Consider the following 230,686-nt stretch of genomic DNA (forward strand, 5'->3'; position numbering starts at 1 on the left):
TAGTTTCCTGTATTGACTGTCATTTGGAACCTCTAAACAACCAACGCACCAGTCTTACAAATTACTCCTTGTTTTTCTAATTCTGTATCTTTGTTATTTGCACCATAACCATTTGTAGGGCACTCAATATGAAAGTAAACAATAAGCATCTCATCTTAAGATGCTTAAAATATGGAGTAAATATTAATTTCTTAATAGCACTTATAAGGAGTTAAAACTTAGCGACCGTACCAAGAGTTTATTCTTTTTTACATAGCTAACGGTAAATCTTCTTGTTTAGCTCGTTCAAATGCATCAAAAAATTCTTCTTGTTGTACTTCCCTATTTACCACAGTGCATACTGCTTTATCTTCTGCAGTTTTTTGATCTACCTCTTCTCCCTTTCCACTACGACGGGACTCATATACCGTCCTTTGCCGGAAATAACTAAATGGTTCAGCATTACTCATAAAACCGTACTTAGAGTCATGAATATAGTTTTGATAAAAGCTCATAATTTCTGGTGTTGATTCTTTATGCCAACTCGCGAACTCCCAATCATCTACGTCTAAGAAAAACTCATATGCTTTTGAAACAGGTGACAATATTCTAAAAATATTCATTCCACCAGATTTATTAGGTGCTGTTAGGTTTTGTAATTTTTCTAAGCGGCTGATTTCAGTTGCCATATCTGATGGGCCGATCGGTAATATTTCACGAAATTTATTATCTTTACGTACATTTTGACTGACAGAGGCTGTCTTACTTCTCGCCAATGTACCATACGCACTATAATAAACTTTCATAGCAGCAATAATTTGATCTTGAACTTTTCCTGTAGACGGTATTTGTGCTTTTACCTCATCATATAAACGCTGTGTTTCGTATTGAATTTCAAACTGTTCAGCAAATAACGCGCCATACTTTTCTTTTAATTGGTCATAATCAAACATTCGGACACCTGCACTGACCGCATCTTCCAGCATGTCTTTCAGTGGGATACGGGCAAAGTTGTCATTTACATTTTGACTACCAGGCGTGTAGCCACCTCCGACATCGGAATGCATGCCTGGGTAAACGAGTTCTTTCCAGTTTGAATTGGCAATTTGCCCATTTTCTTTATGAATTAAATCAACAGGGAAGGCAAAGCGCAGCTCATTTCCTGCAACATGATGCACACACATTTTGACGCGCTCATCAATGACCATATCCCGACCTTCAAAAGTTAAATTATTATTTAAGTTGGTCGCTGGTAAGCCAAATGAGGCCACGGTATCAAAAATTCCCATAAATTTAAATTCAATGGGATATTTCCCAGTACCATAGATTAAACCGTTGCAATCAGACTCACATTGCCACATAAATTGATTGGTAAAAGCACGTGCTAAAGCAGCACCACGAGAAAAGCCAAATGTAGAAATATTAATTTTTTTAATGAGACGATGTTGCTTTAAACTTTTATCGACCTCTGCAAAGCTATACACTTTTTTTTCATTTGCATATTTACCTGTGTCTATTTCTGCTTTTTTCGCATTGATGATCATGACTTGCTTTAACGCATCATTCAGTTGGTCTTCGCCATAATCTAGGCGTCGGGTACCACCTGTCCCTACACCAAGGCCAAAACCACTATGGTCTTGCATCATAGCGAGTGCACGTTGAAAAATATTTAGCTCACCATTAAACCGTGTGCCTACACCTGATACATAGATTGCATAATTTGAGCTATCTTTTCCTTCTTTTTTATGTTCATCAAGGAGAGTTCTTGCATTACGCCATAATCGAGCTGGATTAGACCACTTCTTTTTTTCTTCATCAGCATCTTTGTTATTGCCTGTACCGTCAAAAAAAACCGAAATATGGACTACATCGGAACAATCCTGTTTTGCAGTAGGTGGCGTATTTGAAACATCGTTATTAGTTTCTACGGTTCGTTTTATAATCGTTTTCGTAAACATTATATATACTCACTATTTATTATTTTTTAATTGATTGAGCCACTTAATTCCTTTTTCGGTTGGATTTGGCCAATTATTAGATGTCGTAACTTCAACTGTATCATCTGGATAGATATGAGCAGCTAAATATTTCTTACCTTTTAATTGTTCTTTCGTAATAATTACTTGGTTTTTAGCAGAGTGTGGTTTACCTGTTTTTGCATCTTTCCATGTAATGACTTGAGGACCAGTTTTAATTGAGTTCGTTGACATAGCTCCACCGAAGCCTCCTCCAATTTCTTGTCCATTCAGTTTCAGCATATAGTCAGAATAAGTTGGATCATAGTTGAAGGATGTAGTAGCTATATCATATGTTGCATTCGGTCCAATACCAGCACACCCAGCAATGCTGAAAACTAAGCTAATAGGGAGAAGGAGTTTTTTTATGTTCATGATAGTTCCTTGTTTTCTTTAAAATATTTAATCTATGTAAACATATATAATTTATATAGATTAAATAGCTTTAATCGTTTTCATAAACATTATTTAGATCTATTTAGTTAACCTATCGTACCAAGCATTACCTTTTACAGTCGGATTTGGCCAATTATTGGATGTTGTAATTTCAATACTATCATCTGGATATAAGTGTACCGCCAAGTACTTCATTCCTTTAATGTCTTCTTTTGTTAGGCTGACTTCATTTGTAGCATTATGAACTTGCCCTGTTTTTGCATCCCTCCATGTGACAATTTGAGTTCCAACTTTTACAGGAGAAGTATTCATAGATCTCCCATAACCTCCACCTATTTCTGTACCATTTAATTTCACCATACAGCTTGCATACGCTGGATTATAATTAAAGGATACTATTCCCATATAATATGTTGCATTTGGTCCAATACTGGCACATCCAATTAATGCAAAGATAATTACTGGTATTAAAATTCCTTTTTTAGGATGAATCAGTATCATTGCTTAAATCTGTCCATATGCCCAATTTCCGATACAGCCAGATAACGCCACTGGTATAATGATAAGCAAGAAAAATAATACTTTGTAATTCATATTTACTCTCTCTTGAGAATTTATGTTTATTCATTTTAATAAGGTGTATAAAATACTAAAATAATATTATTCAGTTTTAGCCATTACATTATTCATCACTTGATCCATTGTGAACTTTTTATCTTTCAAATGAATCAATTGATACTGTAAATTATCGTCAGACTCAAATTGATCTTTGTAAATCAGCTTTAAACAGATGAAATTTAAAATATCACGTGTACCAGATAGATTGTACGTTCTTGCTTCAGGGATACTCTTAACCACCAACTGATACAATGTATCATCATCAATTTTATCGACTAAAAATGAGTTATTGAGTTTGAGGTAATACATCAAATGATCGGGAAAGGTTGCCTCGACCATCATTTCTTCTTGTTCACTAGAAAAGTGTAGTGGTGTTTCTATGGATGGAAGTAATTCAACACGCTCATTCAAGCCAAATACGCCCTGCAAATTACCTGAACGATCCCAGTACCACCAACTTTGAATCGGTTTAAGCAAGGTTTCAATTTGTTGTGGATTGAATACAGGTCCTTGTACATATAATGTTTTATCGGCTTTGTGGCCAACCAGTGTTGCTAAGATAGCAGGATCCCAAAATGCCAACATCATTTCTAGACCACCATCGAATTCGACATCTAAGAATTGGCGTAAGTGTTTATATAAGTAATCAAATGTCAAGGGTGAAATAATAATCGTCATTTTGGTCGTGCCAGCGATATTTTTTTCTATCCACTCCCATTCGAGTGCAGTAAAGTCTTTTGGTAATTGCAGTAAATGTGGAGAGATTTCTCTAGCTTTTTCACCACCTGCTTCTTTCAATAGGCATTTTTGCCTTAAATGCTCTAAAACTTTTAAGAATGTTTTATCTTGGGCTGCATCGGCTAATGCATAAACGTTTAATCCAACTTGATCAAGCGGATACTTTTCAAATGTTTTAAAGAAAATTTGGAGACTTTGGTTGCCTATCATTTACATTCCATCTCCTTTGTTAATAAAAGCACCACGTTGTGCTGCCCGTCGAGCGAGACATTCCCAACAAATATTGTTAGGGAAAAGAGGAAGTATAGGACTTTCACTCGCACCTGCTGTAAAGAGATGTTGACTAGCTTTGGCAGTAAATTTATTTGGTGTAATGACGGTAACCCCATCACCATTGATTTTTAAGGCACTGTCTTTTGCTTTAAATACAATTTCGGTCGGGCTGTGAATTTCTACTTTGCCTTCAGATGAGGTTATTTTAACGTCTAGTCGTGCTGAAACATCTAATACATTGTCTTGTGATTGCAGATCAAATTTGCCTTTTGCTGCATAAATTTTTAGATCGTCTTCACCTGCAAAAACACTGACTTTTTTCTTGGCATTCAATATGATGTGTTCATCTGTACTAACATTGATCGATTGACCACCACCAACGGTAATACTATCCAAAGCATTCATATGAATGTCTTTCCCTGAAACCAGAGAAATACTTTCTGGTGATGCCAAGAGCATCAGAGCATCTTTCGTTGCTTTTAAGTCAGACCATTGTGATTCAATCGTTTTAATATATTGATCAATATTTTCGAGCATATCTGCAGCTTCAGCTTTTTGCTTAACTGCATATTCAGATAGTGCCTTCATACTTTCCAAACTTTCTGTGAAGTTTTGGACAGCTTCTTTTGTCTCTAAGTGTATATCGGTTGCTTTGTCTTGAACAAACGTTGAGATATAGAGTCCTTTACTTCGAATAGCACCTGCATAATCAGTTCTAAGTTCAAAGCCTTCTCCACGACCATCACTTTCAGCTTTGTCTTTTGGATGACTTAAATTCCCTAAGTTCAGTTGGGTTGCACCGTGACTGCTATGTAATTGGGCACTGATTTGCCCTGTTGTATCATCAAAACGCAGTTGGTTATAGCCTTCACCACCGACTTCTTTTGAACGGATTCCACTGAGTTTTTTGGTATCGGGGAGTTGTCCTTTAATATCAAATTTGGTTGGCGAACGCTGCGCTTCGTGAATTCGGCCAGTAACAAATGGACGATCAATATTGCCATCAAAGAAGTCGATAACAACCATTTCATCCTTACGTGGTAAAAAACGTGCACCATAACCCTCGCCTGCCCAAGGGGTGAGAACATCTACCCATGCCGAATCGGTATCAGTGTCATTTGATCCTGCACCACCATCGTGTGCATGGTCTTCTCTACGTGTGAATAAGAAACGGACCTTGATTCTCCCCCATTCATCAACATGGATTTCTTCACCATCACTCACAACTTTAGCGCGTTGTACATGTGCAGTCGGCCGATGAGTCAATGGATCATATTCAGGAACAACCTCAATCGTACGACGTACAACAGTTAGCTCATTTGCTTGGCGTTCTTGATCACTGTCTTTACTCGTTGCCCAATGACTTAAACTTAACAACTTTTCAACTTGATCTTTGATATCTTTTGGAAGGTTATTTTGATTATAAAAATGCTTCGTTAAGATTAAAAATTCTTTATCCTTTGGGCTATGGTTCTTCTCTAACTCTGGATGATCATTCAACTGAAACCAATAGCCAACTTGAGTATCACGTACACTACTATTTGCTATAAAATATTTTGCCTGCAAAGCCTGATATTGATTCAGCTGTTTATTGAGTTTATCTAATTGGCCATTTCCTGAAGCAGTAGCCTGATCTTCCCCTTTTAGATCCCCAATCCAAGCAGGTGAGATATTCCAAGCTTGCTCCAAAGTTAAACTTTCATTATCTTGCTGGGCACTGTGCTGATGTGAACTGATCACTGAACCACTTGCGTCTTCTTGCCTCAAACGATCAGCTTGCCAACGTTGTACGTGAATGGCTGTCGGTTGCAATTGACGCTGCGCAATAAAACTTGTAATGCTATCTGATTGTTCTGTGGCATCTGAACGATGATAGCGAATGCTTCTTCGCTCAATTGCTTCAAATTGAGCATTATTATCTATTAACTTAAGTATTTGTGGCTCAATACTGTAATCGTTACTTGAAACAAAAAGATGAGACTCACCAACCAACCAATTAATCGACTCTTCGCGTAACAGCCGAGTTAAATAAGCATAATCACTTTCATTCGATTGCATGGAGAAAGGACGTATATCGTAATTCCTGCTTAAACCACTGGTATCTAATCTTAGACTAGCAGCAAACAAAGGACTTTTACTTTGCCATTCTTTGAAAATAATTTCACAAATTTCCACCGCGCTTTTATTCATAAATACACGGCTATTACACCGTTTGCGCAGTAAACTAGTGGCATCCTGCATTGTAAGCCGATAGAGGCTCAAAGCACCATCACTTTGCCCTTGGCTTGCACCTGTAATAATGCCTGTAGTTCTAAATAGTTGGCCTGAATCTGTCACCTGATCGACGGCAACTTGGCATCCAATAAATTGTTTTAATTCAATATATGGATTTGTAGATAAGCAGATTAGTTCTAAGGATAACCCATCATTAATACCATGATAACCTTCGAGGCGTTGCAGCATGATTTGAGAATTAACTGCTGCATTTGAAAATTGAATACTAATTGCTCGTTTTTGCAGTCCAAAACCAAGCTTATCCAAAATACTGGAAATATTATTTATCATTATTATGACCTTAATTTTACAAAAATATGCTAACAAAACAATGTATTGTTCTCAAAACTATTCGGTATATTTTTTGTTATCAGGGATAAATAATTATTTTTCTTATGAAAATATCAGTTTAAATAGCATTCAAATGATTTAAAGGAATACAAATTCACTTAATTAAACTGACTAATGGCTATTTTACTTCGTTAAAAATTTGTTCCTGTTTACTTGTTTAATTAAACATCTACTTTCTTATGAAAAATAAACACTTGAGATCACTTAAAGCATTTTAAATAGTGTATCTGCCATACAATGTCTTTTTGATATTTTTATTTTCCATTGCTCCCTCTATGTTTGATCACCTGCCCAATAGCTGGCTCATCGGTATTGGCTTCGCCCTTTGCCTGATACTGGTATTTACTTTTTATAAAATACAAAATGCTCTCAGCCAATTTCTCCATCCCTTTAAAAAAGGTAAAACCTATTGGTGCCGAATTACGGCTATAAGTGATGGTGATACACTGACATGTTATCGATTTAACTTTCGACGCTCTGAAACCAAATTACGCTTTGCCTATATTGATGCGCCGGAGTCGACTCAAAGCTATGGGCCTGAATCAAAACGCTTAATCAAAAAAATGGTTTATCGGAAAGTGGTTCGTGTTCGCATTACAGACATTGACCGTTATGGTCGCTGTGTAGGTGAAATCTATCGTTTTCAGAGAAGTATGAATGAAGAGATGGTCAAACGTGGTGCAGCATGGGTCTATGAGGACTATATTAAGGATAAAAAGCATTTGAAACATATGAATGCTTTACAAAGTCATGCGAAAAAGCATAAGAAAGGTTTATGGCGCGGCACCCGCCCTATTCGCCTGAGTGACTACCGAAAAATGAAGAAGTAGCCGATCTGTAAAAACTCAGCCAAAAAAAAGCCGCTCCATATAAAGCGGCTTTTTTATTGATTATTTGAAGACTTTAAAGCGTACAGCATCATCCACAAAGCCTTTTTCTTTAGCTTCCCCCTCAACTGAGCCGAATACCAGTTGTGCTCGCAGTTTCCAACTTACAGGCACATCCCACTCAGCATGGACTTCTTCGTCTACAATTGGATTGTAATGCTGTAAAGATGCACCTAAACCTAAGGTATGTAATGCAGTCCAAGTTGCAAACTGCGCTATTGCAGTTGAATGCTCTGCCCATACTGGGAAATTTTCAGCATAAGATGGAAATTGCTCTTGTAAGTCCTGAATTACATCTAAATCTTCAAAAAATAAAACAGTTCCCACACCTGCTGCAAAACTGGTCATTTTTACCGTTGTTTTAGCCGCGCTTTCTTCATCCTTAGCATAAGACTTCAGTTTTTCAGCCACAAAAGTCCAGAACTTTTCATGTTGCGTATTAAACAAAATCACCGCCCGAGATGACTGTGAATTGAACGATGATGGGCTTTGTTTAATGGCAGTTTGAATCAAATCAGTTAAAAATTCAGGGCTGTGCTCGACCTTTTTACCAATGGCATAAATGGTACGACGCTTTGTGATTAAGTCGATGAACTGATTTGACATATTATAAAATCCTTACGGCTATAGTGTGAATGATGACGCAATGTATCAAGCAATATTAATTCCAACATTTGACCAAATAATAAAATTTAGTGCTTTAGATGCAGTTTAAATACTTTCTTGTGCTCGCAAATACATAGTTTTGCTATCGATATAAAAAATCCTCCATTTGGAGGATTTTTTGAATGACTTAAAATTTGGCTTCTAAGACTTGAGTTGGAATTTTATTTTTCCATAAGTCACGAAGAACGGGTAAATAGAACTTTTCACCCAGTTCAACCAATTCTGCATCGATCAATGCATGAATCTCATGCATAAATAAATAATCGAGTTCAACTGTTTTCAACTGCTGCTGTGCTTTTGCAAAGTCTTTGCGCTTTTGTTGTGCACGTTTCACTAGAGCATCGGCAAAATCTTTATCTTTAAACTGTTTGATCGCGTTTAAGCGTAATTCAATCACGCCCCAACCACTCAACAACAGTTTGAAAAGTTCAAAGTCAGCCGTGGTTGATTCCCATGTCATTTCTTCAAGATTTTCATTTTCAGGTAGAACAGGAAGTAATAACTCCATAACACTTGGAAAAATCTTTTTGAAATTTAAAACAAATTTAACAGGATGCTCACCCGGATAATCGTTAAATTGCACGTTTTTCTGAACATCTGTCAAATAAATATAAAGCATGGTAACTCATCAGCAGTTTATCTTTAGTCGACCATTGTACCGACTTCACCCAAAGATAAAAACTGCTGATGTTCATTTGCTCTTTAGTTGAGCATCTGGACCAAGGGCTATTTTACATTTGGGGAAATCATTTGCTCTGGACGTACCACTTCATCAAACTGCTCAGCAGTGACTAAGTTCAACTCTACGGCCACCTGTTTTAACGTTTTCCCTTCTTTATAGGCTGTTTTGGCAACTTTTGCTGCATTTTCATAGCCAATCACTGGATTTAAAGCCGTAACTAACATCAATGAGTCATGTAAGAAGTGGTCAATTTTTTCTCGGTTTGGCTCAATACCCACTGCACAGTGATCATTAAAACTATTACATGCGTCACCCAAAAGCTGAATCGACTGCAACAAATTAAACGCAATCACTGGCATGAATACATTCAGTTCAAAATTACCCGATGCACCCGCAACATTAATCGTGGTGTCATTGCCTAAGACTTGAGCCACTACCATAGTCATCGCTTCACTTTGAGTCGGGTTCACTTTCCCCGGCATAATACTTGAGCCTGGTTCATTTTCAGGAATACGTAACTCGCCAAAACCACAACGTGGACCACTTGACAACCAGCGAATGTCATTGGCAATTTTGTTCAAGCTTACCGCAAGCGTTTTTAATGCGCCTGAGGCAAACACTGCTGCATCACGCCCAGCCAATGCTTCAAATTTATTTGGTGCAGTCACAAAAGGTAGCCCTGTCAACTGTGCCAATTGCTCCGCTGATTTTTCTGCATAATCGGGATGAGCATTCAATCCTGTACCTACAGCTGTTCCACCTAAAGGCAGCTCATACAAGCCTGAAAGTGCTTGTTGTAAACGCTTTAAGCCGTGATCGAGCTGAGAAACATAACCGCTAAATTCTTGGCCTAAGGTTAAGGGTGTCGCATCTTGTAAATGAGTTCGACCAATCTTAACGATGTCAGCAAATGCTTGAGACTTTGCCTCTAAAGTATCTCGCAGCTGTGTCACCGCAGGAATCAATAATTCATTGATCTGAATACTTGCTGCGACATGAATCGCCGTTGGAAACGAGTCATTGGTCGACTGTGCACGATTCACGTGATCGTTCGGGTGGACAGGTTTTTGTGCACCTAAAGGATTGCCAAGTTTCTGATTGGCGATATTCGCAATCACTTCATTACAGTTCATGTTGCTTTGTGTGCCTGAACCAGTTTGCCATACCACCAAAGGAAATTGACTATCCCACTGCCCTGCAATCACTTCATCCGCAGCACCGACGATGTATTGCGCCAATTCTTGTGGAATTTGGTTAAGTTCAGCATTGGTCTGTGCTGCTGCTTTTTTCACTAAGCCCATGGCACGAATCATTGGACGTGGTAGACGTTCACTGCCAATTTTAAAGTTTTGCAAACTACGCTGAGTTTGAGCACCCCAAAGTGCTTCGCTCGGTACTTCAACTTCGCCCATCGTGTCATGTTCAATACGTGTTTGCATTTTAACCTCTTCCTTTTTAAGTGAATTGCAAAATAATTATTTTGCGCTTGTTTTCCTTATCTTAATGATTAAGTAAAAATATGTAAATGATAATTGTTATCATTAAATTAATTAACGGCTATCTAAACTTTGTCGGTAGAAACGCCATCCATCTTCAAGGATTTGTTCTAAACTGCGCTTCGCTTCCCAGTGTAAAACGTTTTTTGCTTTACTACACTCTGCTGCGACCTGATCTAATTCCACGATATGCGAATCCACAACATCGACTGTAGCAATATCACTTTGTGTCACATTTTCAACTTTTTCAACCAACTGCTGTATCGACACACTTTGACCTGCAATATTAAAAGCTTCACAAGCAAACTGTTGAGTACTTAACCATTGTAACGAAGCCGCAATCGCATCACAGGCATCGAGTATATGTAAAAAACTACGCTCTACGGTATGATCTGTAGTTTGTGCACTTTGTCTAAGTTCAATATAATCACGCTGTTTTGCAGCGACTTGCATCAACAGTGGGATAATATTTTTCGGTAAAGGTGGGAACAGTTCTCCGAGCATCGCATTTTCAAATGCACCAGCAACATTGCCCATTCTTAAAATTGCAATTTTCCATTCATTATCCGTTTTTGCTGTATCTCGAATAATTTCTTCGACCATTTGCTGCGACTTGATATACGGGTTTGGATAGCCGAAATTCAGCTCCAAATCTTCTTCTAAATGTAGGCTGGATTCACCATAGACCGCAAGACTGGAGAGATGAACCAAAGTTCGGACACCTGTGCGCTGCATGGCACGCAGTAAACTCATGATACAACTGACATTATCGTTATAGTACTCCAAAGGCTTCAGTACAGATTCTTCAAGTGATTTGAAACTTGCTGCATGCACCACTGCATCGATGGAATACTGCTCAAAAACTTTGTTTAAAGCAGGCGTATTTCGTATATCAATTTTGACAAAAGGCACGTACATGCCACTAATAAATTCCAATCGTTCAAGAGTTTGTAAGTTCGCATTGGATAAATTGTCTACAATAATGACCTCTTGCCCATGTGCCATAAAGCTCAAAGCAATATGAGAGCCTATAAAGCCTAAACCACCAGTCACTAAAATCATTGTATAGATACTCCTTATAATAATCAGCAAGTTGTGATTTATTGGTGTATTTTTGGTGTTACAAATGACTTATCCACAGATATTAAACGCAAAAAACCGACTTAAGAATTCTCTTGAGCCGGTCAATCTGCAAGAGCACTATACCACCATATTATAGGTTCGGAATATTGCATGTGTTACAGTTATACCTATGAACTGTATATTGTTTATGAAAAGAAAAAGCTTATTGAATAAATTGTGAAGTTTGAAATTTAAAGGGGTGTTTAATGGCCTACATCTCCAAAGACGACAAATGGCTTGTCTATCGAGATGCTACTGAAGAAAATGAATATAACGACTTTTCAGACATTCGGCAGGTGTATCAGCCTGAATGGTTTTGGGTTGATGACAAGGCAGATGCCAAAGTATTTCATGCTGAAAGTATTGCGATCTCATTATTTCATCAATCGCTATCATTTGATGACGTTTAAGACCTGAACGGCTGAGGTTTTGATATTTCGCCAGCTCCGAACAACAGAACTGCAAATCTTTTTTCGCTTGTACACGATCTGTCATAAATCCCAACCCTCCGGTATTTCCGGATAGTTCAAATAAGAAAAGAAAACCCCGCCAATAATGCATATTGAGCGGGGTTCTATGTGCCGTAATACGTTCGGCAAAAAGGAAATATAAATTACTCAATAAAAAACCCGCTTACCTCTCCCAAAGTAAGCGGGTTAAATTTGCGCTTTATTACTAATTCTTTAATTCATCTTTATTTTTCACAGAATATAATCCCATTGTTTCACTATGATGAATAAATCACTCAATTTCTTAAATATCACTTAATTTCTTTCGAGCAATCACGACACACCTTGATCTCATCACCATCAATCGTGTGATCTATCTCAATTGCACCATGAAGGCCAAATAAACACATTAACAATCGGAGCATTACTTTTCTCGATGCAAAAAAAAGCCCACCTCAGCAGTAGATTGATGTGGGCTTAAACTAAGGACCTTGGAAGGTCATTCAGAAACTACAGCTGTTTCTAGCAGCAATCATGCATACTTATTCGTGAATTTTTTGTGAAAAATGAATTAAGAATAAATCAATATTTTATGAATTAACTTTAATTGAAATCTGGGTGGCGGCATTAAAATTTAAACCACTACGATTAAAGTTAAGCCGCCATTGGGTGCCTTGATATTGCTTTCACGGAACAATTCTCAAGGCATAAAAAAACCCAATTAAATGATTAGGCTTGGATGCTCGTCTTTCCGAGTTGTCAACTAATCCACATTATCGGCTCGCTGTTCATAATGCTAAGTGAATTACTATAACTTCGCCCACTATAGCAGAAATATGCCATATACCTTGTACAGGGTCAACTTAAAAATCTTACAAAAATCAGAAGGAATTTATGGTGTGTAAAAGATAACATCCACATCTATCTCATTATATTAGCAATACAAAAGAGTTATCTTAATGCAAGCAACAATAACAATAGGCGACAAAACGACCCATGGGGGTATAGTGATTGAGGCAGATAATAACTTCATCGTTCAAGGTAAAGCTGCTCATCTAAATGGAATGAAACATTACTGCCCTAAATGCAACACTATCGTTACAGCTATAGCAAGTAATAGCTTAGTTGTTATTAATGGCAAGGCTATGATCGTAGCAGGAGATAAAACTACCTGCGGTGCCACCTTCATCTCAAGTCAAAATTTAGTCGTCAAAGCATCTGGTAGTGTTTCTGGATTAAATCGCTCAAACTCACTTACACCAACATCTCAAAATTCCAATAATTTAACTAATAGCTTTAGCGCAGAAAAAGAGCAATATATAAATTACTATATTCCTCAAAACTCTACAGATGTATTTATTAGTCATAAAGCCGTTATTCAACCATTTGATGAAGGTGTCCAAGTTCTATCAGGTGCTGTTAGTTATTTATTAAATTACGTTTTAAATGAAAAAAATTTATTTATCAGTGTCTCAATTAATGCTTATCCGCTATCTGAAAGTGGAAAGGTTCTACCTTATGGTCGTGTAAAAATTAGTCGTGAAGGAGAGCTGTTAAGTGTGGCTAAATTGACAATTGGTGAAGGAATTTGGAATACGGATAAAAAGAAAGCACCACTTGGGAGTTGTAACATCACTTTGCCGGAACCAAATTTACAACTTGTTGAGGTTGAATTAACATTGGGTTACACAGTAAAACCGGCAGATAGTGTGGGATATGTAACCCCTATTCCTCCATATAAAAAATATACTTTTAAACTAAATTCAGCAGCTAAGCGTGTAAACTAATGAAACAGATATTATTCCCACTTTTACTCTCGATCCTTCCCCTTACGGCTTGTAGCAGTGCAAGTGAAACAGAAATCCACACACAAAGCTCAACAACTGGAGCTGATGCTGAACTCTCTCTGGACAGTCAAAAAATCATAAATGAATATAATCAGATATTAATTCAATCTCAAAGCGAGCCAGACCCAAAAATTACTAATCAAAAGCTCAAGGAAATTCTTCCTCAGATCTCTCAAATTAATTCAGAGAAAGAACGAAATAATCTTTCACTTAACATCAATATGAGTCTTGGTAATTATGCTGAAGCCTATGCTATTACAAATAAAATCTTGGCAAGAAAAGAAACAACTAATATGAAAAATCTTCAATGTTTACTCATTGAAGTTTTAAACAAACCTAAGAAGGATATTGAAGACTGTTATTTATACAACGCCAATTTATATAAAAATAAATTAGATAATATGCCTAAAGATGCCCCCTATTACGATCAAACAGAATGGGCATACTATGCAAGTTTGCTTCATGCAGGTAAAAAAGACTATAAGTTAAAATTAAAACAACTTGTAGACTCAAAAAAATCGCCAGAAGACAAAGAAATTTATGAGATGCTGTATGAGGTAGAAACTACCCCGGATGGTAGGAAATCAATCTTAGATAATTATAAGCCCCAAATGTAATGCCAAAAAACCAGCCTAGGGCTGGTTTTTGATAGTATCAAAAGAGATAAATCCATAGCACACATGCAATGCCGCCAAGCCACACTTCACATCTATTCTAGCATTTATCTGTGTACGGTCGGTCCTGAGCATCTGGATTGTAGTAAGTGTTAATTAATATCCCAATTGTTTTATGCCCGGTGATCTTTGCTAAAACCTCAACTGGTAATTTCCGTACCTTAACCATTCTTGTGATTGCTTCATGTCGTGAATCATGGAAATTGATGTGAGGTAGATTCGCTCTTTTTTTAGCTCTCACCCACGTTGCACAACATATATCTTTGTCGATTGGTACCAGAACATTGCTATCCAAAGGTAATAATGAAAGCAGGCGCTTTGCTTCTTTCGATAACGGTACGTTTCGAGACTCGCCATTTTTAGTCATTGGCAGATGTACAAAACCATCTCTCAAGTCTGTTCTACGCATTGCCAGTATTTCACCTTGTCGCATTGCAGTTTCAAGCGCAAATAGAAATGCCCATGCTACATAGTGCTTTGACTTCTCAGGTGTAGACACACCATCCCAATCCAGCGCTTTGAGCAATACTCCTTGCTGTTCAGGCATGATTCGCTGATTTCGTGATTTTTCCTTACTTGGCATCGGCACAGTTTGCCAAACATTCGACTCAATTAAAAAAAGCTCTTTCAAGGCATAAGTGAAAACAGCCGAATAGATAGCATGCTCATTTCTTAAAGTTGATACTTTGACTTCTTTTTTCCGTTTATTTCGCCACTCAACAATGTCGCTGGGCTTAAAATCATAGATAGACTTATCGGCAACATTGGGTGCAATGCGATCAAGGTTTTTAATCTTGAGCATAATTGTTCTAGCAGATCGCATATGTCTGCCATGCTCTTGATAGTACTTATCGCATAATTGGCGAAATGGGTATGCTGGCTTTATTCCTTGTTCTAAATCAGCCTTACCAGTTTTAAGCTCCAGCAGTTTGATTGATGCCCAGTGCTCGCACTCTTTTGCTGTATCTCTGGTCACTGAGTATCGCTGCTTGTCAAAAGTAACAGTGATACGCCAAGTTGACCCACGTTGTATTGGTTTCGGAAGCTTCATTTTTCTTGGTGCAGATCGCCTTTTATTCTATCGAGAATGTAGCAAAAGGAAAGAAAATACAGGTAATTTCGTGCAGATAAAAAATGGATTTTTGTTTTTCTTCATTTAAACCAATTTCATAACATATTGTTTTATAAAATTTATTTTTAAAATATTTTTTATATTTGGTGCTAAATTCTTTAGATACCACCTAAAATCATTGTATACTACCTTTTTATTATGAAGTCCGAATGTACCAAGCAAGCTTTGGACATTCCTCTAGTGAAGTTTGATGAGTACTTTATTACTAATTACCTCCGCACCGAGTTCAATTCATGCATGGCATGCTCTAGGTTTAGCACAAGCACTGCATGCGAAAAATGAACCCTTTCGAGTGTTTTTCTACCAAGATGCTGTTCAGGTTGCCAATGCTCTGCAATGGGTACCTGACGACCAACGGAATCTATGTTCTGAGTGGCAAAAACTCGCTATTCGCCTACCCGTTTGTGTAAGTGCAGCCTTGGCTCGAGGAATTACCGATGCCGAAAATGCACAGCGTCATCAGCTAGCACAGCATAATCTTGCTACAGGTTTTGACTTGGTAGGCCTAGGGGAACTGGCCGATGCCGTTCAATCTGCAGAGCGCTTAATTCAATTCTAAGTGCTAAGTTTTCAAGAATTTGTTGCTTTTAAAAGGTATATTGTGTGAAATCTGTACTGGTTATTTTAACCCAAGCCAATTTGAACTCTTTGCAAGTGCATGAAAGCCTGTCTGCAACCATGGTTCTTGCAACTTTTGGCTGTGAAGTCAAAGTCTTATTACAAGATGCTGCACTCAGCTTATTAAACAATGCTCAGTCATTTGAACCCTTAAAACATGCTTTTAAACTGGCTTCAAACATGGTTGATAGCTTTGAGTTTTATGACTTAAGCCCAATTTGGATTGAAACCAAGAATCAAGCTTCTGCTTTTGTTCAACAAACCGAGCAAGAAATAGAATGTGTTGAACTCAATGCCAATTTAATACAGCAGTTTGACCATGTATTGTATTGGTAAGGAAACAATTATGAGCAAAACACTTTATCTCGTGCAGTCTCCATTTTCCGCGACGGAACAAGTGCTGAGTAAATTACAAAACCTCTATCAATCAGGGGATGATGTGGTTTTAATGGGTGATGCAGCCCTGTATATACAACATACTTTTATTCAGCAGCTAGCTTGTGTATTTGTGCTTGAACAGGATGCTGAAAATATTGCTGCTATCCATTCGAGTAACCTAGAAACCATCAGCTATGTTCGGTTTGCTGAGCTATGCTTAAGCCATAATCGTTGTATCAGTTTAAAATAATTTTGAGTGTTTAGATGAATTTAGAATTAGACCAAGATGGTCATTTGGTTGATTACACCATTTGGAATCAAGAGGTTGCAAAAGAGCTAGCAAAATCTTTAGAGCTTGAATTGACTGATTGGCACTTTGAAATCCTCATGGCAGTGCGTCAGTTTTACCAACAGTTTGGACACTCACCTGCAACACGTCCGCTGATTAAGTTTTTAATGAAAACAGTCAGTGCAGACATCAATAATGCCATACTGCAAGAAAAGTTTAATACTGGGCTTGTAGCGCGCCATCTGAGTCGTTTGGCAGGCGTGCCAAAACCTGCAAACTGTTTATAAACTTAAGCTTGTTTAACGTCTGATTGAGCAGCTAAAGCATCGACATAAACCTGTGTCGGTATCGCTTTGATGTCTTTGGCATGTATGGCATCACCACATTCGTTACAAACCAAATGTGGCTGAATGCTATGCCCACAGGTTTTATGGATAAATTGTACGGGACGACCTAAGCCCTCGTCCATCCATTGATCGGCCCATGTTGCCATGGACATCAGCACTGGGTATAAAGCCAAACCTTTTTCAGTCAAACAATATTCAAAGCGCTCTTGACGATCTGTATAGGGTCTTTTCTCCAAAATATCATGTTCAACCAAACGCTTTAAACGCTCAGAAAGCACATGACGAGTGACACCCAAATTTTGTTGAAAACTTTCAAAACGGCGTGCACCCAAGAATGCATTTCGTAAAATCAACATCGTCCACCGATCGCCAATTACCGACAGCGTTCGTGCAATTGAACACGGTTGTTCTCCGATCTCATCCCATTTCATTGTAAAAAACCAAGTCTCTCTTAGGTCTAACGTTAAAAGATTTAAGACCATAAGAAAAGCTCTTTTTATCAAGCCTTTCTTATGGTGTTTTAACATTTAAGACGGCTCAAAGAGATCTGAATATCATGAAGACTTAAGCACAGCTCATTTCAGCCTTTTGAGGTTGGTGAGGGATCATAAAGTCTTCCATTCCCAACTCACCCTTTTGATATTCATTGAGACGTTTTTGAATGACATAATAAAGCGCTTTTTTGTGCGCTTTTGATAGATTCATCTGTTGAAGTTGCTGCTTCAGATGCTCTAACAATACATCCATGGGCTGGTTCTCTTCTTCCATCAAATACAGATAGCCAAAGATCGCACCACTTAATAGCGCTTCAAAAGAAAATCCATGCGAAACATTGTATGCGACCGATGAAAATACACGTTCAAATGCACTCAACTTACGCAGTGGATCACGCCCAACCCGACTACAGGGGTCTTTATAGGCATACTGGCAAGATTGATCAAAACTTCGCGCTAAACGCGTTAAATCATTTTTTCGTTTTGGCAGGTAATGCGTCAGACCCTGTGTTACTTCTGTAAGCAGTTTTTCAACATAATACTGCACTCGCGGATCGCCCATCGCCACACCAATAGTCTGATGCCCGAGTAGGCTGGCATACCACGCAGTCATGGCATGTACGCCATTCCATAAGCGGTTTTTAATGAGCTGAATATCTGAAATTTGATCTACCAAGATCATTTGACGCATTTTACTGAGTAAGGGACTTTTGTTTTCCACATAGATTGGCATATCCATTTCAGCATTGAAAAGGATTAAATCCATATGCTGTAAAATATGACTCGGTTGGAAATTTTGTCTTAAATCTTCTACATATTCACTGGCACGGCGCTCTTGTTCTGCACTGAGTTTACTGACATCTTCAACTTCAATTTGATTACTCTCGTCATCAAGTTGATATTGCTTAAAAATGTTGTATTTAATGCACAATTGACGATATAGATTTTTATCGCTCAGCTTAGACACCATACGGTTGACTACCGTATCGCAGAAATAGTGCTGCTCTAAAATAAAATCAGCAACAGCATGGTCTGTTAATTCCACCAAGGCTTTACGTACCTGCTCTAGAACCAACTGCTTGGCGCCTATTTTATTTAAGATAATTAACAGCGTCAGTGGAGTTTTAACTTGCTCATCTTGTGCCAGATAGCGTGCATAGAGGCCCTGTGCAATGGTCGCTGCTTCACTGACTAAAGCATTTTCAGCTAGACAAATCGCAATTAAACTCGACTCGACATACATGGCATGCATCTGCTGTAAGTCTTCAGCATCGATAATATGCATATTTTCAATACGCTCATCATAAGACACTTGCCCATAGCGAATACAATACGCCCCAAAAGCGTTTACAGCTGAACGGTATAAACTGTTGCGTGTAGACGCATAGATTTTTTTAGGACGCGTATAGCCATCCCAATGCGACAAGATTTGTGCAATATAGCCTCCGCCAATGGCGCCAAATCCATGAACCCCGACGGTCAGTTGATTTAAAGTTTGAGGAAAGCTTTCTTGTAAATTGGGCATTTCCAGATGCGAGCTATAGATATCTAATTCCATTAGATAGTCATACATATTTTCGAAATAATAATTGGCATGTGCCAACATATTTGCATTGGGTTCTTTAATATCTTTGAACAGTACACAGATACCCCCAGCATCATATGCCGAGCGGATACCATTTTCAGAGTCTTCAAACATAAAACACTGCGCAGGTTCAAGGTTTAGTTTTTGCGCTGCACTTAAAAAAATTTCAGGATGTGGTTTTCCCTTTTCAACCTCATCACCACAGACCAAAACATCAAAAAACTTATAAACATTGGCATTGATTAAATACTCTTCAGCAATCGCTCTTCGACTAGAGGTCGCCACAGCCATACGTAATCCTGCTTTACGTAAGCGTTCTAGAACTTGTACCAAACCTTTTTTAATCGGCACACCATATTGGCGCACTGTTTCTAATTCTAATTCGTCTGCACGCTTACGAATCTCAGCATAGGGAACTTCCTGTCCATATTGCTTTTGCGCCAAGGCTTCCGCACTTCGGGCGCTTAAGCCTAAACATGCCATAAGGTAGGCATCTGAAAACTCGACCCCAATTAGCTCTCTGGACGCCTGTTTCAAGGTTTGAAACCGTAAACGCTCGGTATCAAACATTGTTCCATCCATGTCAAAAAGCGCACCGTGCACAATATCATTCTTAAATTTAAACATTTAGCCTCCGTTTTTATGTTTGCACTTAGACTATACAAAAATCGGGCACAGAGACTTTGATCTGATTTTATGAAACATTTTTGTTTAATTATTAATCAATAGATTGTTGTTTAGACATTTTTTTGTAAGCATAAGGTAACACTAGGTAATCAAAACGTAACCAGAGTGATCATTTTTTAATAAAGCGTGTCTCAAGATGAAACTTCTAAAAATGAATTTGATCTTTATATTCATCAATGATCGATAACCATGCACGAGTTGCAGGATTCATCACTACGGTTGAATTCCATGCCATATTTAAGTTCCACCGCAAACTGGGTTGTTCCACTAAACTGACACTGAATTTAGAGCGATCTAACTGCTCACAATAAATTTGCGGCAATAAAGCAATACCGACACCTGACTCGACCATTTTGGCAATAAAGTCCCACTGGCTACTTTTGCATAATACTTTGGGTTCAAAGCCAGCCGCCATTGCAGCATCTAGAATCACATGGTTTAAAGTAAAGGTGTCTGCATACAGTAAAAATGACTCTTCTTTAAGTTCAGCGAATTGCACCACACCGCGCTTTCTCCACTGTGAATCGTAGTTGGAAAGCAAACACAACGGTGAATCGATAATTTGAATGCCTTGAATGCTGGGTTTTAACTCGCCCAATAAAATCCCAACGTCAATTTTTTTGGCCAAAATGGCTTCTTCAATTCCTGTTGCACCGACTTCTAAAAAGTTCAATTCAATGTTGGGATACAATTTGTGAAATTTAACGATTAAGGAACTCAGCAGTACTGAACCTAAAGGTGGTAAACCCAATCTCAGCACACCTTGTTTCAACCCACGAATTTGATCTGCTGCTTCTAAGATCTGTTGCTCCTGGTGCAAAATCTGCACAGCATGTAAATAGACTTGTTCTCCCATATAGGTCAGTTTGACTTCTCGCTTTCGCCCTGCTTCACCTTTATGAAATAGAGGCAGCCCTATCTCGTCTTCTAACTGTTTTAAAGATTTACTAATAGTGGGTTGAGTAACAGATAGTTCCTCCGCAGCAAGACTAAAACTGTGACTTTTCACCAGCTGCACAAATATTTTTAGCGCTTTAAAATCCAAAATTATTCCAATTAAGCATAATTATTATTTTATTATTCATAATTACACGATCAGGTCAAACTTAAAATAACACCAACAACTTATACCCTGTGGTCTTCCAATGCGTCCGTTCAAATTGCCTTATCGTTCTACTCTTCAAGTAGCTTTGCTGATTGGGATTTGGTATCTCGGAACGCTGATACAAGTCGCCCTGTCTTTACCGATATCAGGTGGGGTCGTGGGTCTAACGCTTTTACTTATTTCTCTGTTAGCGGGTGTATTTAAGCTGGACTGGATTAAGTCAGGTTCGGATTTGCTTTTAGCTGAACTGTTGTTGTTTTTTATCCCCTGTATTATTGGCTTAATCAAATATAAACATCTTTTTCTCACCCAAGGTTGGCAACTGGTTTTATCTATTGTCCTTGGGACCATTTGCGTGATGACCTGCACTGCTTACTGTGTTTTCTTGGGCTTTAAGCTTGAGGCCAAGTTTCAAAAAAAGCCGAAGCAATCACATCAGCTGAAAAGTCACATTTAAGGAACGATCATGCATATTCACTTCGTTGCCTTGATCTGTTTTATCGGAACTATATTGGCCTATCTTTGGGGTAAAAAGTTTTATCAGAAACACCCGTATGTATTGCTCTCACCAGCGGTTTTTATTCCCTGTCTGATTATTTTATGTCTGGTGTTTTTCAACATTCAGTATGACAACTATATGTATTACAGCAAATGGTTAGTCTGGATGTTAGGTCCTGCAACGGTCGCATTTGCCATCCCGATCTATGAATATCGCAAAGTCATTCAGCAGCATGCTTTTTCGATTGCTTTAGGGATTATCGTGGGTATGCTGGTTGGCGTAGTCAGCTCTTTTTACTTGGCACGGTTGTTCCATTTCGATGCCGCAACCAGTTATAGTTTGATGAGCCGCTCTATCTCTACCCCTTTTGCCATGGAAGTCACTCAAGCCGTCGGAGGCTCAGTCGAGCTGGTGATTTTATTCACTGTGATTACGGGGATCGTTGGTGGACTCTTGGCCAACACCGTATTACTTGTTCTAAAATTGGATTCTAAATTTGCTCAAGGTGCATCCTTGGGTAGTGCCGCACATGGTTTTGGTACCAGTACTGCGTTCAAACGTCATAAAGAAGAAGGTGTCGCGGCCTGCCTCAGTATGGTTTTGGCCGGTATTTTCATGGTGCTGTTTGGCCCAAGTTTAATTCACGCTGTCGTTTATCTTCTTGGTTAAACATTCTCGATAAAGAATCTCATACCACACTACTGAGATCCTTGTTGGTTTGTATGTGTTTAAAGCTGAAGTACAACATCAGCGCCATCATCAATACCAATAAAAAATAATAGGGTAAATGTTGATTCCACTGATATAAGCCTGTACTTAGTAAAGGTGCAAAAACGAAACTCAGTGCTTGCGTAGCCGTGCATAAACTGGCAATTTTAGTTTGTAGCGTGGTTGGTGCGGTTTGAGCTGCCCCCGTGGTAAAAGCTGGAATTAAACAAGCCACGGCAATACCATAAAAAACATAAGCTGCTTGGAAAGTCCAAATCTGACCAGCACTCAGTGAAAGTAATAAACCTAAAACCATCGTCACAAGACCGACCCAAAGCAATTGTTTAATTGACCATTTAAAACATTTTGAAATCATCAATTGCATCAAAACGAGCGCTATCCCCACAATCAATGAACACTGAGAAAAATACATTGCACTCTGATAGGTATCGAAATGGAATCGATCTTGGATATAAAAACCAGCGGTTAAATTCAGGGTGACAATAGCGACATATAAGCTAAAGCCCAGCAATAACCAAATCCCTAATTTTGACCATTGCAGCTTTTCTGTCGGGTAATCTTGTAATTTAGCTGTGGTATCCTCCCGTTCTTGTGTCTGTGATGCTTGCTTCCCATGAAAGCCTAGTACAATCCAAGCCGCCATAGCTGTTAAAATAGCCACTGCACCCCATAACGGTGTCAACATACTCCATGTCAGCAATAATGTCGTCGCTAAAGGACCTATCACCACGCCTAAACTGTTCAGCGCGCCAAACTTCGCCATATTCTGGCTACGTTCCTGTTCACTGTGAAAAGCCGTCATGACATAACTTTGCAGCGCAATTTGTGGCATCGCCATAAAAAAGCCAGTACTGGCACGGGTCAATATCAGTAAGCTAAACAAAGCAGCAAATGAAATGGCATAACTCAGTCCATAGCTGAGTACCGCCGCAAATAAGCCCCAAGTGATTGCCATACCGATAAAACCGATACTTAACAATTGATAAATGCTGAATTTTTGAGTTTGTTTAGAAATATAAATAGCTGAGATGGCCATCACCAAAGCACCAACCGAAACCAACGCTCCACCTTGCAGTTCCGTCAGCCCCAGTTGCCGAATAAACGGTGCCAGTAAAGGTAAAATCATTGAAAAACAGGCACCATTGGCAAGGCTGCCTGCAATAAAGATTTTGTTATTGCTATTCATTTTATTATTTAAACCATTTCTTAAAGCGAGATTACAAAGCAAAGAGGTAGCTGAAAGCTACCTCTTCTAGTTGTGCAATTAGTATTTTAATGTGTAGCTCAAACCATAGGTTCGACCTTGAGCAGGTAAGCTTGAAATGGCGCCATAGGTTGGTGCGACAGCCTGACTAAATACAGTTTTATAGTCTGCATTCCATACGTTATACACACCAAAACCCACAGTACCAGGACCTGCTTTGGCATTGGCTATAACGTCCATTGTTGCGAAACCTTTGATTTCAGCAGGAAGCGTTGAACCATACTTTACCGCATCTTTTTTGGCTTTATCTGTACCACCGATAGCAAGAGATTGAACGCGCAGGCTCATATCGTTGTTAAACTGCCACTCAGAAAATGCCGTGCCTTTCAGTGGTGCAACACGAATTGCGTCTAGCTCTTGCCACTTTCCTGCGGTATTTTTAAACTGTCCGCGGGTATAAGCCATGGTTCCACCCACTGTCCAATTCGGTTGTAGTCGATAGGATATATTTCCTTCAACCCCATAAACGCGCTCGTCCGTATCAATTACTTCAATGTTGTAGTTTGGAATACCGTTGAACTTAACCACCTTGTCTGAATCATTATAGAAAGCTGTTAGCCCCAAATTCGAACCTGATTCACCTTGCAAACGCCAACCCAACTCATAGTTATTGACTTTAATTGGATCAATAGTTTGACTATTCACAGTAAAACTTGCGGGTACATCACGAAGCATACGTTGAATGTCTGGTAGACTTGAGCCCTGAGAAAAGTTTGCGAAAACTTGTTGAGCATCCGTCAAATGATATACAGCACCAAGATTAAATAATGTTGCATCATGTTTGATCGTACCACCATTTAAAGCAACTGGTGTATATGTTGGAATAGCATCTGCAACCATCGCTTCACTGTAAGGAATCGAGTCCTGAACTTCACTATCAATACGCTCATGACGAATGCCAGCTTGTAGATTTAAGTGATCCGTAACATCGAATTGTGTTTGTAAGAAAAGACCAAATTTCGACGTATCAACATCTGGACCAAAGGCATATTCATTTTGTGGATCGAGTGTCAAACCATTACTCGCCATAAAGGTTCCAAGATTATATTGTTGTGCAGTCTGAGAACCTTGCTCAAAATCATAATCCATACCATAAGTTAGGTTCAGACTACGGCTACCCAGATCAAAGGCTTTTTGTAAAGCAAGTCGAGCGCCCCATACATCAATATCAGTTTCAGATTGCGTTACGATATATGTACCACCACTTGGAATTGCAGAATGTGCTAAATAATTTGCACTTGGATAAAAACGCCCTGTTTCTGAACGATAATAAGCTTCCGCATTTAATATCTGCCCTAACACATCTTGATGCTCATATTGCAGATTAAAGTTCGAACGTTTGGTTCTTGGCTGAGTATCGAGATCTAAACCTTTTACAGCATTTAAAGTCGGCTCCGCACCAAACAGGACGGCTAAGCCTGTACCATAATCAGGACCATACTCACTATCTTGCTCATCATTATAATATTGCGCACCAAAGCTTAGCTTTTGATTGTCAGTAAATTGCCAACTTAGACGACCATTCACATCGACAGTTTCTGTATCTTGACGATCCGTCTGGGCAACCTCAGGTCCAATACGATCACCGTGACTATCTTGAAATTCGCCACGTTTGTTATAACTCGCACCCAAATAACCACTTACATTACCTTGATTAAAGGCAACCGATTGGAATGCTTCATATGCCATAGCATCGCTACGGATATTATCACCCGACGTCACACCGAGTTTAGATTCAAAGCTCAGTGCATCATCACTACCTTTTTTGGTAATGATATTGATAATACCGCCTGTCGCACCTGCACCATAGATACTACTGGCACCTGATACCACTTCGATACGTTCAATCGAATTTGGGCTGATGCTATTCAACTGACGTGAGCTATCACGAGAACCTGTCTGAGGTACTCCGTCAATCATGTATTGCACTGCACGACCACGCATGGTCATCCCATAGTTACTGGTTGTACCTGAACTTGGTGTCAATGAAGGAATTAAAAAGCCAATAATGTCAGCAGTTGAACGACCTGCATTGGCCTGTTTTTCAATTTCAGCTTGATCAATGCTATAAACGGTGCCCGCAATGTCCGCAATACTCTTTGCAGAGCGGGTTGCTGTCACCACAATCGGTGCGAGTTGTGTGGTTTCTTTTTGTTGGGCCTCAACACTGCTCGTTTGGCTCGCTGAATTTGTTACAACGTTATCTTGAGCATATAACTGTGTACATACAGCCAGTGTTAAACAAGTCAACTGCATAGGTAACATAAAACGGTTCATTTCTTTTTCCTTTTATTAAATTTCTCGATTCAACAGTTTTTGTTGAGTTTTTTGATAACGTGCAATGATGTATTGGCTCAGTAGTACACTGACTACAGATGAAACCGCCAACACCACATAAAAATTGCCATAGCCAAGTGCTTTGGCTAAAAAGCCCGATGCGGCTCCCCCGATGAAATAAACCAACAGTTCAAAACACACCAAGATGGTGAAGTCGGTGCCTGCCTGTTCTTTGGAACTGCTTTGCATGAAATAGGCATATAGCGAAGTCATCGCGACATAACGAATCGCAAGCATGACAATGACAAATCCCCCCAAGAGCAAATGCCACTGGTTTAACCAACCCAAAATAATGGCTACACCAATCACCCCATACAATGCTGTTCGACACCACCCCGCCCAAATGAGCAACTGTGTAGCCTGAATTTTTTTCAATAAAAATGCAGCACTCACAGCAGCAAGCAACCCCACACTTGCGCCAATCACAGACATCAACACCCCAATTTGGGCAAGCGTCCATTTTTGGTCAATCAGCATTGGATTGAGCATCGCCATTGCTGGTGCTTCCACCACGCGATAACACAGGATCAGGGCCAAGGCAGATAAAATTTCAGGACGTTTGAAAGCACGGGCTAAGCTTGGCGCTTGTTTGGCAATATTTGTCTGTTCGTTTGTATTTTCTTGAATATAAAAAACAGCAAACATTGTTAAAGCGGTCATGAGCGCTAAACATACCAATGCACTTTCCCAGCCATAGTACTGGTATAGCCACAGTGTCGCTGCGCCCCCCAACATACTCCCCAAAGCCACCCCTATACTCTGAGCCATACTACCTAGGCGGTAGTCAGATGCTGAAAAGGTTTCTACGGTATAACCATCAATGGCAATGTCTTGAGTCGCCGCAAAGCTTGAAATCCACAAGCCAATCACAACAAACACCACCAGCCCATAAGAGAACTGGGTAAATGCCAAGGCCAATACCCCAAGTACTAGGGCTATTTGTGTAAAGAGCAGCCATGTTTTTCGTTTACCTAAATTTTTGATATAGAGTCGGTCAATGAGTGGTGCCCATAAAAACTTAAACGCCCATGGAATATAAAGCAGCGACAGCATTCCAATCCAACGTAAGTCTACCCCCTGATGTCGCAAAATAGCAGGCAATGCCACATTGTAAAAATACAAAGGCAAGGCATGTGCCAGATATAAAACAATGACAACGGCTAAGCTCAAAGCTGAGATTTGGCGTGTTGCTTTTTGTGTATTTAGGTTTTGCATATCCACCTCTGCACTGCCCATTGCAGTGCATCAGAATGATCAAGTGTGACGTAGTAAGGCACCCGCCATGCAGCATGCAGCGAAGGTGTATTCAGTCGTTGTTGGTCGGTTGGGTCTTGTGCAATTCGAACCAGACCCAAGCAGTATTGAAAAAAAAGTTGTTTATACTTTTTGTACCAAACCGCTTGCAGTTGACGGTATTCCTCAGGAAATTCCGTACCGATATCGGTTTGCATGACCAAAACAAAGTGCTGTTTTTTTAAGAAAAAACGTTCGACTTGGCTAAGCCATTGTTCAAATTCGTCGACAGTAACATGCGCTGAAAAGCGCATGTCCATGATTTGTATATGTTCTGAGCTATAGCTCATGTAAGTTCCTCAGTCCTATTGAGTGGGTTATGGTTTTGCATAAATGCATTTGAATCAGTTAAATACCCTCCAAATTTTTCATAGAATTTTTGTTTAAAGCAGTAATACAACATGGCCGTTTTTTCAGGCATCGGGATCAAGCGCTGCGCCTCATAGCACATTTCTTCGACTACTGCGGCATAGGGTTTAACGGTGTGGTCAGGCTCCCCGACAATTTTGTCGGAAGGTGCATTTTCAAAAATATAAAAACCTAATAGCCGCATCACTGGACGCAAGTAGCCTTTACCGAAAGCCGACTTTTCACCAAACAATAAATGCCAACCGAGTTCTAAATCATCACCATCGTAATAACGTCCTAGACGGTCACGCTTGCCTTCATAGATTTCGGTATAGCCCACATCCTGTCCATCCACCCCAACGATCAACAAACGGTGATGGTCATCGGCCAGCATTTTTTCAAAATACACCGCGAGATCAATTTCAGACTTATTCAACTGCCACTGTGGAATAACATGAGGCTCATGCATCCATTTATGTAACAGTGCTAAGTCCTGCGGATACTGTACTTGGCGCAAGTAAAATTGCGTCTCATTCTCATAGTATTCGTAGAAATTGGGAAGTTGCTGTGAAAGTGTTTTCATGTAGAAGCCTGCTAATTTTTGAATGTTTTATGATGCGATACGCTTTGTGGTTGTATCGTCAGTTGATTTAGATACCTGCTCTGACCATCGTTTTAAGGTTTCAGGGCTGACAGGATTGGCAATTGGATCTAAAAATACAGGGACAGGACGTTCTGCTTCATCGTTATAACTGGTGGTAAATAGACGCACTCGGTTTAAACAAATTTTTTCAAATTCGGCTCTAAACATGGCAAATTTTTCAATGCGTTCTGCCAACTCTGGATGCGCCTGATGGAAAGTATCAATGACCAATGAAATGGTTTGCCAAAATTCAACTTCGCTATGCTCAGGGTAGTCTTGTAAAAATACATTACAGATATAACGGTAATGCACCATAAACAGCCCAGTGAAAATAAAATGACTGAGTTCATGCGCAGGATGACGCAGTAAAATTTGCCCTTCGATAGGTAAACTGGCTAATTCTGGGAAGTCTTCATCAACCAAATTGATATCATCAATAAAGTCTTTCAGCACCATTTTCTGCGGTACGCCATTGGCATGAATGAGCATGGTATTTTCCCCATGTGGAGAAAAAGCCAAGCCATATTTGTACAAGCAGATTAAGAGTGGAGTAACAGAGACTTCGGCAAAGCGTTTTAACCACTGTAATGGACTCAAACCCGACGCCTGAATCAACACGGCTAATATCGACTGTCCGTTGATGTCTCGATGTAATAAAGCCGCTTGAGAAAGTGCCTGTTCACCTGTTCCAATCACTGGATCTACACTTTCACGCCACAAACACCCAAACAGTTCTTTAAACTGATACGGCGCACCTTCAATCTGATCAAAACAAGGCTGATGAATGGTCAAAGTTGCCACTTCACCTAAGAATGCAACGCCTGACTGTTTCAAGTCTGAATCTTGAGATTGAATCTGCTTTAACCAAGCTGTGACGGCTGGAGCTGCTAAGTTTCGTTTAGACGGCAACCCACGATACACCGCAGTATTGAAGATACTGACAGGCAATTTGACATAATGACGCTCAGGCTGACTGATATTGCAAAGTGTGCGAATCGACTGCATAGGTACATAGTCATCTTGCCCAACGCCTAGTTCAATAATGCGCTGATCCACGATTTCATTGGCATAAGTTGGCACTAACCATTGATGCCACTGCCATGCATGTACTGGAATAAGGAAATAGTCACGACAAGAGCAGCCTCTTTCATGTAACTGTTGTTCAAAGCTATCTAACTCTTCTGCATCCAACTCATATTGATAAAGAGTCCCCGCTTGCCACTCCTCGGTAGAACGGAACTCTGCCAAATCACGATGCACCGCAAGCCACAGTACTTTGACTGTTGGCGAAAGTTCAGGAGCGGCACTTAAGTAGTCGTCATAACCAAAACCCATACGACCTTTGCTCATAATCAACCACGGATGACCACGGAGCATACCTTCAATTTCATGATGTGATGCCGTCAATGCTGCTGCACTGCTTAAACGACGTTCATCAAATAAATGCGCCTCAGCTAACCATGTATTGTTCATTTCTTTGATGAGATATGCCTTGGTAAAGGGCTTAACTTCGGTTTGATTTGAAAACGCGCGAATAAAAGTATGTAAGTTCCATGCAGGCAGGTCTTCAACCACGCTCAACTCACGTACTGAACCCTCCTCAATCTGCCAATGTCCCAATAAATAGTTTTGTGCTTTAAAAGTATAGGTTTGATCATCCAACGTCAGCTGGTAACGATTGTTCTTTAAATCGGTCACTTGAATAATTTCTTCATATAAAAATTCAGCAATCGCCATTTCAATTAAGCGCTGTCCTGCCAAACGCCACTGTTTCTGATTCACCTGAAGTTGTGCAAAGCTCATATGATTTTCTCGAATGTATAAGGCTGCATAGAGGGATGTGCCCCTGTTTGTATTTTGCGCTGCTCAATATTTTTTGATTTAGGAATCGATGGTGCTAAAGCAGCTGTTCGTGTAATAGATGTGTCATTCTGCACATACATTTCAGGGTTCTGCTCAGCGTTGAAATGCTGAAAGGTCTCTTCATTACTGTCCAGCTCATACAGCTGATAACCCAGTAGTTGATTGGCGATGGTCGCAGCACGAAAAGCGCCTAAACCTAAATCAGGTGTACCTACGCCATGACTGTGCATTTCTTGGTTTTGCACATAAATTTCACCCATTGCTGTATGCTGCAAGCGATAGTCTTGGCTCACTTTCCAACGCCCCGCTTGATCTGTTGTAATCAAGGGCTTTAAGTATTTTAAAAATGAAAACTCAGGGCTGTAATAACCTGTAGACGCCACTACAAAATCAACATCCATATAAAAACGTTGCTTGGTTACGGTATTTTCAAGGCTCAAGCGAATCTGCTGACTTTCCCGTAACTCAGCATCAAGCAACTGAATTTGTGCATGCAAATGTGTTGCTTGTACAGCAGAGGCAATACTACGATGGTAAAGTTTTTGGTAAATCTCACGTATGGTTTTGGCACTAATGCCTTTGTACAGCAAGCCTTGATCTTTCAACTGCGCTGCTTTTTGTGTTTCTGAAAGTCTATAAAAATGTTGGGTATAGTTCGGACTAAAATGTTCCAATCCCAAAGGTGCATATTCCATCGGGAAAAAGCCATTGGAACGCGTCAGCCAATGCAGCTTAAAGTCAGCCGTTGGTACACAGTCATGTTGATACTGCTGATCAAACAAATCTAAAAAGACTTCAGCAGAAGACTGACCTGAGCCTAAGACTACAACATTGCCTTTGAGCTTGCCTTTTTTATGGATTAAGTACTCTGCTGAATGAATACATTTTTCGGGGACTTGTTGTTGTAACTTACGCAGACATTCAGGCAAATAAGGCTGGTTGCCCGAACCAATCACCAAGTTTCGACACAAGTAACGAATAAAACGGCCACCTTGCTCAACCACCACCTCAAAACCTTCGCTTTTGGCATAAATTGCCTTCACCGTCGATTGGTACTGTATATGACCCAGTTGATCCGCCACCCATTGGCAATAATGGTTATATTCACGGCGCGGAATATGAGGCTGCTCAAGGAAGTAGAACTTATATAAGCGCCGCTGTGATTTTAGGTAATTCAAAAAACTTAACGGACTGGTCGGATCCACCATCGACACCAAATCCGCCATGAATGGAACTTGTAAGACCGTATTGGGAAGTTGCATACCTGCATGCCAGTCGAACTGCGCTTTTTTTTCAAAAAACAAATAGTGCAGTTCAGTCTTTTCATGTAACAAACTGGCTAGGCTTAAGTTAAATGGCCCAAGGCCAATCGCAATAAAATCAAGCATAGAGAGCATCCTCTTGTTTGATATAGAGCGGATTGGCTAACTGAATATAGACAGACTGATTTTCAACGGGTGCAATCAATTCATCTAGTTCATGTAAACGGGTCAGTAAGTTACCCTTATAAGGCAGCGTCGGTTGATACAACAGACTTTGAATCAAACTACTCTCTGGATATTGCTTCAACAGGTCAAAGAGGTGTTGCTGTAAAACAGACAGTAAATCTTGCTCACTAACAAAACCTGTTGCACCGATGGCATTGATGATGCCAAACAAGGTATTGCCAAAGAAATAATAACTAAAGCGCTCATCGACAAAAGCCTTTGAACCTACCGCATGGGCTTTATCATTCAGTTCTGGAAATTGTTGTAAAATTTCATCTGCGAGTTCTTCGATATAATAAAAACCTTGATTGTCCCGTAGCCATAGCCACTGTGGCCAGCCATCTTTCAATTCAACCAAGACATTTTGCTGATGTGACTCAAAGGCCATACCATAACGATGGTAGACGTACATGAGTGGGCTCAGACTGATGTTTAAAAAGGTCTTGAACCAATCATGAGCGATTTGTGCTTTATCATTTAACTTTTGTTGAGAAGCAATTTGATCAAATAATGCATTAAAACGATTACGTTCTTCTACGGGATGATCCTGACACAATGAAGCAATACACGTGACTTGCTGTTCGGGAGTAAACGGCTGATCACGTACAATACAAATCGTTTCATCGATGATTTCACCATCTAACTGAATAGCAATCCACGCGGGATCATTCACCGCTTTTAGGCTTGGACATTGTTTTAAAATATCTCGACCCAATTCACTGTGCCAAAGCCGATGGGTCATTTCACCGCGGTGACATTCTTTTGCTAAATTGACGCGAATAGAGTTGGTAATCATCACTGAAAGCGAAGGTTTCAGCATCCACGGCGCATTAAAACTCGCCAAAGTACGTACAGAAGTGGTTGGTGAAAATATCCATGCTTTTTCGCCCAAATCGATGATTTTCAGTTTAGCCTTTAAACTTTTAAACCATGCTTTACTTTGTAAATAGCGGGCTTGCCATGGATGCAGTGGTAGCAATTTGTAATGTGCATATGCAGCTAAGGTTTCAAGTTCCGATTCAGACAAATGCCATTTGATTTCTTGTTTAAGTTGCTCTGAAAAAGCCTGCTCAAGCGCTGTTCCTTCCGCAACATATTCAGATGCCACCAGCCAATAATGCAGTTGGGTCTGCCCACAAGCTTCGGGGGAATATTTTTGCCAGTCTTCATGGACAAAACCTGTTCGGCTTTTCGGTGCAGGATGCATGCTATGACCTAAAATCAAAGCCTGTTCAGACGCTATAAAACCTTGCTCAAGTTGTACGAGCGCATCAAAATTCTCTGCCCGAATATTTAAAAACTGTTGTAATGCATCACGACTTTGAATCCAACGCTCAACCAAGGATGCTGCATCAACATGGCCTTCGGATTGTTGCACTAACTCTTCGAGTAGCAAACTGACCATTGCTGCAGCGCTAAAGTTAAGCTTTTGGCCTTTTTGAAAAATTTGCGGTAAAGCCGCAATACGATGTCGCCCAACACGACTGACATAACTTAACGGAACAAAAAGCTGTGCTTGGATTAAACTAAGCGGCAAAGATAACAGCGTCAAACCTTGGCTAAACGCGAGTTGAGTTGAATTTTGTTGATACTTCTCAAACAGGCTTGCCTTGCCTGTTTCTTGTGAGTATGCATTGACAAGATGCTGCATCGCCAAGCGATTGGCTAGCTCTTTCATCTGACCATTTCCTCTTTTTAAAGCTTATTCCAAGCTCATTTCATGTAATTATGTTTCTTAAAGGTGTTCACGTTGGCCAACGCTGCAAAAGCATGTTAATGGTAATTATTATCATTTATCTTTGCAATTTTGTTTACTTTTGAAAATATACGCACTACACCAACATATATTATTGTTTTTTAATACTTTTAAAAATTTAATCAGTTTTTCTGATAAAGCCTATATAAAATTACACCATAGCTTTAAATGATAGTTTATGAATTTATAATTGATTCGAACTATAAAATTTCCCTATATTTCATAAGGAAAAGCCCATTCAGTCACCTGAATGAGCTTTCATTTGTGCTCAAAAGAACTCAAGACTAAATTAATATAGATAAAGCAGCGAAGACGTCACTACTCTTTATTCATCCAGTACATCAGCAAAAGTGGCTGAAAGTACTTTTGCTAAATCCTGCGGTTTTAAACCGATATCTAAGCCGCGCTTCCCCCCACTGACATATAATTTTTCCAACTGTACTGCGCTTTGGTCAATCACGGTTTTTAACCTTTTTTTCTGCCCGACAGGACTAATCCCACCGACCAAATAACCTGTCAGTCGTTCTGCATCTTTAGGGTCGGACATTTTTAGTTTTTTTGCCCCCACTGCCTGTGCAACTTTTTTCAAATTTAACTGATGATGTACAGGAAGAATCGCAACAAAATAGTTTTTTTCATCGGTCACTAAAAGTGTTTTAAACACCTCTTCGACACGTAGATTTAATTTTTCTGCGGCTTCAAGCCCAAAGCTTTTTGCATTGGCATCATGTTCATATTCATGAATAGAAAAATCGATTTTATTGGCTTTTAAAAGTTTGGTTGCAGGTGTCATTTCTGTTCAATATTTTCACTACATATTCGGCATTATATGCCTATTCAAAAAGAAAGTTTAGCGGTACACCTATCATGATCATCGAACTTACAGGCACTCAACGAATCAATGACTGTAAGTTCGATGTCAACTATGTATGCACCTTGTTATCACTGAAATATCACAGTTTAGTCTGCACTTAATCCAAATTTCTTAAAGATTTGAGCACGGCGCTTTGGCAAAATATTGGCTTTGGTCAAATCACCTTCGTAGTGATCAAACACTCGTTGATCCATCATTTTAAACCACAGCTTTGGAATTAACGCTGGAATTAACATGGTGGCATAACCACTCGGTAGCTCAGGGGCTTCATCAAAATGTCTTAAGGCCTGAAATGGGCGGGTTGGATAGGCATGATGATCTGAATGGCGTTGTAACTGGTATAAGAATAAGTTAGTCACAATGTTGTTATTATTCCAGCTGTGTTCAGGCATGGTTCGCGCATAACTTCCATCTTCTTTTTGGCTACGCTTTAAACCATAGTGTTCAATATAATTAATAATTTCAAACAGACTCACGCCATAAAATGCTTGTGTCACCAGATATGGCGTCACTTTTTTACCAAACAATTTAAACATGGTTGCATGAAAACCAGCACTCATCGCCCATCCATGAAACAGTTCATTTTCTTTAGAGAAGAAAGATAGTCCTTTTCGTTTTAGGCGCTTATGTTCAATTTCAACAGCCGACTTCAGCCCACCGAAAACGGTGCGTGGCCAAAACTCATAAAAAGTCTCCCCCATTTTCGATGAAGCAGGATCTTCTGGCGTTGCAGCACGTTTATGATGCCCATAAGGGTGCTCAATGCGGAAATGGTTGTAGACCAACGGCGCTAAAGTCATGTGTGACCAATAATGATCTGATTTTTTAGGACGGTGACACAGCTCATGTGCTGTATTCACTGCTACTCCATTAATTGCCCCCATGGAAACACCCAATAATATTTGGTCGAGCATCGATACATTTTGGCGAGTCACCACATAACCTGCAAACAAATTGGCTGCCATTTGTAGCGGAATGAACAATTTCACAATACGGTCATAGTACGGGTCATTTACCAAGACCTTAATTTCATCATCCGAAGGATTATTTTCATCTGCACCGACCAGACCATCTACCGCAGGAATAATGACATGCAGTAACAGCGGCCCACCCAAAGCGAAGATTTTCTTAGTGGGTTTCGGACCAAAATGATAGCCCGCTAAAATGCCCATGCCAATCACAGGAAGCCCAGGACTCAATAACCAACCAAAACGCTTTTTATCGATCCCTGCTGCATTTTTGACGACCACGCTAGCATTCGTCATTTTCACTGATGCATTCATTACCATTCTTCCAATTTTCTTGTTATGCCTTTATATTTCTAGAAATGGGACATAAAGAACAGTTGCTAACGTCCAAGAAAACAGCGTAATCGTCCTTGGCCTGAAATGACTTAAATTGACCCTAAATCAAATATTAAGCCTAAGATGTAAAGACTAGAAATCGTAAAGTATGGATGCTTTAAGTAAAATTTTTGAAGATATACACCTCAACCAATCTGAGTACCTCTACCTTAAACCGTATGGTGAGTGGGCTTTTCGCTATACCGAACAATCCACCATGATGGCCTATGCGGTACTTCAAGGACAATTCACCATTTGTTTAGATGCTAAACAAATTATTGTTGCTGAAGTCGGAGACTTGATCTTACTCCCTTCAGGGCCAAGTCATGAGTGTCGATCCTCAACCACCGACCAACTATTGGAAGTATTCGATATTTCTGACTTATTTGCCCAAAACCAACACAAAGAAGTCTCTTTTGGGAGTAATGCGACACAACAAAAAACCGTGATCTTGGCCTTACATGCACATATGGACCCTATTATGGCGCGTCCGTTGGTACAGGCCTTACCCGCGTTTATTCACCTTCAACACAAAGATCTCAGCACGGTTCCTGAATGGTTGCAAATTGGGCTGCAGTTTCTCGCTCTAGAAGTCCAACGCATACGCCCGGGTCGTGACAAAATTTTGGATCATTTGGTGAGTATTTTATTGATTGAATGTGTACGTGATTATATTGATGCGCTGCAAGATTCGAACAATTGGCTGAGTGCTTTATCTCATCCTGAACTCTCCAATGCCCTTACAAAAATTCATGCGGAACCTGCACAGCCTTGGACAGTTGAGTCCCTTGCAGAACAGTGTTGTATGTCACGGTCTAAATTTGCCACATTGTTTAGCCAAATTTTAGGCATCAGCCCTTTGGCTTATTTGCAACAACACCGTCTGCGTTTAGCTGCCCAATACCTGCGTAATGGACAAGGTACTATTCAGCAAATTGCACATCGGGTGGGTTATAACTCTGAAACGGCTTTTAGCCAAAGCTTTAAACGACAGTACCAACTGAGCCCAAGCCAATATAGAAATAATCAAAACCCAACTTAAAATGCTCGTCCGTAATGGTTTAATAGCAATCTTCTCTCAGCTTATGTCTTTGTCCGTCGAGATAAATACCCTGAACTTGCAGACAAAGATTAGCATCTTGTGAAAATCACACTATAATATCCCGCATCCTTGCTAGAGATGGCTTCAAACCACTGCTTGTTTGTTCTTTTTCGCTCTAGCCACACTTTTTTAAGTCCAGTTTTCATCCGTGATTCGGCTTATTTTTCAATATTTTATCTCTTATATGTCCATGCTGACATATAAGAAAATTTAGGTGCCAGCATGGAAATCAAGGTTAATTATCTCGATAATCTTCGCCAAGAAGCGAAGTTCGATGATTTTACAGTCATTGCCGATCAACCGATTCGCTACAAAGGTGATGGCTCTGCACCCGGTCCATTTGACTACTTTTTAGCATCTTCTGCGCTTTGCGCGGCTTACTTTGTCAAAGTGTATTGTTTAGCACGTGACATTCCAACTGACAACATTCGTTTGTCACAAAACAACATTGTTGATCCTGAAAACCGCTATAAACAAATCTTCAAAATTCAAGTTGAGCTCCCAGCGGACATTTCAGAAAAAGATCGCCAAGGTATTTTGCGCTCTATCGACCGTTGTACTGTTAAGAAAGTGATTCAAACAGGTCCTGAGTTTATTATTGAAGAAGTGGAAAGCATTGATGCCGATGCACAAGCCCTGCTTATTCCAAGCCTTGCTTCTGAAACTAGCACAATCATTGCGGGTAAAGACCTGCCTTTAGAAGAAACCATTGCCAATATGTCAGGTATTTTGGCTGGTCTAGGCATGAAAATTGAAATCGCTTCTTGGCGTAATATTGTGCCAAATGTGTGGTCTTTACATATTCGTGATGCTCAATCGCCCATGTGTTTTACCAACGGTAAAGGGTCCAGTAAGGAAAGTGCATTAGCTTCTGCGCTGGGTGAGTTCATTGAACGTCTGAACTGTAACTTCTTCTATAACGACCAGTTCTGGGGTGAAGACATTGCCAATGCCGAGTTTGTGCATTATCCAGATGAAAAATGGTTCATGCCAGGTCCAAATGGTGAAATGCCTGAAGGTGTACTGGATGAGTACACCCTTGAAATTTATGACCCTGAAGAAGAACTGTTAGGTACGCATTTATACGACACCAACTCAGGGAAAACTGAACGCGGTATTTGCGCTTTACCTTTTGTTCGCCAGTCTGATGCTGAAGTGGTTTACTTCCCATCGAACTTAATTGAAAACTTATACCTTAGTAACGGGATGAGTGCAGGAAACACCTTAGCTGAAGCACAAGTACAGTGTTTGTCTGAAATTTTTGAGCGTGCGGTAAAACGTGAAATTTTAGAAGGTGAACTGACCCTACCAGATGTACCGCAAGAGGTTTTAGCGAAATACCCAAGTATTTTAGCGGGCATCCAAGGTTTAGAAGAGCAAGGTTTCCCTGTACTGGTGAAAGATGCTTCTCTAGGCGGTCAATACCCTGTGATGTGTGTGACTTTAATGAACCCTCGTACAGGCGGTGTATTCGCCTCTTTCGGTGCACACCCAAGCTTTGAAGTTGCGCTTGAGCGTAGCTTAACTGAGCTACTGCAAGGTCGTAGCTTTGAAGGTCTGAACGACTTACCTTGCCCAACATTTAGCTCAAATGCGGTCACTGAACCCAATAACTTTGTTGAGCACTTCATTGACTCAAGTGGTGTGGTGTCATGGCGTTTCTTTAGTGCCAAATCAAACTATGACTTTGTCGAGTGGGACTTTACCAATCAAGGCCAAAACTCAAATGCAGATGAGGCTGATGCACTGTTCGGTATTTTGGAAAATATGGGCAAAGAAGTCTATATGGCCATTTACCAACATTTAGGTGCAACGGCGTGCCGTATCTTGGTACCGGGTTACTCAGAAATTTACTTGGTTGAAGACTTGGTTTGGGATAACACCAACAAAGCACTGCTTTACCGTGAAGACATCCTCAACTTACACCGTTTAGACAACGAACAACTCGAAGCGCTGGTTGAACGTTTGGAAGAATGTGAGCTAGATGACTATACTGAAATCAAGACTTTGATCGGAATTGAGTTTGATGACAATACCGAATGGGGTCAATTGACTCTGCTTGAACTTAAACTATTGATCTATCTTGCATTAGAGCAGTTTGAGGAAGCGAAAGACTTGGTTGAAGCATTCTTACAATACAACACCAATACCGTTGAACGTGGTCTGTTCTACCAATGCATGAATGTCGTGCTCGAAGTGATGTTAGATGACGACATGGAACTGGAAGAATATGAAGCAAACTTCCGCCGTATGTTCGGTGATGAACGTATGGATGCGGTAATAGGCACAGTTGAAGGTCGTATTCGTTTCTATGGTTTAACAGAAACCAGTATGAAACTTGAAGGTTTGGACCGTCACTTACGTTTAATCGACAGTTATAAAAAGTTACACGCTGCTCGTGCTAAAGCCGTTGGATTAAAACCTTAAAATAAAAAGAAACAACCCAAATACGTTTGGGTTGTTTCTCACTGCACCTATCACGATGTCTTAAAGAGAATTAATCTAAAATATTTAAAATCGCCTCAACAGGATTTTCACTATTACCTGCAAGTAATTGTTTATGCATGGTAATGTGCTGCATAGCCTGAATCTGTGCTGTTTCTATATTCATTAATTTTTCAATTTCAGCCGCCAATTTCTCAGGTGTTGCATCTTTTTGAATTAATTCTTGTATCACTTTCTTGCCCGCAATAATATTCGGCAATGAATAATATTGAATCTTGATCAAGAATTTCACCACATGATAGGTGAGCCAATTCAACTTATAGAAGGTCACCATTGGTCGGTGTAACAGCATAGCTTCCAAAGTTGCTGTACCTGAAGCCAAAGCTACAATATTAGCGGCGTTCATAACTTGACGCCCAATCTTCGACTCGGTGCCTGAGTTTTCAAGTAAGTCAATTTGATCGACCAGTTCTTTTGGATACTGGGCAAGCAAAGCTTCGATTTGTTGCTTACGTGCATCGTTGATAGCCGGTATCACAAAGCGATAGTTTGGATATTTGGCGTAGAGCAATTTTGCAGCATCTAAAACCAGTGGACCGAGCTTTTCAATTTCACCACGTCGACTTCCCGGCAATAAGGCAATATGCTTTTGGGTCAGATCTAAACCCAGTTCTTCTTTGGCTTGTAAAATTGGGTTTTCCAAAGGCAATTGGCTGGCCAAGGGGTGTCCTACAAACGCAGCAGGAACATTCCATTTTTTATAAAATGCTTTTTCAAACGGAAATAAACACAGTACCAAATCAATAGAAGCTTTGATGCCATGAACCCGTCCCTGACGCCATGCCCAAACGGAAGGACTAACATACTGCACGGTTTTTATTGGCAGTTGTTTTTGTTTTAAACTTTTTGAAAGACGCAGATTAAAGTCTGGTGCATCAATCCCAATAAACACATCGACAGGATGGGCTGTCCACTTCTCTACCAGTCCATCACGTACAGCAAAAAGCTTTTTAATGTCTTTAAGAACCTCAACCAACCCCATAACAGACAAAATATCCATCGGATAAAAGCTCTTGAAACCCTCTGCAATCATTTGCGGGCCACCAATACCCTCAAATTCTGCATCAATTCCTTGCTCACGAAAACTGCGAATAAGTTTAGCACCTAAAGTATCACCCGATACTTCACCCACTACGATTCCAATTTTAAGTTTCCGATTTTGCAAAGCATTATTCCTTATTTTTCAACCCATGCATCATAACATAGCGTCTTTTGGGATGGGTATTGATCGGCTCTTTCTATTTATGCTGCAGATAAAAAATGAATGACTTATTTGATACATCTAAAGAACACGAAAAAAGTCGGGTTAATTTCAATTTTCGATCATTTAAATATTGCATAAGATGCCTATTAGAACATAAAATTATTGAGAATCATTATCGTTAATTCATATATACTCTGTTGCTCAACTTACGCTGCCTAATACCAGTATTTTGGCTACGTCGATTGCTTATACGCACAATAGAGATGATTATGTTTTGCTTAAATATTAAATTTAGGTTCAATGCTTAGTGAGTACAACGTAACGTTAAGCCTCCCTTTATGACTTCATTCATGTGATCTTTATGCCCCTAAGTCAGCTTAAATACCCTATAACCGTTATGTTCCGGTTTTTGATCGCATTTGGCTTAGGCTATATATGTACATTCATGTTATCAGAACTGCTTACACTCAGTTTTTACCCTCAATTAGCTAAAGCAGAATCCATTTATTTGGCGGCTTTTCTATCTCTTATTTTCTTTATCATTTTTGTCATTTTGAGCTTTTGTGTTCAATCCCTGAAAAAGTTAAGCGCTTCAACCATTTCGCTTTCCCTTTGCTTTTTTCTATTGCTGAAGTTCGTAGGTTAAACCATGCAAAAATCTGTTCGCCAATCAATGGCATGGCTACACTCTTGGCTTGGACTAACACTGGGATGGTTATTATTTGCCATTTTTTTAACAGGTGCTGCGACCTATTACCGTCATGAAATAAATTTGTGGATGCAACCTCAATTTGCCACCATGCAGGTCAAACAAGACACTGCGATGAACTCGGCATATCAATATTTACAAAAAAATGCCACAGATGCGCAAAGTTGGTATATCGGCGTAGCTAGTCCGAGTTCACCTGTTAATAAAATCTACTGGCAAAAGGCCGATGGTGGCTACGAAAATAAGACTTTGGATGCGAACACAGGTAAAGAAGTCACCTTATCTGCAACTCAAGGCGGTGAGTTTTTCTATGGCTTTCACTATCAGCTGTATGGTGTGCCCTATTTTATCGGTAGGCTTTTAGTCACTATTGCGGCCTTCTTAATGTTGATCATCCTCATTTCAGGCGTCATCACACACAAAAAGATATTCACCGAATTCTTTATCCTTAGAGCCTTCAAGGGTCAACGCTCGTATCTAGACTTTCACAATGTTACCTCTGTCATTGCTTTACCCTTTTTTCTGACCATTACATTCACTGGTTTAGCCATTTTCTTTTATCTCATTCTTCCCAATGGCATGAAGAAACTTTACCCAGAGCAACCGTTCCAATATTTTGATGAAATTAGAAATATTAGCATCAGCTCTGAGGCTAAACCGACACCTGCTACGATGCGACCAATTGAATACTTCATACAACAATCTGAGCAGCGTTGGGGTAAAACAGAAATTGGCAATATTACGGTCAAACACCCCAATACCAATATCGCTCAAGTGAACTTGGTTGAGTCAACTGACCGAAGCATCACGCGAAACCAAGCCCAACTCAGCTTTAACGGCGAATCTGGTGCCCTGCTCGGAGACACTCGAAATAATAGTGCAATCGCCACGCTCAATAATGGAGTCTATGGTTTACATATGGCACACTTTGCGCAGCCTCTATTACGCTTTACGTTATTTTTCTCAGGGCTTTTAGGCTGTGCCATGATTGCGTCTGGGCTTTTACTCTGGAGCTTAAAACGTCAGCTACAAAATAAGAAACAAAGTTTGCACTTTGGACATTATGTAGTTAACCGCCTAAATACGGCTGCCATCATTGGCTTACCGATTGCTATGCTCAGTTATCTTTGTGCAAACCGTTTACTTCAGTTAGAAGCTGGTCAACGCAACTACGAAATTTACGTATTTTTCGGCACTTGGTTACTCAGTTTAGCCATTGGATTGCTCACTCCACAGCAACACCTTTGGAAAACTCAACTGAAGGCCTTCATTTTACTGGCTGTATCTTTGCCTATTTTCAACCTTTATTATTTAATCAGCCACCAATATGTACATGACTTACATGAATATTGGTTATTTTTGCGAGTTGATCTTATGATCATCATCCTTGCGATATTGGCTTTTTTCTTACATCAAAAAATCCAGCCCATTCAACAAAAAGCAGTACAAAAAATTCAGAAAAAATATGCCAACCCTACAGTTCAGGAGCCCAATTCATGATCTACCTGATTGCAGGACTTCTCATCAGTTTCGCGTGCTATGTGTTATTTCTAGTGAGCGATAAGCAGCGTCCAAAAACTCAAAAGTCACGTTGGGCCAAGTGTGCAGAACATTATCAAATCTGCCGATATCTGGCTTTTGGTGTACTGACCGCGACATTAATTTTATTGACTCAATTCACAGGCCGCGGTGTGGGTAGTGTCAGTTTATTTGTATTTGCAACCCCGATACTTTTTATACTGATTTTAAGCATCAATGACTTAAAACCAAAAAAAAACTAAATCTAAATAATCACTTACACTTCAACTCACATGCCTTTATATTTGGTTCATGAGCCAAATATAAAGGTGTATGTAAATATATGAACCAGAGCCATTACAACAGAATTTTAGAGCCTAATCAAAATCATTTAAGTTGAAGCATCGTGATTTTTTAGTTATAACACGCTCAATAATAAACACTTTTAAACCTCTTTTCACGGGACAAACATTACGTTCAGCTTTAGATTGGTTACAACAAGAAATCATCCCCCCCTTTCAACAGCTCTGCAGTTGGTCGAAGCATCATTTTGGCTGGACACTTTTTATTTCCCTCATTTTCAATTTGCTTGTATTTATTTGTTTCCCGAACAGCTGGATCCGCACTCAGATTCAGAGTAAAACCTTTGATGAATTCACCGTTGAAGTCGGTAAAGGACGAATCAGCGCGTTGAAATTTAAACAACAGCATCATTTATGGATCGCAAACTGCACATTGATGGGAGAACCTGTTCAAACACTATGTGACCAGTCATCACATCGTCACCAATTTACGGCAAAGCAGGTCGAGGTTTACTATTTAGAGCGTATTTTTTGGAATCTAAAAAACACCAAAAAGGAGGTGTTTATTCAACAGATCACATTAGTTGATCCACCTCAGCAGCAATTAGATATGACCTATGGCTCGACCGCAGCGAATTTTGAGCAATGGAAAAAGCATCAGCTAGCCCCTCTTTATGTTCTACGAACACTCATAAGTCTCAATCTATGGTGGTTGCTGACAATTGTAGGCTTAAAAATAAAAGCACGTATACAGCTCAAACAATAACTCCTATATCTCTTTTTAGAATAAGTAAATCAACAATCAAGACAACGACTTATATAAAAACGTCATAAGATATGCACGTTTTTTGATATTTTGGCATATAACAATGTTTGGTCCACTCGAATTTATTCTCGCAGGTGTTTTAGTCGGTTTTTGTGTGGGAATTACTGGTGTAGGTGGTGGTTCATTAATGACGCCGATCCTCATCAGCCTTTTCAGAATTGAACCTCACATTGCCATTGGTACAGACTTGCTCTATGCCGCAATTTCAAAATTTTGTGGTTCATTTGTACATGCCAAAAAACTAAATATTGTGTGGCCGATTGTGCTTTGGCTTGCAATTGGTAGTATTCCTGCTTCCTTTGCAACGCACTGGGTACTCGACAACTATTTGAGCCAGTCTACCCACTACAAAGCCGTGCTCACCATAGTTTTAGGCTTCATGTTGACCATTACAGGTTTATCAATTGTCTTCCGTAATCAAATTGAAAAATTTTTCAACAAATTACGTAAAGATGAACTCCCAGACATGACCGAAGACTTAGAAAAAGTTCAACTTCAAACCAGCAATAAACGTAAGTACATTGTGATGATGGGTGTAATTCTTGGGGTCTTCGTGACACTATCATCAGTCGGTGCTGGTGCTTTTGGAATCATGGCTTTGGTCATTATGTTCCCCAACCTACCAATGATTCGTATTATTGGTTCTGACGTTGTGCATGCGGTACTACTTACTTTCGTTGCAGGTATGGGTCACATGACTTCAGGCAACGTGGACTTCCACCTCCTTATGTGGTTATTGGTCGGTTCAATTCCAGCAATTATTATTGGAACACTGATTAGTTCACGCCTTCCTGAAAAAATCATCCGTAAAGTGTTGGGTATTACTCTGTTTGCGCTGGGTGTCAACTTCATGTTGAATCCGATCAAAGTCAAACCAGTGAAGCCAGCTGAAACCGCTCAAGTCATTCAAATTTCAACAGTTAAGAATGCCTCAGTGTAGGCATTCTGATTTAAAATAAACCTAAGATTCATCACTTTTTTTTCAAAGATTCATTCGACTTTTTTATAACCTTTTATCAGCTAAACCGTGTTATATTCAGCTTATAAAGCAACTTAATACGATCGAACCAGTGACGGCAATGAATACTCTACAGTCAAACTCTATTACCCAAAACGACATCGATGACGTGAATTTACAAAGCATTCATCCGCTAGTTACCCCAGCGGAATTAAAAACTGAATTGCCTCTCACTGAGTCTGCATATCAAACTGTACTTCACGGTCGTGAAACAATTCGCAATATTTTAGATGGTAAAGACAAACGCATTTTTGTGGTGATTGGCCCATGTTCAATTCATGATCCTGTCGCTGCTCACGAATACGCAGACCGTTTAAAAGTTTTAAGCGATAAAATTAAAGACTCAATCTATGTCGTAATGCGTGTTTATTTTGAAAAACCACGTACCACTGTGGGTTGGAAAGGTCTCATTAATGACCCAGACATGAATGACTCATTTAACATTGAAAAAGGGTTACGAATTGGTCGTAAGCTTCTGGTTGAGTTAAATGAAAAAGGTTTACCGTGTGCAACTGAGGCACTTGATCCAAACTCACCACAATACTATCAAGATTTAATCTCTTGGTCAGCGATTGGTGCACGTACCACTGAAAGCCAAACACACCGTGAAATGTCTTCAGGTTTATCTTCACCTGTAGGTTTCAAAAATGGTACAGACGGTGGTTTAACTGTTGCAACGAATGCAATGCAGTCTGTTAAACATGGACACCACTTCTTAGGCCTAAACAACCAAGGACAAGTTTCTGTAATTCGTACTTCAGGTAACCCATACGCACACGTAGTGCTTCGTGGCGGTAACGGCAAGCCAAACTACGACGCAGGTTCTGTAGCAGATGCTGAAGCAGCATTGGCTAAAGCTAAAGTCAGTACGAAAATCATGATTGACACCAGTCATGCAAACTCAAACAAAGACCCATTCCTCCAACCGCTTGTTCTGAAAAATATTACAGAACAAATCCTTGATGGTAATAAGTCTATTATTGGCATTATGGTTGAAAGTCACCTTAAAGGTGGACGTCAAGAAATTCCTGAAAACTTATGCGACCTCGAATATGGTAAGTCTGTAACCGATGGTTGTATTGACTGGGATACCACAGAAAAGGTATTACTAGAGATGCACGAAGCACTTAAAGACGTTTTACCAAACCGATAAGTTTAAAAAACGCCATCTTCGGATGGCGTTTTTCATTCTATGATTAAGAAAAAATTATGAACGCTATTGAAACTCACTTAAGCCAAACCCTGAATTTTCAATTCATCCACGAGCATTTACTGACTTCTGGACAACCAACTGCAGAACAGTTAAAGCAAATTAAAGAGTATGGTGTAAATACTGTGATCAATCTTGCGCTCAGTAATGCCAGTAATCATTTGCCCAGTGAAGATCAAATTTGCTTAGATTTAGGGCTGAACTATATACATGTACCTATTTCGTCGGACATGCCTTCTGATGATCAATGTTTATTGATCTTAGATATGATTGATCATTTAGTTCAAGAACAAACCATTTGGGTACACTGTTCGAAGAACTACAGCGTCAGCAGTTTAATGTATTTATATCGTCAGTATTATATGAATATGGATATGCCGACAGCCCATGAGGCCATGCATCAAATTTGGGAACCCAATGACACATGGACAGGTTTAGCACATGCTGTTGCTTTACAACTTCAAGGCCGTAAAGCAACACAAGAGTTAAAACTTGCGATGATCAACCCTGATCATTTTGCATGAGAAATCAACACTGTTGCAGTAGATAAAATACCTTCTTGACGACCCGTGAAACCGAGTTTCTCTGTGGTCGTTGCTTTGATACTAATCTGCGTAACTTCGACATCAAGAAGGTCTGCAATACTTTGACGCATTGCCAGATTATGCGGCGCTAACTTCGGACGTTCACATGCTACGGTAATATCAGCATTATTTAATTGATAGCCACGGTCTAAAATAAGCTGATAGACATGTTTAAGCAATACACGACTGTCTGCTCCCTTAAAACGAGGGTCTGTATCTGGAAAGTGTTGACCAATATCCCCCAAAGCCAACGCACCCAATAATGCATCTGTTAAAGCATGCAAAACAACATCACCATCTGAATGTGCTTTCAAACCGTGTGTATGTGGAATCTGAATCCCAGCCAACGTGACAAACTCACCCTCTTCAAAAGCATGTACATCCAGCCCCTGTCCAATTCGAATATGTGCAACCATGCTCAGTTTCCTTTAAGAAATAAATGATTGAAATCTTGTATTCACGCTTTCTCTTTCGCTATAGTTACAAGCAGCGCAACATAGTGAAAGTATAAGCGATCATGCTGTTGGAAACCGACATAAAACTTATGAAAAAATTTAGTATTTTAGTGTGTCTAAGTTGTCTTTGTACCAGCTTTAGTTATGCTCAAGTCATTGACTGTGACGCTCCTTCATCGTCTGGTCTTAAAAAGATCTGTGGTGATCAATTCAAAGACATTCGGCACAAATTAGACACGCAATCCATGACTGCTTTTTTAATCAGTGATGCCCCACAGCGTTTATTAGTCGATACCCAACAGCTATGGTTGAACCGTCTACAACAGTGCAAATCCTTAGATTGCTATCAACAGCAGATGGATTTTCGAATTGATGATCTGAATTTCTATACTTCACTTAATCAAAGTTTGACCCAACACTATTTAAAGTTTGAACATGGGACGATTGCTAAGCAACCTGTGCATCTGCAAGTTCATCAACTGTCTAAAGATAAAATTAAGATCGAAGGTATTGCATATCGTAGCCCCAATAACCGCATAGAAACCCAAACCATTTCATTTTTGGCCTACACTACACCAGATCAGAAACAAAACATCACGGACAATGAAAACAACTGCCATTATCAGTTCAACTTTCAAAAAGCCATTCTTTCTGTAAAAAGTGAAAACAAAGCATGTAATCGTTTTGTTGGTGTGTATCGTGTTTATGACTAGGCTACCAAATAGATCAACCTAATGAACATCAGGAGGTTAAAAACGTGCAAATATTAGTACAATGCTGCAACCTCCTAGAACAGAAAAAATTGACCATCGCCTTTATCGAAAGTGCCAGTTCTGGTTATTTGTCCAGCCAGTTTTCGATTTATAAACATAGCGGAGCTGACATTTTACTCGGTGGACTGGTCAGTTACGATCCCAGTATCAAATATGAAATTTTAAAGATTGATCCTGCACTTATTCAACAATTTACAGCGGAGTCGAGTGAAGTCACTGAGGCTATGGCGCTTCAGGGTCATCGACTATTTCGTCATGCCGATATTATTGTCTCGTGTACGGGGCTACTCAAACCTGGTGGAAGTGCGACGCCTGAGAAACCTGAAGGCACCTTTTACATTGCCATTCATTATCAAAACACTTTAAGCACTTACCATTATTTACTACTGGGCAGTGCGCTCGAGCGACTTGATCAACTTACGAAAAACGTAGCTCAAATGGTCATTCAACGTGTTCAAAATACTTAAATCTTTACACTAAATTTGATTTTTCTACATTTAGAGCCTTTAAACTGAACCATAATCAATAAAAATGTGAAGCGCCTCATGATGATGAAAATAATCCCTCCTTTACTTTTCAGCACCTTACTTTTTTCAAGCCACAGTTTTGCAACTGTAGGGGGACCACAAAATATTGAAGTTTTAGGACTCGACCAAGCTGATCAAAAAATATATGTGATGCGACATTACTTAGATGGTCGGGGTCGTTTGCCACAATTGTATTATTATCAACTCAACAGCAAAACCCCCTCCAAACTGATTGAAGTGAAATCTTTATATATCAATCCAAAAACTCAAAAAATTGACTATGATCAAGACAGTCAGAAGTTTGACCGTGACATTGCAAAAATAAAAAAACGACTCAAAGCTTTAACGCCGATTCCGCCAAAGCAGGTTAAAATTCAAGTCATCAGTAAAAAGGCTTCAAAAGAACCTTCTTGGTATGATCCTAAACTCTCCATCCTGAAATTTAGCTATCAATATCAAGTGAAATACAGCAATTTGAAAAGTCCCGTACACAAGGCAGTGGACTATAAAAATGGGCTGCGCATTTCACAAACTTATAAAGTTCCTCATCAACAAAAAGCACTGGTGACAGTTCAATATCTCGGGATTCCTTTTGAAACAGGTTATAACATTGAAGACCCTGTACTTCTCACCCGATAAAAAATAAGGTCTAAAATTATGAAAGTAGAGCCTTTTGTCTGAGGGCATTAGATTTTGGCCAAAGCCCCCTATATCCTTTCTATTGCTAGTTATTGCGGGTCAGAGCCTATATAATCTGCATTTGCACAGAATTAGGAATGTCTATACTTAGTTCCACTTGATGTATTGACCGAAACAATTTAGTAGCACCACTTGCTAGATGCATAAATTAATTCAACAACATTGAAAACTCATCATTTTCTAAATTACTTACGTATTAATATTCAAATCTTCTAATTGTTGGGATACTGTACAACCAAGTATGAAAAAGCTTGTTTTTTTAAAAAATCTTCGCTAGTATTCATTTCGCTTGAACTTGTTGATATATAACAAATTCAAGATATTAGGGCCTATAGCTCAGTTGGTTAGAGCAGCGGACTCATAATCCGTTGGTCCACAGTTCAAGTCTGTGTGGGCCCACCATATAAAACAACCACTTAGGTGCATTAATCCTAGGTGGTTTTTTATTGGCTATTTTTATATAAACATTTTGAATTCAAGTATTAGTCGTTTCTGCTTATTTAAAAAAAGATTCGAAATTTTCATTTAAGCAATCCTTTCTAATCTTCATCATTCTCAGAATCACGACCTAATTTATCTTTGCTTTAGATTTTCCTGTCAAATCTTATTTTCAGGCATTTTCTATGATAACTGTAACAAATTCTTTGCCTAAACTTGCAGCTATAGATTCAAATGATATGAGTCAAGCCATCATGACTGATCGTGCCCCATTGTTTCTATACCCTCCTACAGAAACCTATACTGTAATCACTTAGCCTCACTACTCACAAAAATATGGCTAAGTTAAGCATTGAATAACTGTGAACATAACATCCAACACGCTATATATGACTAGTAAGTATAAATTTTAAGCATCCAAACATGATGCTCTAACAAAGTATCTCATTTAGAATAAGAGCTATTAACGATTATAGATGATTGAAAATTAAATTTTTAAGTCAATCAAGCTATTTATAGCTAGCATCAAAAATCAGTGCATTTATACATTATTACGGCTTTGTTGCATAAATATGTAAGCATCTGATTTAAATAAATTTAATTTTGGATCAAAAAATAATCAAAACTTTTAAAATCATATAGTTATGAAATCTTTGTGCAACAAAGCCCATTATTACCACTAAATACTGATTTCCTTTTTCTTACGAAACTCAATGAAAAATTCAACAACCGACCACAGAACAACCAAACCGAAAAGGACAAATGCCCATAAAAAAGTCGAAAGATAAGCCATTTTAACAATCCTGAGCTTTGTTAAACCAAAGTTAAAGTGTGAAAATGCACACTTTAATCTTAGACCAAAGTCTAATCTGTCATTTAGATTATGAATAGTGGTATTTTCATTTTCAGCATATTTATTTTCTATTTGATTAGATTTAAAACATCTTAGTATTCAATTCTTGCCCTCTCCTTGTTCAACTGATGAGGATTCAAAACGATTCATAAAAGTAGCAAGTGCAATCAAGTAGGACTTGACTCAAAGCGTAAACAAGCAGACATTACCCTCTTTAAAAAACACTTGTATTTTTATGCTCATGTTAAAAAAATTCATTGGTGAGTCTGTGTTTAAACTCGCAGGCTGGAAATATCATGTACAACCAAACGTTTTGGAAGATAAGCAAGTCATTATTGGTTTTGAACATACTTCTATGTTGGATGCTGTCTTGTCACTGGCGATTTTTCAAATCTACGATATGAAAATCCATACTCTGATTAAAAAAGAATTATTTAAAGGGCCAATGAAGCCCATACTCGAAGCCATTGGTGGCATCGCGGTCGATCGTAAGTCAAATAAAGACATTGTGTCTCAAATGGTTGAGCACTTTACCCAAAATAAAAAATTCAATTTAGTCATTGCGCCTGAAGCGACACGTGCCAAAACAGGTGAAGTACGTAAACCTATTCGTACTGGGTTTTGGCACATTGCTAAAGCAGCAAATGTCCCTATTGTACTGATGTACGCGAACTCAAAAACTAAGCAAGGCGGTATTTTTGGAAAAATCTACCCAACAGATCTAGATCATGACTTAGCACTTATTAAAGCACTTTATAAAGAGCATGTTGGTTTAGATATTGAGATTCCAGAACCTAAAACTGCTGCACAATAAGGTCGTTTAATTAGCCTAAAAGAATGTGAAGACACTATTCTTTTAGGCCTCTGTGAGTGTTTCCCAACAGTTAATTTTTAAAGTGAACTTCCTTTACAAGGTAAATTTGAAATAACTGGCTTTATTTCAAACAATTTTAATTCTTTTTTGTTTGTTCAGGCAGATTTCAGAAAAACACCTACTTTCGCATAAAAAAGTGCTTATGGTAGAATTTGCACAATTTGATAGGCACAAAGCCAATCTACAAGGAGCATATTTCTCATGGCGGGTCATTCCAAGTGGGCCAATATTAAGCATCGTAAAGCAAAACAAGATGCTAGCCGTGGTAAACTTTTTACCAAATTTATTCGTGAATTAACAACTGCTGCAAAGCTTGGCGGTGGTGATGCTGCAAGCAACCCACGTCTTCGTGCGGTTGTAGAAAAAGCACTTTCTGTAAATATGACACGTGACGTCATCAACCGTGCAATCCAACGTGGTGCTGGTGGTGAGGATAACGATGATTTAAAAGAAATTACCTACGAAGGTTATGGTGTTGGTGGAGTTGCAGTTATTGTAGAAACTATGACTGACAACTTAAACCGTACTGTACCAGATGTCCGTCACTGTTTCTCAAAAACAGATGGTAACTTAGGCACAAACGGTTCAGTTGCTTTCTTGTTCACAAAACGTGGCGAGATCACTTTTGAAGATGTGTCTTTAGAAGATAAAATCATGGACGTGGCACTTGAAGCAGGTGCTGAAGATATCGAAGTCGATGAAGATGAAATCTTAGTCATTACTACACCTGAATCTTTTGGTGATGTACAAGATGCTTTAACTGCTGCAGGTTTAAAATCGGACAATGCTGAAGTGGTCATGAGCCCTTCAACAAAAGCTGAAATTTCTGATATCGACCAAGCGAAAAAGATTATGAAAATGATTGATATGCTTGAAGATTTAGATGATGTACAAAACGTATATACCAACGTTGAATTCTCTGATGCGGTGTTGGCAGAATTAGACGCCTAATCTACTGCTTTATAAAAATGCGTTCTCAAACATAACTTTGAGAGCGCATTTTTTATGGCTGATTGAATACACTTTCAATAAATTTTGCTTTTTTAGATCGATATTCATCCATCGTTAAGTATTGGCTGTCTTGTTTTAATTGGTTATACGCCGTCACTAATTTTTGATTTTCCAACAAACGATCACGAAATATCAGAAAACTTTGCCACCGAGCGTTTTTCACGACCAATTGAATAGTAACATCATCCTGCTGTAGCACCTCTAACATACACAGCTGATGTACTCTTATTGTCGCTGATAATATGCAAACTTTTGAAAGTAGGAAGCCTAATACTCATTAGACTCATACAAGTTTAGCGTGACTTAGACTTTGCTCAACAAACCACTACAGTTAAAAACGTTATATTCTTTAATCACAAAGCTTGAGTGCAGTGCCACCACATGTTCGATTTTACCAATGCGTTTGAGTAAAATATCACTATAGTTTTCCATATCTCTTGCCACAACTTCAACGATAAAGTCTGCCGACTGCCCTGTCACTAAAAAGGCATTGGTCACTTCAGGAATATTTTCTAGCTCTTCTAAAAACTTGGAAAAAGTGTCGGTATCGTGCTTGCTCAAAGATACTTGGAGTAAAACATGTAGACTAAAACCGAGCTTTTGATAGTTAATATCACGCTTAACTTTGGTCATAATGTCGTTATCAATGAGGTGCTTAATACGACGATGTACTGAACTGACCGATAGATTAATACGCTCTGATAATTCGTTTAGATTGATATCTTCATTACTTAAAATTTCTAAAATTTGCTTATCAAAACGATCTAATTCCATTATTTAACTCTCATGACAACTTATGTTTATAGGTGTTTATTTTATATTAAGCATTTCAAATGAAAGATAAAGCTTATTTGCATTTTTTCTCATATATTTTGAGATTGATAAAAAGATATCAGCTTTTTCAAACAAAGAGTGCCATGATCTTTTACAAAGTTGCAAATCAACTGAGAAAATTTCTATTTAGCTTATATAAATCATGATATTGAAAATACAAGAAAGGCAAAGGCTGTCTGTGTCACACATCACCTTTGCCTTGTTTGGCTTAAGCTTATTTTAAACGCCGCGCCAGTCGACTCGAGCATTGCGCTCGGTTTGATAGACTCTTAAAACATACTGCCCCAAGGGTAAATTGGTTAAATAGGTTTTATAAGTACTAAATTCTTCAGATAGACTTTCCTCATGGTCTTTTTCCCAAGGTGTCCCTTTAATTTCCAGCACAGGCGCCAACATCGAACACACAGCAATATCGGCCAAACCTAAACGATCCCCGACAAAGTAACGTCCATGATTAGCAATTAACTTCTCATTCAATACTTCAATTAAACGCTGCATTTCAGCTTTGGAATGCTCTATTTTCTCTGCATTCAACTCATAGCCTTTCGACATCAATGTTTTCATTAAAGGTTTGGTGTATTTTTCAAATTTACGTAAATACCCCTTTTCGCCCAACATAATCTGTAACGATTGATCGTTATCGGACAATGCATGTGCCAATCCCCAACGACGCACATGCAATCCCAAGTCATTGGCTAACGCATTAACATCTAAAGCCTCTTTACGAAGCTGTGCTTCATTACGTAACAGTCGATGTTCTGGATAACGCTCATCCAGATATAACGCAATCTCGGTGGTATCTGCGACCCATTTGTCTTGATCACGTAAAATAGGCAATTTATTCTGCCCTGTCTTTAACTGCGCAAACGCCCGATGAACCCCAGGCACTACATTTTGCGCGACAAAATCTAGCTCTTTATGATCGAGCAACCAGCGAGCTTTCTCACAAAAATGAGATAAAGGAAACTGGTATAAAGTTCTCATAAATGCTCCACACTTATTTTTCTATTTTGGCTTTTTAGCAAAGCCATCTATTTCAGTTGGATACTTTAGTCACTGTATTTAAGATTTACAATGTACTTTTTACCCAAAACTGCCCAGAAAATGTTCAACAGCCTTTATCAAATTTATACGTATTTTTCTCTACAATATCTCAAATCTGAATAAGTAAAAATTTAACGACCTTGCTTAGACTGTAACTAAAATACATATTTTATATTTTTCAAATATTTAGAATATTCATCAAATGATTAAACTTAGCACATTTTATTTTTAACTTTTTAGCTGCTAAGCAATTCAAAATCCTTCATTTAATCATTCAAACAATCCCAAGTAGCGTATAGAGATTAAGTAAAGGTGCTTTTATGTCTCATACTCTCTCTAAAAATATTCACGTGATACAAAATGATCAGGATGCGATTAATGCAGCCTATCATGTCGCTGACTTTGCCTTAGAAGGTCGAGATCAACGTGATCAGAACCGTCAGCTTCCATTTGCTGAAATCGAATTATTCAGCAAAAAAGGCTTAGGCGGTATTCGTATTCCTCAAGCTTTTGGAGGCGCATTTGTTTCCAATAAAACTTTAGCTCAGGTTTTTCGCATTATTAATAAAGCCGACTCAAGTGTCGGTCAAATTCCACAAAACCAAATTGCGCTACTCAACATGATTGATATTTTAGGTAGCGAACAACAAAAACAGTTTATTTTTAATGAAATATTAAACGGCAAACGCCTTGCCAATGGTGGCCCCGAACGAAATACCAAAGACACTAAAACATTAAATACGACATTAAGCATTGAAAATGGTCGTTACTATGTCGATGGTGAAAAGTTCTATTCTACAGGCAGTAGCTTTGCCCATTGGTTAGCCATTAAAGCCATTCACCCTGAAGGTTATGTGGTACTGACGCTTATTGATGTCACAGCACAAGGTGTCGAAGTCATTGATAACTGGAACGGTTTTGGTCAGCGTACAACCTCAAGTGGCACAGTAAAATTACAACGGGTTGAAGTCGATCCACTCCTTATCTTTGATGAGCGGAAACTAGCTGAGGACGTTACTTATCGCGGTGCCTTCTCTCAGCTAATGCAAGTCGCGATTGATGTGGGTATTGCAGAAGCTGCGTTTGAAGACACATTGTCAGCGGTTAAAAAAGCCCGACCGATTGTCGATGCGCAGGTTGAGAAAGCCAGTTTTGAACATTACACCTTACAAGAAGTCGGCAAATCTGCAGTGCTGCTGGATGCCGCTATCCTACTGCTCGACGAAGCAGCCGAATATTTAGATGAACTTGACCAACTGAGCGTTGTCAGTGCGGAACAAGCAGCTCAAGCCTCCATTTTAGTCGCCGAAGCCAAGGTCTATGCCAATGATGCTGCACTACAAATTTCTGAAAAACTCCTAGAGCTTGGTGGGAGTCGTTCGAGCCTAAGCCAACATAACTTAGATCAACATTGGCGCAATGCACGCGTACATACCTTACACGACCCGATCCGCTGGAAGCTGCATGCACTGGGTAACTACTATTTAAATAATACTTTCCCTGCCCGCCACGCTTGGATTTAAGGAGAGCATCATGACTTCATTTCAACCCATTCTTCCTCTTCAATCCCAAGACACGGCGTATGCACATATTATTCAAAGTGATGCTGAAGCCTTAGAAATTGCCAAAAATTTGGCTGAGGAGTTTAAACAGCAGGCTATCCAACGCGATGCTGAACGAATTTTGCCTTTTGAGGAAATTGAAGCCTATAGCCAATCTGGGCTCTGGGCGATTACTGTACCGAAGGAATTCGGAGGTGCAGATGTTTCAAGCTATACGGTCGCGCAAATTATCGCACTAATGAGTGGCGTAGATGGTTCGATTGGACAAATTCCCCAGAACCATTTCTATGCCTTAGAGGTTTTACGTAACAACGGCACTGAACAACAAAAGCGTAAACTCTATGCAGAAGTGCTAAAAGGTGCACGTTTTGGTAATGCCTTGGCAGAGTTTAAAACTAAAAACGCAACACAAAAACAAACTGCACTCAGCCAAACTGAACAAGGCTATGTGGTCAATGGTGAAAAGTTTTATTGCACAGGCAGTCTGTTTGCAGACCGCATCCCCACTTTAGTCAAAGATGCCGATGACAAAGAGTTTCTTGTCTTTATCCCACGGAGTAGCCAAGGACTCGAACTGATAGATGATTGGTCTGGTTTTGGTCAACGCACCACAGGCAGCGGTACAGTCAAATTCAATCATGTTGCTGTAGATGCAGAAGATATTGTTCTTTTCGATACCGCTTTTTCTAGACCGACTCTGGTTGGGCCTTTTGCGCAAATTATGCATGCTGCAATTGAAACGGGTATCGCGCGTGCTGCTTTTGAGGAAACACTGGTTCGTGTGCGTCAGGCTCGGCCATGGATTGACTCTGCTGTTGAACAGGCAACTGATGACCCTTTAACACAGTTTGAACTAGGACGCGTGGTTGCCGATGTGCGTGCCAGTGAAGTCCTACTCAAACAAGCGGCTCGTTCAATCGATGCAGCACGTCCCCAACCAACCATAGAGAACATTGCAAAAGCTTCTCTCGATGTAGCGAAAGTTCGTGCACATAGCACAGAAACCGCATTAAAAGCCGCTTCGAAATTGATTGAACTGGCAGGCAGTCGTGGTAGTCAGCGTGAAGATGGCCTAGACCGTTTTTGGCGTAATGCCCGTGTTCACACGCTACATGATGCGTCACGTTGGAAATATTACTTCATTGCCAATTATCTTCTTAACGGTGTACTTCCGCCACGCAGAGGGACATTGTAATGACACTATCATCTCAAAATAAAAACACGAAACAAATCATCCTGAATGCCTTTGATATGAATAGCGTAGGTCATATCAATCATGGTTTGTGGACACACCCACGCGATGAGTCGCATCGTTTTAATGAGCTCAGCTATTGGACCGATTTGGCGCAAACTTTAGAGCAAGGTTTATTTGATGGTTTGTTTATCGCCGACATTACGGGTGTCTACGATGTTTATCAAAATGGTCTGGATTTAACCCTAAAAGAGTCAATTCAACTTCCAAGCCATGACCCAAGTACACTCGTTTCTGCAATGGCTGCCGTTACACAGCACTTAGGGTTTGGCGTCACTGTGAACTTGAGCTATGAGTCGCCTTATCAGTTTGCACGGCGCTTTGCAAGCCTTGACCATTTAACCCACGGTCGTATTGGTTGGAACATTGTCACGGGTTACTTAGACAGCGCAGAACGATTAATTGGTCAAAAAGGTTTAAAAGATCACGACTTACGTTATGAGCAAGCTGAAGAGTTTCTCGAACTTTGCTATAAATTTTGGGAAGGTTCTTGGGAAGACGATGCCGTCCAAAAAGATAAGTTAAACCGTGTCTTTACCGACCCTTCAAAAGTTCACGCCATACAGCATCAAGGCAAATTTTTCCAAAGCCAGGGCGTTTTTCAAGTTTCTCCATCTATTCAGCGGACGCCTGTACTTTATCAAGCGGGCGCTTCAAGTAAAGGCTTAGCTTTCGCAACTCAGCATGCTGAAGCCATGTTTATTGGTGCTGACACGCCTGAAAAACTGAAACAGCAAGTCGATAAGATTCGTGCGCTTGCATTAAGCCATGGTCGTGATGAGCAAGCCATTAAACTCTTTGTCGGCATTAGTGTAGTGACTGCAGAAACGGATGAACTCGCACAAGAAAAACTGGCCGAATATATTCGCTATGCCAGTCCAGAAGCTGGTTTGGCGCATTTTTCAAGTTCAGTCGGAATTGACTTGGCACAGTTCACAGATGATGAAGCGATTCCTTACAAACAAACCAATAGCATTGCCTCGGTCAATCACAAATTTAAAGAGCAAAAAGTTACGCGAGCTGATTTGAAAGCCCAGCATGTACTCGGTGGACGCTATCCACTGATCGTCGGGAGTGGAAAAACTGTAGCAGAAAAACTCATTCAGCTCTTAGATGAAACTGGCGTAGATGGCTTTAATCTCACACGAACAGTCGCCCTAGAGTCACATCAAGACTTTATTCGTTGGGTCATCCCAGAATTACAAGAGCGTGGCCGTTATAAAACCGCCTATGAAACAGGTAGTTTACGCCACAAATTATTCGCTCAAGGTGACCGACTAGCCGCAGACCACCCAGTACAGCAGTATCGATGTCAAAGCTCGAGCCTTCATCCTAAAACACAGCAAAAACAAACCGCATAAATTTTAAAATACGAGAAATATCATGGCTCAAACTGCAAAAACAAAATTTACCGTTATTGGGGTAATTGTCGCCGCTATCGTCATTGCACTAGTGGCTTGGTCTTATCATAAAAAATCGAGCAACACTGAACTGGTGATTGGTATCAGCCCACCCTTTGCCAATCCCTTAAAGGTGGCTGTGGAAGAAGCAAAACAGCAAGGCATCAACGTCAAACTGGTCGAGTTTTCGGATTGGAATACCCCCAATATCACGCTCAACCATGGTGATATTGATGCCAACTATTTTCAGCATCAGCCCTTCTTAGATAACGCTATCAAAGAAACTCAATTTAAACTGAAAGCACTGGATAAAGGCGTCACCACACACGTCGGTTTATATTCAAAAAAATATGACTCGATTGATGCGATTCCTGAAAATGCACGTACAGTTATTCCAAATGATCCAGTGAATCAAGGTCGTGCGCTTTTACTGTTACAACAGGCTAAATTGATTAGCTTAAAAGACCCAAACAATCATCTATCGAACCTGCAAGATATTGTCAGCAATCCTAAAAAGCTGCAGTTTATTGAAGTTGAAGGTCCACAAACTGCGCGTGCCGTTGATGATGCTGACTTGGTCTTTAGCTATCCACATTATTTACGTCTTGCAAAAACCATCGACCCAAATGATGCGCTGATCTTAGATGACAACACCAATACCCTGTATTCGATTTTATTTGTGGTGCGTGACGACTACCAACAGAAACATCCAGAGAAAGCCGCGCAACTTGAAAAGTTCATCAAGATTTATCAAACATCAGACAAAGTTAAACAGACTTTGAATAGTGAAATTGGTGAAAAACTTTGGTTCCCTGGTTGGAAGTGAGTATAAGCCATGACGCAATCTTTCACTCAAAATCGAAAAAAATGGCTGATTGGCTTAAGCGTCATCGTGGCAATTTTTGCTCTAGCGGGTTACCGCTATAGCAAAAGCTATTCACAAGATGATGTCTTAACGATTGGTATTAGCCCACCTTATGCCGAACTGCTGCAAAGCGTGGCAGATGAGGTAAAGAAACAAGGCATTCAGGTCAAACTGGTTGAATTCTCGGACTGGCATGCACCGAATGTTGCTGTGCAAAATGGTGACATTGATGCCAACTTTTTTCAGCAAAGTGTCTTTCTACGCAATGCAATACGCGAAACAAATTATGATCTGCATGCATTCGCCACAGGAACAGGAAGTCATGTCGGACTGTATTCAAAAAAATATAAGTCCTTAGATGCACTACCAGCTCAAGCACGTGTGGTCATCCCCAATGATCCAGTGAATTCGGCACGCGCCCTAATTTTACTGCATCGTGCAGGTTTGATTCAGCTCAAAGACATTAACAATGAACTGTCTACTGTAAAAGATATTGTGAGCAATCCTAAACAGCTTCAGTTTATTGAAGTCGAAGGCCCACAAACTGCTCATGCGTTTAATGATGCTGATTTAATTTTTGGCTTCCCACATTATTTAAAAATGGCCAAAGTCACAGATCCGCATCATGCCCTTTTTCTTGATCCGATAGACAAGAAATACGCCATCTTATTTGTGACACGCAAAGACTACCCAGACCAAAACCAAAAACTTGCGACCTTTGTTCAAGCATTCCAAAACTCAAAACACGTTCCAGAAATTTTAGACCGTGATTTTGGCCAAGGTCTGTGGTTTGAAGGCTGGAAATAAGGAGAAAAAGAATGGTCAGCTTTGGTTCTCATGTGGATTTTTCAATTCCACATATCAAAATTCGTAACTTAAACAAGCACTATGCGGTACAAGGGCATACTGTACATGCACTCAAAAATATTGACCTCGACATCCCGACAGGAAAAGTGTTTGGCATTATTGGCAAAAGTGGTGCAGGTAAATCCTCCCTGATCCGCACCTTAAATGGTTTAGAACGTATCAGTGAAGGTCATATTCATATCCATCAGCAAGACTTGGCCGCATTGAACCACGCTGAGCTGATTCAGCTCCGCCAACACATTGGCATGATTTTCCAGCATTTTAATCTAATGTCTGCCAAAACAGTCTATGAAAATGTCGCACTGCCCCTCAAAGTGGCCAATTATCCCAAACAAGACATCGAACAACGTGTCAACGAGGTTTTACAGTTGGTCGGGCTGAGTGATAAGGCACAGCATTACCCATCACAACTGTCTGGCGGTCAAAAGCAGCGTGTCGGCATTGCCCGTGCATTGGTTCACCATCCTGAAATTTTGCTCTGTGATGAAGCGACATCTGCTCTCGATCCAGAAAGTACCTCTGTAGTGTTGTCCCTACTCAAAGAGATTAATCAAAAGCTGGGTATCACCATTGTATTGATTACCCATGAAATGCAAGTGATTCGGGAAATCTGCGATCAGGTCGTGGTCATCGATGCTGGTGAAATTGTGGAATCAGGCGAAGTTTGGTCGGTGTTCTCACAACCCCAGCAAGACATTACCCAAGAACTACTGAATCTAGAACAACTCGATTTGCCTTTTCGCTTAAATGCTGAACCTACGCAGCTCGATACACACGCCATTTTCAAAATTCGCTCGACGTCAGATGCGCATCATCCACCTGACTTAAAAAAGATTTTGGAGCACTTTCCACAAACTGTGCATTTATATCAAAGTCAGGTCGACACCATCCAAAACCATTTAATTGGAACATTGGTTATTGCTGTTCGTACACAGGACTTAGAAATTCAATCGCTACTACAAAAACTAAAAGCGCATGTGACACATGTAGAGGTACTGGGCTATGCACGACCAACTCATTGATTTATTACTGACAGGCACCATCGACACCTTAATCATGGTCGGTGCATCCGCATTTTTTGCCTTACTCATTGGTCTGCCAATGGCAGTAGTTCTAGTCAGCACCTCTGAGCATGGCATTTATCCTTCCAAAAGTATTAACCATAGCTTAGGCTGGTTGGTAAATATCACTCGTTCCGTTCCCTTCCTGATTTTGATGGTGGCCCTGATTCCACTCACACGTTGGATTGTAGGCACCAGTTATGGTGTTTGGGCAGCAGTTGTCCCTTTAACCTTAGCAGCAACACCCTTTTTTGCACGAATTGCAGAAGTCAGTTTACGCGAAGTGGATCAAGGGTTGATTGAGGCTGCGCAAGCCATAGGCTGTAACCGTACTCAAATCATTTGGCATGTATTGTTACCTGAAGCTCTTCCTGGAATTGTCGCAGGTTTTACCGTAACCATTGTGACCATGATTAACTCCTCTGCCATTGCAGGCGCAATTGGTGCTGGAGGTTTAGGTGATATCGCCTATCGTTATGGTTATCAGCGTTTTGATATGCAGATCATGTTGGCCGTGATTGTCGTGCTCGTGATTTTGGTGATGTGTGTGCAAGCGATTGGAGACAATCTGGCAACTCAACTCGATAAGAGGAAAGTTTAATCCCATCTCCACATAAAGTAGAGCACTATACTGTCCACTTAAGTTTTTTAGCCCCTCCTTTTTCTAAGGAGGGTGTTTCAGTATGAAATTCACTACCCAGTTATAATCACCTTTGCTTTATGACAGCAATCTAATCAACTGAATCAACATTGTTTTTCTTTCAAATTCACATAGAAAATATAGCTCTCAATATACAGATAGAAATGAATAAGCTATAACGTATACTCAAGCCTAAATAAGAATAACCATCTCAATATGCATCATTCCTCCTAAAATTAAAGTACTCGCTTTCGACATCTTTGGAACTGTCGTGGACTGGCATTATTCAATCGTTCAAGAAGTGGAACATCTAGCCTTGAACATCGATGCCAACCAATTTGCATTAGACTGGCGAGCAGGCTATCGACCTGCAATGGATCAGGTTTTGTCAGGTCAGCAGCCGTGGACCTCCATTGATGATATTCACCGTCTCATTTTGGATGAGCTTTTAGCGAAATATCAAATCTCCACACTGACCGAAGCTCAAAAAATGGATTTAAACTTTATTTGGCATCGTCTCAACCCTTGGCCAGATACAGTCGCAGCACTCAATCAATTAAAACAAGATTATATTATTTGCACCCTTTCAAATGGCAACATTCACTTATTGATCGATCTCGCAAAGTACGCAAAATTGCCTTGGGACACTATTTTCTCTGCTGAAAATTTCAAAGCCTACAAACCTTCTCCCCAAACCTATTTAGGTGTCGCAGACTTACTCAATGTTGTACCGAGTCAAGTGATGATGGTTGCCACTCATCAAGATGACCTTGCCGCAGCGCGTAGCTGTGGACTTCTGACAGCTTATATTGAACGCCCCTTTGAGTATGGTGCAGCTCAATTGAAAGACTCTAGTCCTTGCATAGACAATGATCTACATGCAACTGACCTCTTAAATCTGGTTTCTTTATTAAAAGAAAAGGCTTAAAAGGCTCGTACATAGGGCTTAAATGAGGAAGTTCTGCTCACAACATGATTTACAAATTTGATTCTTCTCCCCTGACACCTGACTTTGTCATGGCTTTCATGTAAAATCACTGGCAATTTTTATATAACACGTTGTGAGTTATTTCATGGGTTTTAATTGCGGTATTGTCGGCTTGCCGAACGTTGGTAAATCTACACTTTTCAATGCATTGACTAAAGCTGCTATTGCTGCTGAAAACTTCCCATTCTGTACCATTGAACCAAACACAGGCATCGTTCCTGTGCCAGATCCACGTTTAGACAAATTAACAGCGATTGTAAAACCTCAACGTGTGATTCCAACGACGATGGAATTTGTAGACATCGCAGGTTTAGTTGCTGGTGCATCTAAAGGTGAAGGCTTGGGGAACCAATTCCTTGCAAACATCCGTGAAACGGATGCGATTGCTCACGTTGTACGCTGTTTTGAAGATGAAAACGTCATTCACGTTAACGGTAAAATTGACCCGCTTGATGACATCGCAACCATCAATACGGAACTTGCACTTGCTGACTTAGAAACTGTGACAAAAGCAGTGACTCGTTTAGCAAAATCTGCAAAAGGTGGCGACAAAGAAGCGCTCGCAACCAAAGCGGTTTTAGACAAAATTTTACCTTTACTTGATGAAGGCAAACCTGCTCGCGCAGCTGACCTAGACGACGACGAACGTAAACTAGTTCGTGGTTTTGGTTTAATGACTTTAAAACCAACCATGTATATTGCGAACGTTGCTGAAGATGGTTTTGAAAACAACCCGCATTTAGATGCTGTGAAAAAACTTGCAGCTGAAGAAAATGCAATCGTCGTTCCGCTTTGCAACCAAATCGAAGCTGAAATTTCACTGCTTGAAGATGAAGACCGGGCTGAGTTCCTTGAAGCTTTAGGCATGGAAGAACCAGGTCTAAACGTGGTAATTCGCGCGGGCTATGGTCTTTTAGGTTTACAGACTTACTTCACGGCGGGTGTACAAGAAGTTCGTGCTTGGACCGTTAAAGTGGGTGCAACTGCACCACAAGCGGCGGGTGTGATCCACACTGACTTCGAAAAAGGCTTTATCCGTGCTGAATGTGTTGCTTATAACGATTTCGTTCAATACAACGGTGAAGCAGGTGCGAAAGAAGCAGGTAAATGGCGTTTAGAAGGTAAAACCTACATCGTTCAAGACGGTGATGTTTTACACTTCCGCTTCAACGTATAAGTCGTTCCGAATATAAAAAAACCCGATACCCATCGGGTTTTTTTATAAGCTTAAACCAAGCTTAAAAACAGCATTAAATAACATATGAACACCTGATCCGTTTGGATCTCACACAATATTATAACTTCTATTCTTTCGTATTATCGCTAATTTAATCACAGGCACTAATGCCTTCATTGAACAAACGAAAATGAAAAAGATCAGCACATTTATTGCAGCAGGTTTATTCACAACGCTTAGCGCTACAGCATTTGCATGCCCACAAGGAACAACACTGTCGGGTGGTACAGGTGCAAATCATAAAGGTGGTAAGTGCGTCGCAACCATGAACGTGACGAAACATGATCAGGCAATGAAACAAGACAAAACATCCAAACACGATCAAGCCATGAAGCAAGATAAAATGGTGAAACATGATTCAATGAAAGCCAATGATATGACCCATAAATCCCATAAAGATGCTCATGCTCCAAACCCGAATACACCCAAAGCTCAACCAGATATACATAAAGTCGCGAAGACATCTTAAAACAGCATAAAAAAGCCAGTGAAATTCACTGGCTTTTTTATCGATAAAACAATTCAGTTAATGTGATGTCACAGAGACATGTTTATTATCCATTGCAGCACGCTGTTTGCGCGCTTCATCTAACATGCGTTGTTCGATGTCTTTTCTAAAACCAAGCATAAACACCATTTCCGCCAAAACAAATAATGGACCGATGGCTAGGCCAATCACATCATCCATAAAGGCCGGTTTTTTCTTCTCATAGAAATGCCCGACAAACTGGAACGCCCAGCCAACGACAAAAATACCAATACTGAGACCTAACCAAAGTCCCAAATCAAACTGTGCAATTTTATAAGCCAATGGATAAGCCATGGCATAGATCACTAACATGATCACACCAAAAATTCGATCTAGGCTTAAGTAGTAAACAATACTCGCTAATATCAAAACCATCGCCAAGGTAATTTCAAAACTGCCCACAGCCATGCCAGCTCTCGCGGTTAAGCACATAATTGAAAACACAATCAACGGAATACCCACAAAGTGGGTCACGATATTTTTATGATCAAGATGATAAGCTGCATACTGACTTAATAATTTTTCTAATTTACTCATACTGTATTTCCTTATTGCATGATATTGATCACGATATAGAATAACTTTAAAGGAAAACAGCTCATCAAGTTGTCGTCGACCTGACAAGTTGCTCGATCAATCACGAAAGGACGCGGAATGCTGGAAGTTCAACATCAACAACAATTACTCAATAACAATTGGTTCGCCAAACTACCACAAGCCTATCAACAGTATATTGTGCAACATGCCAAATATATTGAGGTTGCAAAAGACCAAGCTGTTTTTCACTCTGGAGATTTATTTGATGGCATCTATGCAGTCTTGAACGGCGCAATTCGCTTAGGTCATGTCGACATTGAAGGTAAAGAAGCAGTTGCAGCAATCGCAGAACCGATTATGTGGTTTGGAGAAATTTCATTAATAGATCAGCAACCGCGTTCGCACGATGCGATTGCTATTCAAAAAAGCACCCTGCTCCATCTGCCTAAACGCGATGTTGAGGCGTTTATCCAAGCTACCCCAGAATTTTGGTTTCATATTGCACAGCTTGCTTCACAGAAGTTACGCCTCGCTTTTTTAGAACTAATCGCAATCCAAAGTCAAAATATCAGCCAACGACTGGCTCAACGCTTACTGTTTATTTTAAGCGGTTATGGCAACCATCTATCGATTACCAATGATGAAATCCATTTATCACAGGAGCAACTAGCTCAAATGCTGATGTGTTCACGCCAAACGATTAACCAAGAACTTCAAAACTTAGAAAAACAAGGAATACTGGCAATTGCTTTTAAAAAGATTAAGATTTTAGATCCTGCAATGCTGCATAAAATGGCACATAGCTCAGAATAGACAATCAAGTGTGCGCCTTAAGAGCGCAATTCATATAAAAAAGATGTATAAAAATATTGCTACGCGGCGTAACGTCTTGACTATTTTTCTCAACGACTTTGGACTGCTGTCACCGTGTTTGACAGGCAGCTAATGCAAACATTGCAACAGCTAAATTTTTTAGATTAACTCTCAAAATTCGACTCAATTCTTATATTTTATTGTATAGGGATATTTTTATTATGTCATTCATTAAAGCTCTAACCATAAAAAAGCGAGTTTTTAAAACTCGCTTTTGGTCATACTATATCGGTCTTAGACACCCACTTTTTTAGGGTCTGTATTGCCTAAACTTGGGTTATCAATTGCGCCCCGACATTGTGCTTTATCACGTTCATAATCGCTCTGTTTCTGTGCAACACTTGACGAACCGTCTAAGGTCTCACGAGCCCATACTTCTAAACTGGTCAAGGCTTTACGGCACAGTGCGTATTTCCCTTCGGTCACTGAGTCTGTCATTTTGACATTGATACGCCAGTCCGTACTGAGTTTACGTGCAGGATGACGGACTTTGGCTTCAATCTGATCCAGTTGCTTATTATAGACCAAGCCATCGACTTCATTGATAAACACCCAAGCACGCTGGGCATATTCCGTAGCGTCATTGGTAATTTTTGGCGCAGCCTTAATTTCTACTTTTTGTTCAGGAGCTTGCTCTGACTGCCCACAAGCTTGCAAAAGTAAACTGCTTACAATTATAGCAGCCAGCCCTAAAGTACGTAATTCGAGCTTCAACATGGTTAAACGCCTCAACAAACAATTGGGCACTATGCTAGTGAATTCAGTTACAATACACAATCAATTTTGACCTATTGATAAAGTCTTCTTCAAGGTGTGTTGTGTCCGAACTTAATCCCACTCCTGCACAAGCTGCTGGCTTTTGGCAAGGGGCTAAGGATAGCCAAGCGATTATCTTTACCTATCTGCCTGTTTCTTTTGCCTTTGGTGTATCTGCAACCCAGTTTGGCTTTAGTGCATGGGAAGCTTTATTTTTATCCTGCTCAATGTATGCAGGGGCCAGTCAGTTTTTAGTGGTTGCACTATTGGGTAGTGGCACGTCTATTTGGATGACTGCCCTCACTGTGATTGCCCTAGATATTCGTCACTTACTCTATGGCCCTGCGCTACAAAACTTAATTCAAGATAAACTGAACTTAAAAAAAACCGCTATTTGGTCATGGGGGCTAACCGACGAAGTCTTTGCCTCAGGTATGATTAAACTGTCACAACGCCGTCAAGAGTGGTCTGAGTCTTGGATGCTGGGCTTAAGCCTGTTTAGTTGGCTCGCATGGGCTATAGGTTCTTTTCTAGGTGGAATGTTTGCAGACCAAGTCAGTCATTTACCCCAGTTTTTACAAGCCGCTCTAGACTTTTTATTACCTGCACTGTTCTTAAGTTTCTTATTGGCAGCATTTGAAAAGAAACACACTTTTGTGGTGGCTGTGACCATTCTTGTATCTGCCATTGCCTGCTATTTTATTGACTTATCTGCTGCAATTTTTATTGGTATCAGTTCAGGTATATTTGCAGGTTTGTTTAAGCACTATGTACTGAAAAAACCAGACCCTGAACATATGGGAGATCAAGCATGAATATCGAAATTATTTTGGTCGGCATTGTAGTGGGTATTGCAAATTTTGCTTCACGCTTTGGCCCATTCTTCGTCATTCAAAAGTTCCAGCAAGGTTCACAAAAGCGCGGTGCTCTATGGTTAAAAATTGCATTGGGTTCGATTGGTATTGCGGCGATTAGTTCAATGCTTGTGGTTGCCACCTTGCCACCACTGTTAGATACACCCAATAAAAGTTTTGCCATGTTGGTCGGCTTCATCGTATTAGCTGGACTTTATTTCAAGTTTAAGCAAATTGTCCCCGCTACACTCACCGCAGCACTGAGCTATGGTTTGGTTTATACCTATATTCCTATGCCTTTTTAACCCATATCTTGCATCCATCAAAACCTAATTTACTATTTGAAGCGCTCAGCTGTGCAAGTCATTTCCAGCTTGATTGGAAAAGTTTATTTAGCATCCTTTTGCATGAAAATTTTGACTTTGGAATGCGCAGCTTTATAAAAAAAATTGTTGGACAATATCATTAATTTATGTGAATGAACCCTGAACACTTTTAAGAGTTCTGCTATGCTAAAAGCCCATAAAATCAAGCATGGATGATTTACATGAGCGTTACTATTGGTACTCCACTTCAGCCTTCAGCATTTAAAGTCCTGCTATTGGGTTCTGGAGAGCTTGGGAAAGAAGTTGTGATTTCTTTACAACGTTTGGGTGTAGAAGTTCATGCTGCTGACCGTTACGATCATGCTCCTGCAATGCAAGTGGCACACTATGCCTATACCTTAAATATGGCAGATGCGACAGCGCTTAAACAACTCATTCAGGACGTTAAGCCGAATTTAATTGTCCCTGAAATTGAAGCCATTGCGACACAAGTATTGGTTGAAATCGAACAAGAAAATATTGCCACAGTCATCCCCTCTGCAAAAGCGGTTAATTTAACCATGAACCGTGAAGGCATCCGTCGTTTAGCTGCGGAAGAACTGGGCTTACCGACATCGGCTTACCGTTTTGCAGATACTTTAGAATCTTTCCGTGCTGCATGTGATGACATTGGTTATCCAAACTTTGTTAAACCAGTCATGTCCTCTTCTGGTAAAGGCCAATCCCGCGTAAAAGAATTTTCAGAAGTAGATGCTGCGTGGAAATATGCACAAACAGGTGGTCGTGTAAATCAAGGAACAGTAATTGTAGAATCACAAATTGATTTTGATTTTGAAATTACGCTATTAACAGTACGTTCAAAAAACCCAGAAACGGGTGAAATTGAAACTTCGTACTGCGACCCAATTGGTCACCGCCAAGACGCGGGCGACTATGTTGAAAGCTGGCAGCCTCAAGCTATGTCACCAGTGGCCCTCGACGAAGCAAAACGTATTGCCAATAAAGTCACCATCGCATTGGGTGGCTGTGGTATTTTCGGTGTAGAACTCTTTGTCAAAGGCGATAAAGTGTGGTTTAGTGAAGTATCACCACGCCCACATGACACAGGTCTTGTGACGCTTGCCTCTCAGTTCCAAAGTGAATTTGAATTACATGCACGTGCGATTTTGGGATTACCTGTCAATACAGCACGCCACAGCATTGCAGCGAGTGCCGTCATCTATGCAGGCGTAGATGATAATAACTTATCTTTTTCTGGCTTAAATCTTGCTTTGGCAAACCCAAATACTGATTTACGCATTTTTGGAAAACCAGAAGGCTTTACACGTCGCCGTATGGGCGTTGCGACAGCACGTGCTGAAACAACCGACCAAGCGCGTGAACTGGCGGCCGAAGCTGCTGGACTAGTGAGCGTTCATCAAAATTAAGCGTTGTTAAAATATACGGATACGGTTCATGATCAATACTTCTCCACTGCTTAACTATGTCAGCAGCAATCACGACATCAAAGCGATTAATCAATGGCGTAGTGATGTCGAAAATCAATTACAAGAAAGTTTTGATCATGGCCAATCCATCCGCGATATCATTTTAACGCGTTCAAATATGACCGATGAAGCACTTATTTTCCTATGGAAATATGCAAAACTCGATCAGACAGACCTAAGTTTATTTGCTGTCGGTGGTTACGGTCGCCGAGAGATGCTGCCTTACTCTGATGTAGACATCATGATCTTGTCTGAGGATGAGTTTAGCGAAGAACAAGAGAAAATCATTTCAGTCTTTATTTCCTCACTTTGGGATGTCGGCAATTTCAAGCCCGGCATTAGTGTACGTACCATTGCCAACTGTGTTGAACAAGCAACCTCCGACTTAACTGTTGCTACTGCCCTCATTGAGTCCCGTTTAATTACAGGCAATGAACACTTAGCCAAATGGCCACGACGCATTGTTTCACAAACATGGACAGACAAGACCTTCTATGATGCAAAAATGGAAGAACAGGCCAAACGCTATGCACAGCATAACTTTACGGAAAGTAATCTAGAGCCTGATATTAAAAACGCGCCGGGTGGCATTCGGGACATTAACCAAATTGGTTGGATTGCTAAGCGGCATTTCCGCGTCAACCGTATTTATGACTTGGTGCACTTAGGCTTTATTTCAGAGTTTGAGTTAGGGGTATTAGAAGAAGCCGAAAGCTTCCTCTGGGAAATTCGTCATCACCTACACCGCCTCACTAAACGTGATGAAAACCGTTTACTGTTCGACTATCAACGTGACATTGCCGCAAAGTTTGGCTATGTGCGTGAAGAAGGCAAATCACCGAATTATCCAATTGAACAATTCATGAAGCGTTATTATCGAAGCGCTCAACAAGTCACCACGCTGAATGAAATGCTGTTGGCTTATTTCAATGAATCTGTGATTACCCCACGCCTACCGAACTATGAGCGTAACATTGAGGAAATCAATGAAAATTTTAAACTGGTCGACGGCAAACTAGCCGTTCAACACCATAAAATTTTCTCTGAAATTCCAAGTGCTATTTTAGAAATTTTCTATATATTGGCCAATCGACCTGAAATTACAGGCATTCGCGCGCGTACGCTACGTTTGTTAATTTTGGCAGCTAAACGTATTGACCAAAAATATAGAGATAATCCAGCGCATCAAGCCCTGTTTATGGCCATCATTCGCTCACCCCATCGTTTATATGAAACCATGGTGGCAATGAAACGTTATGGCGTTTTAGGTAACTATATTCCTGCATTTGGGCAGATTATGGGGTTGATGCAATATGACTTGTTCCATATCTATACGGTCGATGCACACACCTTATTGTTACTGCGGAACTTAAACCGTTTCAAAGAACCTGAGTTTGCCAAGGACTTCCCTGTCGTGAGTTCCGTGTTCCAACGTCTGGCACGTCGTGACATTGTCTATTTGGCTGCCATTTTCCATGATATCGCGAAAGGCCGTGGCGGAGACCATAGTGAGCTAGGTGCAAGCGATGCGATTGAATTCTGTCGTAGTCATGGTTTTACCGAACGTGAATGCAACCTTGTCGCATGGCTCATCCAAAACCATTTACTCATGTCTGTTACCTCTCAAAAGAAAGATATTTCTGACCCCGATGTGGTTAAAGCTTTTGCTGAGAAAATGGGCGACATGGAACATCTCGATTATCTATATACGTTGACAGTTTCGGATATCAATGCAACCAATCCTTCACTTTGGAATACGTGGCGCGCATCTCTCATGCGTCAGCTCTATACCCATGCACGTGACGTGATTCGCTCAGGTTTAGGCCGTCCTGTGGACTATCAAATGCTCATCGAGGACACTAAGTTTTCTGCCAGCGAACAACTGGTCGAAGAGTTTGCACTAGATGATGTCGAAAAAGTCTGGCAAGAACTGGGGGATGAATATTTCCTCAAAGAGTCTGCCGATGAAATTGCTTGGCACACACGTGCTATTTTACAACACGGTGATAACCCTGAACCGCTGGTTTTGATGCGCGCACAGCGTAAATTTGCTCAAGATGCGGTACAAATCTTTATTTATACCCAAGATCAGCCCAATCTGTTTGCAACAACGGTTGCTATTCTCGATCGTATGAACTTGGACGTACAAGATGCGCGTATTATTACCGCGACCAAAGCATTTAGCTTAGACACTTATGTCGTTCTTGACCGTTTTGGTACGCTGCTAACCGACCCTGAACGTGAAGCAAAAGTGCTATCAGCATTAAAAGATGCCTTAGCCAATTCAGATAAATACCCTGGGCTCATGCAACGTCGCATCCCTCGTCAGCTACGCCATTTCGACATTGAAAACACCGTTGATATTACGCTGAATGAAGCACTGCAACAAAACATGGTTGAAATTGCAACACTTGACCATCCCGGCTTACTTGCCAAAGTAGGCGGGTTGTTTATGATGCAAGGTCTAGATATTCACTCTGCTAAAATTGCCACCCTAGGTGAGCGTGCCGAAGATATTTTCTTTGTCACCAAAAAAGATGGGCAACCCATGACCGAAACTGAAGCTGAAACTTTTGCTGCACAACTAAAATCAGCCTTAGATGAAGCCTCTAGTCAGGTCTGTGGTCAACATTAACAATACACACTGGTATTTTGTTTCATGAACTCGAGTTTATCCCTTTTACACCCTTATCCTTTTGAAAAGTTGAATAAACTATTTCAGGATATTACTCCCGCAGACTTACCCCTCATTCCATTATCGATTGGTGAGCCTAAGCATCCTGCACCCGAGTTTGTGAAACAAGCCATTATCGAGAATTTTCAGCATTTATCGACCTACCCAAACAGTAAAGGTATACCCGAATTACGCACCAGTATTGCAAACTGGCTAACCCGTCGTTTTCAACTCAATCAGATTAGTGCAGAAAACAATATATTGCCTGTTTCGGGCACACGTGAAGCAATTTTCTCTTTTGTGCAGGCATTGGTAAATCGTGAAGATGCGCCTTATGTGGTTATGCCTAACCCGTTCTACCAAATTTATGAAGGTGCCGCTTTACTTGCTGGAGCAAAACCGTACTTTGTAAATTGCACCGAAGAAAATGGTTATCTCGGTGACTTTGATGCTGTGCCTGCTGAAGTCTGGGAGAAAACAGCCTTGTTATTTGTCTGTACACCGGGAAACCCAACTGGTGCGGTGTTATCAAAAGAACAATTCAAAAAATTAATCGCACTGTCAGACCAATATGGTTTTGTCATTGCATCGGATGAATGCTATTCAGAGCTTTGGTTTGATACTGCACCTGTGGGCCTACTCGAAGTTTGTGCTGAAATAGGCCGAGATGACTACAAAAACTGTGTCGTATTCCACTCACTGTCTAAGCGCTCAAACTTACCGGGTATGCGCTCTGGCTTTGTCTCGGGTGATGCAGCATTGCTCAAACCTTATTTACAATACCGTACGTATCATGGTGCGGCGATGCCTGTACAGCACCAATTGGCTTCGATTGCAGCATGGGATGACGAAGCGCATGTTGAAGAAAACCGTGTGCAATATCGTGCAAAATTTGATTTATTTCAAAAGGAATTAGGCCATATACTGCCCCTACAAAAACCAGATGCAGGCTTTTACTACTGGTTAAAAGTAGATAATGACGAAACTTTTGCAAAAATGCTCATGGAAAAAGCACATGTCAAAGTACTTCCTGGACGTTATTTGTCACGCGATACTGAGCAAGGTAACCCAGGCGAAAACCATGTGCGTCTTGCGCTAGTTGCAGATCTTGCACAGTGTGAACAAGTCATTGCTCGCCTTAAAGCAATTTTATAAATAAGCTCATCTAAATAAGAAAACCTCCTATAATGGAGGTTTTCTTTTTTCATTCGATTAAAAATCAAATGATGCACTTAAAGTAAATGTACGAGGTTGTGCCAGTGTTAAGTAAGTATAATCATTGGTACTTGCTGAAGCCCAATACTCTTTATCAAATAAGTTGGTAATACCAAAATTAATCACTGTTGGAACTTGATTGATCTGGGTTTTATAATTCGCCCCCACATCTACACGCGTCCAATCGTTTAATTTTAATGTATTCGCATTATTTGCGTACTGACTACCTGTATAAACGACACGACCATTAATTGAAACATCTTGTGGTACAGGTAATTTCCAATCTGCTTCAACATTCGCCTGAAACTCCGGCACACCAACCACTTGGTTGCCATCAAACAAACCTTGATGCGTCTCTTTTTGCTCAGTATCAATCCATGTTGCACCACCTAAGATGCGAACTGCATCGGTTAATTGACCATAGGCATTAAATTCAATACCCTGATGAATATTTTTTGCATCAGTGGGTTGGGCTGAACCTGCCATATTTACAGCAGCTTTACGACGCTCAGTGTTGAAGTAATTTAAACCACCACCAATTACACCATTTTCATATTTCAAGCCAATTTCTTTTTGTTTTGACACAAAAGGATCAGCCACATAATAGTTACCAGTACTATCTAAAATGCCATCACCTTGAACCAAAGCTTCGACATAGTTGGTATAGACTGCTAGTTCAGGTGTAATTTTATAACTTACACCTAAAGCAGGTGTAACTTTATCTTTATTAATGTTGTGCTTGTAGACCCCATATGAATAAACATCTTGATCTATTTCTTGATAACGTGCCCCAAGCATTACCGTTAATCGATCATCTAGAGCGGAAATATTGTCACCTAAAGCCACACTTCTTAAAGTCGCCACATTCGCTTTCGGATAAGTTCCTTTAGAACCTAGCCATTTATCAATATTAAACTCATTACTATAAATAGGGTTATAGAAGTTATCAGCCACTCCTGTAGCATAACCATAACTATAGCGCTTATCTGCTTGGTACATCGAACCAGACAAAACAACATTATGGCTTAATGTACCAGTATTAAATTTGGTTTTAACACCCACTTCACCCGTATGGTTTTTATCTTTTCGTAAAATTGTTGAGGCAAATAAAGAGGCAGCGCCCGTTTCAGTATTGCTGAGTTGCTGACTAGAATATACGCCCGCTTCTTCACTCACACGGAAACCATAAGCAGCATATGCAGTCACTGCATCATTAAAGTCATATTCTGCACGATAACTACCAAAGACATCTTCCTCATTAGAATATGTCCATGATTGTCCATGATAATCCGCATATTGTGATGCACTTGGAACCGAAGTTACCGCATTGGTCAAACGCAAACTTGGACGGTTTTCTTTAAGACGGTTGTTGTTGTACCCTAAATCGCCTGATAAGCGCAGTTGATCACCACGATAATCAAGCGCAATCGAAGCCAACCCAAGCGAATTATCTTCTTTTTCAACTTCTGTACCACCGCCATGGTATGCCGTATTTACACGTACACCATATTCATCATTTTCATCATTTTCATCATTTTCACCAAAACGTTCGGATACATCACTCGATAAGTAACCACCATTAAAATCTGTACCTGCTGTTACACGTTTAAGCGGTTCATTGGCTGCGCGTTTAGGCACCAAGTTAACAGAACCACCAATGCCAGAACCTCCCGGCATTGCACCATTTAAAAATGCTGAAGCACCTTTGAAAACTTCAACTCGCTCAAATAATTCTGTAGGAATGTATTGACGCGGCAAAATCCCATACAAGCCATTATAACTTGTATCATCAGAGGCCAAAACGAAACCACGAATAAAGTAAGTTTCCTGAAAGTTACCAAAACCTTTCGCTAAACGAACGGATGGATCAACTTGTAAAACATCCCCAACACTCTTTGCTTGACGTTCTTGAATGTATTGGTTGGTATAGCTGGTTAAGCTAAATGGGTTATCTAAATTTTTCTGGTTACCAAAGACACCTACTCGCCCGCCAGTCGCGACCTGTCCACCAGCGAAAGCCTCCATTAAACCATTTGCAGAAGCATCGGCACTTGCAACTATACGGATTGTTTCCAAAGCTGTAACATTACTCGCCTGAGATGATGAGTCAGATTCAACGACAACTGGAGCTTCGGCAGAATGTGAAATACTGTACCCAGATACACATACCATCATTAACACCAATGGTTTCAGCTTAACCATTTCCTACCTTTTTCATCAATCTAAAATTCGAGCCTGATAGTAAATGAGAATTAATTATTCCATTGTTATAACTTATGATGTCAGACAACTGATTGACTTTTACTTTAAGATTCTCATATTACTAGTCCATCTAATAACAAAACGATTGCAAAAGAGGCAAAGCAGCACCCTGACATCTTATAAAGCCAGTTGAGTCGCTGAGTTAAAAAATGATTCCAGCACTTCCAACTCAATAACTTAAGCAACAACAGATTCCACATCAGAACCACAGCCACCATCCAGAGACTCATTAAGAGCAAGGTACAAACATCAGATTTTGAATAAACCAGCAATATCAAACTACTATAGAACATCATATTTTTAGGGTTCAGCAAACTTGACTGTAAACCTTGAGTAAAACATAGAATTTTAGTTTGATGAGGTATGGAATCATGTGCTTGAACATCAACATTTTCATGATGCTTATAGCGAAAACACTGTATAGACAAATACAACAAATACGCAACACCTAATCCGCGTAGCAACATCAGAACAAAAGCATGAATATGCCCAAGCCACCCCAGTAAAGTAAAAATCAGCGCTAGAATAAAAGCATTCCCAGCTACAATACCGAAAACTGTATATCGTGCTCTTCTTTGACCACTGTTTAATGCCGTCATCAGAATCAGGAAAAAATCAGGGCCAGGAGAAAGCAAAGCCACAAAATGCGTCACAGCAATAACAATAAAAAGCTCCATCACTAATCTCTCTTTAAAAGTGAGACAAGCCTAACGATGGATGAAGATCAACTCTTGGATAAAATTGCGCGATGTTGCTTTTGATAGAGCTTAGGCGTAGTGCCCGTTAAATTTTTAAAAACACGATGAAAATGACTTTGGTCACTAAAGCCCAACGTATAACTCAGTTGCGCAATATCCATACCTTGTTTTAAAAAGATGCGTGCATCATTAATTTTATGATTCAATTGATAAGCGTGCGGCGTCATGCCTAAAAATGATTTAAATAGCCGAATAATGGCATACCGACTCAACTGGACTTCTTGCGACATTTGCTCTAATGATAAAAACGCGTCAGTATCCTGAATCATCGATAAAAGCTGCTTAAACTCTTGCTGTGCATAGTGTTGAGGAGCAAGCAGTTCTAGCTGAATATATGGAAATAAAAGCTCAGTAAGTGTTGTGATTAAGCTTTGTTCTTTTTCCCAATAAGACAGTGCAGTATCAAATAATTGACTGTTGAGACAACTAAAGTCTTGATACATCTTAGGCTGTTTATACAACACAGGTTTGAACTGCGGTATGTCTTGATAAGCATCTTTATGTGCAGTTTCTTGTAATAACTGGTTCAACCAACGTGCATCTAAATGCATCATTTGGTAGCTCCAAGCTTGATCTGGAACAGGATTACACTCATGTTCTACATGTGCAGGAACCAATACCAAGGTACCCACGTCTATTTGTTGCGTTCCACCGAAGTGGCTAGTGAAAATGCTGTTACCTTGATCCACCGTTCCAATTGAAAATGTCGGATGACTATGGGCTTTATAACAAGCAAGACTTGCACATGCCCGACGTGTTTCCACATAGGACATGCGCGGATCACTCCAAAATTCAACTGAAGTACCTTGCTCTTTCACCACTGACGACACATCAACAGATTATTGTTGTAATGCTTTTTCAATATCTGCCTGAATCGCTTCAGGCTTGGTGGTTGGCGCATAACGATTAATTACTTTGCCATCTTTACCAATCAAGAATTTTGTAAAATTCCACTTAATGCCGCTGCCGAGAATCCCTTTGCTGTTATTGGTTAAATAACGGAATATGGCGTGGGCTTCTGGGCCTTTAACATCGACTTTGGAAAACATGGGAAAAGTCACCCCATAGTTTTTCTGACAATACGTTCCTATTTGCTCATTGCTACCCGGATCTTGCCCCCCAAACTGATTACAAGGGAAGCCTAATACCTCAAACCCTTGTGCATGATATTGCTCATAAATTTTTTCTAATCCCGCAAATTGTGGTGTAAAACCACATTTACTGGCCGTATTGACGATGAGCAGCACTTCGCCCTCATAGTCAGCAAAGGATTTATTTTTTCCATCTAACAATTCCGCTTCAAACTGATAAATGTTGGTCATGGATAAGTATCCTCATCACTTTTTTCTTGTGTTTCTAGTTCTAATGAAGCCGAGTTTACACAGTAACGTAAACCTGTAGGCTCAGGTCCATCTGTAAAAACATGGCCTAAATGAGCATCACAGTGATGACATACAATTTCGGTACGCACCATGCCATGTGTTGTATCTTGATGCTCTTCTATCACAGTCGTATTGAGTGGCTTATAAAAACTTGGCCAGCCGCAACCACTGTCATATTTGTTTTCAGAATTAAATAATGGCGTACCACAACAACGGCATACATAAGTGCCGGCTTGTTTAGTATTCCAATATTTCCCCGTAAAAGCTGGCTCCGTCCCCTTTTGTCGCGTAATGCGAAATTCGTCAGGTGATAACTCTCTTTGCCATTCTCGGTCTGTTTTATTGAGTTTTCCCATGATTACGTCCCTTTCCATCTTGCTATTTAAAATAGGATAATCCTATATTTACGTGATTCATCTTAAAATTTCTAGTGTTTAGTTCACAATTTACAAAAGACCTATAATTCCAATAAAAGCAAAAAGAAAGCATTTTACAAAAGAGGTAAGCAATTTATTTTCTTTAATGCTTTTTTGTGAGCAAATTTAATGTTAGTCTTATTGACATTCTTGCTCAGGATTAAAAAAATGTCGCAAAAAAAGAGCGTTATTTTTAAACATCTACTGCCTGTGATTAAACAATATCAACAGGTGGGATTTACGCATGAAAAAATTGTTGCTTTACTTAGAGATGAACATGATCTCGATCTGGTGACAACTGAAACATTTAAAAGCTATTTATACCGTTATGCAAAAGTGACCTCCACTCTTTCCGAGAACATCAAAATGCCGAACACTCTCCACACCCCACGCGAAATAAAAAAATCGTCTAAGCTCGAGCATGTTTGCTACGACATCCGTGGACCAGTGTTGCGAGCGGCCAATGAAATGGAAGAAGCCGGTCATAAGATTATCAAACTCAATATTGGTAACCCTGCACCTTTTGGTTTTGAAGCTCCTCAAGAGATTATTAATGATGTAGCTTTAAACCTGCCAAATGCAGTGGGCTATACCGACTCAAAAGGGATTTTCCCTGCGCGTAAAGCCATCTGTCAGTACTACCAACAAAAAGGCATTTTAGATATGCACGTTAATGACGTGTATATCGGAAATGGTGTCTCTGAATTGATCGTGATGGCCATGCAAGGCTTGTTAGATGATGGTGACGAGATGCTCGTGCCAATGCCTGACTATCCCCTTTGGACGGCTGCGGTAAATCTTTCAGGCGGTACAGCTATTCATTATAAATGTGATGAAGAAAACTTTTGGTATCCCGATATTGCGGATATGGAGAGTAAAATCACACCACGTACCCGCGGTATCGTGATTATTAATCCAAACAACCCAACAGGTGCAGTTTATCCACGCCATGTACTTGAGCAAATCGTCGCATTGGCTAAAAAGCACGATTTGATTTTGTTTGCAGATGAAATTTACGACAAAATTGTTTATGACGGTATTGAACATGTTTCTGTAGCAGCATTAGCGGGTGACCAACTCTGTATCTCTTTCAATGGCTTATCTAAAGCATACCGTATTGCGGGTTACCGTTCAGGCTGGATGGCCATCACAGGCGATAAGTCACGTGCAGTCGACTATATTGAAGGTTTAGATATGCTCGCTTCTATGCGTTTGTGTGCCAACCACCAAGCACAGTATGCCATTCAAACTGCTTTAGGCGGCTACCAGTCAATCAATGATTTAATTCGTCCGGGTGGTCGTTTATACGAGCAGCGTAATATTGCTTGGCAAATGTTGAATGACATTCCAGGTGTATCATGTGTTAAGCCTGAAGGTGCAATGTATTGCTTCCCGAAATTGGACCCAGAAATCTATCCAGTTCAGGATGATGAAAAACTGATGCTTGATCTACTTCGTGCTGAAAAAGTACTTCTGGTTCAAGGCACAGGCTTTAACTGGCCAACACCAGATCACTTCCGTGTGGTGTTCTTACCTGCTGAAAATGAACTACGTGAAGCCATTACCCGAGTAGGCCGTTTCCTTGCGAAAATGCGTTAATTGATCACTTAAAAAACCGTACTTTATGTACGGTTTTTTTATTTACAAAACTGTAATACATCACTTTTCAAGTTTGGCATAAGTTTAAAAGAAGCAGCCATTTTGCTGTGATTCCATTGAGATGATGGGGAGTCGCTTATGGGGACAATTGCGGTAACATCCTGGAAATACAATGCTTCTTCACGCTATTTAAAAATTTTCTATGCCGATGGTTCAGGCGAGTTGTATCATCCCGTGCCTGAATTTGTTTATAACAATTTAGTTCGATGTAATAATAAAACAGCCTTTGTTCATAAATATTTAGAATATGATTTGCACTTTACACGCTTAAGTATTCATTAATTTTTCAAGCACAAACAATCAGGATTTATCCTGATTGTTTTCCATGATCCCACGTCACCACCAACAAGCCGGCACCAATCGCTAATGTAGACAGGTTAAACTGCTCGTCCTGCTGAATAAGCGCGATGAAGTCCGTGACTTGATCTGCATGCGATAGAACATTATCAGCCACCAAAACTCCGCGTGAAACACACATTAGTCGTTTCAAATCTGGCCAATAGTCGACATAAGCATCACGTTCAGCATCTAGCAATATAAAATCAAAGATGGCTTGCGACTGCTTCAAATATTCAGCTGCGTCACCCACCCAAAACTCAACGCCATTGGATAAATTGAAATCCGCAAGATGACTCGCGGCTTGTTGACTTCTCTCAGCATCAATTTCCAAAGTGGTTAATCGAGCATTCACTTGTTGCGCTGCATAAGCCAACCATAAGGTTGAGTAGCCCGTTGATGTTCCTATTTCTAATATCTGCTGAGGCTGTTGAATATGCACCAGTTGCGCCAAAAACTGTGCAGACTCAGGCTCAATATTGCGAAAGCGCGCAATACGATCTGCTTGCGTACTGTCATGTTCTTGAAAGCGTTGATATAAGGCCGATACTTTATTCAAAAATTCTGCATGCATGATCAAATCCCCCTCTACTTTACTTAGCGTTGTTTATACTTCTTGAATCAGTTTAAAGCGCTCAACTTCACGATCATCTTCTAGCATTACCGTTTCAGTAAACATGGCAAGTGGACGTACCCAAATCGAGTAATCCCCATATAAACACTGATAAACCACCAGTTTTTCTTCGGTTTCACTATGCGTCGCTACATGTAAAACTTGATACAGTTGCCCTTTATAATGCTGATAAATACCGCGCTGTAATTGCATCACTTGCTTCCCTATTTTTTAATTGTCTCGATCATACCTAATTTATACGGCTGAAACTGCAAATCACTTGAAAAATCATTTAATTCCCCCATATAGCTTTATGAAATGATTGAAGAAAATACTTTTAAATCTATAAAACCGATTATTAAAATAAAAACAAACTGTTTTATCTATTTTTAGATTTACTCTATGATTCTTCTATCAAATAAATTTATAGACTGCTTTGGAGAGCTTAACAATGTTAGATCAAAATACTTCAGCTCAATTAAAAACACTTCTTGAACGCCTAGAAGGTCCGATTGAATTGGTTGCGACTTTGAACGGTACTGAGAAATCAGACAAAATCAAAGAATTGGTTGAAGAAGTTGCAGCACTGTCTCCACTGGTGACTGCACGTTTTGATGGTCAAAACTCACGTGTACCCAGCTTTGGTGTAGCAAAAGCCGGTGAAGAACCGCGTGTTTTCTTTGCGGGTTTGCCGATGGGGCATGAGTTTACCTCTTTGATTTTGGCATTGTTACAAACCTCAGGTTACGCACCCAAAGTATCGGATGAAGTTTTGGCTTCAATCAAAGCTTTGGGCATCCAGTCTAACTTTGATGTATTTGTCTCTTTAAGCTGTCATAACTGTCCAGACGTGGTGCAAGCCTTGAACCTGATTGCCATTTACAATCCAGGCACGACAGCAACTATGATTGATGGTGCATTCTTCCAAGATGAAGTTGAAGAACGCAAAATCATGGCTGTACCGATGGTGTTCCAAGACAACACCCATATCGGTCAAGGCCGTATGACCTTGGAAGAAATTATTGCCAAACTGGATACCAATTCAGCAGTCAAAGAAGCTGAAAAACTCAATGCCAAAGATGCTTTTGATGTTCTCGTGATTGGTGGTGGCCCTGCGGGAAATACCTCTGCCATTTACGCAGCACGTAAAGGCATTAAAACAGGGATCGTGGCTGAACGTATGGGTGGTCAAGTCATGGATACCATGGACATTGAAAACTATACCTCGATTCAAAAGACCCAAGGGCCGAAGTTTGCTGCTGAAATGGAAGCACATGTACGTGAGTACGGTGTGGACATCATGAACTTACAACGTGTTTCTAACATCAAAGGTGCAGATGAGACCGCGAATGGCTTGGTTGAAGTCACTTTAGAAAATGGTGCGAAGCTTGAATCTAAAACTGTGATTCTTTCAACAGGTGCACGTTGGAGAGAAATGAATGTGCCGGGCGAAGCAGAATACCGTACTCGTGGTGTTGCTTACTGCCCACACTGTGATGGTCCACTGTTTAAAGGCAAACGTGTAGCAGTAATTGGCGGAGGTAACTCAGGTGTCGAAGCTGCGATTGATCTTGCTGGGATTGTTGAACATGTAACTTTGGTTGAGTTTGATACCAAACTACGTGCCGACCAAGTGTTGCAAGACAAATTGCATAGTTTGCCTAACACTACGGTGATCCTGAATGCACTCTCGACCGAAGTTGTGGGTGATGGTTCACAAGTGACGGCATTGAAATATAAAGACCGTGCAACGGATGTAGAACATACGGTTGAGCTTGCAGGAATCTTTGTGCAAATTGGTTTATTACCAAACACTGATTTCTTAAAAGAGACTGCTGTTGAGCTTTCAAACCGTAATGAGATTATGATTAACGATCGCAACGAAACCAATGTCAAAGGTATATTTGCCGCAGGTGACTGTACGACTGTGCCATACAAGCAAATCATCATTGCCACAGGTGAAGGCGCGAAAGCAGCTCTGTCTGCTTTTGATTATATTATTCGTTCTGGCGTGTAATCCTCTCAAATGCTTCCCTGCTAAAGGCTTATAGGCAACTCAGCTTATAAGCCTTTTTATCACGCTGTTTTTTATAAAAAATTACATTTTTTTAACAATAATGCAGTCTGCTTTACATTCAAAGTAGATTATATTTTGCCCAACCCCTACTTTTGGGTATAAAACGAAAAGGATATGAAAATGAATAAATTACTTATTGCTTTAGGTCTTGCTGCTGCTGTTGTTTTAGTGGGTTGTTCAAAAGAAAAAGCACCTGAAACAGGTGCAACGACAGGTGAACACCTTGAAAATGCTGCTGAACAAGCAGGTCATGACATTAACAAAGCTGCAAGTGAAGCCGTATCTGACACTCAGAAAGCGGCAGATGAAGCATCTGCAAAAATTGGTGCTGCCGCTGACGAAGCTGCTGCGAAAACTGAAGCTGCTGCTGAAGATGTTAAAAATGCCTCTAAAGAAGCAACAGCTCATGTTGCTGGTGCAGTAGAACAAGGCGCTGCTGATGTGAAAGAAAAAGCGCAATAATATTTCTAAACTCAAAAAAGCCTCCCACTCGGAGGCTTTTTTATGGGCTGTGCTATAGTAGATGAAACGTGCATTATTAAATAAATCATAACTTTAAATTTTGAGGATGATCTATCGTCATGTCCTATTCTCACCATGTTGAACCTCATTTAATTCATCGTACTGGTTGGCTACGTGCAGCGGTTTTGGGTGCCAATGACGGCATCATTTCAGTGACCAGTTTGATTATGGGGATGGCAGCCAGTGGCGCAACAAGCCATACCTTACTCATCACGTGTATTGCAGGGCTCATTTCAGGTGCAAGCTCTATGGCTGCGGGTGAGTATATTTCGGTGAAGTCTCAATCAGATATTGAAGAAGCCGACTTAAAACATGAAGCTAGGGAGTTAGATAAAAACCCGCACTTAGAACTTAAAGAACTGACTCAAATTTATATACAACGTGGACTAGAACCCGAACTGGCACATGAAGTCGCAGTACAACTCAGCGCACATGATGCACTGTCTGCACATGCTCGTGATGAAATAGGCATCCATGAAAATACCAGTGCAAAGCCACTTGAAGCCGCGGGTTCTTCTGCCCTCGCCTTTTCACTAGGTGCTCTGTTTCCTATGCTGGCCATTCTATTAAGCCCTCAAGGTTATCTGACTCAGTCAGTTGCCCTAACAGGGGTACTATCATTGTTCGGTTTAGGGGCTTTATCGAGCTACTTTTCTGGGACTTCTATGTGGACAGGTGCATTTCGTGTGACACTATGGGGAATTTTTGCGATGCTATTTTCTAGTTGGATTGGCTCCCTATTTAATGTGCATGTTTAACGTCAACAACACGAAAAGCGATAGCAGACTACCTATTTAAAATGTAAAAAGTCCATGGATTGAATGGGCTTTTTACTATTTACAGCATCATTTACCATCAACTTTAAGCTTGCACATTTTTCTCTGAGCCACTACTCAGATGCACTATTACTGATGATTGAAGTTCAATTCTACAGGTGCAACAGCTTATTTTTTAATTAGCATGAATTGCTTAACGTCTATTCCCCTTCCCATAACAGCCCAAAACATCATAGAAAATGATGAGTCAACGCCTTACTTACATCTCGCTAGATTGTTTTTTCATTCATATAACGCCAGTAGCGTTTAGGAACATATTGCACATGTAGTTTGATATTTGCTCTTGCCTCGATGTTGATACTTTTAAAATAATCTTTCCATAACTGGTCATACAGCAGCTCATCATCATCTAATTCAACACTAAAGGACTGACTGTGTCCGACTTTGTGTGCATGATCAATTTGATCCACATCCATCTTCACCTGATGCACAGCTGTCAAATCATAATAAATTCCAAAATTTCTTCTTTCATCATAAATCAACCATCTTTGATCTTGATATCGGTTTCTAAAATGTGGTTCTATCAGCGGTAAAACATTAAAATCTGGCTGTACCAAACTTAAAAACAATCCATCCTGACATTTTTTAAAGCGGACAAAAGCTTCCATACGGTGCTTTTCTCTGCCCACTTGCTTGGCCCACTGCGAAACAGCCAATATATCCGCATGCGCATAGTTACGATCTACAGAATGTGTATTTTTAAACACATAGATACAGAAATTAAAAAGATGTTGATGTGCCTGTTCCTGCTCAGACAGAAAGCAATAATAAAAAGATCGCAGACTCTCAGCTGTGATTTTTTGTTTTAATCCCCGCCAAACTCGCTCTGCGTGTTCGTCATTTGAAGCAACCTCAATACACTCATCAAACAAGCTGGCTTGTGAATTGTTAGATGCAAGCTTGACGTCAAAATCTTTAAACTGAAAGCTTCTATATACACAACTCAGTAGTCCAGTCATGCTTTGATCAAAGTGATATGTCGACATACTAAAAACCAAAGCCTAGTTGAGGCGAAAACTGTTTTTGATATTTGGATTGCCCCGATTGCAAAATGTGCTGCCGAATCTGGTTCGCTTGTTGTTCTTTTTTAAACTTTGGCGTATCTGCACAGCGAATAAAATGCTGTGCCCGATTGTAAGCAATTCCCATACGCTTTAGTTGATCGATATGAATCTGCCCAAAACGACGAGCTTGCACAATTTTTTTAGCCGATTGCACCCCTATCCCCGGAACACGTAAAATCATACGATAGTCTGCATGTTGAATATCAACAGGGAAATGCTCAGGGTTACGTAGTGCCCAACTTAGCTTCGGGTCGATGTCCAAATCTAAATTCGGATGCTGATCATTCACAATTTCCTGCGCATCAAAACCATAGAAACGCATGAGCCAATCCGATTGGTACAGCCGATTTTCTCTTAATAATGGCGGTGCAGAACCCACAACAGGAAGCATTTTTTCCTGTTCATTGATTGGGATATAACCTGAAAAATACACCCGTTTGAGCTGATACACTTTGTAATGGTGATCCGCCATTAAAATAATATCTTTGTCTGTTTCTTGATGTGCGCCCACCACCATCTGAGTGGTTTGTCCCGCGGGTACAAACTTCGGCACATGCCGAATTACACGCCGTTCATCCGTCAACTGAATTAAGCGGTCGCGGACAATGCCCAAGTCCTTTTGTACTTCTGCATGTGATTTCTCAGGTGCAAACTGTTTTAAACCAACTTCCGTTGGCATTTCCAAGTTAATACTCATGCGGTCTACATATAAGCCCGCCTCGGTAATAATCTCTTGGGAAGCACCAGGTATCGTTTTTAGATGAATATAACCATTAAAGTTTTCTTCAAGGCGTAATTTTTTCACCACTTGTAGCATTCGCTCCATAGTGAAATCAGCTGATTTAAAAATACCTGAACTGAGAAATAACCCTTCAATATAATTGCGGCGGTAAAAGTTGATGGTTAAATCCACCACTTCTTGTACAGTAAAAGCGGCTCGTTTGACATCATTAGAGCGTCTAGAAACACAGTACGAACAATCAAAAATACAGACATTTGAAAATAGAATTTTAAGCAATGAAACACAGCGACCATCTTCTGTATAACTATGACAGATACCGTTTCCTGTATTCCCCAAACCTTTGCCTTTGTTTTTACGATTGCTACCACTGGACGAACAGGACACGTCATATTTAGCTGCATCAGCTAAAATCTGTAGCTTTTCACGGATACGATCGGTCATGACGGTCCTCAGTAAAATCTAAAAATAAAAGTATAAAAAATTTCAGACTAAAAGCATTACCAATACACATACCCAACGACATGGATTGTCGCTAAAAACCGAAAAATAAACGTGATTGCTTTTAGATATTTTTCGAGAAAATACTGAATATTATTTGCCAATTTTGCAGTGCTTGGGCAAAGTGTCTATATGTAAAAGGAGCAAGTACATGTCTTTATTATTAGAACGCCTTGAAATTAAACATCCTATCTTCCTTGCACCGATGGCTGGTGTTTCCACACCAGAGCTTGCGGCGGAGGTTTCAAATCAAGGCGGGCTAGGCTCACTTGGATTAGGTGCAAACACCGCAGAAACCGCACGTAGCCAAATTTTAAAAACCCAAGCACTGACCGAACAACCTTTTCAAGTTAATTTTTTCTGTCATCAAAGTGTCGAACTTGATCCAGCTATCGCACAAACATGGATTGATTTTGTAAGACCTCATTTTGAACAATACGATGCAGCCCCCCCCACGCAACTGCACTGTATTTATCCTAGCTTTTTGGACAATGATGACTTTTTAAATGTTGTACTTGAAACTCGCCCTAAAGCCGTCAGTTTTCACTTCGGTATTCCCCATCCGCACCAAATACAGGCGCTAAAAGACGCTGGCATTTTAACCATGGTTTCTGCAACCAACTTAGCGGAAGCACGGGCCATTGAAGCAGCAGGAATTGATTTTATTATTGCTCAAGGCATAGAAGCAGGTGGACACCGCGGGATTTTTAATGAACATTTTGATAGTGCAATACGTACGGTCGACCTCGTACAATTACTGACGCAGCACTGTCGGTGCCCGATTATTGCTGCGGGTGGCATTATGAATGGTACACAGGCTCAGCAGATGTTAAGCCTCGGCGCGAGTGCGGTACAGTTGGGGACAGCTTTCGTACAATGCAAAACGTCGAATGCCAATGATGCCTACCGTCATGCACTTTTCCATGAGCACATCACACAAATAAGTGCCAGTATTTCAGGTCGCCCAGCTCGCGGCTTACTGGGTCACTGGCATACCCAGATTGATCTACCGAACCGCCCTGCTGTTGCTGCATATCCCTACTGTTATGATCTTGGAAAACAATTACATGCCGCAGCAAGTAAACAAGGCGATCAAGGCTTTGGTGCATTTTGGGCAGGTACGAATGTTTCGCAAATTCGTGCCATGGAAGCACCTGACTTAATTAACCAATTGTTGGTTGAAATGCAACAAGTCAGTTATTAAGGGCTTTGTTGCACAAAGATTTCATAACTATATGATTTTAAAAGTTTTGATTATTTTTTGATCCAAAATTAAATCTATTTAAATCAGATGCTTACATATTTATGCAACAAAGCCGTTATTAAGTCTCATTATTCACTCAAAGCTCCCTACGTGGAGCTTTGTTTATTTGGTTTCTAACAAATTGACCTGTTCAACCTGTACGTCATTCATGGTTTCACCATGTATGAGTAATTGGTCAAAGTAGTCAGCGACCACTTTAAATTGTTCAGTTGTACTTTCCACTTTGTACATGTTCTGGCGAAATTCATTACTTGAACGTAAACCTTTGGTGTACCAAGCAATATGTTTACGTGCAATTCGGCAGCCAGAGTATTCCCCGTAAAATGTGTACAGTTCAGCAAGATGTCCAAGTAGAACTTCTTTTACTTCTTGAATGCTTGGTGCTGCCAAATGTTCACCTGTCTCCAAATAATGTGCGATTTCACGAAAAATCCATGGACGCCCTTGCGCAGCGCGACCAATCATAATTGCATCTGCACCAGTATAATCGAGTACATATTTGGCTTTTTCTGGACTATCAATATCCCCATTGGCAACCACTGGTATACGAATGAGCTGTTTAGCCTCTTTAATTAAATCATAACGAGCCGTGTTCAAATACATGTCTTCACGGGTGCGCCCATGCAACGCCAACGCGGCAATACCCGCCTCTTCAGCACGTTTCGCTACACGTAAGATATTTTCATGACCATTCAAAAAACCCAAACGAGTTTTAAGTGTGACAGGTACATCAACTGCAGCCACAACTTCATCCAAAATTCGAGCCACCAAGTCTTCATCTTTTAAAAGTGCAGAACCCGCCAGCTTATTACAGACTTTCTTGGCAGGACACCCCATATTAATGTCCACAATTTGAGCACCATTTGAGACCTGATATCGTGCAGCTTCCGCTAACTCTTTGGGATCTGATCCTGCAATTTGTGCTGAAATAGGCGCCAATTCACCATCAAAATTAGCACGATATAAGCTTTTTTTACTCATCCGTAACGTTTGGTCTGATGTCATCATTTCACTGACAGCATGCCCTGCACCAAAGTATTTGCACAGAGACCTAAATGGACGGTCAGTTACGCCTGCCATCGGAGCGACCCAAAGTTTCTTACCTATTGGTTTATCAAACAATTCTTTAATTACATTGTTTTGACTCAATTTCTTTAACCTCGTTTAACTTCTTTGAATCGCTTTTTATTGACTTCTAGCAGCTTCCTATTTGCACCGCTTAAAAGTTATGGTGCAAATCACATGGGTACGGTTACTAAACGTCAATAAAAGATGGAACTATACGTTATCGTGCTCAAGTACGTGTGCAACGAGAAAGCTACCCTATTTATAAAGTCTCAAAAACTTTTAGCAAAAAATCATTAGCAGACGAATGGATTAAACGTACTGAAGCTGAAATAGAGCTGAATCCAAAAAAGATGCTCAATCCTCAAGAGAAGTTAAAGCATGCAACTTTGGCTGACTTTATTAAGAGATACCTTGAAGAGGCAGATAATTTTGCTCGAACAAAAACATGGTCACTAAATAACATCGCTAGTTTAGAGATTTCAGAGAAAAATATCTATTCATTAACTCGCCAAGATTTTGCTGATTTTGCAATTACTCGACGTAAAGGTGATCCTTTAAAAGGTACTGAAGGGGTTGCTCCTTCCACAGCATTAAAAGATTTAGGCCATATTAAGGCAGTGTTGATCCATGTTGAACATGTTTGGGGTGAGCCTTTAGAAGAAGTCGTTGTTGAATATGACAAAGCGCTAACAGGTTTACGAAAATCAAGAATCGTCACTAAGTCTAAGACTCGTGACCGATTACCAACCTTTGAAGAGCTTCAGGCATTAACAACGCATTTTTACAAAAACTGGAAGCATAAACTAAATCTGTACCTATGCATCTGATCATTTGGTTTGCAATCTACTCAGGACGTCAGGAAGATGAAATTTGTTCTTTGCGATTAGCTGATTACGATCGTCACAATACACAATGGTTGGTTCGAGATGCTAAATACCCCGAAGGGTCTGAGGGTAACCATAAGTACGCGCACCTTGAAACGGCTTTGTTGCATAAATATGTAAGCATCTGATTTAAATAAATTTAATTTTGGATCAAAAAATAATCAAAACTTTTAAAATCATATAGTTATGAAATCTTTGTGCAACAAAGCCGTTTCAACCAAACTTCGCCGATGATAGCCTGACCATTTTTTCCATAGTGTCCTGCCTAAACGTTTAATTGTTCTAAGTAATTCATTTCGCTCTAGCGAGCTACTCTTTGTATCTTTCCATGGTTTCGCATTTTTTCTAGGTGGAATCACCGCATGCCCTTGCCGATCTGCAATGACCTGACGGCATTGCTTGGTGTCATAAGCTCCATCGGTATAAACAGAGTCAATCCGCTCATCTTGTGGAATCTGATTAAGTAAATCACCAAGCACCTGTGAATCACTGACATTATTGGTTGTAAGCTGAACTGCTCGTATTTGCAGGGTTTTAGCATCTATACCAATATGAAGTTTACGCCATTGGCGACGATATTCAGATCCATGTTTCTTGCGTTTCCATTCGCCCTCACCTAGAAACTTCATGCCTGTAGAGTCCATGAGTAGATGCAGCCCATCGCTACTTTTTTGGTAGCTGATTACAATATCAATATGCTTTTGTCTTCTACAAAGCGTGGTGTAATCTGGAGCTATCCAATTTAATCCGCAAAGTTTAATCAGACTTTGCACAAAGCCAGTGACCATACGTAAAGACAGACGGAATAAGGATTTAATCATTAAGCAGCATTGGATGGCTGCGTCGGAGTAGGTTTGATTTCGCCCTTGTTTGCCTTTTGATGGCGCATATCATTGCGTAGCAGGATCAAACCAAATGGCAATATTTCCGCGACTCATGAGTGCTCGGTTATATGCGGGCCAATTGGTTGTGCGGTAGATTTTGTGTGTAGGCTTCTTCATTTGAAAATTATATCGCTGAAAAAGCCTTTACAGATAGGTTTGTGCAACAAAGCCCTTTATTGTACAAAGTTATCCTTCAAAATTTATTTGGCAAGACCAGATTCATTGGCCTTTCGATCATCTATTTAACATAATTGAGCTTATACGAAAGCCCTCACCTAAAGGCTTTCTCAATTCACACACCTCATACAAACCGTGACATTCAACCTTGGTTTAAGTAATGCCCAACGTAAAGCTTCACGCATTTCGTATGAGGTGTATTATATTAATTTTAGGAATTCTTAACTTAATTATTTCACATACTGCCAAACATCAGGATCAATATAGTTCTCATTGATATGATAGCCCTGTGCCATGGCTTCTTTTTCATCAATTTCTCTTGATTTTTTATTTCTTATCAACTCATTTTTAAATGCTTGCTCTAACTCTTTTGATGTCATTTTATAAGTATCAATATTATTCTCTGAATCATCCATTGAATTTCTTTCATCATAGCGAATTGTATTTAAAGCATAACGAACTATATATTGCTCTTTACCGTCTTCAGTTTTTAGGGTTTGTTTTATGCTTAGATCCAAAAGGATACCATTGGCATATAACCGATAGCCGATCGAGTTTCCACCAGTTGTACTAATTATTTTTCGCCATTCGTCATAAGTGAAGATGTAACTTGGGTCAATTACATCATGTCCTTCCATTAAATATCGAATATTGTCTTCTTTTGCTATTCGTGCAGAAAAACGATAAAAATAATTTTTCCACCCTGCCTGATTTATTCGTTTCATTAGATCAACATAGGCTTGGTAGGCTTGTTCTGGATTAACAAATTCCTCTTTATTTAATCCTGCATTAATATCAAGGCCTTGAATGCCATCTTCTTTATGAAAAGACGTACCTAAAACCGAGAAAACATGCTCTATGACTAAAATATTTTCACCATTTTCAACTTTAATCTTACCTAAGTTGGGTGGTGTAAAATCTAATTCTCGAAAACCAGCACCAGAAGGATGTTGATCAACCTGTCCTTCATTATATTGAGCAAAATCTTTAAAACCTTGTTGACCAAAGTGTAAAATATAAGGCTGTTGATTCATGGCTTTTTTCTCTGTATTTTTTGTGTTTGGTTGGCATCCTAAAAGTAGCCATCCGAAAGTTAAGGCGAGGACAAAATTGAAATAGTTAAATTTTTCCATCATTACTATCCTTGCCAACAGTAAAATCTGCCTTACTCTTGCCCCATTCTGCAATAACCCCCAACTCTTTTTCCAAGAATTGACGTCCTTTGTCACTAAGCATCAAACGATGGTATTTTTCTGCTGCTTTCTGAATCCACTCCATACGGCTATCATAATTTTCGACTTTAGTGTTTGCTAGGCTTTGTTGCACAAAGATTTCATAACTATATGATTTTAAAAGTTTTGATTATTTTTTGATCCAAAATTAAATTTATTTAAATCAGATGCTTACATATTTATGCAACAAAGCCAACCTTGATTAAAAAATGCGACTTCATACATTTTAAAATTTATAATTTAACGCAACTACAGCAGACCTGCCGTCTCCCATATAGCCAGTTTTGTAGTTTGCAATGATGCGGGTGTAGTACTGCTCATCAAATAAATTATTAATATTTAGCGACACGCGGGTTTTCTCATTAAGATCATAAGCACCATACAAGCTTGCTACAACATAATCTTTTTGTTCCGCTTTTATTAGGTTAGGCTGAGCTCGTGTTCCCATATTGATATAATCATAGCTTGAACCATACCAGTTTAGACTCCCACCAACTCTCAATCCAGAAAGATCACCACTAAACTGGTAGTTTGTATTGAATTTAGCTGTCTGCTTTGGATTTGCGATATTAATTTTTTTGCCTTTCGCATCCTCTGTGTCATTGTATGCATATCCAAATGTAAGCGTCCATGCATCCGTAAGTTGACCTAATGCTTCAACTTCAAAGCCTTTCGTTTTAGCACCTTTCACAGCTCTATAACGCGCTTCAATGCCATTTAATCCAGTACCAGCAATTTGTTCAGCGACATTGTCTTTTTGAGCATAGAAAACTGCCGCATTGACGTCTAGATGATCATCAAAGAAGCTATTTTTTAAACCTAGCTCTGTATTACTGCCAGTAACAGGATCCAAGAAATTATCATTAGCATCTAAACTCGACTGTGGTTTAAAGATTTCGGTATAACTTGCATAAATAGTGCTAGTTGGAAAAATGTTATACGTAGCAGCCACATAAGGCACAAAAATACTAGATTGCTTTTGCTTTGAAGTCGTACTGATGAGTTGGCCTTGATTGAAGTTACGGGTTTTAGTCTCCCAGTCAGACATACGTCCACCGGTGAAAATCTTGAACTTGTCTGCGATGTTCCATCGTGTATTAATAAAAGTTCCAAACATTTTGGTGTCTGTTGTTTTGTCTACACCCGTTCTTTCTGGTTTGAAATCAGGAGATGCATTTCCGTAGAAATGTTCAATATCATTAATTGTATTTCCTGCTGAGTAAATAGGGTAAGTGAGTCCATATTCATTAGCTTCTCTATCCCAACCATTAAAACCAAAGACCACTTGATGTTCTCGGTTAAATAAGTCGAATAGTCCATTAACTGTTAAATCATATGTATTTTGATTCAAATCCCCTTCAGATGTCCAATGTGAATAACTTAAACCCGTGCCATCTTTGTTTAAATTTCCATTGTATGCATATGATGTTTTAGCAAATGCATCCAGATCCTGTCGACTGAATGAAAGTTTAGCCTTCCATCTGTCATTAAAATTATGGTCTAAATACACATAACTATTTTGTAATTCACGTTGCCATCTCACCCAGTTCATCGAACCAAAGTTATCTTCTGATGAAAAGCTAGTTTGACTCCCATCGCTATAGAAAATTGGTACACCTCCACCAAGACCGTGAGGGTCATCATCTTGGTAATCAATACCCAAAGTAAGTTGAGTTTGATCAGTGAGTTTAGACGTTAATGATCCTGAAATCGTTGTTGTAATCTTTTCATAATAATTTTTCCCTGTTCCACCGTCTGATGTCGCAACAATTAAACGTGCGTTAAGTTTATCATCAGCTAACAGCCCGCCACTAATATCTCCAGTAAATCTTCGCCCATCGAAAGTATCGTAACTTGCTCCAAGCTGTGCATTAAGCTCTTGTATTGGTTTTTTATGGACCATATTAATTGATGCAGAAGGCTCACCTAACCCAGTGTTTAGGCCGTTTACCCCCTTTAAAACTTCAATGTGATCATAAATTGCCGTATCAAACACAGGCATAGCAATTACGGAACCACTAACACCTGAATAAGATGATGCAATACCATCGATTTGAATATTATCGACCGCAAACCCACGAATGTTGTAATTTGGGCGTTCGCTATCGTTATATCCAATACTTACTCCGGGTACTTGTTGCATCACGTCTGCAACAGTCGCTAAGCCTTGATCCTGCATTGTTTGCTGTGTAACAACAGTCACTGTCTGAGGTGTTTCCTTCAATGCAATATTCATTTTGGTTGCTTGAGAAGACTTACTCTTTTTATATTTTTTACTGTTTTCCGTAGCATCCTCCCCGTCTTCAGCCTGCACCACTATAGGAGCTAAACTTGCTACTGGCTCAGATGCTGCTGCATAAAGATATGAACTAAATAAAGGAGTTGAAAGAACGATAAGCCAAATTTTATTAGGTGGGAAATACTGCATACCACAAGTTACCATTTGCAAATGAGAATCATTATATACTAATTATCATTTACATATTCTGCACAAATAGAATATTTACACAAAATAATTGAGTGTTTATGCGCATGTTCTACATTTATAGGTTATGAGGACAGATCATGCGTATTCTCTCAAGTCCCCTAAAAATTTGTAGATTCGAAGTTTACAATCAGGTCTTGTAAGTTGCCTTCTCGTCGCGTGTAATTCGACGAGAAGTTAGTTTGAGGTATTAATCATACAAATAATTCAGATGAGTAAAATTACATGAAGGCCATTCTAGTTCCATGAGCTCTAGAATGGCCTTGCATAAAATGTTGATGCTATATGTTAAATCTTAGGAATTTAACTAAAAATGTTATCCCGATTCTTTTAGATAGAATTAAAAAGTTCTACATAACATGCTTCAGGCACCATTAGTAATTAATGGTATAACTTAGTGCAAAAGTACGACCTTCCGCTGGGATCGCTAACAATGAGTTAGCATTGGTCACTGCTGCTTGTTTTGGGCGAATACAGTTTTATATTGATTACCCCATAGATTATAAACACCAAAGTCCATACGGCCTTTCGCTACTGGAAAATGTGCTAATACATCCATAGTCGTATAACCTTTAATCTCTGCTGCACTGTTACTATCACTCAATCCAGCTGCTTTTAACTCTAGGTCATCTTTATAGGCTTTGTCAGTTCCTTTGATTGCAAGCATTTGAGCACGTACACCATAGCCATCTTCATTATTCCATTCTGCAAACAATGTGCCTTTCATTGGTGAAACTGCAAAAGCATTTAACTCATGCCAGTTATTGGCCACATCCTGATACTGGCCTCTTGTATAACCCAAAGTTCCACCCACCTTATAATTTTCCATAAATGGGTAACTTACTGTTGCCTCCGCACCATAAACTCGCTGATCTGTGTCGACAACATTTACAGAACGATTCGAGTTAAATTGAACGACTTTATCAGAGTTATTATAGAAACCTGTTAAGCCCAAATTTAAGCCTGTGTCTTGATTTAAGCGCCAGCCTAGTTCATAGCTATTCACAGTGATTGGAGCGATACCAGACGTGGTTAAAGTATATGCTGCGACATCACGTAATACACGTTGTACATCAGGATAACTATAGCCTTGAGAGAAGTTAGCATAAATTTGTTGTACATCATTTAGCTTATAAACAGCGCCTAGATTAAACAGGAATTTGTCTGAATCTGTAGAGTCTGCCGCCATTAATGTATATGGCTTACGTGCAGTTAAATAGCTGTCAGTGTCTGCCTGAACATATTGGTAACGTACCCCGGCTTGAATATTAAGCTGATCAGTTATGGCATAGTCCCCTTGTATAAAGGTACCAATATTCTGAATTTCAGTATCTGGTCCTGAGCCTTGTTTTTCTCCAGTTGGGGTATAAACTAGGCCATTATTGCTTGGCATGTAGTAGTCTGCCCACTGATGGTCTTTTTCCCAATCATAGTCTAAGCCATAAGTTAGTTTTAAATCACGGTCAGCAACTACAAGATCAGACTGTAAAGTTGAACGAATACCTGCGTAATCCACATTGGATTGACTTTGCTTTACACTAACACCGTCAGCTGAATAACCATAAGGTACGAAGCATGACTTCTCATTTCGATAGTATGCCTCAACATTCAGAACTTGACCTAAAAAATCCTGATTTTGGTACTGCGTATTAAAAGCATAACGTTCAGTAAAAGGCTGATTATCTAAGCTCCAACCTTTGACCGCTTTGTAAGATGGATCTGTTTTGGTGAGTAAATAAGAATAATCAGGCCCATATTCTGTATCTTGTTCATCTTTATAGTACTGAGCACCAAAACTTAAACTTTGGTTGTCAGTTAAATTAAAGTTTAAACGACCATTCATATCAATAGTATCGGTATCCATGGTGCTGCCCTGCCAAGGACTTAATGAAATACGATCCCCATTACCATCAAATTGGGAGCCTCGATTGGTATAGTCTAAGCCAAGAAAACCGTCGACTTTGTCATTTGCAAATGAAGCTGTTTGTCCCACTTGATAAGCTAGGCTGTCACCGCGGAAATTATCGGCAGATGTCACACCCAATTTGGTTTGAAAACTGACTGGTTCTGATTTATCGGCACGTTTGGTAATAATATTAATAATCCCGCCTGTCGCACCTGAACCATAAATACTGGTCGCACCAGAAACCACTTCAATGTGATCAATCATATTTGGGCTAATACTATTTAACTGACGTGACACATCACGTGAACCCGTTTGTGATACACCATCAATCATTACAAGTACATTACGTCCACGCATAGTTTGACCATAATTACTACTCGTTCCACTGCTTGGCGCTAAAGATGGAACCAGTTGCGCCAAAACATCTGCAACTTTACGACCTGGGCCAGCCTGTTGCGCAATTTCATCAGCAGAAATGGTTTGGACAGTTCCTGCAATTTCGGAAATGCTTTTCGGTGTACGTGTTGCTGTCATCACGATAGTTGGAAGTTTAGCTTCAGTATTTTGTGTTGTAGAGTCATTTGTTGCTGTGTCTTCAGCATACAGTTGGGTACAAATAGCTGCCGTAAGTAGACAAAGACTAAAGTGTGACAAGCGCATTTTTATTTCTCTTCTGTAAAATATTTTCAAGAATGAAAATTATTATCATCTTTATTGTAAAACTTTTTATTATATTTTTAATGCAGTAAATTCTATCTTGAATACGAAAAAGCAGCCTTCATTTCAAACAGGTGTTGATCGTCATACGCTAGCATTTCTATACTTACTTTCAATGAGTTCCAATACGACATAGGTCATATTGTCATGCAGCAGACACCTATTATGAATTTGATTCTTAAAAACTCATTTGCGGAAAACTTTCTGTGAACTCATTTAGGAGCGAATTGAGCTAGAAATATAACGAATAATAGGCAAAGGGCTGCTTCGAAAAACAATTATTGGAAGAAATTTAGAGATTAAGAATTCCTCGTGAACAAGCTAACAATCCATAAATCAATAGCATTCATATAGCAAAAGTACCTAAATCCATATATTTACAAAATATTCTTTGCTAAGAATACATTTTAGCTATGTCATTAAACTACTTATTAACAAAAGTATTCTGCCTGACATAGCCCTCTTCAAATTATCTAAAATAACTGTTCTATAATTCAAATAGATTTGAGGAGGAGTAATTGGGGGTGATTAAGATAATGTAATATTAGTCATCACGACCAACTTAAAAATAATAACATTCAGATCAACTTGAAAATTTTACCGCTATTGAGACTTTGGAAGAACATTTCAAAACCAGGACGAATATCTTCGCCATCAATAGTTATATATCTTAAATTTGAATGCAACATTGTGCTGCAAGAGTTTTTATCTACAGTTGCCTGAATAGAGTATTCAGTACCGAATTGATCTTTGACAGTAACGTTTTTCTTTAACATTTTTTCTATACCTATAATATTAATTCATTTAAAAACAATATAATCAAATATTTAGTTAGGCAACTTTATAGTTAAATTTAAATAATTGATTTAAAGCGGTATAAAATGTTCTACCATCTAAATTTAAGTCCACTTCGATTCCAGACTGAAGCAACACACGCTTACCCACTTCAATAGATTTGAATCCATCACGGGTATTTTGCATTTTATTTAGAGGAATTAACGAGACTATAATTTCAGTACCATTTGAAGATTTAGCAATTAAGGTATTAGGTTTTTTCAATTTCCACCAGTTTTTTTCATATATTCCAACAAGGAATAAATATTTAATTAATAATTTTTGGTCATTAAAAAAGCACTATTCAGTGCTTTTTTATATTTAATGCTTCTTATAAAGCAACAATATTTACAGCATTTGGGCCTTTTTGACCTTGCTCTATGCTGAATGACACTTGTTGCCCTTCATGCAATGTTTTGAAGCCTGAACTAGCGATTTCGCGAAAGTGAGCAAAAACATCTGGACCAGATTCTTGTTGAATGAAACCAAAGCCTTTAGTTTCATTAAACCATTTAACTGTACCGGTAACTGTAGTAGACATAATATATCCTGCTGAATTTTAATAATTTTAGTCAAAAATAAATGACTAGATGTAACTTTGAAAATAATAAAAGTGGAGCTTAAGATCTGAAACAACGGAGGATTATGACTAAAACTGCGATACTTAAAGAAGATTTACTAAACATTACTTTTTTCTAGTTAGGCCAAGTATACATGAAAAAAGTAAATATTCAAGTTATTTATAGCTGTCATAAATTTTAATTATATTAAGTGTTCCCTGCAATGAATTGAATCGTCCTTAAAAATAGAAGTCGTAGCATCTAAAAAAGCCCTACCTAGTCGTGTGCTGAGCCTTAGAATAGCTTGAACCAAAACATTGAGGCTAGAGATGAAATTTCAAACGTTTCGCATAAGGTGTAGTATGGGTTCATTCTGGATAAATAAAATAGCCTTTAAAGGCTTTGTTGCACAAAGATTTCATAACTATATGATTTTAAAAGTTTTGATTATTTTTTGATCCAAAATTAAATTTATTTAAATCAGATGCTTACATATTTATGCAACAAAGCCCACCTAAAGTAGAATATCGATTATCTACACTCGACACTTCTTTAGCACCTATTTTGGTTGCATTAAAACAATGGGGGGATAAGAATATTGGTTTATTTGGGAAACCCATTATGCCTTTAGAATCAGAATAAAATTTAAACCTGTTTTACTTCACTTACAGTCCAGTGTTTTCTATAAATACTGTAGTTTCATCGCTTACACGCCATTACAGTGACTTGTATAAAAATTACGTTCTTAGAAACAGCTATGTATAAAATTAACTAGCCATAAAAAAAGCCTAATCTGTGAAGACTAGGCTATAAACTTTGAATCTTTTTTCGTTGGTAGCGGGAGCTGGATTTGAACCAACGACCTTCGGGTTATGAGCCCGACGAGCTACCAGACTGCTCCATCCCGCATCAACGAGTTAGCTTTATACGCCTTAAGCACCCACAAAGCAAACTTTATTTGCAATATAAACAGTTATTACATAAGCAGCATACAAAATACTAGTGCTTAGCCAATGCTTGCTTCAGTGATAAAAGCGGGATGTGAGGCTCTATAGACGCTTAATCTTGTTTTTTCACTGTCTAAAAATGACTTAGGCTCTTCAGACCATATTGATTTTCTTGAATCAAGACCCGAATGACTTAAAGCCCAATCTGAAACTGTACTATAAACAAAAGTATTATCAGCGAAAACTAATTTTGTCTTCCTTCCCATACTACTTATAAGAACTTTATGTGTAGGTAATGATCCAAATGTACTAATTTGGGTGTAAATGTATTTATAGGTTTCAGACATAGAAAAAAGTACTTAAAGGACAGCACTACTATACCATTTTAACTCTTAAAAAAGCCCACCATTTGGCGAGCTTTTTCTTACTGATCTTTATCCATGGAATGTGGCGTTGTAGTTTTATCCTGCTCTTTCGTATCTGTATCTCGTTTTTGGCATGCCGTTAATCCCAGCATTAAAACTAAACTTACTATTGCAAATATTTTCATCATTTTTGCCTAGCACGATTTAAAAATATAACTTATCAAAATCTAAAGATTTCAATGTTTAATTTATGAAACAACCCCATTCTCTTTCTTTACAGATGAGACGCTTGGCGATTTAGAGCTTTATGTGCCCAATGAATGAATTTGTCCTTTTCATGGAAATGTGGAATATTTAATAAATGAATATGAGTAACCTCACCGAAATTACCTGAAATTTTATTCGGTGCCAAAATAACAAAATCTCTCTTATCCCCTACATGTAACTCCCTAAAAAATTCCATAACCTTAAAATGAAGATTCAGAGCAGTGAATCCTTCTCTTTCAATTATAAAGTCATAGATTTGGCTGAGTACATGTAATTCAAATTTTTTATTCATGGTCTATTCTTCTCATATTTATTTTAACAATTGGTATAATTTAACCTAATTTTTTTCTTTGTTAAAGTAGATAAAAAACCCAGCCTCTGGAGAATCAATAGAGCTGGGTTAATGAAACATCATTGTTAAATTTTATTTTATTCTTGAAATTGATTCTAACGCACAAACTCAATAAATGCAAATAATTCTCAATTACAATTATCATAATTTCAAATATGCCTATCTAAAGATACATACAATTATCTACATCACCTATCAAACAGTGGGCTTACGATATAGATTAAGCAAAGAGAGTACGGGTATTGGGAGGTAGTTACCATTCACAGATACCTCTCCCCCATCTTTTCTGTGCTGTTCCCAGTATTCAATTAATAGTAAAGCAGCTTGTTTAATGGCAGATGGATATTCCGATCCAAAATTATCTGTAATATAATTTTTAATTATAGCGTCAGCAGCAACAATAAAGCTTTTTAATGAAACATCATTGCTATCATCGGCATAGTGTAAGTGGCGCTTCACTTCATGTAATTCAACAATACTCATAGATCACTCCATTTTTCCGAGTCAGCTTTTACACTTTCATCACTAAACTCGTTCCTAGAGTCTTTTACGGTGTCATAGCAAATATCACAATTTCACCTCATTCCTATTCTCATATTGATTACTTGGCATTGAAATCCCTTTATCTAGGGATTTTTCTACTATTCTTAATAAGTCCTTCAAAAGATTTCTTATAGATCAATTAATATTTGTTCATATATTTTTTAAATAAGCCATTCACCGCCTAAAGATAGTGAGCGTACGACGCCTTAACAACTGAGTAGTAAATAAGCTGCCATTAAAAAACCCGCTAACTGAAGCGGGTTTTTTAATTCACAATATTCTTAGATTACTGTGATACAGCTTGCTTGAGGGCCTTTCTTGCCAGCTACAATCGTAAACTGAACACGTTGACCTTCATTCAACACTTTGAAACCGTTTGATTGGATTTCGCTAAAGTGTGCAAAAACGTCTTCTCCAGTATCGCTAGAAATAAAACCAAAGCCTTTAGTTTCATTAAACCACTTAACGGTACCAGTTGTAATGTTTGACATAAATATTCTCTTAAATTTTGAAAAATATAAGAATTAATCTTTTAAATCATATACATCGGATAAACCGCAGAGTTGAATCAATTGCGAAATAACTTTAGTAAATACAATAAAATAAATAATTCTAATACACTATCACTATAAGCTTTTTAGCGTGCAATAGATAGACCTTAACATATTATTTTATTGCTACCCCCCAACCCCACATGAAATGCTTTTTCATCCATATTGATAAGAAAATCTTCACTAAAAGCGAATAAAGCTTATTTGCCCGCTTCTAGCTAATTTTTCTTTCATAAAATCAACTCAACTTGATGAGTAACATCCCATATTTTCATTTCTGCATGTCGCCAAAAATTAAAGACTTGATCGCCCTTAACGTACTTTTGCTTGATATAGCTCGATGATTTATTTTGATCTATCTCTTTTGCATTAAATCGCATCTTATTTAAAATCACTACTTGACCATCCAAGTCACCACCAATACAGATATTCATATTGTTCTGCCTGCTAAGTAACAATTAAACTATAGCACAAATAGAAAAGCCTACTCTTTGATAAGCTTTTGAGGCTTATTGCCAAGCCTTTGGCTGTACTCCATAACTCTTATTCATAGTTCATCGAAAATTAGAAACAACATTTTGATATCTTTGCACGACGGTCACGTCCAAGGATGACTTGTAATGACAAAATAAGATCTATCCTAACTCTCAAGTATGAAGTTTTACTGTGCTATGAAAAAGCCACTTATAAAGTGGCTTTTTCTATTAGGAATTAGATATTCTTTTAAAGTTGTCATCATTACTACAGTAATCCAAGCAATCTTTTAAAATGCCTACGGCTCTATATATGTGTTCAGGTTTATCTAAAAAAACTTGACCGTTATTTTGCACTTCCAATCCTGCCCGCTCTAACTCTTTTTTTCGATAGTCATCAATTGCTACTGCAAACTGAATGGTTGGTCTCTTACGATTTACATCATATCTAAATAACCAGCGATTATTTTTATTCTGAAACAGCACGCTAAAATAGCTTTCTGTATCTTTAGCAACCAATTCAACTTCAGGAAAGAGCTCTGTCACAATACGACTTAATTCCTGCTCATCAACAGTAGTCACAATTCTTTCATTTTCAGAGTTAACAATGTCAGCTAGCGCTGAACTTTCGGACACAATCTCAATAGTGTCCTCTACTTTTTGTTCAACTGGCTGGGCAGTAATAATTGTAGGCGAAGATAGTCCTTTAACAACGGTATCACTAATTGACTGCTCAACAGCTTGTTTTACAAAAGGCTGAATTGACTCTAAAAATTTAGTGTTTAATTGACGAGGAATACTTGCTTGTTGAGCCACATAGCGAACAAAATCAATATCAACTTCATTAATACTTCTTTTTATTACAGTTTTAAACTGCTGGATATATTGATTTTCTTCAGCAAAAAAGCGTAGCTTTTCTACATGAAAATTATCATGTTTAAATTCAGCTAGCTGTGTTAAATCCTCGGCTTTGTTCTTCGTAAAATCAACTGTTAAAAATGGCTTATCATCCATTACATTTGGATTAATTAAATCAGTAAAAAATCTCCATTCTTTACCATTTGTGATCGCGCCAATGGTCACCCCTAAACTACTGTTAAAATACCTAGATAGCTGCGGAGCATGATTCGTTAAGTTAGCAACATAAGGTTTTGCTTCAATAAACATTACAGGTTGCCCATTACAGTAAAGTGCATAATCAACTCTTTCTGTAGATTTCACACCTGGAAAATCAGCTGCAAATTCTGCAAGTACCTTGGTCGGGTCATAAGGGCTAAAACCTAAAATATCTAATAAAGGAAGGATTAAAGCCTGTTTAGTTGTTTCTTCTGTAGTACAGTGGCCCCCTACTTTTTTCACATGTTCAATATGGCTTCTTAGTCTATTAATAAAATTTTCCATATTCCCCTCATTATTATTACAAGTATATTTTTTGATCTAATTTTAGATCTTAACCCTTTTACTTTATTTTTCAAATATTAATTTAAATTTGTTTTTTGAATGTCATTACAGTCTATTCATTGAACTATTTTCTGTTTGATTTATTAAAAAAGAATTTAAAAAATGGAAGCGTCATGAGTTAAGCTCCCCCTCAATCTATTGCACAAATTTTGCACCACAATAAAACCGATAACAGACTGAATAATATTCATTCTTCTTAACAACCCAACCCACCTGCCATCAGAACAACAATCAAATGATTTGACAGTTGATACCGACCAATATACATATAAATTCATCACTTTTTCGACCGACATAGTATACTGCACCTGCTGTTTCGGCTCACCTTTTATCATGTGTTCTCTGTTTATGAATAAAAAGCTGTTTCTTTCTTCTGGTTTAAAAACACTAAGTGTCTTGGCCATATCTATAGGCTTAACCGCCTGCGGTGATCGTTCATGGTGGACAGATGATGAGCCTAAGCTCAATGCTGAACAAATCGCACGCATCATTCCCGGACGCGTAAATGACCGCCGTTCATGGGCTGAAGATATTTACGATATTTCTGAACAGTTTGGTATTCCTCAAAATAAAGAGAATATGTGTTCGATCATTGCCGTGGTTGATCAAGAGTCTAACTTTGTTGCAGATCCACAAGTTTATGGTTTAGGCGAAAAAGCGGTTAAAGAAGTCCAAGATCGCTTAGATGAAAAATTTAAAGATAAGCTCGGCGATGCCATTGGTGGCACCATCGCAGGTTATTTCCAACAGGTTTTAAAAGAGCAGCCGAGTCCTGAAGACAACTATTTAAGTCAAATGCGCCGCGTTAAAACAGAACGTGAACTGGATGAACTGTACCGTGAAATTTTTGACTATATGTCAAAGCATTATCACGTCAGTGCACTCACAGGTGCAGCGAAACTTGTCGGTCAGGACGTGGGCGAAAAAATGAACCCGATTACCACGTTGGGTTCAATGCAAGTGCATATCGGTTATGCCAAAGATAATAAACGTGAAGGTGGCAGCATGGCTGACCTACGTACCGACCTTTATAGCCAATATGGTGGTCTATACTATGGCATTCACCGCCTGATGATGTACCCTGCTGACTATGACAAACCCCTTTACCGTTTTGCTGACTATAACTCGGGCATGTACTCAAGTCGAAATGCAGCCTTCCAAAGTATGTTAAATGACTTAACTGAAGCTGAACTTGATTTAGACGGTGACTTGTTACTTTATGGCAAAGATGGTTCACCTAAATCTGCAAAGAGTCAATCAGAGCGTGAACTCATCAGTGTTTTTGCCCAACACAATATTTTGGTTACTCCGCGTCAAATTCGCTCTGACCTGAAAAAAGAGAAAGAGAAGAAATTTGAAGATACAGCCACCTATCGTGCTGTGGCTAAGCTTTATCAAGAAGTCACTAAAAAAGAACCTTTCTATGCCATGATGCCAGAAGTCGTCATTTCTGGTCCAAAGCTCAGCCGTGACTATAATACCAACTGGTTTGCCACTCGTGTCAATGGACGTTATCAAACATGCATGCAACGTGCAAAGCGCATAAAAATCTAGCCTTTTTTGACTTTGATGGCACCCTGTATGACAAAGACAGTTTTACGGGGTTCATCTTCTACGTACACTCGAAACGGCATATTGCCCTACAAGGCTTAAAAGTACTGCCTTATATTCAAAGTTATTATTTAGGTTTTTATCCTGCCCATCATATGCGCTCTAAACTCTTCCATGCAATGTTTAAGCAAGCTGAAGTGAGCGAAATTGACGCTTATGCAAAACGCTATGCAGAACTCTTAATCAAAGGACTTAACCCAGCACTTTATAGCCAACTAAAGCAACACCAAAGTTTGGGCGATGATATAGTTTTGGTCTCTGCTTCAATTGATATCTATTTAAAATATGTGTGTGAAATCCTCTCAATCGATCTGATCTGTACCCAAGTTGAACAAGACCAGCAACGCTATACAGGGCGCTATCTGACTGCGGACTGTAGCTGTGAGTACAAAGCTCAACGTATCCAAGAAAAATATGAGCTAGATAATTACCATGCCGTTTATGCTTATGGAAATAGCATTGAAGATAAACAAATGTTGTCTTTGGCTGATTTTAGCTACTTGGTAGGGACAGATTTAAGTCTTCCTGACTTGTCAAATACATCAAATCAGCGCCAAATAAGTTAATTATTAAGCACGGATTAATAATTAGCCATATTAAATTTTTAAAAATATTTATTATTAAAATTCAGCATGTTTTATTTACCAAAAAATATATTTATGATAAATTTTGCCTAATAAAAATATTTTGAGAACCATTCCACTTAAATTATAAAAAGGCATCAGTATGGAACCGTTATCTCCACCCAAGTATGTCAAAGGTCTTTCGATCAAATTCGGTGAAAGCCCCTTTGTATTATTGGCGCAGTTCGCTTTTAATGCTTCAAAACAAAAATGGTTAAAACACGAAATCGAACATGTGCTCAATATCGCCAAACAAGGTGATTATCATCATCTGGTAAAGACATTACGTCAATTTAGTAAATAACAAAAAAAGCCACTTCAAATGAAGTGGCTTTTTTACTTACTTTTTAAAGGGAAACGCATATTTCACAATACGTTTGATGACGCTACCATACTGTTTGACTAAACTGGCATTGTTATAGTTAATGCCATACTTTTCACAAACCGCTTGTACTTTCGGCGCCATTTTACGGTAACGACGCGCGGGTACGTCTGGGTATAAGTGATGCTCAATTTGATGACTTAAGTGCCCCGTCAAAATATGGAATGCTTCTGAACCAGTTAAATTCGACGAACCACGAATTTGGCGCATGTACCAGTGACCACGGCTTTCATTTTCCAGTACTTTTTTCGGAAAAACTTCGACATCTTTGGTGAAGTGACCACAGAAAATCACACTAAATGTCCACATATTACGGATACCATTTGCAACCAAATTCCCTGTAAACACAGGCAATGCCGCAGGTCCTGCAATAAGTGGGAAAAACACATAATCTTTAAACAATTGTTTACCAATTTTGCGCTGCATAGGTTTCCATTCAGCTAAAGTCTGCGCTTTGCTTTTACGCCCCTTGAAATATTTGCCTAATTCCAAGTTTTGGATCGCAACGCCCCATTGGAACAACAAACAAAATGGAATGCTATAAATCGGTTGTAATAAAAAGCCCGGTTTCCAACGTTGTTCAGGGAATAATCGAAGCAGACCATAGCCAATGTCATCATCCATCCCTTTAATATTGGTATAGGTATGATGCTTGTAGTTATGGGTCTGACGCCAGTTATCTGCTGTACCTACGATGTCCCACTCATAGTTTTGCCCATTAAACTTAGGGTCATTCATCCAGTCATATTGACCGTGCATCACGTTATGACCTAATTCCATGTTTTCCATAATCTTGGCAAAACTCAGCAAGCCCGTGCCCAACACCCATGCAGGTGGGAACCAACCGGCAAACAAACATACACGACCTGCAATAGATGCATAACGCACCGCTGCATAGACACGACGAATATATTGCGCATCTTTCTCGCCAATATCATCCAGTACTTCTTGTTTAATGGCATCTAGCTCACGTGCAAGTTCATCTAACTCAGATGTCGTTAACTCACGATTCTTCGGGTTTTTAAAATATTCAACTTTAACAGGCATATTCATTGTATTTATTCTCCTTATAAATCAACAACAAGATCGGTTTGTGCCGTATTAACACAAATTTTTAGAAAATTTCCAGGCTCAGAATTTTGTGCACCATTAACCAAGTTTTTAGTCGAACCTTCGACTTTGTTACAGGCACATTTATTACAGATTCCCATACGGCAGCCATGTTGAGGCTTCACATTTTGCTGTTCCAAACTTGCAAGAATGGATTGACCTTTTGGAATGCTTAAAATCTTCTTCGACTTTGTTAAGGTAATATTCACAAAACCAACATCATCATTTGCAAAGGGGCTCATGCTAAACGCTTCAGTTTTTAAGGTGTTGGCATGAGCGAAAAGCTGCTCAACCGTAGCCACAAACCCTGAAGGGCCGCATGCATATACCGTTGCCTTTTCAATCTGATCCAGTCCAGACACATGGTTTTGATTTAAACGCTCACCTTCATCTGACTCTTGGGTATAAAACATGCTAAATGTGAAGTTTGAATATTGTGTTGCCAACTGCTCAAAATATACTTTGAATGCAGCATCAGTATGCTTTTTCACCCAATACATCAAATGTACAGGCTGCTTTTTAAGCTTAGCGGTCTTTTCTAAACGTTTCAGTAAACTCAGCATGGGGGTAATACCACTGCCCGCAGCGAGTAAAATTAACTGTTGATCATTTACAGTCAATTGCATATCGCCATAAGGCTGGCCGAATTCTAAAACATCGCCGATTTGAGCCTGCTCACATAACCAATGACTTGCTTTGCCTTGGTCTACTTTTTTCACATTCAGTAAGACATGTTGCGCATCAATCTGGGTCAAACTATAGGTACGTTCATAACGTACGCCTTGAACCACGACATATACAGGATGGTGCTGTCCCGCTTGCCCCATTTGAAAGTGACGGTTGGTTTGCAGCGTCAAGCTCACCATATCGTGTGCAACTTGCTCTTTTTTTACCACTTTACCTAAAGCTTGGTGTATCGACCAAAGTGGGTTGATTTTTTGAAGCCAAAAGTTAGCAGTGTATCGGTCTATAACACTCTCAGCATACTCAGTTAAAGGAGATTTAGTTTTTTCAAGGATCTGCATAGTAAAGGACCACGCCATAGATTTTGAATTATTATACACATGTATATATATTTGTATATATACTCTGATTGTTTCGTTTCGTTTCACAATGCCGACCAGTGGGGCTATAATGAACCGATTGATTTAATTGCTTGATAAATATGACACCGACCACCATTCAAACCCATACAACCAACACAGAGCATGAAGCTTCAAAAAAACATGCACCAGTGCTTGCACGTAGTGTTGGTCGAAAAGCAACGATTACAAAAGATGAACTGTTTCAAGCTGCTTTAAATTTGATTGGTCCTGAAAAAAGTATTGCATCCCTAAGCTTGCGTGAAGTCGCACGTGAAGCAGGCATTGCACCGAATAGTTTTTATCGTCATTTTAAAGATACCGATGAACTGGCTATCGAGTTGATTGAACGTGCAGGTGTTGTGCTACGCCAAATTTTGCATGAAGCACGGATTAAGGCCATTCGCCAAGAAAGTATTATTCGTAGCTCAGTCGAAGTTTTTATTGAACAACTTGATGCTGATGACGGCAACTTAAGCCTGCTATTACGCGAAGCATATACGGGTTCCGCATCTTATAAAAATGCGGTCGAAAGACAGTTGAATTATTTCCAACAAGAACTCAAAGACGATTTAATTCGTTTAGAACGCTTAAATAATAGCAAACTCTTCCACCCTGAATTGGTGTCCATGGCAATCACCCAATTGGTCTTCAATATGGGTGCCAAAGTGATTGATATGCCAAGTGTAGAGCGTAAAAAAATGGCTGAACAAACCATGATCATGATTCGCATGATTTTGGAAGGTTCACGCCATTTAGATGAAGCGATGATTCGCTAATCTGTGATTACACCCAACAGATTCGCTGAAATAGCGTATTATTTGTTTCGTCGTTGTTTTTCAATGAGCTGTTGCACAAATTCAGCGGTCTGTTTCGGTTGTTCCAGTGGAAACATATGCCCGCCGTCAAGCACACTATAGTCAATCGCATAGGTTTTTTTCATCCCTTGGGGCAAACCTTGCTTATAGAAATGGCTATCTTTTGCAGTCAACACATGAATCGGCATATCAGGTGCTTTGCGTGGGGTACGCCACCACCATGCAGGCACAGTCCTGAAGATCTCTGCTTCAGTATGTTTGGGAATGGTTAGCGTCACCCCATTTCGAGTCGGATCACTTTTTAGACCACACGCTATAAAGTCCGCAAAACACTGTTCATCAAAGTCTTTAAAAATACGATTCGGTCTGAGCGCCTGACTGGCCTGCTCAATACTTTCCCAATGATCACGACGTTTGACGGTCACCGCAGCTGGGGTGAGTTTTTCAATGGACTTCGATCCCAGCTTTTGTAACGCTTCAAATAAAAAGGCTTTTGAACCAATCACAAACGGTGGGTCCATGATAATCACTTGCGAAAACAACTGTGGTTTTTTATAGGCCGCCATAAGTGTGAGTAAAGAGCCAAAAGAATGCCCTAAACCAATCACTTGTTGCCGTGGAAACTGCTGTTCAATATCCGAAATAACTTGATCGACCAACGCTTCCCAGCGATATTCCACAGGATAGTGCGGATCTAGACCAATCATCGGAATTGCTTTGACATCAAAATCTTGATTTAAAAATTGGAAAAATTTTTGATAGCTGCCCGAGGGAATGCCATTTGCATGGGTAAAGTGTAAGGCTGGTTTGCTCATGTCATTCAAATCTATTTTTATAGCATCTTTACCATAATCGTTTTTCAATCTAAACGAAATGGCGCAGGATGAATCCTAAGTCATGAACTTTGATCACTTCGGCCAATTTATAAAAATATTCTGGGATAGATCTGAGATCACTTTGCAGAAACAGTTAAGTTCTGATTGCCTAAAAAAGTAGCGCCACAGTTGGTTTTGTCTCCTGCAATCACCACAGCACGTCCCAAGACCGTTGTACTCTGATCTGCTGCAATCGCAGAAACCACCATTCGACACTTTGGACAAAAGTGCTTCATTCCATTTAAATGCACAGCAATACCATTGATCACAAAACTGTTTTCACACTCAGTGACGATGCCACCATGTGTTGTTTTTGAACCCATTGTTACTAGAGCTTTAGACATAATTTATTGTTCGATACATTAGAGTTTTAATGGCGAAAATTCTAGCATAAGCAAGCGCTTAAAATTTCAATGAATTACTTTTCAAATACAACTTAGACATCTCTTTTTTAAGGATCCATTAAAAAAGCACCCAAAGGTGCTTTTCATACAGCGATTCGAATTATGGTTTAACCACAACCATCACTTGAATTGCTTCTGGTGTGACCGATAGGCCATCGAGCAAACCAAGACCTTCTTTTTGCAGTTTTTGTAGGCGCGAAATTTCATCTTCACGAATACTCGGATTAAACTGCTTTAAATAAGACAGGCGGTCAATTTCATACTGCCACTTGCTACCGTAGACTTCTTTCGCCTGTTGCACAAAGCTTGGTAAAGCCGCACGTGCAAGCTCTAATGCTTGTACATAACGCTGTTCAATCACTTCACGGCGTGCTTTCACAACTTGACGACAGCTATTACCATCCAAATGATGCAAGTACGGTTTTAAAATTTCAGGTGCAATTTTCTGCGACAGGTCTTGACCCTTTTCACTCAACAAAACGCGAACCAGCTGCTGCGGTAAGCTTGAAGGCAAATTCAATGCTTTCGGTGCAACCACATCGACCTTAAACCACACTTCTAACAACACAGAACCTTGTGGTAAAGCCGCTGACTTCAACACTGCAACGTTGGTACTACCAAAACCTTGAGTATTGATCATTTCCATTACGCTTTCAGTAAATGGATGTTCAAGAGTTAAATACTGAGCATCTTCACGTATCTGAGCTTGATCGCGGTAGAAGGTCGCAGTCATACCTTCTTCATCCAAGGTTAAACCTTGAACTTGCATTTGATCGGTTGGTTTAATGATGACTGTACCGTTGCTTTGTTCGTCAAAATCAATATTTGTCGACGCCATAAAGCGCTTCATAAACATTGGCAAAGTAGTGTTGTCATCATAAGACTCAAGCGCTTGTACAATTTCTTGCGCCACAATTGGACGACAAGAGTTGTATTCAAGCAAACGGTCGCGACCTGATTGTAACTCTGCTTCTAAGGCTTCGCGTTGCACGCTAACTGCTTCGAGTAAGTCATCTAACTGCTGACCTTGATCTGTCAGTAAACAATCTTTCAATTCAACAATAAAGTTTTCTTGTAAAGTTTGCGCAGTTGGCGAGATATTACTAAAAATATTTAATGCTTCGTTATACCAACGGAACATACGTTCTTGCGCTGTACCAATCAAATACGGCACATGAATTTGAATCCGATTTTCTTGACCAATACGGTCTAAACGGCCAATACGTTGTTCAAGTACATCTGGGTTTGCAGGCAAATCAAATAAAATCAGATCTGATGCAAACTGGAAGTTACGACCTTCAGAACCAATTTCAGAGCACAGTAAAATTTGTGCACCATAAGATTCTTCAGCAAAGTAAGCTGACGCTTGGTCACGCTCAAGTAAACTCATGCCTTCATGGAACATTGCAGTACGAATACCCGCATGTAAACGGAGTACGTTTTCAAGTGCTTCAACCACGGGACCAGTACGTGCAATAAGCAACACTTTTTTGTGTTTTAAGTCTGTACGTAGTTTTTCCATGAGCCACATGACACGCGGGTCAGCTTCCATCCACGCACCGTCAAGCTGCGCTTCTTCTGGCCACATTTGTTCACGCAATTTACCGTCTTTAGACCAGTTTTCTGGTGCAGGCAAAGGTGCAGGCTGACAGTCACGACCTGGGAAGCCTTGAATGGCTTCACGGGTGTTACGGAACAAAATACGCCCTGTACCATGACGGTCTAAAAGCTCATGAATGGCACGGAAACGTTGTTCGGGTGCATCTTCAATACGATGTCCTAGCAAACCTTCTAATGTAGCTAAATGCCCTTCTTCAAGTGGCATATCTGCCATCAGTACTTCAGCAATTTTTGCAGTTTGTTGATACTGGGTTTCTTCATCCAAGAAACGATCCAGCGAACTAAAACGCTGTGGGTCAAGTAAACGTAAACGTGCAAAGTGACTTTCCACACCCAGCTGTTCTGGAGTTGCCGTTAACAGTAAAACACCCGGAGTTTTTTCTGCTAACTCTTCGATCAAGTCATAGCGGTCATTGCCACCGTCTTCTTCATTCCACATCAAGTGATGTGCTTCATCGACCACCAATAGATCGAAACCAGCTTCTAGGGCTTGTTCACGCAAGTCATCATGATCAATCATCAAATCAATTGACGCAATAATGCATTGTTCAGTCAGGAATGGATTCAGTTCAGGATCATGTTCTTTGATTGAAGCCGTACGGGTTAAATCAAATAATGAGAAGTTCAAATTGAAACGACGACGCATTTCAATCATCCACTGATATTGCAGTGAATCGGGCACCAAAATTAGGATACGTTCTGAACGGCCCGTTTTAAGCTGTTGATGGATAATTAATCCAGCTTCAATGGTTTTACCTAAGCCCACTTCATCGGCTAAAAGAACACGGGGAGCAAAACGCTGACCTACTTCGTGTGCAATATACAACTGATGAGGAATCAGACCGACACGTGAACCGACCATACCGCGTAAAGGGCTCGACTTCATATTGGCTTGCATCAGCATCGCTTCAATACGTAAGTCGTACCATTCTTTATAGTCAATTTGACTTGCCAATAAGCGATCAAGCGGTTTAGACAACTGAATTTGAGCGCCAATGCGAGTCTCATTCAGTGATTTATGTTCTTCCGTGCCATCTTCTAAGCGACGAACAACGTTATAACGCACCACACCATGACGGTCTTCATGTGATTCAACCGTCCACTTGGTGCCTTCTTGATCTTGTAATTCATCGTTCACGTTAAAAATGATACGTGATAAAGGTGCATTATTCCGTGCATAAACACGTGTTTCATCACTTTTAGGGAATAAGATGCTGACAGATCGCTCATCTACATCAATAAGAACTCCTAGACCTAGTTCCGTTTCTGTATCTGATAACCAACGTTGACCAATAGCAAACTGCTGCAATTTTTCCACCTTTATCTACAAGTTAGGACTGCAAATTTAATGCTCAAACATTGTTTGATATTTGAGCAAAATTATACACCTTTAAGCAATATATTTTGACATAAAGCTCACTAAAAAAGTGAGCAAATTTGATGATTCCACGTACTTAAAATGGTACTGGACAAATAAATTCGATACGTTCATCGGTTTGGGGATGATGAAAACTCAAACGCTCTGCGTGTAAACACAAACGCGGCATCAAATCTTGCTGGTCAGGCGCAGCATAAAGCGTATCTCCCACGATAGGATGACCTAAAAACTGCATATGTACACGAAGTTGATGCGAACGCCCTGTAATAGGGGTGAGCGCCACACGAGTCACTGGCTGACCCTTTATTTCAAAGTGTTCAATGGCTTTCCACTCCGTCACAGCAGGCTTGTTATGACTGGGCTCTGCAATATGTAACGGTGGACGGGATGGATCATAAATCACAGGCACATCAACAGTGCCCTGACCCTCTAAATGACCAGCCACAATCGCTTGATAGGTTTTATCGGTTTGGCGTTCTTGAAACTGACGAGAAATGGATTTTTGTCCCCAACGGCTGAGACCAAAAACCAAGATACCTGAGGTATCACGATCAAGACGGTGGATCAGTAGTGTTTTAGGTTCTAGTTTGACTAAACGATTGATCATACAATCTTGTAAGTCTTCTGTCTTCCCCGGAACGGTGAGTATACCTGCAGGCTTATGGATGACCATAAAGTCTTCATCTCGATGAATCAGGTGTTCGGTTAGAAAATTACTCAAGGTTCCATTCCAAGCTGATCGCGAAAACAAGCGGGCAATAATAAAAAGCTTAAGCTAGAAATACAATGCAAAAATCGTTTTTTTTAATCATGAACCGATATTGATTGCATTATTTAACGTCAAACGCCGAATCACAGTCTGTATCCATAAGCGATACATCAAGATATCACTCTATTATGACAAACGATTTCGAAATAACCACGCAGCCAAAGGCAAGGTAATTACGGCTAATATTAACATCGGTACAAAGTCCCATTTCACTTGCGCAAAACTCGCACCTTCCAAATACACCCGTTGTACCAAGTCTATGCCAAAGCGTAACGGGTTGGCATAAGTCAGCCAATTCAATACTTCAGGCATATTTTGCACAGGAGTTAGTAAACCAGATAAAAGTGTCAAAGGCATGATCAAAAAGAAAGTATACAGCATGGCTTGTTGCATATTCAGTGCAATTGCTGAAATCGACAGTCCCACACCCACAACGGCACTATTAAAGGCAAATAATCCAAAATAAAGTAAGGTCAAGGAGCCATTCATCGGGATCTGGAACCAGAACAGAATAATCGCCAAAATAATGGAAGATTGAATAACCCCAATAATAATCGGTGGAATGGCCTTACTAATCATAATCTGCGTCGGGGTATAGGGTGTAACTAAGAGCTGATCAAAAGTCCCTTGTTCACGCTCGCGTGCTACTGAAAGTGCCGAAAGTAACAGTGTCTGCATCATACTTAAAGTTGCAATCAGAGATGGCATGATGCCCCATCTCGACTCGACATTCGGGTTATACCATGTCCGCGCTTGTACCGTGATCGCGGAGTTGATTCCCAAACGTTCTTGATTGACCTGCCCTACTACATTGCTGATGTAAGAACCCGCCATACTTGCGGTTGATGAGTTTCCCCCATCTAGAATCACTTGAATCGGCGAAGCCTCTTGACTATTGAGCTTATCTTCAAAATCAGCAGGAATGGTGATGACCGCCAAGGCTGTTCGATCATTAATCACCTGTTGGATTTGTTGATTATTTTGCAAATCTGCTGTTCGTTTAAAAATTCCTGAACCATCTAAATGTGCTAAAACTTGTTGTGAGCTTTGGCTTCGACTTTGATCCAGTACAGCATAATCAACATGATTCACATCATAACTTGCGGCATAACCAAACAAGACCGCTTGAATAAATACAGGCGCGATTAAGGTCACTCGATTGGCTGGATCGACTAAAATAGCTAAAAACTCTTTTCGAATTAGTACCCAAAGATAACGAAACCAGCGCATTAACGTTGTCATAACACCATTCTTCCTTTCGTTAGCCCAAGCGCTTTTTCAGTGTACGCGCGGTCATTACTGTGAATAGCACGATATAAATCAGTAAAATGCCACATTCTTTGAACCATAAAGACCAATCATCACCACCGAGTAATAGCGTTTTAATCAAAGTCATATAGTGCGTTGCCGGTAAAACATTGCTGATGATTTGCACAATTAGCGGTAAGTTTCGTGTATCAAACACAAAACCTGAAAGCATCAAAGCGGGCATGAAGCTGGCCAGTAGTGCCATTTGACTGGCTTGAAACTGACTTTTTGATAGGCCTGAAATCATCAGCCCCAACAGTAACGACACCATTAAATATAAAAAAGAGGCACTCATAACAGAGAACAGCGATGCGCGGATGGGTACATCAAATAAAACATGTGCTGCAACTAAGCACATCACAATATCAATCATCCCAATCACGATATAGGGCGCCAGTTTTGAAAGTACAATTTCTAGAGGACGTACGGGCGTAACATATAATGCCTCTAAAGTGCCACGCTCGCGCTCACGTGCAATCAGCAAACCTGTTAAAAATGCGCCTACCAAGGTCAAAATTAGGACAATTAAACCCGGCACTAAAAACCATGTGCTATTTGCAGACTCGTTAAACCACATACGTTGTTCAACCGTGATAATGCCACCCACCGAAGCTGCATTGGTTCGGTCTGCTTTTATCAAGCTGGCGGTATTGAACGCACTGGTAATATAACCCTGCAAAGCCGAAGCAATACTGGTCGAACGGCCATTGGTAATGACCTGAACAGCACCCACTCCCTTTGCATATTGCTCCGCAAAGTTGCTGGGTATATTGACGATGGCATCAATTTCAGCATTGCCTATTGCAGCTTCAGCTTGACTAAAGCTTGGATAGTGCTTGACGGTAATGTATTTAGAGCCGTTTAGCCCACTCATCAGTTGCTGACTCTGTGGCGTGGGCTGTTGCTCCACCACCCCGACGCGTCCGTTGGTTAAATCGAAAGACAGTCCATAACCAAACAACAAAATTAAAATAATCGGTAGTATGAAACCGATCGCCATACTGCTTTTATCACGAAGCAGTTGTTTGGATTCTTTACGTGTCAAGGCAAACAGTCGTGTCCAGAAAGCTGAGAAATGATTCATCTGACGCTCCTCAGTTAACCTGCATGTCCGCACGGGACTGTTCAACGATGGCAATAAAAGCGCTATTCATATCGTTTACACCCTCTAACTGTGCCATCCCACGAATCTGTTGAGGTGTGCCAATCGCCAGCAACTTCCCTGCATCTTGAATCGCAATCCGATCACAATATTCAGCTTCTTCCATGAAGTGTGTGGTCACAATTATGGTCATGCCTTGGTTCGCCAACTCTCCAATGGTGTACCAAAAAGAGCGCCTTGCTAATGGATCAATACCACTGGTCGGTTCATCTAAAAATACAATTTCAGGCTGATGTAACAGTGCTGCTGCCATCGACAAACGCTGTTTAAAACCATTTGGTAGATCACCGCTTTTAGCATGTGGCTTAAGTTCAAATTGAAGCAATGCTTTATCAATTTGTTGCTTTAACTGTTTGCCTGATAAGCCATACGCCCCACCAAAAAACTTTAAATTATCCAGCACACTCAAATTGCCATACAGGGCAAACTTCTGCGATACATAACCAATTTTTGCCCTTGCCTGCGCACGAGCTGTACGCAAATTCATGCCTGCCACTTCCAACACACCACTACTGGCGGGCAGTAAACCACAGAGCATACGAAACGTCGTGGTCTTACCTGCACCATTGGGGCCCAGTAAACCAAAAATTTCGCCTCGAGACACATCAAACGAGGTACTGGCTACAGCGGTAAAGTCGCCAAAAGTGCGTACCAAATCCTTCACCACAATCACAGGGTTTTCGAGCTGCTGTTTTACATTCTGCTCTGTTTTCACTTGTGGTGGATCAGAGTTTTCTATCAAAGTTATTGAAGGGTCTAAAGCTAAATTTTCCTGTGCCAATACCGTTTTTTGAATATGTTTCGCCTCATGTAAAAGCAACATAAATGCATCTTCTAGCTCTGCTGCTCTCGGTTCCGCAACAACGCCTTTGGGCAAGAGATCTGCTGGAAGTGATGGGCTTTCAGTTCGCGTAATAAAACGCACTACATCTCCTTTGGGAACTGCATCGGCAATATAATATTGATTATCGAGTAAATGTGCTTGTAACACCCGCGCCTTCATGTCAGGTCTGGGTTTTACTTGCCATGTTTGTCCCTGTGCCTGAGCCGTCAGCTCGTCGGGTGTACCTTGCTTTAAGACTTGCCCATCCAACATGACATAAACCTGATGACAGCGCTCAGCTTCATCCATATACGCCGTACTGAGAATGACACTCAAGTTCTCCTCCCTCACCAATTGTTCAATGATGATCCACAAATCACGGCGCGAGAGTGGATCGACACCGACACTTGGTTCATCCAGCAGCAATAGTTCAGGTGAACGGACTAAAGTGCAGGCCAAACCTAACTTCTGCTTCATACCTCCAGAGAGTTTTCCTGCGGGACGCTCTGTAAAGCGCGCTAAGTCGGTAATCTTGAGCAAACGTGCAAAACGCTCCTTACGAACATTCATTGGCACACCATGCAAATCCGCATACAAGTCTAAATTTTCTTGAATACTGAGGTCTTCATACAAACCAAACTTTTGCGGCATGTAGCTGATACGATCTTGCACAGATTGTGGATCTTTGGCGACATCCATTCCTAAGACTTTTAAGCTTCCAGTAGTTGGCTCATATAAACCTGCGATCAATCTTAAAAATGTAGTTTTACCTGCACCATCAGGCCCAACCAAAGCCGTTAGTTGTCCTGCCTTGATCTGCATATTTATGCCTTGCAAAGCCTGCACATCATCCAAACCTTTTTGTTCTGTTTTAAAGGTTTTGTTTAAATCCGTGGCAATTACAATGCTCTCTACTGACATCGACATACTCCCCTGCCTTAAGGATTGTTTATGGCAGTTGGACGCGATGATTTGGCTATGCTCACTGTCACAGGCTGTCCCATTTTTAGTTGGTCATTCGGGTCATCGACATAAATATGGACTTCATACACCAAAGTCGTGCGAATATCTTGGGTCTGTACCGTTTTCGGGGTAAATTCTGCCACAGATGAGATATAACCAATTTTTCCTGTGATGGGCTGATTCGGTTGTGAGTCACGAATGACTTGTGCTGCTGCGCCCATGTTGATATATCCAAGATCCATTTCACTGGCATAAACACGCACCCATTTAGGGTGGATCAGAGCAATGGTATAGACGGACTTGTTTGAAGTCGTCATGTCGCCGACTTCTTGTAAACGTGCACGAATTACGCCATTAACAGGTGCCAGCAGCTTACTTTGAGTAATTTGGTAATCAATCAAATCAAGATTGGCCTTGGTCGATTCATATTGTGCTTTAGCCGCTTCACGATCTTCTGTGCGCGCACCTTTCAAAAGTAGCTCTAGGTTGGCTTTGGTTTCACCTACAGCCGCTTCCGCCATTTTCATATTGCTTTTTGCAGCATCAACCTCTTGCTTACTCACCGCTTGACCCGCAGTACTCCGATTTAAGACATTTAAACGCTGGTATTGTTTATCGGCATTTTCAAATTGGGCTTGGGCAGACTGTACTTTCGCTTTCGCTTGGGTAATCTCTTCAGGTCGATTGCCCGCAGCTTGTTCATTTAAGGTTTGCTGTTGAACTTGTAACTGTGCTTGGGCTTGCTGTGCTTGTATAGTCAGCGAGTCGGTATTCAGTTCGGCAAGAACCTGACCTTTTTGAACGCGATCACCTTCTTGAACAGCCAAGCTTTGAATACGTCCAGCCGTTTCAAATGCCAGCGAGACTTGTCGAATATCGACATTGCCATATAGCACCAGATGATCGGGATCGGCTTTGTCTCGACTGAACCACAAAAATGCAGCCGCTACAGCAATCAGCAATACCCCAACCAGCAGTATGAACTTACTTTTGTTCATGTACACCAAACCTTCGCTTAGTTTTAATACAAGTTTAAATTTAATTTAAACTATAACAATTCAATTAAGAAAGATATACTTCAAGTCTAAATTTTGATGCAGAGTAAATTATGTCTAGAGCTGGACGTAGCGATGGTGATTTAACCAAATCGAAAATTTTGGATGCTGCTGGCCGCCTAATTGCTCAGGATGGTTTTGCAAAAACCACGAGTAAAGCCATTGCCAAGCTGGCCGAAGTCGATTTAGCTGCCATTAACTATCACTTCGATGGTCGTGATGGTCTGTATCGTGCCGTACTTGCCGAAGCACATACGCATTATATTGATGAACAAGAACTCTTGACCTTGCTTAACAGCTCTAAAACGCCTACTGAAAAACTGGAAGCTTTTTTTGAAAGCCTGATCGGTAAGCTGGTTGAAACCGATGTCTGGCATAGCAAGGTGTTTGTTCGTGAACTTTTTTCACCGACCACCCACCTATACACGTTTATGCAAAATGATGGTGCGCGAAAGTTTCTTTTGGTCAAAAAAATTATTAGCCAAGTTTCAGGCATTGATGAAAATCACCCTGTACTTTTGCCTTGTGTACTCAGCACAGTCGCGCCTTGTATGATGCTGATTTTGGCAGATGCAAATGGGCCAAGCCCACTTAAAAATGTCTCCAAGCTTGAACCTGCGCTTTTGGTCAAACATCTCATGACCTTTTCAGTCGCAGGTTTACAAGCCGCTAAACAACTTTATCTTTGATAAACCAACTGTCCTTATGTAATTTAAAACCATAAAACCAACCCGTACTACTTTTCCCACGGCCGGCCAAGCCTTTAAATACACAATGCCTTTTAATCCGAAGATTATGGCAAACTACCAATTTAGTGGAGTCAATGATACTGATTCCCGTATCTTTTCCTTTCACCTGGTGGAAGAAACTACTCAGAGCTTGCAAACAACGGGGCATGATTTCAATAAATCGGTTGTAGCTAAGCAGTTTAGTAAAAGCAGATTTCCAGAATGGAACGATCATTTGGCAATAAAAATATTTGAAGAATCTAAAACCGGATTGATGAAATAAAATGACAATGGTCATTGCTTCAGACAAGCTCAAGGCTGACTTTTTCAGCTTGGATTTTTGATCAGAAATTAAAGCTTTTTCTAAAGATTCATTAAATGTTTTGCAGAAATCGTCCAAAATACAAAATAATTCGGTAATATGATCCATCGAGAAGCCTTGTTTTATAACATTTTGTATTGAGAACCAATGTGTTATAAATTCAGGGCTTTTTTTCTACTCTTTTTTATATCGAACTCAGGTTAATTATATATTTATGAAAAAAAGCCGACGCATATGCATCGGCTTTTTCACTTCATCGGTAAATTTACCGATTTAGTTATGACTTAGATCGCGTCAAGTGCAGCATTCAAAGTCTCACTTGGACGCATTACTGCATTCACTTTAGCTTGATCTACTGCGTAGTAACCACCGATATCAACCGATTTACCTTGTACTTCAGTAAGTTCAGCAACAATTTTGTCTTCGTTTGCAGCTAAAGCTTGTGCAAGTGGGGCAAACTTCGCTTTTAACTCAGTATCTTCATCTTGTGCAGCAAGTGCTTCTGCCCAGAATTTTGCCAAGTAGAAGTGGCTGCCACGGTTGTCCAATTCACCAGTACGTCGTGATGGAGACTTGTCATTATCCAATAATTTGCTGGTCGCTTGATCAAGAGTCGATGCAAGTAATTTTGCACGAGTATTATCTTCTTTAATCCCCATTTCTTCTAAAGAAGCAGCAAGTGCAAGGAACTCACCTAAAGAATCCCAACGTAAGTGGTTTTCTTCAACAAGTTGTTGTACGTGTTTAGGCGCAGAACCACCCGCACCAGTTTCATACATACCGCCACCCGCCATTAACGGAACGATAGACAGCATTTTCGCGGAAGTACCAAGTTCCATAATTGGGAACAAGTCAGTGAGGTAGTCACGTAAGATGTTACCTGTTACAGAAATGGTATCTAAACCACGCGCAACACGCTCAAGCGTATAACGCATCGCACGCACTTGAGACATGATTTGAATGTCTAAACCAGTCGTGTCGTGATCTTTTAAGTATTTTTGAACTTTTTTGATCACTTCGTTTTCGTGTGGACGGTACGGGTCTAACCAGAAGATCGCTGGCATGCCAGAGTTACGTGCACGTGTTACTGCAAGTTTAACCCAGTCGCGAATTGGTGCGTCTTTCACCTGACACATACGCCAGATATCGCCTTCTTCCACGTTTTGAGTCATCAACACTTCACCAGTGTCAATGTCGGTGATGTTTGCAACACCCGCAGCAGGAACTTCAAAAGTCTTGTCGTGTGAACCGTATTCTTCAGCTTTTTGCGCCATCAAACCTACGTTTGGCACAGTACCCATCGTACGTGGGTCGAAGTTGCCATTCCATTTACAGAAATTGATCATTTCTTGGTAAATACGTGCGAAAGTCGACTCTGGCATTACAGCTTTACAGTCATAAGGCTTGCCGTCAGCACCCCACATTTTACCGCCACCACGAATCATTGCAGGCATAGAAGCATCTACAATTACGTCGTTTGGAGAATGGAAGTTGGTGATGCCTTTTGCAGAATCCACCATTGCAAGTGCAGGGCGGTGTTCTTGGCATGCGTGTAAATCTTCGATGATTTCTTCACGTAAAGAAGTTGGTAAGGTTTCGATCTTTTCATAAAGACCCGCCATACCGTTGTTGACGTTAATGCCAAGTTCTTCAAACAATTTACCGTGTTTTTCAAACGCTTCTTTATAGTAAATTTTCACACAGTGACCGAATACAATCGGGTGTGAAACTTTCATCATGGTTGCTTTTACGTGTAAAGAGAACAAAATGCCTGCTTCTTTACAATCATCCAGTTGTTTTTCATAAAAGTCGCAAAGTGCTTTTTTGCTCATGAACATAGAGTCGATGATTTCGCCATCAAGTAACGCTACTTTTTCTTTCAATACAATGGTTTCACCAGAATGAGTGATGAGTTCCATTTTTACGTTACGTGCGCGGTCAAGCGTCATCGATTTTTCGCCATGGTAGAAGTCGCCTTCATTCATGTGTGAAACGTGAGTTTGTGACCATTGCTTCCATTCACCCATAGAGTGCGGGTGTTTTTTCGCGTAGTTTTTCACTGCAGCAGGTGCACGACGGTCAGAGTTACCTTCACGTAATACAGGGTTTACAGCTGAACCAAGACATTTGCCATAGCGTGCTTTAATCGCTTTTTCGTCTTCAGTGGTCGGGTTTTCAGGATAGTCAGGAATCGCGTAGCCTTTTGATTGAAGCTCTTTGATACATGCTGTTAACTGAGCAACAGAGGCACTAATATTCGGGAGTTTAATGATATTAGTATCTGGATCTTGGGTAAGACGACCTAGTTCTGCAAGATTGTCTGGGACTTTTTGCTCTTCTTTTAGGTATTCAGAGAATTCTGCGAGAACACGTGCGGCAACAGAGATATCAGTTTTAACGATCTCTACACCAGCAGGTTTAGTAAAGGTCTCAATGATCGGCAGTAGCGAATAAGTCGCTAGCAATGGCGCCTCGTCGGTCAGTGTGTAAATGATGGTTGACTTTCCACCAGCCATATATAGCCCCTTGCGTTAGATTGAGTTTTTTAGGGTGATGAGCTTCTGGCTCAACCCCTGCGAACCGATGTGCTTGAATAAAACCCTGAAAGTATCGTCCCTCAGGGCTTTCCAGTCAACGTAATATCCAGTGATAACGACATTTCGCCAGAAAATACCACTACAGCCTTCGTTTTTCAAAATTACGCCTTTCCACAAGGCTTTAGCTTTTGCTTAACAAATAAACAAATTTTTTAGCGAAATGTGTTATTTACCTCATTTAAGCCACAACAACAGATACTTTTCACATAATACAGTCTTCAAATCGTTTTACAGTCTTGTAGCCCTACATGCATAAGCATGACTTTTCTCAGCGCTAAATTTAAATCGGCAGAGCCATTCATCATGCCGAAGCTTAAATATTGATACATAAACCCTCTACGCGTACTCCCCCATTTTTACATTTTTAAACCTATGATTTTTATATGGTTGGTTAAACTGAATCTTTTTCCTGCAACGGTAAGGGTCAATTCAATGCTAAAAATGCTGCTTCCGCTCATTGGACTTGGTTTTTCTTCTTGGTGTTTTGCTCAAAATCCATTGAGCGTTCATGTGCTGAATTTGGAAAATGGTCTCCCTTCTGCCAATGTCAAAGTGACACTTGAAGCCCAACAGAATGATAAATGGACAGAAATCAGCTCAAGCACGACCGATGACCAAGGTCGAATCAATGATTTATATCCCAAAGATACGACCTTACAAAAAGGTGTATACAAAGTTACCTTTAAAACGGGTGATTGGTTTCGCCAAAAAAATCAGCGCTCATTCTTTCCAGAAGTGCCCGTGGTGTTTGTAATTGATGGTTCATTGGATCATTACCATATTCCGCTGTTAATTAGCCCATATGGCTATTCCACTTACCGTGGTAGTTAATGCAATAAATAAACGCATAAAAAAACCGATGTCTAGGCATCGGTTTTTGTCTATACAAAGTATCAAATAAAGTGGGTAAAGGATTAAGCCTTGAACCACTTCTCTGCTTTCGCTTGGTCTTCAACTTTTAATTCAACTTCAGTCAGCTCTGAGCCAGCAGCTTTTACGTCAAAGCTCATCAACTCATCACGGCGGAATGCCAAAATGTTATACGTACCTTCTTGCTTGGCATACTTTTCTACCAGTTTCACCGTTGCTTTGAGACCATCAATCGCAATGATCACATCATGGGCAGAAAGGCCAGCTTGAGCAGCAGCACCATCACGACGTGCGCTTTGCACCAACACGCCTTCTGGCTTATCTACAAGCTTTAAACCTAACGGCAATGACTTATCATTTTTCAGGCTATAACTTAAACCAAACTCAGGGAAAAGTTGATCCAGCGGCAACTCATCTGTGGTGTTAATTAAGTGATTGATTTGCTCAATCCAGTTATCACCCGTCAGCTCATTACACAACTCTACAATTGTACGCTCATGTACTTGTATGCCCTTTTGCGCGTTCTCATAAAGTTTACGCATAAGCGCGTCTAAGCTTGAACCACGTAAGCGCAAACCTAAGTCTAAGCATAGTGCAACCAAACAGCCTTTGTTGTAATAGCTGGTGCCTGCATTGTTCGAGTTTTCATCCTGACGGTAAAATTTCACCCATGCATCGAAGCTAGACTCAGACACAGACTGAACAAAACGACCTGGATTTTGCAAATAGCGATCAATCTGAGTTTTGAGTAGTTTAATATATGAGGCTTGGGAAATCACACCACTACGTAGCAAAATCAGGTCATCATAATAAGACGTGAAACCTTCAAAAATCCAAAGCAAAGAGGTATAGCCTTCTTTATTTAGATCATAATTGACAAAGTTTTCAGGACGAATGAATTTGACCAACCATGAGTGGAAGTATTCATGACTACATAAACCTAAGAAAAGTTGATAGTCTTCAGACGGCTCTTCAGGCTCGTTAGCTTTTGGTAAGTCTTCACGTGGACTAATCAAGCTGGTTGAATTTGGATGCTCCAAACCACCATAACTATTTGCTGTAGCCATCGTCATAAAGGTGTAGTTTGAAAATGGTGCTGAGCCAAACATTGAGATTTCTGTTGCACAGATTTTTTCAATGTCTTGCTGCATACGTGCAGCATTCATGGCATGTTTACCTGACACCACAAACTCGTGTGGGATGCCATTGGCTTCAAAACCAAAACGAGTCTGTTCTGCCAACTCAAATGGTGCATCAATTAGCTCGGCATAGTTTTTGGCTTTTAAAGTAAAACGACCTTTAACGAGGCTTTTTGAAGCCATACCAGTAGCCAATTGGAAGTGTTTCAGCTCATCAGGAAGGAACAGTTCAACTTCAACTGCTTTGTCCTCTTGCCCCTCTAAACCTAAGCAAGCACATGCAGGGTTTACATATAAACGGGTTTGATCTACATACGCACCGCGCACCGATAGATCATAGGCATAGACATCATACTCAACCGTAATCAGTTCATGGTCGGTATTAAAAAGACGCCATTTATTCTTTTCAAATTTTTGAATTTCTAACAAACGCCCTTCTTCATCATAAGCACGAACCGACTCTATATGCTTTGAAAACTCGCGAATGAGGTAACTACCCGGAATCCAAGTTGGTAATGAAAGTACCTGTGTTGGGTCTGCTACAAAGCGTAAAGTCACGTGTATAAGGTGCTGACGATAATCGTCAAATTCGATCTGATAATGCAACATAATGGGCGATACAAAATAAAATGAAATGAGTTATAACTTAGCTTAGCATTATTTACGCCAGTTTTGCGTCGCAGTCACATTTGTCTGCATTTTTGACTGGTCATTGAGGAAAAAAAGGCATAGCATTTGCAGCTGTTTTAGGTTTAAAAGTCACGGAATGGCTTGGTTAGGGAATTTCATTGAAAGCTGTCATCTACTTCATCGCTACACTCTTCGCCTTATGTTCAAGTTTCACTCAAGCGGCATTGCTCAATATTGTTCCTGAAACAGTTGAAGCTCAAGCTTGGACAGTTTTTGACAGCCAATCGGGGCAAATCATTGCAGAGCATAATAGTCATGTTCAACGTGCACCCGCTTCGCTCACCAAAATGATGGTGGCTTATATTGCACTCAAAGAAATCAATGCAGGAAAGCTCAATAAGAGCGAAATTCTTACCGCAACACCTGTGGTCAGTACTGTGATGTGGGATGAGTCCCAAATGTACTTAAAACAAGGTGAACAGATTTCTGTGGATCAGCTTCTAGCGGGTTTAGTGGTCATGTCTGCCAACGATGCAGCAGTGACTTTAGCGGAACGCATCTCGGGTGATATTCCAAACTTTGTTGCACGAATGAACCAAGAAGCCAAAGCACTGGGAATGACTGAAACGCATTTCCAAAACCCTGCGGGTATCACCATGCCAGAGCACTATTCGACTGCACATGATTTAGCGCTATTAGGCCAAGCCTTGGTGAATGAAACACCAGACTATTTACACTATTCAAAACAGCAAAGTTTTAGCTATAACCAACGCTTTCACCGTGCAACAAATATTCTGTTAAAACAAGACCCGACAGTAGATGGCTTAAAAACAGGTTATACCAAAGCAGCGGGATATAACTTAGCACTGACAGCAAACCGCCCGACCATGAATCCAGACAATCCAAACCGTCGCTTGGTGGTCATTGTTTTGGGTACAGAAAGTGCAGCTAAGCGTGCTGAAGTTGCACACAACCTGATGAATTTGTCTTATACCTATACTCGTAACGAAGTTGCGCTGAAAGATAAGCAAATTATCGCAGAACTGCCTGTAGTCAAATCGACATTGAAAATGTTCAAAGTGGAAAGTAAGCAACCGAAAATTGTGACCACATCACTGTACGATCAACCATATGCCATTGACTTACATGCCTTTGACCAGACCAACCAACGCATTATGCTCAATACAGGCAATGGCACTATACAACGCATTGATCCATTAGAGTCCACAAAAACGCATTTCAATATTGAAGTGTTGCAAAACAAGCTGACCGCTCCGCTGGCTGAAGTGATGCAATTAGCAAAAGTGCAGGTCTATCAAAACAATCAGCTCATTCAAACGTTCACCATTGAAGAAGATGTACAAATTGAAGAAGCCAATATTTTCCAGCGACTAATGTTTTGGTTCAAAAGCTTGTTTCCATTTTTATCAAGCGATGAACCTAAAGTAAAAACCTATACACTCGGTTAAGTTCGAGCAGTATCCCGAGTTTTATACTTTATGTAACTTGTAAGACAATCTAATTATCAATAAATCAAGAAGATGGCATATTCAATATCATCTTCTTTTTTTAATAATAAATAGGTTGCTTCATATGGCTGTACAAATAGAACAAGTGCCACACCATATTGTCATTATTGGCGGTGGTGCTGGTGGTCTAGAGTTAGCAACGCAACTCGGTGACAGCTTCGCAAAATCCAAGAGGGTGAAAATCACCCTCGTCGATCAAAACCTCACCCACATATGGAAACCCTTACTCCACGAAATTGCGGCAGGTACACTCAACCCAAGTGTTGAAGAAATTAATTATTTTGCACATGCGTCTAAACATCATTATGAGTTTGTTTTAGGTCGTTTTGTCGGCTTAGACCAAGAACATAAACAAGTAAAACTTGAAGCACGCCAATATGCCAAACAAAGCACTGAAACCACGCAGTTTGAACTCAACTACGATACCTTAGTTCTTGCAGTCGGCTCGACCTCTAACGACTTTGCGACCGAAGGTGCTAAACATTACTGCCACTTCCTCGACAGTCGCCAGCAAGCTGAAATTTTCCAGCAAGACCTTCTACATTTGTATTTAGATGCACAAAACCGTCCCGAAACACGCGCACTCAATATTGCGATTATTGGTGCAGGTGCCACAGGAGTCGAGCTTGCAGCCGAATTGGTCCATGCGAAAAGTACCTTTTTTAAATACGGTCTCAATAAAATTGACCCAAACAAAGTCAAAGTGACCTTGATTGAAGCAGCGGATCGTATTCTTCCCGCCCTATCCACTAAAATGGCAACACACACACATACTCAATTGGAAAAGCTTGGCGTTGAAGTCCTCACCCATCACCGTGTTGCCAAGTTAGATAAAGACCATGTCTATTTTGCCAATGGCTCACAAATCGATGCCGATCTTAAAGTTTGGGCAGCGGGCATCAAAGCGCCTGTCGTTTTAAACGCGCTTGAAGGCTTTCAAAAAGATACGATTGGCCGCCTTAAAGTCTATGCGACTTTGCAAACCCGTTCCGACCCCAACATTTTTGCCTTTGGTGATTGCGCCCACTGTCAGCCCGCGGCCGATGAACCAGTCCTTGGCCCACGTGCTCAAGTGGCCAGCCAACAAGCGGCCTTTTTGGTTCGAGCGCTCAAAGCGCGCATTCGTGGTCAGTCTTTGCCGATGTTTAAATTTTCTGACAAAGGCTCTTTGGTTTCTCTCAGTCAATACAAAGCTGTGGGTGAGCTACTGGGCCAAGTCAATGTGCAAGGCGTGCTGGCAAAAACCATGTATGTTTCTTTATATCGACTCCATCAGGCCACCTTACATGGCTATACCCAAGCTGGGCTGATGACCGTAAAAGACCTGATGAATAAAAAAGTCGGTCCGAAAATAAAATTGCATTGAAATCTAAAAATGCGTCCCCACTAATAAAAAAACGCCATAAGAACGTGGAAAATGCAGTTTTTTGCTAAATTTAGTCTACAAAAGCTGCTTTTCACTTTATGATATACCCCTTAAATTCTAAATGAATGGACGAAAAACATGACTGCTATCGCAAATGATCACGTGGTTTCTTTCAACTACAAATTGACTAACGCTGAAGGCGAAACGCTAGACCAATCACAAGGTGAACCACTTGCATATTTGCACGGCGCAGGTAACATCATCCCAGGTTTAGAAAATGCATTGCTAGGCAAAACTGTAGGTGAAAAATTCACTGTTACTGTTCCTGCTGCTGAAGGTTATGGCGAATACAATCCTGAACTCGTTCAAGAAGTTCCAGCGCAAATGTTCCAAGGCGTAGACAACATCCAAGCGGGTATGCAGTTCCAAGCTCAAACTGATGATGGCGTTCAAATCGTAACTGTAAAAGCAGTTGAAGGCGAAAACGTAATTGTTGATGCGAACTTCCCACTTGCTGGTCAAGACTTAACTTTCGAAGTTGAAATCGTAGAAATCCGCGATGCAACTGAAGACGAATTACAGCACGGCCATGCGCACGGTGCTGGTGGTCACCACCACTAAGATTTAACATCTTAGAAAAAAGGGCGAAAGTTTAACTTTCGCCCTTTTTTATTTTGAATACTTAGTCATTCGCGACGTATTTGAAAATCTGTAAAGGTTTGCTGTTTTGAAACCAATTCTACGATGACCACATCCGTGACTACCGCATGAGTTGGCCCGACTTTAGCGCGATTCACCAGTTCGGCAACCATACCATCATTTCCAAAAAGCAACGCTTCAACTGCACCTGAAGCCAGATTCTGTACATAACCCTTTAAACCTAAAGCAACAGCATATTGTGCAAACCAGCGTCGATATCCAACACCCTGAACTTTTCCCGATATGGTCAGTTTTACTGCTTTCATACTGTATGCTCTCGGTTCACGACCTTATAAATAGCCTGTCTCATTTGCTGTGCTTGTAAACCACGCTCACCTTGTTGAGCCAAAAGATCGCCTGCTTGGGCATGTAAGGTCACAATTTGATGTAACGCAATGTCATCTTTCAACTGTGCTTTTAAACTGGCAATCATGCCTGCCAATACATCTCCCATACCACCTGTACCCATCCCTGGATTACCTGCGGTACAAATCCAAAGTTGCGTATCTAAAATCAAGCTTCCTGAACCTTTCAGCACCCATTGTCCTGCATATTTTTTTTGTAAAGCATAAATAGCTGCAATGCGGTCAGACTCCACCGCTGAGGTACTGATACCGAGCAAAGTCGCTGCCTCGCCAGGATGCGGTGTTGCGTAGATCTGCTCACCGAGTTTTACAGGTCTTGAGGCTAAGAACCATAAAGCATCCGCATCCAACACCACCTGTAAAGCACTCGTCTGAATGAGTGGAAACCATGCATCAAACTGCTGCTGAGCCCACGAGTCTCTTCCCAAGCCCATACCAAAACTGACTGCATCCACATGTGCCACCAACGCTTCACGCTCTTGGAGCGACATTTGGTTAATATCGCGCAGCATAATATTGGGTGCACGGGATAAAATCGCAGTATGGTGTTTTGCATCACACACCACCGTCACCTTGCCAGCACCCGCGTGAAAGGCAGCTTCAGCGGCTAACATCACCGCACCACCCATCTGCGCATCTCCCCCAATCACCAGTACATGCCCATAACTTCCTTTATGTCCAAAGGCTTGACGTGGTACAAGCTGCACATACTGTGGAGCAAGTGAAGCTAAAGGTTTTAAAGCACTGTCTACGGGAAGTACCGAAATAAGCTCAACGACTCCTGCATAAGCTTTACCCAGCCCAGTAAATAAACCCGCCTTTAAGCCCAGAGCCGTAAAGGTATAATCGGCGACAACTGCACAAGGTAAAGCTTGTCCCGTGTTGGCCTGCAAACCACTTGGAATATCAACCGCAATTTTTAAACCTGTTTGTCTATTAATCTGCTGAATCACTGCCTGCCAGTCTGAACTGAGTTCACGGTTTAACCCAATGCCAAACAAAGCATCAATATACGCATCATAAGGGTGTTGAAAAGCAAAACCGGTATGAATCATTATCCCCTGTTGCACAGCTGCTGCATGTGCTTGTTGCAGTGAAGTAGACTCTCCCAAAGCAGCTGCATAAATTTCAACGTCATAACCTTGCGCGGCTAGATACGATGCAATCAAGTAACCATCACCTGCATTGTTGCCTTGACCACAACACACCGCAACGCTTTTGACTTGCTGCTGTTTAAGCCTAGGCAGCATATGTTCAGTTGTTGCCCATGCGACTTGTTGCATCAGCCCATAAGCGCTATTTTGCTGCGCGAACCAACGTCCTTCCCATGCTTGAATCTCACTGCTGTGGTACACTTGCTGATGCATGATTTTTCCTTTGTTCTTGGTTATGACAACATCCACATCTTCCTCAAAAATCCCTGTAGATCAATATGATCCAGAGCAGCTTAAGGCTTGGATTAAAGCTGAAGCACTGGCTTTGGGATTTTCTGATTGTGTCATCGCCAAACCAGATGCTCAAGTTGAATTGCCGCGTTTTAAAAAATATTTAGAACTTGGTTATCATGGTGACATGCATTTTCTTGCTGAAAACTTAGAAAAACGCGCAGATCCAACACTGCTTGTTCCGGGCACCAAAAGTATTATTTGTGTGCGTATGGATTATTTGGTAGCCGTTCCTGAACCACGTCTTGTGCCTTTTGCACCAAATAGCGCCATCATTGCGCGTTATGCACGCGGACGTGACTATCACAAAGTCATGCGTGGGCGTTTAAAGACCCTTTCTCAGAAAATCAAAGCCAAAGTTAGCGATTTTGAATCTCGCCCCTTTGCAGACTCGGCACCCATTTTTGAAAAATCATTGGCTGAAAATGCGGGCATGGGCTGGGTCGGTAAACACACCTTACTCATTCATAAAACATCAGGCTCATTTTTTGTTTTGGGCGAGCTCTTCACCTCTTTAGAGCTACCTTTTGACCAAGCCACCACCAAACACTGTGGTTCATGTAGCGCGTGTATTGATATTTGCCCGACCCAAGCCATTGTTGAGCCTTATTTATTAGATGCGCGTAAATGCATTGCCTATTTAACTATTGAGTTTCAAGGCATTATTCCTGAAGAACTACGCCGCGGTATTGGTAACCGTGTGTTTGGTTGCGATGACTGTCAGCTCATTTGCCCATGGAATAGCTTTGCCAAAACCACACCAATTGATGATTTTAACCCGCGTCATGGTTTGGATGACATTCAACTAATTGACCTTTGGCAATGGGATGAAAACACTTTTATGGCAAATACAGAAGGGAGTCCCCTACGTCGTACAGGCTACCAAAGCTTTATGCGTAACGTCGCGATTGGTCTAGGTAATGCACCATTTTCAGATGAAATATTGCAGCAATTACAAGCTTCTCGCCCAGAGCTTAACGATATTGTGCAAGTCCATATTGACTGGGCCATCCAAGAGCAACTGATGAAAAAGCACTAAAACTTGCTTCAAACAGACTTAATCAATAAAAGTTCAATCAAATAGCCATTTGCTTGCATAATTTTATTTATTTTATCTATTTAGCTGCATTTTCAGTGTAACTCAAAATCCAAATAAATAGAATTTTGTGGCCAAATTTCCGGAAAAACGCTCAACTTTGCAACTATTTTTACAATCTCATAAAAAGATAAAATTAAAAACATAATCGGGAGATACTATTAAAAATGAGCAATAATGCCTTTTAAGTTGGCACGTTAAATGTATGATGTATACAAGTTAGAATTAAAAATGGATCGCCATTATGAACCTACGCAATGATTGGACGCGTGAAGAAATCGAAGCTTTGTATGATCAGCCCTTTCTTGATCTCGTCTTTCAAGCGCAGACCGTACATCGCCAACATTTCCAAGCCAACACCATTCAAGTCAGTACTTTATTGTCGATTAAAACAGGTAAATGTCCTGAAGACTGTAAGTACTGTTCTCAGTCAGCACGTTATGACTCAAAACTTGAAGCCGAAAAGCGAATTGCTGTAGACAAAGTGATTTCAGAAGCCAAAGAAGCTCTAGCCTCAGGCTCATCTCGTTTTTGTATGGGCGCAGCTTGGCGTAACCCACATGAACGTGACATGCCGTATGTACTAGAAATGGTTAAAGAGGTGAAAGCACTTGGTTTAGAGACTTGCATGACTTTAGGGATGCTGAATGAGTCTCAAGCTGGGCGTTTAAAAGATGCAGGTTTAGATTATTACAACCATAACCTCGACACTTCACGCGAGTATTATTCACATATTATTAGTACTCGTACCTTTGACGATCGTTTAAATACCTTAGAATATGTCCGTCAAGCAGGTATGAAAGTGTGTAGCGGTGGTATCGTTGGTCTAGGTGAAAAGAAAGAAGACCGTATTGGTTTATTGCAAGAGCTTGCAACCATGCCAATTCATCCAGAATCTGTGCCAATCAACATGTTGGTTCCAATTGAAGGCACGCCACTGGCAGATGTTGAAAAACTCGATTTGACGGAATGGATTCGTACCATTGCAGTTGCGCGCATTATCATGCCGCACAGCTATATCCGCCTATCTGCAGGTCGTGAAGCACTTTCTGACTCAGACCAAGCACTTGCATTTATGGCGGGTGCAAATTCGTTGTTCTCTGGTGAGAAACTATTAACCACACCAAATGCAGGTGAAGGTAAAGACCGTCAACTGTTCACCAAATTAGGTTTAGTGGCAGAAAAGCCAAAACCAACGGTGGCAGACCTTAGTCTAGATGCCATGGCAAGCTAATTCCCAAGATTTGCTAAGCACAAAAAAAGCCCCTTATTCAGTATGGGGCTTTTTTAATGTCTATCTATTTAACCTTCAGGCGACTGAGCAAAATTATGTGCCGTAATTAAAATACCATAACTGGCATTCAGATAATCACCTTGGAAGATCTCATCTTCACCATTGGCATGGCGTACGGTTAAGGTTTGTCGAATCGCGTCATAGTGAAAAGAATCAAAACACTCTTGATGCTCACACAGCCAGCTTAAGGTATCACTCAGATTATCATCGACAATATAAGTCTGTGCTTGAAAATTTTTAGTCATTATCTGTATACGCTAAACACTGTGATTCGTCTATTGTAAGCCGTTCCGAGTCGATTCAGCCAAACCAAGCCATAAAAAATACAGGCATTAAAAAGTGAGCCTACGCTCACTTTTCCTTAAGATGATTAGTCGGTTTTAGAATCACCGCACTTTCGGCATTCCATATGCTCCCCTATTTCAGTCATTTGTTCATATTCATAAACGTGGATGCAAAATAATTTTTTAAACAACTGAAGCATTTTTAACTCCTGTAAATGATTTTTTAAAAATTCGCTTCTTAAAATAGGTATATCTTCCTGAAATACCCACAACTCATATCTCATGAGCTATACACAGTTTTAAACATACTTTTTATAAATTTCAAGTGCCTTTTATCGAATAACAGCATAAAGTGATAAATGGTCATTTACTTTTTTAAATGATGCTTTTTATTTACTTGTTGTTCTGCCTCACATCGCTGTTAAAAATGCGGCTGAGATTGAAAGAATGCTTGATTTAAATTTGGATCAAGCTAGGATAAAAATACAATCAATGCTTAAAACAGATGTTTCGAGCAACCAATAAAGAGTTTGATAAAAAAGCAACGATAAGGATATTTATACATGCTTGGACGTATGATGTTTCAACCGCTATTAATTAGCAATCTTATTGATCACGCAGAACGCTACCATGCCGATACAGCTATTATTTCTAAAAATACAGACGGTAGTATCACTGAAACCAACTGGGCCAAAGTCGCAGTCAATTCTAAGCGATTTGCTAATGTACTCAAAAGCTTAGGACTTTCGCAAAGCGATCGTGTAGCGACCATCGCATGGAACAATCATCGTCACCTAGAATCTTGGTATGCGATCTCTGGTAGTGGCTATATTTGCCATACCATCAACCCACGTTTATTTCCGGAACAACTGATTTTTATTATCAATGATGCCCAAGACCGTGTGGTGTTATTTGATAAAACCTTTGCACCACTCATTGCTGCGGTAAAAGCACATTTACCCCATGTAGAGCACTTTATTTGCTTAGATGCCGTAGATGACGCTATTGCAGAAAAAATTGCCGATGTAAAATTTTATGATGACTTGGTCAGCAAAGAGTCTGAACAATTCACATGGCCAAGTTTTGATGAGCAAACTGCAAGCTCTTTGTGCTATACCTCGGGCACAACTGGAAATCCAAAAGGCGTGCTATATAGCCACCGCTCCACCATTTTGCATAGTTTTGCCATCAGCCTACCCGATTCTCTCAATCTGTCTGCAAATGACATTATGTTGCCTGTAGTACCCATGTTCCATGTCAATGCTTGGGGTACGCCTTATGCAGCAGCTATGGTCGGTTGTACAGTTGTATTGCCTGGGCCAGGCTTAGATGGGCCAAGTTTAGTGAACATGATTGACACCTATAAAGTCACTGTGGCTTTGGGTGTACCAACCATTTGGCAAGGTTTACTGGCAGCAGCCAAACAAATAGGCAGCCAGCTGGCAAGTATGAACCGTAACGTTGTTGGTGGTTCTGCATGTCCACCATCCATGTTAGCGGCCTTTAAAAATGACTATAACTGCGACACTATCCATGCATGGGGCATGACCGAAACCAGTCCACTCGGTTCTGCCAACCAACTTAAAGCCAAACATCAACAGCTCTCTGAACAAGAGCGTTTCAAGCTACGTCTTTCTCAAGGCCGTCCGCCTTTTGGCGTGGATTTACGTCTTACCGATGAAGAAAAAGGCAGCCATGAAATTGCCCGCGATGGTGAACAAATTGGAAATCTACAAATTAAAGGGCACTGGATTATTGACAGTTACTTTGGTAAAGATGAATCCGCACTCACGACCGATGGCTGGTTTGACACAGGTGATATTGCAACCTTAGATGAAGACGGCTTCTTATGCATCAGTGACCGCTCTAAAGATTTAATTAAGTCTGGCGGCGAATGGATTTCATCAGTTGAACTTGAAAACCTGGCGATGGGACATTCAGACATTCTTATGGCAGCCGTTATTGCAGCCGAACATCCAAAATGGGATGAACGTCCTATTGTCATCGCTGTGAAGAAACCTGATAGCACGGTCACTGAACAAGATGTCTTAGACTACTATACCGACAAAATTGCGAAATGGCAGATCCCTGACCGTGTGATTTTTGTCGATAGCATTCCACTGAGCGGTACGGGTAAAATGCTAAAACGTGAACTCCGCGCCCAATATGGCCAAGTACTACTAGAACAAAATTCTGTTTAACATTGTTTAAAAGAAAAGCCTGATCTTATGCTCAGGCTTTTCTTTATGTTCGGATAATTTAAATACCATCAATATAATTTATTTGAGAGCACGTCTAATAAAGACGCTTTAAAGACCTCACCATGCTTTAGATTTGGATAGATTAAAAATTTAGCCTTGACGCCCTGCTGATCGAATATAGACAAAATTTCTCTATTTTTATTGATGCCATTTGTATCAAAATTAGCACTTTGCTGTGTTCCACTATGTGTTAAAAGATCACCTTCCATCAGCCATACATGTTTTTGTGGCTCTTTGACTAATTTTACTGTTCTAATTTTTTGCATCATGCGCTCATCTGCCCAAGAAAGTGATGGACTTACAGCAAAGAAATGGCTGAAATAACGACCATCGAGCAAGCTATCAAGCACAAAAAGCCCTCCATAGGAATGCCCCCATAACGCTCTTTTTTGCGCATCCAGCTTTACATTCTGCTCAACCCAAGGAGCGATGTCCTTCAAAATCACATTTCTAAAATCAGCACTTCCCCCGCTCATTCGCTCTGGATTTCTTGGGTCTTGAGCGGGTTTCCCCATTAATAAATCTACTGGAGTATAGTCAAGTGAACGAAAAGCTGTGGCAAATGGCAAGTTGGTTTTATAGCCAATGGCAACCAATACAGGGGCATCATTTTCATACAAAGACTTAAGTATTTCTTCATTCAGATGGGACATCGCAGCGTTCCCATCCAGCATAAAGACCGATGCATAAGCGTCCTTCGTCTTCTGCACTGTCTTTGGAATACCTAACCAAACGCGATAAGTTTTATTTTGATCTGTAGTTGCAAACTCTTTGACTTTAAAACCGTAATACGCCGAGCCTATTTCTGCAATATTGGCAGGCAAAGGTTTTATTTCAGGTTTCGCATAAGCACTTAAGCTGGCACCCAAAATCAATAACGAGCTAAAAATTCGCGAAAGCAGAGTAGTAAAAATCTTTCTATAAAGATGCGTCATTTTTTGTATATACAGCCATGAGATACTGAAGCCTAACACATAATAATTATCATTATAATTATCAATTAAATCTTTATCATCTCTCTATCATGACGTACATCTCATCGATTAAATAGTCTACATTATCTTTGACCACACACTCCGAAAGATGATTTTCCTTTTTATACGGATTGAACAAGTCTAGGAAATCTCCTTCCAACTTTTTTATCCATAACAAAAGCCACCGCACTATGAAAGTTCAATGGCTTTATCGATACAAGCAAAAGACTTAAAGCTTTTTCCATGTCATGTTGCTCAAACCTTTCGCATCTTTTGCTGTGGCTTGTACCTTCATCTGATCTTTACCAGCATTTAACTGCGCAATATTGATGTTATACACACGGCCATCTTGAGGATTCAGCCATTGGCCTTTTGCGAATTTTTGACCTGTTTTATCGGCCACTAAACCGCTTAAAATTTGCATACCAAAAATTGGTTTATCCTTGAGTCCACCCTGACATTTTGTACAGACATCAGTGATCGGTGCGCCAGCCAAAGGATAATATTTCGTCACTACTGCGCTATATTGTGCTGTTTTTGAGTTCTTACGAATCACAATATCTGAAATATAAGAACCTGTTCGGTCATCAATGACCTTCCACGTCCCAATCAGTGGGTCAAAAGGCATAGCGAAAGCAGAATGAGACAATCCCAGAAATAGTACAGATACACACAAAAACTTATGTTTCATAAAGTAAATTACAATAAAAAATATAAAAATAAACGGTCGCAATTATAGCAACTATATTTTTTTATTTATCAATTATTTCATTAAAATTAAATATTTATATGGAATTAACCAGTGAGAAATATCAACAAAAAATTTGTACATAAAAAAGCCTCCAAAGAGATCATGCCTGTTCGTTAAAAATTGACTGGCATTTTGTTTTTAAATTCATGATGTTCTTTGATATGCGAAAACGTCATCCTTAATAGTTCAAGACAAAACTAGTTTTAAAAATTAGGGTTACTGTGATTTATTCATCAATAAAAGGTATTGGGCGAGTTTTGTAGTGGGCTTAAGATACTTTGTTGGGTATTTTGAGCTTCTCATTTGGGTTGATCCAAGGCCATAAATGAGCGGTAAGTATCCAATTCAAATAGATAAGGCACCGTTGTGAAGAACTAAAAAGTTAAGGAGTTTATCGCAAAACTCCTTAACTGATCAGACTTATTCTGAAGAGGTTCTTTTATATACTATACGCTTTATATTAAGCTGCTGTACGCTCTTCAATTGGAACAACTTTACGTAGTTCAGGTCCCGTATAGTCCGCACTTGGGCGAATAATACGGTTGTCCGCACGTTGTTCCATCACATGCGCTGCCCAACCTGTCACACGGCTCATCACGAAGATTGGTGTGAATAATTTGGTCGCAATATCCATGAAGTGGTAAGCAGATGCATGGAAGAAGTCCGCGTTACAGAACAGTTTCTTCTCACGCCACATTACTTCTTCACAACGTACTGAAACTGGATAAAGAACGGTATCACCGACATCCTTGGCTAAGCGCTCTGACCAAATTTTAATGATGCCGTTACGTGGATCATTGTCTTTGTAGATTGCATGGCCAAAGCCCATGATCTTTTCTTTACGTTCCAATTTGCCCAGCATTTCTCGCTCAGCTTCTTCAGGGGACGCCCAGTTTTCAATCATTTCCATCGCTGCTTCGTTTGCTCCACCATGTAATGGACCACGTAGCGAACCAATCGCACCGGTAATACATGAATGCATATCTGACAATGTTGATGCACATACACGTGCTGTGAATGTTGATGCGTTGAATTCATGCTCTGCATACAGGATCAGTGAGACGTTCATCACTTGTTCATGCAGTTCATTTGGTTTTTCACCACGAAGTAGGTGTAGGAATTGAGCGCCAATTGAATCGTCATCGGTGTTTTCTTCAATGCGTACGCCATCATGGCTAAAACGGTACCAGTAGCAAATGATCGCTGGAAGGGTTGCGAGAATGCGGTCTGCAACATCTTGCTGTTCTGCAAAAGATTGTTCTGTTTCTAGGTTACCCAGCATTGATACGCCTGTACGCATCACATCCATTGGGTGTGAGTCTGCTGGGATACGCTCAAGTACTTCTTTGAGTGCTTGTGGCAGTTGGCGCAGTGATTTGAGTTTAGCTTTGTAAGCGGTGAGCTGTGCTGCTGTTGGTAGTTCACCAAAGAAGATCAGGTAAGCCACTTCTTCGAATTGGCAGTTTTCTGCTAAGTCTTGGACGTCATAACCACGGTAGGTGAGACCTGCTCCGCTTTTGCCTACGGTTGATAGTGCTGTCTTTCCTGCAACTTGTCCGCGCAATCCTGCGCCTGTGAGGACTTTTCCTTCAGCCATTTTTAATTCTCCTGTTTAAACAGCTTGTCTAATGTGTTTTCAAAGGTGTGGTAATCGAGAAATTCGTAGAGTTCTTTGCGCTGTTGCATTTTGTCGAGAACGTTGACTTGGGTACCGTCATTGCGAATGGCATGCATGACTTCCAGTGCTGCCTTTTGCATGGCACGGGTCGGTGACAGTGGGTACAGCACCATCGAGATGCCTTGTTCTGCCAGTTGTTCTTTGGTGTAGTATGGGGTATCGCCAAATTCGGTGATGTTCGCCAATACTGGGACACCGACTGCATCGCAGACGGTTTTGTACATGGTAATGTCAGTCATTGCTTCGGCAAAGATCGCATCAGCACCGGCTTCTACACAAGCACAGGCACGGTCAATCACCGCTTGTAGGCCTTCTTTTTGTAGGGCATCGGTACGTGCCATCACCACAAAGTTTGCATCGGTTTTGGCATCAACTGCAGCTTTGACGCGATCAACCATTTCTTGTTGGGTGACAATTTCTTTGTTGGGGCGGTGGCCACAGCGTTTTTGTGCCACTTGGTCTTCGATGTGAACTGCGGCTGCGCCTGCGGCAATCATTTGTTTAACGCTACGGGCAATGTTAAATGCCCCACCCCAACCGGTGTCGATATCGACCAGTAACGGGGTGTCTACACGTTCGGTAATGCGGCGTACATCTTCCAAAACATTATCCAGACTGGTCATGCCTAAATCAGGCAATCCATAAGAGTAGTTGGCTACACCAGCACCCGAAAGGTAGATGGCCTTGTAGCCCACCTGTTTCGCCATCATTGCTGCATAAGCATTGACTGTACCGATAATTTGTAATGGTTTTTCCACTTCTAGTGCTTGTCTAAATCTTAAGCCTGCAGATTTTTGTTCTGTCATCGTCCTTTCCACGGCATTTACTTTAATTTTCGAGTTTTGAGTATAGCCATAATGACTGAATTGGCTATGACATTTTAGAATGAAAACTCTAAAACTTTAGTCCCATGGTTCACGCTTTTATTGTGTAATTTTCTTCCACACACTGAGGTTTAGTGGTAAACAGATAAGCCCCAAAACAACAATGTGTACATATTTTTGCTATGATAGCAACTAGAGATCCACATTTATTAGGCTGTTGTTAGTTATATGCACGACTCAGTTCAACTAGAACCCCTTACACGTGACATACCTCACACAAAACGAGGTCATGAACGCTGTCTTGCATTTTTATTAAGTGCAAATGAGTTGTTTTTGCAACATGGCTACGATGCAGTTTCACTCGATGATATTGTCAATCATGCGGGTGGTTCAAAAGCATCGATTTACAAATATTTTGGAAATAAAGACGGTCTTTTTACAGCAATTTGCGACTACCGTCGTGAGTTGTTTTTTAAAGATATTTGTATGCCTTTTGATTTCACTAAGGACAATTTGCGCGTTTATTTAATACAAACCATTTTAAATATTCAAACGCATCTTGTGCTTCCAGAAAATGCCTCTTTTTTAAGACTCATTATGGAACAAGTACAACGTAATCCGCAGTTGGCCTTTCATATTCACAAACAAGGACCTAAACATATTGAAGATGCCGTGGCTTGCATTTTAACCAAAGCAGATGAAATAGGCATTATTCAATGTGAACACCCGAATTATTCTGCGCAGCTTTTTTTTGGTATTGTGCGTGAATTAGAGTGGCGAGTGCTGATGAACATCTATGTTGAAGAAAATGAACAAGAAAATCTAGAATATGTTCATTATTGCGTAGATCGTTTCTTAGCAGGTCATCAAAAAGTCTAGTTTTTTTGCAATTTCCTTTGCATATAGTATATTAATCGACTCTCTTTTTTCTTTTCACCAACCAACAACTAATTGTTGTTCTGTACCTATTTCGGTTTTCAGCAATTATTGTGGAGTAACAATGGCTCTACGTCACTTTCTTACCTTACGCGATTTATCTACTTTAGAACTGAACCAAGTTGTGCAACGCGGTATCGAACTAAAGCGTAAACAGCACAACAGCGAAGTATTCCAACCGTTTGTTGGTAAAGTCATGGGTATGATTTTTGAAAAATCGAGCACCCGTACCCGTGTATCGTTCGAAGCAGGCATGAGCCAGTTTGGTGGCAGTGCAATTTTCCTCTCTCCACGAGACACCCAATTGGGTCGTGGTGAACCGATTGAAGATTCAGCACGCGTGATTTCAAGCATGTTGGATATTGTGATGATCCGTACTTTTGGACATGACATTGTTGAACGTTTTGCCTCTTATTCAAAAGTTCCTGTGATTAATGCTTTAACCGATGATCACCACCCTTGCCAACTACTTGCAGATGTTCAAACTTTTGTTGAACACCGTGGCCCGATTGCAGGCAAAACGGTAGCCTGGATTGGTGATGGCAACAACATGTGTAATTCATATATTGAAGCTGCACATATGTGGGGCTTCAAGTTAAAAATTGCTGCGCCTAAAGGTTATGAACCCAAAGCAGAATTTTTAAGTGAATTTGCGCATTGTGCAGAACTGGTTAACTCAGCTGAAGATGCTGCCGTAAACGCAGACCTTATCGTGACCGATGTATGGGCAAGCATGGGCCAAGAAGAAGAGCAAAAAATTCGTGAAGCTGCTTTTGCAGACTATCAAGTGAATGAACATCTTATGGATCTTGCTCATCCTGATTGTTTATTTATGCATTGTTTACCTGCGCATCGCGGCGAAGAAATTTCTGAAAAGATGCTCGACCATAAAAATGCCGTGGTTTGGGATGAAGCTGAAAACCGCTTACATGCACAAAAAGCATTGGTTGAGTTTTTAATCAATGAAAACACCAAGAAAGATTAATTAATTTTTCCAACGAAAAGCACCTAAGGGTGCTTTTTTTATACGGGCAAAGCTATAATCGGAACATAATTTTTATAAGCGACACTTTCCATGCATTTCAAAAAAACAGGCCTGTGCCTTGCTACAATCCTAAGCTCTACTTTTTTTCAGGTTCAAGCCTCAGAGTTTGATGACTACTTACAGTCCAAACAAATTATTGATCAAAATTTTAAAATTAAACAGCCTGAAACTCTGAACGAGATTTTAACTGTATTAACCGCAGAAGACTCACGAACTCTCCCAATTGAGATTGATAACAACACCATCATTGAACAATTTAATCTATATGCAGACCGTACCGAGCTTAAAGGCTTGATCATTACCCCTGATTTTGCGCAGTTTGAACAGGATTTGGGTGCGAAAGCAGTTCAAAAAGTGATTAAAAAGAATGTTGTGCAAAACTGCAATATTTTCTTCGAGCATCAATATCAACGCCATAACCCCTACATTATAAAATTACAGCTCAGCTCTGAGAAAAATAGCTACGATTTAGAATTAAAGCAAAAAGATTGTGGTATCAAATAGTACCTTTCTAGCGATTGGTTCTCTACTTTAGCGAACCAATCCTTGCGGTTGTAAGATAATCATGGCCGCACCAATCAACACCACTGCCCCACCCATTATGTCCCAACGGGATAAATAAACTTGATCGACATAACGCAACCATAGCAATGCGGTAAAAATATAAATTCCGCCATAAGCGGCATAAATACGTCCTGATGCAGCCGGATGTAAAGTCAACAACCAGACAAAAGCACCTAGCGCTAAAGCTGTAGGAATCCACAACCAATGACTTCTTCCCTGATTTAAAATCAAATAAGGGAAATAACAACCTAATATTTCCATCACAGCGGTTACCAAAAACAGCACAAATGTACTTAAAACTTTCGTCAATTGAATATCCATGCAACCTACTTTTATTACTTCTAACTGTTAAATACTTCTTCAATAAAAAACCCGTGCGAACACGGGTTTTAAATTATGTAGCGATCTTTAAGCAGGTTCAGCCGTTTGATCTTCAAAAACTTCAAGTTTTAAACCCACCGCTTTACCATTTTCGTTCTTCACAGAGACCGCAACATTACCACCATGTTCTGCAAGCTCACCAAATAGAATCATTTCAGCCAGTGGTTTTTTCAAATGCTCTTGGATGAGTCGTTGCATTGGGCGAGCACCCATTAAACGGTCATAGCCATTTTCAGCCATCCACTCACGCGCACTTTGATCCACTTCTAGAATGACTTTTTTCTCATCCAGTTGCGCTTGGAGTTCAGTTAAGAACTTATCTACTACGTTTTCAATTACTGTCGTTGGTAAAGCTTTAAACTGAATCACGCTGTCTAAACGGTTACGGAACTCAGGAGAAAATGCTTTCTTCATCGCATCTTGGTTATCATTACTGTTGTCTTGATCCATGAAGCCAATACTCACGCGAGAAATACTTTCCGCGCCAATATTTGTGGTCAAGACCAACACCACATTACGGAAGTCTGATTTACGACCATTGTTATCGGTCAATGAACCATGATCCATGATTTGTAGCAATAAGTTAAACACGTCTGGATGCGCTTTTTCAATCTCATCTAGTAATAATACACAGTGCGGATTTTTATGAATCGCATCGGTCAACAGACCACCTTGATCAAAGCCCACATAACCTGGAGGCGCACCGATCAAACGTGAAACCGCATGGCGCTCCATGTACTCCGACATATCGAAACGAACCAGCTCAACACCCAGTAATTTCGCAAGCTGCTTGGTGACTTCTGTTTTACCTACCCCAGTTGGGCCTGCAAAAACGAAACTACCCACAGGTTTATCTGGTGATTTTAAGCCTGCACGCGACAGTTTAATTGCTGAGCCTAAAGCTTCAATGGCTTCATCTTGACCAAAGACCACACGTTTTAAATCACGTTCAAGATTTTCAAGAACGGTCTTGTCATCTTTAGACACAGTTTTTGGTGGAATACGTGCAATTTTCGACACGATATCTTCAATATTTTCCACGGTAATCAAGGTGTCATCTTGCTCAGCTTTCAGACGACGTTGTGCCCCTGCTTCATCAATGACATCAATAGCTTTATCCGGCAAGAAACGGTCATTAATGAACTTCGCAGACAGCTCAACCGCAGAAATTAAAGCTTTGTCGTCATATTTAACATGATGGAAATCTTCAAACTTAGACTTTAACCCACGTAAAATATCAATCGTTTCTGAAATAGATGGTTCATTGACATCAATTTTTTGGAAACGACGTGACAATGCATGATCTTTTTCAAAGACTTGGCGGTATTCTTGGAACGTGGTTGAACCGATGCAGCGCAATGAACCATTAGCCAATGCGGGTTTAATCAAGTTTGACGCATCCATCGTACTGCCCATACTTGAGCCTGCACCAATAATCATGTGAATTTCGTCAATAAACAAAACTGCTTCTGGTTTCTTTTTCAACGCGTTCAAAAGCTGTTTTAAACGTTTTTCAAAGTCACCACGGTATTTGGTTCCTGCCACCAATGCACCAATATCCAAGCTATACACTTCAGCATTTGCTAATGGTTTCGGCGCTTTACCATTAACAATGAGCCAAGCTAAACCTTCAGCAATCGATGTTTTACCGACACCAGGATCACCGACCAATAATGGGTTGTTTTTACGACGACGGCACAAAATTTGCGCAGCACGTTCAATTTCTTTTTCACGACCAATTAAAGGATCCGTTTTACCCTTTTGTGCCTCAACATTCAAGTTGGTTGTATACAGCTCTAAAGGACCTGCGTTGCTTGAACTGGTCGATTCACCATCAAGATCTTCAATTTCTTCTTCCACTTGCACTTCGTCTTTACGTGTGCCGTGGGCCAAGTATTGTGTCAGAGTTAATCGGTTAATTTGATGGCGTTTTAAGAGGTAGACTGCAAAAGAGTCACGTTCAGAGTACATCGCAACTAAAATGTCTGCGCCTTCAACTGTTCGATCACCACCGCTTGATTGTACATGGAAAATTGCACGTTGTAAGATACGGTCAAAACTTTCGGTTGGGTGCGGGGCTTGATCACTGTTTTCGCCCAGTTTAGGGGTGTGCTGCTCTACATATTCTTCAAGCTCTTTGCGAAGCACAATAATATCTGCACCACAGGCTTTCAATGCATTTACGGCCGAATCATTATCGAGTAAAGCCAATAATAAATGTTCAACGGTTAGGAATTCATGTCTCTTTTGTCGAGCCATACTAACAGCCAAACGTAAGGATACTTCTAATTGACGACTGAGCATGGAACCCCCTTAATCTTTCGGCTCAATCTGACAAAGTAAAGGATGACCTTGAGACCGAGCGTAATTATTGACTTGGTTTGCTTTTGTTTCCGCGATGTCTCTCGGGTAAACGCCTGCAACACCTTTTCCTTCATAATGTACAGTTAGCATTACTTGAGTGGCTTGGTCAAGATTCAAAGCAAAGTATTGTTGTAAAATTTCAATAACAAAGTCCATTGGGGTGTAGTCATCGTTCATTAAAACGACGGCATAGAGTGGAGGACGCTTAAGTTCCGGTGGAGCGGTTTGGACAGCAACATCCCCATTTTCTTCTTCATGCGGTTCATCATTGCTCAAGCGCGGGCTGATATGCCAATCGACATAGCCAGATTCATGAAAAGACTGCTTGATTTCATTTAAACACGTTGAACGCTTAGAGATACCCATAAACTTACAATTCACAATTATTGTGCATTCGCCTCAGCCTGAGGGATTTCAGAGACAAATGCAGATTGACTTTCTACGGCCTCACCACGTGACCAACTAAAGCGTCGTGTCACTGGTGTGCTACCTGTTAAACGGACTTCGATAAACTGTGGCGTAAAGCCTTTAGGCATCGTCCAACGCCCTGTTAAGCGCTCATAGTTTTCAAAGTTAAAGTTTTTGTCTTCAAGAGGCACAACTAAAACCTCTGTACCACGAATGAGTCGGAGTTCAACTGTACCTGAAGCTGCACGTTTAGATGGACTAACTTGAACCAAGTCAAGTTGATATTCAAATGCATTCTCAGGCAAAGGTTTAATCGCAATATGCTGCACAGCCAGTGGAATACCACCGCGTTGACGCAAAACCTCACGGTAAATCACAGCAGTGGTTTCAGATTGCGCTTGTTGATCCAGAGCTTTTTGCAATGACAAATACAGCTCATTTGAATTGGTCACAGCAACATCACGCTCCTGAACAGCAGCATTGTAGTTTTTATTCAAAGCATCCAGACTGGTCTTTTGCTTTTGTACCACTTCGACCAGTTGCTCAGCATCAGCATCAAAACCTACCACCGTTAAACCCTGACGATGTCCGACGGTATAGCCCAATACCCCACTTGCAACCATCAATATTGCAGCACCAATTGCCAAGGGCTTATTGGTCTGTAAAAACGGCTTTGCAGGTTCAGGCTGTTGTGACGTCATATTTGTGTCAGTGTTCGGCATCGTCATCTCTTATTTTGATTCAATTCAAAACACACATTTAAATCGAAATCTAAATGTGTGTGAAGTTTTAAAACGTTTTTTATGGTAATAAACCAATTCCGTCTAGGCCCGCTGTTTCAGCAAATCCAAACATTAAGTTCATGTTTTGAACGGCCTGACCTGCTGCCCCTTTAACCAAATTGTCTTGTACTGAAATGACCACCAATTTTTTCGGTTGTGGTTTATACAGCGCAATACGAAGTTGATTGGCACCCCGCACAGAACGCGTCTCTGGTGAGCTTCCAGCAGGCATTACATCAACAAAAACTTCATTGGCATAAAACTGTTCATATAAACTTTGCAAATCAGCAGCTTCACCCGCATCGGTTAAGTCCACATAAATCGTGCTCAGCATGCCACGAATCATTGGCACCAAATGTGGGACAAATAAAATGTGGTTAAACACCTCTTTGAAACCTGAAATATTTTCCAACGCTTCCACAATTTCAGGATGATGACGGTGACCTGCAACGCCATAAGCTTTGAAATTATCTGCATTTTCAGAATAGATCATACCAAGGCTGGCTTTACGACCTGCACCAGACACACCCGATTTTGCATCAATAATAATACTTTCAGGTTTAACTAATGTGTCTTTTTGCTTAAATAACGGCGCTAAACCCAGTTGTACTGTCGTTGGGTAACAACCAGGGTTACCAATGACATTGGCTTGTTTAATCTGCTCACGGTTTAATTCTGACAAACCATAAACCGAGTCTTTCAACAGTTCAGGGCACGCATGTTGCATACCATACCATTTTTCAAACTGTTCTAAGTCTTGTAGACGGAAGTCTGCGGCAAGGTCAATCACTTTGGTATTTGCAGCCACCAGCTCTTCGGCATACTTCATGGCAACGCCATGCGGTGTCGCAAAGAACACCACATCACATTTTTTCAGTTCATCAATATTCAAATCTGAATATTTGAGTTCGGTATGTCCACGTAGGCTTGGGAACATATCATCTACACGGCGACCGTCTTCTGTACGCGATGTTAATACGCTTACTTGCACATTTGGGTGTCGTAGTAAAAGACGCAACAATTCAACGCCTGTATAACCTGTACCGCCGACAATACCAACTGAAATCACGTGTATTACCTCAAACTTAAACTGTCCATTTCGTAACTGCCTAGTATGACAGGAAGTTTCTGCTTTCTAAACTGTTTTACTTGGAATTTATGCGTTTTTAGTGCTATCGACAACTAATGAGGCACATCCAATATACTCTGTGCTGGCTCAAAACCAATCTGATTTCGTCCCGCATGTTTCGCCTGATATAACAATTGATCGGCAGCATGTATGGCGTATTTTAAGTTGGGTTGATGTAGCGCAGCCAGTCCAAAACTTGCTGTCACGGCAATATTTTTTGAGGATAATCGTGCATCGGCAATACCTAAACGAATACGATTGGCAATATTATAAGCCAGCGTGGGGTCATCAATTTGCAATAAGACAATGAACTCTTCCCCGTCAAAACGCCCTACCAAGTCGTGCGCACGGACGTTTTGCCCAATAATTTGACCGACTTGTTGTAAAATTTGATCACCCACCAAATGCCCATAGGTGTCATTAATTTTCTTAAAATGGTCAATATCACACATGAGCAAGAAATAAGGCTGTTTAGATAACTGATGCAACTTTCGTTTAGCGGCTTCGTTAAAGCCTCGTCGATTGAATAAATGCGTTAGCGGATCTCTTAGTCGCTCGTCATTGAGTTGATGGATAATATCGCGCACCAAGGTTCCGAGCAGCACTATTGCAAACCACATACTTAAGATAATGCTCGCAGCAAGTATCATCAGCCACCAAACTGAATTTGCCAACATGTCTGCTTCGATATTTCTTAAAAAAAGAAAAATAATGATTCCGCGAACAAAGGTATACAGCACAATAAACAAGTAGGAAAAGTCGACTATTTTATTGAGCAAATCAATCCCTTGATAATGTTTAAACATTGAAAACAAAACCAAAGACTCAACCAATGCAATTGAAATGTTTAGAATCAGCATTCTGATCCACAGTTGATCATCTACGTAGGAATAATAACTGAGTGAAAGTAAGGCCATCACGACCAAGGCAAGACACCAATATGGACGTGCATTGGCATTCTTTCTTAAGCCCATGGCATAAGCGCTAGCTCATGCGCCAAACAAATACATACTGCCTAAAATGGGTGCCGACAAAGCCAACTGCTTATTCGACATAAAACTTTGCGCGGCCACAGAAAACGAAGGCACAATATATCCAAGCCCGAGCCACAATAAATATGAGGGAGCCCTAAAAGCAAAATGACATATTAAAAGCAAGCTTCCCATTAAAATCAGGCAAGCTGGAACGATTAATATAAAATAGTGGATATCTGTAAAATTCACATTTGAGGTCTTTGGACTGAAATTGAGGAATGTTTACCTTAGATCATGAAGTTTAGAGCATTTTTTGACTCACGCTCAATCGGTCAGAAGAAGTTATTTTTAAATTTTGCACGTCAAATTAACTTTAAGCGCTTGCCCACCAATACGGCAATACGGTTGTTTTTAAGGTTTTTTGATGCTGTTGAAAAGCGGCATCATATTTGGCAACTTCCGCCCAAAAACGTGCACTATGATCAAAATGTTGCGTATGTGCGAGTTCATGCACACAGACATAACGGGTAATGGCTTCAGGAAACAACACTAAAGCACTGTTAAGCATAATGTCGTGTTTGGCACTACAACTCCCCCAGCGGGTTTTGGGCTGACGAATTGAACATTGTGCAAATTTTAAACCAGTTTCATGACTAATCTGTTGCAAATAAATAGGCAAGTGCTGTTTGGCGTATGCAATTACAAAAGATTTTAAATAACTTTCGGGCTGACGGTCACTGATCCAAAGCTGGTGATTATCCTCATCCAAAATATACGCATTTTTTTGTGTTTTATAGCTCACCGTTAAAGCATTTTGGCGATTAAATAACCGCAACTCTATGGGAAGGGTTCGATCTATCTGTACCAGACTGGCTTGTTGCTTCTGCCAAGTTTCAACCATCCACTGTTCAGATTGATTTAAAAAATCCTGAATTTGCCGTTTGCTACAAAACTTAGGCACGGTTAAACGAATTTGAGTTGGTTCAACACGAAGTCGTAACCGGGTCGCACGTGCATGATGGGTGATTTGAATTTCAGGTAGGTCTACTAAGGTCATTAATATTATTCTTTTATTGAATCATCCTCCCTAGCCCTCCTTTTAAAAGGAGGGAGAAAAACATAAGATAAAAATGTTTTTGCTTTTAGCCTCTCTTTTTCAAAGAAGAGCTTAGGGAAGATTTAAAATTAAACAGCGGTACGTTCTTCAATACCGCTGTCTGTTGCAACAACTGCCACATCTGCTTTATTGATTGCAAAAATACCATTACACACCACACCTGGAATGTCGTTAATGGTTTTTTCAAGCTCAAGCGCATTTAAGATGTTCAGGTTATAGACGTCTAAAATCACGTTACCGTTATCCGTCACCACGCCTTCACGGTAAGCAGGATCACCACCGAGCGCTACAATTTTACGTGCCACAGCTGAACGAGCCATTGGAATCACTTCAATCGGAAGTGGGAAGTCACGCCCCAATTGATCAACCCACTTAGAATCATCAACGATACAAACAAATTTTCTCGCAATTGAAGCCACAATTTTCTCGCGAGTAAGTGCGGCGCCACCGCCTTTGATCATATGCATATGACGGTCAATTTCGTCTGCACCATCGACATAGGCATCTAAACCGCCGACAGAGTTCATATCAACCACTTCAATGCCTAATTTCTTTAAACGCTCAGCCGTTGCTTCTGAACTTGCCACAGCTGCTTCAAGCTGAAGCTCTGGTAAAAGTTCAATTAAGAAATTTACGGTGCTGCCTGTACCCACCCCTAAAATGCCACCTTTAGGTAAGTGCTTTAAGGCAGCTTTTGCAGCAGCTTGCTTTTTTTCATCTTGGGTAGCATACAGACTCATAATTTGGCTCAACTATTTTTTGACATTTGTTGCTGATTTTACAGCCCAAATGTACATGGGTTTGTTACAATGATCCTCTATTTTAAACTGTTAAATGGGAAATTAACATGCTGTCTCGTTTGGTTCGACAAATATTACAAGCAACAGTCTACGATGTTGCAATCGAAACTCCACTCGAAGCGGCACCTCGAATTAGTGAGAAACTCAATAACAACATTCGTTTTAAACGTGAAGACTTACAACCAGTCTTTTCATTTAAGCTGCGCGGTGCCTATAACCGCATTAGCCAACTTCCTAGAGCTCAACTTGAACGTGGTGTGATTACTGCATCTGCTGGCAACCATGCCCAAGGTGTAGCACTGTCAGGTAAAAAACTCGGCATTCGTGCCATTATTGTGATGCCGAAAACCACCCCAGATATTAAAGTTCAGGCGGTCAAACGCTTAGGCGGTGAAGTGGTTCTCCACGGCGACTCTTTTGATGTTGCAAACAAATACGCAATTCAACGTGCCGCAGAAGACGGTATGAGCTTTATTCCACCCTATGATGATGAACTGGTCATGGCAGGTCAAGGCACGATTGGCAATGAAATTTTGCGTCAATGGCGCGATGTCGACTACGTTTTCGTCGCTGTGGGTGGTGGCGGTTTGATTGCTGGTGTAGCAGCCTACTTAGGCGATGTTGCACCACATGTCAAAGTCATTCCTGTTGAATATGACGAATCTGCTTGTTTAAAAGCCGCATTTGAAGCAGGTGAACGCGTAGTACTACCTCAAGTCGGCTTATTTGCCGACGGTACGGCTGTAGCACAGATTGGTGAAAAACCATTTGAAGTGATTCAACTACAAAAGTCGGATAACTCAGGCCCGATCGTTGAGCGTGAAGTGGTTTTAGTCAATACCGATGAAATTTGTGCTGCCATTAAAGACACCTATGATGAATGTCGTAGTATCGTTGAACCATCGGGTGCGATGGCCTTGGCAGGGATTAAAAAATATGTTGAAAAACACGAGCTGATTGGGCAAAACATCGTCTCAATTGTATGCGGTGCCAACATGAACTTTGACCGTTTACGTTATATTGCAGAACGCACTGAATTGGGTGAACGCAAAGAAGCTATTTTTGCTGTGACCATTCCAGAGAAAAAAGGTTCATTCCTGAATTTCTGCCGAGCACTACAAGGCCGTAATATCACCGAGTTTAACTACCGTGCGAGCGATGCTAGTGCAGCGCAAGTCTTTGTCGGGATTAGCTTAAAAGGCGGTGAAAAAGAGCGTCACGATATTTTTGAAGCACTCAAAACTCAGTTCGATGTCGATGACTTGTCTGATGATGAAGTGGCAAAATTGCATATTCGCTACCTGATTGGTGGTCATGCAGACCTTGAAAATGAGCGTTTATTCCGTGTTGAGTTCCCTGAACGTCCAGGCGCACTGTTAATGTTCCTCGAGCGCCTTGGCCCTACGCATAACATTACCCTATTCCACTACCGCAACCACGGTGCTGCGGAAGGTCGTGTCCTTGTTGGTTTAGAGGCAAGTGATGCTAAACAAAACCCAGATGGTTTGATTGAAACCTTAGAAAGTATTTCGTATCCATATGAAGAAATTACCAATAACCTAGGTTATCAACGTTTCTTAAAATAAAAGATTCAATACATACATAAAACCGCCCTTCGAGGCGGTTTTATTCTATGAGCTGCATCGGCTCTTCATCACCGAACGTGTGATTATATGTAACAATAATTCTATCGATCAGCTCATCATTATGCGGTACCAACAGCCAATAAGGGTTTTCCCGCTCAATAACCAGCAAACTGAGTTCATAAGGCTCGATAAAAATTTTAATGTGGTTAAAAATAACATCAAAACTAAACTCAAAATCATAACCATGCATGTCTGAGGTTTCTTCTCCCTCACTGTCATACATTTGATAAAAAGACGCCATATCATCATTAATTTGGTTTTTCAGCTCGTCTAAGTCAATACCTAACTGTTGGAGTCGATGGCATTCATCAATACCATTTTGTCGAAAATCATCGAGTTCTATTTTTTGAATGTTTGAATAATCGCTATTCAACCAACGTACAAAGTGCTCGAACTCATCTTGTTCTTCTGGAATTGCGGTATCATTCAATTCTGGAAACGCGATCCTGAGGGATTCATACAGTGTCTTCCGCATTTATATACTCCTTTGGATGAGTGATATATTGGTATAAGGCAAAGCGCGGTTGAGCGAAAATAGCGTGTCTGTATAAAGATGACATCTTGTGAAATTTGGCACAACATTCGTTAACAATCGATGTATAAAAAATTTAAAGGAAAGATGACATGGCGCAATTTGCAGTGATTGGTTTAGGAAGCTTTGGAGCCACAGTTGCAACTCAACTCATTGAACTGGGACATGATGTCATTGGTATCGATAGTGAAAAAAAATATGTTGAAAATATTTCTGAGCAGGTGACCCATGCTGTCATTGCCGATGCAACAGATGAACATGTCCTCGATGAATTAAATATTAAAAACTGCGATGCCGTGGTGGTCGCAATTGGTGAAAATATTGAAGCCAGTATTTTGTGTGTACTGCACCTCAAAAATATTGGGGTTGAAAAAATTTGGGTCAAAGCCAAATCGAAGTCGCACCATATGATTTTAAGCCATTTAGGGATTAGTAAAATTATTCACCCTGAAGAGGACATGGGCGTGCGGATTGCGCAGTCTTTATGCTACCCCATGGTCAGCCGCTATATGGCACTTGAAGATAACCACTATATTGTCAAAATTGAAATTGATGAAAAACTACAAGGGACTCGCTTCCGCCAACTGATGGATCAAGCACCTGATGTGAAAACCTTACTCCATAAACGTGGCAAAGACGTTTTGTACAGCATTGACCCCAATTTAATTTTACAAGTGGGTGATATTCTAGTTGTTGAAGGTTTAGTTGAAACATTACGTCGTCTTTCAGCACGGTTCAAATCATGAAAAAAGTCAAAGAATGGCAAACCCCCAAAAACAGCACCATTAATTTAAGCCCGCCCAGCCTGCTGGCTTTGGGTTTTTTGAGCTTTATTATTATTGGGACTCTATTATTAAAGTTACCCATTTCACACTACGGTGAACTCAGTTGGATTCACTCTTTGTTCACCGCCAGCTCAGCAGTCACCATTACGGGACTGTCTGTGGTGAATGTCGGTGAAACTTTTACCGTAACAGGTAAAATCATCATCATGCTACTGATTCAAATTGGTGGCTTAGGCTTTATGACTTTTGCAATTTTAGCCGCACTGAGTCTGTCGACCAAACTCGGTTTAAAGCAACAAATCATGGCGCAAGAGACCATTGGCCAAACCAGCTTATCCAAAGTATCCTTCACCATTAAAGGAGTACTGCTGTATTCCTTATTTTTTGAAGCGATCGGCACGGTTATTTTGACCATTGCATGGTTAGAAGATTACAACTTCAATCAAGCTCTGTTTTATGCGGCTTTTTATAGTGTATCTGCATTTAACAATGGTGGCTTTTCACTGTTTCCCAACAGTCTAATGAGCTTCTCGGGTCAGTATCTCATTACCTTTACCATCAGTATGCTATACATCATTGGTGGGACAGGTTTTGTGGTGTTAATGGACATTAAACGCAGCAAACGTTGGAAAGGCTTAAGTACCAATAGCAAACTGATTTTATCCACAATTGCAGGTTTGAACCTGATTGCTTTTGTTCTTTTATGGGCAATTGAATCGAACAATCCCCTCACCTTAGCGCCAATGAGCTTAGGTGACCAAGCTTTAAATGCATGGTTCCATGCCACCGTACCTCGTTCATCGGGCTTTAACAGTCTTGATTTAGCACAAATGAAAGATGCTTCGACCCTCGTGACCATGTTACTGATGTTCATTGGGGGCGGCTCGATGAGTACCGCGGGCGGGATTAAAGTAGGTACTTTTATTATTGTTTTGCTCAGCGTGATTAGCTTCCTTAGACGTGAAGATGAAATTCGCGTGTTCAATCACTCCGTTTCTCAGAAAACCTCTTTCAAGGCGATGGCTGTTGTCTCTATTACCGCGGCACTTATTTTCTTAGGCATCTTTAGTTTATCTTTAATCGAACCTAATCATCAGTTTATGGATTTGTTATTTGAAGCCATTTCCGCTGCTTGTACTGTCGGTTTGTCACGTGGCATCACCGGTGAACTTCAACCTGCAAGTTTATTTATCTTGATGCTCTTGATGTTTGCAGGTCGTTTAGGTCCTTTAACGCTGGCCTACCTGATTGCGACGCCGAAAAAGAGCCGCCTAAAACACCCAACTGCCGATATTCAAATTGGTTAAAACACCTAACACTTAAACATAAAAAACCACGTATCAAACGTGGTTTTTTATGTTTCTAAATTAGTACCAATTCATTAAAGACACGCCCAAGCCCACATAAGTCGCTCGGTGGTTATAATCAATTAAGCTTTCGCCATAACCATCAAACAACTGGAAATGGCCACGCAACTTCCCTGAAATAGGAAAAGCCCAATCAAACTGTGCAGCACCGCGCGAGTCATCGCCACCTTTTAAACTATGGCGCAGCATGAGTGAAAAATCATGTTCATTCCAACGGTAGAATGCTGTTAAATCACCCCGTCCGACATAATCCTTAATATCAGGGTTATTATCATCACCTGCATCTTCATCTAGACGGTACCAAGGGCGCAGCATGAGCGCAAAGTTGTCTCTTTCAAAACCCACATTCAACATGACACGGTTCCAACTACGCGACAGCGGATCGGAACGACCATTAGACTGGTGGTTGAAAGTTAATCCCAGTAAGCGACCATTTAAACCCAACAGTTCATAATTGGTACGGAAAACCAAACTGGCTTCAGGCTCATAGTTGGTTTCACGGAACGGACGTGATTCTTCACCGTTATACACCTGCCAACGAGAAGACTGGGTATAACCCAACCAAACATCGCCATTGTCTCCAAATAAGTTCTCGACTGCTTTGGTTTTTAAAGACAGTTGAAATTTCGCTTCCATCGACTTCAGGTTTTGCTCTCGATCGGCATTTACAGTATTGTTTTCATTTGGGCTCGATGGACGTTCATTTTTATCTGTCGTCCAAAAACCAGGCATTAAGTACACAGGTTGATAAGCACGAATATTCCAAGTCCCTAATTTACTTTCGGGTGAAAGCTCCCAACGGCTATCCATTAAAGATAAATTCGGGGATATTTTAGGACCTTCAGAAGCGAAAACAGAGCTCACACCTTGTGCAATCTTCCCTGTGATATTTTCAGGTTCTGGCGCAATTTCCATGGCTGCACGTTGCTCAGAAACAATGCGCGGCTTTACTGCTTCAGGAATTTTGAATAATGCATCATAACAAGCCAAACGGTCTGCATTAGATGCTAATGCAACACATGCCTCGGCTGTTGCAGGAGTTGCAGGTACTTCGGAAATTTGTGCATGTGTTTTAGCGACACCCAAAGTACTGAGCACAGTCATGCTCAGTACTAAAGTTGAACGCTCAAATGATTTGAACGCCATATGACCCTCTTATTGTTTTACTGAACTTGTTGAATACTAAAACCTAACTCAATTAAAGTATCACGCTTCGCCATAGGTGCAACCACGGCTTTCGTTGGTTTTTGTTCAAGCAAGTATTGTACCGCCACACGTTGCAAGTCCTCTAAACTCACAGCCAAAAGACGGCTACGTAACTGCTTACGGAAGGCTGGTGTACGTGCATGTAAAAGTGCATAACATGCCGTAATCGCTTCACCCGCTGGTGAACCTGGTTTGTCCATACCCGCAATCAAACCTAAAATTGCTTCTTCAAGCTGATGAGGCTTTTGCTCAGTATTGAGCAACCATTGCACACTGGCTTCAAAGTCATTGAAGGTTTCAGCCAAACGCGGGTCACGATAGCTATAGAAGCGGAATGAACATGCATTGCCGTCATAGCTTGCGCCACCACCATAAGCCCCACCTTTTTCACGAATCGCACTGTGTAAGAAACCATTACGCAAGTACGCTGCCAGTACCATTAGCGGTGCAGCATCTGGATGTGACACCTCAACGGCTTGATAAGCCGATGAACAGAATTGAACATTGGCTTGAATTAACCACGCCTCATCTGCATCGGTATCGATCTGCTCAGCCGTTTTCAAACTCACAGTTTGCTCAGGAATGGCTAACTTGTCCCACACATTTTGAACTTCTTCAACCAAACGGTCTGACTGATGTTCTTCACAAACCAGTAAGAACTGTTTTGGTGCTTGTAAAAGTTTCAAATGAATCGCTTTTAATTCATTGATCAAATCATCATAAGCTGCTGCATCTTTTTCAATACGGCTGACTAAATCGCCTAACCAGTTTAATGCACCCAAGCCTGTGTTGTGATAATCACGTTTTGCCAAAGCACTGTGGTTACGTCCTGCAATTTGCATGGCATAACTGTGTCCTGAACCTGACAGACGAGATGCCCAACGCGTTTTACGTTGTTGCAATAACTCAACAATTCGATCTTTTTCGTCAAAACGCAGTTGTTCAAATGCCAGTTTCAACAAAGCGATACTGTCAAAATTACTCACCAACGATTTTGTGGTCAGCGTTAACCATGCACTGATTTGATTTTTGTCATTTACTTGAGAACGTAAAGAGGCACCCATACCTAAACCACCACTCACCGCAGTTTGCAGTTGTTGTAGTTCTAGATAGTCATATTGACCTGCACCAACTTCACCCATCAAAATGGACAGCAAGTTAAAGTAAGGCGACTGCACTACATCTTGCGGAATTTGGATCAGCACTTGATTGTAGTAAATGCCGTTCGTACCTGCATGATAAAGATTTAACGGATAATCGATACGATTTGAGATAATCTCACGCAACTGCCCTTGTACGATTTGCAGTTCAGCAGGCACATCTTCCAAACCCACTTTTGGCAGAAGGTTAAGGTCATCTGGGGTATCTTGACGGACTTTAAGTGCTTCAGTTTGTGCTTCAATTTCTGCTTTTTCAGCTCCTGTTAGCTGTGCACCAATTTCGGCTAAACGTGCTTTTTCTGCCGCCGCTTCCACTGCAGATTTATTGGCATCAGGCACCAAAGTCATTTGTACACGGTGCGGGTTATCAATCAAATAGGTTTTGATTAAGTTTGACAACCACATTGGATCTTTCAGTTCTTCTTTTACCGCAGCAATGGCTGAGTCCACATCCCATACAGTGACTGGGTCGCTGTGGTGAATCGCACTGCCCAAACCATTTAAAATCAGGCTTAGACCATAAGGCATACCATCGCCATTGATTTCACGTTGGTGCAATTCAATTTGATGTAAAATCGCATCGACCATGTTTTGATCAACAGGTTTTGAAGCGACGTCTTCTAAAACCTTAAACACACCTGCTTTAAACTCAGCTGTATGTTCAGGGTTTGAACCCTGTACGCCACAGTAGAATGTCATTTCATAATTTGAATCATCTACTCCCATAATCGGGCCAGTAGACTGTGCATAACCACAGGTCTCAAGGTAATGACGTAACGGAGAAGCCGAATCTTCTAACAATACACCTTCGACAAGACGCATACCTAGGCGTAGTTTTATCTCACTGGCTTTAGGCAATAACCACGAAATAATGTGATAAGTTTTGTCTTTTAAATCTTCTGCATCTACCGCATAGGTTTCAGTCACTTCCAGCGGCGCAGTCAGGCGTCGCTCTTCTTTAGAAAAAAGCGTTTCACCTTTTGAAAACTTCGCCAAGGCTAAAGTTTCAAACTGCTCTTGTAGATTGTAAGCAGGCTCATTACCAAAGGTCATGAAAACTGCGTTACTTGGGTGATAATGTGACTTGTAGAAATCCACCAACTCAGGATAAGTTAAGTCCGGAATATCTTTAGGGTCGCCACCTGAGTTGTAGTGATAAGTGGTTTCAGGGAATAAGTGATGCGCTAACTGATGATACAACTGGTCTGAAGGCGAACTCATTGCCCCTTTCATTTCGTTGAAAACCACCCCTTTATAAACAGGCTCACCGTTTTCAAGCTCAATGCGGATCCCTTCTTGGGCAAAATCCAGCGGATTCAAATTGGCTGCAAAAGCCGCATCTAAATACACTTCAAGTAAATTTTGAAAGTCTTTCTTATTCTGAGTCGCAAATGGATACGCTGTCCAGTCCGCCGCGGTAAAAGCATTCATGAACGTGTTTAATGAACGACGAATCATTAAAAAGAACGGATCACGAACAGGGAATTTTTCAGAACCACACAGTGCTGTGTGCTCTAAAATATGCGCTTCGCCTTTTGAATCCATAGGTTGGGTGCGAAATGCAACCAAGAATACATTTTCATCATGATTGGTGGCCAAGTGATAATGCACTGCCCCAGTGACTTTATGTTTATATTCAGACACTAAAATGTCTAAAGCTTCAACATGGTGTTGACGTACCAACTGAAACGCAGGATGTACAGTTTGAGAAATGGTTTCAGTGACATCTACAGTCATGTGATCTCCTAACAATAATTAATACACTGCCTGCATTATAGCTGTAGTTGTCAAAAGATTTCACGCTGAAAACCCGAGTAATTTGCTGGAAATTTGAAAAGCATCTCGCTGCTTTCCAAATTTCAGTCTTTTTGAGGGAAGTGTTCTCAGAAAGTAAAACTAGATGAGATATTTAAAATAATTATAGTTCGGGTGATTTTCCACAAAAACATAGTTTTGCTTTTGATAAAAACTGGCTGCGGACAAATCCGCGGTATTTAAACACAGTGCAGAAAAGTTTGGACGCGCACATTTTTCTAGATGCGCCAACAACTGACGACCCACACCGCTCTTACGGTATTTAGGATGTACATAAAAACGGCGTACGCGCCCAATACGCGCCTCGATTTCATTTTCACCCCATTGCTGATTTAAACCGCCGCAGGCAATCAATTGGTCTTGATCGTAGGCCAATAACAACACTTCACCCTTTTGATCAAAACGATTTTTTCCACTTTGATATTCTTCGATCAAGCGGGTCAACGGTTCATATCCTTCTTTTGCTGCATGTTGTGCCAAAGCTTGTATTTGAGGAGGTAATTGTTCTGCCGCTTGAATTAAAATTTCCATCTAAACTTCCTTGAATATGAGCAAAGCCATTTCACTACATTTGCCACGTAAATAAAATGAATTTTCCTCAACAAACTACAGCAATCTTGAGCATTAGTGTAAAATGTCGCTTTATTTTCAATACGTGACGAAAAAAGACATGGCAACTGTTGATCTTTTTGCAATTGGTAATGCACTAATCGACCAAGAATTTAAAGTCTCTGACGACTTCCTTATTCAACAACATTTGCAAAAAGGCACTATGCAGTTAACTGATGGTGAAACACAAGCAGATCTTTATAAAAAATTAAAAGAAACACAAAGCTATAAAGGTCAGGCTTCAGGTGGTTCAGCAGCCAACACCACCGTTGCCTTTAGTGCCTTGGGTGGTTCAGCATTTTACGCATGCCGCGTGGGTAATGATGAGCTAGGACAAACTTACCTCAACGGTTTGCACGAAGCAGGCATTAAAAACACTGAAAAATCAATCAGTGAAGGCCTAACAGGCACGTGTATGGTTCTAGTCAGCGAAGACTCTGAACGGACTATGCATACCTATTTGGGGATCACGGCCGAGTTAACTGAACAACAGATTGACTTTGAACCCTTAAAAACAGCGAAATGGCTCTATATCGAAGGTTATCTTTCAACCAGCGATAGCGCACGTTTAGCGGTTAAACAAGCGCGTGAAATTGCCAAAGCTCATGGCGTTAAAATTGCATTAACCCTATCTGACCCTGCGATGGTGCAATACGCGCGTCATGGTCTAGATGAAATGATAGCGGATGGTGTGGACTTATTGTTCTGTAACCAGCAAGAAGCCATGATGTACACCGAAACCGAAACAGTTGACGCGGCTTTAGCAAAACTTAAAACACTGAGCCAGCATGTGGTGATTACTCTTTCAGCTGAAGGCGCACTTATTTCAAATACACAGGAAACATTTAATGTCGCGGGTCGTAAAGTACACGCTATTGATGCCAATGGCGCAGGTGATGCCTTTGCTGGTGCCTTCCTTTATGCAGTGAATGCGGGCTTAGGCTTACATACAGCTGCGCAACTTGCAATTTTGATTTCAAGTGAAGTGGTGTCACAGTTCGGCCCTCGTTTGGCTGTGGCAGATTACGCTGAATTGTTCCAACAACTGCAAAAGGAATGTGCATGATGCAAAAAATTTGCATGACGGAAGACATCCCAGAACGCGAAGCGCGTTCTTTTGAAACACCTAAAGGGGATACGATTTTTATCACCCAACGTGACGGTGCCTTCTTTGCTTACCAAAACATTTGCCCGCATTTGCAAGTTGAACTTGAATTTTTGGAAAACCAGTTTTTAGACCGCGACCAAGAATTTATTGAATGTTCGACCCATGGTGCGCTGTTTATGGTGGAAACAGGTGAATGCATTTCTGGCCCATGCCAAGGCGAAGCACTTGAAAAAGTAGCGATTACCGTGCATTCTGACGGTGGGATTTATCTCACAGAAGAATAATGAAATTGGACGTTCACCATGTATGAGTTGCTACATCACCCTGATTTGATGCTCTTTCATTTCAGCTTATTGACTTTAGTCATACTCAGCATGGTGGAAACCTTAGGCTACTTTTTTAAATCCCGCCCCAGTCATTTCCTCAAAAGGCTATCACCACAAAAACTGACTGAATCTCCACTGCTGGACGTTAAGTTTTCTAAAGTGCTGATTGTGGTTTTTCTCTTACTTAATTTTAGTGTTGCAGGTTATTTCCTTCAGTTCTGTATCTATGCCAAAGAACAAGCGTTTACTTCGGCTTACTATCTGATTTTGCCCGCACTGATTATTGCAATTTTCTTTACCGTTTTTATGATCCACTGTTTGGATCAAGTTATTAAACCCAGACCAGATAAAAAACAAACCAACTTACTGGGTCGTCTGGCGACCATCTCCAGCGGGAATGCACGTCCTGGTTTTTCGGCTCAAGCACGCGTTCGCGATGAATATGGTCAACTCCACTATGTGCAAGTTGAACCTGAGTTTGGTGAGCTTGAGTTTCAGTCACAAATTATTCTCATTCGTCTAAAAAAGTCGCATTACATTGCAAAGAAAATTTCAAAATCCAATCAACTTTTTAGCGGCGAAAGTACGCGCTAAACAAGCACCCCCATCTGATCCCATTTCAACGCTGTACGTCTTTATGAGCAAGTTTATCCTTTGCCATGGCCTATACCCTACCAAGATATTGATAGTGTCAGCCTCCAACAAACGCCTCACAACGCGCTGTTTAAATCGAACCCTTGCGTCATCTTCTTGCTCAATCTTTTTAAAGTAATCTTTCATTCACAATCCAGCTTTCTACAATTTAAAAATATTTGCGCAAAATAAGATCAGGATGAGAATTTTACTCTCCGCCTCTGCCTTCAAGCTTATATGACACAATAAAAGACTTTTTAAATATTAATTCGATTTTCAATGGCTTTGTTGCATAAATATGTAAGCATCTGATTTAAATAAATTTAATTTTAGATCAAAAAATAATCAAAACTTTTAAAATCATATAGTTATGAAATCTTTGTGCAACAAAGCCATTTTCAATTCCTAATTTCCTTGTGATGTATGCGACAGATCAAATCATCCATGATTCATAACCGTTAAAATCCATCATTTAAAAGCCCTATCACTTTTATTATCTTAAGAAGAATTATCAATAAAATAACGATGAACGTTAAATATAAGCGTTTTAGTCGGATTTAAAATAAATATATACAAGTATTTTAGTCAGGTATTTAAATATAAACATAAGTAATTTGGTCAACTTTAAAATACAAAAATATTAGTTTATTTTTCATCACACCATTATTTTAAGTATATGTATTTAAACAACTTAATAATATATTTTTTATTTAAGTTTAAAGACTATTTATCTTTTGTATGTTTTTGTTTAATAATATAAAGCAAGTTAAAAAATAGGCTTTGTGAAATGAGCTTAGTCCCCAAAAATCTCAATCAAAAAGTCACCAGAGAGATTGTGGCCATTTTAATCATTAAGGTGATTATTTTAATGGTTATTAAGAACATCTGGTTTGACGCCCCAACGATTCCTAAAAATTTTGACAATCAAGTTGCTGAGCGTATTGCTGGCAATCCATCCCCAATCAAGGAGACACGTTGATGATATCTGAAAGCGTGGTCGATCTTTCGCGGTTCCAGTTCGCTATGACCGCGATGTATCACTTTATTTTTGTTCCACTTACACTGGGGCTTGCCTTTATTCTTGCCATTATGGAAACCACCTATGTGATTTCAGGTAAAGAAATTTATAAAGACATGACCAAGTTTTGGGGGAAACTCTTCGGTATTAACTTCGCTTTAGGGGTCACTACTGGCTTAACCATGGAGTTCCAGTTCGGGACTAACTGGGCATATTACTCACACTATGTGGGGGATATTTTCGGTGCTCCATTAGCCATTGAAGGATTAATGGCATTCTTCTTAGAATCGACATTCATCGGTCTGTTCTTCTTTGGATGGGATCGCTTATCCAAAGTGCAGCACTTGTGTGTAACATGGCTAGTTGCACTCGGTTCTAATATGTCTGCCTTATGGATTCTGGTTGCAAATGGTTGGATGCAAAACCCTGTCGGTTCTGTATTTAACTATGAAACCATGCGTATGGAACTGGTAGATTTTGGTGCTCTCATTTTTAACCCAGTTGCGCAGGTAAAATTTGTACATACCGTGTCTGCGGGTTATGTGACAGGCGCTATTTTCGTCCTTGCTATTTCAAGCTACTACTTACTGAAAAAACGCGATATTCCTTTTGCGCGTCGTTCATTTGCGATTGCCGCAATTTTTGGTTTAGCTTCAACACTTTCAGTGATTTTACTGGGCGATGAGTCAGGTTATGAACTGGGTGATGTTCAAAAAACTAAACTCGCAGCCATTGAAGCAGAATGGGATACTCACCCTGCACCTGCACCCTTTACTTTGTTTGGTATTCCAAATAAAGAAACCATGACTACAGATTATGCAGTGAAAATTCCATATGTGATGGGTCTTATTGCAACACGTTCTTTAGACAAAGAAGTGACTGGCATTAAAGATTTGATCGTACAACACGAAGATCGTATTCGTAACGGTATGGTGGCTTACTCACAACTGGAAAAACTACGCGCGGGTGATACTTCTCCAGAGCTAAAAGCTGCCTTTGCTGAAACTCAAAAAGACTTGGGCTATGGCTTACTGCTGAAAAAATATACACCAAATGTAGTTGATGCATCTGAAGATCAAATTAAATCTGCTGCAAAAGACACGATTCCGCACGTACCAAGCTTATTCTGGGCATTCCGTGCCATGGTTGTATCTGGTTTCCTTATGCTGTTGTTATTTGCTCTAGCAACCTTTGCTGTGGCAAAACGCAATGCAGAAAACAAACCATGGTTACTGAAGTTCGCACTATTCGCTCTACCTCTGCCATGGATTGCTGCACAAACAGGTTGGTATGTTGCTGAAGTAGGTCGTCAACCGTGGACGATTGGTGAAGTTCTACCTACACACTTGTCAGCATCAAGCTTAAGCACAGGTGATGTATGGGGTTCTATCGCTGCCTTAGCTGCGTTCTATACCGTTCTTTTGATTATTGAAATGTATTTAATGATCAAATTCTCACGTCTTGGTCCAAGTTCGCTTCACACTGGTAAATACCATTTTGAAAAACTTGAAGCAGCTCGTAATGAGGAGACTCAAGCATGATCGAATATGAATTACTCAAAATCATTTGGTGGGTTTTAGTCGGCGTCTTGCTGATTGGCTTTGCCCTCACCGATGGCTTCGATATGGGCTCTATGGCGATCATGCCATTTGTGGGCAAAACAGATGAAGAACGCCGTGCGGCCATCAATACCATTGCTCCGCACTGGGACGGTAACCAAGTTTGGTTCATTACTGCTGGCGGTGCATTGTTTGCCGCATGGCCAATGGTTTATGCAACAGCATTCTCAGGCATGTATTGGGCGCTACTGTTGGTACTGTTTGCCCTATTCTTACGACCTGTAGGTTTTGACTACCGCTCTAAACTGCAAAATACCAAATGGCGTACGTCATGGGACTGGGGTTTAGCAGTCGGTGGTGCTGTGCCTGCACTGGTCTTCGGTGTGGCTTTTGGGAACATGTTCTTAGGCGTGCCATTTAGTTTAGATGATACCGTCCGCTCAACTTATACAGGGAGCTTCTTCGCCCTGCTTAACCCATTTGCTTTAGTCTGCGGTCTAGTTAGTTTATCAATGCTGTGTGCACACGGCGGTGCATGGCTCATGCTTCGTACCGATGGTGACTTACGTAGACGCTCAGCACAAGCAACGAAACTTATGGGCATTGTTTATCTCATCTGTTTCTTAGGTGCTGGTGCTTGGTTGTACTTTGGTGGAATCGAAGGTTATACCTTAGTCACTCCATTTGACACCAACGGTGTTGCTAACCCATTGGCAAAAGAAGTGTTGACCAATGCCAACCATGGCTGGATGAACAACTACTCGACTTACCCAATTACTATGATTGCGCCTATCGCAGGTATCTTAGGTGGTTTAATTGTGGTGCTTGCAGCAAGCAAAAACAAAGCAGGCTTTAGCTTCTTGGGTTCAAGTCTAGCAGTCGTGGGGGCAATTTTAACTGCTGGTTTTGCGCTGTTCCCATTCTTAATGCCGTCAAGTATTCAACCTGTTGCAAGCTTGACCATGTGGGATGCAGTTTCAAGTAAAACGACGTTAACTGTAATGACCGTTGCGGCATGTATCTTTGTCCCACTCATTTTGTGCTATACCACTTGGTGTTACTACAAAATGTGGGGTGTTATTACCAACACACACATTAAAGAGAATTCACACAGCCTTTACTAAGGCTGTGTCTAAGGAGATGAAATTATGTGGTATTTTGCATGGATTCTCGGCATTTTGATGGCTTGCTTTGCAGGTGTACTCAGTGCTTTGTATATCGAACATCATCAAGACCTTGATGAGGAATAAACCATGACAGACGTTGCTATGGAAAACCAAACTGTAGATAAAAAGCCGAACAAATTTGCGATGCTAATTTCCTGCCTATTGGCCTTTCCACTTGCAGCGGTGTTGTTAGTGCATCCTGCTGCTATGTTGGATGACAATGGTCACTATAGCCACAGTGCGCTGATGTATATCATGATTGGTATCTCAGGCGGCTTTATCCACGGCGTTGGCTTCGTGCCACGCCACTGGATTTGGAAATGGCTGTTTAGCCCGTTTCTATCGTGGCCACTGATGATCTGGGGTTATTACACTTGGTTCTTCAGTTAAATAAAAAAGCCCTCATTGACTGAGGGCTTTTTTATGGTCCGCTATTCGTGAATTCTACATTTCAGCCATGACACCAATAATGCCATTAATAATCATATCTACCGCAATAGTCCCAATCAGTAAGGCAGACAGTCGCCCGACAATATCAACATAACGGTCAATATATTTGGCATGCTTATAGCGTAAATGATCATGTGCAAATTTCATTAAAATCATCAAGCCACAGGTCAACGCCAAAGTCAGGAAAATAATCATAGCTGCGCCGCTGATTGGCAATGCCATACCTGTCACCACAGCGGCACTGATGGTTCCTGGACCAATCATAAAAGGCATCGCAATGGTTCCTGCCAAATGCTCAGGCGCACCACGCATTTCACCAATGGTATCTGCCCCCTGAAACACGTAACGATAACCAATCACCAAGAAGATCAGGCCACCAAATATTTGGAAGGCTTCAAAGCGTACATTTAAATATTTACTAAAAATCGCTTCTCCACCCCATGCAAACAGCATAAATACTATAAAGGCAATGAGACAGCCCTGAATCAAGGCCTTATTAAACACTTTAGCTTCGGAGTTCCGAATCATGCCAATCATGTAAATACTCATTAAAAACGGATTCAGCAATGAGAAAAACAAAGCAAAAGCATGTAAATATGAGGTCAACATGGTTCCTCCTAATTATCCTTGAGGGTCTGGAAATAAGGGACGATTCCCTGGACTGATTCGATTGATATGTAAGAAGGTCATGTGACGCTCATAACGATCCAGCACATCATTAATCACTTGCTCTTTGGTATAACCAACAAGGTCGTTGCCTTGAGAACCTTCATACAAATAAGTTTCAAGACGGTAGTAGAAGCGTTTACCTAGTTTGCCACGCTCACTAAAGGTCGGCGCGATATAACGTACTGGCCAAATTTGATAGACAAAGTTTTGTTCTTCTTCCAAATGTATCATCAAATCTAAATGATACAGATTTGGGTCTTCTTCTAATGCACTCTCTTGAACACTGATGTCGATACCACGTTTTTACATTTCCTCGGCAACCGCCATTACCGCAGGTCGGCAAATGTCATCGAGCATACGCCGAGTATCAGTTGTTCCTGGATGGTGCATGACTCGGGACAAACGTTTTTTCCAGTTGAGGATGTCGACATTGCCCACCACAGGTGCAGCATTTAAACTGCTACTGGCTTGTCGATAGTCTTCTAAACGCAGTGATTTATACAAACCTGCCATCACCAAGAACATCACAAAACTAAACGGCAACCCCATAATAATCGTGGCATTTTGTAGTGCCGTAATCCCGTTAGCCATCAACATTGCAAGGGTCAATAAACCAATCGCTATGGCCCAGAATACACTCAACCATCGCGGTGCATCATGATCGACATTGGTAAATTGAGTGGTGAAATTACCCAACACCAGTGCACCAGAGTCCGCCGAGGTCACATAAAACAGTAAGCCCGTAATTGTGGCTACACCTGCAATAAACGGAAACCATGGATACTGTGCCAGCAAGTCATAAAAACCATGTGCTGGGTTGGCAATGACACTCTGTGCGAGGGCCAAATTACCATCAAAAATCACACTATGTAGTGCACTATTTCCAAATATTGATAACCACGTAAGTGTGAAAAACAAAGGAATAATAAGGGTCCCACTGACAAACTCACGAATGGTTCGACCACGTGAAATCCGTGCTAAAAACAAACCTACGAAGGGTGACCAAGCCACCCACCATGCCCAAAAGAACAAAGTCCAACTGTTCATCCATTCTTTCGGTTGTTGAAAGGCAAAACTTTCCAAAGTCATACTTGGAAAACGGTTAATGTAGTCCCCAATATTTTGCACAAAGGCATTCAATAGAAATTCGGTATTGCCCAAAAACAAAATAAACAGCATCAACCCGACAGAGACATAAATATTGATCTCGGAAAGAACACGCAGTCCCTTATTCACCCCTGAAGTCACTGAAATAATGGTCATTACCACCGCAACCACAATTAATGCGGTTTGCATCCAGAGGTTTTCGGGTAAATCGAACAGCACATGTAAGCCGTAGTTCAGCTGTACCACCCCAATCCCGCAGGTTGTAGCAATACCAAAGATAGTCCCGATGACCGCTGCGGTATCAACACTATGACCAATCGGCCCATGAATCTTATTCCCAAAGATCGGATATAAAGCAGAGCGAATAGTCAGTGGTAAGTTATAGCGATAACTAAAATATCCCAATGCCATGCCAATCAAGGCATACATACACCATCCAGTTAGACCATAGTGAAACAGCGTCCACACCATGCCTTGACGTGCAGCTTCTAGGGTCTGCCCCTCACCCACAGGGGGATGCATATAATGGGATAATGGTTCCGCCACCGAGAAGAACATCAAATCGATGCCAATCCCAGCTGAGAACAGCATTGCAGACCAACTTAAAAGGCTAAATTCTGGCTTGGAATGTTTGGGGCCTAATTTGATGTTGCCGTAGCGAGAACAGGCAATAAAAATGACAAAGACCATATACAAAGTCGCTGCGAGTAAGTAATACCAACTAAAAGTTGAACTCACCCACGCCAAGACTGTATTTAAGGTCCGATTAGCAAAGTCATTAAACAAAATGGTGGTAATAGAAAAAATTAAAATAATGAGAGCTGAAATGTAAAAGACCACACCATTTAAACGGTCTTTAGGCGCTAATGTTTGATCATCAACTGCTCTTGGATTATCTGTCGCCATACAATCCTCAAGAAAGTAAATAAAAAAAGACAAAAGCCAATTTTTAAACTTCTCGTGGTCGAGAGCTTAAAAATCGACTAACGAAAACGACAGTATTTTTATCAGAAATAAAAACGCTATCTTCTTTAAACCTGAAGGTTTAAATCATTTATGCGGTGCATTTGCTACACAGTTTTAAAATGTAAGCCACCCTTGTTCATCGATATTTTGATAGAAATCTTACACATGTCTCCCTTCAAAATGACTATAAAAGTTTTCTCAACTCGAAAAAAGTATAAAACCGTAAGCCCATAGCTCATCAGCTCACTTTTCTGAATGATGTTCTGCAATTAAACCCTTATGACACATCCTTTTGATAAATAAAAAGTTATGTCGAATACTCAAAGCAATTTAGCAATATTTTGCTTTGAATTTAACCATAAGTGTACTTTTTATTGATTGAACGTTCAATCAATAAAAAGTATCATAAAAAAATGCTATGATGCTTTCCATGTAAGTTATTGAATCTAACGTCTTTAAATTTAAGACAAATTGTTCTGGATTGTCATGAATAAACGTAGAGTAAAACCTGAGCATGAGCGCCGTGAAGAAATCATTAATGCTGCCTATGCAGTCATTTATGAAGTGGGCTTATCCAACACCACCATTGCTCAAATTGCGAAAAAAGCACAGCTTTCTACGGGCATTGTGAGTCATTATTTTGGCGATAAACAAGGCCTCATTCACAGTTGCATGCGTCAAATGCTCAATGTCTTAGCCGAGACCACGGCAAGCTATAAGGCAAAGGTGGTGCAGCCCAGTCCAGAACATTCGCTCAAAGCCATTATTGATGCCAACTTTGACATCAGCCAGGTCAACAACACTGCTATGCGGGTTTGGCTCGCTTTTTGGTCTGCCAGTATGCACCTACCCGACTTAGGTCGACTGCAACGAATTAATGACCAACGTCTTTATTCAAATTTGAAGTTTCATTTCTTGCAGCTCATGCCAAAGGCCCAAGCAAGCCAAGCCGCTAAAGGGCTAGCAGCACTGATTGATGGATTATGGTTACGTGGAAGTTTAAGTGGTCATCAAGCATTTGATCGTGTTTTGGCACGTTCTATTGCATACGACTATGTCGATATGCAACTTCGCTTAATTCAACAGATACGGCAGGAACAACAAAATGAATAATGTACAGCTTCACTCGCTTTATATTCACGGACAATATTTCAATGCCACCAGTGGTCAAAGCTTTAACAGTATCAATCCTGCTACAGGTCAGGTCATTGCCACTATTCAGCAAGCCTCTAAAGCTGATGTCGATTCAGCTGTGCAAAGTGCTGTACAAGGGCAACGTAAATGGGCTGCCATGACGGCAGTCGAACGTGCCCGTATTTTACGTCGTGCCGTCGATATTTTACGCGCTCGTAATGACGAATTAGCACGCCTAGAAACACTCGATACAGGTAAAGCGTTCAGTGAAACCTCTACCGTCGATATTGTCACTGGTGCTGACGTTTTAGAGTACTACGCAGGACTTGCAACTGCCATTCAAGGTGAACAAGTGCCACTACGTGAAAGTAGTTTTTTCTACACGCGCCGTGAACCTTTAGGTGTGGTGGCAGGCATTGGTGCTTGGAATTATCCCATCCAAATTGCACTTTGGAAATCAGCTCCTGCCCTCGCTGCGGGGAATGCCATGATTTTTAAACCCAGCGAAGTGACCCCTCTTACCGCCTTAAAGTTAGCAGAGATCTATACTGAAGCAGGCGTACCTGCTGGGGTTTTCAACGTTGTACAAGGTTTTGGTGCTGAAGTGGGTCAATGGTTGACTGAACACCCAGATATCCAAAAAATTTCGTTCACAGGTGGTGTGGCAACGGGTAAAAAGGTCATGGCCAGTGCTGCGGCTTCTAGTCTCAAAGAAGTTACCATGGAGCTCGGTGGCAAGTCACCTCTCATTATTTGTGCCGATGCCAACCTTGATCGCGCAGCCGATATTGCAGTAATGGCGAACTTCTTTAGCTCAGGTCAAGTATGTACCAATGGCACCCGTGTGTTTGTACCACAAACCCTCAAGGCTGCATTTGAACAAGCAGTGATTGAGCGTGTAAAACGTATCCGTATGGGTGACCCTATGCAGGCTGAAACCAACTTTGGACCTTTAGTCAGCTTTCCGCATATGGAAAAAGTCTTGTCTTATATTGAGTCGGGCAAACAACAAGGTGCGACTTTATTGATTGGTGGACAACGTGGCACTGAAGCAGCACTTGCTCAGGGCGCATATGTTTTACCGACCGTGTTCACCGACTGTCATGACGACATGCACATTGTGCAAGATGAAATCTTTGGTCCAGTCATGAGCATTTTAAGCTATGACAGTATTGAAGAAGCTATTCAACGTGCCAACAACACCAGTTATGGTTTAGCTGCGGGTGTGGTCACACAAGATATTTCCCAAGCGCATCGCATTATTCATCAGCTTGAGGCTGGTATTTGCTGGATCAATACATGGGGCGAATCCCCTGCTGAGATGCCTGTAGGGGGTTATAAACAGTCAGGAGTCGGACGTGAAAATGGCATCACCACACTTGAACACTATACCCGTATCAAATCGGTTCAAGTTGAACTGGGTGAATACCAAAGTATTTTTTAAAGTCTGAATTTTAACTATCTAAATCCTTACTTCCTTTTTATTTATTCTTTTTTTCATCCTCAACTCAACATGTGGCCACGTTCTCATGCAACGTGGCCCTGCCATAGAAAAAGGATCATTATGCATTCTCAACACTACGATTATATTATTATTGGTGCAGGTTCTGCGGGTAACGTACTGGCTGCTCGTTTAACAGAAGACCCCGATGTTTCGGTACTGTTACTCGAAGCAGGTGGTCCTGATTATCGTCTCGACTTCCGTACCCAGATGCCTGCTGCCTTAGCCTATCCCTTGCAAGGTCGTCGTTATAACTGGGCGTATTTAACCGACCCAGAACCTCATATGAATAACCGCCGCATGGAATGTGGTCGCGGCAAAGGCTTAGGCGGCTCATCCCTAATTAATGGCATGTGCTATATCCGTGGTAATGCCATGGACTTAGAACAATGGGCTAGCTTGAAAGGCCTTGAAAATTGGAGCTATGCCGACTGTCTGCCTTACTACAAAAAAGCAGAAACCCGTGATCTCGGTGGCAATGACTATCATGGCGATGCTGGCCCTGTTTCTGTCGCCACACCTAAAGCAGACAATAATGTTTTATTCAATGCCATGGTTGAAGCTGGTGTACAAGCAGGCTATCCACGCACCGATGACTTAAATGGTTATCAACAAGAAGGTTTCGGCCCAATGGATCGAACCGTGACCCCCAAAGGTCGACGCTCAAGCACTGCACGTGGCTATTTAGATATGGCCAAAGGTCGAGCGAATTTAACCATTATCACCCATGCCATGACCAATCAAATTTTGTTCAGTGGCAAACAAGCGATTGGTGTTGAATATATTCAAAGTGCTAATCAAAACAACTTGCTTCAGGTCTATGCCGATAAGGAAGTTCTACTCTGTGCTGGAGCGATTGCATCACCGCAAATTTTGCAACGTTCGGGTGTTGGTTCAAGTACTTTACTTCAGTCTCTCGACATTCCAGTCGTGCATGACTTACCGGGTGTCGGTGAAAACCTGCAAGACCATTTAGAAATGTACTTACAATATAAGTGTAAGCAACCTGTTTCTCTCTACCCTGCTTTAAAATGGCAAAATCAACCTGCAATTGGTGCAGAGTGGTTGTTTAACGGAACAGGGATTGGAGCAAGCAACCAGTTTGAAGCAGGTGGCTTTATTCGATCATCCAAAGAGTTTGCTTGGCCAAATATTCAATACCACTTCTTGCCTGTTGCAATTAACTATAATGGCAGCAATGCCGTCAAAGAGCATGGCTTCCAAGCCCATGTCGGTTCGATGCGCTCGCCTTCACGCGGTCGCGTACATGTGACATCCAAGAATCCTTTCGACCATCCAAGTATTTTATTTAACTACATGTCGACAGAACAAGACTGGCAGGAATTTCGTGATGCGATTCGAATCACCCGCGAAATCATGCAGCAACCTGCGCTTGATCCTTACCGTGGCGAAGAAATTAGCCCTGGAAAAGATGTGAGTAGCGATGCTGAATTAGACGAATTTGTACGTAATCACGCCGAAACGGCTTATCATCCATCCTGTAGTTGTAAAATGGGTGAAGATGATATGGCGGTAGTCGATGGACAAGGTCGCGTGCATGGCCTGCAAAGTTTACGTGTGGTGGATGCATCGATTATGCCGCTGATTATCACAGGTAACTTAAATGCAACCACCATTATGATGGCTGAAAAAATAGCAGATCAAATACGTGGTCACCAAGCTTTACCACCCTCAACTGCTCCATTTTATCGCGCCGAAATCGCATAACTCTTAATGGTGTAAAACCTGACCTTTTATTCAACTTTAGAATAATTAGGTCAGGCAATTATTCATATTTTCTAAAACACCATAATCACAACTTGCTTTATCTTTAGAACTTACTTTACATCTCAACTTATACATTTAAACGTTAAAAAGATTATGCTCTTGTATAGATATTCAACATCTGTATTTTAAATACAGAAATTATACCCAAATAAAACTCAATAAAAACAATAGCTAAAAACAAACATCACTGATATTTATAATTTAACCCAACCCATTTAAAATAAAAATTACTAAGTCAATACATATTTAGTCTAAAATACCCATAAGTCAAGATGCGTGATAGCTTAAAAATTTAAGCTTTGGCTACTTGAGATTTTAAGTATTACTTCAATTCTGCCAAGCTAATTTTTTACAAGCACCTCTATCACCATAATTGTTATTTTCTCTTCGCTATAAAGCGATCCAAAACCTGCTCCCCAAGGTCATAATCGCATGAACAAATTTTTAAAATACCTTTTGGTATTGATCATACTGCTTATTATTGCAGTCGTAATTTTCTTATTTAGACCCGTCACGTCTAAAAAAATTCAAACCACCAGCAACGAGCCTGTTGTTGACGCAGTCTTAGTCGGCGGTGGGATCATGAGTGCAACTTTAGGCACATATCTAAGCGAGCTTGAGCCAAACTGGCAAATTCGCATGTATGAACGCCTAGACAATGTTGCACAAGAAAGCTCAAACGGCTTCAACAATGCTGGCACAGGCCACTCTGGCTTTATGGAAATGAACTATACCTCTGAAAAAGATGGAAAAATGGACATTTCTAAAGCTGTGAACGTTGCGGAACAATTTGAAGTTGCAAAACAGTTCTGGTCTTATCAGGTGAAAGAAGGCGTTTTGGGTCAACCAAATAGCTTTATCAACCCTGTACCGCACATTGCCTTCGTTTGGGGCGATAACGTGAATTTCCTCGAAAAACGTTATGCTGCAATGGTTAAAAACCCAATGTTTTATGGCATGAAATTCTCTGAGAATCCTGCCGAAATTAAACAATGGGCACCATTGGTGATGAATGGCCGTGATGCTGCACAAAAAGTAGCTGCAACACGCATGGATGTAGGTTCGGATGTGAACTATGGTTCGATCACCACTCAATTGGTCGATCACCTTAAAAAACAATCTAATTTCCAGTTACAAACATCGACTGAAGTGACTGGCATTAGCCAAAATGATGATAAAACGTGGACTGTTGCATTTAAAAACCTCACTACAGGGAAAACAGATCACGTGAAAACGCGCTTTGTCTTTATTGGTGCAGGCGGTGCAGCGGTTAAACTTTTACAAATGACAGGCTTACCAGAAGCGAAGCAATATGCTGGCTTCCCTGTAGGTGGCGTGTTCTTAATGACCGACAACCCGAAAGTCACTGAAGGCCATACTGCAAAAGTTTATGGTCGTGCTGAATTAGGCGCACCTCCAATGTCTGTTCCACATATTGATACGCGTTATATCGACGGTAAAAAATATGTGTTGTTTGGTCCATTTGCGACTTATTCAAACAAATTCTTAAAACAAGGTTCTCAGCTTGATTTATTGAAATCAACCACGAAGAATAACGTTTTACCAATGACTGCTGTGGGTATGGAAAATCTTGATTTGGTCAAATACTTGGTGAGCCAAGTCATGATGACCGATGAAGACCGTTTTAATGAATTGAAAAAATACTACCCTGATGCAAAACCAGAAGACTGGCGCATGAATCAAGGTGGTCAACGTGTTCAAATCATCAAGAAAGAACCAGGCAAACCTGCAAGCTTGCAATTTGGTACCGAGATTTTTGCATCTCAAGACGGTGCTGTGACTGCCCTATTAGGTGCTTCACCAGGTGCTTCAACTTCTCCTTATATTATGTTGAGCTTGCTTGAGAAAGCATTCCCACAACAAGTAGAAGGTAAATGGAATCCGAAATTACATGAAATTGTAAAATCGTACCAACAAGAACTCAGCACCAATCCTGTTCTTCTTGACCAAGTTCGCCAGTACACCAGCACAACCCTAGGTTTGAAATACACACCTATGGCTAAGGCTGCAAATGACGAAACTGTTGCGGTAGCAAAAGCACAGTAATCTGCTTTAAACCCTAAAAAGGATGGACTTTGCGCCATCCTTTTTTAATTCATATTTGAAACTATTCTGTGTATGTCGCTTTTCCATTCCGATGCTTTTTTGGCTTTTCATTCACGTGATTTTTCACTTCTGAGTGTCAATCAGTTGTGCTTAATTCTAACCATCATGATTCAAGAAGTCGTCATTGCTTATAGTATCTATCAACTCACTCAAAATCCACTCAGCCTTGGCATGATTGCCTTAATTGAGTTACTCCCCTTTATTTGCCTCTCCCTGATCAGTGGCGACTGGGCTGACCGCTATAACAGACAAAAAATTGTGCAGTGGAGTTTTAGCTGTAGCACTCTAATTCCCTTATTATTTATTGTTCTTTTTTCTCAGTACCAACAACAGCACATTCAACAAAATACACTTTTATGCGGCATTTATAGCCTCATCTTTTGCTTAGGCATACTTAGAGGTATTTACAGCCCATCTTTTAATTCATTACGCCCTTTTCTAACCCCAGAGTCAGCCTATAGCAATGCAGCCACATGGACTGCTCTCATTTGGCAAATGGGCGGCATTTTAGCACCCTTATGTGCAGGACTGTTACTTGGCCAACTTGGGCTTGAAAAAACCCTCTTGATTGTTTTTTTCTTATGTTGCGTGGGTAGCATCTGCTTATTCGGATTAAGCGCTCGCGACTTCCCAAGCCCGCATAAACAACATTTAAGCAAAAGCTTAAAAGAAGCCTATTGGTTTATCTTTAAACATCCACTGATGTTTTGGAGTATGTTGCTGGATCTCAGCGCCATGCTTTTTTGTAGTGTCATTATCTTACTGCCTATTTTTGCACAGGATATCCTTCATCTAGGCGTTGAAGGCCTAGGTATACTCAGAGCAGCACCAGCCATTGGCGCCTGTATCATGATGTTGATGTTGACCTGTTATTCTCCGATGCAAAATGCATGGAGAAACATGCTCTATAGTAGTTTTGCAATTGCTTTGTGCACTTTAGCCTTTGCACTATCCCCCCATATTTGGCTCTCAGTCTTCTTCCTTGTTTTGATTGGCGCCTTTGATAGCATCAGCATGATCATTCGACAAACTTTATTACAGCAACTCCCCCCAAAAGCACTATTAGGACGTGTAGCAGCTTTAAATGGCATCTTAGTGACTTCAGGTAATCAACTCGGTGCCCTACACATGAGCCAGATGACGCGCTATTTTTCTGTGGTGCCAGCAGTACTTATTGGCGGGACGCTGTGTTTAATAATCTGTGGTCTAAGCTCTACTCGTACGCGACATTTACTCAATCCATCTCCAACACAACAAAAACATGTCACCGTCACAAAAATCGAATAGCATGTTAAGCTTCAAATCTCCTTTTAATATGATGTGAGTTTTCAATAGAGCAAATTATGAAACAGATTCTCCCCTTTTCACACACTCTCTATGTCAAACTCTATTCTTTCGTACTATCCATGTTGTTGGCTTATTGCCTATTCAATGCAATCTATAGTGTGATTATTGGTGGAAAAAGTGCATACCTTTTCAGTAGTCTGATTTTAATATTTCAAACAATTACTGTTTTTAAAGCATCTGTAAATAAAAAGATCTATAACTACATGGGATTGATTGGACTCATTCTAATTCTGATTTATCTCAATCATTGGATGTTTCTTTCTCAGTATGAAAGTATTGCCATTCTTCCCTCAGTCATACTCACCGCACTTAGCTTAGGCTATTTTTCACAGCAACATTCGCGTTTAAATCTATTGAAAACGGCTTTAATTTTTGGGCTTTTAGTACTGGCCTATACGCAATACTATGACTTGAACACTCTGCAAAACTATTATGACAGCCTACATACAGGCGAAACATGGCAACAATATGGTGCTTTATAAAGCTCAAAAAAACCGTTAGAGTTTTCTTCTTATTTTAAGCACAAAAAAGCCAGCAATATCGCTGGCTTGATTCTTTTAGACTTTAGCGATGGGTATGAATCGACATCACGATGCCCATGCTCGCTAGCATGGTAATCACCGCGGTTCCGCCATAACTCATCAGTGGCAATGGATCACCTGTTACAGGTAAAATCCCACTTACCATCCCCGAGTTTAACAATACAAAGAAGAAGAACGTTAAGCCCACAGCACCCGCATATAAACGCCCAAAATTATGGAAGCTGTTCATACCAATAATCAAACAACGAATGATAATGGCCGCAAATAAACTAAACAGCAAGAACACACCAATAAAGCCAAACTCTTCCGCATACGTTGACATAATGAAGTCAGTATGGTGCTCAGGCAAATACCCCAAATGTGACTGTGTGCCTTCTGTGAAACCCTTTCCCATTAAGCCGCCAGAACCAATAGCGATTTTGGATTGGATGATATTCCAACCCGCGCCTAATGCATCTGACTCTGGATCAAATAAAGTGAGCACTCGCTTTTTTTGGTACTCTTGCAAAAAGAACATCCAAAGTAAGGGAGCGACAACAGCCAATGCACCACAGGCCAAAGCTATGAGCCGCCAAGAGATACCGCTCAGGAAAATGACGCACACACCAGGGATCAAGAGACCTAGGTTTAAGTCGGGCTGTAAAGCTGCCAATAAAAACGGCAGCATCATAATGCCCAACGAAATCACAATATGCATAAACTTCGGCGGGAATGCGCGGCCTGCAAAGTACCACGCCATCATCAAAGGCATGGCAAACTTCATAAACTCAGAAGGCTGCATACTCCCAATACCTGGAAGGCTAATCCAACGCTTCGCGCCCATGCGGGTTTCCCCCACCACCAAAACCAATACCATTAAAATCACAGCGAAGATGAAAAAATACGGACTAATGGCCTGATAGACTTTGGGTGGGATTTGCGCACAGATCATCATCACAATGAAGCCCACAGCAAAGCTCGTGGCTTGGCGAAACACCATGCCCATATCTTGCGCTGAAGCACTATAAATGACCAACAACCCCAACACGGCATTTAAAATCAGAAAGCATAAAAGCCATGGATCTAAATGTAATTTAGCCCAGCGAGATGAGTCATGTTTAATGCTTCTACCGTCACGTAAAGACTGACGTAAAAAACGATACTGCTGTGATGGTATCATTTGCGTAAATTGAATGAGCTAAAGACAGGGCAAATTATAAGTTCAAAGTGTTTTAGATAACATCATTCAAACCCATATTTCTGTAGTTTTAGCTCAATAAATCCAAATAATTTTTATTGTGCCGCCAAAATCAGGCGCGCAAGCTCAAGGTCATCTGGATAGGTAATTTTAATATTATCGGAGCGCCCTTGTACGACTTGAACCTTTTCACCAACAAACTCTAAAGCACTAGCTTCATCTGTAATTAAGGCTTGTGCCTCTAGTGCATGTTCAATTGCTTTTTTCAGTACCCCCAGTTTAGCAATCTGCGGGGTTTGTGCCTGCCAAAGCTGTGAACGATCAACGGTTTCTTGAATATCTTGCGCTGAGGCTACACGCTTTAAAGTATCTCTAACAGGAATAGCTAAAATCGCCCCTGTATTGGACTGAATAGCAGTATCAACCAGTCTCACCAAACAATCCTGCGTGACACATGGACGAGCTGCATCATGGACAAAGACCCAGTCGTCAGCATCAGCGATTGTGGAAAGATAATTGAGCGCATTGAGCACTGAGTCTACACGCTCAGCACCACCTTCGCAGAAATGTGCTTTTTCCATGTTGGTAAAAGGCAAACTTTGAGCGACATCATCATCTGAACCAATCGCCAAAACATAGCCCTGCAAGGGCAATTGATTAAGACGTAAAACCGTATGTTCAAGTACGGTCTTTTGTCCAATCATTTGATATTGTTTTAGTTCAGTTTGAGAAAAGCGACTACCCGAGCCAGCAGCAGGAATAATAGCCCACAATTTATGGGGTAGCTGGAGGGGTTTCAGGCTCATCGTCTTCATTGGTTCGCAAATCAATTTGGGCGTTAGGATCAATATAAACAGGCTTATATTGAGTACTAATGGTACTCATTTGAATAAACGTTTCTCGAGGTTTGATTAAACCCAAGTCCAAGCGTGCATGCTCTTCAATGGCTTCAATACCATTTTTCAAATCATACACTTCTGCTGCCAAGACACGATTACGTTCTTTTAAGTCGTTATTAATTTCAGTTTGTTGTTGGATTTTTTGTGTGAGTTGTAAATGGTCTTGATAACCACCCTCACCAAACCAGTATAAATACTGAAACCCTGCGATCAAAATGATCGCAAGGCCTAGTAGTACTTTACTCATCAACGAGTCGAATACATTGAACATTGACATCAGTCGCTTAGTTTAAACCTTTAAACTCAGCTTTACCGCGGTAAGCAGCATTTGTCAATTCTTCAATACGAAGCAATTGGTTGTATTTCGCTACGCGGTCAGAACGGCATAGTGAACCTGTCTTGATTTGACCAGCAGCAGTACCCACCGCAAGATCTGCAATCGTAGAATCTTCAGTTTCGCCAGAACGGTGTGAAATCACTGTAGAGTAACCATTTTCTTTCGCAAGATAGATTGCATCTAGAGTTTCAGTCAACGTACCAATTTGGTTGTACTTAATTAAGATAGAGTTACCTACTTTCTCATTAATACCACGTTGAAGGATTTTCGGGTTTGTAACGAATAAGTCATCACCTACCAATTGGATTTTGTCGCCAAGGATAGATGTCAAGTAAGACCAACCTTCCCAATCCGACTCATCTAAACCGTCTTCAATCGAGATAATTGGATATTGGTTTACAAGACCCGCTAAATAGTCAGAGAACTGGTTGCTTGTGAACGCTTTGTTGCCTTCACCCGCAAGAATGTACTGACCATTTTTGTAAAATTCTGAAGATGCACAGTCAAGCGCAAGCATAATATCAGAACCCGCTTTGTAGCCAGTTTGACCAATCGCTTCAAGAATCACAGTGATTGCTTCTTCGTTTGAACGTAAGTTCGGCGCAAAACCACCCTCATCACCTACAGCAGTGTTTAAACCCTTTTTGTTTAAAACTGACTTAAGAGAATGGAAGATTTCAGCACCCGCACGTAGTGCTTCAGAGAATGAGGTGAAGCCTACAGGCTCAATCATAAACTCTTGAATATCAACATTGTTGTCTGCATGCGAACCACCATTGATGATGTTCATCATTGGTACAGGCATAGTCAAAGTAGTTTGACCGCGTAAGTCTGCGATGTATTGGAAAAGAGGAATTTTCTTTTCATCAGCAGCAGCACGTGCAGCAGCGAGCGAAACAGCTAAAGTTGCATTCGCACCCAATTTTTCTTTGTTTTCAGTACCATCAAGCGCAATCATGGTGTTATCGATGTCTTTTTGTTCAAACACTGATTTACCCACTAGAGCATCACGGATCAAAGTGTTTACGTTATTAACCGCATTTTTAACACCCTTACCCAAATAGCGTGCTTTGTCGCCATCACGAAGTTCTAAAGCTTCACGAGAACCAGTTGAAGCACCAGATGGTGCACATGCACGGCCAACTACGCCAGATGCTAAGATTACGTCTGCTTCGATGGTTGGGTTACCACGAGAGTCCAAAATTTCACGTGCACGGATGTCAACGATTTGGCTCATGAACAATTCCTCAGTTGATTAATAACGAGATGCTTTAGATGGCATCAATGAGTTTATAATTTAGTGTGTATCTAGCTTTTTGAAACCTTTAACCAAGGTGTCCAATTCTTTTAGCTGTGCCAAGAAAGGCTCAAGTTGAGACATACGCAATGCGCATGGCCCATCACACTTGGCTTTTTCTGGGTCTGGATGCGCTTCTAAGAATAGACCTGCAAGACCTGTTGCCATTCCCGCGCGAGCAAGTGTCGTGATTTGCGCACGGCGACCGCCCGCAGAATCCGCACGACCACCCGGAGTTTGAAGCGCATGAGTCACATCAAAGAACACAGGGACATTCATTTCTTTCATGATGTCAAAGCCCAACATGTCTACAACCAAATTGTTGTAACCAAATGCCGAACCACGTTCACAAATAATGAGCTTGTCATTCCCTGCCTCTAAACACTTATGCAAAATATGGCGCATTTCATGTGGTGCAAGGAATTGTGCTTTTTTGATGTTAATGATGGCATCAGTTTTTGCCATCGCTTCAACCAAATCAGTCTGACGACTTAGGAAAGCAGGAAGTTGGATAATATCCGCAACTTCCGCTACAGGTGCAGCTTGGTAAGGTTCATGTACATCAGTAATGATGGGTACATTGAAATGTTTTTTAATGTCAGCTAACCACTCAATCCCTTTTTCTAGGCCTGGCCCTCGAAACGAGTTCAAGCTTGAACGGTTGGCCTTATCAAAACTGGCTTTAAATACGTAAGGAATCTCCAAACGCTTGCAGATATCAACATAGGTCTCTGCAATTTCAAAAGCCAAATCTTTAGACTCAAGTACGTTCATGCCGCCGAATAGTACAAATGGCAAGTGGTTTGCCATTTGTATATCGCCTAAACGTACAATTTCTTGTGGTTTTAATTGTGACATTTAAACTTCCTAGTTTATTGCTTAACCCAAATTACTTCGCTTTTTTGTACTGTGCTTTCGCAGCATCAATAAAACTAGCAAATAATGGGTGTCCATCACGTGGTGAACTTGTAAATTCCGGGTGGAATTGTACAGCAATAAACCAAGGATGTTGAGGAATTTCAACTGTTTCTACTAAGTGCTGTACAGGTGAATAGCCCGAAATTTTCATGCCTGCTTCTTCAAGCGCTGGAATAAAACGGTTATTCATCTCATAACGATGACGGTGACGTTCAATAATATCTGCTGAACCATACACTTCACGTGTTTTAGTCCCTTCAACCAATTCTGATTTTTGAGCACCAAGACGCATCGTACCGCCAAGATCAGAGTCAACATTACGCTGTTGAACTTCACCACGCTCATCTAACCATTCAGTGATTAGACCAATCAATGGAGACTTAGTCGAACGGTTGAATTCAGTCGAACTCGCGTCACTAATACCCACGACATTACGTGCATATTCGATTACAGCCAACTGCATACCTAAACAGATACCCAAGAATGGAACACCGTTTTCACGTGCGAATTTAATCGCTTGCATTTTCCCTTCAGTACCACGTTCACCAAAACCGCCTGGTACCAAGATTGCATCCATATCTTTCAATACTTCATTGACATCTTGGCTTTCAAGTTCTTCAGCATTGACATACTCAATTTGAACTTTAACGCGATTTTGAATGCCCGCATGTAAAAGCGCTTCATTCACAGACTTATACGCATCTGGAAGTTCAACATACTTACCCACCATTGCAACACGTACCGTGTATTCAGGGTTTAGTAGTGCCTCTACAACATTGTCCCAATCGGTTAAATCGGCTTCAGGTAAGTCATTGAAACCAAAACGTTCACAGATCAAGTCGTCAACATTTTGTTCATAGAATGTACGCGGAATTTGGTAAATGCTGCGCGCATCTTTACACACCACAACTGCACGTGCTTCAACGTTTGTGAACAAGGCAATTTTGCGGGTCGTGTCTGCATCAACATCATATTCAGTACGACAAATTAAAATGTCTGGCTGAATACCAATCGACAACAATTCTTTTACCGAGTGCTGAGTTGGTTTAGTTTTCAACTCTGCCGCAGATTTGATATATGGAAGCAAAGTTAAATGCATAAGCATGGTGCGCTTATGACCTAGTTCAACCATAAGTTGACGTACAGATTCCATGAATGGGAGAGATTCGATGTCACCTACTGTACCGCCAATTTCAACAATCGCAACGTCATAACCTTCGCCTGCACGAAGTACACGTTCTTTGATGTTGTCTGTAATATGTGGAATAACTTGAACAGTTCCACCAAGGTAGTCACCACGGCGTTCTTTATTTAAAACGTCTTGGTATACGCGACCAGAAGTAAAGTTATTTAACTTGGTCATTTTCGCACGACGCAAGAAACGTTCGTAATAACCCAAGTCTAAATCGGTTTCTGCACCATCCTCTGTGACAAAAACTTCACCATGTTGGAACGGGCTCATAGTCCCTGGATCGACATTAATGTATGGATCCATTTTTACCATGGTTACTTTTAATCCACGGGCTTCTAAAAGCGCAGCAACTGAAGCAGCTGAAATACCTTTACCTAGTGATGAAACTACACCACCAGTCACGAAAATAAAATGGGTCATTGGGTTTCTCGTACAATCGAGCCTAATTCGGCCTGCAATGTTGCGCAATTTTACTTTACCTTGCACCAATAAAGCAAAGTCAATCCGCATCAATTCATAGAACAATAAACAATTGGATATTCTATCAGCATTTGGCAGATAAAATTAAGCTAAGTTCATAGGATTTTCATCTTGCATTTTGCTGTTATAATGGCACGATCCTTCAAACACTCGATTTTATGTAATTATGAATAAAAAACTTTTAATTTGTGGTGCCATTGCAGCAGGCTTACTATTAACAGCATGTGTAAAGAAAGAAGCGCCTAAAGAAGATGAACAAGAACAAGTTGAAGTCGTCACTACAGAGCAACAACAAACTGTTGAACTTCAACCTTTGGCAGCATCTGAGCCTGAGATTCCAGCGCAAGTTGAAGTGATTCGCGAAGAAACACCGAATACAACTACTGAGATCCGTCGTGAAACGCCAGCACCTGCTCCAGCAGCTCAGCCTGCACCAAAAGCAGAAGCACCAAAAGCTGAAGAAAAACCAACGCAAGCACGCCCAAGTAATACAAACCCAAATACGCAAACTGAAGATGATGCGGTTGCAGCAGCCATTGCAGCAGCGACACCAGCTTTAGAAAACTAAGCATCGCTATATTAGATGATTAAAAAAACCCGATTGATATCGGGTTTTTTTATTGCCGGCTTATAAATAAGCTTTTAATTTTTCTGCAAGAAAGTCAATAAATAAGCGAATACGTTTTGGCACATAATTCTGTTGATAGTAGACCGCATGTATTTTCTGCTCTTTGATCTGAATTTGATCTTCCAACAAAGCAATAAACCGCCCATCTTGAATATCTTGCTCGACCATAAAACGTGACAAACACGCAATCCCTGCCCCTTGCAATGCCAACTGACGAACCGTTTCTCCATTTGAACATTTAATTTTGGCCTGAATAATTAAAGGCTCATCCTCCAACTGAATAGGCCACGTATTTAAATGTGCAGGCTGACTAAAACCAAGCAAAGTATGTGAGCTTAATTCTGCTGCATTTTTAGGTAGACCATGTTCTTGCGCATAAACAGGACTAGCCACAATATATAACCGACTTTTACAAAGCAGCTTGGCATGTAAGCTGGAATCCGCTAACTCACCAAACCGAATCGCGACATCGGTTTTATGTTCAAGTAAGTCTATAACCTGATCGTGATTGGTAATTTCTATATCAATTTTTGGATAGCGCTGCATAAACTCTTCAATCAGCGGCACTATCACATGCAGCACAAAAGGCGTTGCTGAATCAATCCGAATTAAACCAGACGCCTCAGCATCATTATTTTGCAGGCTTTCTTCAGCTTCGGTCAGATCAAGTAAAATTTTACGTGCCTTTGTCAAAAACTGCTGCCCTTCATAGGTCAACTTGAGCTTCCGTGTCGTTCGCTCTAGCAAAGTCACATTCAACTTTAACTCTAGACGTTGCAAGGCTCGGCTGACACCCGATGTGGTTTGATCCAATTGCTGCGCAGCTTTGACGATAGAGCCACTATCAACAATGCTCACAAAAGCCGTTAATTCTTCTATGGTTGATTTCATGTGTAATTATTGATTAATAGTCAATAATATTTTGCAAATTACCCAGTTTTTAAGCAAGTCTTTTTTCTACAAAATAGCCTCATTCCATGAAACAAGTTATCGAGTAAAAAATGAATATCGTTCCTCAATTCGGCCTAGGCACTTTCCGCTTAACAGGTGACACTGTCATTGAGTCTGTGAAAACTGCACTAGAAGTCGGTTATCGTGCGGTCGATACTGCTCAAATCTATGGTAATGAAGCCGAAGTTGGTCAAGCCATTGAGCTGAGTGGTATCAATCGTCAAGATCTTTTTCTCACCACAAAGATCTGGACGGAAAATTATTCAGCAGAAAAATTGATTCCAAGTTTAAAAGAAAGTTTAAGCAAATTAAAAACCGATGCAGTGAATCTAACCTTGATCCACTGGCCTGCCCCAAGTACAGGTGTAAACATTACAGAACTCATGCAGAACTTATTGGAAGCGAAACAACAAGGTTTGACCGAACACATTGGTGTTTCTAACTTCAATATTGAGCTGACTCAACAGGCGATTGAGAGTATTGGGCTAGAAAACATCGCAACCAACCAAATTGAACTCAGTCCTTACTTACAAAACCATAAGTTGGTTGATTTCCTCCAAGCGCAAAACATTGATGTCACTTCATATATGACACTGGCTTACGGTAAGGTTTTGAATGATCCTGTTTTAATGCACATCGCGCAGCAACATCAAGTATCGACTGCACAAATTAGTTTGGCTTGGGCATTACAACGTGGTTTTGCAGTCATACCATCTTCAACCAAACGTGAACACTTGATGTCCAACTTAAAGGCGCAAGAGATTCAACTGTCGACTGAAGAAATGATGGTAATTACGCAATTAGACCGAAATCAACGTGAAGTTAATCCTGAAGGATTAGCACCGATTTGGGATTGAGCATCGCTATGAAAATTAATTTTCCGCTTTTGGCGCTTGCGGTGGGTGCTTTTGCCATTGGAACCACCGAGTTTTCACCCATGGGCTTTTTGCCTGAAATTGCCAATGATTTGTCCGTTTCAATTCCACAAGCCGGACTGCTGATTAGTGCCTATGCAGTAGGTGTCATGATTGGGGCTCCGCTCATGACCTTATGGCTGGCACGCTTTCCTAAGAAAACAGCTTTAATCCTATTGATGGCTATTTTCACAATTGGGAATGTGTTGGCGACCGTTGCACCTGATTATATGAGCTTAATGGGTGCACGTTTAATTACCAGTTTAAACCATGGTGCATTCTTTGGTTTAGGTTCGGTGGTGGCAGCCAGCGTAGTGCCTAAAGACAAACAAGCCAGTGCAGTCGCCATGATGTTTATGGGTCTCACCATTGCCAATATTGGCGGTGTGCCACTTGCAACGTGGCTCAGTCAAAATACCAGTTGGCGCATGGCCTTTGCTGCTATTTCAATCTTAGGCATTATAACCATGTTGGCGCTATGGAAAGCGCTCCCGCAAGATCACGATGTGGTTAAACCGAATGTAGCAAAAGAATTACGTGTTTTAACACGTGCGCCTGTCGTCCTTGCTTTATTAACCACGGTCATGAGCGCGGGCGCAATGTTTGCGTTATATACCTACATTGCTCCGAGCCTACATGTATTTATGCAGGCATCACCGCAAACCATCACCTTGATGTTGGTGTTAACCGGGATTGGTTTCTCCATTGGTAATCATTTGGGTGGAAAGTTTGCCGATCTATCCCTAGAGAAAACTCTGATAGGCTTCCTTGTACTTTTAATGGTGATGATGCTTGTTTTCCCAGTATTAGCGCAAACAACAGTTGGTGCAGCGATTGGCTTAGTGATTTGGGGTGCAGCAGCATTTGCGGTAGTACCGCCACTGCAAATGCGCGTCATGTCAGTCGCAGCAGATGCGCCTGGTCTTGCCTCTTCAGTCAACATTGGTGCGTTTAACTTAGGTAATGCCTTAGGTGCCTTTGCAGGTGCAACGGTACTGAGTATGCAACTCAGCTATGCAGCAGTTTCATATGCAGGTGCCGCACTCAGCTTTATGGCCTTGATCTTGGTCTTACTGCAAATGAAGTTCGGTCTTAGCAAGAAAGCCTGTGAAGCCGTTTAAGCCTTTACACTGCTGAACCAATCAAAAAAGACCTACACTGCTCTAGGTCTTTTTTTTAGTGTTTTTTGATGTTCCAGTTTCAAAAAGTCCGCAATCAGCTTGGTTGCCCAAGACTCGGTATTGAGTACCCCTTCATAGAAGCCACAATGGCTGCCTTTTTTGGTGGTCACTACCGCAATATTCGACATTTGACGGATCATGTCTTTATACGGTTCAAAATTTTTAATATGACAGACGGGGTCATCCTCTGCATTTAAAATCAGCAATGGAATGGTGACATTTTCAAATACATAGATTGGGTTTGTGGCTTGTTTATAACTGTCATAGTCCACATAACCCGCCATTTCATAATAACTCGACTCAAACTCAGCCAAGGTTTTAGTCATTAAAACTTGCGAGACAGACGCCGTTTCTTGCCAAGTTTGCTGATAAGGAAAAATAAATTTCTTAAACAGTTTCTTGGTCATGACCTTACTGTAAAAGGGATGCACATTTACAAAACCCAACTCCGTGTTATAACCCGGACACAGGGCAAAGGCCGCCCTAAAAGGGGTTTGACTCCCTTCTTCACCCAAATAACGCACCAAAAGCCCCGTTCCCGCAGAAGAGCCAACCGCATACAACGTTGAACTTGGAAATGTAATTTGAATAAAGGCAATTTGCTCACGTAAATCATCGGTTGAACCAAAAAGATTCATTTTGGGTACAGGCATTGGAAGGTCTGCATGTCCACGGCGTAAGCACAGTGCAATGCGCCAACCCGTATAGCGATTTAAGTCACGCACCACCTCACGCATACTTTCAGGAGAGCCCGTAATCGTATGCATAACCACAACCGTTGGCGTCACTTCAGGCAAGTCATAACCGAACCACATAATGCCAGTGACCCCACCGTCTTGCATGTCTAATTGATCAAAATGATCGTATTCCAATTGAATCCGACGCTTTTGAATCACATCAAAATATAAAAGATGGGCATGCGTGTTGGATAACCACGGTGTTGGTCTGTACTTTTCCTGAAGCTGTGTAAGCGCCCCAACAGTCTCTTGAATTTGCCCTTGCGGGTTAACATAGAGCTTCGGTTGTTCCGCACCAGTCACTCGATCCCACGCCGTTTGGCTTAATTGGTTTAGCAAACTGAACACAGCATTCATATCAGTAACTTCTTTTTCCTATCTTTCTTGGTGATGCATCAATTTTCGTGCCTAACTATAAATAACAAGTCACACGTTTATCATCCAGCTTGAGGTGCAAAAGCTGCCATTCGCTGTCCCATTTGTATAGCTAAGGCCTCTAGCCCCGATTTAGGACGGATCATCACTTCAAAATCTACAATTTGACCTTGCTCATTAAAACGAATCATGTCAATCCCTTTGAGCTTTTTTTCGCCGACATTGGCAGAAAACTCAAGGACGACACTTAAACCATCTTCTGTAAAAAATTCACGGTGGTAAGTAAAGTTTTCAAAAACCTGAATCACATTAGTTAAAATAAAAAAAACCACCTGCTTACCTGAATAAGGATTAAATGCCACAGGTGAACGAAATACGACATCTTCTGCTAAAAGCTCATTTAGGATACTCATATCACGTGTCATGACCATATCATGCCAGCGTACCAAGGCTTGTTTTGTTGTTGCTAAACTCATTCTTATGTCCTTATGAAAGTGAATCTACTCAAATCTAATTGCAATAAAAGCACATTCTCTTGCACCATATATGATTCAAAGAAAAGGCAACACGAGGGAAAAGATAAGATTTTGGAAAATATCTCCCCCAAACCCTCTCCGTATAGGAGAGGGAGCTTGATTACAAATTTTAAGCGGATAAATGATTGTTATCGATTAAATGGTCGCAGCCAGTTCAGCGCCTTGACGAATCGCACGCTTCGCATCCAACTCACCTGCTTCTTTCGCACCACCAATCAAATGCACATTTTTACCATCGGCTTTTAACTGGTCGTACATTGCAGTATAAGACTCTTGTCCTGCACAGATAATCACGTGATCAACCTCTAAAACCGTTGGCTGATCATTCACTGTAATGTGGAGGCCTTGATCATCAATTTTGTCGTAGCTTGCACCTGCAATCATTTTTACATCGCGATGTTTTAACCCTGTACGGTGAATCCAACCCGTGGTTTTACCTAAGCTTGCACCGACTGCCTTCACTTTACGCTGTAGAAGGTAAATTTCACGATCTGACTGCTCCAAGACTGGCTGTTTTAAGCCACCGACATGCGCATAGCTGGTGTCGATTCCCCACTCATCATAGAATTTTTGTGGGTTTAAACTACCACTTTCACCTTCATGGCTTAAGTATTCTGCTGTATCGAAACCAATACCACCCGCACCAATAATCGCGACTTTTTTACCGACGGGCTTACGCTCACGTAGAACTTCGATATAGCTCAACACTTTCGGGTGATCAATCCCTTCTATAGTCAGCTCACGTGGAGTCACACCTGTTGCAACCACGATGTCATCATAGTTCTCAGCGCTCAGTTCCTCATAAGTTGCGGTATGATTCAGCACCAATTTGATATTGGGTTGTAATTCAATTTTACGTTTGAAATAACGCAGTGTTTCGTAAAACTCTTCTTTACCAGGAATAGTCTTCGCAATATTAAACTGACCACCAATCTGACTGGCTGCATCAAAAACAGTCACTTGATGCCCACGGTCAGCAGCATAAGTCGCAAAACTCAAACCTGCAGGCCCAGCACCAATCACCGCAATATTTTTCTTAGCCGCACTTTCTTTAAAAATCAGTTCAGTTTCATAGCATGCACGCGGGTTGACTAAACACGTCGCAATTTGCATGGAGAAAATTTGATCTAAACAGGCTTGGTTACAACCAATACAGGTATTGATTTCATCACTACGGCCTTGTTCTGCTTTGAGTACAAACTCAGCATCTGCAAGCATTGGGCGTGCCATAGACACCATATCTGCATCACCCTGAGCCAAAACATGTTCAGCCATTTCTGGTGTATTAATACGGTTAGACGTCACTAAAGGAATCTGAACCGAACCTTTTAGCTTCTTGGTCACCCATGTAAATGCCGCACGCGGCACTTTGGTTGCAATCGTTGGAATACGTGCTTCATGCCAACCAATACCTGTGTTGATAATGGTTGCACCCGCCTTTTCAATTTCTTTGGCAAGCTGAATCACTTCTTCTAAAGTCGAACCACCTTCAACCAAATCCAGCATTGAAAGACGATAAATAATAATAAAGTTTTCACCGACTTCTGCACGAGTGCGTTTTACGATTTCAATCGGAAAACGAATACGATTTTCATAGCTTCCCCCCCATTCATCATCACGATGATTGGTACGTGCCGCGATAAATTCATTGATTAAGTAGCCTTCTGAACCCATGATTTCAACACCATCATAGCCAGCAACTTGTGACAATTTTGCACAATTCACAAAGTCTGCAATAGTCTGATTCACTTCAGCAGAAGTAAGAGCATGGGGTTTTACAGGGTTAATCGGTGCTTGAATTGCAGAAGGTGCAACGTTTTCAGCCTGATAAGAATAACGACCAGTATGTAAAATCTGTAATGCAATTTTACCACCCGCATCATGTACGGCTTGTGTGATGACTTTATGCTTTTCCGCTTCTTCTAAAGTATCTAATTTAGAACCACCGTGAAAAGTCACACCATGATCATTCGGTGAAATACCCCCTGTTACAATGAGTCCTACACCGCCAGCGGCACGCTCTGCATAAAATGCCGCCATGCGATCATAACCACCTTCAACTTCTTCAAGTCCAACGTGCATAGATCCCATTAATACGCGGTTTTTTAATGTGGTAAAGCCTAAATCTAAAGGCGCAAGTAAATGCGGATAATTAGACATGTGTACTCCTTGGCGTGCTTTCGCTGGCTGGTATTTTTAAATACAAGGTTAGATCAAATTATTTAATGCAACAAGTTGCATAATGTTTATCTTTATAATCGAGATTTGTTTTTTATGCAACATGTTGCATAATGACTCTACGTCCATTTTATTTGCGAAATATTACCGAAATGTCATTAGCTCATGTTTTATTGACCAGTTTGATTGAAAAACCAAGCACAGGTATTGAGTTAGCGCGTCGTTTTGACCGTTCAATGGGCTTCTTTTGGAATGCTACACATCAACAGATATATAGAGAACTCAGCGCTATGCAAAGCAAAGGCTGGATTTCAACAATAGAAGATGATGGTGCAACCTCGCGTAAAAAAACCTATCAGGCAGAACAGCTCGGACGTACAGAACTTGCCGACTGGCTGGTAAAACAAAGCCCACCTGCCCAGCTCCGTGAAGAACTGATGGTGAGACTGCGTGTTGAAGCTCAACTTGGCGGCAACACGGTTTTGCCTGAACTGGAACGACATCTCACCCTACACAAAGAAAAATTACAAATTTACCAAAGCATTTTTGCCAAAGACTTTGGTCATGCTGAAGAAAATGATCGCACCTTATACATCCATAAAATGATTTTACAACTTGGAATTAATTTAGAATGTGGTTGGATTGAATGGCTAGAGACCATAATTCCAGCACTTAAAAACTTCGAAAAATAAAAAACCACACAAAGGATTGACCATGCCACATTATTTAATGCCAGATGGCGAAAAACTCTATGTTCGAGAATTTGGACAAGGCACACCAGTACTGGTCTTATCTGGCTTAGGGATGCAAAGTTGGCAATGGCTGCCTTTTTTATATCAACACCGTAAAAAGTACCGTTTTTACATTCCTGACTGGCGAGGTTTTGGTGGTTCAGCGCAGTGCAAAATTCCCACACTGGATGCGATTTCCAGCCACTGGCAAGATTTAAACTGCTTTCTAAATCAATATGCTGATACAACATTCCATGTGATTGCCTACTCTATGGGCGCCACGACAGCCATGCATGGTATGCAATATGGTCGCTTTCAAGACCATATCAGTAGCTATTTACACATTGACCAAACTCCCAAGATTAGCGTAGATGCAGACTGGCCACATGGTTTATTTGCTGAAAAGCATGCTGACTTCAAAGTCATCCTACAAAACATTGCAGACCTATTGGCCCAAAATGCACAGTATCGTTTGGTCTCAGACTTAACAGCGTCTATGCGTACAGAACTGGTTAAGCAATGGTTTGCTTTTATTCAACTACAAGCCACGCCATCTCGAACTGCGGCTTTATTTCAAAAAGCATTTCACCAGCCATACTTGCAAAAATTCATGCTCCCGATCCAGCGTTTAGACTATATGGCTTGGTATATTCAAAATTATCTTGATCATCAAGAAGACTATCGCAGTGCCCTCCGTCAGATTGACCGACCAGCTACATTTTTTATTGGTGAAGACTCTAAACTTTATCCTGCTCAAGGACAAAAGCTGATTGCCTCAAGCGTACCGCATGCCAAAACGGTGATCTTTAAAAAATCTGGGCATACGCCTTTATTGAGTGAACCGCGCAAATTCTCCCAAGAAATTACACGTTTCCTCAACGCCACGAATATTTAAATGCATGTCGTATTATCAGCCAAATGATGAATATTTTTATAATAGCTGAAGATAAATACAATTCATCATTCCATTGTAATGACAAAAAACAGATCAACCCGATAAAACACCAATGTTTAGGAATTAAAAAAGGCATCTCTAAGAGATGCCTTTTTCTTATGCTGCATAGGTCTGCTTGAGATAAGCAACAATATCCGCCGACTCAAACAAAGCCGTTTCAGTGTTCGGATCAACCAAATATGGCACTTGAATATCACGCCCCATCACCTGCATAACTTGCTCACGCTTTCCACCTGCCAAAGGTACATACTTGCCCGGCTTCAAACGCAGTACTGCTGGGCCTTGATCTTGCCAACGTTCTTTAGGCACATTATGAAACTTAAAAGGGAGCTCCAACTCGGTCAGTAAACCACGGACAATCCGAGTATAAGGACTGGCTTCAAATCCCCAAAGTTGTAACAGCTGTTCTGGCGCTACGCGATCTTTAATGTTCTTATTGATCCACACTCCACTCGCTCCATTTACCAATGTCCCAACATAAGCAACATAAGGTGTTTTGGGATAATGTGCATACTTTTTCGGTGTTTTACCACTGCGGCCATACTGTTCAAATAAGTAGTGAATAATATCTTCAGATTCGTACAGCTTGGTGTCTGTATTTTCATCAAGTAAAAAAGGAAATTGGGTTTTCCCACCCAACTGTTTCACCAAAGGGCGATATTTAGTTCCACCCTTAGGACATGGATACACTTCATAATCCAAGTTCAACAAAGTCAATACTTCACGCACACGACGACAATATGGCGAGCCTTCAAACTCATAGAGCTTTAAAGGTTGCTCAGGTTGTTTAGGATGCGGCGTTCCTGTTACACCACGTCCACCTTGCGCAAGCCCAGAAAAAAGAGCCTGAATCACTTTAATTTGATGCTTCACCATATTACACGTCCATATCTTTTGTTGATGTTGTTATGAGTCTGGTTGGTGCTTATGCATCGACCAGTTTTTCTTTTGCAATGACAATGCCGTTATTATCCGCATAGAGATAATGACCTGATTGAATGGTGACACCACCAAAATGCAAGCTGATATCAACTTCCCCTACACCTTTACGGTTACTTTTTTGTGGAATAGCAGCTAAAGCATGCACACCTAAATCTAGTTCAGCAATGGCATCTACATCACGGACACAGCCATAAATCACCACACCATTCCAGTGATTTTTGACTGCTGACTCTGCAATTAAGTCTCCCATCAAGGCACAGCGCATCGAAGCGCCACCATCCACAACCAATACTTTACCCGTACCATCTGTTGCTAACAGCTCTTTCACCCGAGAGTTATCTTCAAAGCATTTAACCGTAACCACCTGACCACCAAAGGTTTTACGCGCACCATAGCTCTTAAAGAACTTACCATCCATTGATGGGCTGACCACTTGTAAATCAAGTTCAGGATGATCATCCAATAAATCGCATGTCACAAATGTTGTCATCACCACACATCCCCTCATTTTGTCTTTTGTATGCGTAAATTATCATATATTTCAAATTTCTCGGTCTGCGTTTGGGCAGCCTCGACCATAGTATGAGCCACTTGTTCTGCTGTCACTGGCTTATATTTAAAATGCTTTGGTATAAAATGCGATAGTTTGGTATAAGCCTTTTGGAATATATCTTCCAACATGCGACCTTCATTACGCTGTCCGATCAGTAAGGATGGCTGCAAAATACTAACCTTATATAAATCGAGTCCACGAATGGTCTCTTCAAGCTCACCTTTGACGCGATTATAGAAAATTTTTGAATTGGCTTGCGCACCCAAGGCACTGATCAACACATAATGGGTTTTGGTCAAAACAAACAATTCAGCAAAATGTGCATTCACCACATAGTCGATGGCATAAAACTGCTCTTTTGAACCAGCTTTCTTTAAAGTCGTCCCCAAACAACTAAAAGCATGACTGTAGCCCTGAATATCCTCATGATTGAGTAATAAAAAATCATCCAGCTCCAGTTGCTGAACTTTGTCATACTGGTCGAGCTGCACATTATGCTTTCTAACCACAGCCAGTATTTTGCTACAACTTGGCAGTTGTTGTAATTGTTGAATCAGGTTTAAGCCCACCAAACCCGTTGCTCCAATCACAATCGCTTGTTCTATATTTTGTGTCATTTTTATACAAACTCCCATGCAGATGGCTAATCTTACCTTTTCTTTAGAATTTTTATGTATCTTAAATATAGTCAAAGCATGTCAAGACTTGACTTCACTGCGTATATTAATCAAAATATGCCACTTGTTTACGGGCTGGTGATTGTTCTTCTGATGTGGTTTTCAGTTTGAATTTCAGCCCGCCCAGACCAATCTATTTCAAGGAGTGCACGAGTGGCAAACTCTGCTCAAGCTAAAAAACGTGCTCGTCAAAACGTTAAAGCACGCAAACACAACGCAAGCTTACGTTCTATGGTTCGTACTTACATCAAACGTACAGTAGCGGCTATCGCTGCTGGTGATTACGCAGTTGCTTCTGAAGCATACAAAACTGCTGTACCAGTAATCGACCGTATGGCTGATAAAGGCATCATCCATAAGAACAAAGCTGCTCGTCATAAGAGCCGTTTAAATGCACAAGTTAAAGCTTTAGCTAACTAATTTATGCATTAAAAAAAGCCCTTTTTAAAGGGCTTTTTTTGTATCTATTTTTTGAACTTTCTAACGCCTATACCTTTTCCAAAACATCTGCTACCTAAGAATACAACTTAAAACCTAAATAGAATCCAGCAGCCGTCTCTCGCACCCACGAGAACATCTACTTACAAAAAAAGCCCCCCCTTTAGGGAGCTCGTTTTCATTTCATGTTAAATCATTTGCCAGATGAGCAGTGGTTTAATTCAAAGATTGAGCTTTCAAGTTTTTCACTAAAATACCAATGTTTTTTGATGTTGCCCCAGCTAAAATCATACTTGTATTTTGGTTCAGCATTGTCCATCGTTGATTATTATTTCCAGAGCAACCATATCGAATTGCAATCTGACGGTTATTTACCAAACTACCCGAGTTTAAGTCTAAGCACTGTCCTGATTGTTTAATGGCAGACGTCGTGGCATCCATTGACCACACTTGTGCTGTATTATTCGCCACACAGTCAGTCAAGGTGACTTTAGCACTTCCTCCATTACCCGTTAAACACTGCCCCATAGCCGCTTTGCTATGGATACGTCCTAAACTGTCATAAACCCACTGCTCAGTATCATCAGCAGTACAAGCCGATGGGCCACTAATGTAAACATCCATTTTTTGGTTAGATGCCAGCTCTGTTTTCAAGCAATTCTTGTTATTTTTCAACAATCCACTTTGTGCAAGTGGGTCATCTTGTTGTAAACCTAGCTGTTTGATAAAAGCATTGAGTGCATCAATCGCAGCAGGTACATCTTTGCCCAAATCATCATAATAAACATTTACCCAACGATTTAAACGCATCCACCTAGTTTCTTGCTCTTCATAACGCTCAAGCACCTGCTGTGCAGCTAAACTCATCTCATTTTTATATGACTTATAAGCCTGATAAAGCATTAAACCGTTTGGTGACAAAACAATAATATTGTTCGCCGCTTGATTCAGTAGCCCTTGCTCAAGTAGGGGCAACTCTACATCGCGTAAGGCTTTATAACCCTGTGCTTTCCCAATCTTAACTGCAGACGTAATAGCCGTAACATATTGGGGAATCACTGTAGTCGATAATAATTTGGCAGCAGCATTGGCCTGCTTACAATATAAATCAACTTTTTGAGGGTGATCTGCAAGCGCTAAATTGACATGTAATTTATTGGCATTACTACCTAATCGTGTCGGAGCCAGTGCAATATTGGTTACTGTATTTGGATACTGTACATTTAACCAACATGCATCCTGATTTAACGCCGTATTTGCAGCGGGTAAATCATAAACATTGCCCCAGTTTGAACGTGCCGCAGGATAGAGTAGCCCAGCCTTTGCAACAGGGTCATAGCCACCCAAAATAGTCACTACAGGCTCACCAAAGACACGTGGGCGTAAATAGTTTTGCTTTGGTTGATACCAAACAGGTGCAGCAGAATCTGGCATAGTAGGTTGAGCCACTTCCATCTGCCGTGTGACTTCATTCCATTTTTTATAACCCGTCGGTGAAGTCTTGTCCCACACATAACGGTTAAAGTGCGGTTGAATTTTTAAATAAGTGCTATAGCCCGTATAGTGGATATAACGTGAAACTGAGCTTGATGCATAACCGCCAGACATTGCATCTCGGCTATGTGGATATAAAGCTAAAAAATTTGCAATTCCTGTAGAATTAGCCCATAAATCCTTATTATTCCAAATCAAATTACCCCGCATCATATTGCGATACGGAATGTAACCCCAACCACTATCCGCATGATGTGAAGTCCAGAACTGGTTATCACCCTCCTGCCCAGGATAATGCCCCAGTCCATAGTGGTGTCCAATTTCATGACTAAACTCGTTTCCAACCGAATCATACAACGTCAGCATGCCGTTACCACCACTTAAACCATGATTACTTTCGCCATTGGCATATTTTCCACGGCTATGGTGTGCAACTACGGTTTGGGTTAATTGTGGTTGATTTTGACTTGCCATCGAAGCACTGGTAATGCCCCAGTTTGCTAGATTAATGCCTACGCTAAATGTCGACTTACCCACGTTTTCACGCATGTCACCCTCATAAACCCCGCCTTGGCTGGCACTTGCCGTATCGTAAATCGTCCCGTCGGCAATCATGACGCGATCTAACTGAATATCATCATATTTTGCAACGGTCATTTCAGCAGCTGGAATCGTTTGAAAGTAATCTGAACCTGCCCGAACAGGATCATTCAGCATATAGTGACCATTGAAAACAGGGGGAGCAGTTAACATGCCGATACGAATATTATTTAAGACCAACTCTCCCGGAGAGGCAAAATCAATTTTATCTTCCGCAATTTGCCCCTGCCGTCCATGAGAATCTTTAAACTGAATACGCAAACCTGGACGTATTTCATCCCAATTGAGTTGAGCACTCCACGCACGCTTACTATATTGCACACGCGCACGCTCATCGGTATTGGTTTGATCAGACTGAGGAATCTGAGTTGGATCGTTAAATGTAACTGTGCGGAGCAACTGATTATTCATGTAAATATCAGCACTCAGACCATCAATTTTCCCCATGCTATCAGTTGGCGTAACTAACAATAGCGCTTCTTTTTCCATCGTCAGACGCGGCATTTTTTTACTTTCATTACCATTTGGATCAACCACATGACTCTGACCAAATTGCAGCATTGCTTCGAAGTTACCAGTTAAGTCATTTCGTATCACACGCCTATTGGAGCTTGCATCGTAATCAAAATAACCCAATGTATTTCCATCAGCCACATCCTGTGTAGGTTCAGCATAGGTTTTCACTACAGACGTTGTAGAGTTTTCGGTTCCACTTTCTCCACCACACGCAGCTAACATCAGTGTTACAACGCAAAGACTTAGCTTGCAATACAAGAACTCATTCACACTTTTCACATCTCCCCCCCAAAATAGTCACAAATAAAAATTAAAAAACCATTAATAATTTATATAAATCAAAAGCTTAATTATTTAACACTATTTTCTATACATATTCAATTTACATAATTTGTCACTTCAGGACATATTTTTTATCGGTCTTGAAACTAATGCCCGAAAAATAAAAGTTCTGTGACAGGGCTTGAATTTATGAAAAATAATGATGAGTTATACATTTAAATTTGCACCAATATAGTGCCAATATTTGTCAATCAATAAAAAAATATATTTCAATTAATTTTCTTTGTAAGCATGTAACTTATTTTAATTTTTAAATCCAAAATGATTAAAATTAAAATCCCATAAATAAATTATGGTATTCTGTTTTCTTATAATGAAACCACATAGAATGTTCTACTGGGGAATAGCATGATTAATAAATTTCTTCCAACACTTGAAAAATTCCAACTGACAGAACAACAATATATTGAGTATTTTCATGCCAAAGGTGAAAAAGACATACTCGCCAAAGTCATCTCAAATATGCGTGGAACCGCAGAAATTCAGGCTTCTCAGGGCGTTGATGCGTGGTTAGGCTATGGCGTCTATTTGCCTGCAATTGAACGTATTTTTGCACTACACCAAGGGGAAAGCGAAGCTGAGTTTTATGACCGTACTCAATATCCAGCCGATGTTGTCAATGCATATACCCTTTCGAATCATGAGATTGCCACACTCATTGCTGCAGATAAATACAATCGCATTCATCAGCACAGCGTAGCAGTGAATACCTCATTATGGCCTTTAAATGATGAAGGCCTAAGTATCGACTTGCTCGATTTTCCCAATCGACTCAAAGCAAAAATTTAAACTGATGCGATATAGCATTTAATAAGGTTGACGAATGATCGATCTATAAATCTCGTATATTCTTTTTTCGTTCAAACAACTGTCTAAATGAAGAAACGAGATTTATAGCTGATTTTTATTAATAAACAAATCACTTACAGATTTTGAAATTCATGAATATTCAGTTCATTCATTTCTCCGCGCCAAATCCATTTCAATTTTGATTCCAAAAACACATCTCCCTCAAACCACACAAAAAGACCTTCCATCATTTTCGGCCAGTCTTCTTTGGTCACAATCGTGCGCCCTGAAATAACCGCCAAAATCGCAGCTAAAATCGTGTCATGACTGACCGCAAGGCTCAAACCATAAGGGTTGTTCGGATGCGTGTTATATATAAGCTCCAATACATCTACGACGCCATGAATCGGATGCTTCATACCGGGTAAGGCATTATTAACAAAGCTATTAATAAATCCTAGAGCACCTTGACGCTGAAAATAAGGCCCAGCTTGCTTAATATCCAAAACAAAACTGCCTGGCTCAACCAATAAACCTTGTTCGATAATTTCAATACGGTGGGTATTTGGCTCAAGGGTTTGTCCATCTGCCCCTTGAATCATTAGCGCAGCGGTATCAATACAACGTTGAATTGGGCTAGAAATACAGTGTTGTATCACTCGATCCGTATTATCGATCAGATAGGAACCCCATGCCTGTGCCAAATCGCGCCCTTGATGCGTCAACTGTAAATCATAGCCTGCAAGCCCCTGACCCGTAACAACTTCACGAATGGAATGACGTGTAAACAACGTCACTGGCGTTTTTGCATCTGGCAATAAATCGATTGCCTTCAACATACTAGGCGGGAGTAACTCTAAGACCATAATCACTAGCAACTCAATAATTCAAAAAACACTATAGCACGCTCAGTTTTTAGCTCAAGCCGACGAAGGCATTAGTTCAAGTGCTTGTAATGCCAGTTTTTTCATATCGTTATTTCGATATGCAATAAAACCGCCATTCAATAAACTCAATCTTTGGTTATATACGAATGGTCGTCCCTGAAAATCAACCAAACCACCACCGATTCGCTCTAATAAACACTGTCCAGCACTGGTATCCCACTCACTCGTTGGGTGAAAGCGCGGGTAAATATCGACTCGGTCTTCTAACACCATGCAGAACTTATATGCACTCCCTGCGCGATACTCTTGAATAGGCGTAAGTTTTTCCAACTGCTCTAAATATACTTGATACTGCGGCTTACTCTGACTACTTTGACTTAAGCCGACTTGAACAGCACTGTGGTTTTCAACTGGAGCATATTCAGACCATACGTCTTTTTCCATATTGTATTTTAACGGCTGACCGCGTAGTGGACAGAAGTAAACTTGCTGTTCACAAGGAATAGCCAACACCGCAAAAGTTGTATGCGCACCCTCGATAAGACTGAGATTGATAGTGAATTCTGGACGTTGATGCAAAAATTCTTTCGTACCATCTAAGGGATCAAGCATCCAAAAAGACTGCCACTGCTGTCTATGCACATGCTGCCCTTCTTCAGAAAGAACAGGCAAATGAGGAAAGGCTTTGTTTAAAGCATCGGTAATAAATTGATTGACACGATAGTCAGCTTGCGTGACAGGTGAATGATCGGATTTTCGTTCAACTGTAAAATCACCACCTGCAACATAAGCTTGATACTCCTCTCGCAAAATCTCGCACGCTTGAGTCACAATCGGTACAAGTTGCAATATCAGTGCATCTTGAGGTGCAGTTGTGGGCTTAAACATGAGACCGCCTTTTTATTCATTAAGTTATAGATCGAGAAGTTCATCTATTGGGATAGCAGCATTCTCATCGCCTTGTATTCAACGGTATGCTGTCACCTCAAAGTGAGAACACGTGAACACTTTTTTCAACACTGCCTTAAAAATATTATACGCCTAAGACACTCAGGAAATATCACTCAATTCCAATTCTTCTTTTGACTTTGGGTTGAGTGGTCCAATCAACCTGACTTTACCTTTACCCACACCTTAAATATTGATGCTAGAGAAAGTCAAAAACTGACCGCTTCTAATTTGTACTTACGCTTAATTTCTTTTCAGCTTTATACATCCAAGTGGTTTCTTTATGAAAAATCATCGCGCAAAAAAATCCCACGCATGGAAGCGTGGGATATAAAACAAGAAAAGCTACAGCGCTTTAATTTCGAGTGTAGTATAAACCTGTATTTCAAATACATCAATTAAAAAATGCGGTATCCCTGCAGTTTTTTTAAATTACTTTACAGCGACTCATTTTTATCTGAACACTTCACTTCTAATTGATATTCATCCTGTGTGACTTTGATCTTAATCTTTTGATACTTTCTTTTATTCGGATCCATAGCCGAGCTAGCGACTTCTTGCAAAAACTTTCGATCATTCATAAGCTCGCTATATGCTTTATAACCAATCAAAATTTTTTCAGGCTTTTTATTTTTGGAAATTAATTCTTTTAAAATATCATCTAGTTCATTTGCAGTAACAATTGACATATCGAAGCAACTCAAAATAAAAAAGATTATCCATGAATAATATGATCAAAAGATGTCAGAAATCATCTTTCTCACTATTTTCATTTCAATAGAAAAATAAAAGCCCGATCAGTATGAAAACAAATCGGGCTTTTTGTCTGTAATCACTCAGACCAGAAAGTTATTATAATAAAAAACCTGTTTACCTCTCTCCAAATAAACAGGCTTAACTGCACAAACATCATCTAATCATTATATTTTCATTGCTTTATGTCACACACTCTACAGCTCAAATATTTCAAATAAATGAAACCTTAAGGTTTTTTAACACAATTCAATACTTAATCATCATTACGTAAAAAGGTTAACTCATATTCATCATGCGTAATTTTAATCTTGGTATTACGATAAGTCCGCTTATTTGGATCTAAAGATGAACTCATTACATTTTCTGCAAATTTTTTATTCGACATAAACTTTGCATAGAGCATATAACCAATACGGATTTTTTTAATGGCCTTTTTCTTACCTTTTGCTTCATATTTATCTAAGGTTTCATCTAAAAAATCTAAATTTAATTCACTCATCCATTCCTCTCTATTTTATTCTCATTCGCCACATCTTTTTTAACCGATTCTTGTGTAAATAACCAGCAAAACCACTTTTTTTTATTTTCATTTTTGTCAGAAAACTTACGTTTATCGCATTAATCCGCTAAATACAGCCAACCTTTCTCCACCAGCTGAAGTGGTTTAAATTTAGCTTCAAACATAAAAACTACCCTCAGGTGGTGTTAATGGTATCAATATAAAATGAACATTTGATGAAATAGACATGAGAGCCGAATAGCTAAGTAGTACTGAAAAGCTGACAAAACCAATGATGCTGTCCGTTGTAATCCATGGCTGATTTAGGTCAGCAGCAACAGTGGAGATTTTCCATAATAATGACAGCGCTAAGCGCTCTCATCGGATGTTTACAAAAACTCTTCCTTCTCCATAAGGTGAATCATTTCTTATGCTGAAGTTCAATATTGTTGTGGATCAATGTACGATTAACACATCTTATATACTCTTACTTAAAAAATTGAGATCCCGTATTCTTCAATTTTTGACAATGGGCTATGCAAATCCGTCATCTTATGCATCTATACGCTATAATTACGTCATATTTGCATAAAGCAAAACTGCTAAATCAGTTGCTAACTGTTTTCTATAGCCATTGCTGAACTTTGAAATATTGGAGATTTTTTGAGTGGAAAAGCCAATTATCATTTTTGATATGGACGGTACATTACTGGATCTTGCCTATGATGATTTTATTTGGAATCATCAGCTTCCTATCCGTTATGCTGAACAACACCAGTGCTCTTTAGAACAAAGTACTCAGGCCCTGTTTCAGTTTTATCAAACCCATAATCATACACTCAATTGGTATTCTACGCGCTTTTGGACAGCTAAAGTTGGCGTAGATACGCTCGCTTTGCAGCAGGAATTTAAGCATAAAGTTAGCCTACGTGAAGGCTGTCTTGAACTTCTCGACTATTTAAAAAGTAACGGCTATCCTTGCTGGCTTGCCACTAATGCGGACTGTGAGGGACTCAAGTTCAAACTCGAACACACGAAACTGGCCTCATATTTCGATGTCATTATTAGCAGCGAAACCCTCGGTCATGCCAAAGAGTTTACTGAGTTTTGGCAACATCTCCATGAACGCTATCCTTTTGCAGCCACACAGTGTTACTTTATCGATGACACTGAAAAAGTATTAAAAGGTGCTGAAAGTTATGGCATTCAAAACCTATTTACCATTGCTCAACCCTCATCACTAGGTCAAAGCAAGACATCCAGCCCTTATCCGATCTTAAATCAGCTCACCGATTTAATTCCTTATTTAGAGCAAGCTGAGGTCACGGCCAAATATGCGTAAATCCACTTTAGCGGAAGATGCTGTCGGCATGCGCATTGACAAATGGTTATGGGCAGCACGTTTTTTTAAAACACGTTCAATCGCCAAAAATGCAATTGAGGGAGGCAAAGTTCACCACAATGGCGAACGTGTCAAGGTATCGAGAGAAGTTCGGGTTGGAATGGAACTCACCATACAGCAAGGTATTGACAAGAAAACCGTGGTGATCAAAGAACTCTCTGACGTGCGTGGTCCCGCTCCTGTTGCACAAAAATTATATGAAGAAACTGAAGTCAGTATTACACGACGGGAATTGATTGCAAGCCAAAGAAAGTTGCATAATCTAGCTCGACCTGATCATCGTCCAAGTAAAAAAGACCGACGCGATATCAGTAAGTTTAGACAAGAAAATGATCAACAATTTGACCAATATTGGTCTTATAATGATGATGAATGACATGCGTCATATTGTGTCGCACACGATCTGACTTTTATAGAAGATACAGACTAAATCTGTCACTATACTGAGCATATTCAGTAAATATCCGTGACATCGTTTTGAGGTTGTAAGATGGATGATAATAAAAGCAAGGCGCTCAATGCTGCGCTAAGCCAAATTGAAAAGCAGTTTGGTAAAAACACAGTAATGCGTCTTGGCGATAACACCGTACAAGCTGTTGAAGCGGTATCAACGGGTTCTTTGACACTTGATATTGCTCTAGGCATTGGCGGCTTACCAAAAGGCCGTATCGTTGAGATTTATGGTCCTGAATCTTCAGGTAAAACAACCATGACTTTACAAGCGATTGCCGAATGTCAAAAAGCAGGTGGTACATGTGCATTTATCGATGCAGAACATGCTTTAGACCCACAGTATGCGCGTAAACTTGGCGTAGATATTGACAATCTCTTGGTTTCTCAGCCTGACCATGGTGAGCAAGCACTTGAAATTGCAGACATGCTGGTTCGCTCTGGTGCCATTGACCTCATCGTTGTCGACTCTGTTGCAGCATTGACACCACGTGCAGAAATTGAAGGTGAAATGGGCGACTCACACATGGGCCTCCAGGCACGTTTAATGAGCCAAGCATTACGTAAAATTACAGGTAATGCAAAACGTTCAAACTGTATGGTGATTTTCATTAACCAAATTCGTATGAAAATTGGTGTAATGTTTGGTAGCCCTGAAACCACGACTGGTGGTAATGCGTTGAAATTCTATGCGTCTGTGCGTTTAGACATTCGTCGCGTAGGTCAAGTCAAAGAAGGCGATGAAATCGTTGGTTCTGAAACCAAAGTGAAAGTTGTCAAAAACAAAATGGCACCTCCATTCCGCGAAGCGCTCTTCCAAATCCTATATGGTAAAGGTGTCAATCATTTGGGCGAACTTGTAGACTTGGCTGTTCAACAAGAAATCGTACAAAAAGCAGGTGCTTGGTATTCATACCAAGGTGATAAAATTGGTCAAGGTAAAAACAATGTGATCCGTCACCTTGAAGAAAACCCTCAGTTGGCTGAAACCATTGAGAAAATCATTCGAGAAAAACTACTGACGACTGCAAATGCTGCGCCTGTAGAAGAGAATGAAGAAGAGCCAGACTTTTTAGATGCTTAATTAAAAGTATCGAAAAAGATTAAATGTTATTACACGACATTTAGGCTTACACTAAGAAACGCCCTACGGGGCGTTTTGTTTATTCAGATCTATTTCATAGCCGATTATGCCTAATTCAAAATTCCCCAAACTTCTTGACTATGATGCTCTCAAACAACAATTTGGTGAGGATGAATCCCCCGCTACTCAATACGGCCACACGCAGGTAACACAAGAAACTGCTGCTGCTTTAGATTTTGATGAAGAGAATCAACCCAAACCCACAGGTTTAACAGGTTCTCGTCTACGTTCTTATGCCTTTGCAGTATTAACACGTAAAGAATATTCAAAAGCAGAATTGATTGAAAAATTGGCCACATGGGCAATGCACCGCGAAGAAGTGATTAAACTGGTTGAAGAGCTTTCAGCACAAAACTATCAGAGTGATCAACGTGTGGCTGAGATCACTTTATCGAGCCAAAAGCGTAAAGGCAAAGGCCCTAATCGCATTAAACTGGCGCTAAAAAACAAAAAGATTGACACTGGTTTAATTTTAGAAGAACTAAAAGAAACAGATTGGGTCGAACAAGCCTATCAACTCAAAGTTAGAAAGTATGGAACTGAGGTCGCAACAGATCCAAAACTAAAAGCCAAGCAAATCCGTTTTTTAATGTATCGTGGCTTTGAAATGGAAGCGATTATGAAAGCGATTTCTAGAAAAGTGGAAGATTAAACGGCTATTTACCTGCACTAGCCCACACATGGTTAATCTGTCATCTAGCTATATCAAGAAAACGTAAACAGGCTTATCATCTATTAAACCTTAAATGCTAAAAATCTAATTTACTACAGCTCATAAGCTGACCAAGTGATGCCTAAGTTACCTTTATGTAGTGTCATCTTATAACCACCATCAACACTTGTATTATAGTATTCACTAGATCTTACTTTGAGACGCCGCACCTCACCATCAGACATTCGAACATCCAAATAATAATTTGCATATCTATTTCTTCTACTGCTGCTCTCACTTTTTTCCTTATTTACGACCTGCACATCTTGAGAACTTAAAATACTGTTATCATTTATGCTATTCACAATACCCACCAAACTCACAGAATAAATACCGACAATAGGTAGAGCAAGTGCGATCACCATGATCATTTGCCGCTTCATTTTTTGAGCAAACTTCTTTTTAAATACAACATATAGAGCTGATACCAGAAAGCTCATACATATCAATGAATAAAATAAAAAAGCTAAATCGTGGTGCTGGATAATATCCCGTAAAAATAAAATATTGCATGCAAGCATAATTAGAAAAGCCAGCATCTCGGTAGAGATTTTAGCCTTTTGCATATAAACAATATAAAAATTACGATGCTTTGGATAACTAAGATATAGATAAACCAATGCCATACCATGAAATAAAAAATCTGACCAATCAAATATAGTAGCTAAAAAGAAAATAATAACCGTCAATGAATCTAAAATTTTTCTAATTCTTAATGCATATTTTAAATATTTTTGTTGCTGTTCACTGGAAATATTTTTTGTATGTTCTTGTATAAAATTTTGTTCTTGCTCTCGTTTATTGACGGCCTCAATATCTTCAAAATGCGCCATAAACATATTACAAATTCTTTTATATGACTCAAAATCTGAACTAATATTGACAACTTGATGATGCTGATCGACCAACAATAGACGACTTCTTTTTTTAAAATGTAAGATTTGGTAGCCTTTTATTTCACTATAGAGTACTTTTTTGACTGAAAAAACTTTACGATAGAGAAGATGGTCTTCATTAAAAAGAATTTCGGTATTTATACTTTCCAACAACAAATAAAAAATACAGAATAAAACACACAAGCAAGATAGAAAAATACCTACGACAATATAATTTGAGAATCCATTTGAAATAAAATATAGAATTGAGAAATAGATAAAAATAATGGTAATTGCAAAAAATAGAAGAAAAAGCAGAATACTTTTCACTTTCTCAGAGGATTCAATACTTACAACTAGACCTGCATCAATGCCATAGTAGTCTTTCATATTTATTCTTTTTATTTATAAAACTGGTGGCAACCCTACCAGCAAGCCTTCGGCACATCATATTTCTACTACCGTTGCTACCTTCCGGTCCTGGCGGGGTTCGTAGAGTACAATTGCGAAGTAACCGGCAGGGCTACCATTGCAAGAACAGAGTATAGAGATTTTTCCCTAAGTTGCAAGCCTATAAACGACTTTTCAATAAGTATTTCATTCAATTGACTATTTATAAAACAAACTCAAGAAAAATCGCTCAATTTTTGGTAACGACTAGGCTACATTCATTTACCTAAATATACGACAACAATGTAAAAGCTTATTGCAATTCATAACGTTGCCGTTTTTAATGAGGGAAATGAATTTTGTTTGATGCGTCCCCCATCAAAGCCTTATAACACGGATATTTTATGATGCTAAAGAAGCATAGCCTATGTGCCCTCACCCTACTTTGCACAACGCCTGTTTTCGCCAATATTCCAATTGAATCTCGCGGCTTAAGCCAAGCAACGAACAATAGTGTCAATCCAACCAGCGTCGCAGTAGACACAGGTGCGAGTGCAACAGCAACCAATATTAATTGGCAAATCATGCAAAAGAACCAACAATTAGAAAGTGATTTGCGTAGTTTACGCGGTAAACTTGAAGAGCAAGACAACGAGATCGCTCAACTCAAACATGAGTTGGAAAATCGTTACGCTGACCTAGATCAACGCTTAGAGTTACTTCAGCAAAAAGTAGACCCTGAAGCGAGTACCACAACGGAGGATAACCAACAGGATACTCCTCCCAGTAACACCACAATCACCAACCCCAGCAGTAACACAACCGCAGCCGCAGTAAACAAAGCACCTGTAGTGGTCAGTACGCAAAACACATCAGAGCCATCTGAGCTAGAAAAAGCCGCGTATACTGTCGCATTGGATGCCTATAAGCAAGGTGGTGCGAAGAAAGCGATTGCCCCCATGCAAAATTTTATTAAAAACAATCCCAACAGTGTTTACATCAGCAATGCATATTTCTGGTTAGCGGAATTTAATTTAGCGATTGAACCTACCAACTATGCAGAAGCGAAAAAGAACTACGGGATTGTGGCAAACCAATACCCAAACTCTTCGCGCGCGCCTCGAGCCGTCTATCAACTCTATAATATTGCCAAAGAAGTGGATAAAAACTCGACTCAGGCCAACCAATACAAAGCCAAACTTCTTAAGCAATATCCCAAGTCTGAAGAAACCTCTTTCTTTAAAAAATAATTTTCCTACAGATATAAAAAAAGACACGCGAAGTGTCTTTTTTTATCTTTGGATTAAACTTAACGCACAATGCCACGCTCTGACTGTTCTAAGGAGTCAATGAGCAATTGTACCTCAGCGACTTCAGGCAAAATTTCTGCACGGATACGTTCTAAAGCCTGCTCTGTCGTCAAACCTTCTTTATAGATCAGTTTAAATGCTGTACGTAAACCTTGAATCACATTTTTAGACCAACCTTTACGACGCATACCTTCAACATTCATCGCAAAAGCATGTGCAGGATTACCAGAAACCATCACATAAGCAGGTACATCTTTCACAATCAATGATGCACCACCAATCATGCTATAAGAATCAATCTTACAGAATTGGTGTATACCCGAGTTACCGCCGACAATCACATAGTCACCTACGTGAACATGGCCAGCCACGCCGACGTTGTTTGCAAAAATATTATGATCACCGACCACACAGTCGTGCGCAATATGCGTATTTACCATCAATAAATTATGGCTACCAATCTTGGTTATACCGTGATCCTGAACCGTGCCACGGTGTAAACTACAATGTTCACGAATTTTATTATGGTCACCAATTTCTAACCAGGTTTCTTCACCTGCATATTTTAGATCTTGGCAGACCTCACCCACGCTTGCGAATTGGAAAATTTCATTGTGTTCTCCAATACGTGTATAACCACCGACCACTACGTGCGAATGTAACTGCGTACCTGCACCAATAGTGACATTTGGACCAATAATACAATACGGTCCAATCTTTGCATCTGCTGCAATCACGGCAGATGCATCGATGATTGCTGTTGGGTGAATAAATTCGTTATTGCTCATGATTGCTCTATTTTCTGATGCGAAACCATAATTTCCGCAGATGCTGCTACTACACCGTCAACGGTGGCAATACAATTATATTTGTAAATACCACGTTTCTGCATAACCAATTCTGATTTTAACACCAATTGGTCGCCTGCAACGACTTGCTTTTTAAAGCGAACTTTCTCTGCACCTGCAAACAAGAACAAAGAACCTTCACTCGGTTTCTCATTGTTCATGATGAAACCAAGAATACCTGAAACTTGCGCTAATGCTTCGACAATCAAAACACCAGGCATAATTGGATAATTAGGGAAATGGCCTTGAAGAAATTCTTCATTAATAGACACATTTTTATACGCCACAATTCCATTTTCAGTCACATCAACAACACGATCGACCAATAAAAAAGGATAGCGGTGTGGTAAGTACTCACGAATGGTTTGAATCGTCATTGGCAATTCAGGTTTCGTGAAACTAGTAGAATTCGACTCAGTCATCATATTTCTATTTACGCAATTTAATTGTTGATTCAAGGGACTCGATTTGAGCCTGCATATGATCAAGTTTTTTTACCAATTGGGTCAATGGCACATCTGCTAATTGTCTTAAACGAACAACGGTGCGTTTCCACTTTTGATTTTCAAACAGTCCAATTCCTGAAGAATACGTTCCAGCCACAGAAATATTATTTGTGACCATTGACATTCCAGTTAAAGTGACATTATCAACAATATTTAGGTGCCCTGCAATTGCAGACCCACCACCTACGATGCAATTTTTGCCAATGGTTGTACTACCCGCTATTGCGGTATTGGCAGCAAAAGCTGAATTGGCACCAATTTTAGCGTTATGGGCGATTTGCACAAGGTTATCAATAATGACACCATCTTCCAAAATTGTGTCATCCAATGCACCGCGATCAATACTACAATTTGAACCAACCCGTACATCATTTCCAATGATGACCGAACCCAATTGAGCAATTCGATGCCATTTCCCTTGATAAGGGGCAAAACCAAAACCCTCACTACCAATCACAGTATTGGCATGAATACGGACACGATCACCAATTTTGCATGACATCAGATTTACATGCGATTCAATTAAACCAGCGCGGCCAATTTCAACCCCATCATGTATGCTGACATGGGAATGGATAATCGTATCATCGCCAACAACGCAATTTTCACCAATGACCACATAATGACCAATATAAGCAGTATCTGAGATGATTGCTGATGGATGTATCTGTGCAGTGCTTTCTATACCCTGCTCAGTGTGTTTAACCTCAAAAGCATGGGTTAAAATGGCAAAGGCTAAATAAGGATTGGCAACAACAATAAAGTTTTGATGTCCAACCAAGTGATCTTTCAAATCTGCTGTAACAATAAATGCTCCAGCTTTAGACTGCTGTGCTTGCTCTAAGTACTTTTCACCATTTACAAATGCAAGATGTCTAGATTCTGCAGAATCTAGACTTGCTAATCCCTTAAGGATTAAATCAGCTTGACCTACACACTCACCTTGGACTAAACGAGCAAGATCTTCTAAGCGATACTGTTGAGGATTCATTGATTACTTAATTGCGTTAACCTTTTGAATCATTTTATCAGTTAAATCATACTTAGCGTCATAGGCAAGTGCTGAGTTTTTATTCAAAACAACATCTAATTGATTTTCTTTACGCAATTGTTCAGCAACCTGCTTTACACGACCATCAAATACAGTACGTACTTGCTGAATAGAGCTTTGCACACTGCTTTGCATGGTTTGCTGCAAAGTATTGAACTCATTCATTTTGGTTTGATACTGAGTCACCATTTTTTGCTTATCCGTAGCGCTCAACTTATCACCTGTTTGTAAACGCTGTTGTAAGTCTTGAAGCTCTTTACTAAGTTGATCAAGCTTCGTACTTTGCGGTTGAATTTTCTGTTGAAAACTCGAATTTTGCTGTTTTAAATAGCTACTATTTTCAACAACACGCTCAAGATCCACTACACCATAGCCAGCAGCATTCACCACTGTAGAAGTTAATGCTGTAAGTGTTAAAGCTGTAAGAAATTTTTTCATATTTATATCTTTCATGTAGAGAAACGGTCGACCTTAGAAGGTACGACCGATTTCAAATTGAATGTTCTTTGTTTCGTCGCCATCTTTATCATTCAATGGGTATGCATAGCTGAGAGACAATGGGCCAATCATGGTAATCCAAGTAAAGCCTACACCCACGCTATAGCGCATGTTATCAAGCTCGAAACCGAAGTTGTCTTTACAGTATTGCTTCGCATCTACACCAGCATCAGTTTTACTTCCAGTCATATATAACTGACCAGATGGAACATCACACTGCGTATCAAATACTTGCGCGCCTTCAGCAAAGATAACTGGGCGAACCTGACGTGTCCAATCCCCTTTAAATGGCAAAGGCAAAGCCAATTCTGTACCAAATTGGATCAGTGCGTTACCACCCACTTCCTCAAAATCATAATCTTTAGATCTTGATTCACTATAAGTCACACCTGGGTATTTTGGACCTAAGGTACTGTTATCATAACCACGTACCGAACCAAAACCACCTGCATAGAAGTTTTTATAGAATGGTAAGTCATTACCATAGCCCAACTTACCGTAGCCTCGTAACACAAAGTCTTTCGCAAGCGGGAAGTACGCCTGAGCATCATAAGTCAGTTTTTGATATTCAACATCACTGCCTGGCAATGCAATTTCGCCATTCACACGGTGTGACATCCCCGATGTCGGGAACACTGGACGGTTTAAGGTGTTATATGACCAACCCAAGTTTAAGTTATACGTTAAGAAGTCTCCAGTAAACTCAGAACCAAACGGTGCCGATGGATTAGCACAAGTCTCTCCTACTGGAATATTTTCATCTAAACAATAAGTAGATGTTGCAGTGGCTTTACCACCATGCGCCAGCAAGTAATCACGTACATAGGTCGATACATATGGACCTGTGGTTACTTCAGTTTGGTCGATGTTTAAACCCGCACTGACGCTTTGGTTTTCATCAATTGGATAACCAAAATTGATACCACCACCAAAACTATCCGTCACATAGTTATTGACGTTATAGTCTTCATCCAACTTAGTTTTACGGTAGTACATGTTATAACCACGACGTACACCATCAATCGTAAAGTATGGATCCGTCACACTTAGGTTGTAATAATCTTGCGTTTCTGAGCGGGATAAATCAATGGCAACAGAGTTACCTGTACCCATGAAATTAGTTTGACTTAAACCTGCTTGGAAGGTTACACCACCACTTTGTGAGAAACCAACTGCTAAGGTACTGGTACCCGAGTGCTGCTCTTCAACATTAATATTTAAATCAACCTGATCGGCTGTGTTCGGAACACGCGCCGGTTTGATATCTACAGTTTTAAAGAAACCTGTGCGCTCTAAACGAACTTTAGATAAATCAATTTTCTCATTACTTGCGAGTGCACCTTCCATTTGGCGCATTTCACGACGTAATACTTCATCCGCAGTTTTCGTGTTGCCAGTAAAGTTAATACGACGCACAGTCACTTGCTGACCTGGATTCACATAATAATTTAAATCCACCAGATGAGTTTCTTTATCAATCTGAGGCACGACGTTCACTTCTGCATAGTAATAACCTGCATTACCGTATTTACGTAGAAGCAACTGTTTAACTGCATTCACTTTTTCTTGTGAATAGATATCGCCATCTTTATAAATTTGTAAAGCTTTCAGCTCTGCTGGCGTGTATAAAGCATCGCCCAAAAATTTGGTTTCGCCAAATTTAAACTGTTCGCCTTCATCCACTGAAACTTCAACAAAAATATTCTTTTTATCTTCACTTAAATTTAAGCTTGAGTGATTAATATTAAAGTTGATATAGCCTTTGTTTAAATAAAGTGCACGTAAAGACTCTAAGCTTGCAGCCATCTTTTCACGTGCATAACGGTCATTACGTGAAATAATGGACGTCCAACCGCTTTCTTTTACCGCAAACGCTTGTTCAATTTCGCTTTCTTTAAATACGGTATTACCAATAATATTGATATCTACAACTTTTGCAGCCTTACCTTCAACAAACTCAATAGTAAGGTCTACACGGTTGTTCGGCTTCGCTGTTGTCACAACTTTTACATCAGCATCATAACGACCTTGCTGCATGTACTGTTGTTCAAGCTCAGACTCAACCGTCTGTAGCGCTGATTTTTTCAGCACTTCACCTTCGGTAATCCCCATCTTCTTCAAGCCTTCTTCCAAGGCCTCTTTAGGAATGAGTTTATTACCTTTAAATTCAACTTTAGAAATTAGTGGGCGTTCGACAACTTTGAAAACCAGCGTATCACCCTGCTTTTCTGTTTTAATGTCATCAAACAAACCTGTTGCATATAAACTACGAATGGCATTGGCAAGTGCTGCATCGCTCACACGATCCCCACTATTCAACGGAATCATTCCATAGACATTTGCTGGCGTTAAACGAACAAGTCCATCAACCTTAATATCACGTACTATATAATCTTCTGCTGCATATACTTGTTGTACTGTTGCCATAGCACTGATGAGCGCCAAAGGCATAAATAAATGTGTGTGCTGCATGCCAGTTTTTTCCGATGTAAAATTTAATTCCGTATCTACGCTTTTTTACAAACGCATAAAATCATTGAATAGTGCCAAAAGCATCATACTTCCGAGCAATACCATACCAATTTTTAAACCAACCAATTGTATTTGTTCAGAAACAGGTTTACCACGTATTAGTTCTATAAAATAATAGACCAAATGTCCACCATCAAGCATAGGAATAGGCAATAAATTTAATATCCCTAAACTTACACTCATCAGTGCCATAAATGAGATAAAAGTTTGCCAACCCATTTCCGCACTTTGTCCTGCGACTTTGGCAATGGTAATAGGCCCAGATAGGTTGTCTAAACCAATCAAACCGCGCACCATTTTCACAATCGAGTTCAAAATCATACTCGACAATTGACCAGTTTTATCCACCGCCATCATGAAGGCTTCAGCAGGATTATATTGTATCGTTTGTTTATATTCTGTAGGAATACTGATCTTTCCTGCGTCACTTTGTACACCCAAGACACCAGAAACCTTGCCCATATTGTCGCGCTTACCTTGCGGCATCACCTCAAGTTGTACTAATTTATTTTGACGAAGCACATCAATTTTTAACAATTTCTCAGGTGAAGCTTGAACCACTTGTACCACATCAAACCAATCATTCATCTTGATGCCATCAATCGCGACAATTTTGTCACCTTGTTGCATACCCTGACGAATGGCTGCACCATCTTCGCTCAACTTAGTCACGACCGCAGGAATTTTAGGTCGATAAGGCGTAAAACCCAGAACATCAAGCGGAGACTGTGTTTGATCTTTCAAGAAGTTTTGAATAGGCAAACTAAACGTTTTAACTTGTCCCGCACGTTCGGCCTGAATTTGGATTGATCCCGTTTCACCCACACGATCAACCAAGGCAAAATTCAACTTCTCCCAAGTGGGTGTCGTTAAGCCATCAACAGCGGTAATTTTATCACCCACTTGCATTTGAACTTGTGCTGCAGGTGTATGAGGTAACACTTTACCCACACGTGTATTCAACTGCTCTTGTGCAGGTAAAAACAAAATCCAAAACAGTAAAATGGCGAAGGCCAAGTTAATCAATGGGCCAGCTGCAACAATTGCGATACGCTTCCAAGGTGACTGACGATTAAATGCTTTGGGCGCATCCTCTTCAGCAACATCACCTTCACGCTCATCCAGCATTTTGACATAACCACCCAAGGGCAATGCCGAAAGCTGATATTGTATACCTGACTTTTTAGAGGTCCACTTTAAAACCGTTGGTCCAAAACCAATGGAATAAACTAAAACTTTTACGCCCAATTTACGCGCAACAAAATAGTGCCCAAACTCATGTATTGCAATAAGTGGGCCTAAAAGCAAAATTGCCGCAACAATCATAAACAAGGCGCTCATGCTTAAATTCCTATATTCACCACATATTGCTGAGCAACATGACGTGCGTTTTGATCGGCTTCTAAAATAACATCAAGTTGTGTTGCTGCTTGACGTGGGATGGTATTCAAAGTGTGTTCAACAATAGCAGGAATCTGCATAAACCCCACCTGTTGATTTAAAAATGCAGAAACCGCAATTTCATTGGCTGCATTTAAAATCGCAGGGGCTGTTCCCCCAGTTTTCATCGCTTGACGTGCCAAGCTTAATGCCGGGAATCGATGTGTATCTGGCGCTTGAAAATCCAACTGATGATTTTTAAATAAATCTAGAGCTGGAACATGGGTTTGAATACGCTCAGGCCATGCCAACGCATGTGCAATCGGCGTACACATATCAGGATTTCCCATTTGCGCCAATGTTGAACCATCCACATATTGCACCATGGAATGAATAATACTCTGCGGATGCACAACTACTGTAACAAAATGTTCTTCGATTGAAAAAAGATGACAAGCTTCAATCAGCTCTAACCCTTTGTTCATGAGGGTCGCAGAATCAACCGAAATTTTCTGCCCCATGGACCAATTCGGATGTTTGCACGCCTGCGAAGGCGTTACATTATGTAATTCATCTAAACTATGTTTTAGAAATGGCCCGCCTGATGCAGTCAGAAGAATACCAGAGACTCCGAGTTTCGGCTGTCCGTGACGCTCAGCTTGTAAATAGGTCGGCGGCAAGCATTGGAAGATTGCATTATGCTCAGAATCTACAGGAAGTAAAAGAGCCTGATGATCATGAGCAGCCTGCATCATGATGTCACCCGACATCACCAGTGCTTCTTTATTTGCCAAAAGGACACGCTTTCCTGCTTTTACCGCTGCTAGGGTCGGCATTAAACCTGCCGCACCCACAATCGCCGCCATCACCACATCCACTTCTGGATGTTCAGCAACTGCGATGAGGCCCGCCTCATCGGCCAAAATTTCAATGCTTTGCAAATTGGCTGCGACAAGTAGTTGGCGTAGTTCATCTACTTTTGCTTGAGGTACAACTGCAATTTGCGGTTGAAACTGCTGACAAATATCAACAAGCTCTTGCATCCGACTATGTGCAGTAACAGCAAACACAGAATAGCATTCAGCATGTTGTTGCAATATTTTTAAGGTGCTCTGCCCAATCGAACCTGTAACACCTAAAATACAAACAGATTGAGACATTTACAAATCTACGCCAATAAGTTTTAACATATATACACCCGCAGCAAAGATAGGTGCAGCAGCCAGTAACGAGTCAATACGATCCAACACCCCGCCATGCCCTGGCAAAATACGACCTGAGTCTTTAATTCCAGCACGACGTTTAATCATAGACTCAAACAAATCGCCGAGCACCGAACTAAATACAGTGACTACAGATAAAATAAGAAATAATAAATGCTGTGCGTAAGTTAAGTCTAAATAGAGTATTTCAACAGCGACCACAATGATCATGGCCGTAATCACACCACCATAGAGACCTTCCAAAGATTTATTTGGACTCACTTCAGGTGCAAGTTTACGTTTACCCAGTTTACGCCCAACAAAGTATGCCCCGCTGTCAGCACCCCATACCAATAAAAACAGGTACATTAGCCACCATGGAGACATCTTCCAGAGTGCAAAAATAGCGGTCACAGCTGAAGATATCAGAACAATACCAACCACCTTAAGGGTTGAATTATACCAAGCATCATAATTTGGATAGGATTTAACCCAATACAGGCTTAGCAGCCAACATAGGATAGAGGCAGCCCAAAGTAGAAGCGCAATATCGTTAAAGTATAAAGCAAGTGTAGCAAGGCCAGCACTTAGTAAACCAAAACCCCATGCTAGAGGTTTATTAACATTTTTTGTTGTACGGGGCATGAGTTTAAACCACTCATAGCCTGCAACCCCTGCCGCAATAATCATCAGCACAAACATTGGATAGTGTGACTGGGTTGCAAACATACAACTCAGTACAACGGCCACCAAAACCAATGCGGTTATAATCCGCTCTAACATTTATTAGTTCTCAATTTTATCTTGTAGAATTTGTTCCGTCGTTTTCCCGAAACGACGTTCACGCCCACCAAATACAGCCAAGGCGTCATCAAACTCTTCTACACTGAACTCTGGCCAAAGAGTTGGAGTGAAGTAAAGCTCTGCATAAGCTGCTTGCCACAACATAAAGTTCGATAAACGAAAATCCCCGCCTGTACGAATCAATAGATCCACAGCGGGTAAATCACTCAAACTAACGTATTGGCCAAAAACATGTTCATCAATTTGCTCAGGATCTAACGCTTGAGATTGAACAGCAAGTGCAATCTGCTTAGCCGCATGCGCCATATCCCACATCCCACCGTAACTAATTGCGATGGTCAAAGTCATCTTGTCGAAATTAGCAGTGTCTTGTTCGGCATGCAACATTAAGTCACGCAATTGCGGAGATAATTTAGAACGATCACCAATAAAACGTAAAGACATTTGATATTGATGCATACGAGGCAACTGTTCATGAATCGTGTCTTCCAACAGTTTCATGAGCAAATCAACTTCAGCTTGAGGGCGCTTCCAATTTTCACTCGAAAAAGCAAAAACGGTTAATGCTTGAATATTTTTTTTTCGACAATGCTCTACAATCGGGTCAAGGACATTTTTTCCTTCACGGTGACCATCGCCCTTTTGCATTGCATTTTTTTTGGCAAAACGATTGTTGCCATCCATGATGATGGCAACATGTTTTGGAAGAGTAAGCTTATCTTCTGAATCGGTCATTATACAAGTTAGACCTTCAACAACTCAGCTTCTTTATTCGCAAGACGTTTGTCAATTTCAGCAACAAACTTATCTGTGATTTTTTGAATATCATCAGATGCACGACGCTCATCATCTTCAGAAATTTCTTTTTCTTTCAACAATGCTTTGATGTCGCCCAGTACATCACGGCGAATATTACGTACTGCAACTTTTGCATTTTCAGCTTCGTTACGCGCAACTTTTTGCATGTCACGGCGTGTTTCTTCCGTCAATGCAGCCATTGGAACACGAATCGCATCAGCTGTAATTGGGTTTAGGCCCAAATCTGATTCACGGATGGCTTTATCAATTGCTGCAACCATGGTGCGTTCAAATGGCTGAACCAACAATGTACGCGAGTCTTCAACACCCACGTTTGCTACTTGGTTTAATGGCACATCTGAGCCATAGTAAGGAACCATTACCCCGTTTAAGATAGATGGATGCGCACGTCCTGTACGAACCTTAGCAAAACCATGCTCTAACGAGTCAAGTGACTTGTTCATACGGTCTTCTGCGTCTTTTTTAAGATCGTTAATCATGTGATCTTCCTTACTTAATTCGAAAAGATATAAATTCTAAAATAGTGTGTAGTATAGAGAGCTTTCTAGGTCACGTACATTAGTTCGTTACGTGAGTACCCTCTTTTTCACCCATAACCACTGAAAGCAGTGAACCTGCTTTATTCATATCAAAGACTTGAAGCGGTACATTATGGTCACGGCATAAGCAAATCGCCGTTAAATCCATCACACCCAATTTCTCATCTAACACTTGGTCAAAAGTTAAGGTGTCATATTTAACAGCATCATCATATTTGCTTGGGTCTTTGTTGTAGACACCATCAACTTTCGTTGCTTTTAGGATCAGGTTGGCTTCAATCTCGATACCACGTAAGCATGCTGCTGTATCTGTGGTAAAGAACGGATTACCTGTACCTGCGACAAATACACAAACTTCACCTTGTGTTAGATGACGAATGGCATCACGGCTTGAGTATGATTCAACTACAGCACCAATTGGCAATGCTGACATCAAACGAGTTTTGATATTACGGCGTACCAAAGCATCACGTAATGCCAAACCATTCATCACGGTTGCAAGCATACCCATTTGGTCACCGGTTACACGACCAACCAAACCATCTTTTTGTAATTGACTACCGCGATATAAGTTACCACCACCCACAACAATCCCGACTTGCACACCCAAACCCACTAAGTGCGCAATTGCCAAAGACATTTGATCAAGGACTTGAGCATCAATACCCATATCTTTATTTCCAGCCAATGCTTCGCCAGAAAGTTTCAGTAAGATGCGTTCAAAACGTGGTTTTTTAGAATCCAACATCGCAATAACTCCAATATCTAAATTTTAAAATTTTATTTGTGTCTCAATTCGATTTAATCGAAATCAATTGTGCATACAGATCATATTCGTCTGCATCGGTAATTTCGACTTCTAACAAATCGCCTGATTTAATCTGGCTTTTATCAATATCTTCTACAAAGACATTGCCATCAATTTCAGGAGCATCTGCGTATGAACGTGCAATCGCAACTGGGAATTCTTCATCAAGCTCATCGACCAGCACCGTCATTTTCTGACCAACACGCTTTTGAAGTTTTGCAGCAGAAATCGCCTGTTGCACTTCCATAAAGCGCTCATAACGCTGTTGCTTAATCTCTTCTGGCACGTGATCTGGTAAGTCGTTTGCTGTCGCACCTTCAACAGGTGAATAGGTAAAGCAGCCTACGCGATCAAGTTGTGCTTCTTTTAGCCACTCAAGCAAGATTTCAAAATCTTCTTCAGTTTCACCAGGGAAACCCACAACGAAGGTTGAACGAATCACCAAGTCAGGACATTTTTCACGCCACAGCTTTAAACGCTCAAGTGTATTTTCACTATGCGCAGGTCGTTTCATCAGTTTTAGAACTTTTGGGCTGGCATGTTGGAATGGAATATCCAAATAAGGCAAAATTTTGCCTTGTGCCATCAAGTCAATCACTGCATCCACATGTGGATATGGATATACATAGTGCAAACGCACCCAAATACCGAGTTGACCTAAGGCCTCACACATGTCATAGAACTTCGTCTTAACAGGTTGACCATTCCAAAAGTCTAATTTGTATTTGGTATCGAGACCGTAAGCAGAAGTATCTTGGGAGATAACGAGTACTTCTTTTACACCGGCACGTTTAAGCGCAGCCGCTTCTTCTAAAACAGAACCGACTGGGCGAGACACTAAGTCACCGCGCATACTTGGAATAATGCAGAAGGTACAACGATGGTTGCATCCTTCTGAGATTTTTAAGTACGCATAATGCTTCGGCGTTAAACGAATCCCTTGTTCTGGAACAAGGTCAATAAATGGGTTGTGTTTTGGTGGCTCAGGCACGTATTGGTGCACGGCTTCCATCACTTCTTGATATGCAGCCGCCCCTGTCACTTTTAAGACATTTGGGTGCATTTGGCGAATTTTATCTTCGTCTTTACCTAGGCAGCCCGTAACGATTACACGACCGTTCGCACTCATGGCTTCGCCAATGGCATCTAAAGACTCTTGCACTGCAGATTCAATAAAACCACAGGTATTTACAACAACTAAATCCGCACCATCATAATCTGATGCTACATCATAACCTTCAGTCTTCAACTGAGTTAAAATTCGTTCGGAATCAACCAATGCCTTAGGACAACCTAAAGAAACAAAACCGACTTTGGGGGATTTCATGAATCTGCGCTCCACTAGAATGCGCGTATTGTATGTCTTTTCTGTTTATAAAAACAGATCGATTCCACACTCTTTGTTTAATGCACCAAAATAAAACCAACACTGTAGTAGAATCAGTATAACGCACCATTTTAAGTCACTTTCAGTTTACTTGATTTTTAGAATCCGCTATATCTTTAGCTAATCGTTCATTTACAGCGCATTCCGCAAAAAAAGTGTGCTCATTTCACTATACAAAATCAAAGTTGGCGTGCATTTTGCTTTATTTGCATCAATTCAGTCCGCTATTTGGAACGGTTAATGCTTTATCAAGATGCCATTGCGCTATTTTAATACAGGATACATTCGCTAATGGATCACCCTATTTCTATCGACTATCGCCTTTTAGTGGACAATTTGACCACTGCGATTCTATTGGTCGACAGTAAATTAAATATTTTTTACTTAAATTCCTCTTGCGAAGCATTATTTGATATCAGCCTTTTACGCGCCTCTGGCCAACCTGCACTTAATTTACTCCATGCACCCAATGATGAGTTCAATACAGAAGAAGCACTTCTCAATACTTTAAACTCGGGACAACACTACACCCGCCGTGAAGCTATCATTAAGGTCAACTTTAAAGATATTCATGTTGACTATACCGTGTCACAGCTAAATTCAAATAAACCCTATCATCCTTTGCTTTTAATTGAGATCAATCCAATTGATCGGATGCTCAAAATTTCAAAGGAAGAAAACTTTTTACAACAACATCAGGTCGCACGCCAACTGATTCGTGGTGTTGCACATGAAATTAAAAATCCGTTGGGCGGGATTCGTGGTGCTACACAACTGTTAGCACGTAGCCTCAATGATCCGCAATATAGCGAGTTTACCGACATTATTATTAGTGAAGTCGATCGCTTACGTAATTTAGCAGATACCATGCTTGGTTCTCGTCAACTCCCAAGTTATGAGTTGGTCAATGTACATGAGCCTTTAGAGCGCGTTCGCTCACTCATAACCAACCAAACCAAAAAGAAAATTAAGATCACCCGTGATTATGATTTGTCATTACCTGAAGTGATGGCCGATCGTGATCAGCTGATACAAGTCATGTTGAACATTAGCGTTAATGCAGTGCAAGCCATGACTGAAAATAAAGAGTTCTTTGTCGACCACCAACCTGAGCTGATGTTACGTACTCGTATTCAACGTTTAGTGACCATCAATGGTGTACTGCAACGCTCTGTGGTGCGGATTGATATCGAAGACAATGGTCCAGGCGTTCCAGAAGAAATTTTAGAATCTGTGTTTTACCCGCTGGTCACGGGTCGTGCTAAAGGCACAGGACTAGGTTTAAGTATTGCGCAAAATATTATGCATCAACATAACGGAATGATTGAATGTCAATCTGTTCCCGGAAAAACAACTTTTAGCTTATATATACCTTGGGAGTTAAACCATGTCGCGAAATAAAATATGGGTAATTGATGACGATCGCGCCATGCGCTGGGTGCTGGAAAAAACGTTCAAAGAAGAAGGTTTTGACGTCACAAGTTTTGAAGAAGCTCAATCTGCTTTAGACCAACTCAGTTTAGATGCACCCGATGTGATCTTGACCGATATTCGTATGCCCGGCATAGATGGCTTAACTTTTTTAGCGAAAGTTAAAGCCAACTATCCTGATCTACCTGTCATTATTATGACGGCTCACTCTGACCTAGAGTCTGCTGTTTCAAGTTATCAAACAGGCGCATTTGAGTATTTGCCCAAGCCTTTTGATATTGATGAAGCCTTAGCTTTAGTGAATCGTGCGATTTTGCACATCACCAAAATGCAGCAGCAAGAGTCGGCAAAAACGGTACAACCGATTCAATCGACCGAAATCATTGGCGAGTCTCCTGCTATGCAGGAAGTCTTCCGTGCGATTGGTCGTTTGTCTCAGTCACACATTACAGTGCTGATTAATGGTGAATCTGGCACAGGTAAAGAGTTGGTTGCACATGCTTTACACCGCCACTCACCACGGAGCAGTAAACCTTTTATTGCACTCAACATGGCCGCGATTCCCAAAGACCTAATTGAAACAGAGCTTTTTGGTCATGAGAAAGGTGCCTTTACAGGGGCAAATACCCAACGCCAAGGTCGCTTTGAACAGGCCAATGGCGGAACACTGTTTTTAGATGAAATTGGCGATATGCCTTTCGAAACGCAAACACGTTTACTGCGTGTGCTGGCTGATGGCGAGTTCTATCGCGTCGGTGGGCATATTCCAGTAAAAGTAGATGTACGTATTGTTGCGGCAACGCACCAAGACTTAGAAAAATTGGTACATGATGGTCGCTTCCGTGAAGACTTATACCACCGTCTGAACGTGATTCGCATTCATATTCCAAAACTGGCGCATCGTAGCGAAGACATCCCAATGTTAGCGCAACACTTCTTGGCACGTGCAGGCAAAGAATTAGGCGTCAGCCCTAAAATCCTTCGCCCTGAAACGCAAGAATATATGCAACAGCTGCCTTGGCAAGGAAACGTACGTCAACTCGAGAACACCTGCCGCTGGTTAACGGTCATGATTACAGGGCGTGAAGTTTATCCTGAAGACTTACCGTCAGAGCTGAAGCAAATTCCAATTACTCGCTCAGGTGAAGATGCACAATCTGTGCAGAACTTAGATCGCATTGCAGTCCACCATTGGGACGAGTTGTTGGGTCAATGGGCTGTGCAAAAGCTGAAAAATGGCGAGATGAAAATCCTCGATATCGCCACCCCTATGTTCGAACGCACATTGATCATTGCTGCGCTGCAACAAACCCGTGGCCGTAAACGGCATGCGGCTGAGTTGCTCGGTTGGGGGCGCAACACCCTTACGCGTAAACTTAAAGAGCTAGGTATGGATACCGCAGACGATGAAAGTGAAGAGGAAGTTTTAGAAAACTAAGGCAGATTCAAATAAAAGCGCCGCAATGGCGCTTTTATTTATTAAGCCGTAAAGCCTAAATAGCGTGAATAGCCTTCAACACCAAGTGGTGCTTTTAACATGATAAAATTTGGGTAACTGGCTTGAGTTAACTCTTCAAACATAATGACTTGATCATCATGTGCATGGAGATCATCAACACTGCGCTGCATAGTCGCTTCAAATTCATCTGTGATATATTCAAAGCCAATATCCATCGCAATAAATAAGGTATGCTCACAAGGCTGAACGTATTGTTCCTGAGACCAATCAATTACCTGTTGTTGGCAGTGTGGACACGCTACGGGATCTGTCGCTTCACAGTCTAGTGGGATCAATTGATAAGTCATAATTTAGTTTTTAAACAAAGATGCTGCGAAGTTTAGCATAGGATAAAGTACCTAGAATAATCATGTCGACTTTAGAAAAAGCCATTGCACTGGCTGCAACCCAACATGTGGGGCAACTCGATAAGGGCGGACAACCTTACATCTTGCATCCACTTCGCCTCATGTTGCAATTTTCCAATCCCACCCTACAAATCATTGCGGTGTTGCATGACATTTTGGAAGACACCGCAACGACTGCTGAAGACTTAAAAGCGCTTGGCTTTAGTGTCGAGATCATTCAATCCATACAAGCACTGACCAAATAAACAGGTGAATCACGTTTGGAAGCGGCTAAGCGCACTGTATTAAACCCTCTTGCAACCCAAGTGAAATATGTTGATGTACTCGATAATATGAACCTTACGCGCATAAACAATCCAACAGCACACGACTTTGCACGACTTGAAGAATATAAAGTGGTGCTTGAAATACTCAAACAAGCGAAAACTCAGCGAAACCCTTAAAATAGCTGAGTATTTTCAATTAAATCTCTACAATTTCAAAATTGACAAACTGCAACGATCACTTTTTAATTAAGCTTATCGTTGCACAAATGGACATCGTGAATGTTAAGCGATTTAGATGATTTTTATTGTTTTGCTCAAGTGGTTGAACATGGTGGTTTTAGCGCAGCCGAACGCGCAACAGATATTCCTAAATCCAAGCTCAGTCGACGCGTGTATAACCTCGAAGAGCGCTTGGGTGTACGCCTAATTCAACGCAGCTCTCGCCATTTCGCAGTGACCGATATTGGTATGAATATTTACCGTCATGCGCAAGTGATGATGAATGCTGCACAAGCCGCACACGATTTGGTCGATCATCTCAGTTTACAACCGCGTGGCGTCATTAAACTCAGCCTGCCAGTATCGATTGCACAAAACGAAATTGCACGCATTTTACCAAGTTTCTTAAAAACCTATCCCGAAATTAAAGTGCAAATGATGGTAACCAATCGCCGTGTGGATATTATCAACGAAGGTTTTGATATTGCCCTTCGCGTCCGCTCCAATCTAGACGATGATCCAAGTTTGGTAATTCGTAAATTTGAAAATATCGAGCAGCATTTATTTGCCAGCCAAGCCTACTTAAATGAATTTGGCGAACTGAAACAACCTGAAGATTTAAGCCAACATCATATACTGAGTATGGTTGATGAGCATTTAGATCAACATATCATCGTGCATAATGATGCGCAGCAACAAAAGAAAATACGCGTCAATCCTGTAGTGATGGGCTCTGATTTGAGTATGTTGGCTCAACTGGTCCGTAAGAACTGCGGCATTGCCTTACTTCCAGACAGCATCGTACAAGATATGGTGAAAAGTGGTGAGCTGGTTCGTGTCCTACCCGACTGGAAAGCACCACACGGTATTTTTCATGCGGTCTATCCTTCACGTCGTGGTTTATTGCCTGCTGTCCGCGTGTTTATTGACTATTTAATTGAACACCTTAGCGCAAATAAATCACTTTAAACCCTACACATGCTCAATCACATTGAGCCAATCCATGAGACAAAAAAAAGAGCTTAACCGAGGTGGATAAGCTCATAAACTTTCAAAATAAGAAACTACAGCGAGTATCTTGGAAACAATTTTAGTGACAAAATAAAGTCTAGACCAATAGCTTACATGTATAAGTGTTAATCAAAAAATATCAAAAACACGACAAATAAAGGCTTTCAGAAATATCAGTGATTGCTTTTAAGACTTAATTTAGCTTTTAGGCCACAAAGCTAGACCAAAGTCTAAAATTTAATCACCGACAAAACATCAACTTAAATTTCTGAATAACTGCCCGTACCTTCAGGCCAAGGTGATAGTAACTCAAAACCGGTTTCAGTCACGAGTACCATATGCTCCCACTGCGCAGTTAAAGACTTATCGGCAGTCACGACTGTCCAACCATCCTTAAGTTCTTTGACATGCGCTTTGCCCATATTAATCATCGGTTCAATTGTGAACACCATGCCCGCTTTAAGCTGCATCCCCTTACCTGGTTGACCATAGTGCAATACGCTTGGCTGTTCGTGATAAACTTTGCCAATACCATGACCACAATACTCGCGTACCACACTATAACCTTCACGGTGCGCAACAGTTTGAATGGCATAACCAATATCACCAAGCGTCGCACCTTGCTTCACAGCATGAATACCCGCAACCATCGCCTCATAAGTCGTATCGACTAGCTTTTTGGCTTCCGGTTTCACTGTACCCACATAGTACATACGACTGGTATCACCAAAGTAGCCATCTTTAATAATCGCCACATCAATATTAATAATATCGCCATCTTTGAGTACAACATTCGGCGATGGAATACCGTGACAGACCACTTCATTTGGAGAAATACAGGTGGTTTTGGTATAGCCATGATAACCAATATTGGCAGGCGTCACTTTTAAGGTATTTACAATGAAGTCATGACAAATATCATCCAGATATTCAGTCGTGACACCCGGCTTTACATGCTCACCAATCATCGCTAAAACTTCGGCAGCCAAACGACCAGATATACGAAGTTTTTCTACATCTTGTTCAGTTTTTATGCTCACATTTAAGCCACGCATTGAAATATCCTCAATTATGAAGTCGCAAGTATAGACCTTTTCTCAATATTTTTGTTCAAACTTAAATCTTAGGGTAGCCTCCAACAACCAACCTTTAAAAAAATTTGTGTAATTTTAAAGCATTTGCACTACGACTTTTAATTTAGGAAAAATAGTGCCTCAAGCTTTTCATATTTATAATTTTTCTATTTTAAAATGAATAATCAATCACATATATCAACCTATTTTTTACAAGTTGATATATTCACTTTTCATCTTATAAAAAAATTTAATACTACCCATGAAATAAATTAGCCAAAAAAACACTTATGCACTAAAATCGTCCCCTTTGTTCAACTCGATCTCCCTTTTATGACAAGTCTGCGTACTCGGGATATTGTTGCTTTGGGTTTTATGACTTTCGCACTCTTCATTGGTGCGGGCAACATTATCTTTCCACCGATTGTGGCTCAACAAGCGGGTGAGCATGTATGGCTTGCAGCTTTTGGTTTCTTAATCACTGCTGTAGGCTTACCTGTAATCACCATTATTGCGCTGTCACGTGTCGAAGGTTCGATTCAAATTTTAAGTTCACCTTTGGGTAAAATAGCCAGTCTCATTTTAACCATTACGTGTTACCTAACTGTCGGACCACTCTTTGCGACACCACGTACTGCAACCGTTTCTTATGAAATTGGTTTTTCATCTTATCTTGGAACATCAAGCAGCAGCTTGCTGATCTACAGTGCAATCTACTTTAGTGTAGTTACCCTCATTTCACTGTATCCAAACAAGATTTTAGACACGGTTGGCTATGTACTCTCGCCACTAAAGATTTTATCTTTGACCATCCTTGGCATTGCGGCGATGATGATTCCAACGGGTTTCGTTCCGCCAGCCATCAATAATTATATCGACAGCCCTGTTTCTGAAGGTTTTGTAAATGGTTACTTGACCATGGACACTTTAGGTGCTTTGGTTTTTGGTATTGTAATTATTCAAGCAATTCGTTCACGCGGTGTCAGCAACCCTAAACTGATTACACGTTATGCGGTTATTGCAAGTATTATTTCTGGTATTGGTTTAACTGTAGTTTACCTCAGCTTATTTAAACTTGGCCTTGGAAGCCATGAAGTCGCAGCAAATGCGAGCAATGGTGCAGTGATCCTGCATGCATATGTTCAACATGCATTTGGTGACTTAGGTTCTATCTTCCTTTCTGCCATGATTTTTATTGCGTGTATGGTTACTGCGATTGGCCTGACCTGTGCGTGTGCTGAATATTTCAGTTCAATCACTAAAATTGGCTATAAAGTTTGGGTCTTTATTCTGATTGGTTTCTCTTTCATTATTTCCAACTTAGGTTTAACCAAACTTATCGCCTTTTCTGTGCCTGTTTTAAGTGCAATTTATCCACCTGCAATTGTAGTGATTATGCTGAGCTTTGGCTGGAAATTCTTTAATCATCCTCGCCGAGTGATCGCACCTGTTACCGCAGTGTCTTTGGTCTTTGGTATTGTAGATGGTTTAAAAGTTGCGAACTTTGAACTGCCTTATGCGCTGACTCACTTACCTCTTGCAGAACAAAACCTTGCATGGCTTATCCCATCATTGGTGGTTTTTGTAATTGCTTTTGTAATCGACAAAGTGAAAAAGTAAGCAAAAACTGATGTTGTTAAAGTCTAGTTTTACCCAAACCTGATTTTAAGCATGATCAATATTTGTTACATTTTATCCAAATGGACACATATTGTTTCATTTCTTTCTACATCAGTTTTTATACATACTGACACATTTCATATACACCGCTAAAGTCGTATATCAACACCTTCATATCTCTTATAAATTTAATATTAGAAAATAAAAAACTCTTTAAAGCCTGTCCTATCAAGCTATTCATGGCATCAATATTGCTTTATACAATCTATGTATAAGCTTACATGCATCATTTATTTGTCATCTTATACCGTAACGAAATACTATTTATTCACTAAAAAAATGCTACATACATATTTTCTGATTGGTATAGCATAATTTCTCTGAAAAATAGTTGTTTTTGCTCTTGATCAACGCAAGTTTTAGCAGTACAACATTAAGAACTAATCCGACTAAACACATTGGTTTTTAGTCAAAAACTCAAGGAGGGATGGAGATGTTATCATTACATTTCAACAAGCAAGTCTTCATTAACGCTCTGAAGGCAAACAAGAATATGGTGACGTATTTAAGTACCACCATTGCCCTGATGGTCATTATGATCATGCATGGTTTAATTCAAGGTAACCTTAAAGCTGAATATTTTGCTTACGCTATCGTCGTATCATTTGCCTTTTATTTATGGGCAGTCGTCGATCAAAAATTCCGAAAGGCCACACAGTCAATTGACTAGCAAACAGGTGGATGATTAGTCATCCACCTTTGTAAAAGTATAAAAATTAAAAAAACTATAAGAACAACTTAAAATAAACCTAGAAACATTCCCCACAACAAACCCAACGTCGCCACAATTTCCCCCACAACCAATGCTATCATTGCCATCAGCATGATTGATTTGGATAAAGTCCATTTTCCTAAAACATGCGGACTACGAAATTGGTTATTGGTGTCTTGCAACACCCCATGCACAATATAGCTCAGTATCGAAAAGCTAAAAAAGAATAAATTAATTCCCACAAACAGCATATTCACAGGTTCAGGCAAGACTGAAATTGCGGCCATTACCGCAATAATTAAACTTGCAGGTGCATATAGCAAACTGCTGCGGTGTGCGATATCAACATAATAGTGTGCGTGAAACTGTGGTGAATGGCGTATTTGTGCATATTTCCATACCCCTGTCAGCATCCCAACAAATAGAAAAATCCCACTAAATAAAAGAGCAAATTTTACCGACATATCTAATTCAACAAACTGCATGTATTTTCCTTTTTTATTTTCACCCTATTCTATACAGATCTACTTGACTTCAAAGTCATAGATTAGACAAGTTTCTTTTTGGAACTTAGGTAGAGTAGAAGCAAATTAAAATGCTTAAACCGATTATGCAAAATTACGAAACTTTAACCATCACCTGCTCTGACCATTATTCACTCAGTGGACGCTTTTATGCAGCCCAAGGCACACAACAAGCCCTACCTGTTTTAATCTGCCCTGCAACAGGTATTACCCAACAGTTTTACCATCATTTTGCATCATGGCTTGCCGATCAAGGCTATGCCGTTTTGGTTTTTGATTTTCGCGGCATTGGTGAGTCTCTGCATGAACCACTTAAAAAGTCGAAAGCCAGCATCGTGCAATGGGGGCAATTAGATATCCCCGCAGCGATGGAAGTGCTATTGAATAAGACCCAAACAACACAAGTGATCTTGCTCGGTCATAGTGCAGGCGGGCAACTATTAGGTATTAACCCAAACTATGAAAAAGTCGCAAAAGTCATTGCTGTTGCAGGCTCAACCGGACACGTAAAAGATTTGAAAGGTCGTACCAAACTCTTGGCTCCTGTGATGTTTAAAATGATCTTTCCTATTGCACGTTATACCTTAGGTTACGGACCGACCAATGCCATTGGCATGGGCGAAAACCTACCCAAAGACGTGGCGCGTGATTGGGCACAGTTTTGCAGCAAACCGGGTTATGTAATCAATGCCTTAGGCAAAACAGTACAAGATGATTTCCACCGTGATATTCGCTGTCCAATCATAGCCATTTGGGCATCGGATGATGAAATTGCCACACAAGTGAATGTCAAAGGCCTACTCAGCCTTTACCCAAATGCCCAAACAGATCAAATTGAACTCAAACCACAGGCTTATGGCCACAAAACCATTGGTCATATGGCGATGTTTAAGCGTTCCCATCAAAACTTATGGCCTGAGATTGCAGCACAGCTTTCATCTTAAGGCGTCACATATCAAGCCAAGCCTATCGCCAGTTCAAGCAACACTTGCTTGACTGGCTTTATTTTCACCGCAAAGTTGCAGCTTTCAGATAAAAACCAATGCTATTGATAAATTTAATTTTATTAATCGATAAATAAATATTATATTTCCACCACGAATTTTTATTAAGTCATAGTTCATGTGATGTCTATCGCATGT

The 230,686-nt window shown here is 40.5% G+C and carries 213 protein-coding genes, 2 tRNA genes, 1 other RNA gene and 8 pseudogenes; 99 read left to right on the forward strand and 125 right to left on the reverse strand.

Going from position 1 to position 230,686, the window contains the following annotated elements:
- Nucleotides 1-248 precede the first annotated feature (248 nt).
- The 5 genes from MN200_RS08730 to MN200_RS08750 form a co-directional block, all read right to left on the reverse strand.
- Nucleotides 249-1,937, reverse strand: coding sequence for a DUF2235 domain-containing protein (locus MN200_RS08730; RefSeq protein WP_242759190.1), 1,689 nt, complete (start codon nucleotides 1,935-1,937; stop codon nucleotides 249-251).
- A gap of 12 nt (nucleotides 1,938-1,949) precedes the next feature.
- A complete protein-coding gene (locus MN200_RS08735; RefSeq protein ID WP_058870680.1) occupies nucleotides 1,950-2,369 on the reverse strand; it encodes a hypothetical protein in 420 nt (139 codons plus the stop codon).
- A 99-nt stretch (nucleotides 2,370-2,468) separates the two neighbouring features.
- Nucleotides 2,469-2,882, reverse strand: a complete 414-nt coding sequence (locus tag MN200_RS08740) for a hypothetical protein (protein WP_242760519.1) — start codon at nucleotides 2,880-2,882, stop codon at nucleotides 2,469-2,471.
- A 168-nt stretch (nucleotides 2,883-3,050) separates the two neighbouring features.
- The gene (locus MN200_RS08745) at nucleotides 3,051-3,956 is read right to left on the reverse strand and encodes a DUF4123 domain-containing protein (RefSeq protein ID WP_058869546.1); all 906 of its coding nucleotides are present in this window, start codon (nucleotides 3,954-3,956) and stop codon (nucleotides 3,051-3,053) included.
- Nucleotides 3,957-6,584 carry a type VI secretion system Vgr family protein gene (locus MN200_RS08750; protein ID WP_058869545.1) on the reverse strand — a complete coding sequence of 876 codons (2,628 nt, stop codon included), beginning with the start codon at nucleotides 6,582-6,584 and terminating at the stop codon, nucleotides 3,957-3,959.
- Nucleotides 6,585-6,919: 335 nt separating this feature from the next.
- Here MN200_RS08750 and MN200_RS08755 point away from each other — a divergent pair, with 335 nt between their 5' ends.
- Nucleotides 6,920-7,474 (forward strand): thermonuclease family protein, encoded by a 555-nt coding sequence (locus MN200_RS08755; protein ID WP_058869544.1) that lies wholly within the window; start codon nucleotides 6,920-6,922, stop codon nucleotides 7,472-7,474.
- A 60-nt stretch (nucleotides 7,475-7,534) separates the two neighbouring features.
- On the opposite strand, the gene MN200_RS08760 is transcribed toward MN200_RS08755, so the two are convergent.
- The 4 genes from MN200_RS08760 to MN200_RS08775 form a co-directional block, all read right to left on the reverse strand.
- A complete protein-coding gene (locus MN200_RS08760; protein WP_058869543.1) occupies nucleotides 7,535-8,137 on the reverse strand; it encodes a nitroreductase family protein in 603 nt (200 codons plus the stop codon).
- A gap of 187 nt (nucleotides 8,138-8,324) precedes the next feature.
- Nucleotides 8,325-8,816 carry a hypothetical protein gene (locus MN200_RS08765; RefSeq protein WP_058869542.1) on the reverse strand — a complete coding sequence of 164 codons (492 nt, stop codon included), beginning with the start codon at nucleotides 8,814-8,816 and terminating at the stop codon, nucleotides 8,325-8,327.
- A gap of 107 nt (nucleotides 8,817-8,923) precedes the next feature.
- Nucleotides 8,924-10,318 carry a class II fumarate hydratase gene (gene fumC / locus MN200_RS08770; RefSeq protein WP_058869541.1) on the reverse strand — a complete coding sequence of 465 codons (1,395 nt, stop codon included), beginning with the start codon at nucleotides 10,316-10,318 and terminating at the stop codon, nucleotides 8,924-8,926.
- A gap of 111 nt (nucleotides 10,319-10,429) precedes the next feature.
- On the reverse strand, nucleotides 10,430-11,437 hold the full coding sequence (locus MN200_RS08775; RefSeq protein ID WP_058869540.1) for an NAD-dependent epimerase/dehydratase family protein: 1,008 nt from the start codon (nucleotides 11,435-11,437) through the stop codon (nucleotides 10,430-10,432).
- Between the two features lie 266 nt (nucleotides 11,438-11,703).
- Between MN200_RS08775 and MN200_RS08780 the strand changes: the two genes are divergently transcribed.
- From MN200_RS08780 to MN200_RS08790, 3 genes are all read left to right on the forward strand, one after another.
- Entirely contained in the window at nucleotides 11,704-11,907 is a 204-nt protein-coding gene (locus MN200_RS08780; RefSeq protein ID WP_058869539.1) for a hypothetical protein, read from the forward strand.
- A 998-nt stretch (nucleotides 11,908-12,905) separates the two neighbouring features.
- Nucleotides 12,906-13,733, forward strand: coding sequence for a PAAR domain-containing protein (locus MN200_RS08785; RefSeq protein ID WP_058869538.1), 828 nt, complete (start codon nucleotides 12,906-12,908; stop codon nucleotides 13,731-13,733).
- Nucleotides 13,733-14,410, forward strand: coding sequence for a hypothetical protein (locus MN200_RS08790; protein ID WP_058869537.1), 678 nt, complete (start codon nucleotides 13,733-13,735; stop codon nucleotides 14,408-14,410). The genes MN200_RS08785 and MN200_RS08790 overlap by 1 nt, the downstream gene beginning before the upstream one ends.
- A 97-nt stretch (nucleotides 14,411-14,507) precedes the next feature.
- Here the strand turns inward: MN200_RS08790 and MN200_RS08795 are convergent, their stop codons facing one another.
- Nucleotides 14,508-15,518, reverse strand: coding sequence for a site-specific integrase (locus MN200_RS08795; RefSeq protein WP_058869536.1), 1,011 nt, complete (start codon nucleotides 15,516-15,518; stop codon nucleotides 14,508-14,510).
- A gap of 271 nt (nucleotides 15,519-15,789) precedes the next feature.
- On the opposite strand from MN200_RS08795, the gene tusD reads away from it, so the two are divergent.
- From tusD to MN200_RS08815, 4 genes are read left to right on the forward strand one after another with little or no spacing between them, the layout of a single operon-like run.
- Nucleotides 15,790-16,158, forward strand: a complete 369-nt coding sequence (gene tusD / locus MN200_RS08800) for a sulfurtransferase complex subunit TusD (protein WP_058869535.1) — start codon at nucleotides 15,790-15,792, stop codon at nucleotides 16,156-16,158.
- 44 nt (nucleotides 16,159-16,202) lie between these two features.
- Nucleotides 16,203-16,553, forward strand: coding sequence for a hypothetical protein (locus MN200_RS08805; RefSeq protein ID WP_010326623.1), 351 nt, complete (start codon nucleotides 16,203-16,205; stop codon nucleotides 16,551-16,553).
- Nucleotides 16,554-16,563: 10 nt separating this feature from the next.
- Entirely contained in the window at nucleotides 16,564-16,845 is a 282-nt protein-coding gene (locus MN200_RS08810) for a DsrH/TusB family sulfur relay protein (RefSeq protein WP_242759191.1), read from the forward strand.
- A 14-nt stretch (nucleotides 16,846-16,859) separates the two neighbouring features.
- Nucleotides 16,860-17,171: a TusE/DsrC/DsvC family sulfur relay protein gene (locus tag MN200_RS08815; protein ID WP_004979945.1), complete on the forward strand. Its 312-nt coding sequence runs from the start codon at nucleotides 16,860-16,862 to the stop codon at nucleotides 17,169-17,171.
- A gap of 2 nt (nucleotides 17,172-17,173) precedes the next feature.
- On the opposite strand, the gene MN200_RS08820 is transcribed toward MN200_RS08815, so the two are convergent.
- The 3 genes from MN200_RS08820 to MN200_RS08830 all read right to left on the reverse strand — a co-directional run bounded on the left by MN200_RS08820 (nucleotide 17,174) and on the right by MN200_RS08830 (nucleotide 21,042).
- On the reverse strand, nucleotides 17,174-17,662 hold the full coding sequence (locus MN200_RS08820) for a helix-turn-helix domain-containing protein (protein WP_058869534.1): 489 nt from the start codon (nucleotides 17,660-17,662) through the stop codon (nucleotides 17,174-17,176).
- Between the two features lie 133 nt (nucleotides 17,663-17,795).
- Nucleotides 17,796-19,937 carry an HAD family hydrolase gene (locus MN200_RS08825; RefSeq protein ID WP_242759192.1) on the reverse strand — a complete coding sequence of 714 codons (2,142 nt, stop codon included), beginning with the start codon at nucleotides 19,935-19,937 and terminating at the stop codon, nucleotides 17,796-17,798.
- Nucleotides 19,938-20,142: 205 nt separating this feature from the next.
- Nucleotides 20,143-21,042, reverse strand: a complete 900-nt coding sequence (locus MN200_RS08830) for a LysR substrate-binding domain-containing protein (RefSeq protein WP_242759193.1) — start codon at nucleotides 21,040-21,042, stop codon at nucleotides 20,143-20,145.
- Between the two features lie 100 nt (nucleotides 21,043-21,142).
- Here MN200_RS08830 and MN200_RS08835 point away from each other — a divergent pair, with 100 nt between their 5' ends.
- Both MN200_RS08835 and MN200_RS08840 read left to right on the forward strand, forming a co-directional pair.
- Nucleotides 21,143-21,559 carry a CidA/LrgA family protein gene (locus tag MN200_RS08835; protein WP_236769453.1) on the forward strand — a complete coding sequence of 139 codons (417 nt, stop codon included), beginning with the start codon at nucleotides 21,143-21,145 and terminating at the stop codon, nucleotides 21,557-21,559.
- A 9-nt stretch (nucleotides 21,560-21,568) separates the two neighbouring features.
- A complete protein-coding gene (locus MN200_RS08840) occupies nucleotides 21,569-22,270 on the forward strand; it encodes an LrgB family protein (protein ID WP_242759195.1) in 702 nt (233 codons plus the stop codon).
- 19 nt (nucleotides 22,271-22,289) lie between these two features.
- Here MN200_RS08840 and MN200_RS08845 read toward each other — a convergent pair whose 3' ends face one another.
- The 10 genes from MN200_RS08845 to MN200_RS08890 all read right to left on the reverse strand — a co-directional run bounded on the left by MN200_RS08845 (nucleotide 22,290) and on the right by MN200_RS08890 (nucleotide 35,478).
- Nucleotides 22,290-23,516, reverse strand: a complete 1,227-nt coding sequence (locus MN200_RS08845; RefSeq protein WP_242759196.1) for an MFS transporter — start codon at nucleotides 23,514-23,516, stop codon at nucleotides 22,290-22,292.
- A 78-nt stretch (nucleotides 23,517-23,594) separates the two neighbouring features.
- Nucleotides 23,595-25,871: a TonB-dependent receptor gene (locus tag MN200_RS08850; RefSeq protein WP_242759197.1), complete on the reverse strand. Its 2,277-nt coding sequence runs from the start codon at nucleotides 25,869-25,871 to the stop codon at nucleotides 23,595-23,597.
- Nucleotides 25,872-25,886: 15 nt separating this feature from the next.
- The gene (locus tag MN200_RS08855) at nucleotides 25,887-27,146 is read right to left on the reverse strand and encodes an MFS transporter (RefSeq protein ID WP_058869527.1); all 1,260 of its coding nucleotides are present in this window, start codon (nucleotides 27,144-27,146) and stop codon (nucleotides 25,887-25,889) included.
- Nucleotides 27,134-27,514 (reverse strand): hypothetical protein, encoded by a 381-nt coding sequence (locus MN200_RS08860; protein WP_058869526.1) that lies wholly within the window; start codon nucleotides 27,512-27,514, stop codon nucleotides 27,134-27,136. Before MN200_RS08860 ends, MN200_RS08855 begins: the two co-directional genes overlap by 13 nt.
- Nucleotides 27,511-28,155, reverse strand: a complete 645-nt coding sequence (locus tag MN200_RS08865; protein WP_242759198.1) for a GNAT family N-acetyltransferase — start codon at nucleotides 28,153-28,155, stop codon at nucleotides 27,511-27,513. The genes MN200_RS08860 and MN200_RS08865 overlap by 4 nt, the downstream gene beginning before the upstream one ends.
- Before the next feature lie 27 nt (nucleotides 28,156-28,182).
- A complete protein-coding gene (locus MN200_RS08870) occupies nucleotides 28,183-30,018 on the reverse strand; it encodes an IucA/IucC family protein (protein WP_242759199.1) in 1,836 nt (611 codons plus the stop codon).
- A complete protein-coding gene (locus tag MN200_RS08875) occupies nucleotides 30,015-31,466 on the reverse strand; it encodes a SidA/IucD/PvdA family monooxygenase (RefSeq protein WP_242759200.1) in 1,452 nt (483 codons plus the stop codon). Before MN200_RS08875 ends, MN200_RS08870 begins: the two co-directional genes overlap by 4 nt.
- The gene (locus MN200_RS08880; protein ID WP_242759201.1) at nucleotides 31,459-33,243 is read right to left on the reverse strand and encodes an IucA/IucC family protein; all 1,785 of its coding nucleotides are present in this window, start codon (nucleotides 33,241-33,243) and stop codon (nucleotides 31,459-31,461) included. The genes MN200_RS08875 and MN200_RS08880 overlap by 8 nt, the downstream gene beginning before the upstream one ends.
- Nucleotides 33,244-33,646: 403 nt before the next feature.
- On the reverse strand, nucleotides 33,647-34,114 hold the full coding sequence (ybaK, locus tag MN200_RS08885) for a Cys-tRNA(Pro) deacylase (protein WP_005399552.1): 468 nt from the start codon (nucleotides 34,112-34,114) through the stop codon (nucleotides 33,647-33,649).
- A 167-nt stretch (nucleotides 34,115-34,281) separates the two neighbouring features.
- Entirely contained in the window at nucleotides 34,282-35,478 is a 1,197-nt protein-coding gene (locus tag MN200_RS08890; protein ID WP_058869521.1) for an alkane 1-monooxygenase, read from the reverse strand.
- 169 nt (nucleotides 35,479-35,647) lie between these two features.
- Between MN200_RS08890 and MN200_RS08895 the strand changes: the two genes are divergently transcribed.
- Together MN200_RS08895 and MN200_RS08900 are read left to right on the forward strand one after the other, a co-directional pair.
- Nucleotides 35,648-36,580, forward strand: coding sequence for an AraC family transcriptional regulator (locus tag MN200_RS08895; RefSeq protein ID WP_058869520.1), 933 nt, complete (start codon nucleotides 35,648-35,650; stop codon nucleotides 36,578-36,580).
- 282 nt (nucleotides 36,581-36,862) lie between these two features.
- Nucleotides 36,863-39,067: an OsmC domain/YcaO domain-containing protein gene (locus MN200_RS08900; RefSeq protein WP_058869519.1), complete on the forward strand. Its 2,205-nt coding sequence runs from the start codon at nucleotides 36,863-36,865 to the stop codon at nucleotides 39,065-39,067.
- A 70-nt stretch (nucleotides 39,068-39,137) separates the two neighbouring features.
- On the opposite strand, the gene lpxB is transcribed toward MN200_RS08900, so the two are convergent.
- Nucleotides 39,138-40,310 (reverse strand): lipid-A-disaccharide synthase, encoded by a 1,173-nt coding sequence (gene lpxB, locus MN200_RS08905; RefSeq protein ID WP_058869518.1) that lies wholly within the window; start codon nucleotides 40,308-40,310, stop codon nucleotides 39,138-39,140.
- A 688-nt stretch (nucleotides 40,311-40,998) separates the two neighbouring features.
- On the opposite strand from lpxB, the gene MN200_RS08910 reads away from it, so the two are divergent.
- The 6 genes from MN200_RS08910 (at nucleotide 40,999) to MN200_RS08935 (ending at nucleotide 46,456) form a co-directional block, all read left to right on the forward strand.
- A complete protein-coding gene (locus MN200_RS08910; RefSeq protein WP_058869517.1) occupies nucleotides 40,999-42,558 on the forward strand; it encodes a PepSY-associated TM helix domain-containing protein in 1,560 nt (519 codons plus the stop codon).
- Nucleotides 42,555-42,839: a hypothetical protein gene (locus MN200_RS08915; RefSeq protein WP_058869516.1), complete on the forward strand. Its 285-nt coding sequence runs from the start codon at nucleotides 42,555-42,557 to the stop codon at nucleotides 42,837-42,839. Before MN200_RS08910 ends, MN200_RS08915 begins: the two co-directional genes overlap by 4 nt.
- A 322-nt stretch (nucleotides 42,840-43,161) precedes the next feature.
- Complete coding sequence (locus tag MN200_RS08920) at nucleotides 43,162-43,644, forward strand: hypothetical protein (RefSeq protein WP_227509207.1); 483 nt, start codon at nucleotides 43,162-43,164, stop codon at nucleotides 43,642-43,644.
- A gap of 103 nt (nucleotides 43,645-43,747) precedes the next feature.
- The gene (locus MN200_RS08925; protein ID WP_058869515.1) at nucleotides 43,748-44,644 is read left to right on the forward strand and encodes a sulfite exporter TauE/SafE family protein; all 897 of its coding nucleotides are present in this window, start codon (nucleotides 43,748-43,750) and stop codon (nucleotides 44,642-44,644) included.
- A gap of 139 nt (nucleotides 44,645-44,783) precedes the next feature.
- Nucleotides 44,784-45,875 carry a 3-deoxy-7-phosphoheptulonate synthase gene (locus MN200_RS08930; protein WP_242759202.1) on the forward strand — a complete coding sequence of 364 codons (1,092 nt, stop codon included), beginning with the start codon at nucleotides 44,784-44,786 and terminating at the stop codon, nucleotides 45,873-45,875.
- Between the two features lie 56 nt (nucleotides 45,876-45,931).
- Entirely contained in the window at nucleotides 45,932-46,456 is a 525-nt protein-coding gene (locus tag MN200_RS08935; protein ID WP_086209253.1) for a protein tyrosine phosphatase family protein, read from the forward strand.
- On the opposite strand, the gene ispF is transcribed toward MN200_RS08935, so the two are convergent.
- Nucleotides 46,444-46,932: a 2-C-methyl-D-erythritol 2,4-cyclodiphosphate synthase gene (ispF, locus tag MN200_RS08940; RefSeq protein WP_086209254.1), complete on the reverse strand. Its 489-nt coding sequence runs from the start codon at nucleotides 46,930-46,932 to the stop codon at nucleotides 46,444-46,446. The two genes, MN200_RS08935 and ispF, sit on opposite strands and share 13 nt — an antisense overlap.
- Nucleotides 46,933-47,033: 101 nt before the next feature.
- On the opposite strand from ispF, the gene MN200_RS08945 reads away from it, so the two are divergent.
- The 6 genes from MN200_RS08945 (at nucleotide 47,034) to MN200_RS08970 (ending at nucleotide 52,086) form a co-directional block, all read left to right on the forward strand.
- Entirely contained in the window at nucleotides 47,034-47,684 is a 651-nt protein-coding gene (locus MN200_RS08945; RefSeq protein ID WP_242759204.1) for a hypothetical protein, read from the forward strand.
- 44 nt (nucleotides 47,685-47,728) lie between these two features.
- Nucleotides 47,729-48,211, forward strand: coding sequence for a CinA family protein (locus MN200_RS08950; protein WP_242759207.1), 483 nt, complete (start codon nucleotides 47,729-47,731; stop codon nucleotides 48,209-48,211).
- Between the two features lie 78 nt (nucleotides 48,212-48,289).
- Entirely contained in the window at nucleotides 48,290-48,910 is a 621-nt protein-coding gene (locus MN200_RS08955) for a hypothetical protein (RefSeq protein ID WP_058869512.1), read from the forward strand.
- Nucleotides 48,911-49,295: 385 nt separating this feature from the next.
- A tRNA-Ile gene (locus tag MN200_RS08960) sits at nucleotides 49,296-49,372 on the forward strand.
- A gap of 1,130 nt (nucleotides 49,373-50,502) precedes the next feature.
- A complete protein-coding gene (locus tag MN200_RS08965; RefSeq protein ID WP_058869548.1) occupies nucleotides 50,503-51,075 on the forward strand; it encodes a 1-acyl-sn-glycerol-3-phosphate acyltransferase in 573 nt (190 codons plus the stop codon).
- Between the two features lie 261 nt (nucleotides 51,076-51,336).
- Nucleotides 51,337-52,086: a YebC/PmpR family DNA-binding transcriptional regulator gene (locus MN200_RS08970; protein ID WP_058869511.1), complete on the forward strand. Its 750-nt coding sequence runs from the start codon at nucleotides 51,337-51,339 to the stop codon at nucleotides 52,084-52,086.
- 52 nt (nucleotides 52,087-52,138) lie between these two features.
- Here MN200_RS08970 and MN200_RS08975 read toward each other — a convergent pair whose 3' ends face one another.
- From MN200_RS08975 to MN200_RS08985, 3 genes are all read right to left on the reverse strand, one after another.
- Nucleotides 52,139-52,354: a GrpB family protein gene (locus tag MN200_RS08975; RefSeq protein ID WP_010326590.1), complete on the reverse strand. Its 216-nt coding sequence runs from the start codon at nucleotides 52,352-52,354 to the stop codon at nucleotides 52,139-52,141.
- Between the two features lie 95 nt (nucleotides 52,355-52,449).
- Nucleotides 52,450-52,920 (reverse strand): Lrp/AsnC family transcriptional regulator, encoded by a 471-nt coding sequence (locus tag MN200_RS08980; protein WP_004693423.1) that lies wholly within the window; start codon nucleotides 52,918-52,920, stop codon nucleotides 52,450-52,452.
- A 279-nt stretch (nucleotides 52,921-53,199) separates the two neighbouring features.
- Nucleotides 53,200-53,964, reverse strand: a complete 765-nt coding sequence (locus MN200_RS08985; RefSeq protein ID WP_058869510.1) for a glutathione S-transferase family protein — start codon at nucleotides 53,962-53,964, stop codon at nucleotides 53,200-53,202.
- Nucleotides 53,965-54,344: 380 nt separating this feature from the next.
- On the opposite strand from MN200_RS08985, the gene MN200_RS08990 reads away from it, so the two are divergent.
- The 10 genes from MN200_RS08990 to MN200_RS09035 all read left to right on the forward strand — a co-directional run bounded on the left by MN200_RS08990 (nucleotide 54,345) and on the right by MN200_RS09035 (nucleotide 64,365).
- Nucleotides 54,345-55,547 (forward strand): SfnB family sulfur acquisition oxidoreductase, encoded by a 1,203-nt coding sequence (locus MN200_RS08990; RefSeq protein WP_058869509.1) that lies wholly within the window; start codon nucleotides 54,345-54,347, stop codon nucleotides 55,545-55,547.
- Nucleotides 55,548-55,557: 10 nt separating this feature from the next.
- A complete protein-coding gene (locus tag MN200_RS08995; RefSeq protein ID WP_058869508.1) occupies nucleotides 55,558-56,781 on the forward strand; it encodes an SfnB family sulfur acquisition oxidoreductase in 1,224 nt (407 codons plus the stop codon).
- A complete protein-coding gene (locus MN200_RS09000; protein ID WP_242759210.1) occupies nucleotides 56,781-58,199 on the forward strand; it encodes an LLM class flavin-dependent oxidoreductase in 1,419 nt (472 codons plus the stop codon). Before MN200_RS08995 ends, MN200_RS09000 begins: the two co-directional genes overlap by 1 nt.
- Before the next feature lie 22 nt (nucleotides 58,200-58,221).
- The gene (locus MN200_RS09005; protein WP_242759213.1) at nucleotides 58,222-59,064 is read left to right on the forward strand and encodes a MetQ/NlpA family ABC transporter substrate-binding protein; all 843 of its coding nucleotides are present in this window, start codon (nucleotides 58,222-58,224) and stop codon (nucleotides 59,062-59,064) included.
- Nucleotides 59,065-59,073: 9 nt separating this feature from the next.
- Nucleotides 59,074-59,910 (forward strand): MetQ/NlpA family ABC transporter substrate-binding protein, encoded by an 837-nt coding sequence (locus tag MN200_RS09010; protein WP_242759215.1) that lies wholly within the window; start codon nucleotides 59,074-59,076, stop codon nucleotides 59,908-59,910.
- Between the two features lie 11 nt (nucleotides 59,911-59,921).
- Nucleotides 59,922-60,992 carry an ATP-binding cassette domain-containing protein gene (locus MN200_RS09015; protein ID WP_242759219.1) on the forward strand — a complete coding sequence of 357 codons (1,071 nt, stop codon included), beginning with the start codon at nucleotides 59,922-59,924 and terminating at the stop codon, nucleotides 60,990-60,992.
- Nucleotides 60,973-61,632, forward strand: coding sequence for a methionine ABC transporter permease (locus MN200_RS09020; RefSeq protein ID WP_058869503.1), 660 nt, complete (start codon nucleotides 60,973-60,975; stop codon nucleotides 61,630-61,632). The genes MN200_RS09015 and MN200_RS09020 overlap by 20 nt, the downstream gene beginning before the upstream one ends.
- Nucleotides 61,633-61,942: 310 nt before the next feature.
- The gene (locus tag MN200_RS09025) at nucleotides 61,943-62,599 is read left to right on the forward strand and encodes a haloacid dehalogenase type II (protein ID WP_242759221.1); all 657 of its coding nucleotides are present in this window, start codon (nucleotides 61,943-61,945) and stop codon (nucleotides 62,597-62,599) included.
- A 145-nt stretch (nucleotides 62,600-62,744) separates the two neighbouring features.
- The gene (gene ychF / locus MN200_RS09030) at nucleotides 62,745-63,836 is read left to right on the forward strand and encodes a redox-regulated ATPase YchF (protein ID WP_004693442.1); all 1,092 of its coding nucleotides are present in this window, start codon (nucleotides 62,745-62,747) and stop codon (nucleotides 63,834-63,836) included.
- Nucleotides 63,837-64,026: 190 nt separating this feature from the next.
- The gene (locus MN200_RS09035) at nucleotides 64,027-64,365 is read left to right on the forward strand and encodes a hypothetical protein (RefSeq protein ID WP_242759223.1); all 339 of its coding nucleotides are present in this window, start codon (nucleotides 64,027-64,029) and stop codon (nucleotides 64,363-64,365) included.
- A 57-nt stretch (nucleotides 64,366-64,422) separates the two neighbouring features.
- On the opposite strand, the gene MN200_RS09040 is transcribed toward MN200_RS09035, so the two are convergent.
- On the reverse strand, nucleotides 64,423-64,962 hold the full coding sequence (locus MN200_RS09040; protein ID WP_242759225.1) for an Mpo1-like protein: 540 nt from the start codon (nucleotides 64,960-64,962) through the stop codon (nucleotides 64,423-64,425).
- Nucleotides 64,963-65,079: 117 nt separating this feature from the next.
- Between MN200_RS09040 and MN200_RS09045 the strand changes: the two genes are divergently transcribed.
- A complete protein-coding gene (locus tag MN200_RS09045) occupies nucleotides 65,080-65,775 on the forward strand; it encodes a Crp/Fnr family transcriptional regulator (RefSeq protein WP_010326580.1) in 696 nt (231 codons plus the stop codon).
- Between the two features lie 294 nt (nucleotides 65,776-66,069).
- On the opposite strand, the gene MN200_RS09050 is transcribed toward MN200_RS09045, so the two are convergent.
- Nucleotides 66,070-66,552 carry a hypothetical protein gene (locus MN200_RS09050; RefSeq protein WP_004980102.1) on the reverse strand — a complete coding sequence of 161 codons (483 nt, stop codon included), beginning with the start codon at nucleotides 66,550-66,552 and terminating at the stop codon, nucleotides 66,070-66,072.
- Between the two features lie 101 nt (nucleotides 66,553-66,653).
- Here MN200_RS09050 and MN200_RS09055 point away from each other — a divergent pair, with 101 nt between their 5' ends.
- The 5 genes from MN200_RS09055 (at nucleotide 66,654) to dapC (ending at nucleotide 73,087) form a co-directional block, all read left to right on the forward strand.
- Nucleotides 66,654-67,406: an AzlC family ABC transporter permease gene (locus MN200_RS09055; RefSeq protein ID WP_087015000.1), complete on the forward strand. Its 753-nt coding sequence runs from the start codon at nucleotides 66,654-66,656 to the stop codon at nucleotides 67,404-67,406.
- Nucleotides 67,403-67,750: an L-valine transporter subunit YgaH gene (gene ygaH / locus MN200_RS09060; protein WP_004980107.1), complete on the forward strand. Its 348-nt coding sequence runs from the start codon at nucleotides 67,403-67,405 to the stop codon at nucleotides 67,748-67,750. Before MN200_RS09055 ends, ygaH begins: the two co-directional genes overlap by 4 nt.
- Nucleotides 67,751-67,983: 233 nt before the next feature.
- Complete coding sequence (gene purT / locus MN200_RS09065) at nucleotides 67,984-69,198, forward strand: formate-dependent phosphoribosylglycinamide formyltransferase (RefSeq protein WP_242759228.1); 1,215 nt, start codon at nucleotides 67,984-67,986, stop codon at nucleotides 69,196-69,198.
- A gap of 28 nt (nucleotides 69,199-69,226) precedes the next feature.
- Nucleotides 69,227-71,893 carry a [protein-PII] uridylyltransferase gene (glnD, locus tag MN200_RS09070; RefSeq protein ID WP_078390119.1) on the forward strand — a complete coding sequence of 889 codons (2,667 nt, stop codon included), beginning with the start codon at nucleotides 69,227-69,229 and terminating at the stop codon, nucleotides 71,891-71,893.
- 24 nt (nucleotides 71,894-71,917) lie between these two features.
- On the forward strand, nucleotides 71,918-73,087 hold the full coding sequence (gene dapC, locus MN200_RS09075) for a succinyldiaminopimelate transaminase (protein WP_242759232.1): 1,170 nt from the start codon (nucleotides 71,918-71,920) through the stop codon (nucleotides 73,085-73,087).
- Between the two features lie 57 nt (nucleotides 73,088-73,144).
- Here dapC and MN200_RS09080 read toward each other — a convergent pair whose 3' ends face one another.
- From MN200_RS09080 to msrB, 5 genes are all read right to left on the reverse strand, one after another.
- Entirely contained in the window at nucleotides 73,145-75,349 is a 2,205-nt protein-coding gene (locus MN200_RS09080; RefSeq protein WP_242759234.1) for a TonB-dependent receptor, read from the reverse strand.
- Nucleotides 75,350-75,462: 113 nt separating this feature from the next.
- The gene (locus tag MN200_RS09085; protein ID WP_234304868.1) at nucleotides 75,463-76,086 is read right to left on the reverse strand and encodes a LysE family translocator; all 624 of its coding nucleotides are present in this window, start codon (nucleotides 76,084-76,086) and stop codon (nucleotides 75,463-75,465) included.
- 47 nt (nucleotides 76,087-76,133) lie between these two features.
- Entirely contained in the window at nucleotides 76,134-76,940 is an 807-nt protein-coding gene (locus MN200_RS09090) for an AraC family transcriptional regulator (protein ID WP_242760520.1), read from the reverse strand.
- Between the two features lie 66 nt (nucleotides 76,941-77,006).
- Entirely contained in the window at nucleotides 77,007-77,489 is a 483-nt protein-coding gene (locus tag MN200_RS09095; protein WP_004980122.1) for a glutathione peroxidase, read from the reverse strand.
- Entirely contained in the window at nucleotides 77,486-77,905 is a 420-nt protein-coding gene (msrB, locus tag MN200_RS09100; protein WP_005399615.1) for a peptide-methionine (R)-S-oxide reductase MsrB, read from the reverse strand. Before msrB ends, MN200_RS09095 begins: the two co-directional genes overlap by 4 nt.
- Nucleotides 77,906-78,133: 228 nt before the next feature.
- Here msrB and MN200_RS09105 point away from each other — a divergent pair, with 228 nt between their 5' ends.
- Nucleotides 78,134-79,564: a pyridoxal phosphate-dependent aminotransferase gene (locus MN200_RS09105; RefSeq protein WP_005399616.1), complete on the forward strand. Its 1,431-nt coding sequence runs from the start codon at nucleotides 78,134-78,136 to the stop codon at nucleotides 79,562-79,564.
- Between the two features lie 138 nt (nucleotides 79,565-79,702).
- Complete coding sequence (locus tag MN200_RS09110; protein ID WP_086209342.1) at nucleotides 79,703-79,906, forward strand: KTSC domain-containing protein; 204 nt, start codon at nucleotides 79,703-79,705, stop codon at nucleotides 79,904-79,906.
- A gap of 25 nt (nucleotides 79,907-79,931) precedes the next feature.
- Here MN200_RS09110 and MN200_RS09115 read toward each other — a convergent pair whose 3' ends face one another.
- Both MN200_RS09115 and MN200_RS09120 read right to left on the reverse strand, forming a co-directional pair.
- Nucleotides 79,932-80,537, reverse strand: coding sequence for a class I SAM-dependent methyltransferase (locus MN200_RS09115; RefSeq protein WP_242760521.1), 606 nt, complete (start codon nucleotides 80,535-80,537; stop codon nucleotides 79,932-79,934).
- 30 nt (nucleotides 80,538-80,567) lie between these two features.
- A complete protein-coding gene (locus MN200_RS09120) occupies nucleotides 80,568-80,786 on the reverse strand; it encodes a DUF1653 domain-containing protein (RefSeq protein ID WP_004693482.1) in 219 nt (72 codons plus the stop codon).
- A gap of 238 nt (nucleotides 80,787-81,024) precedes the next feature.
- On the opposite strand from MN200_RS09120, the gene ahpF reads away from it, so the two are divergent.
- From ahpF to MN200_RS09135, 3 genes are all read left to right on the forward strand, one after another.
- Entirely contained in the window at nucleotides 81,025-82,590 is a 1,566-nt protein-coding gene (ahpF, locus tag MN200_RS09125; protein ID WP_242759236.1) for an alkyl hydroperoxide reductase subunit F, read from the forward strand.
- Between the two features lie 180 nt (nucleotides 82,591-82,770).
- On the forward strand, nucleotides 82,771-83,112 hold the full coding sequence (locus MN200_RS09130; protein ID WP_058869489.1) for a hypothetical protein: 342 nt from the start codon (nucleotides 82,771-82,773) through the stop codon (nucleotides 83,110-83,112).
- A gap of 119 nt (nucleotides 83,113-83,231) precedes the next feature.
- Nucleotides 83,232-83,930 carry a VIT family protein gene (locus MN200_RS09135; RefSeq protein ID WP_148826219.1) on the forward strand — a complete coding sequence of 233 codons (699 nt, stop codon included), beginning with the start codon at nucleotides 83,232-83,234 and terminating at the stop codon, nucleotides 83,928-83,930.
- A 287-nt stretch (nucleotides 83,931-84,217) separates the two neighbouring features.
- On the opposite strand, the gene MN200_RS09140 is transcribed toward MN200_RS09135, so the two are convergent.
- Both MN200_RS09140 and MN200_RS09145 read right to left on the reverse strand, forming a co-directional pair.
- Nucleotides 84,218-84,994, reverse strand: a complete 777-nt coding sequence (locus tag MN200_RS09140; RefSeq protein ID WP_178928621.1) for a TIGR03915 family putative DNA repair protein — start codon at nucleotides 84,992-84,994, stop codon at nucleotides 84,218-84,220.
- 1 nt (nucleotide 84,995) lies between these two features.
- Entirely contained in the window at nucleotides 84,996-86,255 is a 1,260-nt protein-coding gene (locus MN200_RS09145) for a putative DNA modification/repair radical SAM protein (RefSeq protein WP_242759238.1), read from the reverse strand.
- 208 nt (nucleotides 86,256-86,463) lie between these two features.
- Here MN200_RS09145 and MN200_RS09150 point away from each other — a divergent pair, with 208 nt between their 5' ends.
- Nucleotides 86,464-87,516, forward strand: a complete 1,053-nt coding sequence (locus tag MN200_RS09150) for a nitronate monooxygenase (RefSeq protein ID WP_058869485.1) — start codon at nucleotides 86,464-86,466, stop codon at nucleotides 87,514-87,516.
- A 162-nt stretch (nucleotides 87,517-87,678) separates the two neighbouring features.
- Here the strand turns inward: MN200_RS09150 and dusB are convergent, their stop codons facing one another.
- Nucleotides 87,679-88,656, reverse strand: coding sequence for a tRNA dihydrouridine synthase DusB (gene dusB / locus MN200_RS09155; RefSeq protein WP_058869484.1), 978 nt, complete (start codon nucleotides 88,654-88,656; stop codon nucleotides 87,679-87,681).
- Nucleotides 88,657-88,818: 162 nt separating this feature from the next.
- Here dusB and MN200_RS09160 point away from each other — a divergent pair.
- Nucleotides 88,819-89,623: pseudogene (locus MN200_RS09160) on the forward strand (site-specific integrase); the annotation flags it as partial.
- Between the two features lie 81 nt (nucleotides 89,624-89,704).
- Here the strand turns inward: MN200_RS09160 and MN200_RS09165 are convergent.
- The 8 genes and pseudogenes from MN200_RS09165 to MN200_RS09200 form a co-directional block, all read right to left on the reverse strand.
- Nucleotides 89,705-90,529: pseudogene (locus tag MN200_RS09165) on the reverse strand (IS5 family transposase).
- Between the two features lie 290 nt (nucleotides 90,530-90,819).
- Nucleotides 90,820-91,725 (reverse strand): hypothetical protein, encoded by a 906-nt coding sequence (locus MN200_RS09170; protein WP_171253485.1) that lies wholly within the window; start codon nucleotides 91,723-91,725, stop codon nucleotides 90,820-90,822.
- Nucleotides 91,709-91,894: pseudogene (locus tag MN200_RS09175) on the reverse strand (hypothetical protein); the annotation flags it as partial. The pseudogene MN200_RS09175 and the gene MN200_RS09170, both read right to left, overlap by 17 nt.
- Before the next feature lie 153 nt (nucleotides 91,895-92,047).
- On the reverse strand, nucleotides 92,048-94,249 hold the full coding sequence (locus tag MN200_RS09180) for a TonB-dependent siderophore receptor (RefSeq protein ID WP_242759240.1): 2,202 nt from the start codon (nucleotides 94,247-94,249) through the stop codon (nucleotides 92,048-92,050).
- A gap of 431 nt (nucleotides 94,250-94,680) precedes the next feature.
- Nucleotides 94,681-96,872: pseudogene (locus MN200_RS09185) on the reverse strand (TonB-dependent receptor).
- A 635-nt stretch (nucleotides 96,873-97,507) separates the two neighbouring features.
- Complete coding sequence (locus MN200_RS09190) at nucleotides 97,508-97,705, reverse strand: hypothetical protein (RefSeq protein ID WP_058869482.1); 198 nt, start codon at nucleotides 97,703-97,705, stop codon at nucleotides 97,508-97,510.
- Between the two features lie 55 nt (nucleotides 97,706-97,760).
- Entirely contained in the window at nucleotides 97,761-97,988 is a 228-nt protein-coding gene (locus MN200_RS09195; protein WP_058869481.1) for a hypothetical protein, read from the reverse strand.
- Between the two features lie 106 nt (nucleotides 97,989-98,094).
- The gene (locus MN200_RS09200) at nucleotides 98,095-98,304 is read right to left on the reverse strand and encodes a cold-shock protein (RefSeq protein ID WP_004693506.1); all 210 of its coding nucleotides are present in this window, start codon (nucleotides 98,302-98,304) and stop codon (nucleotides 98,095-98,097) included.
- Between the two features lie 529 nt (nucleotides 98,305-98,833).
- Here MN200_RS09200 and MN200_RS09205 point away from each other — a divergent pair.
- Nucleotides 98,834-98,965: pseudogene (locus tag MN200_RS09205) on the forward strand (winged helix-turn-helix transcriptional regulator); the annotation flags it as partial.
- A gap of 190 nt (nucleotides 98,966-99,155) precedes the next feature.
- On the opposite strand, the gene MN200_RS09210 reads toward MN200_RS09205, so the two are convergent.
- The 8 genes from MN200_RS09210 to MN200_RS09245 form a co-directional block, all read right to left on the reverse strand.
- Nucleotides 99,156-99,232 (reverse strand) — tRNA-Met (locus tag MN200_RS09210).
- 97 nt (nucleotides 99,233-99,329) lie between these two features.
- Nucleotides 99,330-99,617 carry a hypothetical protein gene (locus MN200_RS09215; protein WP_081313236.1) on the reverse strand — a complete coding sequence of 96 codons (288 nt, stop codon included), beginning with the start codon at nucleotides 99,615-99,617 and terminating at the stop codon, nucleotides 99,330-99,332.
- Between the two features lie 77 nt (nucleotides 99,618-99,694).
- Nucleotides 99,695-99,820 (reverse strand): hypothetical protein, encoded by a 126-nt coding sequence (locus tag MN200_RS09220; RefSeq protein ID WP_017397253.1) that lies wholly within the window; start codon nucleotides 99,818-99,820, stop codon nucleotides 99,695-99,697.
- Between the two features lie 89 nt (nucleotides 99,821-99,909).
- Complete coding sequence (locus MN200_RS09225; RefSeq protein ID WP_058869480.1) at nucleotides 99,910-100,194, reverse strand: hypothetical protein; 285 nt, start codon at nucleotides 100,192-100,194, stop codon at nucleotides 99,910-99,912.
- A gap of 255 nt (nucleotides 100,195-100,449) precedes the next feature.
- A complete protein-coding gene (locus tag MN200_RS09230) occupies nucleotides 100,450-100,737 on the reverse strand; it encodes a head-tail connector protein (protein ID WP_004980169.1) in 288 nt (95 codons plus the stop codon).
- Between the two features lie 341 nt (nucleotides 100,738-101,078).
- A complete protein-coding gene (locus MN200_RS09235; protein ID WP_058869478.1) occupies nucleotides 101,079-101,288 on the reverse strand; it encodes a cold-shock protein in 210 nt (69 codons plus the stop codon).
- Between the two features lie 290 nt (nucleotides 101,289-101,578).
- Complete coding sequence (locus MN200_RS09240) at nucleotides 101,579-101,782, reverse strand: hypothetical protein (RefSeq protein ID WP_058869477.1); 204 nt, start codon at nucleotides 101,780-101,782, stop codon at nucleotides 101,579-101,581.
- Nucleotides 101,783-102,052: 270 nt separating this feature from the next.
- Complete coding sequence (locus MN200_RS09245; protein WP_058869476.1) at nucleotides 102,053-103,222, reverse strand: type I restriction endonuclease; 1,170 nt, start codon at nucleotides 103,220-103,222, stop codon at nucleotides 102,053-102,055.
- Nucleotides 103,223-103,630: 408 nt separating this feature from the next.
- Between MN200_RS09245 and MN200_RS09250 the strand changes: the two genes are divergently transcribed.
- The 3 genes from MN200_RS09250 (at nucleotide 103,631) to MN200_RS09260 (ending at nucleotide 105,820) form a co-directional block, all read left to right on the forward strand.
- The gene (locus MN200_RS09250; RefSeq protein ID WP_004980175.1) at nucleotides 103,631-104,836 is read left to right on the forward strand and encodes a DUF1615 family protein; all 1,206 of its coding nucleotides are present in this window, start codon (nucleotides 103,631-103,633) and stop codon (nucleotides 104,834-104,836) included.
- Nucleotides 104,803-105,459, forward strand: a complete 657-nt coding sequence (locus tag MN200_RS09255) for an HAD family hydrolase (protein WP_058869475.1) — start codon at nucleotides 104,803-104,805, stop codon at nucleotides 105,457-105,459. Before MN200_RS09250 ends, MN200_RS09255 begins: the two co-directional genes overlap by 34 nt.
- 160 nt (nucleotides 105,460-105,619) lie before the next feature.
- Entirely contained in the window at nucleotides 105,620-105,820 is a 201-nt protein-coding gene (locus MN200_RS09260) for a hypothetical protein (RefSeq protein ID WP_058869474.1), read from the forward strand.
- 36 nt (nucleotides 105,821-105,856) lie between these two features.
- On the opposite strand, the gene MN200_RS09265 is transcribed toward MN200_RS09260, so the two are convergent.
- Complete coding sequence (locus MN200_RS09265) at nucleotides 105,857-106,951, reverse strand: acyl-CoA desaturase (RefSeq protein ID WP_058869473.1); 1,095 nt, start codon at nucleotides 106,949-106,951, stop codon at nucleotides 105,857-105,859.
- Between the two features lie 14 nt (nucleotides 106,952-106,965).
- Nucleotides 106,966-108,033: a ferredoxin reductase gene (locus MN200_RS09270; protein WP_058869472.1), complete on the reverse strand. Its 1,068-nt coding sequence runs from the start codon at nucleotides 108,031-108,033 to the stop codon at nucleotides 106,966-106,968.
- A 140-nt stretch (nucleotides 108,034-108,173) separates the two neighbouring features.
- Here MN200_RS09270 and fabR point away from each other — a divergent pair, with 140 nt between their 5' ends.
- Nucleotides 108,174-108,869: an HTH-type transcriptional repressor FabR gene (fabR, locus tag MN200_RS09275; RefSeq protein WP_004693528.1), complete on the forward strand. Its 696-nt coding sequence runs from the start codon at nucleotides 108,174-108,176 to the stop codon at nucleotides 108,867-108,869.
- 38 nt (nucleotides 108,870-108,907) lie between these two features.
- Here fabR and MN200_RS09280 read toward each other — a convergent pair whose 3' ends face one another.
- The 8 genes from MN200_RS09280 to MN200_RS09315 all read right to left on the reverse strand — a co-directional run bounded on the left by MN200_RS09280 (nucleotide 108,908) and on the right by MN200_RS09315 (nucleotide 119,208).
- Nucleotides 108,908-109,723, reverse strand: coding sequence for an alpha/beta hydrolase (locus MN200_RS09280; protein WP_242759241.1), 816 nt, complete (start codon nucleotides 109,721-109,723; stop codon nucleotides 108,908-108,910).
- A 137-nt stretch (nucleotides 109,724-109,860) separates the two neighbouring features.
- Complete coding sequence (locus MN200_RS09285; RefSeq protein WP_005399638.1) at nucleotides 109,861-110,127, reverse strand: PAAR domain-containing protein; 267 nt, start codon at nucleotides 110,125-110,127, stop codon at nucleotides 109,861-109,863.
- Between the two features lie 160 nt (nucleotides 110,128-110,287).
- Nucleotides 110,288-113,125 carry an RNA polymerase-associated protein RapA gene (gene rapA / locus MN200_RS09290; protein WP_242759242.1) on the reverse strand — a complete coding sequence of 946 codons (2,838 nt, stop codon included), beginning with the start codon at nucleotides 113,123-113,125 and terminating at the stop codon, nucleotides 110,288-110,290.
- A gap of 136 nt (nucleotides 113,126-113,261) precedes the next feature.
- Nucleotides 113,262-113,906: an RluA family pseudouridine synthase gene (locus tag MN200_RS09295; protein ID WP_242759243.1), complete on the reverse strand. Its 645-nt coding sequence runs from the start codon at nucleotides 113,904-113,906 to the stop codon at nucleotides 113,262-113,264.
- 174 nt (nucleotides 113,907-114,080) lie between these two features.
- Nucleotides 114,081-115,196, reverse strand: coding sequence for an ABC transporter permease (locus tag MN200_RS09300; protein ID WP_242759244.1), 1,116 nt, complete (start codon nucleotides 115,194-115,196; stop codon nucleotides 114,081-114,083).
- A 19-nt stretch (nucleotides 115,197-115,215) separates the two neighbouring features.
- Complete coding sequence (locus MN200_RS09305) at nucleotides 115,216-116,346, reverse strand: ABC transporter permease (RefSeq protein WP_242759245.1); 1,131 nt, start codon at nucleotides 116,344-116,346, stop codon at nucleotides 115,216-115,218.
- A 10-nt stretch (nucleotides 116,347-116,356) separates the two neighbouring features.
- The gene (locus MN200_RS09310) at nucleotides 116,357-118,168 is read right to left on the reverse strand and encodes an ATP-binding cassette domain-containing protein (protein WP_242759248.1); all 1,812 of its coding nucleotides are present in this window, start codon (nucleotides 118,166-118,168) and stop codon (nucleotides 116,357-116,359) included.
- Nucleotides 118,169-118,185: 17 nt separating this feature from the next.
- Nucleotides 118,186-119,208: an HlyD family efflux transporter periplasmic adaptor subunit gene (locus MN200_RS09315; RefSeq protein ID WP_058869466.1), complete on the reverse strand. Its 1,023-nt coding sequence runs from the start codon at nucleotides 119,206-119,208 to the stop codon at nucleotides 118,186-118,188.
- A gap of 110 nt (nucleotides 119,209-119,318) precedes the next feature.
- On the opposite strand from MN200_RS09315, the gene MN200_RS09320 reads away from it, so the two are divergent.
- Nucleotides 119,319-119,954, forward strand: coding sequence for a CerR family C-terminal domain-containing protein (locus tag MN200_RS09320; RefSeq protein ID WP_242759250.1), 636 nt, complete (start codon nucleotides 119,319-119,321; stop codon nucleotides 119,952-119,954).
- Here MN200_RS09320 and MN200_RS09325 read toward each other — a convergent pair.
- A complete protein-coding gene (locus MN200_RS09325) occupies nucleotides 119,935-120,423 on the reverse strand; it encodes a transposase (RefSeq protein WP_058869464.1) in 489 nt (162 codons plus the stop codon). The two genes, MN200_RS09320 and MN200_RS09325, sit on opposite strands and share 20 nt — an antisense overlap.
- A 176-nt stretch (nucleotides 120,424-120,599) precedes the next feature.
- On the reverse strand, nucleotides 120,600-122,831 hold the full coding sequence (locus MN200_RS09330) for an NADP-dependent isocitrate dehydrogenase (RefSeq protein WP_125273353.1): 2,232 nt from the start codon (nucleotides 122,829-122,831) through the stop codon (nucleotides 120,600-120,602).
- 513 nt (nucleotides 122,832-123,344) lie between these two features.
- On the opposite strand from MN200_RS09330, the gene uraH reads away from it, so the two are divergent.
- On the forward strand, nucleotides 123,345-123,743 hold the full coding sequence (gene uraH / locus MN200_RS09335; RefSeq protein ID WP_010326932.1) for a hydroxyisourate hydrolase: 399 nt from the start codon (nucleotides 123,345-123,347) through the stop codon (nucleotides 123,741-123,743).
- Nucleotides 123,744-123,826: 83 nt separating this feature from the next.
- Here uraH and MN200_RS09340 read toward each other — a convergent pair whose 3' ends face one another.
- On the reverse strand, nucleotides 123,827-125,530 hold the full coding sequence (locus MN200_RS09340; RefSeq protein WP_242759253.1) for a M61 family peptidase: 1,704 nt from the start codon (nucleotides 125,528-125,530) through the stop codon (nucleotides 123,827-123,829).
- Between the two features lie 179 nt (nucleotides 125,531-125,709).
- Here MN200_RS09340 and MN200_RS09345 point away from each other — a divergent pair, with 179 nt between their 5' ends.
- From MN200_RS09345 to MN200_RS09355, 3 genes are all read left to right on the forward strand, one after another.
- A complete protein-coding gene (locus MN200_RS09345) occupies nucleotides 125,710-127,020 on the forward strand; it encodes a D-alanyl-D-alanine carboxypeptidase PBP6B (protein ID WP_242759256.1) in 1,311 nt (436 codons plus the stop codon).
- A gap of 124 nt (nucleotides 127,021-127,144) precedes the next feature.
- Complete coding sequence (locus tag MN200_RS09350; RefSeq protein WP_242759259.1) at nucleotides 127,145-128,446, forward strand: NAD(P)/FAD-dependent oxidoreductase; 1,302 nt, start codon at nucleotides 127,145-127,147, stop codon at nucleotides 128,444-128,446.
- Nucleotides 128,447-128,584: 138 nt separating this feature from the next.
- On the forward strand, nucleotides 128,585-129,067 hold the full coding sequence (locus MN200_RS09355) for a peptidylprolyl isomerase (protein ID WP_058951812.1): 483 nt from the start codon (nucleotides 128,585-128,587) through the stop codon (nucleotides 129,065-129,067).
- 65 nt (nucleotides 129,068-129,132) lie between these two features.
- Here the strand turns inward: MN200_RS09355 and MN200_RS09360 are convergent, their stop codons facing one another.
- Together MN200_RS09360 and MN200_RS09365 are read right to left on the reverse strand one after the other, a co-directional pair.
- Complete coding sequence (locus MN200_RS09360; RefSeq protein ID WP_125273349.1) at nucleotides 129,133-129,411, reverse strand: acylphosphatase; 279 nt, start codon at nucleotides 129,409-129,411, stop codon at nucleotides 129,133-129,135.
- Nucleotides 129,408-130,877 (reverse strand): NAD(P)H-hydrate dehydratase, encoded by a 1,470-nt coding sequence (locus MN200_RS09365; RefSeq protein ID WP_242759262.1) that lies wholly within the window; start codon nucleotides 130,875-130,877, stop codon nucleotides 129,408-129,410. The genes MN200_RS09360 and MN200_RS09365 overlap by 4 nt, the downstream gene beginning before the upstream one ends.
- A 22-nt stretch (nucleotides 130,878-130,899) precedes the next feature.
- On the opposite strand from MN200_RS09365, the gene queG reads away from it, so the two are divergent.
- Nucleotides 130,900-131,994 (forward strand): tRNA epoxyqueuosine(34) reductase QueG, encoded by a 1,095-nt coding sequence (gene queG, locus MN200_RS09370; RefSeq protein WP_058869796.1) that lies wholly within the window; start codon nucleotides 130,900-130,902, stop codon nucleotides 131,992-131,994.
- Nucleotides 131,995-132,295: 301 nt separating this feature from the next.
- Entirely contained in the window at nucleotides 132,296-133,285 is a 990-nt protein-coding gene (gene bioB, locus MN200_RS09375) for a biotin synthase BioB (RefSeq protein WP_058869775.1), read from the forward strand.
- 68 nt (nucleotides 133,286-133,353) lie between these two features.
- Here bioB and MN200_RS09380 read toward each other — a convergent pair whose 3' ends face one another.
- Nucleotides 133,354-133,590 (reverse strand): hypothetical protein, encoded by a 237-nt coding sequence (locus MN200_RS09380; protein ID WP_058869797.1) that lies wholly within the window; start codon nucleotides 133,588-133,590, stop codon nucleotides 133,354-133,356.
- A gap of 602 nt (nucleotides 133,591-134,192) precedes the next feature.
- Between MN200_RS09380 and MN200_RS09385 the strand changes: the two genes are divergently transcribed.
- Nucleotides 134,193-135,830, forward strand: coding sequence for a long-chain-fatty-acid--CoA ligase (locus MN200_RS09385; RefSeq protein WP_242759265.1), 1,638 nt, complete (start codon nucleotides 134,193-134,195; stop codon nucleotides 135,828-135,830).
- Nucleotides 135,831-135,898: 68 nt separating this feature from the next.
- On the opposite strand, the gene MN200_RS09390 is transcribed toward MN200_RS09385, so the two are convergent.
- The 4 genes from MN200_RS09390 to prpB all read right to left on the reverse strand — a co-directional run bounded on the left by MN200_RS09390 (nucleotide 135,899) and on the right by prpB (nucleotide 140,099).
- Nucleotides 135,899-136,825 (reverse strand): alpha/beta hydrolase-fold protein, encoded by a 927-nt coding sequence (locus tag MN200_RS09390; RefSeq protein WP_058869798.1) that lies wholly within the window; start codon nucleotides 136,823-136,825, stop codon nucleotides 135,899-135,901.
- 268 nt (nucleotides 136,826-137,093) lie between these two features.
- A complete protein-coding gene (locus MN200_RS09395; RefSeq protein WP_058869777.1) occupies nucleotides 137,094-137,555 on the reverse strand; it encodes a DUF2147 domain-containing protein in 462 nt (153 codons plus the stop codon).
- Between the two features lie 520 nt (nucleotides 137,556-138,075).
- Nucleotides 138,076-139,212 (reverse strand): 2-methylcitrate synthase, encoded by a 1,137-nt coding sequence (prpC, locus tag MN200_RS09400; RefSeq protein ID WP_058869778.1) that lies wholly within the window; start codon nucleotides 139,210-139,212, stop codon nucleotides 138,076-138,078.
- Nucleotides 139,213-139,214: 2 nt separating this feature from the next.
- Entirely contained in the window at nucleotides 139,215-140,099 is an 885-nt protein-coding gene (gene prpB, locus MN200_RS09405; RefSeq protein WP_058869779.1) for a methylisocitrate lyase, read from the reverse strand.
- 246 nt (nucleotides 140,100-140,345) lie between these two features.
- Here prpB and MN200_RS09410 point away from each other — a divergent pair, with 246 nt between their 5' ends.
- The 3 genes from MN200_RS09410 to MN200_RS09420 all read left to right on the forward strand — a co-directional run bounded on the left by MN200_RS09410 (nucleotide 140,346) and on the right by MN200_RS09420 (nucleotide 142,602).
- Complete coding sequence (locus MN200_RS09410; protein ID WP_058869780.1) at nucleotides 140,346-140,996, forward strand: TetR/AcrR family transcriptional regulator; 651 nt, start codon at nucleotides 140,346-140,348, stop codon at nucleotides 140,994-140,996.
- 121 nt (nucleotides 140,997-141,117) lie between these two features.
- Nucleotides 141,118-142,038, forward strand: a complete 921-nt coding sequence (argF, locus tag MN200_RS09415; protein ID WP_058869781.1) for an ornithine carbamoyltransferase — start codon at nucleotides 141,118-141,120, stop codon at nucleotides 142,036-142,038.
- Nucleotides 142,039-142,128: 90 nt separating this feature from the next.
- Nucleotides 142,129-142,602 (forward strand): hypothetical protein, encoded by a 474-nt coding sequence (locus MN200_RS09420; RefSeq protein WP_058869782.1) that lies wholly within the window; start codon nucleotides 142,129-142,131, stop codon nucleotides 142,600-142,602.
- A gap of 27 nt (nucleotides 142,603-142,629) precedes the next feature.
- Here the strand turns inward: MN200_RS09420 and MN200_RS09425 are convergent, their stop codons facing one another.
- The 8 genes and pseudogenes from MN200_RS09425 to rpiA all read right to left on the reverse strand — a co-directional run bounded on the left by MN200_RS09425 (nucleotide 142,630) and on the right by rpiA (nucleotide 150,557).
- Nucleotides 142,630-142,983: a YnfA family protein gene (locus tag MN200_RS09425; RefSeq protein WP_005401079.1), complete on the reverse strand. Its 354-nt coding sequence runs from the start codon at nucleotides 142,981-142,983 to the stop codon at nucleotides 142,630-142,632.
- Between the two features lie 87 nt (nucleotides 142,984-143,070).
- Complete coding sequence (gene clpA, locus MN200_RS09430; RefSeq protein WP_004981809.1) at nucleotides 143,071-145,347, reverse strand: ATP-dependent Clp protease ATP-binding subunit ClpA; 2,277 nt, start codon at nucleotides 145,345-145,347, stop codon at nucleotides 143,071-143,073.
- A 9-nt stretch (nucleotides 145,348-145,356) separates the two neighbouring features.
- The gene (gene clpS / locus MN200_RS09435) at nucleotides 145,357-145,773 is read right to left on the reverse strand and encodes an ATP-dependent Clp protease adapter ClpS (RefSeq protein WP_004981811.1); all 417 of its coding nucleotides are present in this window, start codon (nucleotides 145,771-145,773) and stop codon (nucleotides 145,357-145,359) included.
- A 17-nt stretch (nucleotides 145,774-145,790) separates the two neighbouring features.
- The gene (locus MN200_RS09440; protein ID WP_004696694.1) at nucleotides 145,791-146,537 is read right to left on the reverse strand and encodes a DUF6776 family protein; all 747 of its coding nucleotides are present in this window, start codon (nucleotides 146,535-146,537) and stop codon (nucleotides 145,791-145,793) included.
- A gap of 79 nt (nucleotides 146,538-146,616) precedes the next feature.
- Nucleotides 146,617-147,672 carry an N-acetyl-gamma-glutamyl-phosphate reductase gene (gene argC / locus MN200_RS09445; RefSeq protein ID WP_171253461.1) on the reverse strand — a complete coding sequence of 352 codons (1,056 nt, stop codon included), beginning with the start codon at nucleotides 147,670-147,672 and terminating at the stop codon, nucleotides 146,617-146,619.
- A gap of 107 nt (nucleotides 147,673-147,779) precedes the next feature.
- Nucleotides 147,780-148,892 (reverse strand): annotated as a pseudogene (locus MN200_RS09450) (GGDEF domain-containing protein).
- Nucleotides 148,893-149,073: 181 nt separating this feature from the next.
- A complete protein-coding gene (locus MN200_RS09455; RefSeq protein ID WP_058869785.1) occupies nucleotides 149,074-149,757 on the reverse strand; it encodes a SprT family zinc-dependent metalloprotease in 684 nt (227 codons plus the stop codon).
- A gap of 128 nt (nucleotides 149,758-149,885) precedes the next feature.
- The gene (rpiA, locus tag MN200_RS09460) at nucleotides 149,886-150,557 is read right to left on the reverse strand and encodes a ribose-5-phosphate isomerase RpiA (protein WP_004696685.1); all 672 of its coding nucleotides are present in this window, start codon (nucleotides 150,555-150,557) and stop codon (nucleotides 149,886-149,888) included.
- A gap of 107 nt (nucleotides 150,558-150,664) precedes the next feature.
- On the opposite strand from rpiA, the gene ilvA reads away from it, so the two are divergent.
- Complete coding sequence (gene ilvA, locus MN200_RS09465) at nucleotides 150,665-152,203, forward strand: threonine ammonia-lyase, biosynthetic (RefSeq protein ID WP_058869786.1); 1,539 nt, start codon at nucleotides 150,665-150,667, stop codon at nucleotides 152,201-152,203.
- Between the two features lie 40 nt (nucleotides 152,204-152,243).
- On the opposite strand, the gene MN200_RS09470 is transcribed toward ilvA, so the two are convergent.
- Nucleotides 152,244-152,738, reverse strand: a complete 495-nt coding sequence (locus MN200_RS09470; RefSeq protein ID WP_058869787.1) for a hypothetical protein — start codon at nucleotides 152,736-152,738, stop codon at nucleotides 152,244-152,246.
- A 149-nt stretch (nucleotides 152,739-152,887) separates the two neighbouring features.
- On the opposite strand from MN200_RS09470, the gene MN200_RS09475 reads away from it, so the two are divergent.
- Both MN200_RS09475 and MN200_RS09480 read left to right on the forward strand, forming a co-directional pair.
- Nucleotides 152,888-153,541: a TrkA family potassium uptake protein gene (locus MN200_RS09475; protein WP_058869788.1), complete on the forward strand. Its 654-nt coding sequence runs from the start codon at nucleotides 152,888-152,890 to the stop codon at nucleotides 153,539-153,541.
- Complete coding sequence (locus MN200_RS09480; RefSeq protein WP_058869789.1) at nucleotides 153,538-154,887, forward strand: potassium transporter TrkG; 1,350 nt, start codon at nucleotides 153,538-153,540, stop codon at nucleotides 154,885-154,887. Before MN200_RS09475 ends, MN200_RS09480 begins: the two co-directional genes overlap by 4 nt.
- 60 nt (nucleotides 154,888-154,947) lie before the next feature.
- Here MN200_RS09480 and MN200_RS09485 read toward each other — a convergent pair whose 3' ends face one another.
- The 3 genes from MN200_RS09485 to MN200_RS09495 form a co-directional block, all read right to left on the reverse strand.
- Nucleotides 154,948-156,093 (reverse strand): phospholipase A, encoded by a 1,146-nt coding sequence (locus MN200_RS09485; protein ID WP_114392870.1) that lies wholly within the window; start codon nucleotides 156,091-156,093, stop codon nucleotides 154,948-154,950.
- Nucleotides 156,094-156,110: 17 nt separating this feature from the next.
- Complete coding sequence (locus MN200_RS09490; RefSeq protein WP_058869791.1) at nucleotides 156,111-159,050, reverse strand: insulinase family protein; 2,940 nt, start codon at nucleotides 159,048-159,050, stop codon at nucleotides 156,111-156,113.
- Between the two features lie 159 nt (nucleotides 159,051-159,209).
- The gene (locus tag MN200_RS09495; protein ID WP_058869792.1) at nucleotides 159,210-159,659 is read right to left on the reverse strand and encodes a GNAT family N-acetyltransferase; all 450 of its coding nucleotides are present in this window, start codon (nucleotides 159,657-159,659) and stop codon (nucleotides 159,210-159,212) included.
- A 139-nt stretch (nucleotides 159,660-159,798) separates the two neighbouring features.
- On the opposite strand from MN200_RS09495, the gene MN200_RS09500 reads away from it, so the two are divergent.
- From MN200_RS09500 to MN200_RS09535, 8 genes are all read left to right on the forward strand, one after another.
- Nucleotides 159,799-160,803, forward strand: coding sequence for an adenosine kinase (locus MN200_RS09500; protein WP_058869799.1), 1,005 nt, complete (start codon nucleotides 159,799-159,801; stop codon nucleotides 160,801-160,803).
- Between the two features lie 14 nt (nucleotides 160,804-160,817).
- On the forward strand, nucleotides 160,818-161,129 hold the full coding sequence (locus MN200_RS09505) for a Rieske (2Fe-2S) protein (protein ID WP_010326961.1): 312 nt from the start codon (nucleotides 160,818-160,820) through the stop codon (nucleotides 161,127-161,129).
- 18 nt (nucleotides 161,130-161,147) lie between these two features.
- Complete coding sequence (locus MN200_RS09510; RefSeq protein ID WP_010326962.1) at nucleotides 161,148-161,765, forward strand: OB-fold-containig protein; 618 nt, start codon at nucleotides 161,148-161,150, stop codon at nucleotides 161,763-161,765.
- Nucleotides 161,766-162,591: 826 nt separating this feature from the next.
- Nucleotides 162,592-162,783: a cytochrome oxidase putative small subunit CydP gene (cydP, locus tag MN200_RS09515; RefSeq protein WP_004696660.1), complete on the forward strand. Its 192-nt coding sequence runs from the start codon at nucleotides 162,592-162,594 to the stop codon at nucleotides 162,781-162,783.
- On the forward strand, nucleotides 162,783-164,363 hold the full coding sequence (locus MN200_RS09520) for a cytochrome ubiquinol oxidase subunit I (RefSeq protein ID WP_004696658.1): 1,581 nt from the start codon (nucleotides 162,783-162,785) through the stop codon (nucleotides 164,361-164,363). The genes cydP and MN200_RS09520 overlap by 1 nt, the downstream gene beginning before the upstream one ends.
- Entirely contained in the window at nucleotides 164,360-165,505 is a 1,146-nt protein-coding gene (gene cydB, locus MN200_RS09525) for a cytochrome d ubiquinol oxidase subunit II (protein WP_004696656.1), read from the forward strand. Before MN200_RS09520 ends, cydB begins: the two co-directional genes overlap by 4 nt.
- Nucleotides 165,506-165,529: 24 nt before the next feature.
- Nucleotides 165,530-165,631 (forward strand): cytochrome bd-I oxidase subunit CydX, encoded by a 102-nt coding sequence (cydX, locus tag MN200_RS09530; protein WP_002120988.1) that lies wholly within the window; start codon nucleotides 165,530-165,532, stop codon nucleotides 165,629-165,631.
- Nucleotides 165,632-165,634: 3 nt separating this feature from the next.
- Nucleotides 165,635-165,937 carry a cyd operon YbgE family protein gene (locus MN200_RS09535; RefSeq protein ID WP_004696655.1) on the forward strand — a complete coding sequence of 101 codons (303 nt, stop codon included), beginning with the start codon at nucleotides 165,635-165,637 and terminating at the stop codon, nucleotides 165,935-165,937.
- 54 nt (nucleotides 165,938-165,991) lie between these two features.
- Here the strand turns inward: MN200_RS09535 and MN200_RS09540 are convergent, their stop codons facing one another.
- On the reverse strand, nucleotides 165,992-166,606 hold the full coding sequence (locus MN200_RS09540) for a MarC family protein (RefSeq protein ID WP_004981851.1): 615 nt from the start codon (nucleotides 166,604-166,606) through the stop codon (nucleotides 165,992-165,994).
- Between the two features lie 12 nt (nucleotides 166,607-166,618).
- A pseudogene (locus tag MN200_RS09545) lies at nucleotides 166,619-168,679 on the reverse strand (choline transporter).
- Nucleotides 168,680-169,225: 546 nt separating this feature from the next.
- On the opposite strand from MN200_RS09545, the gene betI reads away from it, so the two are divergent.
- From betI to MN200_RS09575, 6 genes are all read left to right on the forward strand, one after another.
- A complete protein-coding gene (gene betI, locus MN200_RS09550; RefSeq protein ID WP_242759267.1) occupies nucleotides 169,226-169,852 on the forward strand; it encodes a transcriptional regulator BetI in 627 nt (208 codons plus the stop codon).
- Entirely contained in the window at nucleotides 169,845-171,317 is a 1,473-nt protein-coding gene (gene betB, locus MN200_RS09555) for a betaine-aldehyde dehydrogenase (protein ID WP_242759269.1), read from the forward strand. The genes betI and betB overlap by 8 nt, the downstream gene beginning before the upstream one ends.
- Nucleotides 171,318-171,437: 120 nt before the next feature.
- The gene (betA, locus tag MN200_RS09560) at nucleotides 171,438-173,102 is read left to right on the forward strand and encodes a choline dehydrogenase (protein ID WP_242759272.1); all 1,665 of its coding nucleotides are present in this window, start codon (nucleotides 171,438-171,440) and stop codon (nucleotides 173,100-173,102) included.
- A 492-nt stretch (nucleotides 173,103-173,594) separates the two neighbouring features.
- A complete protein-coding gene (gene mqo, locus MN200_RS09565) occupies nucleotides 173,595-175,229 on the forward strand; it encodes a malate dehydrogenase (quinone) (RefSeq protein WP_242759275.1) in 1,635 nt (544 codons plus the stop codon).
- 72 nt (nucleotides 175,230-175,301) lie between these two features.
- Nucleotides 175,302-176,576, forward strand: a complete 1,275-nt coding sequence (locus MN200_RS09570) for an MFS transporter (protein ID WP_242759277.1) — start codon at nucleotides 175,302-175,304, stop codon at nucleotides 176,574-176,576.
- A 56-nt stretch (nucleotides 176,577-176,632) separates the two neighbouring features.
- The gene (locus tag MN200_RS09575) at nucleotides 176,633-177,118 is read left to right on the forward strand and encodes a hypothetical protein (protein ID WP_242759278.1); all 486 of its coding nucleotides are present in this window, start codon (nucleotides 176,633-176,635) and stop codon (nucleotides 177,116-177,118) included.
- Between the two features lie 82 nt (nucleotides 177,119-177,200).
- On the opposite strand, the gene rodA is transcribed toward MN200_RS09575, so the two are convergent.
- The 6 genes from rodA to MN200_RS09605 form a co-directional block, all read right to left on the reverse strand.
- Nucleotides 177,201-178,337 (reverse strand): rod shape-determining protein RodA, encoded by a 1,137-nt coding sequence (rodA, locus tag MN200_RS09580; RefSeq protein WP_242759280.1) that lies wholly within the window; start codon nucleotides 178,335-178,337, stop codon nucleotides 177,201-177,203.
- Nucleotides 178,338-178,450: 113 nt separating this feature from the next.
- On the reverse strand, nucleotides 178,451-179,170 hold the full coding sequence (gene ispD / locus MN200_RS09585) for a 2-C-methyl-D-erythritol 4-phosphate cytidylyltransferase (protein WP_242759282.1): 720 nt from the start codon (nucleotides 179,168-179,170) through the stop codon (nucleotides 178,451-178,453).
- The gene (locus tag MN200_RS09590) at nucleotides 179,130-179,525 is read right to left on the reverse strand and encodes a septum formation initiator family protein (protein ID WP_005401054.1); all 396 of its coding nucleotides are present in this window, start codon (nucleotides 179,523-179,525) and stop codon (nucleotides 179,130-179,132) included. The genes ispD and MN200_RS09590 overlap by 41 nt, the downstream gene beginning before the upstream one ends.
- 13 nt (nucleotides 179,526-179,538) lie before the next feature.
- A complete protein-coding gene (gene eno, locus MN200_RS09595) occupies nucleotides 179,539-180,828 on the reverse strand; it encodes a phosphopyruvate hydratase (protein ID WP_178927711.1) in 1,290 nt (429 codons plus the stop codon).
- A gap of 60 nt (nucleotides 180,829-180,888) precedes the next feature.
- The gene (gene kdsA / locus MN200_RS09600; protein ID WP_005401052.1) at nucleotides 180,889-181,746 is read right to left on the reverse strand and encodes a 3-deoxy-8-phosphooctulonate synthase; all 858 of its coding nucleotides are present in this window, start codon (nucleotides 181,744-181,746) and stop codon (nucleotides 180,889-180,891) included.
- A 31-nt stretch (nucleotides 181,747-181,777) separates the two neighbouring features.
- Complete coding sequence (locus MN200_RS09605; protein ID WP_242759284.1) at nucleotides 181,778-183,418, reverse strand: CTP synthase; 1,641 nt, start codon at nucleotides 183,416-183,418, stop codon at nucleotides 181,778-181,780.
- 226 nt (nucleotides 183,419-183,644) lie between these two features.
- Here MN200_RS09605 and MN200_RS09610 point away from each other — a divergent pair, with 226 nt between their 5' ends.
- A complete protein-coding gene (locus MN200_RS09610; protein ID WP_004696625.1) occupies nucleotides 183,645-184,046 on the forward strand; it encodes a hypothetical protein in 402 nt (133 codons plus the stop codon).
- Nucleotides 184,047-184,106: 60 nt separating this feature from the next.
- Here MN200_RS09610 and MN200_RS09615 read toward each other — a convergent pair whose 3' ends face one another.
- Nucleotides 184,107-184,997 (reverse strand): LysR family transcriptional regulator, encoded by an 891-nt coding sequence (locus MN200_RS09615; RefSeq protein ID WP_242759285.1) that lies wholly within the window; start codon nucleotides 184,995-184,997, stop codon nucleotides 184,107-184,109.
- A gap of 110 nt (nucleotides 184,998-185,107) precedes the next feature.
- Here MN200_RS09615 and dkgB point away from each other — a divergent pair, with 110 nt between their 5' ends.
- Nucleotides 185,108-185,914, forward strand: a complete 807-nt coding sequence (gene dkgB, locus MN200_RS09620; RefSeq protein WP_234963755.1) for a 2,5-didehydrogluconate reductase DkgB — start codon at nucleotides 185,108-185,110, stop codon at nucleotides 185,912-185,914.
- 8 nt (nucleotides 185,915-185,922) lie between these two features.
- On the forward strand, nucleotides 185,923-187,092 hold the full coding sequence (locus tag MN200_RS09625) for an MFS transporter (RefSeq protein WP_058869809.1): 1,170 nt from the start codon (nucleotides 185,923-185,925) through the stop codon (nucleotides 187,090-187,092).
- 32 nt (nucleotides 187,093-187,124) lie between these two features.
- Here the strand turns inward: MN200_RS09625 and MN200_RS09630 are convergent, their stop codons facing one another.
- From MN200_RS09630 to MN200_RS09640, 3 genes are all read right to left on the reverse strand, one after another.
- Nucleotides 187,125-188,246 (reverse strand): alpha/beta fold hydrolase, encoded by a 1,122-nt coding sequence (locus tag MN200_RS09630; RefSeq protein WP_058869810.1) that lies wholly within the window; start codon nucleotides 188,244-188,246, stop codon nucleotides 187,125-187,127.
- 80 nt (nucleotides 188,247-188,326) lie between these two features.
- Nucleotides 188,327-188,740: a nuclear transport factor 2 family protein gene (locus MN200_RS09635; RefSeq protein WP_058869811.1), complete on the reverse strand. Its 414-nt coding sequence runs from the start codon at nucleotides 188,738-188,740 to the stop codon at nucleotides 188,327-188,329.
- Between the two features lie 195 nt (nucleotides 188,741-188,935).
- A complete protein-coding gene (locus MN200_RS09640) occupies nucleotides 188,936-190,960 on the reverse strand; it encodes an NADPH-dependent 2,4-dienoyl-CoA reductase (RefSeq protein ID WP_058869812.1) in 2,025 nt (674 codons plus the stop codon).
- A 170-nt stretch (nucleotides 190,961-191,130) separates the two neighbouring features.
- On the opposite strand from MN200_RS09640, the gene MN200_RS09645 reads away from it, so the two are divergent.
- The gene (locus MN200_RS09645) at nucleotides 191,131-191,670 is read left to right on the forward strand and encodes a PadR family transcriptional regulator (RefSeq protein WP_058869883.1); all 540 of its coding nucleotides are present in this window, start codon (nucleotides 191,131-191,133) and stop codon (nucleotides 191,668-191,670) included.
- 22 nt (nucleotides 191,671-191,692) lie between these two features.
- Nucleotides 191,693-192,604 carry an alpha/beta hydrolase gene (locus MN200_RS09650; protein WP_058869813.1) on the forward strand — a complete coding sequence of 304 codons (912 nt, stop codon included), beginning with the start codon at nucleotides 191,693-191,695 and terminating at the stop codon, nucleotides 192,602-192,604.
- Between the two features lie 156 nt (nucleotides 192,605-192,760).
- Here the strand turns inward: MN200_RS09650 and MN200_RS09655 are convergent, their stop codons facing one another.
- Genes MN200_RS09655 through MN200_RS09665 form a run of 3 tightly spaced genes read right to left on the reverse strand, consistent with a single transcriptional unit; the run spans nucleotide 192,761 to nucleotide 194,776 of the window.
- Complete coding sequence (locus MN200_RS09655; RefSeq protein WP_004981887.1) at nucleotides 192,761-193,540, reverse strand: glutathione S-transferase N-terminal domain-containing protein; 780 nt, start codon at nucleotides 193,538-193,540, stop codon at nucleotides 192,761-192,763.
- Between the two features lie 49 nt (nucleotides 193,541-193,589).
- The gene (rraA, locus tag MN200_RS09660) at nucleotides 193,590-194,096 is read right to left on the reverse strand and encodes a ribonuclease E activity regulator RraA (protein ID WP_058869884.1); all 507 of its coding nucleotides are present in this window, start codon (nucleotides 194,094-194,096) and stop codon (nucleotides 193,590-193,592) included.
- A gap of 14 nt (nucleotides 194,097-194,110) precedes the next feature.
- Nucleotides 194,111-194,776 (reverse strand): nucleoside-diphosphate sugar epimerase, encoded by a 666-nt coding sequence (locus MN200_RS09665; protein ID WP_058869814.1) that lies wholly within the window; start codon nucleotides 194,774-194,776, stop codon nucleotides 194,111-194,113.
- A 213-nt stretch (nucleotides 194,777-194,989) separates the two neighbouring features.
- Here MN200_RS09665 and rpsT point away from each other — a divergent pair, with 213 nt between their 5' ends.
- Entirely contained in the window at nucleotides 194,990-195,256 is a 267-nt protein-coding gene (gene rpsT / locus MN200_RS09670; RefSeq protein WP_004696602.1) for a 30S ribosomal protein S20, read from the forward strand.
- 234 nt (nucleotides 195,257-195,490) lie between these two features.
- On the opposite strand, the gene MN200_RS09675 is transcribed toward rpsT, so the two are convergent.
- A complete protein-coding gene (locus MN200_RS09675; protein WP_058869815.1) occupies nucleotides 195,491-198,106 on the reverse strand; it encodes a M66 family metalloprotease in 2,616 nt (871 codons plus the stop codon).
- Between the two features lie 468 nt (nucleotides 198,107-198,574).
- On the opposite strand from MN200_RS09675, the gene MN200_RS09680 reads away from it, so the two are divergent.
- Nucleotides 198,575-199,015 carry a hypothetical protein gene (locus MN200_RS09680; protein WP_058869816.1) on the forward strand — a complete coding sequence of 147 codons (441 nt, stop codon included), beginning with the start codon at nucleotides 198,575-198,577 and terminating at the stop codon, nucleotides 199,013-199,015.
- A 134-nt stretch (nucleotides 199,016-199,149) separates the two neighbouring features.
- Here the strand turns inward: MN200_RS09680 and MN200_RS09685 are convergent, their stop codons facing one another.
- From MN200_RS09685 to MN200_RS09700, 4 genes are all read right to left on the reverse strand, one after another.
- Nucleotides 199,150-199,881 carry a histidine phosphatase family protein gene (locus tag MN200_RS09685; protein ID WP_058869885.1) on the reverse strand — a complete coding sequence of 244 codons (732 nt, stop codon included), beginning with the start codon at nucleotides 199,879-199,881 and terminating at the stop codon, nucleotides 199,150-199,152.
- 54 nt (nucleotides 199,882-199,935) lie between these two features.
- Nucleotides 199,936-200,790: a 3'(2'),5'-bisphosphate nucleotidase CysQ gene (locus MN200_RS09690; RefSeq protein ID WP_058869817.1), complete on the reverse strand. Its 855-nt coding sequence runs from the start codon at nucleotides 200,788-200,790 to the stop codon at nucleotides 199,936-199,938.
- 497 nt (nucleotides 200,791-201,287) lie between these two features.
- Nucleotides 201,288-201,539 (reverse strand): hypothetical protein, encoded by a 252-nt coding sequence (locus MN200_RS09695; protein ID WP_058869818.1) that lies wholly within the window; start codon nucleotides 201,537-201,539, stop codon nucleotides 201,288-201,290.
- A 320-nt stretch (nucleotides 201,540-201,859) separates the two neighbouring features.
- A complete protein-coding gene (locus MN200_RS09700; protein WP_004696593.1) occupies nucleotides 201,860-202,105 on the reverse strand; it encodes a hypothetical protein in 246 nt (81 codons plus the stop codon).
- Between the two features lie 667 nt (nucleotides 202,106-202,772).
- Between MN200_RS09700 and MN200_RS09705 the strand changes: the two genes are divergently transcribed.
- From MN200_RS09705 to MN200_RS09720, 4 genes are all read left to right on the forward strand, one after another.
- Nucleotides 202,773-203,447 (forward strand): HAD-IA family hydrolase, encoded by a 675-nt coding sequence (locus tag MN200_RS09705; RefSeq protein ID WP_242759286.1) that lies wholly within the window; start codon nucleotides 202,773-202,775, stop codon nucleotides 203,445-203,447.
- The gene (locus MN200_RS09710; protein ID WP_004696588.1) at nucleotides 203,440-203,883 is read left to right on the forward strand and encodes a S4 domain-containing protein; all 444 of its coding nucleotides are present in this window, start codon (nucleotides 203,440-203,442) and stop codon (nucleotides 203,881-203,883) included. The genes MN200_RS09705 and MN200_RS09710 overlap by 8 nt, the downstream gene beginning before the upstream one ends.
- 114 nt (nucleotides 203,884-203,997) lie before the next feature.
- Entirely contained in the window at nucleotides 203,998-205,041 is a 1,044-nt protein-coding gene (gene recA / locus MN200_RS09715) for a recombinase RecA (RefSeq protein WP_005401034.1), read from the forward strand.
- A gap of 106 nt (nucleotides 205,042-205,147) precedes the next feature.
- Nucleotides 205,148-205,753, forward strand: coding sequence for a regulatory protein RecX (locus tag MN200_RS09720; protein ID WP_242759288.1), 606 nt, complete (start codon nucleotides 205,148-205,150; stop codon nucleotides 205,751-205,753).
- Between the two features lie 113 nt (nucleotides 205,754-205,866).
- On the opposite strand, the gene MN200_RS09725 is transcribed toward MN200_RS09720, so the two are convergent.
- Both MN200_RS09725 and ffs read right to left on the reverse strand, forming a co-directional pair.
- Nucleotides 205,867-207,078 (reverse strand): hypothetical protein, encoded by a 1,212-nt coding sequence (locus MN200_RS09725; RefSeq protein WP_242759290.1) that lies wholly within the window; start codon nucleotides 207,076-207,078, stop codon nucleotides 205,867-205,869.
- Nucleotides 207,079-207,111: 33 nt separating this feature from the next.
- An RNA gene (ffs, locus tag MN200_RS09730) (signal recognition particle sRNA small type) lies at nucleotides 207,112-207,208 on the reverse strand.
- Nucleotides 207,209-207,482: 274 nt separating this feature from the next.
- Between ffs and MN200_RS09735 the strand changes: the two genes are divergently transcribed.
- Nucleotides 207,483-208,328 (forward strand): YbgF trimerization domain-containing protein, encoded by an 846-nt coding sequence (locus MN200_RS09735; protein WP_242759291.1) that lies wholly within the window; start codon nucleotides 207,483-207,485, stop codon nucleotides 208,326-208,328.
- A 59-nt stretch (nucleotides 208,329-208,387) separates the two neighbouring features.
- Here MN200_RS09735 and lpxA read toward each other — a convergent pair whose 3' ends face one another.
- The 12 genes from lpxA to rimO form a co-directional block, all read right to left on the reverse strand.
- Nucleotides 208,388-209,176 (reverse strand): acyl-ACP--UDP-N-acetylglucosamine O-acyltransferase, encoded by a 789-nt coding sequence (gene lpxA, locus MN200_RS09740; protein WP_010326982.1) that lies wholly within the window; start codon nucleotides 209,174-209,176, stop codon nucleotides 208,388-208,390.
- Nucleotides 209,173-209,658 carry a 3-hydroxyacyl-ACP dehydratase FabZ gene (gene fabZ / locus MN200_RS09745; RefSeq protein ID WP_010326983.1) on the reverse strand — a complete coding sequence of 162 codons (486 nt, stop codon included), beginning with the start codon at nucleotides 209,656-209,658 and terminating at the stop codon, nucleotides 209,173-209,175. Before fabZ ends, lpxA begins: the two co-directional genes overlap by 4 nt.
- Before the next feature lie 7 nt (nucleotides 209,659-209,665).
- Complete coding sequence (lpxD, locus tag MN200_RS09750; RefSeq protein WP_058869821.1) at nucleotides 209,666-210,733, reverse strand: UDP-3-O-(3-hydroxymyristoyl)glucosamine N-acyltransferase; 1,068 nt, start codon at nucleotides 210,731-210,733, stop codon at nucleotides 209,666-209,668.
- Nucleotides 210,734-210,736: 3 nt separating this feature from the next.
- Nucleotides 210,737-211,231, reverse strand: a complete 495-nt coding sequence (locus tag MN200_RS09755) for an OmpH family outer membrane protein (RefSeq protein WP_058869822.1) — start codon at nucleotides 211,229-211,231, stop codon at nucleotides 210,737-210,739.
- Between the two features lie 33 nt (nucleotides 211,232-211,264).
- Nucleotides 211,265-213,763, reverse strand: coding sequence for an outer membrane protein assembly factor BamA (gene bamA, locus MN200_RS09760; RefSeq protein ID WP_114392866.1), 2,499 nt, complete (start codon nucleotides 213,761-213,763; stop codon nucleotides 211,265-211,267).
- 45 nt (nucleotides 213,764-213,808) lie between these two features.
- Nucleotides 213,809-215,164 (reverse strand): RIP metalloprotease RseP, encoded by a 1,356-nt coding sequence (gene rseP / locus MN200_RS09765; protein ID WP_058869824.1) that lies wholly within the window; start codon nucleotides 215,162-215,164, stop codon nucleotides 213,809-213,811.
- A gap of 2 nt (nucleotides 215,165-215,166) precedes the next feature.
- Nucleotides 215,167-216,363: a 1-deoxy-D-xylulose-5-phosphate reductoisomerase gene (gene ispC / locus MN200_RS09770; RefSeq protein WP_058869825.1), complete on the reverse strand. Its 1,197-nt coding sequence runs from the start codon at nucleotides 216,361-216,363 to the stop codon at nucleotides 215,167-215,169.
- Nucleotides 216,364-217,188 carry a CDP-archaeol synthase gene (locus MN200_RS09775; RefSeq protein ID WP_058869826.1) on the reverse strand — a complete coding sequence of 275 codons (825 nt, stop codon included), beginning with the start codon at nucleotides 217,186-217,188 and terminating at the stop codon, nucleotides 216,364-216,366. It abuts the gene before it with no gap.
- Nucleotides 217,189-217,191: 3 nt separating this feature from the next.
- On the reverse strand, nucleotides 217,192-217,944 hold the full coding sequence (gene uppS, locus MN200_RS09780) for a polyprenyl diphosphate synthase (RefSeq protein WP_058869827.1): 753 nt from the start codon (nucleotides 217,942-217,944) through the stop codon (nucleotides 217,192-217,194).
- A gap of 8 nt (nucleotides 217,945-217,952) precedes the next feature.
- Complete coding sequence (gene frr / locus MN200_RS09785) at nucleotides 217,953-218,507, reverse strand: ribosome recycling factor (RefSeq protein ID WP_010326990.1); 555 nt, start codon at nucleotides 218,505-218,507, stop codon at nucleotides 217,953-217,955.
- A 79-nt stretch (nucleotides 218,508-218,586) separates the two neighbouring features.
- Nucleotides 218,587-219,315, reverse strand: a complete 729-nt coding sequence (pyrH, locus tag MN200_RS09790) for a UMP kinase (RefSeq protein WP_004696558.1) — start codon at nucleotides 219,313-219,315, stop codon at nucleotides 218,587-218,589.
- 43 nt (nucleotides 219,316-219,358) lie between these two features.
- On the reverse strand, nucleotides 219,359-220,702 hold the full coding sequence (gene rimO, locus MN200_RS09795) for a 30S ribosomal protein S12 methylthiotransferase RimO (protein ID WP_004696556.1): 1,344 nt from the start codon (nucleotides 220,700-220,702) through the stop codon (nucleotides 219,359-219,361).
- A gap of 351 nt (nucleotides 220,703-221,053) precedes the next feature.
- Here rimO and glnL point away from each other — a divergent pair, with 351 nt between their 5' ends.
- Both glnL and glnG read left to right on the forward strand, forming a co-directional pair.
- Entirely contained in the window at nucleotides 221,054-222,163 is a 1,110-nt protein-coding gene (glnL, locus tag MN200_RS09800; protein ID WP_004696555.1) for a nitrogen regulation protein NR(II), read from the forward strand.
- Complete coding sequence (gene glnG, locus MN200_RS09805; protein WP_058869828.1) at nucleotides 222,150-223,631, forward strand: nitrogen regulation protein NR(I); 1,482 nt, start codon at nucleotides 222,150-222,152, stop codon at nucleotides 223,629-223,631. The genes glnL and glnG overlap by 14 nt, the downstream gene beginning before the upstream one ends.
- 41 nt (nucleotides 223,632-223,672) lie before the next feature.
- On the opposite strand, the gene MN200_RS09810 is transcribed toward glnG, so the two are convergent.
- Complete coding sequence (locus MN200_RS09810) at nucleotides 223,673-223,999, reverse strand: hypothetical protein (protein WP_058869829.1); 327 nt, start codon at nucleotides 223,997-223,999, stop codon at nucleotides 223,673-223,675.
- 62 nt (nucleotides 224,000-224,061) lie between these two features.
- On the opposite strand from MN200_RS09810, the pseudogene MN200_RS09815 reads away from it, so the two are divergent.
- Nucleotides 224,062-224,502, forward strand: a pseudogene (locus MN200_RS09815) (phosphohydrolase).
- A 102-nt stretch (nucleotides 224,503-224,604) separates the two neighbouring features.
- Nucleotides 224,605-225,513: a LysR family transcriptional regulator gene (locus tag MN200_RS09820; protein WP_010326995.1), complete on the forward strand. Its 909-nt coding sequence runs from the start codon at nucleotides 224,605-224,607 to the stop codon at nucleotides 225,511-225,513.
- A 302-nt stretch (nucleotides 225,514-225,815) separates the two neighbouring features.
- On the opposite strand, the gene map is transcribed toward MN200_RS09820, so the two are convergent.
- Nucleotides 225,816-226,610, reverse strand: coding sequence for a type I methionyl aminopeptidase (gene map, locus MN200_RS09825; protein ID WP_058869831.1), 795 nt, complete (start codon nucleotides 226,608-226,610; stop codon nucleotides 225,816-225,818).
- A gap of 351 nt (nucleotides 226,611-226,961) precedes the next feature.
- Between map and brnQ the strand changes: the two genes are divergently transcribed.
- Together brnQ and MN200_RS09835 are read left to right on the forward strand one after the other, a co-directional pair.
- Nucleotides 226,962-228,248, forward strand: coding sequence for a branched-chain amino acid transport system II carrier protein (gene brnQ / locus MN200_RS09830; RefSeq protein ID WP_058869832.1), 1,287 nt, complete (start codon nucleotides 226,962-226,964; stop codon nucleotides 228,246-228,248).
- 493 nt (nucleotides 228,249-228,741) lie between these two features.
- Entirely contained in the window at nucleotides 228,742-228,978 is a 237-nt protein-coding gene (locus MN200_RS09835; RefSeq protein ID WP_004696541.1) for a hypothetical protein, read from the forward strand.
- 68 nt (nucleotides 228,979-229,046) lie between these two features.
- Here MN200_RS09835 and MN200_RS09840 read toward each other — a convergent pair whose 3' ends face one another.
- Nucleotides 229,047-229,505 (reverse strand): hypothetical protein, encoded by a 459-nt coding sequence (locus MN200_RS09840; RefSeq protein ID WP_058869833.1) that lies wholly within the window; start codon nucleotides 229,503-229,505, stop codon nucleotides 229,047-229,049.
- A gap of 125 nt (nucleotides 229,506-229,630) precedes the next feature.
- Between MN200_RS09840 and MN200_RS09845 the strand changes: the two genes are divergently transcribed.
- Nucleotides 229,631-230,488 carry an alpha/beta fold hydrolase gene (locus MN200_RS09845; protein ID WP_205668108.1) on the forward strand — a complete coding sequence of 286 codons (858 nt, stop codon included), beginning with the start codon at nucleotides 229,631-229,633 and terminating at the stop codon, nucleotides 230,486-230,488.
- The last annotated feature ends 198 nt before the right edge of the window (nucleotides 230,489-230,686 follow it).

Source organism: Acinetobacter sp. LUNF3 (genome assembly GCF_022699605.1).
GTDB lineage: Bacteria > Pseudomonadota > Gammaproteobacteria > Pseudomonadales > Moraxellaceae > Acinetobacter > Acinetobacter johnsonii.

Bases quoted from the DNA above. Each gene is read 5' to 3' on its own strand.
- MN200_RS09640 (WP_058869812.1), bottom strand. From the start codon at position 190,960: ATGTCTAATTATCCGCATTTACTTGCGCCTTTAGATTTAGGCTTTACC.
- MN200_RS08895 (WP_058869520.1), top strand. From the start codon at position 35,648: ATGGATGCTTTAAGTAAAATTTTTGAAGATATACACCTCAACCAATCT.
- rimO (WP_004696556.1), bottom strand. From the start codon at position 220,702: ATGAAATCCCCCAAAGTCGGTTTTGTTTCTTTAGGTTGTCCTAAGGCA.
- MN200_RS09170 (WP_171253485.1), bottom strand. From the start codon at position 91,725: ATGATGGAAAAATTTAACTATTTCAATTTTGTCCTCGCCTTAACTTTC.
- MN200_RS09340 (WP_242759253.1), bottom strand. From the start codon at position 125,530: ATGTTGCATTATCAGATCGAATTTGACGATTATCGTCAGCACCTTATA.
- MN200_RS09665 (WP_058869814.1), bottom strand. From the start codon at position 194,776: ATGACACAAAATATAGAACAAGCGATTGTGATTGGAGCAACGGGTTTG.
- MN200_RS09365 (WP_242759262.1), bottom strand. From the start codon at position 130,877: ATGCATCAGCAAGTGTACCACAGCAGTGAGATTCAAGCATGGGAAGGA.
- MN200_RS09820 (WP_010326995.1), top strand. From the start codon at position 224,605: ATGTTAAGCGATTTAGATGATTTTTATTGTTTTGCTCAAGTGGTTGAA.
- MN200_RS08820 (WP_058869534.1), bottom strand. From the start codon at position 17,662: ATGAAATGGGATGAGATCGGAGAACAACCGTGTTCAATTGCACGAACG.
- MN200_RS09725 (WP_242759290.1), bottom strand. From the start codon at position 207,078: ATGAAAGACTACTATGGCATTGATGCAGGTCTAGTTGTAAGTATTGAA.
- MN200_RS09050 (WP_004980102.1), bottom strand. From the start codon at position 66,552: ATGTTGAAGCTCGAATTACGTACTTTAGGGCTGGCTGCTATAATTGTA.
- MN200_RS08750 (WP_058869545.1), bottom strand. From the start codon at position 6,584: ATGATAAATAATATTTCCAGTATTTTGGATAAGCTTGGTTTTGGACTG.
- MN200_RS08780 (WP_058869539.1), top strand. From the start codon at position 11,704: ATGGCCTACATCTCCAAAGACGACAAATGGCTTGTCTATCGAGATGCT.
- MN200_RS08855 (WP_058869527.1), bottom strand. From the start codon at position 27,146: ATGCAAAACCTAAATACACAAAAAGCAACACGCCAAATCTCAGCTTTG.
- MN200_RS09285 (WP_005399638.1), bottom strand. From the start codon at position 110,127: ATGTCTAAAGCTCTAGTAACAATGGGTTCAAAAACAACACATGGTGGC.
- MN200_RS09645 (WP_058869883.1), top strand. From the start codon at position 191,131: ATGTCATTAGCTCATGTTTTATTGACCAGTTTGATTGAAAAACCAAGC.
- glnD (WP_078390119.1), top strand. From the start codon at position 69,227: ATGATCAATACTTCTCCACTGCTTAACTATGTCAGCAGCAATCACGAC.
- MN200_RS09245 (WP_058869476.1), bottom strand. From the start codon at position 103,222: ATGGAAAATTTTATTAATAGACTAAGAAGCCATATTGAACATGTGAAA.
- bioB (WP_058869775.1), top strand. From the start codon at position 132,296: ATGAACCTACGCAATGATTGGACGCGTGAAGAAATCGAAGCTTTGTAT.
- MN200_RS09350 (WP_242759259.1), top strand. From the start codon at position 127,145: ATGGCTGTACAAATAGAACAAGTGCCACACCATATTGTCATTATTGGC.
- MN200_RS08875 (WP_242759200.1), bottom strand. From the start codon at position 31,466: ATGCTTGATTTTATTGCGATTGGCCTTGGGCCATTTAACTTAAGCCTA.
- rodA (WP_242759280.1), bottom strand. From the start codon at position 178,337: ATGATACCATCACAGCAGTATCGTTTTTTACGTCAGTCTTTACGTGAC.
- MN200_RS09675 (WP_058869815.1), bottom strand. From the start codon at position 198,106: ATGTTAGCTGCGTGTGGTGGAGAAAGTGGAACCGAAAACTCTACAACG.
- MN200_RS08845 (WP_242759196.1), bottom strand. From the start codon at position 23,516: ATGAATAGCAATAACAAAATCTTTATTGCAGGCAGCCTTGCCAATGGT.
- frr (WP_010326990.1), bottom strand. From the start codon at position 218,507: ATGATTAACGATCTTAAAAAAGACGCAGAAGACCGTATGAACAAGTCA.
- MN200_RS09270 (WP_058869472.1), bottom strand. From the start codon at position 108,033: ATGCAGATCCTTGAAAAAACTAAATCTCCTTTAACTGAGTATGCTGAG.
- MN200_RS08730 (WP_242759190.1), bottom strand. From the start codon at position 1,937: ATGTTTACGAAAACGATTATAAAACGAACCGTAGAAACTAATAACGAT.
- MN200_RS09020 (WP_058869503.1), top strand. From the start codon at position 60,973: ATGCACGACCAACTCATTGATTTATTACTGACAGGCACCATCGACACC.
- MN200_RS08890 (WP_058869521.1), bottom strand. From the start codon at position 35,478: ATGAATGCATCAGTGAAAATGACGAATGCTAGCGTGGTCGTCAAAAAT.
- MN200_RS09690 (WP_058869817.1), bottom strand. From the start codon at position 200,790: ATGTTTAAGCCCACAACTGCACCTCAAGATGCACTGATATTGCAACTT.
- MN200_RS08985 (WP_058869510.1), bottom strand. From the start codon at position 53,964: ATGAGAACTTTATACCAGTTTCCTTTATCTCATTTTTGTGAGAAAGCT.
- MN200_RS09845 (WP_205668108.1), top strand. From the start codon at position 229,631: ATGCAAAATTACGAAACTTTAACCATCACCTGCTCTGACCATTATTCA.
- MN200_RS09440 (WP_004696694.1), bottom strand. From the start codon at position 146,537: ATGCCGAACACTGACACAAATATGACGTCACAACAGCCTGAACCTGCA.
- MN200_RS09180 (WP_242759240.1), bottom strand. From the start codon at position 94,249: ATGCAGTATTTCCCACCTAATAAAATTTGGCTTATCGTTCTTTCAACT.
- MN200_RS08765 (WP_058869542.1), bottom strand. From the start codon at position 8,816: ATGCTTTATATTTATTTGACAGATGTTCAGAAAAACGTGCAATTTAAC.
- uppS (WP_058869827.1), bottom strand. From the start codon at position 217,944: ATGACCGATTCAGAAGATAAGCTTACTCTTCCAAAACATGTTGCCATC.
- MN200_RS09480 (WP_058869789.1), top strand. From the start codon at position 153,538: ATGAAAAAAGTCAAAGAATGGCAAACCCCCAAAAACAGCACCATTAAT.
- MN200_RS09810 (WP_058869829.1), bottom strand. From the start codon at position 223,999: ATGACTTATCAATTGATCCCACTAGACTGTGAAGCGACAGATCCCGTA.
- MN200_RS09700 (WP_004696593.1), bottom strand. From the start codon at position 202,105: ATGAGTGAATTAAATTTAGATTTTTTAGATGAAACCTTAGATAAATAT.
- ispD (WP_242759282.1), bottom strand. From the start codon at position 179,170: ATGAAGACGATGAGCCTGAAACCCCTCCAGCTACCCCATAAATTGTGG.
- MN200_RS09610 (WP_004696625.1), top strand. From the start codon at position 183,645: ATGAATAAAAAACTTTTAATTTGTGGTGCCATTGCAGCAGGCTTACTA.
- MN200_RS09385 (WP_242759265.1), top strand. From the start codon at position 134,193: ATGCTTGGACGTATGATGTTTCAACCGCTATTAATTAGCAATCTTATT.
- MN200_RS08795 (WP_058869536.1), bottom strand. From the start codon at position 15,518: ATGAAGCTTCCGAAACCAATACAACGTGGGTCAACTTGGCGTATCACT.
- MN200_RS09395 (WP_058869777.1), bottom strand. From the start codon at position 137,555: ATGAAACATAAGTTTTTGTGTGTATCTGTACTATTTCTGGGATTGTCT.
- MN200_RS08860 (WP_058869526.1), bottom strand. From the start codon at position 27,514: ATGAGCTATAGCTCAGAACATATACAAATCATGGACATGCGCTTTTCA.
- MN200_RS09250 (WP_004980175.1), top strand. From the start codon at position 103,631: ATGAATAAAAAGCTGTTTCTTTCTTCTGGTTTAAAAACACTAAGTGTC.
- recA (WP_005401034.1), top strand. From the start codon at position 203,998: ATGGATGATAATAAAAGCAAGGCGCTCAATGCTGCGCTAAGCCAAATT.
- fabZ (WP_010326983.1), bottom strand. From the start codon at position 209,658: ATGACTGAGTCGAATTCTACTAGTTTCACGAAACCTGAATTGCCAATG.
- MN200_RS08965 (WP_058869548.1), top strand. From the start codon at position 50,503: ATGTTAAAAAAATTCATTGGTGAGTCTGTGTTTAAACTCGCAGGCTGG.
- ahpF (WP_242759236.1), top strand. From the start codon at position 81,025: ATGTTAGATCAAAATACTTCAGCTCAATTAAAAACACTTCTTGAACGC.
- glnG (WP_058869828.1), top strand. From the start codon at position 222,150: ATGTCGCGAAATAAAATATGGGTAATTGATGACGATCGCGCCATGCGC.
- MN200_RS09775 (WP_058869826.1), bottom strand. From the start codon at position 217,188: ATGTTAGAGCGGATTATAACCGCATTGGTTTTGGTGGCCGTTGTACTG.
- MN200_RS08930 (WP_242759202.1), top strand. From the start codon at position 44,784: ATGAATACTCTACAGTCAAACTCTATTACCCAAAACGACATCGATGAC.
- MN200_RS08880 (WP_242759201.1), bottom strand. From the start codon at position 33,243: ATGAAAGAGCTAGCCAATCGCTTGGCGATGCAGCATCTTGTCAATGCA.
- MN200_RS09005 (WP_242759213.1), top strand. From the start codon at position 58,222: ATGGCTCAAACTGCAAAAACAAAATTTACCGTTATTGGGGTAATTGTC.
- MN200_RS08815 (WP_004979945.1), top strand. From the start codon at position 16,860: ATGAATTTAGAATTAGACCAAGATGGTCATTTGGTTGATTACACCATT.
- MN200_RS09650 (WP_058869813.1), top strand. From the start codon at position 191,693: ATGCCACATTATTTAATGCCAGATGGCGAAAAACTCTATGTTCGAGAA.
- MN200_RS09410 (WP_058869780.1), top strand. From the start codon at position 140,346: ATGCACGACTCAGTTCAACTAGAACCCCTTACACGTGACATACCTCAC.
- MN200_RS09380 (WP_058869797.1), bottom strand. From the start codon at position 133,590: ATGACTAAAAATTTTCAAGCACAGACTTATATTGTCGATGATAATCTG.
- ilvA (WP_058869786.1), top strand. From the start codon at position 150,665: ATGCTGTCTCGTTTGGTTCGACAAATATTACAAGCAACAGTCTACGAT.
- MN200_RS08900 (WP_058869519.1), top strand. From the start codon at position 36,863: ATGGAAATCAAGGTTAATTATCTCGATAATCTTCGCCAAGAAGCGAAG.
- fumC (WP_058869541.1), bottom strand. From the start codon at position 10,318: ATGCAAACACGTATTGAACATGACACGATGGGCGAAGTTGAAGTACCG.
- MN200_RS08825 (WP_242759192.1), bottom strand. From the start codon at position 19,937: ATGTTTAAATTTAAGAATGATATTGTGCACGGTGCGCTTTTTGACATG.
- MN200_RS08840 (WP_242759195.1), top strand. From the start codon at position 21,569: ATGCATATTCACTTCGTTGCCTTGATCTGTTTTATCGGAACTATATTG.
- MN200_RS09590 (WP_005401054.1), bottom strand. From the start codon at position 179,525: ATGTTCAATGTATTCGACTCGTTGATGAGTAAAGTACTACTAGGCCTT.
- betB (WP_242759269.1), top strand. From the start codon at position 169,845: ATGAATAATGTACAGCTTCACTCGCTTTATATTCACGGACAATATTTC.
- MN200_RS09735 (WP_242759291.1), top strand. From the start codon at position 207,483: ATGATGCTAAAGAAGCATAGCCTATGTGCCCTCACCCTACTTTGCACA.
- MN200_RS09510 (WP_010326962.1), top strand. From the start codon at position 161,148: ATGTATGAGTTGCTACATCACCCTGATTTGATGCTCTTTCATTTCAGC.
- MN200_RS09710 (WP_004696588.1), top strand. From the start codon at position 203,440: ATGCGTAAATCCACTTTAGCGGAAGATGCTGTCGGCATGCGCATTGAC.
- MN200_RS09015 (WP_242759219.1), top strand. From the start codon at position 59,922: ATGGTCAGCTTTGGTTCTCATGTGGATTTTTCAATTCCACATATCAAA.
- MN200_RS09570 (WP_242759277.1), top strand. From the start codon at position 175,302: ATGTCGCTTTTCCATTCCGATGCTTTTTTGGCTTTTCATTCACGTGAT.
- dusB (WP_058869484.1), bottom strand. From the start codon at position 88,656: ATGGCAGGCGTAACTGACCGTCCATTTAGGTCTCTGTGCAAATACTTT.
- MN200_RS09320 (WP_242759250.1), top strand. From the start codon at position 119,319: ATGTCTAGAGCTGGACGTAGCGATGGTGATTTAACCAAATCGAAAATT.
- MN200_RS09390 (WP_058869798.1), bottom strand. From the start codon at position 136,825: ATGACGCATCTTTATAGAAAGATTTTTACTACTCTGCTTTCGCGAATT.
- clpS (WP_004981811.1), bottom strand. From the start codon at position 145,773: ATGGGTATCTCTAAGCGTTCAACGTGTTTAAATGAAATCAAGCAGTCT.
- purT (WP_242759228.1), top strand. From the start codon at position 67,984: ATGATTTACATGAGCGTTACTATTGGTACTCCACTTCAGCCTTCAGCA.
- rseP (WP_058869824.1), bottom strand. From the start codon at position 215,164: ATGAGCGCCTTGTTTATGATTGTTGCGGCAATTTTGCTTTTAGGCCCA.
- MN200_RS09575 (WP_242759278.1), top strand. From the start codon at position 176,633: ATGAAACAGATTCTCCCCTTTTCACACACTCTCTATGTCAAACTCTAT.
- MN200_RS08980 (WP_004693423.1), bottom strand. From the start codon at position 52,920: ATGGAATTAGATCGTTTTGATAAGCAAATTTTAGAAATTTTAAGTAAT.
- map (WP_058869831.1), bottom strand. From the start codon at position 226,610: ATGCGTGGCTTAAATGTGAGCATAAAAACTGAACAAGATGTAGAAAAA.
- fabR (WP_004693528.1), top strand. From the start codon at position 108,174: ATGACACCGACCACCATTCAAACCCATACAACCAACACAGAGCATGAA.
- MN200_RS09040 (WP_242759225.1), bottom strand. From the start codon at position 64,962: ATGAGTAAATTAGAAAAATTATTAAGTCAGTATGCAGCTTATCATCTT.
- MN200_RS08735 (WP_058870680.1), bottom strand. From the start codon at position 2,369: ATGAACATAAAAAAACTCCTTCTCCCTATTAGCTTAGTTTTCAGCATT.
- MN200_RS09120 (WP_004693482.1), bottom strand. From the start codon at position 80,786: ATGCAATTACAGCGCGGTATTTATCAGCATTATAAAGGGCAACTGTAT.
- msrB (WP_005399615.1), bottom strand. From the start codon at position 77,905: ATGGGAAAACTCAATAAAACAGACCGAGAATGGCAAAGAGAGTTATCA.
- mqo (WP_242759275.1), top strand. From the start codon at position 173,595: ATGAACAAATTTTTAAAATACCTTTTGGTATTGATCATACTGCTTATT.
- MN200_RS08760 (WP_058869543.1), bottom strand. From the start codon at position 8,137: ATGTCAAATCAGTTCATCGACTTAATCACAAAGCGTCGTACCATTTAT.
- lpxD (WP_058869821.1), bottom strand. From the start codon at position 210,733: ATGAATCCTCAACAGTATCGCTTAGAAGATCTTGCTCGTTTAGTCCAA.
- MN200_RS09360 (WP_125273349.1), bottom strand. From the start codon at position 129,411: ATGAAAGCAGTAAAACTGACCATATCGGGAAAAGTTCAGGGTGTTGGA.
- cydP (WP_004696660.1), top strand. From the start codon at position 162,592: ATGAGCTTAGTCCCCAAAAATCTCAATCAAAAAGTCACCAGAGAGATT.
- MN200_RS09625 (WP_058869809.1), top strand. From the start codon at position 185,923: ATGAAAATTAATTTTCCGCTTTTGGCGCTTGCGGTGGGTGCTTTTGCC.
- ispC (WP_058869825.1), bottom strand. From the start codon at position 216,363: ATGTCTCAATCTGTTTGTATTTTAGGTGTTACAGGTTCGATTGGGCAG.
- MN200_RS09085 (WP_234304868.1), bottom strand. From the start codon at position 76,086: ATGGAGCTTTTTATTGTTATTGCTGTGACGCATTTTGTGGCTTTGCTT.
- MN200_RS08745 (WP_058869546.1), bottom strand. From the start codon at position 3,956: ATGATAGGCAACCAAAGTCTCCAAATTTTCTTTAAAACATTTGAAAAG.
- MN200_RS09630 (WP_058869810.1), bottom strand. From the start codon at position 188,246: ATGAATGCTGTGTTCAGTTTGCTAAACCAATTAAGCCAAACGGCGTGG.
- glnL (WP_004696555.1), top strand. From the start codon at position 221,054: ATGGATCACCCTATTTCTATCGACTATCGCCTTTTAGTGGACAATTTG.
- MN200_RS09495 (WP_058869792.1), bottom strand. From the start codon at position 159,659: ATGGAAATTTTAATTCAAGCGGCAGAACAATTACCTCCTCAAATACAA.
- MN200_RS09105 (WP_005399616.1), top strand. From the start codon at position 78,134: ATGTCGCAAAAAAAGAGCGTTATTTTTAAACATCTACTGCCTGTGATT.
- cydX (WP_002120988.1), top strand. From the start codon at position 165,530: ATGTGGTATTTTGCATGGATTCTCGGCATTTTGATGGCTTGCTTTGCA.
- MN200_RS09470 (WP_058869787.1), bottom strand. From the start codon at position 152,738: ATGCGGAAGACACTGTATGAATCCCTCAGGATCGCGTTTCCAGAATTG.
- MN200_RS08915 (WP_058869516.1), top strand. From the start codon at position 42,555: ATGATCTACCTGATTGCAGGACTTCTCATCAGTTTCGCGTGCTATGTG.
- lpxA (WP_010326982.1), bottom strand. From the start codon at position 209,176: ATGAGCAATAACGAATTTATTCACCCAACAGCAATCATCGATGCATCT.
- MN200_RS09150 (WP_058869485.1), top strand. From the start codon at position 86,464: ATGTCTTTATTATTAGAACGCCTTGAAATTAAACATCCTATCTTCCTT.
- MN200_RS08910 (WP_058869517.1), top strand. From the start codon at position 40,999: ATGCAAAAATCTGTTCGCCAATCAATGGCATGGCTACACTCTTGGCTT.
- uraH (WP_010326932.1), top strand. From the start codon at position 123,345: ATGCTAAAAATGCTGCTTCCGCTCATTGGACTTGGTTTTTCTTCTTGG.
- MN200_RS09535 (WP_004696655.1), top strand. From the start codon at position 165,635: ATGACAGACGTTGCTATGGAAAACCAAACTGTAGATAAAAAGCCGAAC.
- MN200_RS08945 (WP_242759204.1), top strand. From the start codon at position 47,034: ATGCTGTTGGAAACCGACATAAAACTTATGAAAAAATTTAGTATTTTA.
- MN200_RS09655 (WP_004981887.1), bottom strand. From the start codon at position 193,540: ATGGTGAAGCATCAAATTAAAGTGATTCAGGCTCTTTTTTCTGGGCTT.
- MN200_RS08990 (WP_058869509.1), top strand. From the start codon at position 54,345: ATGTCTCATACTCTCTCTAAAAATATTCACGTGATACAAAATGATCAG.
- MN200_RS08995 (WP_058869508.1), top strand. From the start codon at position 55,558: ATGACTTCATTTCAACCCATTCTTCCTCTTCAATCCCAAGACACGGCG.
- MN200_RS09135 (WP_148826219.1), top strand. From the start codon at position 83,232: ATGTCCTATTCTCACCATGTTGAACCTCATTTAATTCATCGTACTGGT.
- MN200_RS08755 (WP_058869544.1), top strand. From the start codon at position 6,920: ATGTTTGATCACCTGCCCAATAGCTGGCTCATCGGTATTGGCTTCGCC.
- ygaH (WP_004980107.1), top strand. From the start codon at position 67,403: ATGAATATCGAAATTATTTTGGTCGGCATTGTAGTGGGTATTGCAAAT.
- rraA (WP_058869884.1), bottom strand. From the start codon at position 194,096: ATGACAACATTTGTGACATGCGATTTATTGGATGATCATCCTGAACTT.
- MN200_RS08970 (WP_058869511.1), top strand. From the start codon at position 51,337: ATGGCGGGTCATTCCAAGTGGGCCAATATTAAGCATCGTAAAGCAAAA.
- pyrH (WP_004696558.1), bottom strand. From the start codon at position 219,315: ATGTTGGATTCTAAAAAACCACGTTTTGAACGCATCTTACTGAAACTT.
- MN200_RS09305 (WP_242759245.1), bottom strand. From the start codon at position 116,346: ATGAATCATTTCTCAGCTTTCTGGACACGACTGTTTGCCTTGACACGT.
- MN200_RS09090 (WP_242760520.1), bottom strand. From the start codon at position 76,940: ATGTCCTATGTGGAAACACGTCGGGCATGTGCAAGTCTTGCTTGTTAT.
- MN200_RS08790 (WP_058869537.1), top strand. From the start codon at position 13,733: ATGAAACAGATATTATTCCCACTTTTACTCTCGATCCTTCCCCTTACG.
- bamA (WP_114392866.1), bottom strand. From the start codon at position 213,763: ATGCAGCACACACATTTATTTATGCCTTTGGCGCTCATCAGTGCTATG.
- betA (WP_242759272.1), top strand. From the start codon at position 171,438: ATGCATTCTCAACACTACGATTATATTATTATTGGTGCAGGTTCTGCG.
- MN200_RS08870 (WP_242759199.1), bottom strand. From the start codon at position 30,018: ATGAGCTTTGCACAACTTCAGGTGAATCAGAAACAGTGGCGTTTGGCA.
- MN200_RS08850 (WP_242759197.1), bottom strand. From the start codon at position 25,871: ATGAACCGTTTTATGTTACCTATGCAGTTGACTTGTTTAACACTGGCT.
- MN200_RS09455 (WP_058869785.1), bottom strand. From the start codon at position 149,757: ATGACCTTAGTAGACCTACCTGAAATTCAAATCACCCATCATGCACGT.
- MN200_RS08955 (WP_058869512.1), top strand. From the start codon at position 48,290: ATGATGATGAAAATAATCCCTCCTTTACTTTTCAGCACCTTACTTTTT.
- MN200_RS09140 (WP_178928621.1), bottom strand. From the start codon at position 84,994: ATGTCGACATATCACTTTGATCAAAGCATGACTGGACTACTGAGTTGT.
- MN200_RS09235 (WP_058869478.1), bottom strand. From the start codon at position 101,288: ATGTCAAACATTACAACTGGTACCGTTAAGTGGTTTAATGAAACTAAA.
- MN200_RS09010 (WP_242759215.1), top strand. From the start codon at position 59,074: ATGACGCAATCTTTCACTCAAAATCGAAAAAAATGGCTGATTGGCTTA.
- MN200_RS09355 (WP_058951812.1), top strand. From the start codon at position 128,585: ATGACTGCTATCGCAAATGATCACGTGGTTTCTTTCAACTACAAATTG.
- MN200_RS09255 (WP_058869475.1), top strand. From the start codon at position 104,803: ATGCATGCAACGTGCAAAGCGCATAAAAATCTAGCCTTTTTTGACTTT.
- MN200_RS09130 (WP_058869489.1), top strand. From the start codon at position 82,771: ATGAATAAATTACTTATTGCTTTAGGTCTTGCTGCTGCTGTTGTTTTA.
- MN200_RS09485 (WP_114392870.1), bottom strand. From the start codon at position 156,093: ATGGCGTTCAAATCATTTGAGCGTTCAACTTTAGTACTGAGCATGACT.
- eno (WP_178927711.1), bottom strand. From the start codon at position 180,828: ATGAGCCAAATCGTTGACATCCGTGCACGTGAAATTTTGGACTCTCGT.
- MN200_RS09520 (WP_004696658.1), top strand. From the start codon at position 162,783: ATGATATCTGAAAGCGTGGTCGATCTTTCGCGGTTCCAGTTCGCTATG.
- MN200_RS09315 (WP_058869466.1), bottom strand. From the start codon at position 119,208: ATGAACAAAAGTAAGTTCATACTGCTGGTTGGGGTATTGCTGATTGCT.
- MN200_RS09110 (WP_086209342.1), top strand. From the start codon at position 79,703: ATGGGGACAATTGCGGTAACATCCTGGAAATACAATGCTTCTTCACGC.
- MN200_RS09425 (WP_005401079.1), bottom strand. From the start codon at position 142,983: ATGGATATTCAATTGACGAAAGTTTTAAGTACATTTGTGCTGTTTTTG.
- MN200_RS09240 (WP_058869477.1), bottom strand. From the start codon at position 101,782: ATGAATATCTGTATTGGTGGTGACTTGGATGGTCAAGTAGTGATTTTA.
- MN200_RS09695 (WP_058869818.1), bottom strand. From the start codon at position 201,539: ATGTCAATTGTTACTGCAAATGAACTAGATGATATTTTAAAAGAATTA.
- MN200_RS09330 (WP_125273353.1), bottom strand. From the start codon at position 122,831: ATGGCTGGTGGAAAGTCAACCATCATTTACACACTGACCGACGAGGCG.
- MN200_RS09280 (WP_242759241.1), bottom strand. From the start codon at position 109,723: ATGAGCAAACCAGCCTTACACTTTACCCATGCAAATGGCATTCCCTCG.
- kdsA (WP_005401052.1), bottom strand. From the start codon at position 181,746: ATGTCACAATTAAAACCACAAGAAATTGTACGTTTAGGCGATATACAA.
- MN200_RS08935 (WP_086209253.1), top strand. From the start codon at position 45,932: ATGAACGCTATTGAAACTCACTTAAGCCAAACCCTGAATTTTCAATTC.
- MN200_RS09680 (WP_058869816.1), top strand. From the start codon at position 198,575: ATGATTAATAAATTTCTTCCAACACTTGAAAAATTCCAACTGACAGAA.
- MN200_RS09475 (WP_058869788.1), top strand. From the start codon at position 152,888: ATGGCGCAATTTGCAGTGATTGGTTTAGGAAGCTTTGGAGCCACAGTT.
- dapC (WP_242759232.1), top strand. From the start codon at position 71,918: ATGAACTCGAGTTTATCCCTTTTACACCCTTATCCTTTTGAAAAGTTG.
- MN200_RS09190 (WP_058869482.1), bottom strand. From the start codon at position 97,705: ATGTTAAAGAAAAACGTTACTGTCAAAGATCAATTCGGTACTGAATAC.
- MN200_RS09685 (WP_058869885.1), bottom strand. From the start codon at position 199,881: ATGGTCTTAGAGTTACTCCCGCCTAGTATGTTGAAGGCAATCGATTTA.
- MN200_RS09035 (WP_242759223.1), top strand. From the start codon at position 64,027: ATGAAAAAGATCAGCACATTTATTGCAGCAGGTTTATTCACAACGCTT.
- brnQ (WP_058869832.1), top strand. From the start codon at position 226,962: ATGACAAGTCTGCGTACTCGGGATATTGTTGCTTTGGGTTTTATGACT.
- MN200_RS09265 (WP_058869473.1), bottom strand. From the start codon at position 106,951: ATGAATATGCCTGTTAAAGTTGAATATTTTAAAAACCCGAAGAATCGT.
- MN200_RS09755 (WP_058869822.1), bottom strand. From the start codon at position 211,231: ATGAAAAAATTTCTTACAGCTTTAACACTTACAGCATTAACTTCTACA.
- MN200_RS09615 (WP_242759285.1), bottom strand. From the start codon at position 184,997: ATGAAATCAACCATAGAAGAATTAACGGCTTTTGTGAGCATTGTTGAT.
- MN200_RS09230 (WP_004980169.1), bottom strand. From the start codon at position 100,737: ATGAGTATTGTTGAATTACATGAAGTGAAGCGCCACTTACACTATGCC.
- MN200_RS08975 (WP_010326590.1), bottom strand. From the start codon at position 52,354: ATGTTAGAGGTGCTACAGCAGGATGATGTTACTATTCAATTGGTCGTG.
- prpC (WP_058869778.1), bottom strand. From the start codon at position 139,212: ATGGCTGAAGGAAAAGTCCTCACAGGCGCAGGATTGCGCGGACAAGTT.
- MN200_RS09310 (WP_242759248.1), bottom strand. From the start codon at position 118,168: ATGTCAGTAGAGAGCATTGTAATTGCCACGGATTTAAACAAAACCTTT.
- MN200_RS09325 (WP_058869464.1), bottom strand. From the start codon at position 120,423: ATGGATCATATTACCGAATTATTTTGTATTTTGGACGATTTCTGCAAA.
- queG (WP_058869796.1), top strand. From the start codon at position 130,900: ATGACAACATCCACATCTTCCTCAAAAATCCCTGTAGATCAATATGAT.
- MN200_RS08835 (WP_236769453.1), top strand. From the start codon at position 21,143: ATGCGTCCGTTCAAATTGCCTTATCGTTCTACTCTTCAAGTAGCTTTG.
- dkgB (WP_234963755.1), top strand. From the start codon at position 185,108: ATGAATATCGTTCCTCAATTCGGCCTAGGCACTTTCCGCTTAACAGGT.
- MN200_RS09095 (WP_004980122.1), bottom strand. From the start codon at position 77,489: ATGACCAACATTTATCAGTTTGAAGCGGAATTGTTAGATGGAAAAAAT.
- MN200_RS09835 (WP_004696541.1), top strand. From the start codon at position 228,742: ATGTTATCATTACATTTCAACAAGCAAGTCTTCATTAACGCTCTGAAG.
- MN200_RS09200 (WP_004693506.1), bottom strand. From the start codon at position 98,304: ATGTCTACTACAGTTACCGGTACAGTTAAATGGTTTAATGAAACTAAA.
- cydB (WP_004696656.1), top strand. From the start codon at position 164,360: ATGATCGAATATGAATTACTCAAAATCATTTGGTGGGTTTTAGTCGGC.
- MN200_RS09420 (WP_058869782.1), top strand. From the start codon at position 142,129: ATGCATTTCAAAAAAACAGGCCTGTGCCTTGCTACAATCCTAAGCTCT.
- betI (WP_242759267.1), top strand. From the start codon at position 169,226: ATGAATAAACGTAGAGTAAAACCTGAGCATGAGCGCCGTGAAGAAATC.
- rpiA (WP_004696685.1), bottom strand. From the start codon at position 150,557: ATGAGTCTGTATGCTACCCAAGATGAAAAAAAGCAAGCTGCTGCAAAA.
- MN200_RS09635 (WP_058869811.1), bottom strand. From the start codon at position 188,740: ATGAGTTTAGCAACAACAAAACAAGCCTTGGTACGCTGGCATGATATG.
- MN200_RS09220 (WP_017397253.1), bottom strand. From the start codon at position 99,820: ATGAAAATATTTGCAATAGTAAGTTTAGTTTTAATGCTGGGATTAACG.
- MN200_RS09540 (WP_004981851.1), bottom strand. From the start codon at position 166,606: ATGTTGACCTCATATTTACATGCTTTTGCTTTGTTTTTCTCATTGCTG.
- MN200_RS09840 (WP_058869833.1), bottom strand. From the start codon at position 229,505: ATGCAGTTTGTTGAATTAGATATGTCGGTAAAATTTGCTCTTTTATTT.
- MN200_RS09505 (WP_010326961.1), top strand. From the start codon at position 160,818: ATGACGGAAGACATCCCAGAACGCGAAGCGCGTTCTTTTGAAACACCT.
- clpA (WP_004981809.1), bottom strand. From the start codon at position 145,347: ATGCTCAGTCGTCAATTAGAAGTATCCTTACGTTTGGCTGTTAGTATG.
- MN200_RS09000 (WP_242759210.1), top strand. From the start codon at position 56,781: ATGACACTATCATCTCAAAATAAAAACACGAAACAAATCATCCTGAAT.
- MN200_RS09260 (WP_058869474.1), top strand. From the start codon at position 105,620: ATGGAACCGTTATCTCCACCCAAGTATGTCAAAGGTCTTTCGATCAAA.
- MN200_RS09605 (WP_242759284.1), bottom strand. From the start codon at position 183,418: ATGACCCATTTTATTTTCGTGACTGGTGGTGTAGTTTCATCACTAGGT.
- MN200_RS08925 (WP_058869515.1), top strand. From the start codon at position 43,748: ATGTTTGGTCCACTCGAATTTATTCTCGCAGGTGTTTTAGTCGGTTTT.
- ispF (WP_086209254.1), bottom strand. From the start codon at position 46,932: ATGGTTGCACATATTCGAATTGGACAGGGGCTGGATGTACATGCTTTT.
- MN200_RS08865 (WP_242759198.1), bottom strand. From the start codon at position 28,155: ATGAAAACACTTTCACAGCAACTTCCCAATTTCTACGAATACTATGAG.
- MN200_RS09145 (WP_242759238.1), bottom strand. From the start codon at position 86,255: ATGACCGATCGTATCCGTGAAAAGCTACAGATTTTAGCTGATGCAGCT.
- MN200_RS09300 (WP_242759244.1), bottom strand. From the start codon at position 115,196: ATGACAACGTTAATGCGCTGGTTTCGTTATCTTTGGGTACTAATTCGA.
- MN200_RS08810 (WP_242759191.1), top strand. From the start codon at position 16,564: ATGAGCAAAACACTTTATCTCGTGCAGTCTCCATTTTCCGCGACGGAA.
- ychF (WP_004693442.1), top strand. From the start codon at position 62,745: ATGGGTTTTAATTGCGGTATTGTCGGCTTGCCGAACGTTGGTAAATCT.
- MN200_RS09045 (WP_010326580.1), top strand. From the start codon at position 65,080: ATGCTGGAAGTTCAACATCAACAACAATTACTCAATAACAATTGGTTC.
- prpB (WP_058869779.1), bottom strand. From the start codon at position 140,099: ATGACAGAACAAAAATCTGCAGGCTTAAGATTTAGACAAGCACTAGAA.
- MN200_RS09225 (WP_058869480.1), bottom strand. From the start codon at position 100,194: ATGAATAAAAAATTTGAATTACATGTACTCAGCCAAATCTATGACTTT.
- argF (WP_058869781.1), top strand. From the start codon at position 141,118: ATGGCTCTACGTCACTTTCTTACCTTACGCGATTTATCTACTTTAGAA.
- MN200_RS09720 (WP_242759288.1), top strand. From the start codon at position 205,148: ATGCCTAATTCAAAATTCCCCAAACTTCTTGACTATGATGCTCTCAAA.
- MN200_RS08775 (WP_058869540.1), bottom strand. From the start codon at position 11,437: ATGATTTTAGTGACTGGTGGTTTAGGCTTTATAGGCTCTCATATTGCT.
- MN200_RS09490 (WP_058869791.1), bottom strand. From the start codon at position 159,050: ATGACTGTAGATGTCACTGAAACCATTTCTCAAACTGTACATCCTGCG.
- ybaK (WP_005399552.1), bottom strand. From the start codon at position 34,114: ATGACACCTGCAACCAAACTTTTAAAAGCCAATAAAATCGATTTTTCT.
- MN200_RS09215 (WP_081313236.1), bottom strand. From the start codon at position 99,617: ATGTCTGAAACCTATAAATACATTTACACCCAAATTAGTACATTTGGA.
- MN200_RS09500 (WP_058869799.1), top strand. From the start codon at position 159,799: ATGGCAACTGTTGATCTTTTTGCAATTGGTAATGCACTAATCGACCAA.
- MN200_RS08785 (WP_058869538.1), top strand. From the start codon at position 12,906: ATGCAAGCAACAATAACAATAGGCGACAAAACGACCCATGGGGGTATA.
- tusD (WP_058869535.1), top strand. From the start codon at position 15,790: ATGAGTACTTTATTACTAATTACCTCCGCACCGAGTTCAATTCATGCA.
- MN200_RS09080 (WP_242759234.1), bottom strand. From the start codon at position 75,349: ATGGTTAAGCTGAAACCATTGGTGTTAATGATGGTATGTGTATCTGGG.